Annotated in this window: 227 protein-coding genes, 2 tRNA genes, 7 pseudogenes, 3 riboswitches and 1 other annotated feature (2 of these 240 cut by a window edge); of the genes and pseudogenes, 193 read left to right on the top strand and 43 right to left on the bottom strand. The window is 49.1% G+C overall.

The genetic code is table 11. The features are described 5' to 3' along the window. The 5 genes and pseudogenes from ACLIN2_RS17035 to ACLIN2_RS17015 all read left to right on the top strand — a co-directional run. Positions 1 to 755, top strand: partial view of a CoA-acylating methylmalonate-semialdehyde dehydrogenase gene (locus ACLIN2_RS17035; RefSeq protein WP_411501652.1) — the 3' portion only. 754 nt of this gene lie to the left of the window's left edge; 755 of the gene's 1,509 nt are visible here — the last part of the coding sequence; the start codon falls outside the window, past its left edge; the stop codon is at positions 753 to 755. Between the two features lie 13 nt (positions 756 to 768). Further along, entirely contained in the window at positions 769 to 2,130 is a 1,362-nt protein-coding gene (locus tag ACLIN2_RS17030) for an aspartate aminotransferase family protein (RefSeq protein WP_411501651.1), read from the top strand. 181 nt (positions 2,131 to 2,311) lie between these two features. After that, on the top strand, positions 2,312 to 2,896 hold the full coding sequence (locus tag ACLIN2_RS17025; RefSeq protein WP_092266826.1) for a TIGR00730 family Rossman fold protein: 585 nt from the start codon (positions 2,312 to 2,314) through the stop codon (positions 2,894 to 2,896). A 311-nt stretch (positions 2,897 to 3,207) separates the two neighbouring features. Next, positions 3,208 to 4,118 (top strand): annotated as a pseudogene (locus tag ACLIN2_RS17020) (zinc-dependent alcohol dehydrogenase family protein). Between the two features lie 168 nt (positions 4,119 to 4,286). Next, positions 4,287 to 5,618: a hypothetical protein gene (locus tag ACLIN2_RS17015; protein WP_411501650.1), complete on the top strand. Its 1,332-nt coding sequence runs from the start codon at positions 4,287 to 4,289 to the stop codon at positions 5,616 to 5,618. 101 nt (positions 5,619 to 5,719) lie between these two features. On the opposite strand, the gene ACLIN2_RS17010 is transcribed toward ACLIN2_RS17015, so the two are convergent. Further along, a complete protein-coding gene (locus ACLIN2_RS17010) occupies positions 5,720 to 6,625 on the bottom strand; it encodes an aminoglycoside phosphotransferase family protein (protein WP_411501649.1) in 906 nt (301 codons plus the stop codon). 187 nt (positions 6,626 to 6,812) lie between these two features. Between ACLIN2_RS17010 and ACLIN2_RS17005 the strand changes: the two genes are divergently transcribed. Further along, positions 6,813 to 8,642 carry a UbiD family decarboxylase gene (locus ACLIN2_RS17005; RefSeq protein WP_411501648.1) on the top strand — a complete coding sequence of 610 codons (1,830 nt, stop codon included), beginning with the start codon at positions 6,813 to 6,815 and terminating at the stop codon, positions 8,640 to 8,642. Positions 8,643 to 9,090: 448 nt separating this feature from the next. Beyond that, a complete protein-coding gene (locus ACLIN2_RS17000) occupies positions 9,091 to 10,026 on the top strand; it encodes an aldo/keto reductase (protein ID WP_092266832.1) in 936 nt (311 codons plus the stop codon). Positions 10,027 to 10,110: 84 nt separating this feature from the next. On the opposite strand, the gene ACLIN2_RS16995 is transcribed toward ACLIN2_RS17000, so the two are convergent. After that, on the bottom strand, positions 10,111 to 11,424 hold the full coding sequence (locus tag ACLIN2_RS16995; protein ID WP_092266833.1) for an MFS transporter: 1,314 nt from the start codon (positions 11,422 to 11,424) through the stop codon (positions 10,111 to 10,113). A gap of 243 nt (positions 11,425 to 11,667) precedes the next feature. On the opposite strand from ACLIN2_RS16995, the gene ACLIN2_RS16990 reads away from it, so the two are divergent. Further along, the gene (locus ACLIN2_RS16990) at positions 11,668 to 12,837 is read left to right on the top strand and encodes an iron-containing alcohol dehydrogenase (RefSeq protein ID WP_411504554.1); all 1,170 of its coding nucleotides are present in this window, start codon (positions 11,668 to 11,670) and stop codon (positions 12,835 to 12,837) included. Between the two features lie 24 nt (positions 12,838 to 12,861). On the opposite strand, the gene ACLIN2_RS16985 is transcribed toward ACLIN2_RS16990, so the two are convergent. Both ACLIN2_RS16985 and ACLIN2_RS16980 read right to left on the bottom strand, forming a co-directional pair. After that, positions 12,862 to 13,260 (bottom strand): hypothetical protein, encoded by a 399-nt coding sequence (locus tag ACLIN2_RS16985; RefSeq protein WP_092266834.1) that lies wholly within the window; start codon positions 13,258 to 13,260, stop codon positions 12,862 to 12,864. 9 nt (positions 13,261 to 13,269) lie between these two features. Further along, the gene (locus ACLIN2_RS16980; protein WP_411501647.1) at positions 13,270 to 13,782 is read right to left on the bottom strand and encodes a hypothetical protein; all 513 of its coding nucleotides are present in this window, start codon (positions 13,780 to 13,782) and stop codon (positions 13,270 to 13,272) included. A 201-nt stretch (positions 13,783 to 13,983) separates the two neighbouring features. Between ACLIN2_RS16980 and ACLIN2_RS16975 the strand changes: the two genes are divergently transcribed. From ACLIN2_RS16975 to ACLIN2_RS16950, 6 genes are all read left to right on the top strand, one after another. Further along, complete coding sequence (locus ACLIN2_RS16975) at positions 13,984 to 15,330, top strand: NAD(P)-dependent oxidoreductase (protein WP_411501646.1); 1,347 nt, start codon at positions 13,984 to 13,986, stop codon at positions 15,328 to 15,330. A gap of 38 nt (positions 15,331 to 15,368) precedes the next feature. Beyond that, entirely contained in the window at positions 15,369 to 16,646 is a 1,278-nt protein-coding gene (preA, locus tag ACLIN2_RS16970) for an NAD-dependent dihydropyrimidine dehydrogenase subunit PreA (protein WP_092266837.1), read from the top strand. 100 nt (positions 16,647 to 16,746) lie between these two features. After that, positions 16,747 to 18,132: a dihydropyrimidinase gene (gene hydA / locus ACLIN2_RS16965; protein ID WP_092266838.1), complete on the top strand. Its 1,386-nt coding sequence runs from the start codon at positions 16,747 to 16,749 to the stop codon at positions 18,130 to 18,132. Positions 18,133 to 18,161: 29 nt separating this feature from the next. After that, positions 18,162 to 19,052, top strand: coding sequence for a nitrilase-related carbon-nitrogen hydrolase (locus ACLIN2_RS16960; protein WP_092266839.1), 891 nt, complete (start codon positions 18,162 to 18,164; stop codon positions 19,050 to 19,052). An 88-nt stretch (positions 19,053 to 19,140) separates the two neighbouring features. Next, entirely contained in the window at positions 19,141 to 19,665 is a 525-nt protein-coding gene (locus ACLIN2_RS16955) for a hypothetical protein (protein ID WP_411501645.1), read from the top strand. A 97-nt stretch (positions 19,666 to 19,762) separates the two neighbouring features. After that, the gene (locus tag ACLIN2_RS16950) at positions 19,763 to 21,475 is read left to right on the top strand and encodes a methyl-accepting chemotaxis protein (protein ID WP_328211555.1); all 1,713 of its coding nucleotides are present in this window, start codon (positions 19,763 to 19,765) and stop codon (positions 21,473 to 21,475) included. A 68-nt stretch (positions 21,476 to 21,543) separates the two neighbouring features. On the opposite strand, the gene ACLIN2_RS16945 is transcribed toward ACLIN2_RS16950, so the two are convergent. Continuing rightward, the gene (locus ACLIN2_RS16945) at positions 21,544 to 23,034 is read right to left on the bottom strand and encodes an NCS1 family nucleobase:cation symporter-1 (RefSeq protein WP_092266842.1); all 1,491 of its coding nucleotides are present in this window, start codon (positions 23,032 to 23,034) and stop codon (positions 21,544 to 21,546) included. 203 nt (positions 23,035 to 23,237) lie between these two features. Here ACLIN2_RS16945 and ACLIN2_RS16940 point away from each other — a divergent pair, with 203 nt between their 5' ends. From ACLIN2_RS16940 to ACLIN2_RS16870, 15 genes are all read left to right on the top strand, one after another. Further along, complete coding sequence (locus ACLIN2_RS16940) at positions 23,238 to 24,878, top strand: ATP-binding protein (RefSeq protein ID WP_411501644.1); 1,641 nt, start codon at positions 23,238 to 23,240, stop codon at positions 24,876 to 24,878. Continuing rightward, a complete protein-coding gene (locus ACLIN2_RS16935; protein ID WP_092266843.1) occupies positions 24,844 to 25,533 on the top strand; it encodes a response regulator in 690 nt (229 codons plus the stop codon). The genes ACLIN2_RS16940 and ACLIN2_RS16935 overlap by 35 nt, the downstream gene beginning before the upstream one ends. A gap of 145 nt (positions 25,534 to 25,678) precedes the next feature. Further along, positions 25,679 to 26,749, top strand: a complete 1,071-nt coding sequence (locus ACLIN2_RS16930; RefSeq protein ID WP_411501643.1) for a tripartite tricarboxylate transporter substrate binding protein — start codon at positions 25,679 to 25,681, stop codon at positions 26,747 to 26,749. A 90-nt stretch (positions 26,750 to 26,839) separates the two neighbouring features. Beyond that, on the top strand, positions 26,840 to 27,307 hold the full coding sequence (locus ACLIN2_RS16925; protein ID WP_411501642.1) for a tripartite tricarboxylate transporter TctB family protein: 468 nt from the start codon (positions 26,840 to 26,842) through the stop codon (positions 27,305 to 27,307). A 13-nt stretch (positions 27,308 to 27,320) separates the two neighbouring features. Beyond that, the gene (locus ACLIN2_RS16920; protein WP_411501641.1) at positions 27,321 to 28,847 is read left to right on the top strand and encodes a tripartite tricarboxylate transporter permease; all 1,527 of its coding nucleotides are present in this window, start codon (positions 27,321 to 27,323) and stop codon (positions 28,845 to 28,847) included. A 142-nt stretch (positions 28,848 to 28,989) separates the two neighbouring features. Next, positions 28,990 to 30,096, top strand: a complete 1,107-nt coding sequence (locus tag ACLIN2_RS16915; protein ID WP_411501640.1) for a D-TA family PLP-dependent enzyme — start codon at positions 28,990 to 28,992, stop codon at positions 30,094 to 30,096. A 103-nt stretch (positions 30,097 to 30,199) separates the two neighbouring features. Further along, entirely contained in the window at positions 30,200 to 30,790 is a 591-nt protein-coding gene (locus tag ACLIN2_RS16910; protein WP_411501639.1) for a GNAT family N-acetyltransferase, read from the top strand. Positions 30,791 to 30,886: 96 nt separating this feature from the next. Further along, a complete protein-coding gene (locus ACLIN2_RS16905) occupies positions 30,887 to 31,306 on the top strand; it encodes a DUF3054 domain-containing protein (RefSeq protein WP_411501638.1) in 420 nt (139 codons plus the stop codon). A gap of 73 nt (positions 31,307 to 31,379) precedes the next feature. Next, entirely contained in the window at positions 31,380 to 31,511 is a 132-nt protein-coding gene (locus ACLIN2_RS16900; protein ID WP_258957575.1) for a hypothetical protein, read from the top strand. Positions 31,512 to 31,614: 103 nt separating this feature from the next. Continuing rightward, positions 31,615 to 31,971, top strand: coding sequence for a hypothetical protein (locus ACLIN2_RS16895; protein ID WP_122959394.1), 357 nt, complete (start codon positions 31,615 to 31,617; stop codon positions 31,969 to 31,971). Beyond that, on the top strand, positions 31,961 to 32,590 hold the full coding sequence (locus tag ACLIN2_RS16890; RefSeq protein WP_411501637.1) for a thiamine phosphate synthase: 630 nt from the start codon (positions 31,961 to 31,963) through the stop codon (positions 32,588 to 32,590). Before ACLIN2_RS16895 ends, ACLIN2_RS16890 begins: the two co-directional genes overlap by 11 nt. Continuing rightward, positions 32,587 to 33,249, top strand: a complete 663-nt coding sequence (gene thiE, locus ACLIN2_RS16885) for a thiamine phosphate synthase (protein WP_411501636.1) — start codon at positions 32,587 to 32,589, stop codon at positions 33,247 to 33,249. Before ACLIN2_RS16890 ends, thiE begins: the two co-directional genes overlap by 4 nt. A 91-nt stretch (positions 33,250 to 33,340) precedes the next feature. Then, a complete protein-coding gene (locus ACLIN2_RS16880) occupies positions 33,341 to 34,249 on the top strand; it encodes a hypothetical protein (protein WP_092266852.1) in 909 nt (302 codons plus the stop codon). 73 nt (positions 34,250 to 34,322) lie between these two features. Next, positions 34,323 to 34,625: an antibiotic biosynthesis monooxygenase family protein gene (locus ACLIN2_RS16875; protein WP_411501635.1), complete on the top strand. Its 303-nt coding sequence runs from the start codon at positions 34,323 to 34,325 to the stop codon at positions 34,623 to 34,625. A 182-nt stretch (positions 34,626 to 34,807) separates the two neighbouring features. Then, a complete protein-coding gene (locus ACLIN2_RS16870) occupies positions 34,808 to 36,337 on the top strand; it encodes a two-component system sensor histidine kinase NtrB (protein ID WP_411501634.1) in 1,530 nt (509 codons plus the stop codon). Between the two features lie 69 nt (positions 36,338 to 36,406). On the opposite strand, the gene ACLIN2_RS16865 is transcribed toward ACLIN2_RS16870, so the two are convergent. Both ACLIN2_RS16865 and ACLIN2_RS16860 read right to left on the bottom strand, forming a co-directional pair. Then, positions 36,407 to 37,090: a response regulator gene (locus ACLIN2_RS16865; RefSeq protein ID WP_092266853.1), complete on the bottom strand. Its 684-nt coding sequence runs from the start codon at positions 37,088 to 37,090 to the stop codon at positions 36,407 to 36,409. After that, on the bottom strand, positions 37,087 to 38,280 hold the full coding sequence (locus ACLIN2_RS16860; RefSeq protein ID WP_411504553.1) for a sensor histidine kinase: 1,194 nt from the start codon (positions 38,278 to 38,280) through the stop codon (positions 37,087 to 37,089). The genes ACLIN2_RS16865 and ACLIN2_RS16860 overlap by 4 nt, the downstream gene beginning before the upstream one ends. A gap of 218 nt (positions 38,281 to 38,498) precedes the next feature. On the opposite strand from ACLIN2_RS16860, the gene ACLIN2_RS16855 reads away from it, so the two are divergent. From ACLIN2_RS16855 to ACLIN2_RS16845, 3 genes are read left to right on the top strand one after another with little or no spacing between them, the layout of a single operon-like run. Beyond that, positions 38,499 to 38,885: a MarR family winged helix-turn-helix transcriptional regulator gene (locus ACLIN2_RS16855; protein WP_411501633.1), complete on the top strand. Its 387-nt coding sequence runs from the start codon at positions 38,499 to 38,501 to the stop codon at positions 38,883 to 38,885. A gap of 20 nt (positions 38,886 to 38,905) precedes the next feature. Further along, on the top strand, positions 38,906 to 42,046 hold the full coding sequence (locus tag ACLIN2_RS16850) for an efflux RND transporter permease subunit (protein ID WP_092266855.1): 3,141 nt from the start codon (positions 38,906 to 38,908) through the stop codon (positions 42,044 to 42,046). Positions 42,047 to 42,076: 30 nt separating this feature from the next. Continuing rightward, positions 42,077 to 43,303 carry an efflux RND transporter periplasmic adaptor subunit gene (locus ACLIN2_RS16845; RefSeq protein WP_092266983.1) on the top strand — a complete coding sequence of 409 codons (1,227 nt, stop codon included), beginning with the start codon at positions 42,077 to 42,079 and terminating at the stop codon, positions 43,301 to 43,303. Between the two features lie 134 nt (positions 43,304 to 43,437). Here ACLIN2_RS16845 and ACLIN2_RS16840 read toward each other — a convergent pair whose 3' ends face one another. Next, the gene (locus ACLIN2_RS16840; RefSeq protein WP_411501632.1) at positions 43,438 to 43,974 is read right to left on the bottom strand and encodes a GNAT family N-acetyltransferase; all 537 of its coding nucleotides are present in this window, start codon (positions 43,972 to 43,974) and stop codon (positions 43,438 to 43,440) included. 276 nt (positions 43,975 to 44,250) lie between these two features. Here ACLIN2_RS16840 and ACLIN2_RS16835 point away from each other — a divergent pair, with 276 nt between their 5' ends. From ACLIN2_RS16835 to ACLIN2_RS16800, 8 genes are all read left to right on the top strand, one after another. Next, on the top strand, positions 44,251 to 44,961 hold the full coding sequence (locus tag ACLIN2_RS16835) for a cytochrome c biogenesis CcdA family protein (protein ID WP_092266857.1): 711 nt from the start codon (positions 44,251 to 44,253) through the stop codon (positions 44,959 to 44,961). 23 nt (positions 44,962 to 44,984) lie between these two features. Further along, positions 44,985 to 45,518, top strand: a complete 534-nt coding sequence (locus tag ACLIN2_RS16830) for a TlpA family protein disulfide reductase (protein WP_411501631.1) — start codon at positions 44,985 to 44,987, stop codon at positions 45,516 to 45,518. A gap of 125 nt (positions 45,519 to 45,643) precedes the next feature. Beyond that, positions 45,644 to 45,937, top strand: coding sequence for a DUF962 domain-containing protein (locus ACLIN2_RS16825; RefSeq protein WP_411501630.1), 294 nt, complete (start codon positions 45,644 to 45,646; stop codon positions 45,935 to 45,937). Positions 45,938 to 46,058: 121 nt separating this feature from the next. Beyond that, the gene (locus tag ACLIN2_RS16820; RefSeq protein WP_092266860.1) at positions 46,059 to 46,256 is read left to right on the top strand and encodes a hypothetical protein; all 198 of its coding nucleotides are present in this window, start codon (positions 46,059 to 46,061) and stop codon (positions 46,254 to 46,256) included. A gap of 162 nt (positions 46,257 to 46,418) precedes the next feature. Further along, on the top strand, positions 46,419 to 46,574 hold the full coding sequence (locus ACLIN2_RS16815; protein ID WP_092266861.1) for a YycC family protein: 156 nt from the start codon (positions 46,419 to 46,421) through the stop codon (positions 46,572 to 46,574). 85 nt (positions 46,575 to 46,659) lie between these two features. Next, positions 46,660 to 47,226 (top strand): thioredoxin family protein, encoded by a 567-nt coding sequence (locus ACLIN2_RS16810; protein ID WP_122959389.1) that lies wholly within the window; start codon positions 46,660 to 46,662, stop codon positions 47,224 to 47,226. Positions 47,227 to 47,322: 96 nt separating this feature from the next. Then, positions 47,323 to 47,625 (top strand): hypothetical protein, encoded by a 303-nt coding sequence (locus ACLIN2_RS16805; protein ID WP_411501629.1) that lies wholly within the window; start codon positions 47,323 to 47,325, stop codon positions 47,623 to 47,625. 67 nt (positions 47,626 to 47,692) lie between these two features. Continuing rightward, positions 47,693 to 47,774: transfer RNA gene (locus ACLIN2_RS16800), tRNA-Leu, on the top strand. A gap of 126 nt (positions 47,775 to 47,900) precedes the next feature. Here the strand turns inward: ACLIN2_RS16800 and ACLIN2_RS16795 are convergent. Both ACLIN2_RS16795 and ACLIN2_RS16790 read right to left on the bottom strand, forming a co-directional pair. Continuing rightward, a complete protein-coding gene (locus ACLIN2_RS16795) occupies positions 47,901 to 48,179 on the bottom strand; it encodes a hypothetical protein (protein WP_092266864.1) in 279 nt (92 codons plus the stop codon). 176 nt (positions 48,180 to 48,355) lie between these two features. Beyond that, a tRNA-Gly gene (locus ACLIN2_RS16790) sits at positions 48,356 to 48,429 on the bottom strand. A 247-nt stretch (positions 48,430 to 48,676) separates the two neighbouring features. Here ACLIN2_RS16790 and ACLIN2_RS16785 point away from each other — a divergent pair. Beyond that, positions 48,677 to 49,063 carry a hypothetical protein gene (locus tag ACLIN2_RS16785; protein ID WP_411501628.1) on the top strand — a complete coding sequence of 129 codons (387 nt, stop codon included), beginning with the start codon at positions 48,677 to 48,679 and terminating at the stop codon, positions 49,061 to 49,063. 139 nt (positions 49,064 to 49,202) lie between these two features. Here the strand turns inward: ACLIN2_RS16785 and ACLIN2_RS16780 are convergent, their stop codons facing one another. Continuing rightward, the gene (locus ACLIN2_RS16780; protein WP_092266866.1) at positions 49,203 to 49,547 is read right to left on the bottom strand and encodes a YkgJ family cysteine cluster protein; all 345 of its coding nucleotides are present in this window, start codon (positions 49,545 to 49,547) and stop codon (positions 49,203 to 49,205) included. A 341-nt stretch (positions 49,548 to 49,888) separates the two neighbouring features. On the opposite strand from ACLIN2_RS16780, the gene ACLIN2_RS16775 reads away from it, so the two are divergent. After that, on the top strand, positions 49,889 to 50,542 hold the full coding sequence (locus tag ACLIN2_RS16775; RefSeq protein ID WP_411501627.1) for a YczE/YyaS/YitT family protein: 654 nt from the start codon (positions 49,889 to 49,891) through the stop codon (positions 50,540 to 50,542). Positions 50,543 to 50,734: 192 nt separating this feature from the next. Beyond that, positions 50,735 to 51,454, top strand: a complete 720-nt coding sequence (locus tag ACLIN2_RS16770; RefSeq protein ID WP_411501626.1) for a YebC/PmpR family DNA-binding transcriptional regulator — start codon at positions 50,735 to 50,737, stop codon at positions 51,452 to 51,454. A 156-nt stretch (positions 51,455 to 51,610) separates the two neighbouring features. Here ACLIN2_RS16770 and ACLIN2_RS16765 read toward each other — a convergent pair whose 3' ends face one another. After that, positions 51,611 to 51,823: a hypothetical protein gene (locus ACLIN2_RS16765; RefSeq protein ID WP_092266869.1), complete on the bottom strand. Its 213-nt coding sequence runs from the start codon at positions 51,821 to 51,823 to the stop codon at positions 51,611 to 51,613. 183 nt (positions 51,824 to 52,006) lie between these two features. Here ACLIN2_RS16765 and ACLIN2_RS16760 point away from each other — a divergent pair, with 183 nt between their 5' ends. Both ACLIN2_RS16760 and ACLIN2_RS16755 read left to right on the top strand, forming a co-directional pair. Further along, positions 52,007 to 52,993 carry a bile acid:sodium symporter family protein gene (locus ACLIN2_RS16760; RefSeq protein WP_411501625.1) on the top strand — a complete coding sequence of 329 codons (987 nt, stop codon included), beginning with the start codon at positions 52,007 to 52,009 and terminating at the stop codon, positions 52,991 to 52,993. A gap of 381 nt (positions 52,994 to 53,374) precedes the next feature. After that, complete coding sequence (locus tag ACLIN2_RS16755; RefSeq protein ID WP_092266871.1) at positions 53,375 to 54,058, top strand: SOS response-associated peptidase; 684 nt, start codon at positions 53,375 to 53,377, stop codon at positions 54,056 to 54,058. Positions 54,059 to 54,075: 17 nt separating this feature from the next. Here ACLIN2_RS16755 and ACLIN2_RS16750 read toward each other — a convergent pair whose 3' ends face one another. Then, positions 54,076 to 54,300 (bottom strand): hypothetical protein, encoded by a 225-nt coding sequence (locus tag ACLIN2_RS16750; RefSeq protein ID WP_411501624.1) that lies wholly within the window; start codon positions 54,298 to 54,300, stop codon positions 54,076 to 54,078. 182 nt (positions 54,301 to 54,482) lie between these two features. Between ACLIN2_RS16750 and ACLIN2_RS16745 the strand changes: the two genes are divergently transcribed. Continuing rightward, complete coding sequence (locus ACLIN2_RS16745) at positions 54,483 to 55,622, top strand: NADH-dependent flavin oxidoreductase (protein ID WP_411501623.1); 1,140 nt, start codon at positions 54,483 to 54,485, stop codon at positions 55,620 to 55,622. A gap of 207 nt (positions 55,623 to 55,829) precedes the next feature. Here ACLIN2_RS16745 and ACLIN2_RS16740 read toward each other — a convergent pair whose 3' ends face one another. Beyond that, positions 55,830 to 56,645: an alpha/beta fold hydrolase gene (locus tag ACLIN2_RS16740; protein WP_411501622.1), complete on the bottom strand. Its 816-nt coding sequence runs from the start codon at positions 56,643 to 56,645 to the stop codon at positions 55,830 to 55,832. A gap of 72 nt (positions 56,646 to 56,717) precedes the next feature. Between ACLIN2_RS16740 and ACLIN2_RS16735 the strand changes: the two genes are divergently transcribed. The 12 genes from ACLIN2_RS16735 to ACLIN2_RS16680 all read left to right on the top strand — a co-directional run bounded on the left by ACLIN2_RS16735 (position 56,718) and on the right by ACLIN2_RS16680 (position 68,958). Further along, positions 56,718 to 57,476, top strand: coding sequence for an NUDIX hydrolase (locus tag ACLIN2_RS16735; RefSeq protein ID WP_411501621.1), 759 nt, complete (start codon positions 56,718 to 56,720; stop codon positions 57,474 to 57,476). 339 nt (positions 57,477 to 57,815) lie between these two features. After that, positions 57,816 to 59,078 carry an aminopeptidase P family protein gene (locus ACLIN2_RS16730; protein WP_411501620.1) on the top strand — a complete coding sequence of 421 codons (1,263 nt, stop codon included), beginning with the start codon at positions 57,816 to 57,818 and terminating at the stop codon, positions 59,076 to 59,078. A 413-nt stretch (positions 59,079 to 59,491) separates the two neighbouring features. Then, positions 59,492 to 60,448, top strand: coding sequence for a sugar kinase (locus ACLIN2_RS16725; protein ID WP_411501619.1), 957 nt, complete (start codon positions 59,492 to 59,494; stop codon positions 60,446 to 60,448). After that, positions 60,438 to 61,007, top strand: a complete 570-nt coding sequence (gene hxlB, locus ACLIN2_RS16720; RefSeq protein WP_328211541.1) for a 6-phospho-3-hexuloisomerase — start codon at positions 60,438 to 60,440, stop codon at positions 61,005 to 61,007. Before ACLIN2_RS16725 ends, hxlB begins: the two co-directional genes overlap by 11 nt. 11 nt (positions 61,008 to 61,018) lie before the next feature. Then, positions 61,019 to 62,029: an ureidoglycolate dehydrogenase gene (gene allD / locus ACLIN2_RS16715; RefSeq protein WP_411501618.1), complete on the top strand. Its 1,011-nt coding sequence runs from the start codon at positions 61,019 to 61,021 to the stop codon at positions 62,027 to 62,029. Positions 62,030 to 62,039: 10 nt separating this feature from the next. Beyond that, entirely contained in the window at positions 62,040 to 63,059 is a 1,020-nt protein-coding gene (locus tag ACLIN2_RS16710) for a zinc-binding alcohol dehydrogenase family protein (RefSeq protein ID WP_411501617.1), read from the top strand. Positions 63,060 to 63,071: 12 nt separating this feature from the next. Beyond that, positions 63,072 to 63,695, top strand: a complete 624-nt coding sequence (locus ACLIN2_RS16705) for a bifunctional 2-keto-4-hydroxyglutarate aldolase/2-keto-3-deoxy-6-phosphogluconate aldolase (RefSeq protein WP_411501616.1) — start codon at positions 63,072 to 63,074, stop codon at positions 63,693 to 63,695. A 12-nt stretch (positions 63,696 to 63,707) separates the two neighbouring features. Further along, positions 63,708 to 64,784, top strand: coding sequence for a mannonate dehydratase (gene uxuA, locus ACLIN2_RS16700; RefSeq protein WP_411501615.1), 1,077 nt, complete (start codon positions 63,708 to 63,710; stop codon positions 64,782 to 64,784). Continuing rightward, positions 64,781 to 65,617 (top strand): SDR family oxidoreductase, encoded by an 837-nt coding sequence (locus ACLIN2_RS16695; protein WP_411501614.1) that lies wholly within the window; start codon positions 64,781 to 64,783, stop codon positions 65,615 to 65,617. The genes uxuA and ACLIN2_RS16695 overlap by 4 nt, the downstream gene beginning before the upstream one ends. 35 nt (positions 65,618 to 65,652) lie before the next feature. Further along, the gene (gene hxlA, locus ACLIN2_RS16690; protein WP_411501613.1) at positions 65,653 to 66,294 is read left to right on the top strand and encodes a 3-hexulose-6-phosphate synthase; all 642 of its coding nucleotides are present in this window, start codon (positions 65,653 to 65,655) and stop codon (positions 66,292 to 66,294) included. A gap of 177 nt (positions 66,295 to 66,471) precedes the next feature. Continuing rightward, positions 66,472 to 67,488: a LacI family DNA-binding transcriptional regulator gene (locus ACLIN2_RS16685; RefSeq protein WP_411501612.1), complete on the top strand. Its 1,017-nt coding sequence runs from the start codon at positions 66,472 to 66,474 to the stop codon at positions 67,486 to 67,488. 222 nt (positions 67,489 to 67,710) lie between these two features. Continuing rightward, entirely contained in the window at positions 67,711 to 68,958 is a 1,248-nt protein-coding gene (locus tag ACLIN2_RS16680; RefSeq protein ID WP_411501611.1) for an MFS transporter, read from the top strand. Between the two features lie 154 nt (positions 68,959 to 69,112). Here the strand turns inward: ACLIN2_RS16680 and ACLIN2_RS16675 are convergent, their stop codons facing one another. Further along, positions 69,113 to 69,310, bottom strand: coding sequence for a hypothetical protein (locus ACLIN2_RS16675; protein WP_411501610.1), 198 nt, complete (start codon positions 69,308 to 69,310; stop codon positions 69,113 to 69,115). A gap of 27 nt (positions 69,311 to 69,337) precedes the next feature. Continuing rightward, positions 69,338 to 70,039 (bottom strand): annotated as a pseudogene (locus ACLIN2_RS16670) (glycerophosphodiester phosphodiesterase family protein). A gap of 189 nt (positions 70,040 to 70,228) precedes the next feature. Here ACLIN2_RS16670 and ACLIN2_RS16665 point away from each other — a divergent pair. Then, entirely contained in the window at positions 70,229 to 70,471 is a 243-nt protein-coding gene (locus tag ACLIN2_RS16665) for a hypothetical protein (RefSeq protein ID WP_122922463.1), read from the top strand. 33 nt (positions 70,472 to 70,504) lie between these two features. Further along, complete coding sequence (locus tag ACLIN2_RS16660; protein WP_092266888.1) at positions 70,505 to 70,849, top strand: DUF952 domain-containing protein; 345 nt, start codon at positions 70,505 to 70,507, stop codon at positions 70,847 to 70,849. Positions 70,850 to 70,858: 9 nt separating this feature from the next. Here the strand turns inward: ACLIN2_RS16660 and ACLIN2_RS16655 are convergent, their stop codons facing one another. Continuing rightward, entirely contained in the window at positions 70,859 to 71,074 is a 216-nt protein-coding gene (locus tag ACLIN2_RS16655) for a hypothetical protein (protein ID WP_092266889.1), read from the bottom strand. A gap of 187 nt (positions 71,075 to 71,261) precedes the next feature. On the opposite strand from ACLIN2_RS16655, the gene tlp reads away from it, so the two are divergent. From tlp to trpS, 9 genes are all read left to right on the top strand, one after another. Beyond that, entirely contained in the window at positions 71,262 to 71,480 is a 219-nt protein-coding gene (gene tlp, locus ACLIN2_RS16650; RefSeq protein WP_092266890.1) for a small acid-soluble spore protein Tlp, read from the top strand. 128 nt (positions 71,481 to 71,608) lie between these two features. After that, on the top strand, positions 71,609 to 72,715 hold the full coding sequence (mnmA, locus tag ACLIN2_RS16645; RefSeq protein ID WP_092266891.1) for a tRNA 2-thiouridine(34) synthase MnmA: 1,107 nt from the start codon (positions 71,609 to 71,611) through the stop codon (positions 72,713 to 72,715). Between the two features lie 28 nt (positions 72,716 to 72,743). Further along, the gene (locus tag ACLIN2_RS16640; RefSeq protein ID WP_092266892.1) at positions 72,744 to 73,073 is read left to right on the top strand and encodes a hypothetical protein; all 330 of its coding nucleotides are present in this window, start codon (positions 72,744 to 72,746) and stop codon (positions 73,071 to 73,073) included. Positions 73,074 to 73,108: 35 nt separating this feature from the next. Further along, a complete protein-coding gene (locus ACLIN2_RS16635; protein WP_092266985.1) occupies positions 73,109 to 73,621 on the top strand; it encodes an ACT domain-containing protein in 513 nt (170 codons plus the stop codon). Between the two features lie 220 nt (positions 73,622 to 73,841). After that, a riboswitch (cobalamin riboswitch) is annotated at positions 73,842 to 74,041 on the top strand. A 163-nt stretch (positions 74,042 to 74,204) separates the two neighbouring features. After that, positions 74,205 to 74,564: a class Ib ribonucleoside-diphosphate reductase assembly flavoprotein NrdI gene (nrdI, locus tag ACLIN2_RS16630; RefSeq protein ID WP_092266893.1), complete on the top strand. Its 360-nt coding sequence runs from the start codon at positions 74,205 to 74,207 to the stop codon at positions 74,562 to 74,564. Further along, on the top strand, positions 74,551 to 76,635 hold the full coding sequence (nrdE, locus tag ACLIN2_RS16625) for a class 1b ribonucleoside-diphosphate reductase subunit alpha (RefSeq protein ID WP_411501609.1): 2,085 nt from the start codon (positions 74,551 to 74,553) through the stop codon (positions 76,633 to 76,635). The genes nrdI and nrdE overlap by 14 nt, the downstream gene beginning before the upstream one ends. 17 nt (positions 76,636 to 76,652) lie before the next feature. Next, entirely contained in the window at positions 76,653 to 77,678 is a 1,026-nt protein-coding gene (locus ACLIN2_RS16620; RefSeq protein WP_411501608.1) for a serine hydrolase domain-containing protein, read from the top strand. A gap of 31 nt (positions 77,679 to 77,709) precedes the next feature. Continuing rightward, on the top strand, positions 77,710 to 78,666 hold the full coding sequence (gene nrdF, locus ACLIN2_RS16615; protein WP_411501607.1) for a class 1b ribonucleoside-diphosphate reductase subunit beta: 957 nt from the start codon (positions 77,710 to 77,712) through the stop codon (positions 78,664 to 78,666). A 61-nt stretch (positions 78,667 to 78,727) separates the two neighbouring features. After that, positions 78,728 to 78,985, top strand: a binding site (T-box leader). 254 nt (positions 78,986 to 79,239) lie between these two features. After that, the gene (gene trpS / locus ACLIN2_RS16610) at positions 79,240 to 80,226 is read left to right on the top strand and encodes a tryptophan--tRNA ligase (RefSeq protein WP_411501606.1); all 987 of its coding nucleotides are present in this window, start codon (positions 79,240 to 79,242) and stop codon (positions 80,224 to 80,226) included. A 60-nt stretch (positions 80,227 to 80,286) separates the two neighbouring features. Here trpS and ACLIN2_RS16605 read toward each other — a convergent pair whose 3' ends face one another. Then, positions 80,287 to 81,540 carry a stalk domain-containing protein gene (locus tag ACLIN2_RS16605; protein WP_411501605.1) on the bottom strand — a complete coding sequence of 418 codons (1,254 nt, stop codon included), beginning with the start codon at positions 81,538 to 81,540 and terminating at the stop codon, positions 80,287 to 80,289. 127 nt (positions 81,541 to 81,667) lie between these two features. Between ACLIN2_RS16605 and ACLIN2_RS16600 the strand changes: the two genes are divergently transcribed. The 5 genes from ACLIN2_RS16600 (at position 81,668) to ACLIN2_RS16580 (ending at position 87,848) form a co-directional block, all read left to right on the top strand. Further along, the gene (locus ACLIN2_RS16600; RefSeq protein WP_092266899.1) at positions 81,668 to 82,444 is read left to right on the top strand and encodes a hypothetical protein; all 777 of its coding nucleotides are present in this window, start codon (positions 81,668 to 81,670) and stop codon (positions 82,442 to 82,444) included. 359 nt (positions 82,445 to 82,803) lie between these two features. Beyond that, entirely contained in the window at positions 82,804 to 83,685 is an 882-nt protein-coding gene (locus ACLIN2_RS16595; protein ID WP_092266900.1) for a MurR/RpiR family transcriptional regulator, read from the top strand. Positions 83,686 to 83,703: 18 nt separating this feature from the next. Continuing rightward, positions 83,704 to 85,041, top strand: coding sequence for a CapA family protein (locus ACLIN2_RS16590; RefSeq protein WP_411501604.1), 1,338 nt, complete (start codon positions 83,704 to 83,706; stop codon positions 85,039 to 85,041). After that, positions 85,034 to 86,296, top strand: coding sequence for an MFS transporter (locus ACLIN2_RS16585; protein WP_411501603.1), 1,263 nt, complete (start codon positions 85,034 to 85,036; stop codon positions 86,294 to 86,296). The genes ACLIN2_RS16590 and ACLIN2_RS16585 overlap by 8 nt, the downstream gene beginning before the upstream one ends. A gap of 55 nt (positions 86,297 to 86,351) precedes the next feature. Next, positions 86,352 to 87,848 carry a long-chain-fatty-acid--CoA ligase gene (locus tag ACLIN2_RS16580; RefSeq protein WP_411501602.1) on the top strand — a complete coding sequence of 499 codons (1,497 nt, stop codon included), beginning with the start codon at positions 86,352 to 86,354 and terminating at the stop codon, positions 87,846 to 87,848. An 86-nt stretch (positions 87,849 to 87,934) separates the two neighbouring features. Here ACLIN2_RS16580 and ACLIN2_RS16575 read toward each other — a convergent pair whose 3' ends face one another. Together ACLIN2_RS16575 and ACLIN2_RS16570 are read right to left on the bottom strand one after the other, a co-directional pair. Further along, positions 87,935 to 88,345, bottom strand: coding sequence for a MerR family transcriptional regulator (locus ACLIN2_RS16575; protein ID WP_092266903.1), 411 nt, complete (start codon positions 88,343 to 88,345; stop codon positions 87,935 to 87,937). Positions 88,346 to 88,370: 25 nt separating this feature from the next. Beyond that, positions 88,371 to 89,381 (bottom strand): medium chain dehydrogenase/reductase family protein, encoded by a 1,011-nt coding sequence (locus ACLIN2_RS16570; protein WP_400586160.1) that lies wholly within the window; start codon positions 89,379 to 89,381, stop codon positions 88,371 to 88,373. 80 nt (positions 89,382 to 89,461) lie between these two features. Here ACLIN2_RS16570 and ACLIN2_RS16565 point away from each other — a divergent pair, with 80 nt between their 5' ends. The 3 genes from ACLIN2_RS16565 to ACLIN2_RS16555 all read left to right on the top strand — a co-directional run bounded on the left by ACLIN2_RS16565 (position 89,462) and on the right by ACLIN2_RS16555 (position 91,502). Then, a complete protein-coding gene (locus ACLIN2_RS16565; protein ID WP_092266905.1) occupies positions 89,462 to 89,770 on the top strand; it encodes a thioredoxin family protein in 309 nt (102 codons plus the stop codon). Between the two features lie 65 nt (positions 89,771 to 89,835). Then, positions 89,836 to 91,119, top strand: coding sequence for a glycoside hydrolase family 18 protein (locus ACLIN2_RS16560; RefSeq protein ID WP_327928971.1), 1,284 nt, complete (start codon positions 89,836 to 89,838; stop codon positions 91,117 to 91,119). 155 nt (positions 91,120 to 91,274) lie between these two features. Then, positions 91,275 to 91,502, top strand: a complete 228-nt coding sequence (locus tag ACLIN2_RS16555) for a 50S ribosomal protein L7ae (RefSeq protein ID WP_092266907.1) — start codon at positions 91,275 to 91,277, stop codon at positions 91,500 to 91,502. Positions 91,503 to 91,523: 21 nt separating this feature from the next. On the opposite strand, the gene ACLIN2_RS16550 is transcribed toward ACLIN2_RS16555, so the two are convergent. Next, positions 91,524 to 91,919 (bottom strand): DUF2203 domain-containing protein, encoded by a 396-nt coding sequence (locus ACLIN2_RS16550; protein ID WP_246070959.1) that lies wholly within the window; start codon positions 91,917 to 91,919, stop codon positions 91,524 to 91,526. A 97-nt stretch (positions 91,920 to 92,016) separates the two neighbouring features. On the opposite strand from ACLIN2_RS16550, the gene ACLIN2_RS16545 reads away from it, so the two are divergent. From ACLIN2_RS16545 to ACLIN2_RS16505, 9 genes are all read left to right on the top strand, one after another. Further along, positions 92,017 to 93,225, top strand: coding sequence for an alanyl-tRNA editing protein (locus ACLIN2_RS16545; RefSeq protein ID WP_411501601.1), 1,209 nt, complete (start codon positions 92,017 to 92,019; stop codon positions 93,223 to 93,225). 40 nt (positions 93,226 to 93,265) lie between these two features. Further along, the gene (locus ACLIN2_RS16540) at positions 93,266 to 93,643 is read left to right on the top strand and encodes a kinase-associated lipoprotein B (RefSeq protein ID WP_122922481.1); all 378 of its coding nucleotides are present in this window, start codon (positions 93,266 to 93,268) and stop codon (positions 93,641 to 93,643) included. A 47-nt stretch (positions 93,644 to 93,690) separates the two neighbouring features. Then, positions 93,691 to 93,801: riboswitch (TPP riboswitch) on the top strand. 247 nt (positions 93,802 to 94,048) lie between these two features. Then, positions 94,049 to 94,252 carry a sulfur carrier protein ThiS gene (gene thiS, locus ACLIN2_RS16535; protein ID WP_328211530.1) on the top strand — a complete coding sequence of 68 codons (204 nt, stop codon included), beginning with the start codon at positions 94,049 to 94,051 and terminating at the stop codon, positions 94,250 to 94,252. Between the two features lie 5 nt (positions 94,253 to 94,257). Beyond that, the gene (locus tag ACLIN2_RS16530; RefSeq protein ID WP_411501600.1) at positions 94,258 to 95,028 is read left to right on the top strand and encodes a thiazole synthase; all 771 of its coding nucleotides are present in this window, start codon (positions 94,258 to 94,260) and stop codon (positions 95,026 to 95,028) included. A 1-nt stretch (position 95,029) separates the two neighbouring features. Further along, positions 95,030 to 96,316, top strand: a complete 1,287-nt coding sequence (locus tag ACLIN2_RS16525; RefSeq protein WP_411501599.1) for an acetylornithine deacetylase — start codon at positions 95,030 to 95,032, stop codon at positions 96,314 to 96,316. A gap of 7 nt (positions 96,317 to 96,323) precedes the next feature. Continuing rightward, the gene (tenA, locus tag ACLIN2_RS16520; protein WP_092266914.1) at positions 96,324 to 96,995 is read left to right on the top strand and encodes a thiaminase II; all 672 of its coding nucleotides are present in this window, start codon (positions 96,324 to 96,326) and stop codon (positions 96,993 to 96,995) included. Then, entirely contained in the window at positions 96,989 to 97,765 is a 777-nt protein-coding gene (locus ACLIN2_RS16515) for an ABC transporter ATP-binding protein (protein ID WP_411501598.1), read from the top strand. Before tenA ends, ACLIN2_RS16515 begins: the two co-directional genes overlap by 7 nt. Beyond that, positions 97,765 to 98,541 (top strand): ABC transporter permease, encoded by a 777-nt coding sequence (locus ACLIN2_RS16510; RefSeq protein WP_122959368.1) that lies wholly within the window; start codon positions 97,765 to 97,767, stop codon positions 98,539 to 98,541. Before ACLIN2_RS16515 ends, ACLIN2_RS16510 begins: the two co-directional genes overlap by 1 nt. A gap of 12 nt (positions 98,542 to 98,553) precedes the next feature. Further along, a complete protein-coding gene (locus ACLIN2_RS16505; protein WP_411501597.1) occupies positions 98,554 to 99,582 on the top strand; it encodes an ABC transporter substrate-binding protein in 1,029 nt (342 codons plus the stop codon). A gap of 70 nt (positions 99,583 to 99,652) precedes the next feature. On the opposite strand, the gene ACLIN2_RS16500 is transcribed toward ACLIN2_RS16505, so the two are convergent. The 3 genes from ACLIN2_RS16500 to ACLIN2_RS16490 form a co-directional block, all read right to left on the bottom strand. Next, positions 99,653 to 100,564 carry an AEC family transporter gene (locus tag ACLIN2_RS16500; RefSeq protein WP_411501596.1) on the bottom strand — a complete coding sequence of 304 codons (912 nt, stop codon included), beginning with the start codon at positions 100,562 to 100,564 and terminating at the stop codon, positions 99,653 to 99,655. 213 nt (positions 100,565 to 100,777) lie between these two features. Then, entirely contained in the window at positions 100,778 to 101,941 is a 1,164-nt protein-coding gene (locus ACLIN2_RS16495; protein WP_411504552.1) for a cytochrome P450, read from the bottom strand. Positions 101,942 to 102,343: 402 nt separating this feature from the next. Further along, positions 102,344 to 102,886, bottom strand: coding sequence for a hypothetical protein (locus ACLIN2_RS16490; RefSeq protein ID WP_411501595.1), 543 nt, complete (start codon positions 102,884 to 102,886; stop codon positions 102,344 to 102,346). A gap of 175 nt (positions 102,887 to 103,061) precedes the next feature. On the opposite strand from ACLIN2_RS16490, the gene dacB reads away from it, so the two are divergent. From dacB to ACLIN2_RS16385, 21 genes are all read left to right on the top strand, one after another. Next, positions 103,062 to 105,944, top strand: coding sequence for a D-alanyl-D-alanine carboxypeptidase/D-alanyl-D-alanine endopeptidase (dacB, locus tag ACLIN2_RS16485; protein WP_411501594.1), 2,883 nt, complete (start codon positions 103,062 to 103,064; stop codon positions 105,942 to 105,944). A 183-nt stretch (positions 105,945 to 106,127) separates the two neighbouring features. Next, positions 106,128 to 107,192 carry an Ldh family oxidoreductase gene (locus tag ACLIN2_RS16480; RefSeq protein WP_411501593.1) on the top strand — a complete coding sequence of 355 codons (1,065 nt, stop codon included), beginning with the start codon at positions 106,128 to 106,130 and terminating at the stop codon, positions 107,190 to 107,192. Between the two features lie 82 nt (positions 107,193 to 107,274). Beyond that, entirely contained in the window at positions 107,275 to 107,667 is a 393-nt protein-coding gene (gene panD, locus ACLIN2_RS16475) for an aspartate 1-decarboxylase (protein ID WP_092266922.1), read from the top strand. Further along, a complete protein-coding gene (locus ACLIN2_RS16470; RefSeq protein ID WP_258957591.1) occupies positions 107,664 to 108,395 on the top strand; it encodes a YheC/YheD family protein in 732 nt (243 codons plus the stop codon). The genes panD and ACLIN2_RS16470 overlap by 4 nt, the downstream gene beginning before the upstream one ends. A 137-nt stretch (positions 108,396 to 108,532) precedes the next feature. Then, positions 108,533 to 109,360: an alpha/beta fold hydrolase gene (locus tag ACLIN2_RS16465; protein ID WP_411501592.1), complete on the top strand. Its 828-nt coding sequence runs from the start codon at positions 108,533 to 108,535 to the stop codon at positions 109,358 to 109,360. Positions 109,361 to 109,453: 93 nt separating this feature from the next. After that, a complete protein-coding gene (gene brnQ / locus ACLIN2_RS16460; RefSeq protein WP_411501591.1) occupies positions 109,454 to 110,788 on the top strand; it encodes a branched-chain amino acid transport system II carrier protein in 1,335 nt (444 codons plus the stop codon). Positions 110,789 to 111,399: 611 nt separating this feature from the next. Beyond that, entirely contained in the window at positions 111,400 to 112,662 is a 1,263-nt protein-coding gene (gene ltrA, locus ACLIN2_RS16455; RefSeq protein WP_411501590.1) for a group II intron reverse transcriptase/maturase, read from the top strand. 144 nt (positions 112,663 to 112,806) lie between these two features. Beyond that, the gene (locus ACLIN2_RS16450; RefSeq protein WP_411501589.1) at positions 112,807 to 114,030 is read left to right on the top strand and encodes a DUF418 domain-containing protein; all 1,224 of its coding nucleotides are present in this window, start codon (positions 112,807 to 112,809) and stop codon (positions 114,028 to 114,030) included. Positions 114,031 to 114,204: 174 nt separating this feature from the next. After that, a complete protein-coding gene (locus ACLIN2_RS16445; protein WP_411504551.1) occupies positions 114,205 to 115,722 on the top strand; it encodes a spore germination protein in 1,518 nt (505 codons plus the stop codon). Further along, a complete protein-coding gene (locus ACLIN2_RS16440) occupies positions 115,719 to 115,937 on the top strand; it encodes a hypothetical protein (RefSeq protein ID WP_411501588.1) in 219 nt (72 codons plus the stop codon). Before ACLIN2_RS16445 ends, ACLIN2_RS16440 begins: the two co-directional genes overlap by 4 nt. 23 nt (positions 115,938 to 115,960) lie before the next feature. Next, on the top strand, positions 115,961 to 117,079 hold the full coding sequence (locus ACLIN2_RS16435) for a GerAB/ArcD/ProY family transporter (RefSeq protein ID WP_411501587.1): 1,119 nt from the start codon (positions 115,961 to 115,963) through the stop codon (positions 117,077 to 117,079). A 27-nt stretch (positions 117,080 to 117,106) separates the two neighbouring features. After that, positions 117,107 to 118,213, top strand: a complete 1,107-nt coding sequence (locus ACLIN2_RS16430) for a GerAB/ArcD/ProY family transporter (protein ID WP_411501586.1) — start codon at positions 117,107 to 117,109, stop codon at positions 118,211 to 118,213. Further along, the gene (locus ACLIN2_RS16425) at positions 118,210 to 119,397 is read left to right on the top strand and encodes a Ger(x)C family spore germination protein (protein WP_328211523.1); all 1,188 of its coding nucleotides are present in this window, start codon (positions 118,210 to 118,212) and stop codon (positions 119,395 to 119,397) included. The genes ACLIN2_RS16430 and ACLIN2_RS16425 overlap by 4 nt, the downstream gene beginning before the upstream one ends. 83 nt (positions 119,398 to 119,480) lie before the next feature. Next, positions 119,481 to 120,920, top strand: coding sequence for an FMN-binding glutamate synthase family protein (locus ACLIN2_RS16420; RefSeq protein WP_092266932.1), 1,440 nt, complete (start codon positions 119,481 to 119,483; stop codon positions 120,918 to 120,920). Between the two features lies 1 nt (position 120,921). Further along, the gene (locus ACLIN2_RS16415) at positions 120,922 to 121,698 is read left to right on the top strand and encodes a YqjF family protein (protein WP_411501585.1); all 777 of its coding nucleotides are present in this window, start codon (positions 120,922 to 120,924) and stop codon (positions 121,696 to 121,698) included. After that, positions 121,653 to 122,867 carry a Ger(x)C family spore germination protein gene (locus ACLIN2_RS16410; RefSeq protein ID WP_411501584.1) on the top strand — a complete coding sequence of 405 codons (1,215 nt, stop codon included), beginning with the start codon at positions 121,653 to 121,655 and terminating at the stop codon, positions 122,865 to 122,867. The genes ACLIN2_RS16415 and ACLIN2_RS16410 overlap by 46 nt, the downstream gene beginning before the upstream one ends. Then, positions 122,864 to 123,094 (top strand): hypothetical protein, encoded by a 231-nt coding sequence (locus tag ACLIN2_RS16405; RefSeq protein WP_301168852.1) that lies wholly within the window; start codon positions 122,864 to 122,866, stop codon positions 123,092 to 123,094. Before ACLIN2_RS16410 ends, ACLIN2_RS16405 begins: the two co-directional genes overlap by 4 nt. Positions 123,095 to 123,111: 17 nt before the next feature. Continuing rightward, the gene (locus ACLIN2_RS16400) at positions 123,112 to 124,239 is read left to right on the top strand and encodes a GerAB/ArcD/ProY family transporter (RefSeq protein ID WP_411501583.1); all 1,128 of its coding nucleotides are present in this window, start codon (positions 123,112 to 123,114) and stop codon (positions 124,237 to 124,239) included. A gap of 138 nt (positions 124,240 to 124,377) precedes the next feature. Further along, positions 124,378 to 125,547 carry an acyltransferase gene (locus tag ACLIN2_RS16395; protein ID WP_411501582.1) on the top strand — a complete coding sequence of 390 codons (1,170 nt, stop codon included), beginning with the start codon at positions 124,378 to 124,380 and terminating at the stop codon, positions 125,545 to 125,547. 64 nt (positions 125,548 to 125,611) lie between these two features. Beyond that, positions 125,612 to 126,514, top strand: a complete 903-nt coding sequence (locus ACLIN2_RS16390; RefSeq protein ID WP_411501581.1) for a DMT family transporter — start codon at positions 125,612 to 125,614, stop codon at positions 126,512 to 126,514. 161 nt (positions 126,515 to 126,675) lie between these two features. Further along, positions 126,676 to 126,825, top strand: coding sequence for a hypothetical protein (locus ACLIN2_RS16385; protein ID WP_170184400.1), 150 nt, complete (start codon positions 126,676 to 126,678; stop codon positions 126,823 to 126,825). Between the two features lie 39 nt (positions 126,826 to 126,864). On the opposite strand, the gene ACLIN2_RS16380 is transcribed toward ACLIN2_RS16385, so the two are convergent. Beyond that, on the bottom strand, positions 126,865 to 128,172 hold the full coding sequence (locus tag ACLIN2_RS16380) for an aminotransferase class I/II-fold pyridoxal phosphate-dependent enzyme (protein ID WP_411501580.1): 1,308 nt from the start codon (positions 128,170 to 128,172) through the stop codon (positions 126,865 to 126,867). 179 nt (positions 128,173 to 128,351) lie between these two features. Between ACLIN2_RS16380 and def the strand changes: the two genes are divergently transcribed. The 3 genes from def to ACLIN2_RS16365 are packed head-to-tail and all read left to right on the top strand — an operon-like array spanning position 128,352 to position 130,130. Next, a complete protein-coding gene (gene def / locus ACLIN2_RS16375) occupies positions 128,352 to 128,876 on the top strand; it encodes a peptide deformylase (RefSeq protein WP_411501579.1) in 525 nt (174 codons plus the stop codon). Positions 128,877 to 128,903: 27 nt separating this feature from the next. Continuing rightward, positions 128,904 to 129,926: a homoserine dehydrogenase gene (locus ACLIN2_RS16370; RefSeq protein WP_411501578.1), complete on the top strand. Its 1,023-nt coding sequence runs from the start codon at positions 128,904 to 128,906 to the stop codon at positions 129,924 to 129,926. Positions 129,927 to 129,971: 45 nt separating this feature from the next. Next, entirely contained in the window at positions 129,972 to 130,130 is a 159-nt protein-coding gene (locus ACLIN2_RS16365) for a hypothetical protein (RefSeq protein WP_170184399.1), read from the top strand. A 52-nt stretch (positions 130,131 to 130,182) separates the two neighbouring features. Here the strand turns inward: ACLIN2_RS16365 and ACLIN2_RS16360 are convergent, their stop codons facing one another. Together ACLIN2_RS16360 and ACLIN2_RS16355 are read right to left on the bottom strand one after the other, a co-directional pair. Beyond that, positions 130,183 to 130,851 (bottom strand): CAP domain-containing protein, encoded by a 669-nt coding sequence (locus ACLIN2_RS16360; RefSeq protein WP_411501577.1) that lies wholly within the window; start codon positions 130,849 to 130,851, stop codon positions 130,183 to 130,185. A gap of 7 nt (positions 130,852 to 130,858) precedes the next feature. Next, positions 130,859 to 131,013: riboswitch (cyclic di-AMP (ydaO/yuaA leader) on the bottom strand. 154 nt (positions 131,014 to 131,167) lie between these two features. Then, a complete protein-coding gene (locus tag ACLIN2_RS16355) occupies positions 131,168 to 131,521 on the bottom strand; it encodes a rhodanese-like domain-containing protein (RefSeq protein ID WP_411501576.1) in 354 nt (117 codons plus the stop codon). Between the two features lie 434 nt (positions 131,522 to 131,955). Here ACLIN2_RS16355 and ACLIN2_RS16350 point away from each other — a divergent pair, with 434 nt between their 5' ends. Continuing rightward, entirely contained in the window at positions 131,956 to 132,159 is a 204-nt protein-coding gene (locus ACLIN2_RS16350) for a cold-shock protein (RefSeq protein ID WP_055744215.1), read from the top strand. 115 nt (positions 132,160 to 132,274) lie between these two features. After that, positions 132,275 to 133,207: a phosphotransferase family protein gene (locus ACLIN2_RS16345; RefSeq protein ID WP_122959350.1), complete on the top strand. Its 933-nt coding sequence runs from the start codon at positions 132,275 to 132,277 to the stop codon at positions 133,205 to 133,207. A gap of 50 nt (positions 133,208 to 133,257) precedes the next feature. Here the strand turns inward: ACLIN2_RS16345 and ACLIN2_RS16340 are convergent, their stop codons facing one another. Continuing rightward, a complete protein-coding gene (locus tag ACLIN2_RS16340) occupies positions 133,258 to 133,671 on the bottom strand; it encodes a hypothetical protein (RefSeq protein ID WP_246071156.1) in 414 nt (137 codons plus the stop codon). A 125-nt stretch (positions 133,672 to 133,796) separates the two neighbouring features. Here ACLIN2_RS16340 and ACLIN2_RS16335 point away from each other — a divergent pair, with 125 nt between their 5' ends. Continuing rightward, positions 133,797 to 134,534, top strand: coding sequence for a 2-phosphosulfolactate phosphatase (locus tag ACLIN2_RS16335; protein ID WP_411501575.1), 738 nt, complete (start codon positions 133,797 to 133,799; stop codon positions 134,532 to 134,534). Positions 134,535 to 134,633: 99 nt separating this feature from the next. On the opposite strand, the gene ACLIN2_RS16330 is transcribed toward ACLIN2_RS16335, so the two are convergent. After that, positions 134,634 to 136,250, bottom strand: coding sequence for a catalase (locus ACLIN2_RS16330; RefSeq protein ID WP_411501574.1), 1,617 nt, complete (start codon positions 136,248 to 136,250; stop codon positions 134,634 to 134,636). 192 nt (positions 136,251 to 136,442) lie between these two features. Here ACLIN2_RS16330 and ACLIN2_RS16325 point away from each other — a divergent pair, with 192 nt between their 5' ends. From ACLIN2_RS16325 to ACLIN2_RS16260, 14 genes are all read left to right on the top strand, one after another. Next, positions 136,443 to 136,688, top strand: a complete 246-nt coding sequence (locus tag ACLIN2_RS16325; protein ID WP_400586230.1) for a spore gernimation protein GerQ — start codon at positions 136,443 to 136,445, stop codon at positions 136,686 to 136,688. 12 nt (positions 136,689 to 136,700) lie between these two features. Continuing rightward, positions 136,701 to 137,090 carry a spore coat protein gene (locus ACLIN2_RS16320; RefSeq protein ID WP_092266947.1) on the top strand — a complete coding sequence of 130 codons (390 nt, stop codon included), beginning with the start codon at positions 136,701 to 136,703 and terminating at the stop codon, positions 137,088 to 137,090. Further along, the gene (locus ACLIN2_RS16315) at positions 137,087 to 138,223 is read left to right on the top strand and encodes a zinc-dependent alcohol dehydrogenase (protein WP_411501573.1); all 1,137 of its coding nucleotides are present in this window, start codon (positions 137,087 to 137,089) and stop codon (positions 138,221 to 138,223) included. Before ACLIN2_RS16320 ends, ACLIN2_RS16315 begins: the two co-directional genes overlap by 4 nt. Before the next feature lie 22 nt (positions 138,224 to 138,245). Further along, the gene (locus ACLIN2_RS16310; protein WP_411501572.1) at positions 138,246 to 138,458 is read left to right on the top strand and encodes a hypothetical protein; all 213 of its coding nucleotides are present in this window, start codon (positions 138,246 to 138,248) and stop codon (positions 138,456 to 138,458) included. Further along, positions 138,455 to 138,748, top strand: a complete 294-nt coding sequence (locus tag ACLIN2_RS16305) for a spore coat protein (RefSeq protein WP_411501571.1) — start codon at positions 138,455 to 138,457, stop codon at positions 138,746 to 138,748. The genes ACLIN2_RS16310 and ACLIN2_RS16305 overlap by 4 nt, the downstream gene beginning before the upstream one ends. A gap of 115 nt (positions 138,749 to 138,863) precedes the next feature. Then, positions 138,864 to 139,169, top strand: coding sequence for a hypothetical protein (locus ACLIN2_RS16300; RefSeq protein WP_092266951.1), 306 nt, complete (start codon positions 138,864 to 138,866; stop codon positions 139,167 to 139,169). Positions 139,170 to 139,244: 75 nt separating this feature from the next. After that, on the top strand, positions 139,245 to 139,535 hold the full coding sequence (locus tag ACLIN2_RS16295) for a hypothetical protein (protein WP_092266952.1): 291 nt from the start codon (positions 139,245 to 139,247) through the stop codon (positions 139,533 to 139,535). A 210-nt stretch (positions 139,536 to 139,745) separates the two neighbouring features. Beyond that, positions 139,746 to 141,341 (top strand): AAA family ATPase, encoded by a 1,596-nt coding sequence (locus ACLIN2_RS16290; protein ID WP_411501570.1) that lies wholly within the window; start codon positions 139,746 to 139,748, stop codon positions 141,339 to 141,341. A gap of 134 nt (positions 141,342 to 141,475) precedes the next feature. Continuing rightward, positions 141,476 to 141,838: a zinc-binding dehydrogenase gene (locus ACLIN2_RS16285; RefSeq protein ID WP_411501569.1), complete on the top strand. Its 363-nt coding sequence runs from the start codon at positions 141,476 to 141,478 to the stop codon at positions 141,836 to 141,838. Further along, a complete protein-coding gene (locus tag ACLIN2_RS16280) occupies positions 141,835 to 142,248 on the top strand; it encodes a hypothetical protein (protein ID WP_411501568.1) in 414 nt (137 codons plus the stop codon). Before ACLIN2_RS16285 ends, ACLIN2_RS16280 begins: the two co-directional genes overlap by 4 nt. Positions 142,249 to 142,250: 2 nt before the next feature. Then, entirely contained in the window at positions 142,251 to 143,315 is a 1,065-nt protein-coding gene (locus ACLIN2_RS16275) for a glycosyl hydrolase family 18 protein (RefSeq protein WP_411501567.1), read from the top strand. Between the two features lie 238 nt (positions 143,316 to 143,553). Continuing rightward, complete coding sequence (locus tag ACLIN2_RS16270) at positions 143,554 to 145,449, top strand: putative bifunctional diguanylate cyclase/phosphodiesterase (protein ID WP_411501566.1); 1,896 nt, start codon at positions 143,554 to 143,556, stop codon at positions 145,447 to 145,449. A gap of 75 nt (positions 145,450 to 145,524) precedes the next feature. After that, positions 145,525 to 146,172 carry a nitroreductase family protein gene (locus ACLIN2_RS16265; protein WP_092266957.1) on the top strand — a complete coding sequence of 216 codons (648 nt, stop codon included), beginning with the start codon at positions 145,525 to 145,527 and terminating at the stop codon, positions 146,170 to 146,172. Between the two features lie 283 nt (positions 146,173 to 146,455). Beyond that, positions 146,456 to 146,926, top strand: a complete 471-nt coding sequence (locus ACLIN2_RS16260) for a GreA/GreB family elongation factor (RefSeq protein ID WP_092276473.1) — start codon at positions 146,456 to 146,458, stop codon at positions 146,924 to 146,926. Positions 146,927 to 146,992: 66 nt separating this feature from the next. Here the strand turns inward: ACLIN2_RS16260 and ACLIN2_RS16255 are convergent, their stop codons facing one another. The 3 genes from ACLIN2_RS16255 to ACLIN2_RS16245 all read right to left on the bottom strand — a co-directional run bounded on the left by ACLIN2_RS16255 (position 146,993) and on the right by ACLIN2_RS16245 (position 150,060). Then, complete coding sequence (locus ACLIN2_RS16255) at positions 146,993 to 147,421, bottom strand: VOC family protein (protein ID WP_092276476.1); 429 nt, start codon at positions 147,419 to 147,421, stop codon at positions 146,993 to 146,995. 101 nt (positions 147,422 to 147,522) lie between these two features. Next, a complete protein-coding gene (locus tag ACLIN2_RS16250; protein ID WP_411501565.1) occupies positions 147,523 to 148,542 on the bottom strand; it encodes a YkvI family membrane protein in 1,020 nt (339 codons plus the stop codon). Positions 148,543 to 148,665: 123 nt separating this feature from the next. Beyond that, positions 148,666 to 150,060 carry a hypothetical protein gene (locus tag ACLIN2_RS16245; RefSeq protein ID WP_092276482.1) on the bottom strand — a complete coding sequence of 465 codons (1,395 nt, stop codon included), beginning with the start codon at positions 150,058 to 150,060 and terminating at the stop codon, positions 148,666 to 148,668. A 237-nt stretch (positions 150,061 to 150,297) separates the two neighbouring features. Between ACLIN2_RS16245 and ACLIN2_RS16240 the strand changes: the two genes are divergently transcribed. From ACLIN2_RS16240 to ACLIN2_RS16230, 3 genes are all read left to right on the top strand, one after another. Beyond that, positions 150,298 to 151,599 carry an AAA family ATPase gene (locus ACLIN2_RS16240; protein WP_092276485.1) on the top strand — a complete coding sequence of 434 codons (1,302 nt, stop codon included), beginning with the start codon at positions 150,298 to 150,300 and terminating at the stop codon, positions 151,597 to 151,599. Between the two features lie 12 nt (positions 151,600 to 151,611). Next, complete coding sequence (locus tag ACLIN2_RS16235) at positions 151,612 to 153,324, top strand: vWA domain-containing protein (protein WP_400586253.1); 1,713 nt, start codon at positions 151,612 to 151,614, stop codon at positions 153,322 to 153,324. A gap of 421 nt (positions 153,325 to 153,745) precedes the next feature. Further along, complete coding sequence (locus ACLIN2_RS16230; protein WP_411501564.1) at positions 153,746 to 154,534, top strand: alpha/beta fold hydrolase; 789 nt, start codon at positions 153,746 to 153,748, stop codon at positions 154,532 to 154,534. Positions 154,535 to 154,663: 129 nt separating this feature from the next. Here ACLIN2_RS16230 and ACLIN2_RS16225 read toward each other — a convergent pair whose 3' ends face one another. Further along, positions 154,664 to 155,542: a 5'-3' exonuclease gene (locus tag ACLIN2_RS16225; RefSeq protein ID WP_092276496.1), complete on the bottom strand. Its 879-nt coding sequence runs from the start codon at positions 155,540 to 155,542 to the stop codon at positions 154,664 to 154,666. A 246-nt stretch (positions 155,543 to 155,788) separates the two neighbouring features. Here ACLIN2_RS16225 and ACLIN2_RS16220 point away from each other — a divergent pair, with 246 nt between their 5' ends. The 12 genes from ACLIN2_RS16220 to ACLIN2_RS16165 all read left to right on the top strand — a co-directional run bounded on the left by ACLIN2_RS16220 (position 155,789) and on the right by ACLIN2_RS16165 (position 165,637). Then, positions 155,789 to 155,989, top strand: a complete 201-nt coding sequence (locus tag ACLIN2_RS16220) for an alpha/beta-type small acid-soluble spore protein (RefSeq protein ID WP_092276499.1) — start codon at positions 155,789 to 155,791, stop codon at positions 155,987 to 155,989. 233 nt (positions 155,990 to 156,222) lie between these two features. Beyond that, entirely contained in the window at positions 156,223 to 156,480 is a 258-nt protein-coding gene (locus ACLIN2_RS16215; RefSeq protein ID WP_122922528.1) for a hypothetical protein, read from the top strand. Positions 156,481 to 156,569: 89 nt separating this feature from the next. Next, positions 156,570 to 157,454: a M23 family metallopeptidase gene (locus ACLIN2_RS16210; protein WP_411501563.1), complete on the top strand. Its 885-nt coding sequence runs from the start codon at positions 156,570 to 156,572 to the stop codon at positions 157,452 to 157,454. Between the two features lie 15 nt (positions 157,455 to 157,469). Continuing rightward, positions 157,470 to 158,285, top strand: coding sequence for a GTP pyrophosphokinase (locus ACLIN2_RS16205; protein ID WP_092276507.1), 816 nt, complete (start codon positions 157,470 to 157,472; stop codon positions 158,283 to 158,285). A gap of 66 nt (positions 158,286 to 158,351) precedes the next feature. After that, the gene (locus ACLIN2_RS16200) at positions 158,352 to 159,575 is read left to right on the top strand and encodes a D-alanyl-D-alanine carboxypeptidase family protein (RefSeq protein ID WP_411501562.1); all 1,224 of its coding nucleotides are present in this window, start codon (positions 158,352 to 158,354) and stop codon (positions 159,573 to 159,575) included. A 125-nt stretch (positions 159,576 to 159,700) separates the two neighbouring features. Then, positions 159,701 to 160,567, top strand: a complete 867-nt coding sequence (locus ACLIN2_RS16195) for a glycosyltransferase family 2 protein (RefSeq protein ID WP_411501561.1) — start codon at positions 159,701 to 159,703, stop codon at positions 160,565 to 160,567. Further along, positions 160,521 to 161,270: a glycosyltransferase gene (locus ACLIN2_RS16190; protein WP_411501560.1), complete on the top strand. Its 750-nt coding sequence runs from the start codon at positions 160,521 to 160,523 to the stop codon at positions 161,268 to 161,270. Before ACLIN2_RS16195 ends, ACLIN2_RS16190 begins: the two co-directional genes overlap by 47 nt. Positions 161,271 to 161,481: 211 nt before the next feature. After that, positions 161,482 to 162,189, top strand: coding sequence for a purine-nucleoside phosphorylase (gene deoD, locus ACLIN2_RS16185; RefSeq protein ID WP_092276519.1), 708 nt, complete (start codon positions 161,482 to 161,484; stop codon positions 162,187 to 162,189). A 191-nt stretch (positions 162,190 to 162,380) separates the two neighbouring features. After that, entirely contained in the window at positions 162,381 to 163,880 is a 1,500-nt protein-coding gene (glpK, locus tag ACLIN2_RS16180; protein WP_411501559.1) for a glycerol kinase GlpK, read from the top strand. A gap of 150 nt (positions 163,881 to 164,030) precedes the next feature. Beyond that, a complete protein-coding gene (locus tag ACLIN2_RS16175; RefSeq protein ID WP_411501558.1) occupies positions 164,031 to 164,420 on the top strand; it encodes an FAD-dependent oxidoreductase in 390 nt (129 codons plus the stop codon). A gap of 90 nt (positions 164,421 to 164,510) precedes the next feature. Continuing rightward, a complete protein-coding gene (locus ACLIN2_RS16170) occupies positions 164,511 to 164,789 on the top strand; it encodes an FAD-dependent oxidoreductase (protein WP_411501557.1) in 279 nt (92 codons plus the stop codon). Positions 164,790 to 165,061: 272 nt separating this feature from the next. After that, complete coding sequence (locus tag ACLIN2_RS16165) at positions 165,062 to 165,637, top strand: spore coat protein (protein ID WP_411501556.1); 576 nt, start codon at positions 165,062 to 165,064, stop codon at positions 165,635 to 165,637. A gap of 82 nt (positions 165,638 to 165,719) precedes the next feature. Here the strand turns inward: ACLIN2_RS16165 and ACLIN2_RS16160 are convergent, their stop codons facing one another. From ACLIN2_RS16160 to ACLIN2_RS16150, 3 genes and pseudogenes are all read right to left on the bottom strand, one after another. After that, on the bottom strand, positions 165,720 to 166,070 hold the full coding sequence (locus tag ACLIN2_RS16160) for a DUF2512 family protein (protein ID WP_411501555.1): 351 nt from the start codon (positions 166,068 to 166,070) through the stop codon (positions 165,720 to 165,722). Between the two features lie 284 nt (positions 166,071 to 166,354). Further along, a pseudogene (locus tag ACLIN2_RS16155) lies at positions 166,355 to 167,794 on the bottom strand (ribonuclease J); the annotation flags it as partial. 136 nt (positions 167,795 to 167,930) lie between these two features. Then, entirely contained in the window at positions 167,931 to 169,154 is a 1,224-nt protein-coding gene (locus ACLIN2_RS16150; protein WP_411501554.1) for an MFS transporter, read from the bottom strand. A 298-nt stretch (positions 169,155 to 169,452) separates the two neighbouring features. On the opposite strand from ACLIN2_RS16150, the gene ACLIN2_RS16145 reads away from it, so the two are divergent. Then, entirely contained in the window at positions 169,453 to 170,706 is a 1,254-nt protein-coding gene (locus ACLIN2_RS16145; RefSeq protein WP_411501553.1) for an MDR family MFS transporter, read from the top strand. 230 nt (positions 170,707 to 170,936) lie between these two features. Here the strand turns inward: ACLIN2_RS16145 and ACLIN2_RS16140 are convergent, their stop codons facing one another. Next, positions 170,937 to 172,028 (bottom strand): Ger(x)C family spore germination protein, encoded by a 1,092-nt coding sequence (locus ACLIN2_RS16140; RefSeq protein WP_411501552.1) that lies wholly within the window; start codon positions 172,026 to 172,028, stop codon positions 170,937 to 170,939. Next, the gene (locus ACLIN2_RS16135) at positions 172,025 to 172,360 is read right to left on the bottom strand and encodes a hypothetical protein (RefSeq protein WP_411501551.1); all 336 of its coding nucleotides are present in this window, start codon (positions 172,358 to 172,360) and stop codon (positions 172,025 to 172,027) included. Before ACLIN2_RS16135 ends, ACLIN2_RS16140 begins: the two co-directional genes overlap by 4 nt. Before the next feature lie 213 nt (positions 172,361 to 172,573). On the opposite strand from ACLIN2_RS16135, the gene ACLIN2_RS16130 reads away from it, so the two are divergent. The 25 genes and pseudogenes from ACLIN2_RS16130 to ACLIN2_RS16010 all read left to right on the top strand — a co-directional run bounded on the left by ACLIN2_RS16130 (position 172,574) and on the right by ACLIN2_RS16010 (position 196,812). Then, entirely contained in the window at positions 172,574 to 172,948 is a 375-nt protein-coding gene (locus ACLIN2_RS16130; protein WP_411501550.1) for a hypothetical protein, read from the top strand. A 38-nt stretch (positions 172,949 to 172,986) separates the two neighbouring features. Further along, positions 172,987 to 173,226 (top strand): annotated as a pseudogene (locus tag ACLIN2_RS16125) (phosphate-starvation-inducible protein PsiE); the annotation flags it as partial. Between the two features lie 216 nt (positions 173,227 to 173,442). After that, positions 173,443 to 176,427, top strand: a complete 2,985-nt coding sequence (gene fdhF, locus ACLIN2_RS16120) for a formate dehydrogenase subunit alpha (RefSeq protein WP_411501549.1) — start codon at positions 173,443 to 173,445, stop codon at positions 176,425 to 176,427. Beyond that, entirely contained in the window at positions 176,402 to 176,896 is a 495-nt protein-coding gene (locus tag ACLIN2_RS16115; RefSeq protein WP_411501548.1) for a DUF1641 domain-containing protein, read from the top strand. The genes fdhF (ACLIN2_RS16120) and ACLIN2_RS16115 overlap by 26 nt, the downstream gene beginning before the upstream one ends. Positions 176,897 to 176,922: 26 nt before the next feature. Further along, a complete protein-coding gene (locus ACLIN2_RS16110) occupies positions 176,923 to 177,162 on the top strand; it encodes a heavy-metal-associated domain-containing protein (RefSeq protein WP_400586297.1) in 240 nt (79 codons plus the stop codon). 249 nt (positions 177,163 to 177,411) lie between these two features. Continuing rightward, positions 177,412 to 178,740, top strand: coding sequence for a cytochrome ubiquinol oxidase subunit I (locus tag ACLIN2_RS16105; protein ID WP_411501547.1), 1,329 nt, complete (start codon positions 177,412 to 177,414; stop codon positions 178,738 to 178,740). Further along, a pseudogene (locus ACLIN2_RS16100) lies at positions 178,737 to 179,752 on the top strand (cytochrome d ubiquinol oxidase subunit II). Before ACLIN2_RS16105 ends, ACLIN2_RS16100 begins: the two are co-directional and overlap by 4 nt. A 268-nt stretch (positions 179,753 to 180,020) precedes the next feature. Next, positions 180,021 to 182,972 carry a formate dehydrogenase subunit alpha gene (gene fdhF, locus ACLIN2_RS16095; RefSeq protein ID WP_411501546.1) on the top strand — a complete coding sequence of 984 codons (2,952 nt, stop codon included), beginning with the start codon at positions 180,021 to 180,023 and terminating at the stop codon, positions 182,970 to 182,972. Beyond that, on the top strand, positions 182,972 to 183,451 hold the full coding sequence (locus ACLIN2_RS16090; RefSeq protein ID WP_411501545.1) for a DUF1641 domain-containing protein: 480 nt from the start codon (positions 182,972 to 182,974) through the stop codon (positions 183,449 to 183,451). The genes fdhF (ACLIN2_RS16095) and ACLIN2_RS16090 overlap by 1 nt, the downstream gene beginning before the upstream one ends. A gap of 44 nt (positions 183,452 to 183,495) precedes the next feature. Further along, on the top strand, positions 183,496 to 183,918 hold the full coding sequence (locus ACLIN2_RS16085) for a phosphate-starvation-inducible protein PsiE (protein ID WP_411501544.1): 423 nt from the start codon (positions 183,496 to 183,498) through the stop codon (positions 183,916 to 183,918). Further along, positions 183,915 to 184,265 carry a DUF2294 domain-containing protein gene (locus ACLIN2_RS16080; RefSeq protein ID WP_400586312.1) on the top strand — a complete coding sequence of 117 codons (351 nt, stop codon included), beginning with the start codon at positions 183,915 to 183,917 and terminating at the stop codon, positions 184,263 to 184,265. Before ACLIN2_RS16085 ends, ACLIN2_RS16080 begins: the two co-directional genes overlap by 4 nt. Before the next feature lie 30 nt (positions 184,266 to 184,295). Continuing rightward, positions 184,296 to 185,108, top strand: coding sequence for a formate dehydrogenase accessory sulfurtransferase FdhD (gene fdhD / locus ACLIN2_RS16075; protein ID WP_400586455.1), 813 nt, complete (start codon positions 184,296 to 184,298; stop codon positions 185,106 to 185,108). Further along, positions 185,063 to 186,112, top strand: a pseudogene (moaA, locus tag ACLIN2_RS16070) (GTP 3',8-cyclase MoaA). The gene fdhD and the pseudogene moaA overlap by 46 nt, the downstream one beginning before the upstream one ends. A gap of 10 nt (positions 186,113 to 186,122) precedes the next feature. Then, entirely contained in the window at positions 186,123 to 187,385 is a 1,263-nt protein-coding gene (glp, locus tag ACLIN2_RS16065) for a molybdopterin molybdotransferase MoeA (RefSeq protein WP_411501543.1), read from the top strand. Positions 187,386 to 187,389: 4 nt separating this feature from the next. After that, positions 187,390 to 188,019 (top strand): annotated as a pseudogene (locus ACLIN2_RS16060) (formate/nitrite transporter family protein); the annotation flags it as partial. Positions 188,020 to 188,190: 171 nt separating this feature from the next. Then, positions 188,191 to 188,568 carry a Na-translocating system protein MpsC family protein gene (locus ACLIN2_RS16055; RefSeq protein WP_092276537.1) on the top strand — a complete coding sequence of 126 codons (378 nt, stop codon included), beginning with the start codon at positions 188,191 to 188,193 and terminating at the stop codon, positions 188,566 to 188,568. A 132-nt stretch (positions 188,569 to 188,700) separates the two neighbouring features. After that, on the top strand, positions 188,701 to 189,699 hold the full coding sequence (locus ACLIN2_RS16050; protein WP_411501542.1) for a Nif3-like dinuclear metal center hexameric protein: 999 nt from the start codon (positions 188,701 to 188,703) through the stop codon (positions 189,697 to 189,699). Positions 189,700 to 189,733: 34 nt separating this feature from the next. Beyond that, positions 189,734 to 190,843 carry a hypothetical protein gene (locus tag ACLIN2_RS16045; protein ID WP_411501541.1) on the top strand — a complete coding sequence of 370 codons (1,110 nt, stop codon included), beginning with the start codon at positions 189,734 to 189,736 and terminating at the stop codon, positions 190,841 to 190,843. A gap of 420 nt (positions 190,844 to 191,263) precedes the next feature. Then, entirely contained in the window at positions 191,264 to 191,500 is a 237-nt protein-coding gene (locus ACLIN2_RS16040) for a hypothetical protein (protein WP_411501540.1), read from the top strand. A 246-nt stretch (positions 191,501 to 191,746) separates the two neighbouring features. Further along, a complete protein-coding gene (locus ACLIN2_RS16035) occupies positions 191,747 to 192,151 on the top strand; it encodes a GntR family transcriptional regulator (RefSeq protein WP_092276546.1) in 405 nt (134 codons plus the stop codon). Beyond that, positions 192,148 to 192,867 carry an ABC transporter ATP-binding protein gene (locus ACLIN2_RS16030; protein ID WP_411501539.1) on the top strand — a complete coding sequence of 240 codons (720 nt, stop codon included), beginning with the start codon at positions 192,148 to 192,150 and terminating at the stop codon, positions 192,865 to 192,867. Before ACLIN2_RS16035 ends, ACLIN2_RS16030 begins: the two co-directional genes overlap by 4 nt. After that, a complete protein-coding gene (locus tag ACLIN2_RS16025; protein WP_411501538.1) occupies positions 192,864 to 193,643 on the top strand; it encodes an ABC transporter permease in 780 nt (259 codons plus the stop codon). The genes ACLIN2_RS16030 and ACLIN2_RS16025 overlap by 4 nt, the downstream gene beginning before the upstream one ends. A gap of 59 nt (positions 193,644 to 193,702) precedes the next feature. Continuing rightward, positions 193,703 to 194,206, top strand: coding sequence for a CcdC protein domain-containing protein (locus ACLIN2_RS16020; protein WP_122960402.1), 504 nt, complete (start codon positions 193,703 to 193,705; stop codon positions 194,204 to 194,206). A 158-nt stretch (positions 194,207 to 194,364) separates the two neighbouring features. Beyond that, positions 194,365 to 195,855, top strand: a complete 1,491-nt coding sequence (locus tag ACLIN2_RS16015; RefSeq protein ID WP_400586329.1) for a PLP-dependent aminotransferase family protein — start codon at positions 194,365 to 194,367, stop codon at positions 195,853 to 195,855. Between the two features lie 21 nt (positions 195,856 to 195,876). Continuing rightward, entirely contained in the window at positions 195,877 to 196,812 is a 936-nt protein-coding gene (locus ACLIN2_RS16010; RefSeq protein ID WP_400586331.1) for a D-alanine--D-alanine ligase, read from the top strand. Between the two features lie 98 nt (positions 196,813 to 196,910). On the opposite strand, the gene ACLIN2_RS16005 is transcribed toward ACLIN2_RS16010, so the two are convergent. Beyond that, entirely contained in the window at positions 196,911 to 197,093 is a 183-nt protein-coding gene (locus ACLIN2_RS16005; protein ID WP_092276564.1) for a hypothetical protein, read from the bottom strand. Positions 197,094 to 197,411: 318 nt separating this feature from the next. Between ACLIN2_RS16005 and katG the strand changes: the two genes are divergently transcribed. Next, positions 197,412 to 199,598, top strand: a complete 2,187-nt coding sequence (gene katG / locus ACLIN2_RS16000) for a catalase/peroxidase HPI (RefSeq protein ID WP_092276567.1) — start codon at positions 197,412 to 197,414, stop codon at positions 199,596 to 199,598. A gap of 480 nt (positions 199,599 to 200,078) precedes the next feature. Here the strand turns inward: katG and ACLIN2_RS15995 are convergent, their stop codons facing one another. Then, complete coding sequence (locus ACLIN2_RS15995; protein ID WP_411501537.1) at positions 200,079 to 200,948, bottom strand: LysR family transcriptional regulator; 870 nt, start codon at positions 200,946 to 200,948, stop codon at positions 200,079 to 200,081. A gap of 130 nt (positions 200,949 to 201,078) precedes the next feature. Between ACLIN2_RS15995 and ACLIN2_RS15990 the strand changes: the two genes are divergently transcribed. The 11 genes from ACLIN2_RS15990 to ACLIN2_RS15940 all read left to right on the top strand — a co-directional run bounded on the left by ACLIN2_RS15990 (position 201,079) and on the right by ACLIN2_RS15940 (position 212,901). Beyond that, entirely contained in the window at positions 201,079 to 201,960 is an 882-nt protein-coding gene (locus ACLIN2_RS15990) for a DMT family transporter (RefSeq protein WP_092276573.1), read from the top strand. Between the two features lie 31 nt (positions 201,961 to 201,991). Beyond that, positions 201,992 to 202,735: an SDR family NAD(P)-dependent oxidoreductase gene (locus ACLIN2_RS15985; RefSeq protein ID WP_092276576.1), complete on the top strand. Its 744-nt coding sequence runs from the start codon at positions 201,992 to 201,994 to the stop codon at positions 202,733 to 202,735. Between the two features lie 166 nt (positions 202,736 to 202,901). Next, positions 202,902 to 203,579 carry a GntR family transcriptional regulator gene (locus ACLIN2_RS15980; protein WP_400586346.1) on the top strand — a complete coding sequence of 226 codons (678 nt, stop codon included), beginning with the start codon at positions 202,902 to 202,904 and terminating at the stop codon, positions 203,577 to 203,579. A 107-nt stretch (positions 203,580 to 203,686) separates the two neighbouring features. Further along, positions 203,687 to 204,898, top strand: a complete 1,212-nt coding sequence (locus ACLIN2_RS15975) for a LeuA family protein (RefSeq protein ID WP_092276709.1) — start codon at positions 203,687 to 203,689, stop codon at positions 204,896 to 204,898. A 30-nt stretch (positions 204,899 to 204,928) separates the two neighbouring features. After that, on the top strand, positions 204,929 to 205,774 hold the full coding sequence (locus ACLIN2_RS15970; protein WP_092276583.1) for an FAD binding domain-containing protein: 846 nt from the start codon (positions 204,929 to 204,931) through the stop codon (positions 205,772 to 205,774). A gap of 35 nt (positions 205,775 to 205,809) precedes the next feature. Then, positions 205,810 to 206,307, top strand: a complete 498-nt coding sequence (locus ACLIN2_RS15965; RefSeq protein WP_092276586.1) for a (2Fe-2S)-binding protein — start codon at positions 205,810 to 205,812, stop codon at positions 206,305 to 206,307. Positions 206,308 to 206,324: 17 nt separating this feature from the next. Further along, complete coding sequence (locus ACLIN2_RS15960) at positions 206,325 to 207,092, top strand: cyclase family protein (protein WP_411501536.1); 768 nt, start codon at positions 206,325 to 206,327, stop codon at positions 207,090 to 207,092. 37 nt (positions 207,093 to 207,129) lie between these two features. Next, positions 207,130 to 209,379 (top strand): xanthine dehydrogenase family protein molybdopterin-binding subunit, encoded by a 2,250-nt coding sequence (locus ACLIN2_RS15955; protein ID WP_411501535.1) that lies wholly within the window; start codon positions 207,130 to 207,132, stop codon positions 209,377 to 209,379. A 248-nt stretch (positions 209,380 to 209,627) separates the two neighbouring features. Next, entirely contained in the window at positions 209,628 to 210,944 is a 1,317-nt protein-coding gene (locus ACLIN2_RS15950) for an MFS transporter (protein WP_092276595.1), read from the top strand. A gap of 85 nt (positions 210,945 to 211,029) precedes the next feature. Further along, positions 211,030 to 211,800 (top strand): enoyl-CoA hydratase/isomerase family protein, encoded by a 771-nt coding sequence (locus ACLIN2_RS15945; RefSeq protein WP_400586354.1) that lies wholly within the window; start codon positions 211,030 to 211,032, stop codon positions 211,798 to 211,800. A gap of 54 nt (positions 211,801 to 211,854) precedes the next feature. Beyond that, the gene (locus ACLIN2_RS15940) at positions 211,855 to 212,901 is read left to right on the top strand and encodes an XdhC family protein (RefSeq protein ID WP_411501534.1); all 1,047 of its coding nucleotides are present in this window, start codon (positions 211,855 to 211,857) and stop codon (positions 212,899 to 212,901) included. Between the two features lie 70 nt (positions 212,902 to 212,971). Here the strand turns inward: ACLIN2_RS15940 and ACLIN2_RS15935 are convergent, their stop codons facing one another. Together ACLIN2_RS15935 and ACLIN2_RS15930 are read right to left on the bottom strand one after the other, a co-directional pair. Further along, the gene (locus ACLIN2_RS15935) at positions 212,972 to 213,334 is read right to left on the bottom strand and encodes a hypothetical protein (RefSeq protein ID WP_400586359.1); all 363 of its coding nucleotides are present in this window, start codon (positions 213,332 to 213,334) and stop codon (positions 212,972 to 212,974) included. A gap of 227 nt (positions 213,335 to 213,561) precedes the next feature. Further along, the gene (locus tag ACLIN2_RS15930; protein ID WP_411501533.1) at positions 213,562 to 215,742 is read right to left on the bottom strand and encodes a malate synthase G; all 2,181 of its coding nucleotides are present in this window, start codon (positions 215,740 to 215,742) and stop codon (positions 213,562 to 213,564) included. Positions 215,743 to 215,910: 168 nt separating this feature from the next. On the opposite strand from ACLIN2_RS15930, the gene ACLIN2_RS15925 reads away from it, so the two are divergent. From ACLIN2_RS15925 to ACLIN2_RS15865, 13 genes are all read left to right on the top strand, one after another. Next, the gene (locus tag ACLIN2_RS15925) at positions 215,911 to 216,816 is read left to right on the top strand and encodes a LysR family transcriptional regulator (RefSeq protein WP_411501532.1); all 906 of its coding nucleotides are present in this window, start codon (positions 215,911 to 215,913) and stop codon (positions 216,814 to 216,816) included. Positions 216,817 to 216,928: 112 nt separating this feature from the next. Next, complete coding sequence (locus ACLIN2_RS15920) at positions 216,929 to 217,579, top strand: GntR family transcriptional regulator (protein WP_400586367.1); 651 nt, start codon at positions 216,929 to 216,931, stop codon at positions 217,577 to 217,579. A gap of 59 nt (positions 217,580 to 217,638) precedes the next feature. Next, positions 217,639 to 218,886 carry an allantoate amidohydrolase gene (locus ACLIN2_RS15915; RefSeq protein ID WP_400586370.1) on the top strand — a complete coding sequence of 416 codons (1,248 nt, stop codon included), beginning with the start codon at positions 217,639 to 217,641 and terminating at the stop codon, positions 218,884 to 218,886. A gap of 93 nt (positions 218,887 to 218,979) precedes the next feature. After that, entirely contained in the window at positions 218,980 to 220,062 is a 1,083-nt protein-coding gene (locus ACLIN2_RS15910) for a sugar phosphate isomerase/epimerase family protein (protein ID WP_400586373.1), read from the top strand. Further along, the gene (locus ACLIN2_RS15905) at positions 220,055 to 221,029 is read left to right on the top strand and encodes a sugar phosphate isomerase/epimerase family protein (protein ID WP_411501531.1); all 975 of its coding nucleotides are present in this window, start codon (positions 220,055 to 220,057) and stop codon (positions 221,027 to 221,029) included. The genes ACLIN2_RS15910 and ACLIN2_RS15905 overlap by 8 nt, the downstream gene beginning before the upstream one ends. Positions 221,030 to 221,117: 88 nt before the next feature. Beyond that, positions 221,118 to 222,641, top strand: a complete 1,524-nt coding sequence (locus tag ACLIN2_RS15900; protein ID WP_411501530.1) for an ABC transporter substrate-binding protein — start codon at positions 221,118 to 221,120, stop codon at positions 222,639 to 222,641. Positions 222,642 to 222,755: 114 nt separating this feature from the next. Further along, positions 222,756 to 223,694 (top strand): nickel ABC transporter permease, encoded by a 939-nt coding sequence (gene nikB / locus ACLIN2_RS15895; protein WP_327929090.1) that lies wholly within the window; start codon positions 222,756 to 222,758, stop codon positions 223,692 to 223,694. Positions 223,695 to 223,696: 2 nt separating this feature from the next. Next, entirely contained in the window at positions 223,697 to 224,605 is a 909-nt protein-coding gene (locus tag ACLIN2_RS15890; protein WP_328201488.1) for an ABC transporter permease, read from the top strand. Between the two features lie 9 nt (positions 224,606 to 224,614). Beyond that, positions 224,615 to 225,631 (top strand): ABC transporter ATP-binding protein, encoded by a 1,017-nt coding sequence (locus tag ACLIN2_RS15885; RefSeq protein WP_411501529.1) that lies wholly within the window; start codon positions 224,615 to 224,617, stop codon positions 225,629 to 225,631. Continuing rightward, positions 225,621 to 226,592, top strand: a complete 972-nt coding sequence (locus ACLIN2_RS15880; RefSeq protein ID WP_411501528.1) for an ABC transporter ATP-binding protein — start codon at positions 225,621 to 225,623, stop codon at positions 226,590 to 226,592. The genes ACLIN2_RS15885 and ACLIN2_RS15880 overlap by 11 nt, the downstream gene beginning before the upstream one ends. Positions 226,593 to 226,683: 91 nt before the next feature. Further along, complete coding sequence (gene allB / locus ACLIN2_RS15875) at positions 226,684 to 228,051, top strand: allantoinase AllB (RefSeq protein WP_411501527.1); 1,368 nt, start codon at positions 226,684 to 226,686, stop codon at positions 228,049 to 228,051. Between the two features lie 13 nt (positions 228,052 to 228,064). Next, the gene (locus tag ACLIN2_RS15870; RefSeq protein WP_411501526.1) at positions 228,065 to 229,303 is read left to right on the top strand and encodes an ArgE/DapE family deacylase; all 1,239 of its coding nucleotides are present in this window, start codon (positions 228,065 to 228,067) and stop codon (positions 229,301 to 229,303) included. A 382-nt stretch (positions 229,304 to 229,685) separates the two neighbouring features. Next, positions 229,686 to 230,507, top strand: coding sequence for a PfkB family carbohydrate kinase (locus ACLIN2_RS15865; protein WP_327929095.1), 822 nt, complete (start codon positions 229,686 to 229,688; stop codon positions 230,505 to 230,507). A 49-nt stretch (positions 230,508 to 230,556) separates the two neighbouring features. On the opposite strand, the gene ACLIN2_RS15860 is transcribed toward ACLIN2_RS15865, so the two are convergent. After that, positions 230,557 to 230,686 carry the final stretch of a carbohydrate ABC transporter permease gene (locus tag ACLIN2_RS15860; protein ID WP_411501525.1) on the bottom strand. It continues 761 nt past the right edge of the window, so the window shows 130 of its 891 coding nt (coding positions 762-891); its start codon lies off the right edge, out of view — the gene reads right to left on this strand; it ends in the stop codon at positions 230,557 to 230,559.

The following is a 230,686-nucleotide window of genomic DNA, read 5'->3' as shown; positions in this document are numbered from 1 at the left end:
CTTTGGCAGGGGCGAAAAACCACCACCTCGTCATGCCAGATACGGATCTGCGCCGTGCTGCGAAAACGATTGCCAGCTCTGCGTTTGGATGTGCTGGAGAGCGTTGCATGGCAGCGAGTGCCGTAGTTGTTGTGGAAGAGGTCGCGGATCAGCTCATCTCCCACTTGATCGAGGAATCCAATGCACTGAGCATGGGGAACGGTCTGGAAGAAGGAGTTGACCTGGGGCCAGTCATCCGAGACTCCCATCTGTCCAAAGTCCATGATTACATCGAAAAAGGCGTAGCTGCTGGTGCCGACCTGGTTCGTGACGGACGCGAGGATGCAAAAGCACATCCAGATGGCTACTTCCTCGGCCCAACGATTTTTGACAAGGCAAATGCGGAAATGGTCATCGTACGGGACGAAATCTTCGCGCCGGTTCTGAGCGTCATGCGCGTGAAGGATTTCGAGGATGGCTTGGAGACAATTAGCCGCTCCCGCTTTGGCAATGGGGCAACCATATATACGAACAACGGGAAATGGGGTCGGGAGTTCGTACAGCGAGTGGAAGCGGGGATGGTCGGTGTGAACGTAGGAGTGCCGGCACCAATGGGCTTCTTTGCTTTCTCTGGCTGGAAGCAGTCGTTCTACGGAGATTTGCATGCAAACGGGAAAGACGGCGTGTTGTTCTATACAAAGAAAAAGACAGTGACATCACGCTGGTTTGAGGATGGAGATACCAGCATCGGATCGCAAAAAGTGTTCGTGAAATAAGGAGGAATCTGGGATGGAAGATCAGCTGACGCAATCCTTTGACAAAGAAAGCCTGCTGGAAGCAGACCGTTCTCATATGTGGCATCATATGTCTCCGTACAACCCCAATCCAATGATCGTGACCGAAGCGAGCGGCTCGTGGATCACGGACATTGACGGGAACCGCTATCTGGACGGGATGTCCGGTCTGTGGTGCGTAAACATCGGGTATGGCCGCCAGGAGCTCGCCGATGCGGCGTATGAACAGCTGAAGCAGCTGGCGTATTTTCCGTTGACGCAAAGCCATGTGCCGGCGATTCGTCTGGCGGAAAAAGTCAGTGAATGGCTGGGGGAAGAGTACCGCGTCTTTTTCTCCAACAGTGGCTCGGAAGCCAACGAAGTCGCCTTTAAAATCGCCCGCCAATTCCATCACCAAAACGGGGAGCCGGGCCGATACAAATTCATTTCCCGCCACCGTGCGTATCACGGAAACACGATGGGTGCACTGGCAGCAACAGGCCAATCCATTCGCAAAGAGAAGTACGAACCGTTGGCCCCAGGCTTCCTGCATGTCCCTCCGCCGTATTGCTACCGCTGTCCGGCAGGCAAGTCGTACGGCAAGTGCAATATGGAATGCGCCCAGTTTTTCGATCAGGTCATCAACTGGGAAGGGGAGAAGTCGGTAGCGGCGGTAATTATGGAGCCGACCATTACCGGAGGCGGAGTCATCGTACCTGCTCCTGAGTACATGCCAAAGGTTCGCGAGATTTGCGACAAGTACGGGGTACTGATGATTGTGGATGAAGTCATTTGTGGCTTCGGTCGATCCGGTGAGCGTTTTGGTCACCAAAATTTCGGCGTCAAGCCGGACATCGTGACGATGGCGAAAGGGATCACCAGCGCCTATCTGCCGTTGTCAGCGACTGCGGTACGTGCCTCTATCGCCGATAAATTCAACGAGCAAGGAACCAACCTGCACTTCCGCCACGTGAATACGTTTGGCGGCAACCCTGCAGCTTGTGCGCTTGCCCTGAAAAACCTCGAGTTGATGGAGGAAGAACAGCTGGTTGAGCGCTCCAATGAGCTTGGAGAAGAGCTGCGCACAAAGCTAGCCTTCCTGGCCGATCATCCTTATGTAGGGGATATTCGCAGCTTTGGGTTCCTGATGGGTATCGAGATGGTAGAAGACCGTAAAACGAAGGAGCCTGCCGCACCGGCCAAGCTGACACAGGTCATTGCAGAATGCAAAAAACGCGGGCTGATTATCGGACGAAACGGAGATACCATCCCTGGCTTCAATAATGTGCTTACGCTCTCGCCGCCGTTTAGCACGACCAGTGATGATATTGACTTCATCGCACAGGTAATGAGAGAGGCGTTTGATACGCTAGAATAAACGAGTGGCACCAGTTTTGAAAAGCAGGTAATATCGACAGGCGATTTCAGCCATGTTGATCATCTACCTGCTTTTTTCTGTTTGTTTCTGTCATTCTTTTTATGGCGTGGTAAAAAATGATGCGATACACTAACTATTGTGGCAAATAACATTCACATCAACCAAGTCTCGGGAGGATATCATGAAACGTATTTGTGTATTCGCAGGCTCCAATCCAGGAGTCAATCCTGCTTTCGAACAAATTGCACAAGAGCTGGGCAGAGAGCTGGTCGCACGCGAGCTTGACTTGGTGTATGGCGGGTCCAATATGGGACTGATGGGGAGAGTAGCCAACTCCGTACTGGCGGGTGGAGGAAAAGCGATCGGGATCATGCCGACAGGACTTTTCCGTGGTGAAATCGTGCACACTGGATTAACCGAGCTGCATGAAGTAACTACAATGCACGAGAGAAAAGCCATGATGAATGATCTCTCTGACGGCTTTATTGCATTGCCAGGCGGATACGGGACATTCGAGGAAATTTTTGAAGTAGTGAGCTGGGGTCAAATCGGCATCCATACAAAACCGATCGGACTGTTGAACGTAGACGGCTATTACACACCTCTGATGGAAATGGTGAACCATGCGACGGCTGCAGGATTCATTCCTGTAATGCAAGGCGAGCTGATCTTGTGCGAGAGCGATCCTGCTGTTTTGTTGGATAAAATGCGGGATTACACGCCTCCAGTGAAAACGAACAAATGGTCGGAATTGACCGAGAAGTGATATATACAATAATCCGAAAGAGGACACAAAAATGTGTCCTCTTTCTTTCAAGGCATAGTTTTTTTAGTCGCTTTGACGAGTAAGTTGTGTTTGTATGTGCAGGCCACTTTATTTCTCTAGATACGCATATTTAAAGTAAGAACCGCCTAACGGAAAAATGACAAAGTCTTTTACTTTATCGTTCTTTACATACGCATTCCCACGGAAATGCAGAGGAGCAAGAGGCATTTCTTCCATATGTATGTTCGTTGATTTAGCAGATGATGGTATAATCATAGTAATCGGGCTTTACATGAAGGTGACTTAATGTTTTGGAAGCGAAATGTGCTGAATTTTATGAGTTTGGTAGCCCTAAAGACGTACTAAAGATTGCATATACAAAGATAGAACCAGCGAAGGATGATGAAATCCTTGTTCGAATGCTAGCGCGTCCTATAAACCCTTCTGACCTAATACCGATAAGAGGGTCTTATGCTCATCGGATTTCTTTACCCAATATCCCAGGTTATGAAGGGGTAGGAATTGTAGAAGATGCAGGGCGTTTAGCTCCTCCAAATCTCATTGGGAAACGTGTTTTACCATTGCGTGGGGAAGGTACATGGCAAGAGTTTGTGAAGACAGCCGCTAAATTTGCAGTTGCTATACCTGATACAATAGATGATTTTACAGCTTCGCAGATGTATATAAATCCAATTACGGCTTTGGTGATTTGTACAGAAGTTTTAAAATTACGTTCGGACGATGTTTTATTGGTCAATGCCTGTGGTTCTTCAATTGGGCGAATTTTCGCTCAGTTATCAAAGACATTTGGCTTTCGATTGATTGCAGTTACGAGAAATAGCCAATACAACGAGGAATTACTTCATTTAGGTGCTTCGTATGTAATCGATACATCAAAAGCTCCACTCTATGAAACCGTTATGGAATTAACGAATGGAAATGGTGCTGATGCTGCTATAGATTCCTAGAGATTGTAAATAAGGCGAAAGTCAATGCGAATATGTTTCATTTACGGAATTGGAATGCACAAGTATCAACGGATAAATGGCAAGAAATGTTCAGTCATTTGATAACGTTGATAAACGATAAAAGATTGCGTTTGATGAAGGTGGATTCGCTCTACGACTTAGCAGATGTAGCAAATGCTATTCATGCTGTCGAATATGCAAAAATAACCAAAGGGAAAGTCTTTTTGACAAGTCTCGCGAGCCGGGGGACATAGCGCGTAATGAAAAAAGCAGCTCGGACTGATCGCTCAGCGGGCTGCTTTTTTATACCTTGACAATGCTAGGTGAAAGATGGTATTTTTAAACAATATGAAATAACCGAGTATCAATATCGGAATAATTGGTTTTTGCATCTTACAGAGAGAGCAAGAGGAGGAACTTCTATGATTCAATCGAAAAAAATGCTGCAGCTTTCCGCATCTGCTGCACTGCTGGCGACTTTGGTTCTGCCACAATTTGCAAGTGCTGCCGAACAGCCAACCGCTGCTGCTGCACCTGTAACACTTTCTGTACAGCAAGCGTCTAGCGCGAATGTAGAGTTTAGCAGCTATGTAAAGCAACAATACGGAATCCAGTTTACAGGAAATGTGACGCGTGACCAGTACGGAACCGCATTGGCCAAAGTTGTGGCAAGCATTACCAGTATAACGGAAAAAGAGGCAGCTGCCAAAGGTTTCTTGTCCGCAGGATCGACGCCGTTGCTTTTGGGCGAAGCGATCAGTGCGACAATCCAAGCAGCTGATTTGAAAGAGCTGGCTCTTACATACAGCGAACAGAAGGTAGCGGCAGCCTTGAAAAAAGCAGGCATTTCCTATGCAAAGGGAGGAACCCTCTCGCAAAAGACCGCTCAGGGCATTGCTGTAGCATTGGATACAGGCATCGTTTCAGCAAGTCAGCTGAGCGCCAGTAAAGTGACCGGTGCCGTTTCAGCGGATCTTGCCTATCAATTGCTTGGAAAGGTATCGGAGCTCGGCGGTCATTATAAAAACTACCTCGGTACGATCAGCGAAGACGGGATATACGGTAAATTGGCTCAAGCATGGCACGAATCCCAAATCCTGAAGGCAGGAGAGCTGCAGGAAGTCGTGGATACGGCTCTCAAACAAAACCTCGTAACGGGCTACAATTTGAAGGATGCAGCGTTTGACCCGCACTTTGATCCAGCGCGGACCATTACCTATGGTCACAGCGATCTTAGCCATGCTATTCAATTGATCGGCCTTTTGAAAAGCGAAGGCATCGATGCAAAAGTCCAGTTCGAGCCAAAGACTTCGGCATTCATCTATCTGAAAGAGTGGGGAGAGCCTGTTCAAACAGATGATTACCAAGTGGTCCAAATTGAAAATGGCAACTACATCGCCTACGCGAAAGAATACGACCTTAGCTTCGAATTTGCGAGCGTCGAAGACAAAAAACGCTTCCAGCCTCTAATTTTGCAATATGCGAAGAAAGATGCTGAGGATCAAACAGGTCTGATCAAAGGCTCCTGGTGGCAGCCACTCTACCACTCTCGTACAGAACTGGCAGACTATCCTGTCATTACCAATAACCTTTTGAAAGAGGGCCGCTATATCGTGCAGTCGTTCTCGCTGAATGACCAATCGGCGAAAGTAGTGGAAGGCTTTAAGAAGCTGGACAGCAAGCTTACCGTGGAGACCTATCAGTTCTGGGTAGACCAGCCGTTCTACAACTATTTGCTGGGTGAGTATAAATAAGAATAAGCAAAAAGCATCTTTTGCGGATCAAAGGCGCCATTCGGCCCAATGATTCCCCAGAAGATGCTTTTTTTTGCCTGTTGGATCGCCCGGTTCTCCCTTCAGATGTGATTCCCTCGGTGATCAGTGAGTACTTCCTCGATCGTACGTCTGGAAATGTCCGACAGAACGGGATTCGTATGGCGATAGTAAGCGAGCGCCGTGAGTCCAAACGAAAGGGCCCAACCGCTCCCGCGTAGCCAGGTCACATCGTCAACGGCTAAACCCTCGCGAAAAGCTGGTCGGGATTGATCGTTTAAGACGGTCCAAGCGCACATACAGTCACATGCAGGATCGCCTACTCCCAAGAGGCCAAAGTCAATGACAGCGCTCAGACGGTTATTTTGTACCAACAGATTTCCCGGATGGAGATCGCCGTGCAGCCAGACAGGCTCTCCCTCCCATTTCGGAGCATGAAGGGAGGCTTCCCACGCTTTGGTTGCTTCTGTTCTATCAAATACATCGTGCAGAGCTTCGATTGCTTTTCGTACGGCTGCATCACGAAGCATAAGCGGCTCCCCACGCCCTGAATTGTGAGGGCCAGGTGCCGGTCCTTCTGTGGAAGGGAATTGCTGGAGCGCTCTGAGAAAGGAGGCCATGGAATGTGCAGCGTGTGGAAGATCCCCGATGGGTTCATTCACGGCGTTATCCCCTTCGAGCCAGCGATTTACAGACCATCTCCATGGATAGTCCAGGGCTGGCATTCCCATCGCTATTGGTGTCGGTATGGGGAGTGGGAGCATGGAGGCCATGGAAGGCAGCCATTTGTGTTCTTTATCGACCTGTCCTATGGCCCAGTCTACGCGAGGAATTCGGACTGACATGTGTTCTCCGAGCCGGAAGATGACATTGTCGGTTCCTCCTGACTGTACGGAAGCGAGTGGAAGGTCCGCCCACTGGGGGAATTGTCCTGCGATCAAACGCTTTACGAGAGCTTCGTCGATCTGCGGTGCTTGTGAATGATTCATAGTCAGAAGCACAACTCCTTCTATCCGTTATCCTTTAATCCATGTTTCTTCTCCTGTAAATATTCCATTCCCTTCTCGGATTGGAAAAAAGCAAAAACAATAGGCGATACACCTGTCTCATGATGTATGATAGATAAGGGAAAACGCTGTTATCAACCAACCTTCTAGCGAATGGAGAATATTGTTGATGTATCGGAATTTAGAAGATTGCCTAGTTGATTTGGAAAAGAATGGACACTTGGTACGCATTCGAGAAGAAGTGGATCCTTACCTGGAGATGGCTGCGATTCACTTGAAAGCATATGAAGCAAATGGACCGGCCTTGTTGTTTGAAAATGTAAAAGGATCGAAGTTTCGAGCAGCGTCCAACCTGTTTGGAACCATCGAACGCAGCAAGTTCATTTTCAGAGATACGTGGAGGGCTGTCGAAAACGTCATCGCTCTGCGCAACGACCCGATGAAAGCCTTAAAGAATCCTTTTAAACATATCGGAAGCGGACTGGCGGCGTGGAAAGCACTCCCGGCAAAGCAATCGAATAGCCAACCCGTATCCACCCATGAGATTCAAATTTCTGACCTCCCGTTTATCCAAAGCTGGCCGATGGACGGGGGAGCGTTCGTGACTTTGCCGCAAGTCTACTCGGAAGACCCGGACAAGCCGGGTATCATGAATTCCAATCTCGGGATGTATCGCGTACAGCTGAGCGGTAACGACTATGAGCTGAATAAGGAAATCGGGCTGCACTACCAGATTCACCGCGGGATTGGCATCCATCAGGACAAGGCCAACAAGCGGGGAGAGCCTCTCAAAGTCAGCTGCTTTATCGGGGGGCCTCCTGCACACACGCTGTCCGCCGTCATGCCACTGCCAGAAGGCATGAGTGAGCTGACGTTTGCGGGCATGCTGGCAGGACGCCGTTTTCAGTACAGCTACATCGACGGCTACTGCATCAGCAACGATGCGGACTTCGTCATTACCGGGGAGATTCACGCTGGAGATACGAAGCCTGAGGGGCCATTTGGCGATCACTTGGGGTACTACAGTCTGACGCATCCGTTTCCGGTCATGAAAGTGAAAAAAGTGTATGCCAAGCCGAACGCCATTTTCCCATTTACCGTGGTAGGGCGTCCTCCACAGGAAGATACGTCGTTTGGCGCGCTCATTCACGAACTGACTGGGGATGCCATCGTGAAAGAGATTCCAGGGGTCAAAGAGGTCCATGCTGTGGATGCGGCAGGCGTACATCCGCTGCTTTTTGCCATTGGCAGCGAACGGTACACGCCTTACCAGCAGGTCAAACAGCCAACGGAGCTGCTGACGATTGCCAACCGAATTTTGGGGACGGGTCAGCTGAGTTTGGCCAAGTATTTGTTCATTACCGCAGAAGACAAGCAGCCTTTGGATACCCATCGCGAAGAGGAGTTTCTGACGTACATCCTGGAACGCTTGGATCTGCACCGGGATATTCACTTCCAAACGAATACAACGATCGATACGCTCGATTATTCGGGAACTGGCCTGAACAGTGGCTCCAAGGTAGTCATCGCCGCCTATGGGGATAAATGCAGAGATTTGTGCACGGACGTACCAGAAGCCCTGAAGGATTTGCGTTCGTATACCGCTCCTCGCCTCGTGATGCCGGGGATCGTCGCCATCCAGGGTCCAAGCTTTACCAGCCACGAGCAAGTAGCACGGGAAATGAACGAGCTGAGCGATGCGATCAGGGAACGCGGCGGACTGCCCACTTGCCCGATGATCGTCCTCTGCGATGATAGTGCGTTTCTCTCCGCGAATCTCAACAATTTTTTGTGGGCGACATTTACGCGCAGCAACCCTTCCCACGATATTCACGGGGTAAACAGCTACTATGCGAACAAGCACTGGGTGTGCGACAACATGATCATCGATGCTCGGATGAAGCCGCACCATGCGCCGCCGTTGATTCCTGATCCGACCGTAGAAAAAAATATCGAGCGTCTATTTGCCAAAGGAGCGAGTCTGGAGGGCGTCCTGTAAAGAATGCTAGAGCCAGACCGAGAGATTGATGATGCAAGTGAAAGTGACGGAGGGTTCCTGCAATGCTCGACAAACAAAGGCACGGAGTATCTGTTGAAATCATTTGGTCCTGTGCTACGACTCCTATGGGAACCTATACGAGCTGAAAAGGTTTCTTTACTCAGGGTCCGAAGATGACAATAGATCCGTTGCCTGGCAAAGCATCAAGGTCTGGCAACGGATTTTTCATACAGTCAGAATGGATAAGATTCTCATCCAGTATAAGTGCAACGAAGACGCTGTCAAAAAGGCTTAGTGGAGCCAAGTCTCTAATGTGAGCATACACCCGAGAATTAGACACTCTATTTGGAAACTGGTATAATTTTCTTGATAAATTACTCACTTCTCCCATCTGTACACTCAGAATAAGACGAACAAATCGGAAAAGCCAAAGGAGCGGATCGTTATCATGACCCAAAAAACACGAATCGGGAAAACGGATTTGTACGTCAACCCAATTGGACTGGGAACGAATGCGGTAGGTGGCCACAATATTTATCCGAACCTCAGTGATGAGACAGGCAGAGAGGTCGTTCGTGCAGCTTTTGAAAACGGAATTCAATTTCTCGATACGGCTTTTATTTACGGGCCAGGTCGCTCGGAGGAACTGATTGGCGAGGTCATCAAAGAAAAAGGCAACCGTCAAGATGTCGTCATCGCGACGAAGGGTGCGCATAAATTCGTAGACGGCAAAGTTGTCGTAGATAATTCGCCAGTGTTCTTGCAGGAGAGTGTGGAAAACAGTCTGCGTCGTCTGCAGACGGACTATATCGATCTGTACTACATACATTTTCCAGATGAAACCACGCCAAAAGACGAAGCGGTTGGCGCATTGGCGAAGCTGAAAGAAGCGGGGAAAATCCGTGCAATCGGCGTATCCAACTTTACGATCGACCAGCTGCGGCAAGCAAATGCAGATGGCTATGTGGACGTTCTTCAATCCGAGTACAACCTGTTCAAGCGTGAGGTCGAAAAGGAAATCTTGCCTTATTGCGTAGATAAAGGAATCTCCTTTGTCCCTTATTTCCCTCTGGCTGCAGGCTTGCTGGGAGGAAAATATACGAGAGATACCACCTTCGTCGATGGCAGAAGCCGCAATCCGATGTTCCAAGGGGAGCCGTTTGCCCGTAACCTGGAGAAGGTCGAGCAAGTCAGGGAAATCGCGAATGCCAAAGGCGCGGAAGTCGCACATGTCGTCCTCGCTTGGTATTTGACTGTCGATGGGATCGATGCCTTGATTCCAGGGGCGAAAAAGCCGGAGCAAGTCACCAATACGTTGAAGACGCTGGATGTTCATTTAACCGCAGAAGAAATCGAGCGAATCCATCAGATTTTCCAGGCGTAAATCTTTCCATCCAAAAAGCCAATCCGATCCACAGCTGCTGTGTGAACGGATTGGCTTTTTTGTACGTCTGAGTGCGGCCTGCGTTCAAGACTTGCCGTGCTTCAGCTCTGCTTCGATTCTGGAGGTTTTCGAAGACTCCCCCATGCGCCAATACGCAATGAGACTAATGAAAATGCAGAGGGACACGTAATAATAAAAGAGTGACTCGATCCCGATGCTTTTCAGCCAAAGCGCAACAAACTCGGCTGTCCCACCAAAGATGGCGACGGTGAGCGAATAGGGGAAGCCCACACCCAGCGCACGAATTTCAGTAGGAAAGAGCTCTGCCTTCACGACGGCGTTTATCGAGGTATAGCCTGTTATGATGATCAGCCCCAAGAGCATGAGCAGGAAGGCAACGATGGAATTGTGCGCGCCTTCCATCAGGAGAAACAGCGGAACCGTGAGCAGGGTTCCGAAAATACCAAAGCTAAGCAGCAAAGGGCGTCTTCCGATCCGGTCTGAGAGTGAGCCTGCGAGCGGCTGAATCAGGGCAAAAATGAGCAGGGCGATAAAGTTGATCCAACTCACGGCTTTTTTGTCGAGTCCGACTGTATTGACCATGAATTTCTGCAGGTAAGTCGTGTACGTGTAGAAAGCAACAGTCCCGCCAAGCGTCAGCCCTACGACCGTGAACACAGCTTTGGGATATTGCATGAGCGCTTGAAGTGTACCCGCTTTTTTCTTGCTTTCGGACCCCATTTTGGTAAATTGCTCGGACTCGTCCATGGAACGGCGCAGCCATAGCACAACTAATGCTCCCGTGGCACCGATCACAAAAGGAATTCGCCACCCCCATGAAATCATCGCCTCTTCACTTAGCATGAGCTGGAGAATGATTTGCACGCCAAGCGCAACCATTTGACCAGCTACCAATGTAACGTATTGGAAGCTTGAGTAAAATCCACGGCGCCCGCTGCTAGCCATTTCCGACAAATAAGTAGCAGATGTGCCGTATTCGCCCCCCAAAGAGAGCCCCTGCAGCAAGCGGGCCAGTACAAGGATGATTGGGGAGAGCATGCCGATGGTGGCATAGCTCGGCGTCACGGCGATGATGAGCGAGCCGCCGGCCATAACCGTGATGGAAAGTGTCAACGCTGCTCTTCTCCCTCGCCTGTCCGCGTATTGCCCCATAAGAAGGCTGCCGATTGGACGCATAAGGAAGCCTACCGCAAAAATAGCCGCAGTATTGAGCAACTGGCTGGTCGGATCGCCTTTTGGGAAAAACTCCTCCGAAAAGTAGACGGCGAAGGCAGAATAGACGTACCAGTCATACCACTCGATAAGGTTACCCAGCGAGCCCTTGAAAATATTTGCCGTGATGCGTCTGGACTGTTTTTGTTCTTCGGTGAGAGTCATTCTGTCAACCTCCTGGTGAGATGCCGCAATAAGTAGTGTTAGTATGACCGAAGCTCCCGTTCTTTTAGTCGGTTTTTTTCCAGAAAGTGTGCTCTATAAGGATTGATTGGCGGAATAGAAATGAAATTCGCAATATTTTATAAATACAGAAGGCATTTCGGAGATCTCGCGAGAAAAGGAAAGGATACCAATCATGCCAAAAGTGAGGTGGGGCTTTTGTTCGAGGGATATTATCAGCTGCTGATGCCAGGAAAAATCATCTACGGTCGAGACTCGTTTTCACAGGTCGGCATACAGGCAGCACAGCTGGGAGCAAAGGTATTGATCATCAGTGATCCGATCATGGTGAAAGTGGGAAATGTGGCCCTTTGCGAGACGTATGTAGCGGAACAGGGCTTGGCCTACGCCACCTATACGGGAATTGAAACAGAGCCGACCGACATCCATGTGGAGGAAGCACTCGCGGTCTGCCAGCAGGAAGGCTGTGACGTGATTGTGGCTGTCGGGGGAGGGAGCTGCATCGACACAGCAAAAGCAGTTGCATGCATGGCGACGAACGAAGGGTACATCGGGGATTATATGGGAGGACAGAAACCATTTTCCGCAAAGCCTCTCCCGCTGATCGCATGCCCGACAACAGCAGGAACAGGTTCGGAAGTGACCAAAGTCACGGTGATCATCAATACAAAGACGCAAGTAAAGATGATGATATCACAGCCAGAGCTTTTACCCGTCGTCGCCATCGTCGATCCTATTTTGACCTTATCGTGCCCACCAGCTGTGACAGCCGCTACGGGGATTGATGCCCTGTGCCACGCGGTTGAGGCTTATCTTTCCCGCAAGTCTCAGCCCGTGACTGATATGCTCGCGCTCAAAGCTATGGAGCTGATCATCCGCCATTTGCTGCGCAGCTATCAGGATGGGCAGGACATGGAGGCCAGAGAAAAGGTCGCGCTGGGTTCCATGCTGGCTGGAGCAGCCTTTTCAAATGCTTCTGTTACGTTGGTTCACGGAATGTCCCGACCCATTGGTGCGCTCTTTCACGTACCGCATGGCATCTCCAATGCAATGCTGCTGCCCGTCGTGCTGGATTATACAAAAGAGAGTGCCATCGAAAAACTAGCAAGCATCGGACATATGCTGCATCCCGAGTGGAAAAGCCAATCTGTCTCAGAAGCGGCTGAGAATACTATCGTAGAGATGAAGCAGCTGTGCAAACGACTGCACATCCCCAACCTGAAGAAGTGGGGAATCGATAAAGAAGCATTTGAAGCTGCATTGCCCAAAATGGCAGCGGATGCGCTCGCGAGTGGAAGTCCTGCAAACAATCCGCTCGTGCCCACGCACGAAGAGATTGTCCAGTTGTATCGGCGCAGCTACGAATACGAGCTGACGACAACACAAATGGCGTGAGTGCCGGAGAGCCTTCCTGACAGACTATGTTTCTTCCTCCTCTCTCAGATAGGAGCGCATACCGCGGATAAACAGCTCCCGAATGACCTCTGACTGGGTTTTGCTGCTTACGCGCGATCGAATCATTTCCAATTCTGCTACCAGCTCGGAGTCCAGATGCAGGTTGATCGTTTTGCCCTTGCTTTTCGGATGAATTTCAAAGTAATCAGCACTTTTTCGTACTTGTCCGTCCACGATGGCTTTGTCATCTAGCTGCTGTGGAGCAGGAACGTAGAGGCAGGGTGCTTCCAAAATGATATGGGTCAGTTCCTCGCTAAACCGAATGGCGAGGGGCTGCCCCTTTTTTTTATGGAAATCTCGTATCCGTCGCGATAATTCCTGATTAGGAACCGTGTTTTCCAGAGTAATCGCTGCCAGTTCCATAAGGCCTCCTTACGGGAGTAGCAAGTCGTTCTCGTCAATGGCTGTCAGGACAGCTCCCGTTTCTTCTAGTTGGACTTGATAGGTAAAGCGATCACCATCTCTCTCGATAGAGGTAACCAAAGCTCCGACTTGACCAGAGGGAGAGCGGAGACGGACCCGATCCAGTATATCGAAAGCAGGCTCAAACAACCCTTTCTCGTGCAGAAATCGAAAAACCGCTTCGCGCGGGTACAAGAATCGCTTGTTTCCCTGTTTGCTGGCCAGCAAAGGAAAAGCCTCGCGTTCGTCAATGACCTCTCCTAGATAACCGCTATCCGCCCAGCGCTTGATGGTAGCCATGCTGCCATTTCTTCCTTGACGAGCTTCCAGTATGTCCAGAATCTCTCTTGAGGAGAGATACGACAAGCGACGCTCCTGCTGTTCGCAAAAGGCAAGATGCTCGGCTTCGAGCTGGACCAGCTGTTCGTTCAGCTGAGCCATTTGATTTCGTATGCGAGCCATTTGCTGCTCGTAGTCTTTCATGGATAGATCGCCTCACTGTCATAACCATCTCGTTTGTTTATCCCTATTCGCGAATGAAATCAATCATTCCACGCGTCCATGAATGATTGCGTCCCGTTTGTATTTCGAAAGGAAATGTAACAATCATAAAATCATTCATTCTCACATTGATTAATAGCAAGCACATTATTTTTATTACAAAGGGCAAGGAGGTTGTGAAAAATGGGCGTTCCGCATGATCTGCAGAGCAGCTTTAAAGAAGTGGTCCCTGCTTTAAAACCGAAGGAAGCCATCGATGAAGCAAATCGGTGCCTGTATTGTTATGACGCCCCTTGTATCAAGGCCTGTCCCACCTCCATCGATATTCCCTCGTTTATCAAGAAGATCTCGACAGGAAATTTGTTTGGCTCGGCTCGCACCATTATGGATTCCAATCCAGTAGGGGCAAGCTGCGCCCGTGTATGTCCCACAGAGGAGCTTTGCGAAGGCGCCTGTGTACTGAATCATGCATCCAAGCCGATCATGATCGGCCTGCTGCAGCGACATGCAACGGACTGGGCCATCCAAAACAAGGCGAAGCTGTTCCAAAAAGGTGAAGCGAATGGAAAGAGTGTCGCTATCATCGGAGCGGGACCGGCTGGCTTATCAGCCGCCCGGGAGCTTGCGCGGCTGGGGTATCAGGTTACTGTGTATGAAGCGAAGGAAAAGGCAGGCGGGCTAAATACGTACGGGATCGTCTCCTTCCGTTTGCCTCAGGAAATCTCTTTGTGGGAAGTCGAGCAAATTGAAGAGCTTGGAGTGGAGATCAAGACGAATACCCAGATCGGCATAGATGTAAGTGCCGAGGAACTGCTTGCGAACTTTGATTCCGTTTTGCTTGCCGCAGGGATGGGAAACGTTCCTGACCTGCAGATTGAGGGCGAAAATCTGGAAGGCGTGCTAGACGCGATTACGCTGGTGGAAGAGACGAAGAGCCAAGCCTTGACGGACAAAATGGTCGGGAAGAAAGTGGTCGTCATTGGCGCGGGCAATACAGCGATCGACGCGGCTACCTGTTCCAAGAGGCTGGGAGCCGACAATGTCCAGATCCTTTACCGACGTACCGTGAACGAAATGTCCTGTTATCAGTTCGAATATGAGTTTGCCAAACAGGATGAGGTGGAATTCCGTTGGCTGGTGGCCCCGTCCCGCGTGATCGGGGAAGGTGGCGTGGTGAAAGGGCTGGAGCTGATCCGGATGGAGCTGGGCGAGCCGGATGCGAAAGGAAGAAAGCGCCCCGTACCTGTTCCCGGCAGTGAGTTTGTGATCGAAGTCGATTTCGTGGTCAAAGCAATCGGGCAGAAACGGCTTGTGCCTCTGATCGATGCGTTTCAACTGGAGCACAACAAAGGCATCGTCGAAGTCGAGGACGGCACCTATCGGACGAGTAACCCGAAAGTGTTCGCAGCGGGCGACATTATTTTCGGAGGCGGGAAGACCGATGCGATGGTAGTCGATGCAGCCAACCACGGCAGACGAGCGGCGCATGCCATTCACCAAACGTTAACAGACCAAAAGCAGCCCGTGTAAGTGTTGCAGAAATTTCACGCGTAAGGAGGAGAGAGGAAATGGCAGATCTATCTATCAATCTGGCTGGCATACAATCACCCAATCCTTTTTGGCTAGCATCGGCACCGCCCACAAACTCCGGCTACCAAGTGCAACGGGCATTTGAAGCAGGCTGGGGCGGAGCTGTCTGGAAGACCTTGGGGGAGCCTATCATCAACGTGACTTCGCGGTTTGCGGGACTGCATTTTGGGGGACAGCGCGTTTTCGGCTTTAACAACATCGAGCTCATTACCGACAAACCGCTGGAAGTAAATCTAAAGGAAATGGATGAGACCAAAAAACGTTTTCCGAAGCACACACTCATCGCTTCGTTGATGGTGGAGCACAAGCAAGAGGCTTGGCATGAAATTGTGAAAAAGGTGGAGGCAATTGGCGTAGACGGACTGGAGTTGAACTTCGGCTGTCCACACGGGATGGCGGAGCGGGGGATGGGCTCGGCAGTCGGTCAGCATCCCGATCTGATCCGGCAGCAGGTCGAATGGGTAAAGGAAGTGGCGCAGACACCCGTCATCGTCAAGCTGACGCCTAATATCACGGACATTCGTTTTACGGCCAGGGCTGCTTCTTTGGGCGGAGCGGATGCGATCAGTATGATCAACACGATCAACAGCTTGATAGGAGTCGACCTGGATCGCTGGCTGCCTATTCCTCATGTGGATGGAAAAGGCGCACATGGCGGCTATTGCGGCCCAGCAGTAAAACCTATCGCTTTGAACATGGTGGCGGAATGCGCTCGCGACGCCCAGGTTGGCGTGCCGATCTCCGGCATTGGGGGCATTTCCAACTGGCGGGATGCCGTGGAATTTTTGCTGATGGGTGCGACTGGCGTCCAGGTGTGTACGGCTGCCATGCATCACGGCTTTAGAATCGTGGAGGACATGATTGACGGGCTGAACAACTACCTCGATCAACGAGGGATTTCCTCCGTTATGGACATCGTCGGCAAGGCTGTACCTACCTACTCGGATTGGGGCCATCTCAATCTGAACTACAAAGTAGTTGCCCGGATTCACGAGGAGACCTGTATTAACTGCAACAAGTGCCATATCGCCTGTGAAGATACTTCCCATCAATGTATCGACATTCTGAAGGACGAGGCAACAGGGGCGGAGCGGCTCGTCGTACGCGAAGAGGACTGTGTGGGCTGCAACCTTTGTTCCATCGTATGTCCGGTGGAGGGAACGATCGAAATGGTCGAAATTCCGAGCGACTTGCCGCCACTCAGCTGGAATCAACGGCAGGCAGCATTGGCAGCAAAAGGGACGGCTGAGACATAAGTACCAGATGTTCGTAATCTTTTTCCAAATAGGCGCATAGCCTGTACGGAAAAGCTGTGTCTCAATCTGGCTGCAGAAAAAGAACAGGGGAGGGGCAAGGATGAAAAAGTGGATTCGTGGCGGGACGGTTGTAACGGCAGCAGATACGTACCAGGCAGACGTGCTGATCGAGGGGGAGAAGGTCGTCGCGATCGGGTACAACCTCGATACCGCTGGCGCAGAGGAGATTGATGCCACCGGCTGCTACATATTGCCGGGTGGGATTGACCCCCATACGCATCTCGACATGCCTTTTGGCGGAACAGTGACCTCCGACAACTTTTTTACAGGGACGAAGGCTGCAGCATTTGGCGGAACGACGAGCATTGTCGACTTCTGCCTGACAAATAAAGGAGAGTCGCTGCAATCCGCGATTGCTACCTGGCATGAAAAAGCGCGTGGAAAAGCGGTTATTGACTATGGCTTTCACTTAATGGTTTCCGATGCTAACGATCAGGTGCTGGATGAACTTGCGTCCGTTGTTGCCAATGAAGGGATTACTTCGCTCAAAGTGTTCATGGCCTACAAAAACGTTCTGATGGCTGACGATGAGACCTTGTTCAAAACACTGATACGTGCAAAGGAAATCGGAGCGCTGGTTCAAGTCCATGCGGAGAATGGAGATGTCATTGACTATTTGACCAAGAAGGCATTGGCGGAAGGGAATACGGACCCGATCTACCATGCCTACACAAGACCTCCAGAGGCGGAAGGAGAAGCAACGGGACGTGCGATCGCCCTGACGGCTCTCGCGGACGCGCAGCTGTACGTCGTGCACGTCTCTTGCGCGGACGCCGTACGTCGGATCGCAGAAGCGCGTGAGAAAGGCTGGAACATTTACGGGGAGACGTGTCCGCAATACCTCGTGCTCGATATCGAAGACCTGGATCGACCGGATTTTGAGGGTGCCAAGTATGTCTGGTCCCCACCGCTTCGTGAAAAATGGAATCAGGAAGTGCTCTGGAGCGCCTTGAAGAACGGCATCCTGCAAACGGTGGGCTCTGACCATTGTCCGTTCAACTTCGTGGGGCAAAAAGAACTGGGACGCGATGATTTTACGAAAATTCCAAACGGCGGGCCAATCATTGAAGATCGCCTAACCCTGCTTTTTTCCGAAGGGGTACAGAAAGGAAAGATCAGCTTGAACCAGCTGGTGGATCTCACCTCGACAAAAGCGGCGAAACTGTTCGGGATGTTCCCGCAAAAAGGGACGGTAGCGGTTGGATCGGACGCTGACCTCGTCCTCTTTCATCCCGACGTGAAAAGAACGATATCCGCAAGCACCCATCACATGAATATAGACTATAACCCGTTTGAGGGAATGGAAGTCCAAGGGGAAGTGGTAAGCGTCTTGTCGCGAGGCTCCTTCGTCGTTCGTGATAAACAGTTTGTTGGTCAAGCGGGTGCAGGACGCTATTTGAAACGTTCGAGGTTTACACGTCCGTAAGAGAGGGAATAGAGAGGAGAAGGGATGGGATGGTAAATAAAGTAAGCATCGGACTGATCCAGGCAAAAAACGATGTGAATGGGGACGAACCCGTTCACCTCCATAAAGAGAAGGCGATCGAAAAGCACGTCAAAATGGTGCGAGATGCTGCCAGTAAAGGAGCACAAATCATCTGCCTTCAAGAAATTTTCTACGGTCCTTACTTCTGCTCCGAGCAAAACGCGAAATGGTATGAGGCAGCCGAGGAAGTGCCAAATGGGCCGACCGTGCAACAGTTCAGCTCATTGGCACGGGAGCTGGGTACGGTCATGATCCTGCCTGTGTACGAGCGGGTAGGAATCGGGACTTACTACAACACGGCTGCCGTCATTGACGCTGATGGAACGTACTTGGGCAAATACCGAAAACAGCATATTCCCCATGTAGGTGTGGGGAACAACGGATGGGGCTTCTGGGAAAAGTACTATTTCAAGCCGGGCAATCTAGGCTACCCGGTGTTTGATACGGCTTTTGCCAAAGTAGGGGTCTACATCTGCTACGATCGCCATTTTCCAGAAGGCGCACGTCTCTTGGGGTTGAACGGAGCTGAAATTGTCTTCAACCCTTCTGCAACAGTGGCTGGACTTTCCGAATATTTGTGGAAGTTGGAACAGCCAGCACATGCCGTGGCCAATGGATATTACGTCGCCGCCATCAATCGGGTAGGAATGGAAGCGCCTTGGAACATGGGCGAATTTTATGGGCAGTCCTATCTGGTGGATCCGCGGGGACAATTCGTCGCTGTAGGAAGCCGTGATCAGGATGAGATCATTATCGCGGAAATGGATAAGAACAAGATTCACGAAGTCCGCGATACCTGGCAGTTCTACAGAGACCGCCGTCCAGAGACGTATGATGACATGGTTAAACTTCTGCCTTGATGAGGAGAGGGAGGCGCCAACCTAGCGTCTTCCTCCTTTTCGCATGAAAGAGTAGCTCCTATCACTGGAACGTGAGGAGAATACCGGGATGAGGCAAATCGTTTTTCGGGGTGTGGAATATAAAGAGGCGTTGCGAGTCGTTCGCTCGGGGCGGTATGAGCGAGAGGAGCGCAGGTATTTTGTCAATGGTGCAAGTGCAAAGGCTGTTTTTGGTTCAGGCGTATACTTGGTAAGCAATCCGGAGGTCGCGGCACAATATGCCATCTGTCATGCCGAAACGGTATGGGACAAAGCAGCCATCTTGCGCCAGGAAGTCGATGCGACCGGACTGCTGCGCTTGGACGAGCGTTATGGCGAAAATGAGCTGCGTACCGATGTACTGCGCGCGGGGTATTCCATGGAGGCATTGGAGCATCGATCCCATTCCATGGGGTATCGGGAATGGCTGGAGTGGACAGGGGACGAGGTACGTTCCTATTTGCTAGCAGAAGGGTATACAGGACTACAGTACAGGATCAGTCCAGAACTAACTTACTATGTTTGCTATCAACCTGATATGCAAATTCACGAAATTTCCATTTTGTCGGTTGTGGATCTGAGTGAAATAACCTAAGACTATCGACTTGTCTGTCTTAATTTGGTAAGATTAGACAATATTCGAGCTTTTTCTACTTTTATTGCACCATGAACAGGAGGATCGCCAAACAACGATGAGTCTCTTTCGGAATTTAAGCACGAGAGCAAAACTGTTTAGCCTAATCATTTTGATGGCTGTATTCTTGGTAGGGGTAGGCTTCACTGGCTATTACCACTTGCAAGTTGCGAGTGACCGTATTCAGTCGATGTACAAGGATCAGCTGCTGCCTGTCAAATGGATTAATGATTGGCGTCAAGAGATGAGAGCGATTGACGGCTTGGTTTACAAAATGATTCTGGAAACTTCTCCAGCTGTTTTGGCCGAGTACAAGACGGAGCTGGAGCAGCGGATGGATGCCGCAAACCGAATCTTTGAAAACTTGAAGTCAGCCGAGCTCGATAAGACCGAGCAGGAGAGCGCCAACATGCTCGAAGAACTCCTCAACCAGTATCGAGGAGATCAGGGCGAAGTGATCAAGATGATCAGTGCACAGCAAACGGACCAGGCCTATTCCTTTTATCGCGCTACCGATAAGACTCTGAATTGGATCAATCAGGAGCAGTTGACTTGGGCGAATTACAAGTCGCAGCAAGCCGAACAAATTCGTCAGGCAAATGAAGTAGATTCCAAAAATGCAGAGCTGCTGCTGGCTGGAGTCGGTATTCTTAGCCTCGTGATCGCAATGGCCCTTGGGTATTTGATTTCCCGTATGATCTCCGAGCCTTTGCGTGTCGTCGTCAATCGAATGGAAGAACTTGCCCAAGGTAACCTGGCAGTAGAGCCAGTCCGCTACGTGACTCGCGACGAAGTTGGGAAGCTGGGATTGGCTTTCAACGGTCTCGTTAACAACTTCCGCTCCTTGATTGAACAAGTAAAAGTAGCAGGGGAACAGGTAGCAGCATCCTCTGAGGAGCTTTCGGCGAGTGCAGAGCAATCCGCACATGCATCCGAGCAAGCGATTGAAAGTGTGCAACAAATCGCAAGCGCGTCGGAAGTTCAGACGCAACGGACGCAAGAAAGCGTACGTGTCATGGAAGAGATGTCGATCGCGATCCAGCGAATTGCCGACACATCCAGCTCTGTTTCTGAAACATCTGCGCAAGCCGCTGTGGAAGCAGAACAAGGAAATGCACACATTCAAAAAGCTGTATCTCAGATGGACTCGATTTCGCAATCCGTCAATCGTGCAGCGGAACTCGTTCAACTGCTCGGCGTGCGTTCGGAAGCAATCGGGCAGATCGTCGATGTGATTACCGGCATCGCTTCCCAAACGAATCTGCTTGCTTTGAACGCAGCGATCGAGGCGGCACGTGCTGGTGAACATGGCAGAGGATTTGCCGTAGTTGCCGATGAGGTGCGAAAATTGGCTGAGCAGTCAGAACAATCAGCCTTGGAAATTGCTCGCTTGATTGGAGAAATTCAGCAAGAGACGACGCAGGTTGTGCACGTGATGAAGGATGGAACGAAGGAAGCCGAAAGAGGAGCGATCGTTGTACAGGAAGCAGGAGTGACCTTCCAACGAATCGTTGCCTCTTCCCAAGAAGTAGCGGATCAAATCCAGGACGTATCGGCAGCGACGGAGCAAATGTCTGCCAGCGTTCAACAAGTGGCATCCGCTATGGACGAAATGAATCGACTGGCCGAAGAAGCTGCCCTGCATACGCAAGGCGTTTCTGCTGGAGCGGAAGAGCAGGTGGCGTCCATGCAGGAAATTGCACGTTCCAGCAACAATCTGAATAAACTCTCCCACGAGCTGCAAGAATCCATCAGTCAGTTCAAATGGTAGAAATACTCGAAAAGAAAAAGACTGGCATCCCTCAAAGGATTTGCCAGTCTTTTTCATAGATCGCATATTTATGAGGCTTTCGACTCTCCACCACGTGCTGTGACCTTCTCGTAGTCCTTCACGCTCATGATCGTAGAATCATTTCGCATCATCCAGGTGTAGATGGCCAAGGAGATGAGCAGGCCGACTGTCCAGGCATTGTCCCAGATGATGGAGAGAGCCGGGACGTACTTGCAGACGAAGGGAATGACGATCCCGATTGCCATGGCCCAAAGAGCGCGGGTGTTATAGCCGGTTTTGTAGGAGTAGATCCCATTTGTCTTATAAAGCTCGGTGAGGTGAATTCTTCTCTTGCGGACCAGCCAGTAGTCAGCGATGGCAATCCCGTCAATCGGACCTAGCAGCGCGCCGTACGTGCCGAGCCATAAGAAAATGTAGTTTCCGAAATTTTCGAGGATGTACCAGGGCTGCATCAACAAGGACACTACGCTGGCGATGATGGCGCCATGCTCGTAAGTGAGCTTGCGAGGAGCGAGGTTTTCAACGGCACGGGCAGGGGCAACTATATTCGCCGCGACGTTGGTAGTGAGAGTGGCGAGGATGATCCCGATCGTTCCCAGGAAAATGGCAAACGGAGAGAATTTGGCTAGGACCGCTGCTGGATCCCAGATCGCTTCCCCATAAATGACGACGGTAGCAGACGCTACGGCTACCCCGATGAAGGAGAAGCCGCCCATCGTGGTTGGCAAGGAAGAGGATTGCCCGATGATTTGTGCTTTTTGACTCTTCGCGTATCGGCAAAAGTCAGGAATATTGAGAGCCATTGTCGCCCAAAATGCGATGGCACCAGTCAAGGCAGGGAAGAAGACTTTCAGGAATTCGCCAGAGGAAGTGAATTTGGATGGCGCGGATAACATAGGTCCCCAGCCACCTGCTTTTGTCAATGCCCAAACCAGCAAGGCAAGGCTCATGATAATGAGGATGGGAGCTGCCCAAGCCTCCATTTTCTTGATGGTTTCAGGTCCCCGATAGGCGATCCATGCGTTCAGCAGCCAGAAGGCAAAGAAGGCAATCCACAGATGCCCGGGGACATGCTCCCAGCCTGTCATGGACATCAGCAGCGTATCGATTGCCGCCCCGCCGAACCAACAGTTGATCCCGAACCATCCCGCCCCGATCAAGCCACGGGCAACCGCTGGAATATGTGCTCCTTTTGACCCAAACCAAAGACGGGCAAAAACAGGGTACGGGATTCCGAATTTTGTGCCTGCGTGGGAGTTGAGGAGAATCGGAATAAGGACAATAACATTCCCGAGAATGATCGTGATGATTGCCTGCCACCAGTTCATGCCGAGGGAGATTAAGCCTGCAGCCATCGCATAAGTAGGCAAACAGATCGACATCCCGACCCAAAGGCTGGCAAAATTATACGCTGTCCACGAGTGTTCGGCACGGGTAGTTGGTCGCAGCCCTTCGTTATAGAGCGGGCTGTCTTTGACCAGCTTCTCGCCTTCGCCTGTCAGCGTAACGATGCCATTTGATTCCGCTTGGGTTTTCACAGCAAATCCCTCCTTTTCCAGTAGTGATTCTGGTATTCGGACAAAAGCCCCAGTTTGTCTCGAATACAAGTTGTAACATTATATTGTGGACGAGAAGACCAAATTCCACAAATTTCACGAAACCTCGCGCTAGAGTGGACCGCATAGAGCAAGCTATCGAAAAACGCAGAGAAGATGGTACTATGTTCCAAGAGGTGAATTTTGTGACCACAACCAAATTGCGATTATCCTTGCAAACGAGAATGATTGTGCTATTTACTTTCGTCATTATTCTGATTATTGGGTCAATGGGAGCTGTCTTTGCTTCCATTATTGGATCTTCTATTGAGGAACAGCTGGGAAAAAAGGCGCTTAGCGTGGCAAAAATCGTGGCGAATGACCCCGAGCTGCGCAATGCCTTTGCGACAGAGGATCCGTCCGCTCTCATTCAGCCGATCGCGGAAAATATACGCAAACAGACTGAGGCGGAATTTGTCGTTGTGGGCAATCGGGAGGGAATTCGATACGCCCATCCGCTGCCGGATCGAATCGGGAAGGAAATGGTAGGCGGTGACAATGAGCAGGGACTCCTGTACGGGCAGTCCTATATTTCAAAGGCGGTGGGGAGCCTTGGGCCATCGCTGCGCGGGAAGGTCCCGATCAAAAATGACAACGGGGATGTCATCGGCATTGTTTCTGTTGGATTTTTGCTAGAGGATATTGAGAGCGCCATAGGGGCTTATCAGGAGAAGGTCGTTCTGATTATTATTCTGGCTCTGCTCTTTGGCGTTGTAGGCGCGATTGGTGTTAGCCGTTATTTAAAGCGAGTCATACTGGGACTGGAGCCGGAAGAGATCGCCGCTTTGTATATTCAGCGCAATGCCGTGCTGGAATCCGTGCGGGAAGGGATCGTGGCCATCGATCGAAACAACAAGGTGACCATGATGAACAAGGCAGCCATACGCATTTTGGAGCTTCCAAATGAAGATTTTCACCGCAAAGAAATCACGGAGGTTTTGCCGGACAGCCGTATGCCAGACGTGCTTGAAACAGGCGAGCATCAATTGGACAGAGAAACGATACTCGTAGGGAAAGAGATCATCGTGAACCGTATTCCGATGAGGCTGGGAGACAAAATCGTCGGTGTCGTCAGCAGCTTCCGTCCCAAATCAGAGATCGACAAGCTCGTGTCCGAGTTATCGCAAACGCGCCGTTATGCAGAGGTGCTGCGCGCACAGACCCACGAGTTTCACAATCTGCTGTATACGATTTCCGGTCTTCTGCAGCTAGGTTCGATTCAGGAAGCAGTCGAACTGATTACCAGCGAGACATCCGCGCAGCAGGAAATGATGCTCTTTTTGGCCAAAAAAATACCGGATCCTTTGATCGGCGCCTTGTTGGTAGGGATGCACAATCGCGCAAAGGAACTGAAAATTCAGTTTCAAATCAATCAAGACAGCAGCTTGAAGTCTCTACCGCCAACGATCAACCGCCAGCAAGTCATTGTGCTGCTTGGTACATTGATTCAGAACGCCTTGGAGGCCGTCAACGAAGCTGCTGTCGAGCGAAAAGTAGTGGAATGCTATCTGTCGGATACGGAGGCAGAAATCCTGTTTGAAGTAGAGGATTCCGGGCCGGGTGTACCCGAAAATTTGCGTGAAGTGATCTTTCAGGACGGGTTTAGCACAAAGCCAGGTGAGCATAGAGGACTGGGACTGGCAAAGGTGCAGGGGATTATCCAAGAAATGAAAGGATATATTCTGGTAGGAGGAAGTGAATGGGGAGGCGCGTTGTTCACGGTGTCACTCCCGAAGGAACGGAGGGATCTGGGTGCAGAAGGTGGAAGTGCTGATCGTGGAAGATGACTTGAGGATCATCGATATCAACAGACGCTTTGTCAGTAAAATAGAGGGGTTCGACGTCATTGCAACAGCAACGAACGGAGCGGAGGCGAAAGAGCTGCTTTCTTTTATGCAGCCGCATCTAGTTCTGCTCGACGTTTATTTGCCTGATATGCTCGGCACTGATCTGGTTTGGCACGTCCGCCAGCATCATCGCAGCGTCGATATCATGATGATCACGGCTGCAAAAGAGATCGAGATGGTACAGGAGGCGCTACGGGGAGGCGTGTATGATTACATCGTCAAACCGCTTGTTTTTGAACGGTTTCGCGAACGCCTGGAGAGCTATCGCCAGCATTTATGGCGGACAAAGGAGGTTGGAGAAGTCGATCAAGAAGTGATCGATCGGATCCTGACCCGCAATCTTCAGGCAGGAAAGACACGGGAGACCGCAATGCCAAAAGGAATCGATCTGCTGACGCTGGAAAAAGTAATCCAGGCGATCCGGCGAACGGGAGAGAAGGGCGTCTCGGCAGAAGAGATCGGAAAAGTAATTGGAACCAGCAGAACGACAGCAAGACGCTATTTGGAATACCTCGTTCTAGAGAAAAAGGCCCGCGCCGACCTGCTCTATGGGACAGTGGGGAGACCAGAAAGAAAGTATCGGTACTTGTCCTAGCGAGCCGTGAACAATATGAACGAAAAGTGCACAAAATTCAGAATAAACCTTATGCACGAAAACTATTCACTTCCAAATCCTCATGATACGGTAAGGGTAAGTGTTGTATGCGCTTACATTAACGTAAGGTCAAGGGGGATGCGGGATGCAAAAGAAAAAGGTATGGATCGCGCTGTCTGTTTTCTTTACACTCACACTGGCAGCTTGTAGCGGGGGGAATGCTGGGACGGGAAGCACGGGAAGCGCAGGTGGCAATGGCAGCTCTGGAGGGACTGGAGCACAAACGGCACCGGCCGCTTCGAGTTATCCGGAAAAGCCACTTGTCATCGTAGCGCCATCAGGAGCGGGCGGTGGCTGGGACAAAACGGCTCGGTCGCTGGGAAAGGTATTGAATGAGAGCAAGCTGGTAGGCCAGACCATTACCATTGAAAACAAACCTGGCGGCGGCGGGACCGTTTTCATGGCAGAGTATGTGAACAAGGACAAAGGGAATCCATACAGACTGTTTGTCAGTTCCCCACCAATCCTGATTAACAACAATAAAAAGGAAGGAAATACGCCATACGGATATCGGGAAGTAACCCCGCTGGCGCAAATGACGAAGGATTTTGGCGCGCTAGTCGTAAAGGCGGACTCCCCTTATAAAGACATCAAGAGCTTGCTGGATGCGATCAAAGCGGATCCGACCAAGCTTACGGTAGCAGGTGGCTCCGCTCCTGGTTCGATGGACCATCTGGTGAGCGTTCTTCCTGCTGCCAAGTATGGGATTGATCCAAAGAGCGTCAAATACGTTTCCTACGATGGCGGTGGCGAAGCGATTGCCGCATTGTTGGGTGGAAATGCCGATATGATCGCAACAGATGCATCCGGGGTGGGGGAGTATCTGAAAGCGGGGAAAATCCGAGTGTTGGGTGTGACTTCCGATCGAAGGCTGACTGGCGTGCTGAGCGATGTGCCAACGTTGAAAGAGCAGGGAATCGATGCGACCTTCACGATATGGCGCGGCGTCTTTGGTCCTGCAGAGATGCCGGCGGATGCCAAAGCCTACTGGGATGCGAAACTCAAAGAGCTGAACGACAATGAGGGATGGAAAAAAGAACTGACGGCTAACGGATGGGAAGCGGAATACAAGGATGCGGCGACCTTCACTTCTTTCCTTGACGAACAAGACAAGCTGGTTAAAGAGCTGCTGACCTCTCTAGGCATGGCAAAATAAACAAAAAAGGAGAGGGTCATCCTCTCCTTTTTTCATAGATGAAGTCATCGCGGCCCGCGACTGCTAATGAAATCGTACAGGAGGAAGAGCATGAATCTCACATTTGATCGCTTGGGAAGTATCTTTTTTGCCATCATAGGTGCAGCGTTTATTGTGGAGAGCCGTTCGATTGCTGCCAGCGCTTACGGAAGTGAAGTAGGTCCTAACATGTTTCCGCTTGGACTGGGCATTCTCTTAATCCTGCTGAGCCTGCGACTGTTCTGGGAGACGAGTAAGCACAAAAAGACGGGGCCAGCACCAGCAGCCTCCGAGAAACGAAACTACGGGCGATTTTTGCTGATACTCGCGGCAACCTTTATCTACGTATTTCTATTTGAGACACTCGGCTACTTGATCGCTACCTTTTTCTTCCTGGCCGTTGCTTTTCGGGTGATGGGCAGCAGCAGCTGGATAAAGACTGCCGCCATATCGCTGTTATTTTCTGCAGGTGTCTACTATATGTACGTCTATTTACTGCAGGGAACGCTGCCTGGATTTCCTTCCTGGCTAGGCTTGTAAGGAGGGATGGATCATGAATGCGCTGCAATATTTGGGTGATGGCTTTCTCCTCGCCTTGCAATGGCATAACCTGCTCTATGCGTTTGTAGGCGTATTGATCGGAACGGCAGTAGGGGTTCTTCCCGGAATCGGTCCGATGAGCGGTGTGGCACTTCTCATGCCTGTGACGGCATCACTTACATCTGGTCTCCCCCCGGAATCGGCTGCGGCGAGTGCAATCATCCTGCTGGCAGGTGTCTATTACGGCGCGATGTACGGGGGATCGACGACATCGATCCTGTTAAATACCCCGGGCGAATCTTCTTCGGTAGTGACTACGCTGGACGGCTACCAGATGGCGCGACAGGGCAGAGCAGGTACGGCACTATCGATTTCAGCGATCGGGTCCTTCGTTGCAGGCATCGTGGCGCTGATTGCCCTGGTTTTTTTGGCGGAGCCTTTGTCGGTCCTCGCCCTGAAATTTGGACCAGCGGAGTACTTTTCCCTCATGATTCTCGGTCTTTGCGCGGTAAGCGGCTTGGGTGGAAAGTCAATGACCAAGGCGCTGATCATGACAGTCTTCGGTTTGTTGCTGGCTACGATTGGAATTGACAGTGTGTCTGGTGTTGCCCGGTTCACCTATGATGTCCCTGATTTGTATCAGGGCTTGGAGTTCTTAACGATCGCAGTGGGGCTGTTTGCCTTAGGAGAAGTCTTCAAAACCACTCTCGAACAAGACCAAGAGAACAAGGAAATCATAAAGGTCGGTCGTATTCGCCCGTCTCTACTGGAATTGAAGCAAAGCGCCGCTCCGATTGCACGGGGCTCCATTCTTGGATTTTTTATCGGCGTCCTCCCTGGTGCAGGAGCTACATTGGCATCCTTCTTTGCCTATATCGTAGAAAAGAAGCTCAGCAAAGATCCTTCCCAGTTTGGAAAAGGGGCGATCGAGGGGGTAGCATCGCCGGAATCTGCAAACAATGGAGCTTCTGGCGGCGCGATGGTTCCGCTTTTAACCATGGGAATTCCAGGCTCAGGTACAACGGCGATCCTGATGGGAGCTCTTCTCATGTACAATGTTCAGCCTGGTCCACTCTTGTTCACGGACCATCCGCAAATCGCCTGGGGGTTGATCGCCAGCATGTTCATCGGGAACGTGATGCTGCTGATTTTGAACATGCCGCTCGTCAAAGTGTTTGCCAAGATCATCGAGACGCCATCGCAATATTTGCTTCCGATGATTATCGCAATTTCTGTGTTCGGAGTTTACGCAGTCCAGATTAGTACTTTCGATCTCGTGCTACTGGTGATTTGTGGAGTGGCGGGTTACTTTTTTGCGAAAAATGATTTTCCGCTGGCGCCTTTGGTTTTGGGGCTCGTTCTAGGGCCCATGATCGAAAATAACATGCGTCGTGCGCTGACTACCTCAAACGGTGATTTTACCATCTTTCTCTCCAAGCCAATATCGGCTGTGTTTCTTCTCGGTGCGCTCCTATGGCTGGTGATTCCCTTGTTATTGAAGATGCGTGGAAAAGAAGTTGTCATTTCCGAGGAAGCGTAAGAGGAAGGAGTCCCCTTTGTAGAAAAAAGCTGCAAACGGGACTTTTTCTGCTTCCTTTTCAACCATCGAATCCCCGTGTATGATGAAACAAACGTAATGCTTTTTCCTAATATTATGAAATGGATCTGGAGGGCATGGAAAAGTGGACATAACACAATTGGACACACCTTCATTGCTAGTAGACCTTGACATCATGGAAGCGAATATGAGGCAGGTAGACGACTTTGCGAAAGAACAAGGCATCGCGTGGCGTCCCCATATCAAAACGCACAAGTCGATTGAAATCGCAAAGCTACAGATGGCAAACGGAGCGTGCGGGATCACTGTAGCAAAAGTATCGGAGGCAGAGGTGATGGTGAAAGGGGGGATCGACAACATCCTGATTGCCTATCCGCTCGCGTCACGTACAAAGCTGGAGCGAGTAGCTGCGCTGCTTCCTCTTGCAACGATCATCCTCACGATTGATTCGGAAGAGCAAGCAGCCCACGTCCAACAATTCTTTCAGCCTATTGATCAAGAGGTAGAAGTCTGGCTGAAAATCGATTCTGGCCTGAAGCGCTGCGGTGTCGATCCAGGTGAGCCTACCCTGAGGCTGGCACAGTATGTCAGTGAACGTTGCCCCAACCTGAAATTGAAAGGGCTATATACCCATGCTGGGCATTCTTACGCTGCCACAGATTACGAGCAGATTGAGCGCATCGGCCGTTACGAAGGAGAGTGTATCGTGGCGAGCGCGCAGCTCTGCGAAGAACATGGGATTCCTATCGAGGTGAGGAGCGTCGGCTCGACCCCGACTTTTCGGATTTCCGGCAAAGTCCCTGGCATCACGGAGATACGCCCGGGGAATGCCGTGTTTTACGATGCGATTCAAGTAGGCTTAGGAGCTGCGACATATTCACAATGCGCCTTGCGGGTGATGGCTACGGTTGTAAGCCACCGTCCAGGCGAGCGGCTCGTTTTGGATACAGGGAGCAAGTCACTGGCTTTGGACCAAGGGGCGCACGGGAATGCAACCGTCAAAGGCTTCGGCCATGTGGTCGGTCATCCCGAGATCGTCATTCAGCGCTTGTCTGAAGAACATGGGGTTGCAAGTATCGAAGGTGAGACGAGCCTGCGCCTGCTCGATCGTGTCCAGATCATTCCCAATCATGCCTGCGCAGTGATGAATTTGTTTGATAAGGTTCATGTCGTACGTGAGGGGCAAGTCATCGATACTTGGAAAGTTGACGCGAGAGGGCATGTTCAATAAAAAGAATGTTTGACAGATTGGAAGTCCCCCCTTATCATAGGAAAAATTTATGAGAGCTGTTCTGCTTTGCAGCTTTAGCAGAACAGTCGGAGGAGACACAATCATGCTAAACATTGCGCCCGTCACGCTAGAAGGAAAATACGTCCGCTTGGAGCCTTTGCGCCATGCGCATATCGAGGGAATCTGGGAGGCAGGTCGATACGAGAATATCTGGACGTATATGAGCGTCAAGATCGACCAGCTGCAGGATGCGGTCAGCTTTGTGGAAACGGCTTTGAGGAATGAGGAAGAAGGAATTGAGCTTCCTTTCGCCATCATAGGCCAAGAAGATGGAAAAGTCATCGGCAGTACGCGCTTCTTAAATATCGTGAGGAAAGACCGCGGCCTCGAAATTGGATTTACATGGCTCACTCCCTCGGTTTGGAAGAGTGCGATAAATACAGAGTGCAAATATTTGCTGATGCGCCACTGCTTCGAACAATTGGGATGCATTCGTGTGCAGCTCAAGACTGATTCACGCAACCTGAATTCCCAACGGGCCATTGCCCGAATCGGTGGTGTCCGCGAAGGTGTCCTGCGCAATCACGTGATTTTGCCGGATGGATACGTTCGCGATTCTGTCTATTTCAGCATCACGAATACGGAATGGAAAAACGTCCAAGAAAAGCTGCATTTGTTGCTGATTCGTGAATAAACGGGTGGAACGATTGTGAGTCAGCAGGCAGGATGTGTACAATACAAGGGAAGCATGCTTGCTGTATACTTCGCTTCATGAGAGAAGAGGATATTCATGAAACTTCGCTTACTGCCGGCTGGCTATGTCCTGTTTGCAGGTGATCTGTTAGCTTTCCTGCTTTTCGCCTACTATGGAAAATTGGCTCATCATTTACCCGTGTCTTTTCTGGGCTTGCTCGATACTCTTGCTCCCTTTTTGGTAGGTTGGCTAGTGGCGATCTTCGTTTTTCGCAGCTATGGGCAAAAGTCCTATCGATCCTTTGGATGGCTGATACTGTCCACCTTTCTCACCTGGACGCTTGCCGCACCGATTGGTTTAGTTCTGCGAGCGTGGTGGACAGGGGTTCCGATGACCTGGGTGTTCACATGGGTTGCGTATGTGATTACCTTCGCCTTTCTCTTAGGCTGGCGCATGCTTTTTGCGATCGGTTTCTCGCTTAGCAAAAGCAAACAGCACAAACTTGTGAAAAGCTGATTAAGATTGGGGAGTAAAGAGTCCCAGATTGGTTACGCTATCCTTTGACAACTGCGTCAGGGGAGGTGGATTCATGGGTAAGAACAACAACAGCAAGGATCTGGGTAAAAACCGCGGGAAGACGCTTGATGAGAAAGACAAGAATACAAATCTGCGCCAGTCCAATCACAATGACCGAAATGAAGGAACAAGTGAAAGCCGCTGATTTCAGCGGTTTTTCTAATTCTCCATGGATGCTCCCTTGCATTGTGCTATAATAGGGTTTGTTTTTTCTAGCCAGGATCAGGAAAGCAAGTGGGGGGAAGAGCATGACGGAACCGATGCAGGAAGTACAGCCGGTGACCTTGTCGTCACAGGCATTTTTGATATTGTGTCGTCTCTTTGACGGCGTCTACGATGAATTGAAGCAAAACGAGCAGATTGTCGAGCTGGTCGAGTCTATCGCCAATATGCTGCTCGCGGGCGTGGAAACGCTGGAGAAGCAAGAAGAAAAACCGAAAAAGATTACGTTTCCCATGACAATTCAACAGACGTTTTTCCTCAGAAGATTAGTTATCGACTTATTGGCTCATGCACCTAGCGAAGGGGATGACAAGACCAAGCAGTGGCTGCAGGAGTGCTTGGCAGCCTTATCTGGAGGCGGAGGGCAGAGCAATGTCGACTAGGCCTGAGCTGCACGTCATCACGAACGGCCGTCAAGGCTTGGAGGAAGTGCTGGCAATGGCAGAAGCAGCTTATGCGGGTGGAATGGATTATTTACATATACGCGAAAAGCAGCGTACAGCAAGAGAGTGCATGGACTGGGTAAAAGCTTTGTCCACTGTCATGCCAAGCTCCTGTCTGATTGTCAACGACCGAGTAGACGTTGCAGCAGCAAGCGGTTGCCGGGGAGCCCATTTGGCCTACCACAGCTTGACGCCATCAGAAGCGCGGCTCCTCTTAGCAAAGGAGCAATGGATTGGCAGGTCTGTGCATTCAGTTAAGGAAGCAGAAGCAGCTGCTGCTGAAGGGGCAACCTATGCGTTGTACGGTCATTTGTTTCCCAGTGGCTCCAAGCCGGGTGTTCCTCCGAGAGGAACTGGAGAGCTTACGAGCATCACGGCGGCGCTGTCCATTCCTGTGATTGGAATTGGCGGGATTACCCCGGCGAATACGACGCAAGTTTTAGCGGCGGGCTGCCGAGGTATCGCTGTTTTATCGGGCATTACCGATGCACACAACGTCAAGGAAGCAACAGCGGCATATCGGAATGTATTGGACACTTGGGAGGGCAGGTCAATATGAAAGACAGAAACATACTTCGCGAAAAAATGGGAGTCTATTTTGTAGTCGGTACGCAGGACTGCGATTACTCCATCGAGCGGACAGTAGCTATCGTCGCAGATGCTCTGCAAGGCGGGGTAGGCACGCTTCAGCTGAGAGACAAGGGAAGCAAGCTCACGGCGGATGAACGCGATGAGCTGGGGCGTCAGCTGCAGCTTCTTTGCCGTGAGAGCGGGGCACTCTTTTTTGTCAACGACGATGTGGACTTGGCGATCCGTCTGCAGGCAGATGGCGTACACGTAGGCCAAGACGATATGCAGCTCGCTGAGGTAAGAGAGGCGGTAGGGCCAAACATGTACATTGGGGTTTCTGCCGCTACCATAGAAGAGGCATTGGCCGCTCAAGCGGGCGGAGTCGACTGCATCGGTGTAGGAGCGATGTACGCCACTTCATCCAAAGCGGATGCGGGAGAGCCGATCGGACCAGAAGGCTTGAGGGTCATTCGAGAAGCTGTTGGCCGCGAACTTCCTATTGTGGGGATTGGTGGGATTACGCTGCAAAATGCCGCGGAAGTTATTCGCGCAGGTGCGGATGGAGTGGCTGTGATCAGCGCCATTACGCGAGCGGATTCACCGAGCGATGCGGCACGTGCTCTGCAGGGAATTGTACGATCTGTCTAGCACGGACAGGTCTCAAAATACATATGGTACGTTAACCGAATAACCGGCTAAATCAAAAACGCCAAATGGCGACCAAAAGGAGGTGGAGCCGATGAAAAACCGGATATACCGAATCGGATATGAGTGGGTCAGCAAACGGGAGCTGCTGGAGCGTCTGTCTATGAATGAAAGTGCGCTTGTGGAACATAAGCGTCTGAATCCTGCTCCTGACGATCAGGACACCGAAGTTCCGCCAGAGGAAGAGCGTCATACCGTCCTTATTCGCAGTCAGCGACGTCCAGGGGAATGGGTTACTTTTAATGGACTTTATGAGATTTTGGAGCGGGAACCGATTCCATGGATTGATTCTCCCCTCGAATATCACCAGTTTGGTACAGAGCTGATACCTGGGAATATTCGCAGGGAGAAGGCACCTCAGGGCCGAATCCCCGCTCGTACGAAGCTGCAGGTGGCCGCTGTCCGTCAAGATACTGTCTTTGTTACGGTTCCTGGCCATCCCTCGAGGCGCTATGAAATGTCGCTTTCTCATGCACGCTTTGCAAAGGACTTTCCTACAGAGCTGGAAATGAAGCTGCAGGTATACGCGTTTCCTCCACGCCCAGATATTTTTGTCGACTGGCTGCTGAAAGAAGGGCGTAAATCAGGAATCATCACGCGTCCGAATCAAGAGAGAGTCGAAAAATCAGCGTTTCAAGTGTGGGATGATTTGCGAAAGGAATACGGGATCAGCGTCAGCGCTGCGCTCTTGGCGATTAAACAGGCTTTGATCGTCTTAGACCGCGCTGGGGTAGAGACCGATTTTCCGTATCCTGTGCAGGAACGCTCGGACCTGTCCCTCTTTAGTGAATCAGAGCGAGATGCCTTTTACTCCTATCAGTCCGTTCGTTGCGCGATGGCGGCAGTCGCTGCCTTGTTGACTACGGATCCGAAAGAACCGCTGCAGGACACTCTGCTGATGGATATTATGCTGGAACAACAAATGAACCGCAGGCGCGAATAGATGCGTCAGCGGTTATTTTTGTTTTGCTAGAGTCCCATGTATAATGGAAGGGAAAACCAATGTGGGAAAGGACGTGGCAAATATTATGTACGTATCGATGAACCGACTTCGCGTGCCAGCTGACTACGCATCGCATTTGGTAAGAGCATTTGGCAGTGGTGGAGAGCGGATGAAGGGTGTTCCTGGGTTCCTTGAATTCCTTTTCTTGGCTCCGTCTGAAGGGGATGAGTACGTCGTCTTTACGAAATGGGAGTCGGAAGCGGATTTCCAAAACTGGACGCAGAGTGAAGCGTTCCAACGAGCACACGCAGGCGGCAACCCGAACAGCCCGGTGAAATCCGAGCTGCGAAACTACACGGTAAAATCCCATTCCTAATAGCCAAAGGCATTTGTCTGATCACAGGGGCAAATGCCTTTTTTGTAGGAAACGCCTTGGTTTTGTCCTATTTCGCTAGTGACTATGCTTTACATATCAACCTATTTCCAGCCATAATAGAAGCATTCGGAAAATGGAAGAAATCACCACGGTACAGTTGGAAGCAAAGGAGCCAGAGCGTTTTGAAAAATCGAATACGTACGTATTTTGCAGATCTGGCCCCTGTGATGGCGGCCGAAATGCTCTCATTTCTTTCAGACGAGCAGCAAGCACTTGTGTGGGAGCGTGGAATGTATCGGGAAGAGTGTTTTGTTGAAACTTTTTTGCGATTAGGGGATGCTCTTGCAGCCTCTGATCCCCTGCAGGTCAGACAGCAGATAGTCGTATTCTCAAATTTTTTTGAAGAGCTGGGCTTATCCAACCGGCATGTAGCTGAGCAGCTTCGGAACGGACGGGACAAGATCATCGAGCATTTGCTGGAGCATGCGAGCTGTCTCCTTATCACTACAGAGGACAAGCTGTCCTTTTATCAAGTCGAGCTGCAGCTGTACCAAGCAGTGGACAATCAAGTGGCCAAGCTGCTGGAATTGGGCCAAGTCCATTCCGACATAGGGACGGGAGTGCAGGTACCCGCCCGCGTGAAAAACCGAAACGGTGACCCATTTGCGGAAGTAGCGGAGCAAGAATTAGTGCAAATCGTTTTGCAATCACTTGATATTGCCGTGCTGATGATTGACCGTCAAATGAACATCGTGGAAGCCAACCAAGCCTTGGCCAAACTGTTTCAGGTAAATCGAGAAAAGATCCTGGGTCAAAACATCGATGAGATCTTTCGCCCGCATGAAGGGGAGCGCTTTGTGCAATGGGTCCTCGAACGGGGGCAGACTGGTCATTATGTCGCGGAGTATTGGGGACAATGGACGACGGTAAGTACGAGTCCGATCTACCATGATGGGGAGCTGTGGGGAGCGATTGCCGTATTGCGGAATCTAACCGACAGCAATCGATACGAAGAGGAACTGACGAAAAGGGAAGCGCTCGCGGCAGTCGGCCAATTGGCAGCAGGAATGGCGCATGAAATCAGAAATCCGCTGACGTCGATCAAAGGCTTTATCCAGCTGCTGAGGGAACAGGAAGAAACGAATCGCAGAGAGACCTATTTTTCTGTGATCTTGACGGAGATAGAGAGAATTGACGGGCTTCTAAATGATGTTCTAGTTCTAGCGCGGTACAGGGATGACAAGATCGTTTCGGAGTGCTTTCCAGTGATGGAGGAGCTTTCAGGTGTCATCCGTTTACTGGAGCCCGAAGCAAACCGCCGAGGAATCAAGCTGGAGCTGCAAATTGCCCATGGAGCTTGGTACATATACGGTTTTCGCTCGAGAATCAAACAAGCCTTTCTCAATATTTTAAAGAATGCTTTTGAAGCACTCTCGAACGGCGGCTCACTGGTGAGGATCACAGTCATTGCATCCATTCATCGGATCGTGATTACAGTCGAGGACGATGGCCCGGGAATGTCTGAAGAGACTTTGCAAAATCTGTTCATTCCTTTTTTTACGACGAAGCAGGAGGGAACAGGCCTCGGGCTGTCTACGACACAGCGTATCATCACAGATCATGGAGGAGAAATCTTCGCGGGCAACTCGTCCGATTTGAAAGGTGCTCGTTTTGAAATTCGTCTGCCTTTACGCTCCAAGGAAGAGCTGTAAAACATGCAAAAAAAGACGGATGCTTCCTCCGTCTTTTTTCCTGTGAATCGATGAAAAGAAATTCGCTTGTTATTTGACCAGTTGCTGGCGAAGAGCCATGGCAACCGCTTGCGTGCGGTCTTCTACACCCATTTTCTGCAAAATGCGATGGACATGGGTCTTCACGGTTCCTTCTGAAATGAACAGATTCTGTGCAATTTGGTCGTTTCGATAACCGTATGCAATCTGCTGCAGGACGTCCAGCTCCCGATCCGTCAGCTCATCCAACAGGTAAGAGGCTTGCGGGGTAGTATCAGGTGCTGGCTGCTGTGTTTGCAGGACCTCCGCAAGTGCCTTTGCAGCCGTTACGGTGTGAAACAGGGCCTCTCCCTGATGGGCGCGCCTGATCAGATCCAGCATTTCTTGAGAATCCGCGTCTTTTAGCATATAGCCGACAGCACCAGCGCGGATGCCGTCCACTACGTAGTTATGATTGTCAAAGGTCGTCAAAATCAGCACCTTTAACGTGGGGTGGAGGAGCATAATTTCTCTAGTAGCATCGATCCCGGACTTGTTGGGCATCTGCACATCCATCAAAACGACATCGGGATTGAGCTCACCCACCAGCGCGACCGCTTCGTCGCCATCAGAAGCTTCTCCGATTACTTCCATATCCGGTTGCATCTGGATGACGTAGCCGAGTCCCTGGCGAATCATCGTTTGGTCATCTACCAGAACGACGCGAATTTTCTCTTGATGATGTGTATCTGTCATCTGCGTATGCTCCCTTCTTGTGGGGGTGTATCCAGCGGTATTTCTACATCAATTTGAAATCCGTGTGGAGTCCGGACAAAATAGCGGAATCGTCCATTTAGCTTTGTCAACCGTTCCTGGATGCCGTGCAGTCCGAAGCCTGGTTTTACCGCTTTATTCGGTGTGATGCTGCCGTCGTCGCGGATGCTGAACCAGAGATGCTGACCGCGATTTTCAACCACTACCTCGATATGCTTGGCGTCGGAATGGCGCAATGTGTTTGTAACCGCTTCCTGCAGGATGCGGTAAATCGTGATCGTGATCTCCTGAGACAAGGTGATGTCAAGTTTGTCCGTAACCAGCTCCATTTTTACACCGGTATGCTTTTCTGCTTGTGAGAGCATGGCACGAAGCGGGGTCAGACCCAGCGAGGTTTTATCCACTGCAAGTGTGTGCACAGAGGAGCGGATTTCCTCCAGACTTTGCTTGGCGACACCAAGCATATTCCGTATGGCTTCCTGTGCCTGGGGAGGTCCTTCCTGCAGCATGTACTTGACCGCATGAAGCTGCACGATGAGGGACGTCAGACTGTGCCCGAGGGCGTCGTGGATGTCCCGTGCGATGCGGGTCCTCTCCTCTAGAACGGCGACTTGCATGGTATGGAGGGCAGCTTCTTGCAGCTGTTCATGTGCTTCCTGCAGCTCCGCGTGCGCCTGCTGCAATTCTTCCAAATGCAGCTGATTGGTTTTATAGGCAGTATCCTGGATGCGGTAGCCCCGTGCACCGATATAGCAGCCGATGTAGGTCAAAATGAACGGTACGATGTGCGCAAGCTGCAAGATGTCTTCGAAATACAAAGACAGGGTCGTGCAGACGCCGAAAAAAGTGGCATAGGCCAGTGAGCGTTTTCCTTCAATATGAAAACCGATAAACACAGCAAGTGGCAGCATCATGCCAAAGCCTTCTCCACCGATAAAAACACTCTTGATCAGTGACATGGACCCGAGAAGGATGGTAACTAGCTCAATTTGGTAAGGCTTCCAGTTCTTTTTAGACACCCAGAACAAGACGATATAGAAAAAGAATAGTACCATAGTAGTGTAAAATTGAATGGGTGTTTCCCGCATGAATGAATTCGGAAGTAAAGACAAAATGATGAGAACTGAAAACCAGATGATCAACAAACGCTTTTGGATCGCTTTTAGACTCATTCGCAACAAAGAGACGTCCTTCTTTCTCTGTCGGGTTTTTCGCTTAGTTTCATTCTAGCATGGGCTGTCATCTATCTCTAGATAGACACTGTACACCTGGAAATCATCCAACTGGTAGACTTCACTCCCTGGGTCTGCAGGTAGAATGAAATGGGTAAATACACTCACAAGGTAGTGTAGAGTCTATAGTGATGCAGTCAACGCAAGGGGAGGCTTTCATGAAAGAGTTGATTCAGTTGGCAAAGCTTCTGCGGGAAGCGAGTGCCTTGTTTTCATCGATTTCGAAGAAGGAACTGGATACCGGCGATGTGACATGGCAACAGGTGCTCATCCTGGAGCAGATTGAAAAGGGTCCGAGGACGATGGGAGACATTAGCAAGGCTGTCGATCTTTCATACAGTACAGCTTCCGGACTGATAAACAGGCTCGAGCAGGAAGAGCTGGTGAGGAGGTATCGGGATAAGAGTGATCGGAGAATCGTGTGGGTCGCCTTGACTGAGCGGGTAACCGAGCAGGAACGGGCCGAGATGGAAGATCCTCAGACAATCTCATCTCTTCATGCATTGCAAGATTTATTTTCACCAAAAAAGAAACTGACTAGCTGAATTAAAAGAGGTGAGTAAAATTGAATCTGTCAGAGCTATCGATTAAACGCCCCGTTACGATGATCATGTTGACGGTGGCCATGCTTATTTTTGGCTTCGTGTCCTTACCCCGCCTGGCAATTGATTTGATGCCAGAGCTGAACTTCCCGGTAGCGGTCGTCGTAACGTCCGTAGACGGTGGTTCGCCGAGCGAGGTAGAGAAGCTCGTAACGAAGCCGATAGAGAATGCCCTCGGAACGGTTTCTGACCTGGATAGTATTTCATCCGTTTCGATTGAGGGTGCATCGCAGGTTATTTTGATGTTCAACTGGGGTACGGATTTGGACCAAGCGACCCTGGATATGAGGGAAAAGGTGGATCAGGTTCGAGGAGCCTTGCCTGATTCCGCACATGCTCCACGTGTACTTCGGATTGATCCGAACTCTCAACCGATTATTCAATTTGCGGTAACGGGTGATGCGGATGTAAACAAACTGAAGGACATGGCAGAGGATTTGATCCAGTCCCGTTTGGAACGGATTGACGGTGTAGCTTCTGCAGCAATCAACGGTGGTCAAGACCGCGTCATTGACGTCATCGTAGATCCAGCCAAGCTTTCTGCCTATGGCTTGACGCTTGATCAGATTCAGCAATCTCTCGGCAGCAGCAACTTGTCCGGTTCGGCAGGGGCTGTCCGTGAAGGGGATGGAAAACTTAACATTCGGGTACAAGGTGAATTTGCCAATGTCGAGCAGATCGCTCTGACGCCGATATCCGTAGGAAGTGGCGGTTCTATTCGCTTAAGTGATATCGCACAGGTGAACGATACGACCGAAGACGTCACACAGCTGAGCTATGTAAATGGGAAACCAAGCTTGGGCATCTCGATTACGAAAGCATCCGGCGGCAACACGATTGAAGTAGCCGATGCCGTAATCAAAGAGATGGAGCAAATCAAAAAGGATTTGCCTGAAAACATACAAGTAACAACAACGATGGATACATCTACTTACATCAAAGATTCTATTTACACAACCGCTGAACACGCCCTGCTGGGTGGACTTGTCGGGATTATCTTGCTGTTCTTCTTCTTGGGAAGCTTCCAGTCTATGATCATCGCGATCATCGTACTGCCTGTTTCGATCGTAGCGACCTTCCTGCTCATGTACATGACGGGGCAGACGATCAACTTGATTTCTCTTTCCGGTTTGACACTGGGTCTCGGGTCCTTGATTGACTTCGCGGTCGTTATGTTGGAAAATATTTTCCGACAACGCGAAAAAGGGAAAGGCATGATGGAAGCGGCACTGGTCGGTTCCAAAGAAGTGGGAACAGCCGTTATGGCTTCCGCTTTGGCACAGATTTGCGTATTCTTGCCGATCGCTTTGACGGAAGGGATCGCAGCGGAATTGTTTGGACCACTTGCTCTGACGGTGGTATTCTCTCACATCGCAGCACTCGTGTTCTCGATTCTGCTCGTACCAATGCTGAGCTCCCGCATTTTGAAAAAGGTGCCTGAGCATACCGAACGCAAGAATTACAAAGGGATCAACCCGGTTATCTGGTTTAACATCGGGTTCCATAAAGTAGAGAAAGCTTATGCCAAATTGCTCGGTTGGGCTTTGGGCCGCCGTAAAACGGTTATCGCCGCAGCAATCATCATGATGGTGGGCTCCCTGGCTCTGACGCCTTTGATCGGTGCTGAATTTATTCCGAGCATGGACCAGGGGCAAGTATCTGTCTCCATCAAGATGCCGAACGGTACCGTGCTGGCTGAGACAGAAAAAGTCACGAAACAAGTGGAAGAAATCGTGAACCAGGTGCCTGAAAAGGACATCGTTGGGGTATCGATCGGTAGCAGCGGCTCACCGCTCGCAAGTACCTTGTCCTCTAACCAGGCGACCATTACCTTGAAGCTGGTGGATGTAACAAAGCGTCAGCGTTCGTCGGATGATATCGTGATTGATTTGACGAAGAAGCTCAAGTCGATTGCAGGTCCGGAAATTACGGTAAGTGCTGCAGAAGGAATGTCAACTGGATCGCCAATCGAATTGACCGTTCGCGGGGATGATCTGGAAGTTTTGAAAGACATTAGTGGCATTGTGAAAGGCGAAGTAGAAAGTGTACAAGGTACGAATAACGTAACGACGAGCTTGGAAGAGTCCCGTCAAGAGTTTGAAGTGAAGGTAGACGCCGAGAAAGCGAGCCTGTACGGTTTGACAACCGGCCAAATTCTTTCCACTGTTCGTACTTCTTTCCAAGGACAGACAGTTACGAAATATCGTACAGGTGACGACGAGATTGATGTGAAGCTGCAGTTGCCTGAAAATTATCAGGAAGATATTAACTACTTGAACAATCTTCGCATTTCGGCACCAGGCGGAGCACAAGTCGCGCTCTCGTCTGTGGCAACGATCAGCAAAGTCGATGTACCATTGACCATTAATCGTTCCAACATGACGCGTGAAGTGAAAGTGACCGCTGATTTGGCAGGTCGTGACCTGAACGCCGTTTCCAAAGATATTCAAGCTAAAGTGGATAAGCTGAACCTCCCTGACGGCTACAAGCTGGAGTTTGGTGGTCAAAGCCAAGACATGGCTGAATCGTTCGGCAGCTTGGCACTTGCGATTGTCTTGTCCGTAGTATTGCTGTACATGGTAATGGCAGCGCAGTTTGAATCGCTTTACAGCCCGTTCATCATCATGTTCTCCGTGCCGCCTACAGTCACAGGGGTACTGCTTGGCTTGCTGGTAACAGGCACGTCGATCAGCGTATCTGTCTTGATCGGTTACATCCTGCTGATTGGTCTGGTCGTGAACAACGCGATTGTATTGATCGACTACATCAACCAATTGCGTGCGCAAGGCTGGGAGCTTCGCGATGCTATCCTGCATGCAGGTCCGATTCGTCTGCGTCCGATTTTGATGACGACATTGACTACGATTCTGGCAATTGGGCCGTTGGCATTCGCAGGTGGGTCGGGTACAGAGACGCAAGCACCGATGGCGATTACCGTTATCTTCGGTTTGAGCTTCTCGACACTAATTACGCTCGTACTGGTGCCAGTAGTTACCTCGTGGTTCGATGATAGAGGGAAAAAGCGCCGTGAAAAACGCGCACTGAAAAAAGCGAAAAAAGAAGCCAAGAAAAATGCCAAAAACGCTCCCGCTCTGGAAGTGTAGACGTTTGTGGGATAAGGAGGGACATATATGATTAAAATCAACAAACCCGTCATTCTAGCTTTGCTCGCCATCAGTCTGGTGGCAGGTTGTTCCAGCCCGCAAGCGGCAGAGACACCTACAGAAAAGACGGAGTCCGTAACACCGGTGCAAGTGGAGCAAGTCACGACCGGTACAGTGAGCTCAGAGGCTGGACTGACTGCCAAGCTGGCACCAAGTGAAGAAGTGCAGGTAACACCGAAAGTCAGCGGGAAAATTTCGTCACTTCCGGTAAAGCTGGGACAATACGTGACAAAAGGTCAGGTCCTCTTCAAAATTGACGAGCAGGACTTGAGTAATGCCGTTCAGCAGGCGGAAGCTGCTTATCGTGTGGCGCAGGCCAACCTGAGACAGACCAATAGCAGCTCTGACCAAGGACTGGTCCAAGCGAAAAACGGACTGAAGCAAGCGGAGCAAGCCTTGGCGGATGCCAAGCTGAACCAGCAGCGTATGCAGGAGCTGTTTACACAGGGCGCGATTTCTTCGCAGCAGCTGGAGCAAGCAAACACCCAGCTGACAAATGCACAGACATCCTATGCGAACGCGCAGCAAAGCCTGCAGGCAGCGCAGCAGAAAACGGGCACACAAGTATCCGAGGCTTCGGTGAACCAATCGTCTGTCAGTCTGCAAAACGCACGTAACCAGCTGGCGAATGCAACGGTAGTAGCTCCAATCAATGGCTTTATCTCCAGTGTGAACGGAGCAGTTGGGCAGATGGCGGGTCAACAGCCCGTTGTGGTTATCGTCAACACGAACCCGCTGCTGGTAAAAGCCAACCTGTCCGAGACTGACATTACGAAAGTAAAAGTCGGTACGGCAGTAAAAGTGAATGTGCAGTCCACCGGAAAAACCATTGATGCGAAAGTTTCCGCGGTCAGCCCGGTGATGGATTCAGCGTTGAAAGCTTATCCGGTTGAGGTGACCATTCCCAATGCGGATAATGCGCTGAAATCCGATATGGTAGTCAATATCACGTTCCCGAATGCTTCCGGTGAACAAAAATCCAGCCTCATTGTTTCTCGCAAAGCCGTGTTCGAGCGTGAAGGCAAGCAGTACGTATTCAAGCTGGAAGGCGATGTAGCGAAACAAGTGGAGGTAACAACCGGTGCTTCTACCAGCGATACGATCGAGATCGTGTCTGGAGTATCAGCAGGGGATCAGGTTGTAGTCAAAGGTCAAACCCTTTTGACAGATGGCAGCAAAGTAAGCATTCAGAAGTAAAGCAAAGAGGAAAGAGACGGGCGAGGCTCGTCTCTTTTTTGTATGCACAGAAATCAAGAGCTCCGGTCCAGTGGGGGAGTGTTGAACGAAAAAAAGGCAGTCCGTTTGGGGACAGCCTTTTTCCCTACACTTCGTTATTCTGTGAAAGCTTTTGAATAGTGGACGACACCTTGCGCATTTGCAAGAGCATTCTCCGTTAATTCCAAGGCCATAAAGAATTCGGGAGGAACATCAAAGGGAGCTTTTACTTTCCACAGGCTAGCTGGTGTAAAGCCAAACCTCGGGTAGTAATCTTTATGCCCTAAAACAATGACTGACTGGTAGCCTAACTCTTTAGCCTTGATCAGGGCTTTGCGGATTAATTGGCTGCCAATCCCTATATTCTGGAGCTTAGGAGCAACCGAAACGGGAGCAAGCGCCAATGAGTTTGCGACAACGGTAGTACCATCTATGATGTGAATTTTGGACAAAAGGATATGTCCGACAATCTCGTTGTCTTGTGTTACAGCGACTAAAGAAAGCTCAGGAACGAATGCATCTGATTTTCGGATGCGGCAAACCAGCAAATGTTCTGTTTTGTCGCTAAATTCTTCGTTTAGAAAAGCCCGCTCGACTACTTCTTCTGTCTTGTTATATTCTTCCGGGAGCTCTTGTCTGATCAAGATATCCATTTATTTTCTCCTATTCTTTGAGTCCATTGAAACGAGCGTAACGATCGGTTTCGCGAACAACATTCGCTCATTTCGGTGATTTCAGTGTAATTACAAGGACAAGTAAAGTCAACGACAGTATGGGGTGGCAGAAGTGAGAGAAATAAGTAAACATAATATTTATTACGTAAACAAAAATGTCACGGATTTAAGACAAAGTGTCGGTCCCACTTTTGACATGAAGAAAGTTTCGCTACAATAAGGTAGATAGTGGATGAATCAAATTTGGAGGTATGTATGACTGGAAATCTTTCCATTTTGTTAGCCTTTGGCGCGGGCTTTCTTTCTTTTATCTCGCCTTGCTGTCTGCCGCTTTATCCTTCCTTTTTATCATACATAACGGGGATTACAGTCGATGAAGTGAAAAAGGGGAAGACTGTTTTTCAGAAACAGGCGCTCTTGCACACGCTGTTTTTCATCATCGGATTTTCCATTATTTTTATCGCGCTTGGGTTATCGACCTCCTGGATCGGCAGTTTGTTTGTCAATCAAAAGGACTTGATCCGTCAGCTAGGCGGCATTTTGCTTGTTGTCATCGGACTGATTATGCTTCAGGTGTTTAAAATGGATTGGATGATGCGCTCATTTAAAGTTGATTTAAAATCGCGCCCATTGGGGTATACTGGGTCCATACTGGTAGGAATGACTTACGCAGCTGGTTGGACGCCATGCGTAGGACCGATCCTTTCCGGGATTATTGTCATGGGCGTGACGGATCCTTCTCGTGCCTTGTCGTATACACTCGCTTATACATTGGGTTTTGCTATTCCGTTTTTTGTGATGACTTTCTTTATCAGCAAAGTAAGCGCGATCGTCAAATACTCCGATCAGTTTATGAAGGTGGGCGGGGCTATCATGATTTTGTTTGGCGTGCTGCTGTACACCGATAAAATGACGGATATTACACGTGTGCTCATTCAACTGTACGGTGGATTTACGGGATTCTGATCGAATGAAGCAGAGGTGACGTAATGAACAAAATAGCGTTGGCGATGCTGGTTACAGTAGGCGTCGGCTATGCGGTCTGGCAGCAGCCTCAGGAGTCCGTCGCGGTTGTGTCTGAGGTGCAAAAGCCGGAAGTAGGGTTTGCAGCGCCTCATTTCTCTTTGACTGGGCTGGATAATCAAGTGTACAAAGTTGAAGGAAAAAGGGACAGGCCCGTCGTGCTAAATTTCTGGGCATCCTGGTGCGGTCCTTGCCGTATGGAGGCGCCGGATTTGCAGAAGCTCTACGAGAAATACAAAAACCAGATCGAATTTTACGGCATCAATGTAACCAACAACGACAGTCCAGAGGCTGCAGCCGCGTTTGTGCAGAGCTACAAGCTCACGTTTCCGATTCCCATGGATGTGGCCGGAACGGTCTCCAACCAATATCTGATTCAAGCGTTTCCAACTACGTACGTGATCGATACCAATGGCATCGTCCGAAAGAAGATTATCGGGATGATAGATGCACCAACGCTAGAGCTGGAAATGCGCAAGCTGCTCCAGGAAAAACCGTGAACGATAGAGAGAACCTCCCAAAACGCTGTGTGTCCGCGCAGCGTTTTTTGCTTTTGCCACGATGGCTATCACATGTCACTGTGCGGTGAAAATCGTGCTAAAATGTGGAAAAGGAGGTAGTCGTAATGGCAGATAAGATCTCGGTTTTGGAGCGCTACAATCGTGATCATCAGCACCCTGTAAACAAGCTGACACATGCGATTGGTATTCCGATGATTGTCGTTTCCTTGCCGCTGTTTTTCTGGAATGGGAAGTGGGCAGCAGTGTTATTTATTCTTGGCTGGATATTTCAATTTGTTGGTCATTTCTTCGAAGGAAATCCTCCGTCCTTTTTCAAGAATCCTGTTTATCTCCTAATTGGTCCGTGGTGGATCCTAAAGAGGTTAGGACGCTTTTTATTAGGAAAACCATTAAAATAGCGCGGCATGCGACCATTCTGCCTATTTTCGTGGAAAGAGCCCCGTTTTGTGTCTTTGCCTAAAGAATGGGGTTGTTCTCCTTCATAGACTGGAGTGATCTAGGGCTAAGGGAGGGGAGAAGATGGCTAAGGCAAAGAAAATCAAGAAGAAAAACTCTAGGCAGCATCCAAATCAACTAAACTTGAAAATTGTGACTTCTTCTACTTGTCAGGTGTGCAAACAGCAATGTGCTCGTGGGTTAGCATATCTCGAGAAAATGTCCCAGCCCGGCGAGATCGGATACGGGGTGCCGTGCATCCTGACGAAACGGCAGACATAGGCGGTTGTAAAGAGAGAACCCTTCATCCAGCAGAGACGAGGGGTTTTTTCGCGTGGAGCATGAACCGTTTTCCCCTCGAATGCCTGCGTTCTATGGCAAGATCGTCTGGCATGTACTATACTGAAGAGACTTCTATTTTGCAGATGAAAGGAGGGTGATTTTGTGCGTCCCTTGCAAATATCGCCCGAAACAGCCGTGAAATTGGCTGAGAAACTGAATGTTCCGTTGGAGCAGCTGATGCATATGCCCCAGCATATTTTGATGCAGAAAATGCTGGAGCTGGCCAAACAAGAAGAGGAAGAGAAGAACCAAGAGTAAGCAGCTCCTGCTGTTTGAAAGACAGGAGTTTTCGCGGGGGCTGTAGAATCGTAAACACGATACAGAGTATGGAGGAGGAATACATATGGCAGCAAACGTGTCTCACAAGCTCCGTAACGGGATAAAACCCCAAGCCTTTATCGATGGGATGACCAAGAATCAGGATACTTTTCTCAGCAGGAAGGCAGAGTTTACGTGGCCGAGTGAGGAAGACCGTGCTTTTTTTGCTTCGCTCGCCAATCGGGATGATCTTCGTTGTCTGATCATCGCGGCGGACTGGTGCGGTGACGTTGTTCGCAATATACCGGTGGTGCTGGAAGCCTTGAAAGAAACGGAAATTCCAACAGAGATTTTTATTATGGAAGAGCATCTGGATCTCATGGATGAATTCTTGACCATGGGCGGCCGCTCCATCCCAGTGGTTCTTTTCGCAGATACGGGTGGACATGTGCTTGCGAAATGGGGACCGCGACCGAAGCATGTCCAAGACGTGATGATCGCGTTTAAGGAGCAGAACCCGGATCGCAACGCGCCTGAGTATGAGGAGAACCTCAAGGCTGCGCGCGCAGAAATGCTCAAGCAATACGGGGAAGGTACTGGATACCAAGCTGTCATCGTGAAGGAGCTTCGAGAGCTTCTCTCTTCCATCTAACGTAACGGTTTCGTTCTTGGCGGGCGGAGTTCCTCTCCGCCTGTTTGCTTGATTTCACGGTTCGATGGAGAATCAGATGTAGAAAGGTTGAATGAAATGCACTACTACGGTAATGAAACGATTATGTCCTTGGAGCAAGTACTGCGATTAAAGCCATCGGAAGTACGTATTCTGGAATGGGTACGGACCTATGAGTTTTTGGAAAACAGCTATGGCATTGACGAGTCTGTACCGTACTTCCTGGATATCCAGTGCATGGCAGACGGGGTACGTATTCGGAAAAATCGCATTGCAGATTTTCCGGAATTTATTTGTGAAGAAGAGCGTTCTTTTCCAACCGTGGAAGAAGCATTGGCTGTTTTTCATCAGTGGGCTGAGGAAATTTTGGAGAAGCTGTAAGTGGTGAGAAAAATCAAACGTTGATTTTCTATCAAAATTGTGCTAGTATGAAGACACAGATTGATATGCCGGTGTGGCGGAATGGCAGACGCGCGCGACTCAAAATCGTGAGGGAAACCGTGGGGGTTCAAGTCCCTTCACCGGCACCACTATTTCCATAAAGAGAACGATACAGCACACACTTCAAGTGTTTACAGCGCTTGGGAGGTGTGCTTTTTGATTTGTCATTTTCTGCAGACGAAATTCGCGCAAACAAAAATCCCCCCGAAGAGGGATTAGTAGCTTAGCACATTTTCTTGATACCTTTTCATCACCGTATTCGCAATGCCAATTTTGCTATCCAGATAGCCAGTCGGATTGACAGAGGCGATCGATCCACTCTCTAGCTCCTGCAGTCTCAGATCAACGAGGAACCCAGCTACTCTCGACAAATGATCAATGACAGTTATCAATTCCGTTTGCGGTTGTTGTGCACTCAGTTGTAACGAGGCGGCATGAATCTCCGTAATCTTTTTGTACAGCTCCATGAGATATTCTGAGTTGAGTTGGGTCATGATTTCACTCCTTTCAACAGGGCTGATACTTCATTTTTATGTAGGAGTGATGGGATTAGAACAAGCTTTGTAGGCGTTTTCTTTCGTAGGAATTAGAGAATGAGCTGGATATCCTGACGGAGCAGCTCCATTTTAGCAGAAAATGAAAAAAGCCTTGCTGCGCAAGACTTTTCCGATGGAGCGGGTGATGGGAATCGAACCCACGCTACTAGCTTGGGAAGCTAGAGTTCTACCATTGAACTACACCCGCAAACGTTTTTTTTTTGCTTTAATTTAACAATATTATATAACGTTCAATCAAAGATGTCTAGTGGATTGCTTGATCCTGTAGTTTTTTACAAGGGCTCACTCGATTAGGAATGCGCCCATTATTAGGGTACGCGAATGGCAAGTCAGTGTAAATATCAGGAAAATCATCCGCACCATGTGGAGTCGCCTCGAAGTATGGTATCCTTAGGAAACAAAGAATGAACTGTCCGAATAGGAGTGATTCTCGCGTGAATATGTGGATGCTTTCAAAAGTGATGGTGGCAGCCGTGTCGGGCTTTTTCATGTTTGGGGATGTGGCGGAAACGGAATCAAGCGGAGGATCAGAAGCTGTCAACCATGCCCCAGCTCTCACGGAAAAAATGCCGGATGTAGAGACGATCTCTCCTTGGGTTGAGTATAAAATCGATGTCAGCGAGGTTTTTTCGGACGCGGACGGAGATGAACTCATTTATTCTGCCTTATCTCAGAGTGAGGCCGTCGCAAAAGTGGAAGTGAAAGGGAGCCTGGTGAAAGTCATGGCTCAAAAGCCGGGAGAAGTGACGATCATCGTGACCGCAAGTGATCAAAAAGGCGGAACCGCATCAACTGCCTACCGCTATAAAATAACAGAGTGATGCAAGGGAAGGCTGTCGATTACGTTTCGGCAGCCTATCCAGGCAGATTCCGATGATTCGCAAACATTCCAAGATTACATAAATTTTTGTAGGTATAACGCAGTTGAACATGGTAGGATGGAGAAGGAAGCAGAGGCAGTCAAAAGTCCTTCCAGGTAAAATCGATGCTCAAGTGTCCGATGGGCTTTTCTTTTCGCAAAGTACGAGATCTCATTGCCAATTCTGGTTTTCGAAAACAAACGAGGTCTGTGTAATACCCAAAATCTCGACAGATTTCTGGGCGTGCTGCGTGTATTCCGCACTGATCTTTATCGATGTCATAAAAAATACAGGTTCCAAATAAGCGTTGCTGCTTTTCCAAGCTCTCCCGGATTTTTCGCGGCATGCTTTTGAGCTTTTTCTGTATCTTTTTCAGCTCATGTTCGGTTATGGGAACAGGACCACAGCAAAGTCCTTTGCAGCCCTGGCAAGGTAGTGTCTCCATGATTGTCCAGCTCCTTTCATGATTCATAAGGTTTTCTCAATGAACATTATGGAAGCTGCAGGGGTGTTTGTAAATAAAAAATATTTAATCATAACACAATTAAAAAATTTTGTCAATAATTATTTTAGGGTTGAAAGATATGCCGATGCCTGGGGCCATCTATACAGGAAACACCAGGTGATTTGCGGATCATAGAGCTGGCTGCAAACCAGATCAGAAGATACTGGTAAGGTGGAAAGGAAGTTTGCGATGATGCTGGAAAATTTGCGCGGCTGGATGCTGGCCCCTCCCTCTACTGCTCGAATCCAAGACGAATAACACGATTCTGGGGAGGGCTGTAAGTGGGTAGGAAGAGCTTGTTTCATCCGTTGATTGTCCGCTACGGGGTATTTATGCTTGGATTGGCCATCATGGGTTTTGGGATCGGGATGATGATCCAGGCTAATCTAGGAGTAGCGCCATGGGATACGCTTCATATTGGATTGCAGAAAACGTTTGGCTTAACGATCGGGATGTGGTCGCAAATCGTAGGTTTGTTGATCATCGTCTCCTCTTATGTGATTGGAAAAATAAAGCCTAGCGTAGGAATGTTTTTGAATATGTTTTTCTTTGGGCTGTTCATTGATCTTTTTATGTGGCTGAATTGGATTCCGATCGGCGGGACGCTCAGTGAACGTATTTTTCTATTTGCGGCTGGCTTGTTGATCTACACGTTCGGGACTGGAATGTATATCTCACCGCATCTGGGGGCAGGACCGCGGGACAGCTTTATGCTAGCGCTGCACGACCGAACCGGCTGGGATGTCGGCCGGATCAGGATCGGGATTGAATGCACCGTGACTTTGCTAGGTTTTTTGCTGGGAGGTCCTGTTTCTATCGGTACTTTGGTAACGGCGCTATCGATTGGCCCTTTGATTAAACGCTTTATCCCCATGTGGGAACGCGTGATGGCAAAGCTGAATAGCGTCAGGAGCGAAAGTCAGTTAGCCAAATAAAAAATCGGACCGCCATGGAGCACCATTCATGGCGGTTCTCTTTTCAAGCCTTTTTTAAGAATCACCCTTATAAAACAGAGAGAAATAAGTTATAATATAGACTTGTGAAAGAGTGCGGGAAATCATTCGCACTTTTTGTCGATGAACGTAGAACGGAAAGAAATCCTTTGCTATCGAAAGAGAGTGGGAAAAATGGGTCGTAAGTGGAACAATATTAAAGAAAAAAAGGCGTCCAAAGACGCTAGCACCAGCCGTGTATACGCAAAGTTCGGAAAAGAGATCTACGTGGCTGCAAAGCAAGGCGAGCCTGATCCTGAATCGAACCGTGCATTAAAAGTCGTACTTGAGCGTGCCAAAACATATAGCGTACCGAAAGCTATTATTGACCGGGCGATTGAGAAAGCAAAAGGTGGATCGGATGAGGTTTACGACGAGCTGCGTTATGAAGGCTTCGGACCGAATGGCTCTATGATTATCGTGGACGCCCTCACCAACAACGTGAACCGTACAGCCCCAGAAGTGCGGGCTGCATTCAACAAAAACGGTGGAAATATGGGTGTAACAGGTTCTGTTGCCTATATGTTCGATGCTACTGCCGTTATTGGTTTAGAAGGAAAAACAGCGGAAGAAGTCTTGGAAATTTTGATGGAAGCGGATGTGGATGTTCGCGACATTATCGAAGAAGAAAACGCTGTGATTGTCTATGCCGAGCCGGATCAGTTCCATGCTGTACAAGAAGCGCTAAAAGCTGCAGGTGTATCGGAATTTACAGTAGCAGAGCTGTCCATGCTGGCGCAGAATGAGATTACGCTGCCAGAGGATGCCGTTGCACAATTCGAAAAGTTGATCGACGCGTTGGAAGATTTGGACGACGTGCAGCAAGTGTACCACAACGTAGATTTAGGCGAGTAATCTGGACCAAAACCCGAGTCTCTCAGCTCGGGTTTTTTATGTGCGCTCCGAGTGGACGTCATGAGAGGATAAGGTTCTCTATCGTAACAAGAGGAGACCTCCGATGCTGGAAGTCTCCCTATCTGGTGGGCTTGTCCGTATGTGTGTTGGTAATGATCAATGCTCATGGTCGTGACGGCGTAAATCTACGGATCGCAATTCATCCTTCGCTTTTTCCACCAGGACCTGATAGTCTCTGACTACCTCGGTCAAAGCGGCAACGGACTCTTTGTATTCTGATTCATTACAGATCCCGTCAATGGCTCGGTGGAGATGAAACATCTTATCTTCGGTTTTTCGGATAAATTCTACCCAATCCATCCCGTTCATCAAACTCCTCCTTTCCCATCGTAGTTTATACAGCTGCTGGAGAATGTATGCAAGACTACAAGCAGTAGCAACAGATAAAAAAGACATTTAGTCTTGTTGAAAATGAAAGTTCGTGATAACATACCTCACATTAGAAAAACTTTGTTTGCTAGGTAACAAGGATGTGCTGGGAGTGAAACGAATGTGGACTATTTAGCCAAACTAAACAAGCTGCTGGAAAAAATCATGCCTGCGCTTACACCCTGCAGCGTAGTGATTGGCGTGCTAACGGGAAGTCATTTGCAGCCTTTCTCTTTTCTGTCTCCCTGGGTGTTTGCGTTCATGACTTTTTCGGGGAGTCTGGGGTCGGGGTTTGGAGAATTCGCTCGAGTTCTTGCGCGACCACTTCCGCTTGTTGTTAATTTGCTCCTTTTGCATGCAATCATGCCTTTTGTGGGTTGGGGCGCTGCACTCTTATTTTATCCCGATGATGTGCATGTCTTGACGGGGCTTCTATTGGCATCCGTGATTCCTACCGGGATCTCCAGCTTTTTATGGACTTCTATCTACATGGGGAATATTGCTCTGACGTTGTCCATTATCTTGGTGGATACGATGCTGGCTCCATTGATTGTACCTTTGGGGATGGCTTTACTGGTCGGAGCCAAGGTTGATATGGATGCAGGTGCGATGATGCAAGGACTTTTCTTGATGATTGTGTTCCCGTCGCTATTGGGAATGCTCCTGAATCAGCTGACGCGTGGTGAAATCAAAAAGACGTTGGCTCCTAAGCTCGCTCCGTTTTCGAAGCTGGGAATGGGTGTTGTCGTTACGATTAATGCGTCTGTCGTGTCACCTTATCTGGTGCAGATCGATGGAAAATTAATCGGCTTGGCTGCTGTCGTTCTGTTGTTAGCCATCTTGGGTTACTTGATGGGGTGGTGGGTTTCGAGAGCATTTGGATGGAAACGTGACATCATTGTAACATTGACCTTCAATACCGGGATGCGAAACATAAGTGCGGGTGCCGTTATGGCTATTGCTTATTTTCCTGCCCCGGTCGCACTGCCAGTTGTATTGGGCATGCTGTTTCAACAGACGTTGGCTTCAACCTTTGGGAAATTCCTCTCTCTTGTTGAAAAAGAGCACACGGAGAAGCGAGTGGAAGCGACAAATCAAAAGGCTATGTAATGTCAGAAAAACTAACATAAAAATCAAAAAACTCATTGACACCTATCGTTATTATGTTAGTATATATTACATAGCATGCATTCTCTCCACTTCCTATCTTTGACCCAGAACATTTCTGGGTCCTTTTTTTGCCTAAAATCATGCGTGTGGCACAGAAACGCTGTCACTAGTGAAACGAAAGGCAGGACATGGGAATCATTTGGTGAATACTGGTGTGGAACAGTGAGTGAAGAAGTGCTTAAACACCTTGACACACAATTGTTTGAGTGGTCCCGAGAATGAGAACGGCAAGGATACCTAATGAAACCGGGCATGATAATAATGAACAAGCTCAGTCTCCAACTCTATTTTCTTTGAATCGAACGGAAAGGGGGGAATATTATGTGTGGACGCTTTACCTTGGTAATTGCGCCTGAGAATATGGTCAGACGTTTTCAAGTGGACATGCAAAACCTGGAGTATCGCATGCGCTACAATATCGCACCGGGACAGCAGGTTCTGGCTATCATCGCAGAGAAAGGGAAGAGGCGGATGGGGGAGCTGCGCTGGGGATTGATCCCTTCTTGGGCGAAGGATGACAAAAAGGGGTTTCAATGGATCAATGCAAGAGCGGAGAGCCTGCAGGAGAAGCCGTCCTTTCAAAAGCTGCTGAGCAGAAAACGATGCATCATTCCTGCCGACAGTTTTTATGAGTGGAAGGAAACGAAGCAAGGAAAGCAGCCCATGCGGATCATGCGGAAAGATGAACAGCCGTTTGCATTTGCTGGGTTGTTTGATACGTGGGTGCAACCGGACGGACAAAAAGTACATACCTGTACAATCATTACAACAACCCCAAACGATGTTGTTGCGCCGATTCATCCGCGTATGCCTGTCATCCTGCGGGAAGAAGACGAATCGATCTGGCTGGATCGCGAATATCAAGACCACCAGCATCTACAATCCATGCTCATACCCTACAAGGCAGAGTGGATGCAGGCCTACCCTGTAAGCAAAGCGGTTGGAAATGTGAAGAATGATCATCTAGACTGCATTCGGGAAGTACGTCTACATGAGGAAGAATAGCGAACGGGGAAATGCCCTTATTGGGGGTAAGGCTGGGCATCTCCCTGGAATAGTTTACTGACCATGGCAAACAGCTTTCCAGGCATGTTTGGGAAGACGAACGAATACTGATTCGCTCCATTTGCCAAAAGGGCGACAGGAGTTTCGATCACATACGGTATTTTCATGAGATCGAGCATTTTTTTGTATTCATCCACCATCGACTGGTCGACCGTATAATAAAATGATTTGGAAGATTTCATGGGCGCACACTCCTTTCTATATATTGTAGCATAGCCGACATCCAGAAGGAACGAGACATAATAAGGGTTACGTTAACTAATGATGAAGCCTGTACTTTTCATGCTACGAAAGTTGACCGAAAAAAGGAAAGTAACTATAATCAATATAATTGTTTCTTATCTAGTCAACAGGAGGTAGTCGCGTGAAAGCTCAATTTGCCCCACTATTTGAAAATGTCACATTAAACAGCGGAGTTACGCTGAAAAATCGAATTGTCCTCGCTCCAATGACCCATATTTCTTCGAATGAAGATGGAACGGTCTCGGACGAAGAGCTCGAGTATTACGCTAGAAGATCTGGTGGCGCCGGGATGGTGATTACGGCGTGCGCGTATGTGACACCAAATGGAAAAGGATACGCGAGACAGTTTTCTGTAGATGATGACTCCTTCATACCTGGATTAAAACGATTGGCAACCAGGATTCAGGAAAAAGGTGCGAAAGCGATTTTGCAAATTTTTCATGGGGGTCGATTAAGCCCTGCGTCTGAAGTGCCAAATGGAGAGCCGGTCAGTGCGAGCGCAATAGCAAGTGAACGGAAAGGCGCTGTCGTCCCTCGTGCTCTCGAGGAAGAAGAGATTATCGACATTATCAAAGGGTTTGGCGAAGCGACACGCAGAGCGATCGAGGCAGGCTTCGACGGTGTGGAAATTCACGGTGCAAACGGGTATTTGGTTCAGCAATTCTTCTCTCCTCACTCCAATCAACGCGAAGACCGTTGGGGCGGAAGTGTGGAGAAACGACTCGCATTCCCTCTTGCTGTGGTGGATGAAATCAACAAAGTGGTCGCCGAGCATGCAAAGGAGCCGTTTGTGGTAGGCTATCGCTTTTCTCCAGAAGAACCAGAGACACCTGGGATTACCATGGCGGAGACATTTGTTTTGGTAGATGCTTTGGCTGACAAAGGGCTTGATTATTTGCATCTGTCCGTAAATGAATTTTGGAGTGTATCCCGCCGCGGTACGGATGATTCGCGGTCTCGGATCGAAATTCTCCAAGAGCGTGTTGGTGACAAGGTAGCCGTCATTGGTGTTGGTGGCATCAACACGGCAGACGACGCAGTGAAAGCACTGACAGCCAATATCCCGCTGATTGCCATTGGAAGAGCATTCATCGTGGAGCCGGATTGGGTCGAGAAGATCCAGGCGGGAAAAGAAGAGGAGATCGTCACGACTCTAACCAAGGACGATCAGGAGCGCCTCGTGATTCCAGATCCGCTGTGGAAAATGATTGTTCATTCTCCGGGCTGGTTTCCTGTGGTTCAAGAAGCGGACAAGCAGTAAAAAGAGGTGGATGAGAGAACTGGTGCGCGCTTGGGGCGTTCCTGTTTTTTTGTTTTGTTTATCGAGTTTTCAGGGTTCGCAGTATAGCGCGTATATGATACGCTGATGCCAGTGATTTTCCGATATATGGGAGCGTGGAGAGATGGCAATCCCGCAAAAACGAAACAGGGGACGACCAGCGAGTCGCCCCCTTTCCTTCGAAAATGTCTATTTTTTCGTCCTCCCTAACGACCCGCTTATAAAGCTGTGGATCAACGCGTTGACTTCTTGCGGACTGTCGATATTCGGGAAGTGAGCGGAATTTTTGAGAAAGATTTGACGGACATCAGGGATTTGATTGACCAAGCTCTCTGCCGTCAAGAGGAAGTCTGCGTGATCGAGCTCACCTGACACGATAAGCGTTGGGGCGGATACTTCCGACAAACGACTTCTCGGATCAGGCTCCAGCCAGGTCGGCATTCCTGTGACGGTTGGCCGGGTGTAAATATCTCGATAAATGTCTGATAGCCACTGGCGCCTGCTTTGGACGCGCCCGCTTTGCTGATGGAAGCCATCCAGCGTGATATGCAATGTGATGTCCAGCGCTTGCTCCAACTTTCCCTTCTGGAGCTGCTCCTGCATCACCTGAAGCTTTTGTTGCCATTCATCAGAAGGGGGAACAAAGCCCCCTGGACACAATAGGATGAATCGATCGACCAATTCCGGATAGGCTAATGCAAATTCAATGCTGGCATAACTGCCAAATGAGGCGCCAACAAGTGAAGCGCGCGAGATGTTCAATTGCTGCAGCAAATCGTGCAAATCTTCGTAAAGCGTATAGGAACCGCCTGGGTTGGCAGACTGCCCCATTCCTCTCATGTCAAAACGAAGAACCTGGTATTGGCTCGAGAGTACAGCCATCTGCGGCTCCCACATACGGCTATCCAAAGGAAAACCGTGTAGAAAGACGATCGTTTCGCCAGATCCCGCCATTTCGTAAAAGATTTTAGCGCCGCGACAGGTAATAAACCCTTCTTGTGCCATCGAAACCACCCTTCCGTCTGAAGAAGTGATACCCTCTCATCCAAATACTACCATTTACTTGGGCGTTCATCTGTGAAAATTCAGTGGCATTTCGCAGGGGAACCTGGGCGTCAACTCCTGATTTTCAGGAAAGCGGATTTTTCAGTCATACAAAAAAGCGGCAACGAATATGTAAACAATATTCGGCAGCAAATAGGTCGGCATGGGCGTAACGATGGACGAGGTCTTGATGGAAGAAAGGGGGAGAGTGATTTCAAAATAACGAATGAAGTCATCGTGACGGCTGGTGTTTATGTCAGGGTACAAGGGCGCTTCCCTTTTCAAATCGGACCGAACCGAGCTGGAACTGCACTAGGCATCGTCCGGCTGGGGGGCCATCGGGAAGGCAGGGAAACAGGTTGGCAATGCGCTGCGCGTGAAGCTCATGAGGAAGCGAGTTTGCAGGTCAGTCCAGTTCCTCCGCCGAGAACCTATTGGTATGAGACTGCAGTGGCTGACACGCCAGCTTTATTTGAAGGCGCGTGGCTGGAAGAGGGGGTTGCCCCGATTTTGATTGGCAGACATTTGAACAGACACAACATGACACCGATCTACTTGGCTGTATCGCAAGACAAACCCGTCCCAGCTCATGAGACAAAGGGGTTGCTCCTTCTGAGTCCAGAGGAGATTTCCACCATTCTCTCAAAGGAAATCACGCTCGGACAGTATCTGGATGCAGGAGGCAAAGCGCTTCTGCGAGTAGATCTTCCATTAAACGGCAGACTGCAGCCTTTCCCGCATCTCCGACTCCTTCACTGGGTGCTCACGCAGCATCCCGAGATTCTGTCATAAAGCGTCAGTTCGGATCATCGTTACGGTTCTGCACTGACGCTCTTTCATGTGAATTTAAACGATCGTTTAACATAAGGGTGTTGGCTAAACATAATGGAATTGGCGAGGGCACACATGGGGCACTCTTTGGAAGAGCGAATCAGTAAAGGTATATCGAGAAAGTCGTTTTCAAAATGGTAGAATCATCCTAAAATACAGAATATAGGAGGAGGCAATAGGGTCTACCCAAAGATATGGATGTTGTTGGTCTGTTTCGTTTTCCGGTTTATGGATATTGAGGTACGGCGCTTCGCCGGATCAGGCTAAAAAAAAGCTCACAAACGAAGGAGTAGAAAACAGATGCCATTAACGATAGATCCAAAAGAGTTTGTCAATCGCCGTCAAAGACTCGCGGAAAAAATGCCTGATCACAGTGCACTTGTCCTATTTTCAGGAGTTCTCAAGACACGAAGCGGTGACGATAAATATCCGTTTTCACCGAACCGCAGCTTTTATTATCTGACCGGCATTGCGCGCAGCAAGCTCATTCTGATGATCACAAAACGCACTGGCATCGTGACCGAGACGTTATTTCTGCAGCGTCCCAATGAACTGGAAGCGAAATGGACAGGAGCCGTTCTTTCGGATCAGGAAGCGAGGAAGCAGTCTGGTATCGAACATTTTGACTATCTGGATGAGTGGTTACAGTCATTTGGAACCTTTGTAAGACGCTGCGAAGGCAAATGTTCGCTCTATCTTGATCTGTACCGCGATCAGTGGAGCGATGAGCTGACCCCTGTTGAAAGCTTTGCCGAAGAGGCGCAGAAGAAGTACCAAACTCTACAGATTCAAGACGCTGGCCCATGGCTGAAAGAACTGCGTATGGTGAAAAGTCCGGCAGAGATCGTAGAAATCAAGCGTGCGATCGCGATCACAGATGAGGCAATTCGACGCATGTGGTCCCATTCACGTCCAGGAATTATGGAATATGAGCTGGAAGCGCACTACGATTTCACGTTGAAGTCACACGGTGTTCGTGAGCTTCCCTATTTGCCTATTATTGCAAGCGGACTCAATGCCACTGTTCTGCACTATGAAGACAATGACCAGCGAACGGAAGATGGTGACTTGGTCCTTCTCGACCTCGGGGCAGCTTCCAACTACTATGCGGCTGATATTTCGCGGACGTTCCCCGTAAATGGTCGCTTTACAGAACGCCAGAAGGAAATCTATCAACTCGTGCTGGAAGCAGAAATCAAGACCATCGAAGCCGTGAAGCCGGGTGTCACACTCCAGCAATTAAACGAAGTCACGAAGCAGGTTTTAACAGATGGCCTGCTGCGCCTCGGGCTCATCCGGGAGAGCTCGGAGCTGACGAAATACTACTATCACGGCGTGTCGCATCACCTTGGACTGGATACGCACGATATCTCGGACTATAGTGCTGTCTTGCAGCCTGGTATGGTGATCACGGTTGAACCTGGTCTGTACATAGAGGAAGAAACGATCGGGATTCGGATTGAAGATGATGTGCTGGTAACAGCAGAAGGCTGCGAGGTGCTTTCATCGGAGATCCCGAAGGAAATCGAAGAAGTAGAAGGGTTGATCGGGAAAAAAGAGTAGCGGTTGCTGCGGTTCCGTCTCTCGTAATTTTCCAGGGGCTTCATATAAGGAGTGTCGAATCGCTTGATATCGGAGGATGCAACAGAGAAGCTTCTTGGTACAAAAGCAGCGAAATAGAAGTTCATCAAAAGACTCCAACAGACTCGACAACACTATTGTACGAGAATCGCACAGAGCTGCCCCAAACGAGGAATTGATACTCGTCTGGGGTTTTCTTTATAAATCCAATGCTCAGCAGAAATTTGTCAGACACTAAAATAATATTGCGAATTTTTGTTGACGAATGAAAAGGGTTTCAATTATACTTTCACTAAACCGGTTCGCTAAACCGATTTAGTACACTTCGGAATGTACCGATTATGACAGTATAAATCGTTTCTGCATCGTGGTAGAGGGTGTTAGGAGGAAAGAAAATGACATCGAATTTTGGTGTGTTCACGCTGGGAGACGCAATGATCACGATGAACCCGGCCGTGAAGGGCCCGCTGCGATTTGTATCGCAGTTTGAGCGAAAGGTAGGCGGCGCTGAGCTGAATTTTGCGATCGGCTGTGCGAGGCTGGGTTTGCGCTCGAAATGGGTAAGCCGACTGGGGAAAGATGAGTTTGGACGAGTCATTGATCATTTCGCGCGTGGCGAAGGGATCGACATGAGTGACGTTCATTTTGTGGAAGGGTATCCCACTTCCCTGAACTTTAAAGAAATTCGTGAAGACGGATCGGGAAAAACGTTCTACTACCGTTACCAATCCCCTATTTTGACCATGAAGCCGGAAGACATTACGGCTTCCATGTTTGAAGGAATCAATCTCGTTCACATTACGGGTGTCTATCTGGCAATCGACCCGCAAAATATGCAAATCGTCAAGCGAGTGGTACAGATTGCAAAGGAAAAAGGACTTGCCATTTCATTCGATCCCAACATCCGTCTCAAGCTATGGACGATTGAAGAGGCGCGAAAAGCCTACTTTGAACTCTTCCCGTACGTCGATATTTTGCTGACGGGCAGAGATGAGATTCGTCTGATACTGGGAGAGGACAGTGAAGAAGCACTGGTTTCCCTGGCAGAAAAATATGCGATCGATCAGCTCGTCGTCAAAGATGGCGCGAACGGGTCCAAGCTGTACACGAAAGGAACCTGGCATGAAAAAGAAGCGTTTTCCGTGGAGGCCGTTGACACGGTCGGGGCAGGAGATGGCTTTGATGCCGGTTACATCTACGCTTTTCTAAACGACTATTCCTGCGAGGAGCGGCTGGTCTTCGCCAATGGAGTCGGAGCGTTGGCTACGACAGTGTCTGGCGACAATGAGGGGCTGCCTTATTTGGAAGAAGTCTTTCCCTTTATCCGTCAGGAAGCCGTGATTGAAAGATAAGGTGGGAGAGAAAGTGACGACCATTCCGTTGATCTTGAAAGAAGTGGGAGCTGCACTCAATGGCTGTTGCCAAGTAGAGTATCAGACATTTGTTTCACTCCTGAAGCGGGAGTCGCGGTTTTTCTTCACAGGGGAAGGGCGTTCCGGTCTGGTCGCGAAAATGGCTGCGATGCGCCTCATGCATAGCGGGAAGTCCGTGTTTGTCATCGGGGAAACAACGACGCCTGCGATCGGTGCCGATGATGTGCTGATCGCCGTCTCTGGCTCTGGACAGACACCACTGACAAGCCAGATTGCTCAGTCCGCCGCAGCTGCCGGAGCATTCGTCTGTGTGGTGACCACGAGTGAAGCGGTTCGACAGCTTGCATGGTGTTCAGCAGTTTTGCGCATACCTGCTGCGACAAAATATCGTCTAGCTGATGAGCCGACAACCATACAGCCGCTGGGCAACCAGTTTGATCAGGCCGCCCATTTGCTTCTGGATGCCGCGATCATCGATAGTTTAACAGAAACACAATCAAATGAATCTTTCAGGGCAAGGCATGCCAATCTGGAGTAGGAGTGAATCCAATGTCCAGCATTGTGATTCAAGCAGAGGAAGCTAGAGAGCTTGTGGTAAAGAAGCTGACAGAAGCAGGACTACATAGTGACGACGCCAGCAAAGTGGCAGATGTCCTCGTGCACGCGGATTTGCGCAATGTAAATTCACACGGAGTGCTGCGGACGGAGCATTATGTGAATCGTCTGCAGGCAGGTGGGATCAATCCCCACGCCCGACCGACCTTTTCGCCGTCAGGGCAGGTAACAGGCGTGGTCGATGGGGATGACGGCTTCGGACATGTCATCGCGGATCTAGCGATGGAGCATGCGATCGACATGGCGAAGAAAAACGGAGTCGGGATGGTCACGGCCATCAACAGCAGCCATTGCGGGGCGCTCAGCTACTTCGTACAAAAAGCGGCGGATGCCAAGCTGATTGGCATCGCGATGTCCCATACGGACAAAATCGTCGTCCCTTTTGGCGGGAAGACACAGTTTCTGGGAACAAATCCGATTGCTTACGGCGTTCCTGCGAAATCAAAAAAGCCTTTCATTCTGGATATGGCTACTTCCAACGTGGCCCTGGGCAAAATCTTGCAAGCGCGTGAAGAAGGCAAAGAAATTCCGCATGGCTGGGGTGTAGATGAGCAGGGAACGTCCGTAACCAACCCACATGATGTCGTCTCTCTACTGCCTTTTGGCGGTCCAAAAGGGTACGGATTGTCCGTCATCGTCGATATTTTTTCCGGTTTGCTGGCTGGAGCCGCCTTTGGCCCGCACATTAGCAAGATGTATGGAGACCTGGATCAGAAAAGAAAGCTGGGCCATTACTTTTGTGTGATCAATCCTGCCTTTTTCACGGACGCTGACGTGTTTCTGGAGCAGATGGATCGGATGATGGAAGAGCTTTCGCTTGTAGAGCCTGCGCCTGGTTTTGACCGCGTTTACATACCGGGTGAGATCGAGCAGCTGCATGAAGAAAGAAATCGCGCCCACGGCATTTCCATCGCACAAAGTGTCTACGAATTTTTGACGAAGTAGGTGAGCGAGCATGAAAACAGTCCAAGTTCGAAAAGCGTATGAGCTTCATCTGCATGAGGTAGATAAGCCTGTGATCGCACAGCCAACAGATGTGCTGGTAAAAGTGAAGCGGGTCGGCATCTGCGGCTCTGACGTCCATATTTATCACGGAACCAATCCGTTAGCGACCTTGCCAAGAGTGGTTGGACATGAAGTGGCTGGCGAAGTGGTTGAGATTGGATCAGCAGTGACGAACGTCAAAGTAGGTGACCATGTGGTAGTGGAGCCTATTCGCTACTGCGGCACTTGCTACGCGTGCAGAAAGGGCCGTCCGAATGTATGCGCTTCCTTGTCCGTATTCGGTGTGCATGAGGACGGGGGGATGCGCGAGTGGTTCGTGCTGCCAGAGAATCAGGTGCATCTCGTAGACGCCAGCCTTCCCTGGGAAGAAGTCGTGCTGGCCGAGCCGTACACGATCGGCGCTCAGGCTGTATGGAGAGGTCAAGTGGAGCAAGGTGACACTGTGTTGATCCAAGGTGCTGGCCCGATTGGCATTTGCATTCTGAAAATGGCCAAGCTGCAGGGGGCCACTGTCATGATAACCGATCTAAATGAAGAGCGCCTCGTCTTTGCAAAGGAAAATGGCGCAGATTTCACCATCCATGCAGGAAAAGAAAATGTCCGTGAAGCCGTGGCGGAGTGGACGAAGGGGGAAGGCGTCAATGTCGTGATCGATGCGGTCTGCCTGCCCATGACGTTTGAGCTGTCGGTAGACGTCGTATCTCCTGCTGGAACAGTGGTCGTCCTAGGTTTTGATGAGCGCCCTGCTGCCATTCCTCAGCTGCCGATTACCAAAAAAGAAGTAACGATCGTAGGCTCTCGTCTGCAGACGAATCAGTTCCCGAAAGTCGTTCGCTATTTAAATGAAGGAAAACTGAAGCACAACGGACTCGTCACTCACACATTTCCACTGGAAAAGGTGCAAGAGGCCTTTGATTTTGTGGAAAAGCATCCGGATCAGGTCCGCAAAGCTTTGATCGTTTTTGAGTAAGGAGGTGGAACTGTGAACAAGAAATACGATGTCCTGCAGAAGCTGGAATCCGCCAAAGTCGTAGCAGTCATCCGCGGCGCGAGCGCTGAAGAAGCGATCCAGCTGTCAAAAGGTGCAATTGAAGGCGGGATTCAGGCAATTGAAGTCACCTATACGACCCCGAATGTAGCAGCTGTTTTTCAGGCACTGGAGCAGTCGAACGCCCTTTTGGGGGCCGGTACGGTTTTGGATGCAGAAACTGCGAGACATGCGATGCTGTCGGGAGCCAAATTCATTGTCAGTCCCCATTTTGAGAGAGAGATCGCGACGGTGTGCAATCGGTACGGGATCCCGTACTTGCCAGGGTGCATGACCATCAAAGAGATGGTACAAGCACTGGAAGCTGGCTGCGACGTGCTGAAGCTGTTTCCGGCAAACAATTTCGACGCTTCCTTTATCCGCTCTGTCAACGGTCCGCTTCCTCACGTTCGCATTATGCCAACAGGCGGTATCCATTTAGAGAATATGAAGGATTGGCTCGAGGCAGGGGCAGTTGCGGTCGGGATTGGCAGCGATTTGAACAAAGCCTATCGAACGGGCGGCTTCGAGGCAGTTGTTTCCTTGAGTCAAAGCTATATGCGCAAAAGCGCCGAATAAGGAGGGAATCGTATGCAAATGACGTTTCGTTGGTACGGACGAGGCAATGACACGGTTTCGTTGGACCAGGTGAAGCAAATTCCCGGAACGAAGGGCATCGTCTGGGCTCTGCACCAAAAGCCAGTGGGAGAAGTGTGGGAAAAAGCAGAGATCCAAGAAGAAGTGAGCTACATCCAGTCTTTCGGATTCCATGCCGAAGTAGTGGAGAGTGTAAACGTCCATGAAGCGATCAAGCTGGGGAACGAAGAGCGGACCAAGTACATCGAAAACTACAAGCAAACCATCCGCAATCTGGCAGAAGCAGGCGTAAAAGTCATCTGCTACAACTTCATGCCAATTTTCGACTGGACTCGGACCGAAATGTTCCACCCGCTCGAGGACGGGTCGACTGCGCTGTTTTATGAAAAGGCGAAAGTCGAGCATCTGGATCCTCAAGAGCTAATTCGTACCGTTTCGGAAGCATCCGATTTGACACTTCCAGGCTGGGAGCCCGAAAAGATGGCGCGCATCTCGGAGCTGTTTGAAGCCTATAAAGAGGTGGATGAAGAAAAGCTTTGGGACAATCTCGGCATCTTCCTGAAAGAGATTTTACCGGTCGCCGAAGAATGCGGCGTGAAAATGGCGATTCATCCGGATGATCCGCCATGGTCGATTTTCGGATTGCCTCGGATTATTACGGGAGCGGCAAGCTATGAGCGATTATTCGCGATTTCCGTCTCTCCATCGAACTGCATTACCATGTGCACTGGCTCGATGGGGGCAAACCCGGAGAATGACATGGTGGAAATCGCAGAAAAATACGCTTCTCGCGCACCATTCTCCCATATTCGAAATGTGAAAATTTACGAGAATGGCGATTTCGCCGAGACATCCCATTACACACAGGACGGCTCCATTAACGTCAAAGGTGTTGTGGAAGCCCTGAGCAAGCAAAATTACACCGGATATGTCCGTCCGGATCATGGACGCCATATTTGGGGCGAGGTGTGCCGACCAGGTTACGGACTGTATGACCGTGCTTTGGGGATCATGTACCTGCTTGGTCTGTGGGATGCTTACGAAAACGCAAAGGCAGGGCAATCCAGATGATCCCGATCCATGAGAACCTGAAAGACAGAGTAGCAGTCATCACGGGAGGCAGCGGTGTCTTGTGCTCTCGCATGGCGAAAGAGCTGGCTAGGCATGGGGTAAAGGTAGCCATCTTGAATCGCACAGCGGAAAAAGGGCAGCAAATTGCGGATGAAATTCGTGAAAACGGCGGGGAAGCTCTCTCGATTGCAACAGATGTACTGAGCCGTGAGTCATTGGAGACGGCAAAAGAAACAATCATTGCAGCGTTTGGTCAAATCAACATTTTGATCAACGGAGCGGGAGGCAATCATCCCTCTGCGATCACGGACTCAGAAGTACACAGCGAGGACAACCCGGGAAAATCGTTTTTTGACTTGGAGGAACAAGGATTTGCCCATGTGTTTAACAGCAATTTCACGGGGTCCTTCCTGGCTAGTCAGCTTTTCGTACCAGCGATGCTGCAGACGGATGCACCGACGGTTGTGAACATTTCCTCGATGAGTGCCTATGCACCGATGACAAAGGTTCCTGCCTACAGTGCAGCCAAGGCGGCGATCAACAACTTCACCATGTGGATGGCCGTACACTTTGCCGAAACGGGCCTGCGTGTCAATGCCATCGCACCCGGCTTTTTCCTGACGGCGCAAAACCGCGGTTTGCTGCTGGATGAAGAGGGGAACTATACGGCCCGATCACAAAAAATACTGACGGGGACGCCGATGAAGCGCTTTGGTCAACCGGAAGATTTGCTGGGTACTCTGCTCTGGCTGGTGGATGACACCTATTCAGGTTTTGTGACAGGTGTTACGGTTCCGGTCGATGGCGGATTTATGGCCTACTCTGGTGTATAGCTTCACTCTCGCATAGACGGGGGGATGGATAGGATATGAAACTGCAAGTAGCATTGGATCGACTGGAATGGTCAGAATGCTTTCGCTTGATTGAACAACTGCAGGATACCGTTGACCTTGTCGAGATCGGCACGGGCGTCATAAAAGAATACGGGATGGCCATCGTGCGAGAAGTGCGAGAAGCTTTCCCGGTTTTGCCCCTCGTCGCAGACATGAAAATTTGCGACGCAGGCAGGTACGAAGCGGAGCAGGCATTGCTTGCTGGTGCCGATGCTGTAACCGTAATGGGCTTTGCGCCGCTCTCGACGATACGTGACGTGCATGCGGTGGCAGGTAGGCTGGGAAAGCAAGCAATCGTAGATCTATTGGGCATAACGGATCTAAGCAGGGTAAACCAGCTGGCGGAAGCGGGCTGCTCCCATTTTTGTCTGCATGTCGGATTGGACGACCAGTCCGCTGGCCATCAGGCTGATCAACGATTGTTTGAGCTTGTACAGCCTCTCGCCCATGTGAAGATCAGCGTGGCGGGCGGGATTAACGAGCAGACGATAGATCGGTTCCTTCTGCAGTCGGTTCACACCGTCATCGTCGGTTCAGCCATTACGGGGAGCAAGCAGCCCAAACAAGCGGCGGAGCAGATCAGAAGCAAGTGCCAATCGCCGAGCGAAAGCGGATAGCACCATTTCAGGATCAAATATTCAAAAAATATTGTAAAGCGTTTTCATCCACGCTATAATTTTGCTACACAGGGAATAAATCGTTTTACTAAAACGTTTTATTTTGATCGTGACCAGGCTATGCTAGTTTTAGTAAAATGAAACTGTTGCGTAAGTAGCAAAAGATGGGATGGAAATATGAAAAATATCACAATAGCAGATGTTGCCAAACACGCGAATGTGTCGAAAAGCACAGTGTCACAGTATCTCAACAAGCGATACGACTACATGAGCGAAAAAACGCGGAAAAAAATCGAGGAGACGATCAAAGAGCTGAACTATCAGCCCAACAGCGTCGCCCGAAGTTTGAAGCAGAAATCGACCTTTACCGTCGGCGTTGTGGTCGCAAACATCTTGCATACATTTTCAACCTATATCATCCGCGCGATTGAAGACTTCTTTCACGAGCACGATTTTCAGATCATCGTTTGTAATGCAGATGATGAGCCCGAGAAGGAAAGAAAATACATTGAAATGCTGCGGGCCAAGCAAGTGGATGGCATTCTCATTTTCCCGACCGGCGGCAACCTCGACTTGTATGAGCAGATGAAAGACGACGAGTTTCCGATCGTTTTCATGGACCGGACGATAGAGCATCTGGGCATCGATACCGTAATGCTGGATAATCACCTAGCTGCCCGGTTTGCTGTCGACGAGTTTGTGAGAAATGGATACAGCCGAATCGCGATCGTGACGACATCGATTATTCGCAACATCTCACCACGTGTCGAACGGATTCAAGGGTATCGAGACGCACTTAGGTCACACGGCATGGAGGTAAACGAGGCCTACATCAAAACGATGGATGTCGGCCAAATCTCCCTCGCGTTAGCGGACCTGTTTCAGCAGACCGTACCCCCACAAGCCATTCTGGCGGGAAATGACATCGTGCTCGTCGAGGTCTTGAAATTCATGAAAGAAAACAACAAGCACATCCCGAAGGACGTTGCCGTCATCGGAATCGACGAAGTATCCTTCGCTAGCTTCTATACGCCATCCATCACCACGATCGCGCAGCCGACGAAGGAAATGGCGAAGAGTGCAGCGGAGCGGCTGCTGCAGCAAATTCGAAAAGAAGAAAGACCAGAGGAACTGCCGATTATCCAGCGATTTGCGCCAGCGATCATTTTGAGAGATTCCTGTGCGGTCAAATAAGCAAGTGGTCCAAAGTTCTGCAGTAGAGAGGGGAAGCGAAGGCTCCACCATTTTTCTCGGTGAAGCCGGGCTTTCTCACTCCAAAACTAAACCGGTTTACTCTCTAAAAAACAAAATGTATGCGTTTTCCTGCTCCGTTTGCAGAAAGCGATCACAGAGCAGCACCATGGAGCGCTCTTTTGGATTCATTCCATCACGGTAAGAAAAAAAGGAGGAGATTCTGTGTTTTCAAAGGACAAGCTTCCCGTCATTATCATGTTATTTTTGGCAGGCGTGATCAACTATCTCGACCGCTCTGCGCTATCGATTGCCGCTCCTTTTATTCAAGATGATCTAACGCTCACGGCAACTCAAATGGGTATCATCTTTTCCAGCTTCTCGGTCGGTTACGCTATTTTCAACTTCCTAGGTGGTGTCGCTTCCGATAAGTACGGAGCGAAGCTGACGTTGTTCGTCGCGATGATCGTCTGGTCGCTTTTCAGTGGCGCCGTTGCATTGGCAGTCGGGTTCGTGAGCTTGATCGTCATCCGCATTTTGTTCGGGATGGGGGAAGGGCCTCTCTCTGCTACGATCAACAAGATGGTCAACAACTGGTTCCCGGCAGATCAACGTGCATCTGTCATCGGTCTGACAAACAGCGGTACTCCTTTGGGTGGTGCGATTTCCGGTCCAATCGTAGGTTTTATCGCAATCGCTTACAGTTGGAAAGTTTCGTTTCTTCTCATTATGGTCATCGGCTTGGTATGGGCAGCGTTCTGGTGGAAATCTGTCAAGGAAAGACCAGCAAATAGCCAGAAGGAAAGCACGAAGGCACAAACAAAGCCAGAAACAACCGAAAAAATTCCGCTTACTTTCTATCTGAAACAAAAAACAGTCTTGTTCACAGCATTTGCGTTCTTTGCCTACAACTACATCTTGTTCTTCTTCCTGACCTGGTTCCCTAGCTATCTGGTTAAAGCGCACGGTGTCAGTGTAAAAGATATGAGTATCATTACGGTTATTCCGTGGGTATTAGGATTTATTGGCCTTGCAGCAGGCGGCTTTGTCTCCGATTACGTTCGCAAAAAATTTGTTAACAAAGGCATGCTCTTCTCGAGAAAAGTGGTTCTGGTAACATGCCTGTTTATCTCCGCAGTTTGCATTGGCTTTGCAGGACTCGTAACAACGACAGCAGGCGCGGTTACGCTGGTAGCGCTGTCCGTTTTCTTCCTGTACCTGACAGGTGCGATCTACTGGGCGATTGTTCAGGACGTTGTCGATCAAAACAACGTGGGATCTGTTGGTGGATTCATGCACTTCCTGGCGAACACTGCAGGGATTATCGGTCCGACTCTGACCGGCTATTTGGTAGATACATCTGGCTCCTTTACCTCTGCGTTCTTGCTGGCGGGTGGATTAGCCGTTGTAGCTTCCCTGACTGTCATCCGTTTTGTACAACCTATCGTCAAAAAAGTTCAACAAATGTATTAATCCAATCAGCGGCGCTCGCTTCCCCAGCAGTCTAATTAGGGAAGGGGGCGTCGCTTTTTTGCGTAAATAACGAAAAACCCCTCTGCCGCAAGCAGAAGATTTGTTCGAAATGAACAGTCTTCCTGCCAGCCAAGAGGGGAGGGGCGCATTCGCTTTAGCTGCTGAAAAAGCTGCGGCTGGAATGCTTTCTTTTGTAATGAGAGCTTCCGTAATAAGAATGCCCGTGTCCGGAGCCTTGTCCAGGGGGATGGCCGTATCCTTTGCGATACTTGTGGTCACTGCTGCTATATTTGCGATAACTGTGAGAGGATGAGTGATTCCCCATTAAGCTTTTCAACAGTTTTTTCAGCATTTCCCATCACTCCTTATGGTGTCGATATTAGGATATACGAATATATCGGGCATTCGTTTCATTTTTTACAACGCGATTCTTCATTTTTGTATATGCGGCAAAGATCCGATCGATGCGATTTGTCCAGATCCCCCCAGAGAAACCTTCTGGAACCCGCTTGAGGTCATCAAGCGTATCAAAGCCGCTGGACAAATCGCCGCTACCCGCTACGAGAATGACTCGTGTATCTTGCTTGTCCATTCTTTCCATAAAACGGGTAGGCCACCCCCAGAGCCAAGAAGCAATTTTATCTGGGATATGCAGCTGCGTCTGACCGCAGGCAGCTTTTTAAAGTAAAGCTCCCTTATCCGCTGTATAGTTCTACCCGATATCCGGCTTTTGCAGGTGGGCCAGCGAGAAGTCGCGGGTAACTCCTTCGCCATTTGTGCGACAACCGAGAGTCCAATCGTGAAAGACGGCAAATTGTCCATCCTTGGTCGGCTGTATGTCCAATTCTACTACATCTGCCCCACGATCAAAGGCGGCTTGCATGGAGGCGATAGTATTCTCCAGATAAGGATGCTCAGGAGGATAGATCCTTTCAGCGGTACAGGTATCGTTCGTGATGCCCTCCATGTGGAAGGTCTGCGCCATGCCCCGGTGGGCGAGGAGAAAAGGCTTGCGTGTAGATGGCTTTGCAAAAAGCGAGCTGTTGTTCACATAAACGAAAGCGATCAGGAAGAAGATGATTCAGAGAGCAGGCCGCTTCCTGAGGGGCTTTCGTGGCTGGCCCTTGTCATGCCTTTTGATCATTTATGGAAACCTCCGAAATGTTGGATAAGGTTCATCCTAAACTTGCATATTTCCATGAGGAAGTCTTGGCATAAGGAAAAAAGACTGGCACAATAAGAGAAACCATGCTAGCAGTCAGGAGGTTCCATGAAAATCGCATTGCATCATATAGCATATCAAATCGGATACCATCCAAATGAGATGGCCAAGCTGGTTCATGATGGGGAAATCACCGGAGATGTCCCGGAAAACAATCCACAGTCAAAGGACGCCTGGGTGGATTTGCATTCCTTGAGAAACTTCATCCAATGGAGGCGGGATCAGGGGCGAATCGATACCATGTTTTACGACAAGGCGATTCGTCATATTGACAAGCATCTGCGCCGCTAATAGAGACAAAAAGGAAACGGAGAAGATACAGACATGACAATGATTTATTGCCTGGTACCGAAAAGCTATTGGGAACAGTGGGAGGGACGGGATCATTACCTTCCGCGCGACTATGAACAGGAAGGCTTTATCCATGCTACAAAAGGGGACGATCTGCTCGCAAAGGTAGCTGACCGCGTCTATGCGACCTATGAAGGAGAGCTGCTGGTGCTCGTCGTCGATGAAGCCAAGTCCTCCTCGCCAGTAAAATATGAGCAGGCTAAGGATGGTCTATTGTACCCCCATATTTACGGACCGTTAAACCAAGACGCGATCGTAGACGTGAAAAGCATGGTGCGGACGAACGGTCACTGGGCGCTTGGTGCAAGCGTCCGTTGATTCGCTGCCCTACCAGTTAAACCATTGTAACAGGTCAAGTACCTCCCGGCGTTTTTCCTCGGGGAGCTTGTCTAGCCTGCGCAGGAGCAGTCCGATTCGCAGCCGCTGCTCCTCTTCTGTATCGGTTTGCTTGTGGGCATGAATCCGCTGGCGCTTTAGCCTGACGGTTTCAGTCTCCGAGATGATTTTGAGCAGCATGCGTTCAAGCAGATCCAGTGATGCCATATGTAAAAACCTCTTTGCTATGTAATCTGTTACTCGCATTATAGCACGGACTTCTTCGCAAGGTAGGAAAAACGAGAGACAGAGGTGCGATTGCCACACAGGCATAGAAGCATAATTACTCCAGAAATGGCGCACAATGGGATAGGTGCAATCACCAAGATACCACGCTGCAAAGGAGAGCTTATTCATGGCAAAACCAGATGATCGTTCAGACAACGCAGAAAAGCTGCAGGAGATGCTGCAAAACACGGAGGAACGTATTCGTGAGTCACAAGACTACGTAGCTGCGAATGCAGGAGAGATCTCGGCAGAGGAAAAAGCAAACATTGAAGCGAAAAACGAGCGTCGGGCAGAAAGTATCGAAGGTTATCGTGCTGAGATCAAAGACGAGATTTCTCAAAGCTAAAGTAGTAAATGCGCCTGTTGCCTTCCGTGCGACAGGCGTTTTTTCTACGAAGTGTAACAATACATGATTTGTTTTGCGAAACGTGGTAATCTGTTAGAGGAACAAATTGAGAATAGAGGAGAAAGACTATGAAACGACCAGAAGACACACGCGTCGTTGTCGGCATGTCCGGCGGGGTCGACTCCTCCGTGACGGCTCACCTGCTCAAACAACAGGGATATGACGTCATCGGCATCTTCATGAAAAACTGGGATGATACCGATGAATTCGGCCATTGCACGGCGGAAGACGACTTCCAGGACGTTCGTCGCGTCTGTGAACAAATCGGTATTCCATACTACACTGTCAATTTTGAAAAAGAATACATGGATAAAGTATTCCAGTATTTTTTGGATGAATATAAACGTGGGCGCACACCAAACCCGGATGTCATGTGCAACCGGGAAATCAAGTTTGGCGAGCTTTTAGCCAAAGTCATGGATCTGGGGGCGGATTACATCGCGACGGGTCACTATGCGCAAGTAAAGGAAGTAGATGGGGAATTCAAGCTCATCCGCGGTGTTGATTCGAACAAGGATCAGACCTATTTCCTGAACGTGCTCGGCCAAGAGCAATTGTCCAAAACGATGTTCCCGATCGGGCATCTGCCGAAAGCGCAGGTCCGTGAAATCGCGGAGCAAGCGGGACTTGCGACGGCCAAGAAAAAGGACAGCACGGGAATCTGCTTTATCGGAGAACGGAATTTCCGCGAGTTTTTGCAGAACTATCTGCCAGCCAAGCCAGGTAACATCGAGACGGTGGATGGGACTGTAATTGGTCATCACGACGGATTGATGTATTACACACTCGGCCAGCGTCAGGGACTAGGCATCGGCGGTGGTCATGGAACGAGCGGTCAACCATGGTTCGTGGTAGATAAAGATCTGGCACGAAATGCGTTGATCGTAGGAGAAGGCTCTGATCATCCGCGCTTGTACTCGACCAGCCTGATCGCGACAGACGTAAGCTGGGTCAGTGACAAGCAGCCTGCTTCGACATTTACATGTACGGCAAAATTCCGCTACCGCCAGCCTGATCAAGGGGTCACCGTTCATATTCGGGAAGGCAGCACAGTGGAGGTCGTATTTGACAAACCGCAAAAGGCAGTCACTCCAGGACAGGCTGTCGTCTTTTACGACGGAGAATACTGCTTGGGTGGCGGTACGATTGATAAAGTCACCTTGATGGATAAATAGAAGAACCGAGACAGACGGGGGTAACGCGGTGGATCCAACGAAAAAGTCGAAAGTCATTATTGTATCCTTTGTAGCAGGAGCACTTCTGCTAGGATTCCTGGCATATTGGGGCATGGCATCAACAGGAAACGAGCATATGGCGACCATCAAGAAGGTCATTGCTGAAAAAGGCGGGGTCGTTGTAGCGCATGGTGTGACCGCTGTTCCTGCTGATGAGAGCCCTTTTGAACGAGGCGGAAAAGGGAATACCATCTACAAGATTGATTATACGAAAGATGGGAAGCCGTACACGGCCTGGTACCGTTCTGAAAATCATTCCTCCATTTTGAAAGAACCGGAAGAATGGATTCTTCCTTGAGCGCGTGAACCATTTTTGGGAGAGTAGGGTTGATCATGACCGAATTTGCTGGGCTTCGTGAGCTCGCTCGACTTCTGCAGCGGATTGAACCAAATCTGGCAGGAGGCTCTTTGAGCATTTTAGCGCATGAAAACAAAGACGAAATCGCAAAGCAGCTGCTGGATGGTTTTGGCGTTTCCTTGCCTGTCCAGCACAGCTCTGGTGAATATGCCAACCATTTGGCGATTCTGCGTGCCGGCGGGAACAAGTACACGTTCGCCCAAGATTGGCGAGAAGTGTACATCAGTGAGATTAACTACTGTGCATGCCGTATCCCGGCAGGTTCCCATGGCTTGCTGGTCCACCACGTTGATTACCCGGGAGTTATTTACGATGTCTCTCGGAAATTAGCCGAACACGAAATCAATATTTCCAAGCTGAACGTCTCACGGGAGCAAAAAGGAAAAAATGCGTTGCTCGTATCCGTGACAGATGAAGAAATCACACCAGCGGTCGTTCGCGCGATCGAGGAGCTGCCGCAAATTACAAAGGTGGTCTCTTTGCAATAGGCTCGCGGTGTTCCGTTTCTTTCCAAGCGAGGCAGAAATGATGATAGAAATGCGTACCGTCCGCATGCTTGCGGGCGGTTCTCTTTTTTCCTGATTCTACAAGATCTGACAAATAGTAGATCTATCAAGCTTTTGTGAACCTTTTGCTTCTCGCAGGGGGAAAACTCGCTCCTCTCTCTTGACTGACACGATATATTGATGTAAAGTAAGTTTTACCAACTACATATTGATGCGGATAGGTGTCTTGCTACGAAATATCGGCAGACTTAATAGGGAAGTCGGTGAGAATCCGACGCGGTCCCGCCACTGTAAGAGGAGAGCTCATTTGTATAGGCTACGCCACTGGTCGACGTGATTGGGAAGGCGAAATGAAGCGATGATCCTATAGCCAGGAGACCTGCCTACCCGTTAAACACGAGTAAACCTACGGGAGATAGGGGAAGTGTTCGAGCGCTCGATTCGTTTTGACGAGTCGATTATCAGTGGATGATTGCGCATTCGACTATCTCTACCCGTCGAATGCGTTTTTATTTTCCTGACAGGTAGATAGGATCGCGCTACATAGAGGAAAGGATGAGGGCGTATGCTCATCGCGTACGATTCCAAAACGGGAAACGTTCGTAGATTTGTAGGAAAGCTGGCTTTGCCAAGTATAGAGATTGACTCCGAGATGGTGATCGAGGAACCGTTTGTTCTCGTCACGTATACGACTGGCTTTGGACAAGTCCCTGAAAAGGTGGCATCGTTCCTCAGCAGGAACCATCGTTACATGAAGGGCGTATCGGCAAGCGGCAATCGCAATTGGGGCGCGAGCTTCGCAAAGAGCGCCGATACCATTTCCCATCAATACGGGGTTCCTGTGATTTCCAAATTTGAATTATCCGGTACCGGCCGGGATGTCGAACATTTTACGAACGGGGTGGCCAGCATTGCGGCATATTGAACTGAACAACGAACTGATGCAACGGGGCGAGGATGGCTTTTATCAGCTGGAAAAGGATCGGGAAGCCGTCGAAGTCTTTCTGCAGGAAGTACAAGCCAAAACATTGACCTTTAACAGTGTAGCCGAACGGATGGATTATTTGATCCAAAACGATTACTACGAAAACGTCTATGAACGTTACACGGAAGAGCAGGTCGAGGAAGTATTCCGTTTGGCAAAGGAAGCGTCCTTTCAATTCGCCTCTTACATGGCTGTCTCGAAGTTTTACAAAGACTATGCGCTGAAAACAGACGATAAATCGATGTATTTGGAACAGTATCCGGACCGCGTAGCGATTGTCGCGCTCTCGCTGGCGCAAGGAGACTTTGACCGTGCCAAGCGGCTGACGGTCTCGATGATGGACCAACGCTTGCAGCCTGCGACACCAACGTTTTTGAATGCAGGAAAAAGTCGCCGTGGCGAAATGGTATCTTGCTTTTTGCTCGAAATGGACGATTCCCTCAATTCGATCAACTACATATTGGGTACATGCATGCAGCTGTCCAAAATCGGCGGTGGAGTGGCCGTCAACCTGTCCAAGCTGCGCGGACGCGGCGAGCCGATTAAAGGAGTAGAAGGTGCTGCCAAAGGAATTATGCCTGTCCTGAAGCTGTTGGAGGACGCCTTCTCCTATGCAGATCAGATGGGCCAGCGCAAAGGCTCAGGAGCTGCTTATTACAACATCTTCGGCTGGGATATCAACGAGTTTCTCGATTGCAAAAAGATCAATGCGGATGAAAAATCACGGATCAAAACGCTCTCGATCGGGCTGATTGTTCCAAACATGTTCTACAAGCTGGCGGAAGAGAACAAGCCGTTGACCATTTTCGCTCCTTACTCGGTGTATAAAGAATACGGCCAGCATCTGGATGACATGAACATGGACGAAATGTACGAAGAGCTGCTCGCAAACGACAACATCAAGAAAAAGACGATCATGAGTGCACGGGATATGCTGACCAAGATCGCCATGATTCAGCTGGAGTCCGGCTACCCGTACATCATGAACAAGACCAACGCCAACAAAAATCACGCGCTGAAAGACATAGGCTCGGTCAAAATGTCCAACCTGTGCACGGAAATCTTCCAGCTCCAGGATACCTCGACCATCAACAACTATGGTGAAATGGACATCATCCGTCGGGACATCAGCTGCAATCTGGCATCCCTGAACATCGTGAACGTAATGGAGCAAAAGAAGATTCGCGAGTCGGTCCATGAGGGCATTGAAGCCATCACCTCTGTAAGTGACATGACTGCTGTCGAGAACGCACCAGGTGTCCAAAAGGCAAACCGTGAATTGCACTCCGTCGGTTTGGGTGCCATGAATTTGCACGGGTATTTGGCAAAAAACAAGATCGCGTACGAGAGCGAGGAAGCGAAAGATTTTGCCCGCACGTTCTTCATGATGATGAACTTTTACTCCCTTGAAATGAGCATGGAGATTGCCAAAGAGCGAAAAACGACCTTCCTCGGTTTTGAGCAGTCTGAATATGCCAAAGGGACGTACTTCGCGAAATATGAAGAGACGGATTATCGCCCTCGGACGGAAAAGGTCAAGCAGCTGTTCGCGGACATGTATATACCGACAGCTGAGGATTGGGTACAGCTGAAAGAAAAGGTCCAGACCTATGGCTTGTATCATGCTTACCGACTGGCGATTGCACCTACTCAAAGCATCTCGTACATTCAGAATGCGACATCGAGTGTCATGCCGATCGTGGAGCATATCGAAACGAGAACGTACGCAAACTCGACAACGTACTATCCGATGCCGTACCTGTCGCAGGAGAATTACTTTTTCTATAAATCAGCGTATGTCATCGATCAATTCAAGGTAATTGACCTGATCGCGGAGATCCAAGAGCATGTAGACCAAGGAATTTCTACTGTTTTGCACGTGAACAGTAATGTATCTACGCGAGAGCTGGCACGCTACTACATTTACGCCGCCAAGAAAGGTCTGAAGTCGCTCTACTATACGCGGACCAAGCATTTGACAGTGGAAGAGTGCATTAGCTGCGCAGTGTAAACAAGGAGGCCGAGACCGTGGAGCTGAGGCAAACGCTGAAGAAGCAGTTCAATCCGCTTGTATCGCATGTGGAGCGTACATTTGAGCAAGTAACAGGCTCAGGTGCGGCTCTGATGGTCATTCACCATGACGAGATCGTGATGGAAACATACTGGGGCAAGCAGTCCCTGGAACAGGCAGCACGAGAAGTTCAAGCAGATACACAGTTCCACGCAGCTTCTGTGAGGAAGAGCTATATTGGCTATGCAGTTGCTTATGCGGTGACCTGTGGAGCCATCGCTTCCATCGACGATCTGGTGCGGAAATACTTGCCGCATTTGGACGAGGAGCGGATGACAGGGACCACCATTCGCCATCTGCTGACGCATACACACGGCTTGCACGGAACGTATACGGGGGAGATCGTACGAGAATTTCCTGCTGGAAGCAGTTGGGCGTATCGCGGGGTTGGCATTGATATGCTGGCACAGATCGTCAAAAGAACGACAGGCAAAACGATCGCCCAAATCGTTCAGGAGCAAGTCTTCCAGCCGCTCGGATTTGTGGAGACAGGCTGGCGCGCCCAGATGGATCCGAAAATGGTTGAGGTCATCCGCAAGCCAGATGACACCAGCTGGTACACGAGCACAAGCACCGAGGGTGACAAGATGAATCTCTACGTATCCGCACGCGAGCTGGCGTATTGGGGCTATTTTCACCTGAGAAAAGGCTTTGTGGACGGCAAACAGTTCGTCCCCAGGGAAGTAATCGATCTGGCGACAACGGTGCAAAGCCCTCCGCTGCAGGACAAGGACTTGCCACAGAACGGCTTTCTATGGTTTGTGAAGGACCTGCCTGCGAATATGACCGAGATCGGGGAGCGAGTGCCGAGGGGATCTTATCAAATACTAGGTTATACAGGCGTTACGCTGCTGGTCATACCTGAGCACGAATTCGTAGCTGTGCGGATGTTTAACAGCTTCGGATCTCCTCCTGGCTACGATTATTTGGAGGATGTCAGAGGGTTTGGGGATTGCGCCATGCGCTGTCTGCTAGATTGCTAGGAACAACGAAATAGAGAAGAGGAACGCCTACATGAAAGCTGTCAATTGGAACAGGCCCGACGATGATTTCACCATGACGTTTTGGAACCAAAACATCATGCAGTTCTGGACCGATGATGAGATTCCACTCTCCGACGATAAAATGGCTTGGATGGAGCTATCGGATGCGGAGCGTGACACCTATAAAAAAGTACTCGGAGGATTGACTCTGCTGGATACCGTCCAGGGAGGAGTCGGGATGCCGAAAATCATGGAGCATGTGGACGGACTGCAACGCAAAGCCGTGCTCGCCTTCATGGGAATGATGGAGCAAATCCATGCCAAGTCGTACAGCAGCATCTTTACGACGCTGGCCGCGACTGAAGAGATCGACGAGATTTTCAGCTGGGTCGAGCAAAACCCGCATCTGCAAAAGAAGGCGCAGATGATCTCCAGCCGCTATCAGGAAATCCATACGCAAAAGGATTTGTACATGGCTATGGTTGCTTCCGTCTTTTTGGAAAGCTACCTGTTCTACAGCGGCTTCTTTTATCCCCTCTACCTCGCAGGGCAAGGCAAGATGACGAGCAGCGGAGAAATCATCGACCTGATCGTGCGGGATGAGAGCATTCACGGATTGTATGTGGGAGTATTGGCGCAGGAGGTTTACCAGCGTTTGACTGTCAACGAGCAGAAGGCATGCAAAGAAGAGCTGTATCAGCTGCTGGCTGAGCTGCATCAAAATGAAGAGGCCTATACGGCTCAGCTGTACGCATCGATCGGTCTGGCACAGGATGTCCATGCCTACGTACGATACAACGCCAACAAAGCATTGATGAACCTCGGACTCGATCCACTCTTCCCGGAAGAGGATGTCAATCCAATCGTGTTAAACGGGATCAGCACGCATACCAAGCAGCATGACTTCTTTTCCAAGAAGGGGAATGGCTACGTTCGCAGTCTTCACGTTGAGCCATTGACAGATGACGATTTTCGGTTTGATTTTTAAAATTCATTTGATATACGGAAGATTTTCGTTTATTATGTCTACACAACCATATAGGAACGGATAAACGATGTTGAGGAAGAGCAAGTACGTATCAGAGAATGAGGCACAGAGAGTCGGTGGTTGCTGCGAACCGATCCTCACCTGATACCGAATGGGCTTCTGAATCGCTCCGCTGAAATTTAAGTAGGCGTTGCCGGGATTCTCTCCCCGCTATCAAGAGAGGAGTATCGTAAGGTTGACTTCTGACATCTTACCGTACTTTAGAGTGAATCGCTTTTTGCGATTAAAAAGGTGGTACCACGATAACCTCGTCCTTTATTGGGCGGGGTTTTTTTATCGTATAGGAATTTATAAGCGTTTACGTTTATGAATTCCGGAGCGCATGACGAAGTGCCTCAGCGTCCGCTTCTGGCATTCCTTCGGTAAAACTTTCCGCTTAAACGCGGTCGCTCCTCTTTGAACAGACCACGATAAAGGTTTTCTTATTTTCCTTGAAAGGGGTGATGCCCATGGATGATGGCTGGTGGATCTCTCGTTTACATGACACAAGCAAAATGCTGAGGAGGATCAGAAATGAAAGAGCGGATTTTAACAGGGGATCGGATTACGGGAAAGCTTCACCTTGGGCATTACGTTGGCAGCTTGAAGAACCGAGTCGAGCTGCAAACCCAATACGAAACGTACTTGCTGCTTGCTGACGTCCAGGCCCTAACGACTCATTTTGAACAACCAGACTTGATTCAAGAAAACTTGCGGCAGGTGGCCTTGGACTATTTGTCAGCAGGCATCGACCCTGATCAAGCCACGATTTTTATTCAGTCCTTGATCCCGGAGATTGCGGAGTTAACCATATACTTTTCCATGTTTGTGACTGTTAATTCCTTGCGTCATAATCCTACTATCAAAGCGGAAGCCACGGAGCGCGGCTATCAAGAGATGTATTACGGTTTCCTAGGATACCCCGTCAGCCAGGCGGCAGATATCACCTTCTGCAAGGCGACATTAGTTCCCGTAGGAGAAGATCAGGTGCCTCATATCGAGCAAACACGGAAAATTGTCCGGCGATTTAACCAATTGTATAAGCCTGTTTTAGTGGAGCCCAAACCGCTCGTAGGGGATGTTCCACGACTTGTCGGATTAGATGGCAATCACAAAATGAGCAAAAGCCTTGGAAATGCCATCTATTTGGATTCCACTCGGGAAGAGGTGAGTGAAAAGATCAAAAAAGCGACGACGGATCCTGCACGCATCCACAAAACGGATCCCGGTCATCCAGAAATTTGTCCCGTCTACGCTTATCATCAAGTATTTCGTAAAGACGGCTCAGATGAGATTTATGAAAGCTGTAAAAAGGGCCAAATCGGATGTATGGAATGCAAACGAAGCATTTCGCAAAGCGTCAATGATTTACTCGAACCCATGAGAGAACGCAGAAGCTTGTACAAAAACGATCCGAAAAAGGTCGATGAAATGCTGATGTCGGGTACGGAAAAAGCACGGCAGGTAGCCAAAGAGACCATGCAAGAGATTCGTGAGGCAATGAGCATGAACTATTTTTAAAATACGAAAGCCGATACCCCTATTGGTGTCAGGGGAATCGGCTTTTCCTTTATACGTACATTACTGGAGATGAACAGCTTCCTGCATATTCGCCATCGCAGGCTGACTGATCAAGCCTAGCCTCCACAAAGCAAAGCCCTTCAGGCTGTAGCGTTTGGCAAGGCCGATCTTTTGATTGACAGACTGCTCGTTTTCGCTGCCCATAGAGATTCCCAGGATTAGCTTTTCCTTCGACACTTGGGCGAGTGCCAGCTTAATGGCTTGATCGACCTGGTTCATCGGCTCGGGACCTTTTTCGTTTTCATACGCGTAGGCCATGATGACGAGATCATCAGCGAGACTGCCGAGGGTGGCATAGTCATAGCCCTGATAAGCTCCGTTGAGCGGATGGAGCACCAGTGTCAGCTTGACTCCAAGATTTTTCGTTTGTGCAGAGAGGAGCTGGACGAACTCGTTGTAGTCCTGCTTGATTTCTGCTCCCTGTCCATTCATTCCCAGACCTTCAAAATCAAGGACAATCCCTTCGAGTCCTTTTTCCTGTACAATAGTGAGGATGTTGGCGATGGCCTTATCCCGCAAGCTGCTGTCCGAGAGCAAGGTAGTCAATTCGTTGTTGGCATCCCCTGCAAAGACCATGAGATAGGGAGAGGTTCCGCCAGATTTCGCTTCATCGATAATCATTTCCGGGGTGGTTGCACCTGCTGCCTTTGGCCAGTAAAAATCGTTGCCTACAAGAGTCAGGCTGCCGTCTTTGTCGATCCGGCTCCAGCCAAATGCAACAGAGTCAAAATGGGAAATCAAGTCCTTTTGGGCAAAGGAAGAAATCGCATAGAATGCCAGACTGTAGAGGTCACGTGCTGGGGAAGTAATGGAAACCGTCTTCGTCGACTCATTCCAGCTCACTTGTGCTCCGAACTGCTCACTGAAAAACCGCAGCGGGATGAGGGTACTGCCTTTCATCTGAAAAGGAGCCACAGCAAGAGTATAGGGATGGTCATTGACCGAAATCTGCTGGTTATTCAAAGTCATTTTGACCGTTTTACGCTCCTGCCCGCTTTTTTGAATCGCCGTAATGGATTGCGTCGCTTTGTCCCATTGCACATCGATGCCCATCGCTTCGGAGATGGCTCGAAAGGGTACCATTGTCGTACCTTTTTCAATGACAGGCGGTGTCGGAAAAGCGAGTGGATAACCATCTAGTAGAATCGTAGTGGCAGGGGGAGCTGTCGAGGCCGATACCTCAGCAGATAGACCGACCATACCACTCGTACAAATGGACAAGGAAAGAATCAGCTTCCAAAGTCTCGTTTTCATGCGAATTCCTCTCTTTTCGGGAGTCGTTTTACATACCACTTATAACAGGATTACGTAAATCATTGCAAGAGTTGTTTCATTCAAACGATGTGAAATTTACAGAAACCAGGGAATTGTTGGAGGAATTATGAGACATGCTGCTGCCTTTTTCATTCTTCTCTTTGCTCTCGTAAGTGCAGGCTGCTCAGAAGGAGCTGGTGCTCCCACGGAGGAGATGAAATTGCCAATCGAAATGGATACGAAGCAAAAGGATCCAGAGCCTGCGGCTGGAAAGCAGCCAGGACCTGCAGGGGAAAAAATGAGCAAAGAGTGGGTCGTGAACCGCCTAGATGAAATTTCTCGCTACTATTTTAGCAGGCAAGAAGAGGCTTTGAATCAGAATTTGCCCTTCGAGGAGTTCCGGGAAGATCTGCAACGCTACATGACAAACCGCTTCATCGATCAGGAACAACTGGAGCAATACTACGATGGCGGGATTGGCATGACGCGATTGTTTCTCTTTCACTATGAGCCTGGGACGCTAAGAGCTCGCACAACCATCCTGGAGCAAACAAAGGATCGCATCGTAGTGAAGACGATGTGGTTCGCCAATGAATTAAACAGCGGATACTATGAGATCAGCACGCTTCAAAAAAGCGGTGGGAACTGGCTGCTGGATGAAAAGCGGAGGGAGGAGACGCCAAAGGGGGGATTTCAGTTGACGATCCAGGAAGCAGAAACCTACCTGAAAAATTACCCGTATGCAGAAAAGCCGTTCCAATCAGTCAATTTTGTAGGCAATCAAACCTTGGAAGACGCGCATGGGGAGTTTGCGGTTTTTTATCAGTTCGATTGCGATGGCGAAAAGTATTACATTTCTCCGATAGACGGGTATGTATTGTCAGCTGATCTGGAGCATTATTAGGCGTGAGGATGGTAGAAAGAGACGGCAGCAACTGAGCCTCTTTTCTCATGAAGTCTGTCTGAGAATCTATCCACTGCCCTCGTTCACGAAACAGTGCCAGTCTATGAAGATTCCATAAAAATCAGCGCAGCCTGGCTCCCTATCTTTCGAACGAATATCGCTTTCCCAACGGCATCTTTCCATGTGGGGAGGCGTTTTTTTGTTCCATCGTGAAATAAGTGGCGATAACGGTACAGGGTATATTTGCCTCAAAATGAAGCGTAAACTACATTTTTCTGGAAGTATTGTAGTGAATTATTGCAGAAGATATAATATTCACAAAATTAACTTCCGATTAGTCTTCAAAAGGAGTGCCGCAGATGGATGAGCATGTAAAAGAACGGATTCGAAAGCAGTATGGAAATCTCACAGCCAGTCAAAAAATCATTTCCAAATTCGTCATCGAAAAGCCCAACCTGATCGCAATCCATACCGCCAAAAAAATTGCCGATCTGACAAACATGAGCGAAGCGACGGTCATTCGCTTTTGCTACGCCTTGGGCTACACGGGCTATACCCAATTGCAGGATGAGATTAAAAAGGCGCTGCTGATTGCAGATCCGCGCAAGGGCCCCATTCAAAAGTACCGCGACTCAGAAGAAATACGGACGAAGGACAATTACGCCCAGCAGGTAATGGAAACGGACATCGCTTATTTGCAGCAAGGTCTTCAGCAGCTTGATTATGGTCTGCTTGACCAAGCCGCACGTCAGATTATTTCGGCAAACCGAATTGTCGTTGTAGGCTTTCGCTGGTGCCATATTCCTGCCAAATGGCTTTTCTCAACTCTCAACGCCATCAAGGGAAACACCCATTTGTATACGGGCGCGGTGGATAACGCGGACTACTTTCTTACGGAACGAGACCAGGAATGGCTCGTGATTGCGCTTTCCTTTCCCCGACACCCGGCTGAAACGGTGGCGCTCGTCCAATCCGCCAAAGCACTGGGGGCCAAAGTACTCGCGATCACGGAAGGAGAGCTGTCACCGATAAGCCAAATGGCGGATCTGCTTTTGAAGGTTACGACTCCCCAGCCTGCAGCAACCAGTGGCATGCCTGTTTTGTTTTCCTTGTTAAATGTGCTGATCAAAGGAGTGATGGTCTACGACGCAAAGAATGTCCAGAAACGGCTGCAGCACTACGACGAAATCAGTTCACAGCTATACTCGTTCATTGGCGATGAGGATGAATTTACGATTTGAGAGGGAGGGATGAGAACGATGACCAAACCAGTCACGTTTGCAGCAACAGGCGACAGCTTTATTACACGCCTACTTCATAAAGACGAGGCCTTCGAAGAGGTAGCTGCTCTGCTTCACCGGGCAGATGTTCGCCTAGCCAACCTAGAAACGACGGTACATGACAGCAAAGGATATCCGAGCGCGCAGAGCGGGGGAACGTGGGCAATGTCTCCTCCGGCTGTCCTGCAGGTCATGAAAGAGTACGGCTTCAACATGATCGGCTGGGCGAACAACCATACTCTCGATTATTTGTACGGGGGACTGGAGGCGACCGAACAGCATCTAAATGAATACGGTTTCGTTCACGCGGGCGCAGGTAAGAATTTGGCAGAAGCGGGTGCGCCAAGGTACTTGGAATGCGATTCTGCCCGCGTCGCATTGATTGCAGCTACCTCCACCTTCCATCCATGGTGGGCGGCAGGCGAACAGCGTAGAGACAGTATCGGCAGACCGGGAATCAATCCGATGCGCTACATCATGACGCACCATCTCTCAAAAGAAAAGCTGGAGCAATTAAAGTCAATTGCGGATTCTGTGGATATAAATGCCTTCAGCAAAGTATTGATCGAGGAAGGATTCATGAATTCACCGGGACAGGATGTTTTTCTGTTTGGGAACTCGCTTTTCAAGATGGGAGAGCAGGAAGGAACCAAAACAGAGCCGCACCCACGCGATATGCAGAGAATCATTAAAACGATTGAGGAAGCGAAGCGAAGGGCGGATTACGTCGTTATCAGCATCCATGCCCATGAGATGAAAGGGGAGCAGAAGGAAGCACCGGCAGAGTTTTTGGAAACGTTTGCCCGTGCCTGCATCGATGCAGGTGCACACGCTGTTGTTGGTCATGGCCCGCATCTGCTAAGAGGGATCGAAATTTACAAGAACCGCCCCATTTTCTACAGCCTGGGCGATTTTATTTTCCAGACGGAGGCTGTTACCAGTCAGCCCGCGGATTTCTATGAACAGTACGGACTTACTCACGAACACAACGTAGCGGATGCCTTAGAGGCGATGAGCGCGAATTACACGAGAGGACTGTGTGTTCATCGGGAAGTATGGGAAGCTGTCGTCCCGATCTGGAAAATGCAGGATGGTGAGCTACTAGAAATCGAGCTGCACCCGATCGAATTGGGCTATGATTTGCCGATTCATCGCATGGGGTGGCCGAGGCAAAGTACATCTCCTGCCATCGTTGAGCGCCTGCAGGCTTTGAGTGAGCCGTACGGAACGAAAATCGAAGTGGTAGGAAGCATGGGCAGAATACGAATCAAAAAAGAATCGGGCAGTGCGAAATGGAGTGATGGGCAAAATGGCTAGGGTGACATTGGTATTGCTGTTTGTTTTGTACATGATCAACTACGCAGACAAGACGATTGCGGGGTATTCAGCGGTACCGATCATGGATGAATTTGGACTTTCACAGAAGGAGTGGGGGCTGGTAGGAAGCAGCTTTTTCTGGTTTTTTTCCATCGCAGGGATCCTGGGTGCGGCACTCTCGGATCGGATCGGAACGAAAAAGCTGCTGGCGATCATGGCGATTTCCTGGACTGTGGTACAGTTTGGAGCTTATGCGATCGCCAGTTTGCCGATGCTCGTCCTGGCGCGTGTCCTGCTCGGCATAGGGGAAGGTCCGTTTTGGGCGACAGTTGTCAGTCATCTAAACAAATGGTTTCCTGAAGAAAAACGCGGCCTCGTTTATTCCACTGTCAATTTTGGTGCTTTTGTGGGAGCGGTTGCGTCCGCGCCATTACTGGTTGCCATGATCGATCAGAACGGTTGGCGCTTTGCCTGGGCATTCATGGGGGCGCTCAGCCTCATCTGGTTTCTTGTCTGGATCTGGATGGGGAAAGAAAAGCCCGCGATTGCGGTGGTTGCTTCTTCGCCAGTCAGCGTAGAAGCACCAAAAGCGAAGTGGTCAGAAATATCCAAGGTCATGCTCTCCTCCACCTACATTTTTTGCTTTTTGATTTACTTCGGACAAATCTGGGGCACCACTTTTGCAGCCGTTTGGGAGCCTGTCTATCTGGTGAAAGCCATCCACCTCACGAACCAGCAAATGGCCTACTCGATTGCAGGGACGGGGCTGGTTGCGGGACTCATGACCATTCTCATTTCTTCGATTGGGGACCGGTTGTACAAAAAGCATCGCTCTTATCGCAAATCCTACGTATGGGTAGGCGGCGTATCCATCATTCTCGGTGGACTGTTCTTTTACTCGGTCACTTGGGTACAATCGACTGCACTTGTCCTGATCGCACTTTGCTTAGGAAAAGGTTTTGCTTTTTCCGTAGGTACGGCTTCATCCGTCATCGTCAGCAGTCTGATGCCCGCTAGAACAGGTCTGCTTGTCGGGGTGATGTCCAGCCTGGTTACGTTAGCGGGGATCATTTCTCCGCTCGTCACGGGATCCATCGTGCAGGCAGCGGGGGATGTAGCTGTCGGTTTTGGTCATGCGATGAGCCTGAATGCTTTGATCTTTGTGGTTTTCGGAGTCCTTTTTCTGCTCTTTGCCAAACGGAATGAAGGAAAAATAGAAATAACCTCCCCAATCTCGAACAAAATAGAAAACTAATACTTTCGCCCGATTATTCAGAATGTTAAAATTTTTAAAAGGAGGTAGATATGAGATGTATGATTTGAACGAGAATTTGAAGCGTAGTGCCCACAGCTTTCCAGATCGTCCCGTGTATGTCTATCAAGGAGAGAGCACTACATATGCGGAGCTGGACCAGCAGGTAGAGTTTTTGGCAGCGGGCCTGGCGAAAAGAGGGATTGGCAGCGGGGATGCAGTGGCTCTGCTGTTAGATAACCGCCCCGAATTTGTGAGCGCTTACTATGCCATTCTCCGAGTCGGGGCGGCTGTCGTCCCCATGAATCCTATCTATACTCCTAGAGAGATCAGTTATATTTTGTCCAATAGTCATACCAAAGCAGTGGTGGCTCTGCCGGCGCTGGCCCCGACCATAAATTCGTTAAAAGAAGAGCTTCCTGAGCTGCAGCTGGTCATCTATACAGAGCCAGTGGGGGAAGAACTTACGATCGGCCAGCTGATCAGTGAGAAAGCGACCGAATACGAAGAGCCAGAACGACACGAGGATAGTCTGGCTGTTATCTTATATACATCGGGAACAACCGGGCAACCCAAAGGGGCCATGCTCTCCCATCGCAATATGGATTCGAATGCAGAAGCGATGGGCATCTTGTTTGAGCTTGAGCCGGATGATCGCGTTGTAGCCGTTTTACCGATGTTCCACGTCTTCTGCATGACGGTATGTCTGAACGGCCCGATTCGCTCCGGTTCTACCATTTTGATCGTCCAGCGCTTCCATCCAGTAGAGGTGGTCAATGTCATTCGCGATCAAAAAGCGTCTTGCTTTGCCGGAGTTCCTACCATGTACAATTACATGCTGCAGCTTCCTTCCGCTACGCGGGCGGACTTTTCTACCATCCGCGTATGCTGCTCCGGTGGGGCTTCGATGCCAGTCGAGCTGCTGCACAAGTTCGAGGAAAAATTCGGCGTAAAAATCATGGAAGGCTACGGACTGTCTGAGGCGGCTCCTGCGACTGTATTCAATCCGATTCGCGGCACACGCAAGCCGGGATCTGTCGGCATTGATCTTCCAGGTGTAACCAACAAGGTGGTGGACCCAGAAGGAAATGAAGTTCCGCGTGGGGAAGTAGGAGAGTTGATCGTCTATGGTCCGAACGTCATGCTTGGGTACCTCGGACTCCCGGAAGAAACGAAGGCAGCTCTCAAGGATGGCTGGTTGTACACAGGTGATTTGGCGCGCATGGACGAGGAAGGCTACGTCTACATCGTCGACAGGAAAAAGGATATGATCCTCGTAGATGGGTACAACGTTTACCCGCGTGAGGTGGAAGAAGTGCTCTATCAGCATCCGGCGATTATCGAAGCGGCCGTCATCGGTATTCCTGATGAGGTACATGGAGAAGCGGTCAAAGCCTTTGTCGCCTTGAGAGAAATCGCGGTATCTCAGGAGGATATCTTGTCGTTCTGCAACGATAAGCTGGCAAAGTACAAGATCCCACGCCAGGTTGAATTCGTAGCAGAGCTTCCGAAAAACAGCACGGGCAAAATCCTGCGACGTTCCTTGCGAAGCTAAACAGACGAATAAGCGAATACAGATACTCGCAAATAAAAAAACCAGCTGCAAACAAACGTTTGGGCTGGTTTTGTTGTTGTTTGTCCCTATTTGATCGGGCCACGCTGAGCCTGCAGGTTTACGTAAAAGGCACGCTTTTCGAGAGTAAAATTTCTAACAGCCTCGAGCTGCTGCATCTGTTTCTCCAAATGCTCAAGATGTTCATCCAGGATTTCAATTCGTTTTTTCAGAGTCTCGTCGACATGCATGACGGGATAATCGTCGGCTAACAGGCAGCCTTCCTGTACAAATGCTGCGATTTCCTCCAGCTTCATGCCGGTCTGCTTCAAGCCGTGGATAAAGCGGATAAATCGCAGGTCCTGATCACTGTATCGGCGGATGCCGTTTTTCCTGCCTTCTTGACGCGTAGGATCGGGCAAAACGCCAATTTTTTCATAGTATCGCAGGGTGTAAGCGGAAATCCCTGTAAGCCGGGCGATATCACTGATGGTGTACATAGGATGGAATCTCTCCCTTACGCAGTCAGGAATGGACGAGGACGATCTTACCAGTCGCCTTGGATGTCTCCAATAGTTCATGAGCCCGTGCCACTTCATGAAAAGGAATACGATGGGAAATCAGAGGCTGAATCATCCCCTGAAGCAACAAGGAGAACAAATGCTGCACATCCTCGAAAAACCACTCCGGCCGCTCTTTCTTCAGCGTCGTAATACTGTATAGGTGGACGGGGTTTCCGTTTGCCGTTGTCCCAGCTTCGGTCAACGCCTGCCATCGAGCCGCCCAATCATTTTCTTCTTCTTGTGAAAAGACCGAGGTATACCCATACCCGATAAAGATGCCCCGTCTATGTAAGGTTCGCATCGAACGGTCCCAGTTCCTGCCTCCGATCGGATCAAATACGGCATCCATACCTTCTGGTGCTTGCTCTGAAAGGACTTGTGCAAAATCCTCCTGGCGATAATCGATCGCATAGGCACCGTAGCTCGTCACGACAGAATGCTTTTGGGCGGAGGCGGTTCCAAACATCTTCAGCTTCGCCAGCTTTCCCAGCTCCAGAAGGGCAGTTCCTACCCCGCCGCTGGCTCCATGAATCAGCACGCGGTTTCCTTCCGACACGCAGGCGAAACGATGAAGCATTTGATAGGCAGTCACATAATTCAATAGGATTGACAATGCACTCGCTGGATCTAACGATGCAGGCACCGGGATGACTTCGCCGACCGGTGCGTAAAGATAGGATGCATAACCGCCCAGGCCATCCATAAAGACAGCGACACGATCCCCAATTGCAAATGCCGTGACGCCTTCTCCTTTTTCTATGACGATACCAATCGCGTCATAACCGGGTGTAAAGGGAGGCTGTGGGGTAGAAGGGTACAGACCTTCCCTGCGCATGAGATCGGCGAGAGCGACACCGGAGTACTCCACTTGAATCAACAATTCACCCCTGTGAGGCTTTCTCAACGGCTCCAAAGCGAGCTTGAGGACATCTGTCCCTCCATATTCAGTTACTACTACACGGGCACTTATCATCACACAATCCCCTTTTCTATTTTCGAAGTTGGGTATATGGTAAGTGTTAGAGTAAACTCGAAGTCAAGGGGGGAAATGCCATGCAAGAAATAAAGGTCGAACAGTTCCAACAGCAGGTGGAGCAAAAGCATTCATTCGCCCTGTTCGTCTATACGCCGATGTGCGGGACCTGCAAGGTAGCTAAGCGAATGTTACATGTTGTTTGCGAAGCATTACCCCAGGCAAATGTGTACCAGATGAATATCAATACGGCACCGAACGTGGCTTCTCAGTGGGAGATCAGCAGCGTTCCTGCCTTGCTATTGTTCCGAGAGGGCGTGCTGGCGGAGCGGCATTTTGCCATGCAATCAGTCGGGTTTCTCTTTGAGCGTCTAAAGGTTTTGAACTAGACATACACCTAATTCCTTCGCGCGGAATAAAAAGAAAGAGAGACTGATTGCGAAGGAGGAGGCGTATGCAGATTCATGTGGTGGAACAAGGACAAACGCTGTCTGGCATCGCCGAAACATATGGGACGACCGCGTCCGAAATAGCAAGAGCCAACGAGCTTCCCGATCCAGCGAATCTTGTCATCGGACAGGCGATGGTGATTCCCATCGAGGGAAGCTTTTACTGGGTGAGACAAGGGGATACTCTGTACACGATCGGCCAACGCTTCCAGATCAGTGCGGCAGAATTGGCGCGGGTTAACGGAATATCCCAGTATCGTCCGTTGCAGATTGGTCAAAAGCTGTATATTCCGCCCCGCCCCAGAAGAGCAGCAGACTTTAATGCTTATGCCGAACCGCGAAGGACCGTTTCCGAGGCGTTGGAAAACGATGTCCGCACAGCTGCTCCTCATCTGACCTATTTAGCGCCGTTTAGCTTCCGAATCAAGCGCGATGGCACGCTGGCACGGCCTGCCCTGAACAATTTTCCGGCGATTGCACGCGAAAATCAGGTGGTCATGATGCTGGTTGTAACGAACCTCGAGGGGAGTCAATTCAGCACAGAGCTGGGCGGACTGGTCTTGAACGATATGGAGCTGCAGAACAAATTGCTCGACTCGATCATTTCCACTGCACAGGAGCTGGGCATGGGGGACATCCACTTTGATATGGAAGCACTGCCGCCAACGGACCGAGAAGCCTACATTCGCTTTTTGCGTCGTGCCAAGCAGCGAACACAGGCTGCAGGGATGATGATGTCGGTAGCGGTAGCACCAAAAACGAGTGCAGAGCAGCAAGGAAGATGGTACACCGCTCACGATTACGGGGCGATCGGCGCCATTGCCGATTTCGTCGTAATCATGACGTACGAGTGGGGATACAGCGGAGGTCCACCCATGGCGGTCTCCCCGATCGGGCCGGTGCGCAGGGTGCTGCAGTACGCCTTGACGGAAATGCCAGCAGAGAAAATCTTGATGGGTCAAAACCTGTACGGGTATGACTGGACCCTGCCATTCGAGCAAGGGACGACTGCAAGAGCACTCAGTCCACAGGCCGCCATAGCTTTAGCAGCCGAGCACAATGTCAACATCCAGTACGACTATCGGGCACAGGCACCCTTTTTCGAATACACAGCCGCGGATGGGAAACGTCATCAGGTCTGGTTTGAAGATGCAAGGTCGATTCAAGCCAAATTCGATCTCGTCAAGCAGCTTGGATTGCGCGGTGTGAGCTACTGGAAGCTTGGGCTGCCGTTTCCGCAAAACTGGCTTCTGATCGAAGGGAACTTCCGAGTACGAAAACGGGCATGAGGAACGGGCGTGCAGTGCTTTTAGGCTGTGCGCCTGTTTTTTGTGGCCAGCTCACTTCAACTGCTGTATACGTTTTCCTATCTGCTAGAATCATGGTATGATGGCAAAAAGTAAGGATGAAGCGTCATGCTTCGAGTAGAAGGAGGGGGAGAAAAATGGGAGAATGCAAGCTGGACCACAGTGTGGAGGATGTACAAAAAAAGCTGGGAGAGCAAGCTCCTTTTTTGCCAGAGAAACGAGTCCAACAGCTGCAGACGTTGCTTGCAACCGAGCTGTCGCAAGAAAGACTGAACGAGCTGTTCCACCTGCTGAAAAAGTATGATTTGGCGACACCGGAAGAGCGAGCTAGACGTGAAGAACAAATGGAGCTGCTGCTGGGCTAGAAGGTGACGCAAGAAGCTGATTTACTCAAGCTTCTTGCGTCCCTGAAAGCCTTCATGCAGTCCGTGGTAGTGAGTGATCTCACTTTCTCCCTCCCGCCAGCACAGGAGGACTTCTTCGCCATTGATCATCGCCGGGAAATCAAACAAGCCGATGTCGACATCTTTCACTTGAACGCCTTTTTCAAGAAGGCGTGTGATACGCGCCTTGGCTTCCAACTCCATAAATTCCAGGCGGCATTCAACGGCAAAGAGCTCGCTCTCGTCCACGGGCAAAAGCTTTTTCACTTCTTCACGCTGTTGATAGAGCTTATAGAAAGTGCGTTTGGCTTCCTGCATAAAGGATAGCTCTGCGCGTACATAGGGCAGCAGCTCATTGGCTTCCTCGGGAGTAAAATACTTTTTGGACAAAAGAAACACCTCCTACTTATCTATTATACTAGCAACCCCGTACGGGAGAAAATGGCGGAAGCAGCGCAAATGTGTTTTTGCTTCTTGCGGTAAGGAGTCAGGAAAAATGAAGGACAGACTGTATTACCAGGATGCCTATGTGAAAACATTTACGGCCGAAGTAACGAAACGAGGCGTGGAAGAGAACGGCACGCCCTATGTGGTATTGAGTCAGACCGCTTTTTATCCGACTGGCGGTGGACAGCCATCTGATCATGGTCATCTTGGTGAAACGCGTGTCATCGATGTAGAAGAAGTAGATGGAGAAGTCCGTCATCGCTTAGCATCCCCCATCCCGGAAGAAACGGTGCAGCTCGAAGGCAGCATCGACTGGGAACGCAGATTCGACCATATGCAGCAGCATGCCGGGCAGCACATTTTGTCGGCAGCTTTCCTGGAGGTAGTGGGAGCAGAGACCGTTGCTTTTCATTTGGGAAAAGAGCGAGTCACGATCGATGTAAGACTCGATGAGCTGACCCAAGAGGTATGGGAAGCAGTCGAGCAGCGCGCCAACCAGATCGTTCTGGAAAATCGGCCGATTTCCGCGCGTTTTGTAGATGATGAAGAGCTGGCGACATTGCCGCTAAAAAAGCAGCCGACTGTTACTGAAAACATCCGTGTCGTGATCATTCCCGAGTTTGATTACAATCCGTGCGGGGGGACACACCCTGCACATACCGGCGAAGTGGGGATGATCAAAATTTTGGGCTGGGAGCGTCATCGGGGCAATATTCGACTGGAGTTTATTTGCGGCTGGCGTGCATTGCGAGATTATACAAGAAAGCAGTCCATGGTTCGAGAGGTCTCGAAGCTGCTCATGACGAGTGACGCGGAGCTTGTAGCCCAAGCAGAGCGGCTGGTCGCCGAGCGTGATGCGCTGAAGCAAAGCTTGGTGGAAAAGGAGCGTCTCTTGCTTGAAGTGGAGGTACGTCAGCATCTGGCACAAGCGGATCAGCTGGGAGGGGTGCGACTTTTGGAAATGACCTTTAGCGACCGCTCGATCCAGCAGCTGCAGCAATTTGCTCATCAAGCTGTAGCACAAGCGCCGAATGTCGTGTGCCTGCTGGCAGCGACAGGTGAAAAACTGCAGCTTGTCTTTGCCCGAGGAGCAGAGGTAAACGTGGCGGTGAACCAACTGATTAAGGATACCCTGCCTTTAATCGACGGAAAAGGCGGCGGGAATGCGGCTATGGCACAAGGCGGTGGCCAGCCAACTCTACCTGCGCAGGAAGTTCTTGACCATGCAAAACAGCTGTTGAAGGCAGCTCTTTCCTAAAGGATAACGAAAGAAAATAACAGAGGAGGATGATCGCGCCATGATGTGGAATCCGGGAGATATCGTACGCGTCACGCAAAAGACTGGGGAATATATAACGGAAGTTCTCGAGAACCATGATTCCAAACTGCTCGTAAAGGTACTGGCTGTCACCAAGTTCCCGACCCAGGGAGACTTGCATACATCGTTTGAGGTCGACGTGCCTTTGTTTCATCAACGCCCAGCGCTGTCGTACCAAGAAAAGTTCATGTGCCCAAGCAATGCCGTGATGCGGTATAACGGAGCGATCCCGGACTACAAGGAATCGGTGCGGATTGCGATGGAGCGGGAAATGGAGAAATTGAAGAAAATGTCTCTGTGGGCGCAGCGCTGTCTGGTGGAGCTGGAAGCGATGCACAAGGAAACCTTTACAAAATAGAAATAGAGTGATACTGTAGGTATCGAAAGTACGACAAATGAATAAGAACACTACCAAGCGGGGGCCGAGCATAGTTGGCTGAGATTGTAACGAATGTGTTACTGACCGTTGAACCTGAACTGGGTCATGCCAGCGGAGGAAGAGGTATAACGAATCGTTATGAACCAAAACCATCCACGGCGGATGGTTTTTTTTGTAAACTATCTGCGTGATGATTAGGAAACGGCTTCTTCTGTTTTGACTGGATGATTTCCAGCGACGGGAGGAGCCGTTTTTTAACGTAAAGGAATTTATAAGCGTTGACGTTTATGAATTCCGGAGCGCATGAAAACTTTCCGCTAAAACGCGGTCGCTCCTCCTTGAACACGCCTCGATTGAGGATTTCTTACGGATAGGAGGAATACGATGGTCGTAGTTCTGAACGGAAAAAAGGTGGAGCTGGCTGATGATGTCCAGAATGTACGCGCACTTCTCGCGTCTTATCAGCTGCAGGAGAAGATCGTAGTCGTGGAGCAAAACGGGGTAATCATCGACCGCACCCGCTATGAGGAATCACCGATTATGGATGGAGATCGTATTGAAATCGTTCACTTTGTTGGAGGAGGATGATCCTGATGGATACATGGAAAATTGGACCGTACGAGTTTAGCTCCCGCTTGCTCTTGGGAACGGGTAAGTTTGCTGATTTGGAAACACAGGGTAAGGCAGTCGAGGTATCAGAGGCAGAGATTCTCACTTTTGCCATTCGTCGACTGAATTTGGAAAACCCACACGAGCCTAACTTTTTGGAACAGCTCGACCTGAAAAAGTTCACGCTTCTGCCGAATACAGCAGGGGCTTACACGGCAGAAGAGGCTGTGCGCATCGCTCGCCTGGCGAAAGCATCTGGCTTGTGCGACATGATCAAGGTCGAAGTCATCGGTGATCCGAAAACATTGCTGCCAGATCCAATCGGCACACTGGAGGCATCCAAAATCTTGGTGGAGGAAGGCTTCATCGTCTTGACTTACACCAACGATGACCCGATTCTTGCGCGCCGTTTGCAGGAAGCAGGCGTTCACGCTGTGATGCCGGGAGCTTCTCCGATCGGTTCCGGTCAAGGGATCGTGCATGAAAACAACCTGCGCTTCATTATCGAGGATGCAAAAGTACCGATCATCGTCGACGCGGGCATCGGTGCGCCAGCAGATTGCGCAAAAGCCATGGAGCTGGGCGCGGATGGCGTGCTTTTAAATACAGCAGTAGCGCTGGCAGACAATCCGGTGCTGATGGCAGAAGCGATGAAGCTGGGCGTGGAAGCGGGACGCAAAGGCTTTTTGGCAGGACGCATCGCGAAAAAACGCTACGCTTCGGCAAGCAGCCCAACAGAAGGGATGATTGAGTAGCGTGAGTGGGGTACGTGCAGCAGTCGAGGCAATCGCCAGTCGAAAAGAAGAGTTGTTTGACCTGCTGGGCCACCTGGTCTCGTACCCGACAGTCAGCCCGCCTGCACGAAATAGCGAGCAGGCGCAGAGCTTGATTGTGCAAGAATTGCAGGGGCTGGGCTTTGCAATCGATCGCTGGCCGGTATTTCCGGGCGATGACAATGTGGTGGGTACGCTCAAGGGTTCTGCGTCCGCGACTGCGAACAGCTTGATCATCAACGGGCATATCGACGTAGCTGAGGTCGGAGATGATGCGGGCTGGACGTATCCGCCGTTTGCTTTGACGAAAGGAAAGAACGGACGTTGGTATGGACGCGGCGTAGCTGATATGAAAGGTGGAATGGCCGCCAGCCTGTTTGCGATCAAAATGCTTTGCGAACACGGCGTAGAGCTAAGGGGCGATCTGTTGTTCCAGTCGGTCATCGGGGAAGAAGCCGGTGAAGCTGGCACGCTGGCTGCCATCGAGAGAGGCTATCAGGCAGACTATGCAGTCGTCGTGGATACAAGCGGCCTGCATATGCAAGGGCAGGGCGGTGTCATCACGGGCTGGATTACGATCGAAAGCCCAACGACCATGCATGACGGGATGCGGGCAAAAACGATCCATGCTGGTGGGAGAGTGAAAGGTGCCTCTGCAATCGAGAAAATGATGAAGGTCATTGCTTCCTTGCAGGATCTGGAACGCCACTGGGCGGTCATGAAATCGTATCCGGGCTTTCCAGCTGGCAGCAACACGATTAATCCCGCTGTCATCGAAGGTGGTCGCCATGCGGCTTTTATCGCGGATCAATGTGCACTTTGGATTACGGTTCATTTTTATCCCAATGAATCGTATGATCAGATCATTCGGGAAGTGGAGGATCACGTCCTGCGAGCAGCGGCAGCAGATGTATGGCTCTGCGACAACCCGCCGACCTTTCGATGGGGTGGGCGTTCGATGATCGAGGAGCGCGGTGAGATTTTCCCGTCGCTTGAGCTGGATCATGCTCATTCCGGATTGGCTGCTTTGCAATCTGCTTATGAACAGCAGGTCAAGCAGGCACCGACCGTCGATATGTCCGTCACCGTGACGGATGCGGGCTGGTTTGCTCACGCGGGTATTCCAGCTGTCCTGTTCGGACCGGGAGAGCTTTCCCATGCCCATGCGGTGGATGAATCCATCGATCCCGAGCAGCTTGTTTTGTTTGCGCAAATCATGGCGCAGTTTATTGCAGATTGGTGCAATACGGATAAGGAAGGAAAGGCGTGAAGCTCATATGACAACGTTTACCGATCGTCTTTGGAAAAGCGTAGCCCCGATCTGGGAAAAGACTCATCAGCATCCCTTTGTCACCGGAATGGGAGACGGAACGCTGCCAGTCGAATCATTTAAATATTACATGAAGCAGGACTATGTCTATTTGATCGATTATGCCAAGATGTTTGCGATTGCAAGCACAAAAGCATACGATCTGGAAACCAGTGCGAAGTTTGCTGGTTTGCAGGAAGCGACCTTGAATGGCGAGATGAATTTGCACAGACAGTACGCCGAGCGATTTGGGATCTCGCGCGCAGAGCTCGAAGCGACAGAGCCATCTTTTGTAATGCTCGCGTACACCAGCTACATGCTGAGAGTCGCTCACCAAGGCTCTCTCGCTGAATTGGTCAGCTCTCTACTTCCGTGTATGTGGGGCTACTGGGAGATCGGCAAGAAGCTGGCAAAGATAGAGGGGGCGCTCGATCACGAACTGTACGGAGAGTGGGTGCGCACTTACAGCTCTGACGAGTTTGGGGAACTGGCAACCTGGCTGATTGGCGTGATGAACGAGCTGGCAGAGGGGAAAAATGAGAAAGAGCTCGCCCGTTTGGAGGAGCATTTCCTGACCACGTCCAAGATGGAATATTTGTTCTGGGATATGGCGTACAGAAAGGAATTTTGGCCGTGCTAGACAAAGTGGCCTTCTCCGGTGTCCGTTTTGCGTACGGAGACCAGCCTATTCTTCAAAATTTTGACCTGCGCGTGGCAAAAGGCGAGTTTATCAGCCTGATCGGCCCAAGCGGGATTGGGAAAAGTACGTTGTTTCAACTGATTGCAGGGCTTTTGCAGCCTGAACAAGGCTCAATCACGCTAAATGGTGCTCCGACAGAAAGTCGCCTTGGGATGGTCGGATACATGCCTCAGCGCGATGCTCTACTCCCTTGGCGTACGGTCGTGGAAAATGCGGCGCTTCCTTTGGAAATCAAAGGAGTTGCCAAAAAAGAAGCACAAGACAGGGTTCGTTCGGAGCTTCCCCGGTATGGGCTGCACGAATGGGCAGATGCGTACCCGGCAGAGCTTTCGGGGGGAATGCGGCAGCGCGTTTCGTTTTTACGCGCGTTGTTGTCTGACACCGACATCATGCTGCTAGACGAGCCGTTCAGCTCTCTCGACGGGATCACAAGAATGGAGCTGCAAGAGTGGCTGATGGAAATGTGGCAGGAGACCGGCAGTACGATGCTGATGATCACCCATGACATCGATGAAGCCATCTTGCTCGCGGATCGCGTCATTGTGTTGAACGGCAAGCCGATTGAAAAGCCTGTGGAACTCGTGGTAAATGTAGAGCGCCCGCGAACGACTGCCCACCGAAATCGTGCGGAATTCCTGGCATTACGTGAGCAAATTTGGGAGCTGCTGCGCCAAAATGCCAGTAAATCCCCAGCTGGGAGGGATGCGTGATGGCCGGGTGGAATCGGGGTGTGTGGTTCGGGATCTCGATTGCGCTTTTCGTAATCGTCTGGGAGGCCGTCTGCCGCTTGCTGCATGTGCCTCCCTTTATTCTCCCGCCGCCAAGCACTGTCGTCTTGTCGTTGTGGGACTTGCGCAAGACCCTGCTGGGTTTGCATCTATGGGTGACTTTGAAGGAAGTTATCCTCGGGCTTAGCGCTTCCATCGTGTTTGGGATTTTGCTTGCCTTTGCGATGAATATGAGTCGTGTGGTTGAACGATTGGTCTATCCGTATATTGTTATTTCCCAGACCATTCCGATCATCGCTTTATCACCGGTCTTTATCCTATGGTTCGGCTACGATTTATCGGGAAAGATCGCGATCACGATTCTGTTTACGTTTTTCCCGATCGTGGTCAATACGTATGACGGCTTGCGCTCGACAGACAAAGAGATGCTGCAGTTGCTCAAAACCATGGGAGCCAATCGCTGGCAGATTTTTACCAAGCTGCAGCTTCCGTCGAGCTTGCCGCACTTCTTCAGTGGATTGAAGGTGGCGGCTACCTACAGTGTCGCAGGGGCGACTATCGGGGAGTGGCTGGGATCCAGTGAGGGGCTCGGCTATTTTGGTCGCCGCGCCTCTGGAAACTTTCAGGCGCCGGCGCTGTTTGCCTCCGTCCTGCTGCTGTCCATTTTGGGCATGCTGTTGTTTTGGCTGGTGGGACGTATGGAGAAGTATTTTACCCCGCATCAAAGAACAAGTAGAAAAACATCGAAAGAAAAATAGGGGGATGTACCCATGAAACCGATTCAAAAATGGAGCAAAACGGTTGCAGCCTTGCTGCTGTCGGCAGGTCTGGCAGCTTGCGGAAATCAATCAGGAGCACAACCTACACCTGCACCTGGTGGAAGCGAAGGAAATGCACCAACTGAATTGACTGTAGCTTTGGACTGGTATCCGAATGCCGTCCATTCCTTCTTGTATGCCGCTGATGAACAAGGCTATTTCAAAGAGGAAAATCTGAAAGTAAACCTACAAATGCCATCAGACAGCAACGACCCGCTGAAAATGGCAGCCGCCGGGAAAGTAGACCTGGCGATCAGCTACCAGACGCAGGTCGTACAAGCTCGCTCCGAAGGAATTCCCGTCGTGTCCGTAGGAGCGCTGGTTCGCCATCCGCTCAACGTTATCATGACCAGACAGGATAGCGGCATTGATGGTCCGCAAAAGCTCGCTGGAAAAAACGTTGGCTATCCATCCGTGCCATTGGATGAATCCGTGGTGCGCAACGTAGTGAAGCAAGCAGGCGGAGATGACAGCGGCATTTCCTTTACCGATATTGGCTTTGACATCGTTCCTGCTCTGACAGGGAAAAAGGTCGATGCAGTCGTCGGTGGCTACAAGAACCATGAACAGCTGATCCTCGAGAAAAATGGCATTCCGGTCCATGCTTTTGCACCTACTGATTTTGGTGTACCGGATTACTACGAGCTGGTGATGACGACTAGTGACGATACTTTCGGGAAAAAACAGCAGGCCATAGAGGCTTTCATGCGTGCAGCTGCGAAAGGTCAGCAATACGTCAAGGACAATAAAGAAAAAGCGCTGGATCTGCTCTTGAGCAAGCAAGCGAACGAGTTCCCACTGGAAAAAGACATCGAGACGAAAAGCTTGGAGATTTTAATTCCATTGATGGACGCAGGAGATAGAACGTTCGGCAGCCAGACCACAGAATCCTGGCAGACGCTGATCGACTGGATGAAAAAAGAAAACCTGATCACGGAAGATGTGAAGGCAGAAGAAATCATGCGTGAAGTGGTGAAGTAAGGCTCAGCTCGAGGAGCATAATTAAAAAACGGCAGCTTGGGAGCGAACGCGATTCCCGAGCTGCTGTTTTTTACATTACCATATTGGATATTCCCCACAAGAGTACGAAACTGATTAGGATCGTCATGTTCGAGACCATCCCGACAAATTTGTAGTCGTATTTGAACTCGACGGAATAGGCGAGGACAGAGACACCCATCGGTAGAACGAAGCCAACGAGCAAGGTGTACTTGAACATATCTTCAAACGGCAGCAGCATGAAGCAGGTGATGCCGACAGCCAGACCTACGATGTAGCGCAGACCCAGAACCTTCCAGAAGTGATGCAGGTAGCGCTTGTCAAAAGAGAAATTCAAATAAATGCCGAGCAGCAGCAAAGACAGGGGCATATTCGCTTTGGAAATCGTCCCGGTGATGCCGAGGAACAGATCCGGAAGTGGAATATGAGCAAGATTCAATCCGAAAATAATGAGATACGTAAGCAAAGGAATGGATTTGGACACTTTGCTCAGTACTTGTTTGAAATTCAGCTTGACCTTTTCACCGGAATAATAGCTGCCGATCAAATAGCTGACTCCGAAGACGATCATGGCATTTCCAACATCGAACATCCCGAAGTACGCCAGCCCCTCCTGACCCCAAATGCCTTGAACGAGCGGATAGGCGAACAGCCCCACATTGAAGCCCGGAACCATCATTCCTAGCATCCCTTTCGTCTGACGGTTTTCTTTGCGGAATGCGAAATAAGCTAGGAATGCGGCCATGACTCCGTACAAAAAGCCGATGACTACCAAGAGCATGAGAGACCCATCAAGTGTTACATTATGAAAAGTAGAAACGATCAGGCAAGGAAGCGTGATATTAAAAATAATCCGTGCCAGCCCTTCGCCATCTTTTTCTTTGATGATGTTGCACCGCTTGAGAAAATAGCCGAGAGCGATAATGAGAACCGATGATAAAAATTGACTGTTAAAGCTGTCCATTTACGTAAGTCTCCTAACTATCGTGCATTTCAATCGTTTTAAACAAATATAGACTCTACCACTCTTTCGGTAAGATGAAAAGGAAAAATTCTTAGTCTGCCGATGCTTTTAGTCGAATATGAAGAAGCGAGATGCCTCCAGATTATCAGAGTGAGGTTACAAAAGAACAATAAAAACCCAGCTCACAATAGGAGCCGGGCAGGGAGAAGGGGGTCACTTACGTTCACGGAAAGTGACTGGATAGCTTTTTACACCGAAAACGAAAGGGCTGGGAATAGGGGTCAGCGACGTTTTCTCGAACTCGATATCCGTGAAGCGCGTTAGCAGGATTTCAAGGGCGATCTGTGCTTCCAGTCTTGCGAGAGGTGCTCCGAGGCAGAAATGGATGCCAAATCCGAAGCCCATATGCGCATTCGGCTTGCGATCCGTGTGAAACGTCTCGGGATCATCGAACTTTTCCGGGTCACGATTGGCTGCGCCTACCCACGATACTACTTGCTGCCCTTCCCGGATGAGCTGGCCGCAAATTTCTACATCCTGAGTAGCTACTCGGCCGATCGCAACGATCGGAGGATAGTAGCGAAGCGTTTCTTCCACCATGCTTTTGACCAGCTCTGGCTGCTGTCGTACCTGGTCTTGAATGGCGGGCTGCTCGGTCATGAGACGGGTCGCATTTGTAATCAGATTGGTCGTGGTTTCGTTACCAGCGACGAGAAGCAGAATACAGAATCTCAAAATATCCTGCTCCTGCAGCTTTTCTCCGTCAATTTCAGCATCCAACAGAGCGGAAACAAGGTCGTCCTCAGGCTTTTTGCGCCGTTCCTCGAGAAACTTGAGAAAGTATTGCACGAGTTCAGCTTCTGCTTTATCTCTTTCCGCCATCATGTGAGCAAGTGCCGTGTCCGTGTTGTCCTCGACTCCTTTGACCATCGTATCCGACCAATCCTTGAACAGCATGCGATCCTTTGCAGGAACTCCCAATAGCTCGGCGATGACGATCACAGGCAAAGGAGTGGCCAAGTCGTATACGATATCCATTTTTCCACGGGAAGCGACTTGATCGAGCAGTTCGTTTGTAATGGAAGTAATGCGAGGGGCGAGGTCGTTGATCGCTTTTGGAGTAAATGCCTTGTTTACCAGATTGCGCATGTGAGTATGCTTGGGCTGATCCATCGTGAGCAGCGTTTCGCCTCTCACTTCCAATCCACGCCGGGATGAAAAAGTTGCCGGGTCCTTTAAAATGCGATGGACGTCCTCATACCGAAAAACATCCCAGGATTGTCTGTCCTCGTCATAACGGACAGGTGTTTTTTCTCGCAGCTCTCGATAGATGGGAAACGGAAGCAATTGGGCGGCATTATTCGAGAGCTCTTTCATGAAAATGATGTTGCCATAGCGCTTTCCTTGTGTCTCCGTATTCAACGTAGAATTCCCCCTTCATGAAAAGAACACATACAAGCTAAGATTTCGCTGGCTGCTAGAAAATATACGAAAATGACAACGATCATCTCAGCGCTGCCCTTTCGATGAGAGCGTTTTTATTTTATAATGAAAGAACTGAATGATAGGGGTAAGGAGTAGTTTGCATGAGTGATAACCAGGGAAGTAACAACAAGCTTGTCATGTGGGGCTTCATCGGTACGATCTTGGTATGCGCGCTGTCTATGTTTGTGTTCATTTATGTCATGAGAAGTTAGCCAAAATCGACATAGTTGTACAAAAAAGAAACCGCTGAGCCGATGCGGTTTCTTTTTTGTATGCCTCTTTGGCCTGTATCGCTTAAGGAGAGACGCTCTTCACTTTTTTCTCGAATTCTTCGATTGTCAGTTGATTGAGCTCTGAAAAGCCAGCACCTTCCAGCGCAATGGTCTTTCCCTGAAAGAGGGGATAAACGCCCTGCCACAGTCCCGACGAACTATATAAATTAGGTGCAGAAACTCGTTGTAAAAACAGGACGTAGTTTCCTTCCGCAAGCGGACCGGGATAGGTGCGATTTAAGGGACTGCTGGCATCAGGCAAAGGCTCTACGCCTGTGCTCACCAGCTTTAGCATCCGTGCAGACGAGCCTTTCAAAATTTGTTTGATATGAAGGGTCTGCGCGTAGTTTACGAGTTTTCCTTCACGCAGGGAACGGCCTGTCGATGCAGACTGATTGGAGGTGTCTGCCCAGGCGACGACGATTAGCTCACTTTGGTTGACGAGCTCCTGCCACGTTCTTGAGGTAGCTGGATTGATAAGCAGACTCCCAATATCGGTTGCTGCCATTGCAGGAGCTGCCATCGTCCCGAGAAGGAGGAGGACGAGACAAATACGTTTGAACAAGGTAGATCCCTCCGATAGACAGTCATGTTGCTTAGTATGATCAGAGGAAGGAGTGGTATCCAGATTTTAACTTTTAGTATTATGGTAATATTTCGAAAAGAAAAAATGCATGCTATCATTGGGTCAACCCGCTTGTAAGACTCGATCAGAGAGAGAATAACACGAGGAGGATTCTATGAACGCACGGTTGGTCAGACGCACTTGTACGTGGTTACTTTTCATCATGCTAGTTTGGCAGGTGACAGCGGTCCCGGTCTTTGCGCAAGAGGCGGTAGCAGTAAGCGGTCCTCTGGCAGCTCAGGTGGAAAAATCCTTCGCAGATTTGAGAGGGAACGGAGAGAGCCTGGGCGCGTCAGCAGGGATTGCAGTCTTTGACTTGACGGAGAAAGCGTACCTTTACACACATAACGAAAAGAAAAACTATACACCCGCATCGAACATGAAGCTGCTCACGACCATTTCTGCCTTGGATCGGTTGGGGCCTTCCTATCAATGGAAAACGGAGCTCTACATAGACGGGAATGTCACGCCTGGGGGGATTCTGCAAGGAAATCTGATCTTGAAGGGCTACGGTGATCCGAGCCTTGCACAACAAGATTTGCGCTCGCTCGCCGATGCGGTAAAAGCAATCGGAATCAAGCAAGTACATGGGAACCTGCTCCTGGATGATAGCTACTTTGATGAAACCCGACTGGGAATCGGATGGATGTGGGACGACGAGCCTTACGGATACAGCGCGCAGATCAGCGCTCTTGCCGTTCATAAAAACTTCGTCACCGTAACTTCAAAGGCAGGTGCAAAGCCTGGAGCTGCGGCCACCCTTTCCCTTGAGCCTATGACCTCTTATCTTACCGTGACCAACAAGACAAAAACGGTGGAGGGTGCGGCAGCGGATATTGTAGTCGAGCGCCCACGCGGAAAAAACGAAGTGATCGTTACGGGTACGATCGGAACGGCCGCAGAACCGTATCAAGAAGATGTCACGATGGAGGACCCAGCTTTGTATGTCGGGGACATCTGGAAGCAGGAGCTGGCCGAAGCCGGAATTCAGCTTCAGCCGCAAGCAGCCATAAAAAAGACAGTAGTCCAAGGGGGAGTGCCCCTTCATACGCATCTTTCCAAACCTTTTCGGGATATCCTCGTGGAGCTGAACAAGGAAAGTGACAACTTTTACGCGGAAATGGTGCTCAAGACTTTGGGGGCCACGCAAAATGGCAAAGGGACTTCGGAAGCAGGTGCACAGGTTGTTGCAGATGTATTGAAAAGAGCAGGGATTGAGTCAGGATTCAAGATAGCAGATGGATCTGGCCTCTCGCGTTTCAATCTCATTACTGCGGAGCAAATGGTCAAGCTTCTCGCTTTCGTTCAAGATCAGGATTATCGAGAAGCTCTGGAGGCTTCTCTGCCCATTGCTGGCGTGGATGGAACGCTCCGTAATCGAATGAAGGATACGCCTGCCAAGAGCAATGTGCTTGCCAAAACAGGTTCGATGGGAGGTGTGTACAGCTTGTCGGGCTATGTAACAGCCCAAAATGGTCACAAGCTGGCATTTTCCATGATTTTCAACGGGCTGTACAAGTACGAGTACGCCCAAAAAATGCAGGATGCTGTAGCAGTACAGCTGGCCTTGTATCCGGAAAACGTGTACCCGGAAGGCTTTACACCAAAGCCTGCCAAGACGTATAAGCTGTCGGACAAGATCGATCCGATCCTGGATCAGCCAGCGACTGTGGGATTGACTACGAGCGTGCTTATTCAATCCCTGGACGGTGAGGTCTTGTATGAGCGCGACGCAGATTCCTTGGTGACACCGGCTTCCAACCTGAAGCTGCTGACGACAGGAACGGCTTTGAATCAGCTTGGAGTGGATTACACCTTTCAAACGGAGCTTTATGGCGATTCGGCGATACAAAAAAGCGGCGTTCAAAACGGCAATTTGTATCTGAAAGGCTATGGCGATCCATCCCTGCACACTGAAAATGCGCTGAAGGTACAGGATGGCGTATCGATCGAACAAATCGCCAAATGGCTAAAAGACAAAGGACTCAAGCGAGTGAACGGAAATCTGGTGATGGACGAGAGCTATTTTGATGAGCAGCGTCTGGGCATGGGATGGGCCTGGGATGACGAAAGCTATTACTACAATCCGACTCTCGGCGCCCTTGCCTTGAACCGCGGTACGGTCATGATCGAATACAAGCCGGCTGGACAGCCAGGGGAGCTTGTCAGCATGAATTTGCTGCCGAAAACCTCCTATGTGCAGGTGATCAATGAATCGCATACGGTCCCGGCTGGGGAGGAAAATACGTTTGCCATTACGCGGGATCGTGGGACCAATACCATTCGTTTGACGGGGAATCTGCCAGCCGATCACCCAGGCGATTATGAGCGGGTCCCAGTAGAAGATCCGGCAAAATACGTTGGAACCGTGCTAAAGGAAGCCCTCATCAATGAAGGTGTCAGCTTCGCTCCGAACAGCAGCGTAACAATCGGAAAAGTACCGTCAACGGCAGTCAAATGGAATGCATTCGCTTCAAAGCCGTTACAGGAAATCGTCCGGTATTTGAACAAGCAAAGTGATAATTTCTATGCCGAAATGCTCCTGAAGACTCTAGGCGCGGTGAAAAAAGGCGAAGGCAGCGCAGAGAAGGGCGCCCAGGTCGTTCATGAGAACTTGGCTGCCAAAGGTGGAAGTATCTATTTCGACATGTTTGACGGCTCGGGATTGTCCAGATACAGTCTGGTCTCCGCACGCCACATCGTAGCGGAATTGGAGGGGATGACCCACTCTCCTGCATTTTCTGCCTACGATTCGTCTCTGCCAATTGCGGGAGTGGATGGAACGCTGAAAAACCGTTTAAAGGGAACGCCCGCGGAAAACAACCTGCATGGGAAGACCGGCTCGATGACGGGTGTAAACAGCTTGTCAGGCTATGTCACAACGAAGGGGGGCAAAAAGCTCGTATTCTCCATCCTCGTGAATGGCTATGCTGAGAGTAGTAAAATTATGACCGAGCTACAGGATCAAATCGCGACGACACTCGCTTCCTTGGAATAAGCGGATGGGTAGAAATAAGCTGGACGTTCAGCAAAAGCTGAGGTCCAGTTTTTTCTTTTCCTCGCGTTTTCGACTGCTCGTCGTTGGGCCAACGCCGTGTCGGTGCATAGTCGGCCATCATATTTATATCCAGATGATTTCGGGCATGAGCGTTTAAACGATGAAAAGGAGGGCAGTCAAACCTTGGATTCTATACGATACGATTGGAAACGTCTGGAGGAAGTGGCCGCTGAACTGTTTGAGAAGGTCGGGGTATCAGAGAGGCATGCACAGACGGTCGCTCAATCCCTGGTTCATGCAGACTTGAGGGGAATAGAGTCGCACGGACTTTCCCGGTTGCCTATTTATCTTTCGCGCATCAAAGCTGGCGTCCTTTCGCTGAGAGAAGCACCGGAGATTGTGAGGCAAGACGGAGCTGCGGCATTGGTGGACGGCAAGAACCAGCTGGGGGCAGTGATCGGTCAGACGGCCCTGGAGCTGGCGATGTCCCTCGCAAGGCAAACAGGAATCGGCTTCGTCGGAGTCCGCCATTCCAATCACTTTGGCTCCTGTTCCTTTTACGCGGAGAAGGCGATTGAAAAAGGGATGATTTTGCTTGTGCTTTCAAACGCCCCAGAGTCGATAGCACCCACAGGTGGTATTCGCCCCTTCTTCGGGACCAACCCGATCGCTATCGGCATTCCTGCGGGCCAGGAAGCTCCGTTTTTACTCGATATGGCGACCAGCGTGGTAGCACGCGGGAAAATCGCTTTGGCAGCGAAAAAGGGAGAGCAGATCCCAGAGGATTGGGCGATCGATCCAGATGGCAGCCCAACCACGGACCCGCAGCGAGCTTTGCTGGGCTCCCTGCTGCCGATTGGCGGAGCAAAAGGATATGGACTGGCGATGTTTATTGACATTCTGTGCGGTCTGTTGACGGGAGCTGCGAGCGGGCCTGCTGTACAAAGCTTGTATGATAATTGGACACATCCGCAAAATATCGGTCACGTGTTTTTGACCATCGACATTCAGCGCTTTTGGCCGTTGACGGTATTCCAAAGCAGGATGGACGAGTACATTCGTGAAATCAAGTCTGTTCCGAAAAGAGCGGGTATCGAGGAAATTCTGATTCCTGGAGAGATTGAGCGACGAAAAATGATTGAGCAACAGGCAAACGGCGTCAAGTTATCGGCAGCAATTGCCCAGGAATTGGAGCAACTCTGTGTGGAGTACGGCGTAGATTGGAGCAAGGTGAAGATCCACGATTGATCAGATTGGAGCGGCTTCGGGTTTCACGGACAGCCGTTTCTACATAGACTGGTGTCATCGGTTTGGAAAGGAAGGATAACGGATGCAACGACACATGTGCAAAGGAAAAATCCATCGCGCGACGGTAACGCAAGCAGAGCTCGATTATGTGGGCAGTATCACAATCGATGCCCTTCTATTAAAGGCAGCGGACATCAAGCCGTATGAAATCGTCCAGGTCACAAGCCTGCGAAATGCAACACGCTGGAAGACTTATGCCCTCCCTGCGCCTGAAGGGACGGGCAAGATTTGTTTAAATGGTCCACCTGCTCATTTGTTTCAGCCAGGGGATTTGGTGATCATCCTTAGCATGGGCATGTACGAGGAGGAAGAAGTGGATCAGCTGATCCCGCGAGTTGTTTTTGTCGATGAAAAGAACCGTATTACTAAAATAGAGGAGCATCATCTTATAACGAATGGGGAGGCAGCGACATAAAACCGCCAAATGTTGGAAAGTGGAGCAAACATCAGCACATGATCAAGCATGCGTATTTGCGCGATTATCTGCCTGCCACACGTTTGTTTGCCCCAGATACGTTGTGGGAGTACGTGGAAGACTACCAAAAAATAATGCTCAAGCCATCCGGTGGCGGTGGCGGTGCGGGGATTATCCAGCTGACAGACAAAGGAAACCAGCGATATCTGGTACATGCGGGGAATGCCAAACGGATTGTAGAGGGCCGTGACAATACCGTCTCTTATGTAAAATCGCTGTTTCGGCCAAAGCCGTATTTGCTCCAGCCATTGATCCCGCTGGGGAGGATCAATGGCAGGCCGTTTGATATTCGTGTCATGGTGCAGCGCAAAACCAGCAAATCGACGTGGCTGGTTACGGGATGGGTAGCAAAGCTGGCAGGACCGGGCTTCGTCGTCACAAACGTGGCAAGGAGCCGGGGGAAGGTTTTGCCGCTTCAAACGGCCATTCGTTTATCCAATGTGGACGCACCAGATGATTTGCTGGCAGAAATCAAGAAAGTAGCATTGGCGGCGGCAGACGCACTGGGAAAGGCATACCCGACGCTGCGCGGGATCGGTTTGGATCTGGGCGTCGATATTGAGGGGAAGCCTTGGATTATCGAGGCCAATTTTCGCCCGTCGCTTTCCTTGTTTCGCAAGCTGAAAGACCAGACGTTTTACCGTCGAATTATTGCCATGCAGAAATAGGAGAGTGACTCAACCACTTGTCGTACAGTTTCGTACGTAAAACAGGTGGTTTTTATTTTACTCCTTTCCTTTTTCTGTATTTTCCGTTATGATAAACGGAAAGAGAACATTTGTTCTATTCGTATGGAGGTGCTTGCATGTACTGCAATTTAGGAAATGTTTCCGTATACTATGAAACGTTCGGTGAAGGCTTTCCCATCGTGCTGATTCACGGGTTTACGCCCGATCATCGCTTGATGACTGGCTGTATGGAGCCTGTTTTCGAAAATCAGCCAGGATGGCACCGCATTTACTTGGATTTGCCGGGAATGGGACAAACCAAGGGGGAGGATTGGATCCAAGGCTCTGATCAGATGCTGGAGGTGGTGGAGCGTTTTATTGACAACGTGCTCCCAGAGGGGAAATACGTACTGGCTGGAGAATCCTACGGGGGGTATTTGATCAGGGCGTTAGCGGCAAAACAACCAGAACGAGTGGCAGGAATGCTGTTTATCTGTCCGCTCATCGAAGCAAATCCAGACCTTCGCATCCTGCCTGAAGGTCGAGTAATCGCAGAGGATCAAGAATTTTTGTCTACATTGACTGTTGATCAAATGAGTCGCTTTGCACCGCTGGCTGTCGTACAGGATCGATACAACTTTGAGCGGTTCGAAAAGGAGATTTTGCCCGGGTTACATGCTGCCGATACGGTGTTTCTGCAAAAGATACGGGAACGCTATGCGTTTTCCGTGCCGAATGAAAAGGAAATGCAGCCCTTTGACAAGCCAGTACTGTTCTTGACGGGCAGGCAGGATCATGTAACGGGCTACCAAAATGTATGGTCCATACTGGAGCAGTATCCACGTGCCAGCTTTGCCGTGCTCGATCGAGCGGGGCATAACTTGCAAATTGAACAGAGCGGTTTGTTTACGGCCATGGTGAAAGAATGGCTGCATCGTGTTGCCGAAAGTGAAAACTTGCAATGATTTTGCAATTGCGAATATGCCCGAATGACTGGAATCTCGTATAGAAAATTGATAGAATGCCTCTCATTATGATGGGAGGATGTATGATCATCGATGATAACACTATCGAGACGAGAAGTGATTTGGATTAGTTTTATGCTATTTTCCATGTTTTTTGGTGCAGGTAATCTTATTTTTCCGCCATTTCTCGGTCAGTCTGCTGGAGAGAGCGTGTGGGTGTCACTCATTGGTTTCATTTTATCGGCGGTTGGTCTTCCCATATTAGGTGTAGTCGCCATCGCAAAAGCAGGAACATTTTACGATTTGGCGAGTAGAGTGCACCCATTGTTCGCTTTGGTGTTTCCCTTCCTGATTTACGTTTCGATCGGGCCGGGGCTTGCGATTCCGCGTGCGGGTAGCTTGGCATTTGAAATGGGAATGGCACCATTTTTGCCACAGGAGATGGTCATCTCACCGTATAGCCTGCTGGTCTACACCGTTGTATTTTTCGGTGTCGTCTTTTGGTTGAGCTTGTCTCCCTCCAAGCTTGTCGATCGCTTTGGGAAGCTGTTGACTCCTGCATTGCTTACCTTGATCGTCTTGATTTTTCTGATGAGCTTGGTAACGCCGATGGGAGCACCTACAGCTCCTGTGGAGAAGTATGCAGCTCTCCCCGTCATCCAAGGCTTCTTGGACGGGTATTTGACGATGGACGCCCTGGCTGCCCTCGTGTTTGGCATTGTGATTGCCAATACTCTGCGCAGTAAAGGGGTAAATGATTCACGCGCGATATCAGCGAATATGATCAAGGCAGGTCTGGGCGCGGGATTGTTGCTGACGGTCATCTATGTGATGCTGGGGATTCTCGGTTCCCAGAGTGCATTCCTAGGTCATGCTGAAAATGGAGCTCAAATCTTGACAAGCCTGATGAATCATCTGTTCGGGGAAAGTGGAACGGTGATCTTAGGGGTCGTATTTACGATCGCCTGCTTATGTGTGTCGATTGGACTTGTTACCTCTTGCAGTCAATACTTTCAAGGTCTTTTCAGCGGACTCTCCTACCGCATCTGGGTAACGATTCTGTGCCTGTTGAGCATGGCGATTGCCAACCTGGGACTGACGCAAATCTTGAGCGTTTCTGTTCCGATCTTGGGAGCGATTTATCCAGTTGCGATCGTGCTCATCGTCCTGGCTTTGTTCGGGAGTTGGATACCAGCTTCGTCAAAAGTTTATCCGACGACAGTCGGTTTGGTTGCATGCTTTGGGATCGTAGATATGGTAAATGGGACATTCCTGAATCATCAATGGGATTTCTGGTTGACATTCTTGCCGCTGTACAAAGAGGGTGCGGGATGGATCATGCCTGCTTTGTTGGCAGCATGTGTGGGGATGCTTTTGGATTTTGGGAAAAAAGCAGCCTCTGTCTACAAGCGAGGACCTGTATCCTGATTCCAGTCAAAAGTAGTGGTATAGACAGCCTTTCGCTTATGGAAGGCTGTTTTTTTTGGTGCGCCCAGCATGGGCGATAGCTCTAGGGTGTAAGTCCCGAACGGGGGTTGGCTGTACCAACCGTTAGCCCAAGGCAAGGGTGTCCACCGCGAGGTGGAATCTGAAGGAAGCCGGCGGCAAAGTCCCGACCTGAGGTACACGAACCCAATTTGAGGCTGTTGTATTCGGGTGAGTCTGCCAAACAAGACGAAGCCCCATACAGCCAAGGAATACAGCAGTAAACTTGGGCAGGTACATGGGATGAAAGTTATCGCTCTTACCTGGGGAGGTCTGCATGAAGTGCCTTCAAATGTTGGTAACCGTCTTCGTAAGGAGACGCTGAACATGCAGAAGTCAGCAGAAGCCATAGTACCCAAGTAAAGGACGCTTGAACGGGGAAGGGCTGAACATTAAGTCAACACATCCGCTAATCACTTTCGTGATAATACTGTGAAGCAGAATTCTGTAAGGAACTACTCTTGGAGAAAATGGGTGAAGCCCTGAGGGTACAAGAGAGGGCTGAGTATTGTCCGGCAAGACTAGAAGGATGCGTGCGGAGGAAGGGTATCGTCATGGAGCTGTTGGAGAAAGTCCTGTCACGAGAAAATCTATTAGTGGCACTCGAAAGAGTGGAAAGAAACAAAGGATCGGCGGGAATCGACGGTGTTTCAACCGAACAACTGCGCGATTATATCCGTGAACACTGGTTGACCACTAAAAAGCAGATTATGAAAGGGACCTACAAACCTTCCCCTGTCCGCAGAGTCGAAATCCCGAAATCTGACGGAGGAGTAAGGTTATTAGGTATTCCTACCGTGATAGATCGCTTTATTCAACAAGCCATCCTCCAAGTTCTTACTCCTATATTTGACCCCCACTTCTCAGAATCCAGTTTCGGATTCCGACCGAACCGTGGTGCGCATGACGCCATGAGACAAGCACAATTTTATATTTCCGAAGGATATCGCTTTGTCGTGGATATGGACTTAGAGAAATTCTTCGACCGGGTTAATCACGATATTTTAATGAGTCGGGTTGCTCGAAAAGTAAAAGATAAAGCTTTGTTGAAACTTGTTCGCGCATATCTACAAGCAGGCATCATGGTCAATGGCATCTGCCTTTCGGCAGTAGAGGGCACACCACAAGGTGGTCCACTTAGTCCGTTATTGGCGAACATCTTGCTCGACGATTTGGATAAAGAACTGGAAAAGAGGGGACATCGCTTTTGTCGATACGCAGACGATAGCAATATCTACGTGAGAACAAAGCGGGCGGGAGAACGGGTAAAAGAAAGTATCCAAAGCTACTTGGAGAAGGTACTTAAGCTTAAAGTAAATGAGCAGAAGAGCGCAGTGGATCGACCTTGGAAGCGTAAGTTCCTCGGTTTCGGTTTCACTAATGCAAAACAAGCAAGGATTCGGCTTCATCCAAAATCACTTCTGAAGTTGAAAGAGAAAATCCGCTTCATCACTAATCCGGTATGGAGCATCTCTATGGATGAAAGGATTCGGAAGCTAAACCAGTACCTCATGGGTTGGATCGGATATTTTGCCCTTGCGGATGCAAAGAAAATCCTTCAATCTATCGACGAATGGATACGACGTAGACTTCGACTTTGCTTGTGGTCTCAGTGGAAGCGAGTACGAACCCGATATCGAGAACTTCGCTCTCTGGGTTTATCGCACGTCCAAGCAATAGAAATTGCAAACACCAGAAAGGGTGCATGGCGTACCACAAAGACTCCTCAAATGCACAAAGCCCTCGGAGTTGCATATTGGCAACAACAAGGGCTGAAAAGCTTATTACAACGATATTCTGTCATTCGTCAAGCTTGATGAACCGCCGTATACCGAACGGTACGTACGGTGGTGTGAGAGGACGGGAGTTAGTCGCTCCCTCCTACTCGATTGTACGCACCCCAACGTTGCCAGGTAACGCGGTCTTTCGCCATAATAAGGAAAGCGAGTGGGAAAGGGACGATGTCGATGAAGGCTATACCTGTTTCCGAGGCAGAACGAATCCATCAGCTGGATGTGATTCGAGGTTTTGCCTTGTTCGGGATCTATTTCGTGAATATGCCAACGTTTTTGCAGCCAGCGTTGTTTCTCCCGGAGGACGGGTTGCCTGCTGATCATTCCATGCTGGATGTATGGATACGCCTTTTTTTCAATATGTTTGTCCAGACGAAGTTTTACACGATTTTTTCCTTCCTTTTTGGAGCAGGCTTTTATTTGTTTATGAGTAGAGCAGAGGCAAAGGGTCACAGGGTGAGTATGCTGTACATGCGAAGGCTAAGTGGATTGTTTCTCATTGGGGTGATTCATTTTTTGTTTTTGTGGTACGGCGATATTTTGCATACATACGCTCTAACAGGATTGATTTTACTGCTCTACTATCGAAAACGGGACATGCAGGTGCAAGGGTGGGCATGGTTCTGGCTGCTGAGCTTACAGCTGCTCTATGCGATGACACTCCTGCTTCCCAGTGAGCCAGACGTGCACAGAGCGATAGCGGATCAGAGGCTTGCCCAGAAAGCGATTCACGTATATACGAGCGGGAACTGGGACGATTGGATGCAATTTCGGCTCGTGAATGAGTTTCCTCTTGTGCTGGCCAACGAATGGTTTGCGATTTGGTCGGTTCTGCCGCTCTTTTTGTTCGGATTCTCTTTTGCCAGACTTGGACTGTTTCAGCAAACGCGGCTGTTTCTGCCTGCCATCAAGCGGTTGTGGTGGCTCCTGCTGATGATCAGCTGCGTTCTGGTCGTCATGATTCCCCTGCTTCAATTTGAAGTTGTCCGCCCTCCAGCATCAGCCTTTGTATCCGTACAGGTATTTGTGGGGTGGAGTGGGCTTAGTTTGTGCGCGTTTTATATCTGTTCCTTGTTGCTGCTCTATGAAAACGAAAGGGCACGCAAGCTGTTGCTGCCGCTCGCGCCAGTGGGCAGGATGGCACTTACGAATTACTTGCTGCAAACAATCGTATCTGTAGTGGCCGCCAGATGGCTTCAACTTTACGGAGAAGCGAGTATGGCAATGGGTCTGTTGCTGTGTCTGATCGTATTTTCTTTGCAAGTGGCGGCCAGCAAATGGTGGCTAAACAGGTTTCGATATGGACCTGCAGAATGGTTGTGGCGCTGCTTTACTTACGCCACTCTCATGCCCATCAGGAAAAAAAGAGAGCTTCCTGTAAAGAACAGCTAAGTAATTGCGAGCGAACGCCTGCTTGTTTAGGGGCGTTTTTGTTTTGCTTCTAAACAGAGAAAGTGGATAAAAGTGGGAGAGTCAGGGCAAAATTTCCTTATCTTGGACAGGGAAGGGAGGGGGAGCCAGGTGAGTGGGAATGCGCGCAAGTGGTGGAAAGCAAACAAAGGCAGGATGCAGCAGAAGCATGCGTCAACGCACACCCCTTTGGAAAAAAACATCGCGCGAAATGAAGAGAACCTGCGAACTCTCTATACGAACTGTTCGGATGTCGTCTTCCGTTCTTTTTTGATATTCGGCACAACGCCGGCTTTGCTCATTTATATCGATGGCTTGGCGAACATTGAGGAGATGGATGCGCGTGTATTGGCGCCCCTTATGCAAGGTCGAGGCAATAATGAATGGCGCACGGAAGACTTCTTGCAAAAAGTCATCCCGATCTCCAAGTGGCAAGAGATCCGTTCTTTGGAAGAGTGTGTCGAATCGATAGCATGCGGGTATCCTGTTCTGCTCATCGATCAGCAGGAGAAGGCGATTTCGATTGGGTTATCCAAATGGGAAAAACGAAACGTCGAAGAACCGGTAGCAGAAGGTGTCGTACGAGGACCGAGGGAGGGCTTCACAGAGTCCATAACGGTCAATACCTCTTTACTGCGGCGACTAATAAAGACACCGGCACTGAAGATGGAGCGAAAAGAAATAGGGGGTTATACCAAGACCTGTGTCATTGTTGCCTATATCGAAGGATTAGTCGAACCGTCTTTGGTAACGGAGGTCAATTCCAGATTGGGCCGCATTGAAATTGATGGCATTTTGGAAAGCGGATATATCGAAGAGTTGATAGAGGATCAGCCGTCTTCCCCTTTTCCACAAATACTGAGTACAGAGCGGCCGGATGTCGTATGCGGAAACCTGCTGGAAGGGCGCATCGCCATTCTCGTGGATGGTACTCCTTTCGTGTTAATTGCACCGACTACTCTCTTTGCCTTGCTCCAATCCAGTGAGGATTACTACCAGCGTTCTCTTGCCAGCACGGCGATCCGGTGGCTGCGGTATTTCTTTACAGCCATGTCCTTTGTCCTTCCTTCCCTTTATGTCGCACTGATTACGTATCATCACGAAATGGTACCGACTTCTCTGTTAATCAGTATGGCCTCTTCACGCGAAGCCGTTCCTTTTCCCGCTCTTGTCGAGGCGATGATCATGGAGATTACATTTGAGGCGCTTCGCGAGGCGGGCATTCGACTCCCGAAGCAAGTGGGTGCAGCTGTCAGCATTGTTGGGGCACTGGTGATTGGGCAGGCTGCCGTGCAAGCGGGACTCGTTTCGGCACCCATGGTCATTGTCGTGGCTATTACGGGGATTGCCTCCTTTATGATTCCGCACTACATGGCAGGCATCTCGATTCGTTTACTGCGTTTTCCCATGATGCTTCTGGCAGGGACACTGGGATTGCTAGGTATTATGTTAGGAGTGATTATGGCAGTGGTTCACTTATGTTCCTTGCGTTCACTGGGCGTACCATATCTGAGTCCTGTGGGCCCACTGCGGGTGCAGGAGCTGAAGGATACCCTGATTCGAGCCCCCTGGTGGATGATGGATACACGCCCGAAGCTGTTGGGTGAGGGTAACACCCACAGGCAGGCACCCGGTATGAAACCAGGGCCATCGAATGGCGGCGATGCCACATGAGGTGGGGAATCGTTATCAGTATGACCGTATTGGCTGTCGTATTGATCGGATACGAGTGGCCAAGATTGAAAATGCAGCCGCGAAAGGACAAGCTGGTCTTTCTCAGCCTGATTCTGATCGCGTGGACACTCTCGCTTTTTGATTTGCCTAACATACCTGGCCCGACAACGATGGTACAGACTCTCTTTAAGCCGCTTGCGATTTTATTAGAGTGATGGGATGGAGGGGAGGTGGGCACATGCTGGAGAAGGGAAAAATCTCAGCGTCTCAGATGGGAATGATGCTGTTTCTGGCAGTCGTTGCATCAGGGGTGATGTGGATTCCGGGGATCACAGGGAAGTATGCGCACAATGACCTTTGGCTCTCCCCGATCTGGGCAGCCCTGATGGGAGCCGTAACAGTCTGGATTGCCCATCGACTGCATTGTATGTATCCGGAAAAAACGTCCGTTCAGTACAGTGAGGAGATCGTAGGGAAGGTGGCCGGAAAAGCGATCGGTTTTCTGTTCATCTTTTTTTACCTGCACTTGTCCGGCTTTGTCGTCCGCAGCTATGCAGAGTTCATCGTCCAAAACTTTCTTCACAAGACTCCGATCAGCGTCGTTATCATTACGATGATTTTTGTGTGTACATGGGCAGTCAGAGCTGGCATCGAAGTCATTGGGCGAACGGCTCAGCTGTTTTTTCCGGTTTTCCTGATTCCGGTCTTATTTATTCCGCTTCTCCTCAACAACATGAAGCTGGATTATCTGTTCCCCATGCTCGAGCACGGCCTGGTTCCCACGCTAAAAGGTGCGTTGGTACCCGGGGGATGGTTTAGTGAGATGTTTCTCCTATCGTTTTTGCTGCCCTATGTGCGCAATCAGGAGAAAGGAAAATCGAGCGCGCTGTATGCGGTCATGGGTGTGATGCTGCTGCTGACGACGATCAATTTTTTCATTCTATTTATACTGGGCAAACAGATTGGCGATTTCCTTTTTCCCGTCATGGTTGCCTTTCGTTACATAAGTGTGGCGGAATTCTTTGAGAACATGGAGTCCCTCGTCATGGCGATTTGGATTTTGGGGATGTTCGTGAAAATTTCCGTTTTCTATTATGTGACGGTACTGGGTGCGAGCCAGTGGTTCCGGATGAGCGACTATCGATCTCTCGTCCTTCCCATCGGATTTTTGGTCGGCCTGTTCAGCTTCTGGTCTTTTCCCAACTTCAATACGGGACTTTACTTTGACAGCTATGCTTTACCGTTTTACGGTCCGTTAATCCAGACTGTACTGCCGCTGTTTCTGTTGATTATCGCCGCTTTGCGAAAAAAAGGGCAAAGTCAAAATCAAAATCTCACGGCTGCAAAGCACAAATAGGAACGGACGACGAGAGGAGGGGGAGCGATGCTGGAAAAGGGGAAAATTACCGCTACGCAATCTGGAATGATCCTGTATCCGATCATCATGTCGACGGCCATGATAGCCGGTCCGAGCTTGATGATGAAGCATGCAATGCAAGATATGTGGATTACCCCGATCTGGGCATCGTGCAGCGGCTTTTTGGCACTCTTTATTGCCAAACAATTGAATCAGCGCTATGTCAACATGACGATCATCGAACAAAGTCAGCAGATCGCGGGAACCTTTTGGGGGAAGGGGATCGGCTTTTTCTACGTTCTCCTGTTCCTGCAAATCAATGGTTTTATCGTACGCGAATACGCCGAATTCATCGCTTTGTTTTTAAACGGTACTCCCTTGAGTATCGTTTCGTCGGCTTTGGTCCTTGTAAGTGCTTTTGCCGTGCGAGGGGGAGTTGAAGTGATTGCGAGATCAGCTCAGATTTTCTTTCCGTTTTTTGTCGTCCCTTTTTTGATCATGATTTTGCTCATTTTGAAAGACTTGGAGCCGCAAAATATATTGCCGATTCTGGACAATGGTCTATTGCCTACGATTCGCGCAGCGGTTATTCCCCAAGGCTGGTTTAGCGAAGTGTTTCTCCTATCGTTTTTGCTGCCCTATATGAGTGATCGGACAAATGCTAAGAAAGCAGGGGTGGTGACCATTCTCGCCTGTCTGGTCACGATGATCGTTTCCAATCTGATCACCCTTTTCGTATTCGGTGATGTGACGATGACATTGCTTTTTCCCATCATGGATATGGCGAGGTATATTAGCGTCGCTGACTTCTTTGAAAACCTGGAGTCAGGGGTCATGGCCATTTGGGTGGTCGGGGTATTCGTCAAAGTTACACTCTTCTATTACGTGACGGTATTGGGCACGGCGCAGTGGCTCAATCTGTCAAACTTTCGCCCGATTGTACTGCCCGTCGGATGGCTGACGATACTCTTTTGCTTTTGGGGAATCCCCGACTTTTCTACTGTAGGGGAAATCAATTCCTTTGCGATCCCGTTCCTTTTAATGATATTTTTCGTGTTCATACCGGGTAGTTTGCTGCTTCTATCGACGCTGACTGAAAAGCGGAATCGAACAAAAGGAGTGGACACGGGGTGAAAGTCAAATGTCTTTGGATTAGCATCTGCTGTCTTCTCGTAGCGGGCTGTTGGGATCGAACAGAAATAAACGACCTCGCTATTATTACTGCAGCATCCGTAGACAAGGCGAAGAATGAGGAAATTACCCTTAGCGTACAAATATTTCTCCCGCGAGCATTGGGTGGCGGTGCGGGAGGAGCAGGGGGGACGGGTGGAGGGCAGGGAAAGCTGACGACGATGCGAAACAGCAATGGACCGAATATTGCTGATGCAATCTCCAAGCTGCAGGCAAAAATTCCGCGGCAAATATTTTGGGGGCACTGCAAAGTCTACATTTTTGGAGAAGAAATAGCCAAACAAGGCCTCGCCGACCACATCGATTTTCTTGTCCGCCATCCAGAGCCGAGGAATCGCGCGTATTTGTACATTTCCAAAGGGGAAGGGCTGGATACGCTGGATATTACCCCTTCCTTGGAGCGCTCCACGGCTGAATCCCTGCGCGAATACGCAGACCTGCATATTGGTATGGCTGTGACCCTGGTGGATTTTCGTAATATGCTGCGTGGGGAATCGGAGGCTGCTGCCATTCCGATCATCGAGAATGGGAAGAAGCTGCAGAAGCCGGAAGATATTCAAGTCAAAGCTGTGATGGTAGGAACGGCCATTCTCAAAAGGGATAAAATGATCGGCTCCTTGACTTTGCATGAAACGCGTGGACTGCTATGGCTGCGAAATGAAATGAATAAAGCCGCCATCTCTGTGCAATTGAACGGCGTAGAAGGAATCGTTTCTGTCAATCCGATTCGAACCAAAACAAAGCTTATTCCCCATCTGGAAAACGGGAAATGGTCCATGCTGGTGCACGTGGATACCGAAGGCGATGTGGTGGAAAACGGGACCCGCTTGAATCTGATGAAGCCGGAGCTCTTGGCATTGGTGCAGAATGCCGTACGTGCAGATATTGAAGCTCGAATGAGGATGGCGCTAAAGGTACTCCAGCAAGAGCTGCAGACAGATGTGGTGAATTTCGCAGCTGCCTTTCATCGAGAGTATCCGAAAGAGTGGGAGAAGGCCAAGGGCCAATGGGAGAAGATTTTCCCTCAAATCGAGATCCATACGCAAATAAACGTAAACATACGACGCCCCGGTCTAATATCTGTACCTGCAGGAGTGCCTCAGGAGGAAATTAAAAACGATGAATAAAGTCATCATTGTGGGTCATTTTTCCAATTTAGGGCAATCTAAAGGTAGGGATGGAGTAGAACGCTTTAAAAGGGGGAGTAAACATGAATGGAAATTGGCTTTACTTCCTTCTCGGTTCTTTTGTCGGAACCTTACTGGCGAGCCTGTTGATCGGTGTCATGATATTCCTCTTCTTTCGCCCTGCTGTCCAATGGCTGCTCGGCAAATTCATGAAACGGCTCATGGCGGATAGATATCCGGAAAATGTGTTCGAGATGATTTCTGCGATGAGAAAGATCAACCCCCAAATCGTTTTGGAGAACAGCTTGCGGGCAGGGTCGGGACAAGTCATTGAACGACCGTTTGGCAGCCCGAGGAAATTTCTGAACTTTGACGGGCTGGTGTTTTCACCCGCTCAGCTTGCCATCTTTCCAGCACCCGAAGATGCAGATGTCGATCTGCGTATCACGATCGGTCCTAAGGCCAAAAAACCACTGACGCTTGATTTGCCCATCATGTCTGGTGCGATGGGATACGGGATTGGTATCAGTGAGAAAGTAAAGATTGCCATCGCGAAAGGAACAGCAGCGGCTGGAACGCTGACCAATACGGGAGAAGGTCCGCTTTTGCCTGAAGAAAGGCAGTTCGCCAAGCATTTGATTATCCAATACAGCTCGGGAAAGTGGGCAAAAGAGCCGGAAACTTTGCGCAAAGCGGATGCTATCGAAATTCATTTTGGCCAAGGAGCCTCTGCTGGCTCGGCTAGCTTTATCCCTGCAGAATACATTCAAGGAAGAGCGAGTCAGATCATGGGGGTAGAAGGCGAGGAGGTAGTCGTCATCCCTTCTATTCATCCGGATGTGCAGCGTGCAGCGGACTTGCCGGTATTGGTAGAAAAACTGCGTAATTTAACCGGTGGGGTACCCATTGGAGTGAAGATATGCGCAAGTGCAGTGCTTGAAGAAGACATGGAAATCGCCATCCAGGCAGGTGTCGATTTTATCAGCATTGACGGCGGACAGGCAGGTACGAAAGGGAGTCCGCCTATCCTGGAGGACGACTTTGGATTGCCCACGATTTACGCATTATCGAGGGCGGTGCGTTATTTGAAAGATCGAGGAGTCAAGGATCGTATCACCTTGCTGTCTGGGGGCGGGTACGCAACACCCGGTGATTGCTTGAAGGCTTTAGCGCTTGGGGCGGACGGCATTTACATGGGAACCGCGGTCGTATGGGCGTTGACCCACGATCAAGTGATAAAAGCGATTCCCTGGGAACCGCCTACGGAGCTGACCTGGTATCCTGGGAAGCTGAAAGACAAGTTTGATACAGAGGAGGCTGCAGGGTATCTAGAAAACTTTTTTGCCTCGTTTGCAGAAGAGATGGAGATTGCGATTCTCGCATTAGGCAAAACGTCGATAAAGGATGTGACGGCAGCCGATTTAGTAGCACTCGATGAATGGACCAGCAAAGTAACGCAGATTCCCCTCGCCTATGAGCCGAAAGCGAAATCTGAAACGAAGCGCACAGGGGAAGAGGCGTGACATGGAAGGAGGGCTTCCCATCAAATCGACTATTCATCCGATCAAGTGGCCTTCTGATCAGAAGGGCTGGATTATGAGGCAGACGTGGGAGCATTTGTTGTTTGCTCATTGGGTAGTTCCCTTTGATGTTTTGCGAAAGCTGGTTCCCGATTCGCTGCAGATCGATACCTTTGAGGGACAGGCATGGGTGAGCATTATCCCTTTTATGATGACGGGTGTACGCTTGCGTGGCTTACCTCCTATTCCATTTACGACGACCTTTCCAGAGATCAATGTGCGCACCTATGTGAAGGTGGGACAAAAGTCTGGAATCTACTTTCTCTCCTTGGATGCCTCCAACCCGATGATTACAGCCATTGCAAAACAATGGTACCGCTTGCCTTATGCTCGCGCTGCGATGCAAGTTGTGCAGGAGAGGGAAGGGCTTCATTTTCAGTCCAGAAGATGGGGGAAACCAGCTGGGGCGGAGGCATTTCATGCAAGCTACCGGCCTGTGTCGAATTGCTTCTTTGCCGAGAGTGGAACCTTGGAATATTGGCTGACAGAGCGCTACACGTTATTTTGCGAATGCAGTCGTTCGAAAAAGATTTTCCATGCAGATGTGTATCATGAGCCGTGGCGGCTGCAAAAAGCTTCTCTAGAGCTTCAAGAGAACACGATGACGCACGCTGCCTTTTCCTTGGAGGGAACGCCACAGCTAGCCCTGTATGCGAGAGGAGTACAAAGCCTCGTGTGGCCGATCAAACGGGTCAAATCGGAGGGGAAGCCCTCTTGGTAAACCACTGGAAATATTTGTCGCTCATTTGCAGCCTTTTGCTGCTCACGGGCTGCTGGGACCGCATTGAGCTTAACGACGTGGCGATCGTAACCGCTGCAGGAATTGATCGCGGAGAACACAACGAGATCGAACTGTCCATCCAGGTCTTCATACCCCGTGCGCTGAGTGGGGGTGGTGCGATGCAAGGAGGAGGATTGCAAAATATGACACTGGTTCGTACCGCAAAGGGGGTCAATATCGCTGACGCCATGTCAAAAATCCAGATGAAGATACCACGGATGATCTTCTGGGGGCATTGCAAGGTATACCTGTATGGCGAAGCGATTGCGAAAAGCGGAATCACCGAGCTGGTTGATTATTTGGCAAGACATCCTGAACCGAGAAATCGGGCATTCATGTACGTCAGCAAAGGGAAGGCAGCAGATGTGCTAACAGTCACACCGGAAATCGAGCGCTACTCGGCAGAAACGGTACGAGAACTGTCAGGTTTACATGTCGGAATGGAAGTCACATTGATCGATTTGCTAAAAATGCTGAAAGGCCCTTCCAAGGCAGCTATCCTTCCCATCATTTCCCTGTATGCTACCAAGGGATCCGAATCAAAGCTGAACCCGTACTTGATGGGGAGCGCCGTATTTAAAGAAGGCAAGATGATCGGTCAGCTTACGGAGCGTTTGACGAGGGGAGTCATGTGGGTCCGTAATGAAATAGCGGCGACGACCGTTACCGTAAAGGCGAAAAACGTGAAGGGATTTGTCTCGTTGAACCCGATTCGAGAGACGACCAAGCTCACCCCCGTCATACAGAATGGGAAATGGAAAATGATAGTCGCGATCGAAACCGAAGGAGACCTGATTCAAAACGGTACCAATCTCAACCTGGTCAGTCCAGATCTGCTGCACCTTATGCAGGTCGCTTTACGCAAGGACATCGAAACGAGAATCAAGAGAACACTCCAGCATGTCCAGCATGGCATGAAAGCCGACATCTTCGGCTTCGCTACGCAATTTCACCGAAAGTACCCGAAAGAATTCGCCGCGGTCAAAGACAGGTGGGAGGAAGTGTTTCCGACCATTGAGATCGACTTGAAGATTTCTTCCTACATCAGAAGGCCTGGCCTCATCAGTATACCAGCAGGCATACCAGAATCCGAGGTGAAACAGAAGTGAAGTGGGGAGCCATTCTAGGCCTATCGTTGATCGTAGGGCTGATGATCGCAATGGAGTGGAATACATTATGCAGAAGCTCCTGGAAAACTAGGGTAGCTTATGCCGTTCTCGTGCTCGCGGGTTGGTTCATCGCGATCCTTCTGGTTCACAATCCTGATTTACCAGGGATGACACAAGTGCTCGAAGTAATCTACAAGCCAATCACTACTTTTTTAAAAATCAACTGACAGCAGGGTGAGCGAGCATGCAGGAAAAGCAATACATTACGGCAGCCCAAATGGGAATGATGATTTTTCCGGTAATGGTAGCCACCGCAGATTTGCTTGTTCCCGCTACGACTGCCCGACAAGCTCAACAAGATATGTGGATGTCGCCAATGATTGCTTCACTCGTCGGGTTTCTTACAGTCTATCTCGTTTTTCAGCTGCATAAGCTCTTTCCGGATGAGAGCATTATTCAATTCAGCGGCAAAATTGTAGGCACCTTCCTGGGGAAGCTGTGCGGTTTGTTGATTCTGTTTGATTTCCTGTACTGCAACGGGAATATCATCAGACAGTATGGGGAATTTATCGTCGGTTCCTTCCTTTTAGAAACGCCAATGCTAGTTGTGGTCAGCAGTATCGTCTTCCTATGTGCGATTACAGTGAGAGCTGGGGTAGAGGTCTTGGCTAGAACTGCACAGGTGTTCGTTCCGATCGTGGTGGTTCTCTACGCAGCTTTGCTTCTTCTCATGATTCCTTTTATGAAAATCGATAACCTGTTTCCTATGCTGGAGCATGGAGTGATCCCGGTTCTTCGCGGTGCGTACACTCCCCAAGGCTGGTTTAGCGAGGTGATCCTCTTTTCGTTTGTGCAGCCTTTTAGCGCCAATGAAGAAAAAGGGATGCGCACCGGTATGGTAACGGTAGGGATGGGAATGCTGGCTCTAACCAGTATCAATCTATCTACGCTGCTTGTTCTAGGAGAAGAAGTACCGTACATGACGTATCCGTTTTACAGCGCCATCCAAATGATCAGCTATGCGGATTTCTTTGAAAATATCGATTCCATCGTGATTGCTACCTGGGTCACGGGTGCATTTATCAAAATTTCCATTTTCTACTTCGCCTTGGCTCTTGGAACGGCTCAATGGCTTCGGCTCGAAGATTATCGACCAATTGTACTCCCGCTTGGCCTTTTGCTGGTTGTGTTCAGTTTTTGGGTTGCCCCTAATTTATCCCAGCTTGCTACCAATATCCAGACGATCATTGGCATTCAAATGACAGGTTACTTTACACTAATCCCGCTCTGCTTATGGATCATCGCGCATCTGAGGAAAAAGAAACGGATAGATCCTCCCAAGACGATGACATCTCCCGCTGCAAAAGAATAGGGGATCAGGAAAGAGTCGCCGATGCCAATCCGGGCATCGGTTTTTGTTTTGTGGTAGACTTGTCGGGGGGTTATGAGGAAGGTAAGATAAAAAGAAAACCAAAAGTGATTAAAATTGGAAAGGTTTAGGGGATTGGGGATGACCAGAAAAGAAAGAATCGCAGAACTAGATCTGATTCGCTCCTTCGCTTTTCTTGCTGTTGTCTATCAGCACGTCATCGGAGTATACATAAGGCGGCCGGGAGTAGATGAACAAACTGCGATCATTTACGGGATGCTTTTTCATCTGTTGAAATTTGCCGTACCCGCGTTTATTTTCATGACTGGCTTGGTACTGTTTTATAACTATTATGAGCGGATTTCCTATTTGTCCTTCATTCGGAAAAGAGTCACAGAGATTCTGGTGCCATACGGGATTTGGTCGGCCATCTACCTGGCATTGCAAACAAGACCTCCCGAGAGTGGCTCTGAACAGGCGTGGCATATTTTGAAAAGTATCCTGACGGGAAGTGCTTCATACCATCTGTGGTTTGTCGTGATGATTTTTCAGTTTTATTTCCTGTATCCGTTTTGGCAGTCTCTCTTTCGCACCCTGCGTAAATGGGCGAGCACGAGAGGAAAAGGGATTGCCATCATTGTTTTGGTCGGACTTGTGTACAGTTTCATCGTTTGGTTTTCGGCTCGGTACATTCCTGCGCATGGTTTTCGTTTTCATCTCGCATGGATGGACACGTACTGGATCAAGTATCGCGATCGCAATGCCTTCTACTACTTCTTTTATTTCCTCATGGGAGGGATGGCTGCGGTCACACTGGGTACGTTTCGGAATGCCATCACACGATATTGGGTCTGGATCAGCGGCTGCTTTCTCCTTTTATTTGCCTATATCGGCTATGAGCTATTTCGTGATTCTGGCACTGGGCATATCAATTTAAACGTGGCGACATCCTTGAAGCCCTCCATGTTTCTTTATACCGTTGTACAGCTTTTACTCGTATACAGGATCGCTTTGTGGATTGGAGAGTGGAAGGGGAGCAAATGGTTTGCGATGCTCGGCAAATATTCCTATGGGGCCTATTTGATTCATGCCTTGGTGCTGACATATTTAATGAAAGGACTCACGGCGCTCCAGCTTTTTCATAATAGCTTGTTGGGAAGCTTCGTTGCGTTTCTCCTATGTTCGGTCTTGTCCTTTGCCATCTCGTATGGACTGGGAAGATTGCCATTTGGCGCTTGGCTGGTGGGAGCAGCAGAGAAAAAAAGAAAGACTTCGTCCGTACAACCAAAAGATTTTCCATATGCTGGCTGAGGAAAAAGGTTTTTTCTAGTTGATGGAAAATAATAGCAGATAGTGAAGGAGGAGAGAATCCACTATGCTGCTCGCCTATTTCCAGTTAGCTATATCCATGGCATTCGTTGGCATCAATATTTCGATCGGAAAGGAGATCGTCTCACACATCCCTGTATTCTTGTTTTCGGAGCTGCGGTTCCTGATTGCTCTTCTGATTCTGCTGCCACTGCTCTCCATGCGGGGAGAATGGAAGTCATCCTGGAGCAAAGAAGAGGGAGTTGTTTTGTTCTGGCAATCGTTTTTTGGGGTCTTCCTGTTCAGTATTTGCATGCTGTACGGTGTCAAATGGACGACGGCGACTTCTGCCGGGATTATTACCAGCACGGTACCGGCTTGCATCGCTCTTTTGTCTTTTTGGATTCTCAAAGAAAAGTTGCTGCGAAACAGTTTGTGGGCGATCGTGCTATCGGTATGCGGGATCGGCTTGATCACCTTTTCGGGCGAAAGTCAGGCGTTGTCCAGGATTAGCATGCTAGGGAATCTGCTTGTGTTTCTAGCTGTGATCAGTGAAGCATTGTTCACCATTTTTGCGAAGCGACTATCAGGAAAAATTACGCCGTTTCAGATGACGGCTGCAATAAATGGGATCAGCTTCGTTTTGTTTCTTCCCTTTGCGATCGCAGAAGGAATGAGCTTCTCATGGGGGAGTGTCCCAGCTACGACTTGGCTGCTCGTTGTGTACTATGCGGTGACGGCGAGTGTGCTATCCTTTTTTCTTTGGTACAAAGGAGTGGCGAAGGTCGATGCCTCGAAGGCAGGCCTGTTTACAGGGATGATGCCGATCAGTGCCGCAATCGTAGCGGTTTTGTTCCTGGAAGAAGGCTTCACGTGGTTTCACGCGTTAGGGATGCTATGCGTTCTCGGGTCTATTTACATCGGCACGAATACGAACGATAAACAAGCTGCGGCTATCACAAAAGAATAGGTGGTACGTAGAGTACCTGAGAAAAGTGTTCTGGCTCCTTGCCCAAGGCGCTTTTTTAATTGGTTGATAAACATCTGTTGCCAATTTGACAGAAGACGGCGTTCATTGTTATGCCAAAAAAGGGAAATCATAGGGGTAATTCTTGGAAGCTACTTTTCCAAATGAGGAGATATCAGCATGAAACAGTCATTTGGACGTATCGGAATGAGCTTGCGCTAGAAGAAGAGCATGAATCGATCATCGGTCAGAATCATGAGTGCCGGTTCTCTGAAACGGTAAAAAACCAGTCATTCCTGCTTAACAAGGAATGACTGGTTTTGGTTTCGGGCCGAAGAGCGTTGCCTTCTGGCTTATTTGATGGCTGCTTTTTCGAGGTCTTTGACACCGCAGTAAATCATGTCGAACAATTCGTCGATCCCGTTCTCTTCGATGCAAGAGAAGGCGACACGCAGATCCGTTTCACCGAGTGCGATCGTACCTACGCCGTATTGATCCAGCAGATGCTGGCGGAGCGTCTCGGAATCCACCGTTTTGAGCTTCAAGCACATAAAGTAGCCGGAGTTAAATGGGTAGTAGCCCCATGCATCATCGAACTTGCCGCTGTCGAGGATGTGCTTGACGCGGTTCGCACGGCCTTTCATGATATCGAACTTCTCTTGTTTTTGCGCTTGGAACTCGGGCGAATTGAGTGCATGCAAAACAAAAGTCTGGGAAGGATGCGGTCCGCTGGAAATGGTAGCGCGGATAACCCCCATGGTTTTTTGCTCCAAAGCGCTAAGCAGGTCGCTGGAAGGATCAGCAAACGTAATGAAGCCTACGCGGAAGCCCCAGACGTACTCTTCCTTGGTAGCGCCGTCCACTTTGACCGGAAGCACGCGAGGATGCAACCCGCACAGGTTCGCGAACAAGGATTCTTGCATGGAATCTTCGAAGAACAGACCAAAGTAGGCATCGTCTGTTACCGCTACGATGTTGATGCCAGCTTCTGCGCCTTCTTTTAGTGCTGCGAGGATTTCTTTGCCCTCTTCAGCACCAGGTGTATATCCGGTTGGGTTGTTGGGGAAATTCAGGACGACGATGGCTTTTCCTTTTTCTTTTTGTGCAAGGATCGCATCGCGAAGCCCAGCAGCGTTGAATTTCATGTTGTCGTTGTATAGTGGATAATGGACGATCTCGGCACCGCGGCGGATGGAGAAGGTCAGCTCGTAGTTTTCCCAGTTTTTATCTGGAATGATCACGCTATCGCCAACATCTGCAAACAAGTCAGCAACGATGCTAAGTCCATGAGTAAGAGCGTTGGTTACGATGGGGTTGCTGAACGATTGGTTCGCCAGAGAAGGCTGTTCCTCGATCATTTTTTTGCGCCAAGCGGCACGAAGCTCAGGCTTCCCAGCTGGTGGGGCGTATTCGTAAATGTCTTTCGGCTGGTAAGCGGACAGTGTATCCTGGATAACTTTCAAATGCATGGGTTGTCCGTTCTCCAACGCGATCCCGATGGTTGCATTGTATTTCTTCGCTTTCGCTTTTGCCTCGGCAGATTGGCTGAGGATTCCCTCTTTAGGGAAATAGATCAGCTTGGCTAGATTGGACAACATTTCGTAAACATGTGGATTATCACGCTGAATGGTTGCATTCAGCTGTGCTGCTAATGCGTGCATGGTAGCCTCCCTCTTCAAGTAAAACATCTGTATCGTTTACCAATAAAGATAGCGTATATGCATCCATTTGTCATCTAGAAGGGGGACGATTTTTCTGATATTTGTACGGATTTCCTTTGACAGATGAAAAAGGCTTTGCTACGTTGAAATCGTAACAGAATGGCACGGGAGGGATTTTTATGGCTGAGCGGATCATTGTTCGCTTGGGTGACCCCATTTTGCGAGAACGGTCGAAAGCAGTTTCGTCCGTCAATGCAAATACAGAAAAGATACTGAATGACATGGCGCAAACCATATACGCTGACAAAGGACGGGCTGGCCTGTCTGCCATCCAAATTGGTATTGCCAAGCGATTGATTGTGATGGACTGCGGCGACGGTCTGATCGAATTGATCAATCCGGTCATGCTTGAAATGGACGGAGAGGAAGAGGGGCCGGAAGCTTGTCTGTCGATTCCAGGAGTCGTTGGCATCGTCAAGCGGGCCACATACGTTAAAGTCCAGACTCTGAACCGCAAAGGCGAAACCATTACGCTTGTGGCAGAAGGGTTTACGGCACGCTGCTTTCAGCATGAGATGGATCATCTGGAAGGCATTTTGTTCATTGATTATGTAAATGAGCTGTACTCTGCAAAAACGGGAAAAAAATTAAAACCGCAAGACGCCAATCCGATTCTCATGCAGCAAAGACGTGTGGTTCGATAAGCGAATTGCAGGCAGGATGGGGAAAGCATGAAACAGTGGAATGTAGTGATTACAGGCTTTGGTACTGTGGGCAAACAGGCAGCGCAGCTGCTTGCACAAAGACAAGGGTATTATCGGGAGAAGTATGATGCCGATGTGCGTTTGGTCGGTGCCGTCCGCTCAACTAGCAGTCTTTATGATGTGAATGGATTGGGAGAGGAAGCGTTGCTCGAGTGGGGAGCTGCTGGGAAAAGAGGGGACAGCACCTTCTCTGGGTGCGAATTCCTCGCGTCTAGTCACGCGGATATCCTCATTGAAACCGGCCCGTCCGATCTGAAAACAGGCGGACCCGGACTGACCTACATAAAGCAGGCTCTCGAGCAAGGGATGCATGCGATCGCCGTATCAAAAGGGGCGTTGGTTGTAGACTATGCGGGTTTGTCGGCATTGGCGAAACAAAAAGGCGTCAACCTCAAGATCAGTGGCGCGACAGCAGCGGCACTTCCGACAATCGATTTGCTGCAGTACAATTTCGCTGGCTGCCAAATACTTGGGATCGAAGGCGTCTTCACAGGCACAACCAATTTTGTTCTGACCAAAATGATGGAAGAAGGCATTACGAGCGAAGAAGCCATTTTACGCGCGCAGCAGATGGGAATAGCCGAGCCGGACCCATCCTTTGATATCGATGGCTGGGATACAGCTTGCAAGGTAACGATTCTTGCCAACGCTGCATTTGATGCGCAGGTAAAGTTGAGTGACGTTTCGCGGGCAAGTGTTCGTGAGGTAACGGACGAGCAGATTGCCTCATGGAAAGCAGCGGGCTTGACGCCGAAATTGATCGGTTCCATTCAGAAAACACCGCAAGGCATAAAGGCTGCGGTAGAACTTCAGGCAGTGGACGCTGCACATCCATTTGCAACCGTTAAAGGTACCACGAAAGCGGTTCGCGTGGAGACCGATGTGATGGGGGAGCTTCTCGTTATTGGAGGAAAGTCCGATCCAGTTGCCGCCGCTGCTGCCGCTTTAAAGGATCTGGAGCATATCATAAGGGGCCAGCGCGCATACTAAGCGGGTATTCTATTACAACGGTCTGATGAGGAAGGGGATAGCAGCATGACTCAACAAAACGATGTGAGCGCTGAGATGCAACAAGTATCTGCCTATCCGACCAAGCAAAAAATGCACCAAAAAGACGTAGCGCTGCTGGAAGGGCAAGACTTTAGCTATACACCGAAACAGACGCAAAGCGCAGAAGACCAACAACAAACGTAACAAAAGAAAGCCGAGCACCCTGTGGAGAGTGACTCGGCTTTCGCTTTTTTCATTATCCGATAAATTCTTGTACCCAGTAACCGTTGATGTAGCCTACGCCGATTTTCGTGAACGATGGGTTCATGATGTTTTGACGGTGGCCTTCACTGTTCATCCATTGGTTCATGACTTCTTCAGCTGTGCGTTGACCCATAGCGATATTCTCACCAGCAGTCATAAAAGAAACACCAAACTGCTTCATCATGTCAAAAGGAGAACCGTACGTTGGGCTCGTATGGTCGAAATAGTTGTTGTTGGACATATCAGCCGCTTTTGCCTGTGCGACGTTGTTCAGGGAAGCATCCATTTCTACAGGCTTCAGACCTGCTTTTGCGCGCTCCTGGTTAACCAGATCCGCGACCTGCTTCACCACTTCAGAAGCTTGTACTTGCTGCTCCGCTTGCTTGGCAGGTGCTTGCTGAACAGGTTGTTGTTGAACGGGCTGCTTCGCAGGTGCTTGTACAGGCTGTTGCATTTGTACAGGCAGTTGATAGCCAAACTGCGGCGCGAACTTCATTTGCGGCATGTATTGAAACCACTGAGCCTGCTGTGGCATTTGAATAGGTGCTGCCGTTTTCAGTGGGCAATTCGTTGCTTCAGCGGCAGAAGCTGTGTTAGAAAAGCCGGAGAGGGCAAATCCCAATCCCAAAGTTGCGATCGCAATAGTTCCGAGGCGTTTCATATTCACATCGTCTCCTTTTTTTGGCCTACGAGGTTAGTTGACGGATTCGGGTTGAGGAAACAACCCTACGCACTATGGCGATTCACCCCATGCAGATCTCTCATCTGCAAAAAAAGATCCCCCGCACTTCCATTCGAGAGGAAGTTTCGGCTGTTTGATTTGGCATGACTCAGAATAACAGACCTTTGCGAGAGAAAGATAGGAGTAATATTTGGTAGAGACTATTGGAAATGGCTATAAACACCCATGATAATTATAGGAAGAGAGGATGAAAGAAAAACACCCTCTCATAAGAAAAGAGGGTGCTTCCACATGCTTATTCTGACTGCATTCGATCTGCATTCCAAGCCGTTAAGCCGCCTTCCAGAGCCGATGCACGATATCCTTTCTCCCTTAAAAGAGCAGCCGCTTTTTGCGCTTTGTTTCCTGATGTACATAAGGTGATGATCGTAGCGTCGGCACAGGCTTCTGCTGTTTCTTTTGGCAAAGCTTGATCCTGTTCCTTCATATGTAAGTAAGACACGTTCTTGGTAGCAAGCCCTGGTAAGTGGAGGCTGCCTGATTGATACTTCTCTACATCCCGAACATCTAGAATGATTAGCTTCGCGTTTTCTTGTAGTAACTGTTCGAATTCACGTTTGTTTATGGTAGGTTTATTCAATCGTATCACTCCTTACACTGATTGTATCAGAAGCATAAAAATATGGCATGGTGCAGTGAGCTGTTGCTTTTACTGGACAGGCATGGTAGAATAAACTTGCTACTTGAAAATCCGATCGTAATATCCACGTGCGCAGATAGAGGATCCCTTACGTTTTTTTGAATGCCCGATTCACACTGGCGCGGTCATCGGAGCCGCAAGGATGAAAGAGAGGAAGGGCTTTCGTTGTTTTAGGTTTTCAAAAGATGTACCTTACTTGACTTTGAGTTCCGTACTATACACACAAGCATATTATGCAAGAAGTAAGTAGGAATTCACATATCATGAAGGCATATCAATTCAATTGAAAGACTATTGATATTTCTTCATGATATGTGAGCTTTATTTGCTTCGGTAAATATGACTAGCATATTCAAAATTGACATTTTTGGAGGTTTTTTTAAATGCAAACGAACGGAACAGTAAAATGGTTTAATGCAGAAAAAGGTTTCGGATTTATTCAAGTAGAAGGCGGAGACGATGTATTCGTTCACTTCAGCGCGATCCAAGGCGAAGGTTTCAAAACTTTGGATGAAGGTCAACGCGTTCAATTCAACATCGTTCAAGGCAACCGTGGTCCACAAGCTGAGAATGTTGTAAAACTGTAAGTCTCCTTCTAAAAAAACTGTCCGCTCGCGGGCAGTTTTTTCTTTTTCCGCCACTACCATTTCTTTCTAATTCCGCGTATAATCGAACCCTATGAAGAAAAAAGGGGGAAGGCACGTGGAGTCATGGCTGGATCACTTGATTCGTACAGCTTCTTCGCTTCAAAAAACGATTCATATCGAGCCGATCCTCAAAGGCTTTTCTACAGATCGAAAATTCCATGTGATTTTATCTGACGGCGAACAGCGAGTGCTGCGAGTGGCGGATCGTGAGCAATGGGAGCAAAAGAAAGCAGAGTTTCAAGTTCTGCAATCTTTGCAAGCGAGAAAAGGTGTCAAAGCCTCACGACCAATTGAGCTTGGTTTAGTAGATGAGTTCGATATCTGTTTTATGGTGTTGTCGTATGTGGCAGGTGAGGATGCAAAGGATGCTCTTAGAAATTTGACTGCAGAGGAGCAGTATCGGATCGGGAAAGAAGCAGGTAGGCAGCTGGCTCTTATGCATACGATTGCCGCTCCATCCGAGGTCACAGACTGGTACCAGCGCTGCTACGAGCAAAAGCACTCCCGTTATATGGAGGCGTATCGTGCGTGTGGTCATTCCATCGCGAATGCAGATCGCATCCTGGCCTTTATTGATGAACATGCTGCAGCTCTTCAGGATACAACAAGTGTTTTTCTGCATGATGATTTTCATGTGGGAAATCTGATTGTGGCAGGCAAACATTACGCAGGAGCCATTGATTTCAATCGCTTTGATTGGGGCGATCCCGTTCACGACTTTACCAAGCTTGCGTTTTTTTCGCAGGAAATCAGCACTCCCTATAGTATCGGCCAAATCGATGGATATCATGAGCGAAAAGGGAGCATTTCGGAAATATTTTGGCTGCGGTACTGTCTCTACACAGCGATGGCGATGTTCTCTTCTTTAGTCTGGACGATTCGGGTCATTCCTCAGCAAACCCGGGAGATGCAGGAGAGAATCAAGCACATCTCGCTGCAGCATGACTTCTTTGAGCAGCTGGTTCCTGACTGGTACAAACGTATGTAAAGAAAAAAGGAATTATGGACGGACCATAATTCCTTTTCATTTGCCGTTTCTTAGAAGCAAGATTCGACTGTAACCGTCTGGAATTGGCTATCCAGTACGGAGAGACCAACCACTTGACCGCCGCCAACTGCAGTACGTCCATAGGTGGTGAGAAGAACATTGTCTCCTTCGCTATCGTTGTTGCAGCCGACAGACAGACGCACTTCATAGTGGAAGGAAGCAGGTACTGTCGCATTAAAAGCCATGCGTGTGTTTCCTGGGAGCGTTTGCGTGATATCGAGCAAAGTGCTGACAGGGTTTGTTTGCGTTACCGCATTACCCCAGTTCAGAACTTGCACACGCACCTCTACTGGATCATTGTTGAGATTGACCAGGTCCAAGTGAGCAGTGAGGGCTACGCCGAGGTTGTTTTGAAGGATACCAGTTGTACGAACGATTTGTGTCCTGTGCTTGCGTTCAGACATTCATGTCACTCCATTCTTCGTTTATTGATTCGTGGGACAATATACTTTATTTCACCTTGTCTTCATTTGTAACGGCGAACGTAATGGGACAAGGAACCATTTCTATCAGAAGGAGGGGGAGAACCATGAAAGTAGCGGACTTGTTTAGACAAAAGGACTACAGCGCCCGCTTTGAATGGGGATATGAAGGGGTGGGGCACGTGGGTGCAGCCTCCGATGTTGTGGTAATTGTCGATGTTCTTTCCTTTACGACATGTGTAGATGTTGTGATCGGAAAAGAAGGAGTGGTATTTCCCTACCGGATGAATGACGAGACAGCACGTTCCTTTGCACGAGAAAAACAGGCCATATTGGCGGGCAAGCGAGGGGAGGAGATTTCGCTTTCTCCGGCATCTCTTTCCTCCATTCCGGAAAAAACCCGTATCGTTCTTCCTTCTCCAAATGGTTCGACCTGTACGGTTCTTGCAAAACAATGTGGGGGGATCGTGATTGCAGCCTGTTTGCGCAATGCATCGGCTGTTGCAAGATTTATTCGCGACAAAGGAGGCACCGTAACGGTTATTGCGAGTGGAGAGAGATGGCCGAATGGAACACTGAGACCGGCGATCGAGGATATGATTGCAGCTGGAGCCATTTTAGACGAGCTGACAGAGCATACGTTATCCCCTGAGGCGCAAATGGCAGTCGGTGCCTTCCAGATGGCAAGAGGGCAATTGGTTGAACTACTGCAACAGTGCGGATCAGGGCAGGAGCTGATTCAAAGAGGATATCCGGAAGATGTTGCGATCGCATCTATGTACAATTGCAGCAAAGCAGTTCCAATCCTAAATCACGAGGACGCCTATCAAGCGGCTGTCACTTGAACGCTGTTAACGTTTTGCACAGGAAAAAGCCCTGATTTTTCTCCAGCACGAAGAAAAATCAGGGTTTTGAGCTTTCTAATGCTTTCTAATTACGATCCTTTAATACGGATCTTGCTCGTGTCCTTTTTCGATGGCATCTTTTACCGCCTGATGAGCATCTTTTGCCCCAAGCGGATGCATTTCTTCCCCTATTTCCATCTTGAAGCCATCCTTCATTTTGCTTTTCTCCATTAAGCCTGCCCGTAAGCGTCGGCCATAGTCTTCATCTGCTTCTTCTGCGAGTGCCATCATCTTATCCTGAATCACCTGCGGACAGATGGCGAGATCATTCACGAGGTTGTTGATTAACTCATCTTTTTCCCATTGTTCAAAATGGCGATAAGTATCGCCTGCTTGTTTGGTATTGCTTTGGCGATCGATAGACTCTCGAACCAGGTTTCCTTCCACATGTGGAGTGTACTCGGTGCCCACCTGTTCCGCTTCTTGCAATCCGCCCATGCTGGATGGCTCGTAGTTCACATGCAGGTTTTGCCCAGGAGCTTTGTCATTGTAAAAGCGTAATTGTCCGCCTTCTTGATTCGTTGCGACGCGTTTTTTGGCTGCGTTGATCGGCAGCTGCAAATAGTTGGCTCCCACACGATAACGCTGGGTATCCGAATAGGAGAAGGTTCTTCCTTGCAGCATTTTATCATCAGAGAAATCCAGTCCGTCGACCAATACGCCCGTTCCGAAGGCAGCTTGTTCTACTTCATTAAAAAAGTTCTCCGGGTTTTTATTCAGAACCATTCTGCCGACTGGACGCCAAGGGAACAGATCTTCCGGCCATAGCTTTGTATCATCGAGCGGATCGAAATCAAGCTCAGGGTGAGGGCCGTCCTCCATGATCTGTACGAGCAGTTCCCACTCGGGGTAATCTTTGCGCTCAATCGCCTCGTATAAATCCTGTGTCGCATGGTTGAAATTTTTGCCCTGAATTTCTGCCGCTTCTTTCATCGTCAAATTTTTGATGCCTTGTTTTGGCTCCCAGTGATATTTGACAAGGACACCCTTTCCTTCGTTGTTGACCCATTTGTAGGTGTTGACGCCCGAGCCTTGCATCATGCGGTAGTTAGCGGGAATGCCCCATGGCGAATACACAAAGGTCACCATATGAAAAGACTCGGGGGAATTTGCACAGAAATCGAAGAAACGGCGTGGATCCTGTATATTTGTCACGGGATCTGGACGGAAAGCATGGATCATGTCCGGAAATTTCATGGCGTCCCGGATAAAGAAGATTTTCAGGTTGTTGCCGACCAAATCCCAGTTGCCATCCTCCGTGTAGAATTTCACAGCAAATCCGCGGGGATCCCGCAGTGTTTCAGGAGAGTGAAGCCCGTGGACAACCGTTGAAAAACGCACAAAAACAGGGGTTTGCTTGCCTTTTTCCTGAAAGAGCTTTGCCCGTGTGTATTTGGAAACAGGCTCATCGCCGACCGTTCCATACGCTTCAAAGTAACCGTGAGCGCCGGCTCCACGTGCATGAACAATGCGTTCTGGCACCTTTTCTCTGTCAAAGTGACTGATTTTCTCGATAAAATCATAGTTTTCCAAGGTAGCCGGACCACGATTTCCTACTGTTCGAATATTTTGATTGTTTGTGATCGGATGCCCCTGTCTATTGGTTAAGGTGTCATCGTCAGCACGATCTGTTTGGGGGTTATTGTTCGTATCCATTGTCTTTCCTGCCTTCCTTTTTACATGTCATTCTTCGATTTCTCTTCTGTATGCTTCCCAGAAATGGAAATGTATACGCGAAAATTTTCCATTCTCTTTTTGCTTGCTCTTTTTCTTGAGAATCACGGAATGCCCAGATGGACATCGGACAGAATAAGAGATGTTTGGCAGTCAAAAGGAAGGTGTGACAGGATGAACCAACGTACGCTTGCGGCACATGAGTCTCTGGAAATACATGAAGCTCTCAATCTAAAGACGCTAAGTTTGGCCAAGTCGAAGCTGATGCAAGGTCTCGTATTTGATCAGGAGTTAAAAGCTCTGATGCAAAAAGACGTGGAGCAGTCATTAGAAGCCATAGCCGAGCTCCAGGCGCTGTATCAACGTTCGCCATTTCAAGCACCGGTGCCTCAAAATCGTCCGACCCCCATTATAAATTGAAGGTGAGAAACGATGAATAACGATTATCAGGATCCTATCAACTCGCTGCATATGCCGGAGCTGGCGGATATGACGTTTGCCATGGACTTTCTTATTCGTGCCAAAGAAGGGGTCCGAAACACCGCGTTTGCTCTCACAGAAACGGTGTCACAAGAAGCGCGCGCTGTATTGCGCAAGCAGCTGCATCAAGCGATAGCGCTTCATCAAGAAATAGCAGAGCTGATGATCAGGAAAAAATGGTTTCATCCTTATGAACTCAACGAGCAATATCAGTTGGATCAGCTTTCTGCATGGAACACGATCAAGATCGGGCAAATGAATCTGTTCCCTGGGGATACATCAAGGAAAGGTATGTTCGATCAAGCACCAGATGAACAGGGGATGGGGAGGGACAATGCATGAAGGCTGTTACTTATCAGGGCGTTAAGAACATTGCAGTGAAAGAGGTTCCTGATCCAAAGATCGAGAAGCCGGATGATATGATCGTCAAACTCACAAGTACAGCTATTTGTGGCTCTGACCTGCACCTTATCCATGGGATGATTCCCAACCTGCAGCAGGATTACATCATCGGTCATGAACCGATGGGAATCGTGGAGGAGGTAGGTCCTGGCGTCACCAAGCTGAAAAAAGGGGATCGCGTCATCATCCCGTTCAATATCGCTTGCGGTGAGTGCTTTTATTGCAAAAACCAATTAGAGAGCCAATGCGACAATTCGAATCAAAATGGGGACATGGGTGCTTACTTTGGCTATAGCGGAACCACGGGCGGATACCCGGGTGGACAAGCAGAATATTTACGGGTGCCCTTTGCAAATTTTACACATTTCAAGCTGCCGGAAAGCTGTGAGGTAGAGGATGAAAAGCTATGCTTGATCGCCGATGCCATGACAACGGCGTATTGGAGCGTAGACAATGCTGGCGTAAAGAACGGGGATACAGTCATCGTTTTGGGGTGCGGTCCGGTTGGTCTGCTTGCGCAAAAATTTTGCTGGCTAAAGGGCGCAAAACGGGTGATTGCCGTTGATTACGTCGATTATCGTCTACAGCATGCGAAGCGTACGAATCAGGTAGAAATTGTAAACTTCGAGCAAGAGCCAAACATCGGCAACCATCTGAAAGAGATGACAAAGGGTGGGGCAGACGTTGTGATAGACGCTGTAGGAATGGATGGGAAAATGTCAGATTTGGAGTTTCTGGCTAGCGGCTTAAAGCTTCAAGGAGGAGCGGTGGGGGCTGTAGTCATCGCATCTCAAGCCGTGCGAAAGGGGGGGACAATCCAAATTACCGGTGTGTACGGTGGGCGCTATAATGCATTTCCTTTGGGGGACATTATGCAAAGAAACATCAACATTCGCTCTGGACAAGCACCTGTCATCCACTATATGCCTTACATGTATGAGCTCATCACTACTGGTAAAGTAGATCCAGGCGACATCATCACTCATGTCATCCCTTTGCACGAAGCGAAGCGCGGGTACGAGGTTTTCGATACGAAAACGGACAATTGCATCAAAGTCATATTGAAACCTTAATGAACAGGAGCAGGTGAATGCCATGCCATACGGATTGCACGAGCAGCTGGAGGTTCATGAGATCGCTACATTTAAGACGATCTGCATGACCAAATCCAAAACAATGCAGGCTATAGTTTCTGATGACGCGTTAAGACAGCTTTTGGCAGATGACGTTGATGTGTCGACTAGACAGCTTGAGGAGCTCAGTGAAATTCTTTCCAAGGCGAGCACGAGGGAGGGGATCGAATCATGACTGGCTTTCTACAAAATTTAACTGGATTGGGTGGAATGACCGATCAAGTTGTGGCCATGGACTTTTTACTGGCAGCCAAAAGCGGAGTGAGAAACTACGCAATGGCCCTGACTGAAGCGGGAAGCCCTGAAATAAAAGCCATTCTTACGAAGCACTTGGATGAAGCGATAGATATGCACGAAAAAATCAGCCAATACATGATGGAGCGTGGCTGGTACGATCCTTGGGACGTGGAAGAGCAGCGAAAACTGGACCAGCAAAACATTCAGACGGCATTAAACCTGATGTAAAGCGCCCCCTAAGGGTGCTTTTTTCATGGTGAATATCTTGTGGAAAGACTCTTGCCATTTACTCACGAATCTTGCATAATAAGAACATAAGTTCGCGTTATGTGGAGGGTTTGGAATGGCTAGAGAATCTTCACAAGAAGCAGAGTATCCTGCTGCCGGATCAATGGCGGCATTTGTGGAGCGACCGGTTGTCGCGGAAGACGATTTTGGAGAAATGTGCTTTCGTATCTATGACAGCACGCAATACAGCTATCCGATCCATATCAAATGGTTCGAAAAAGCGGCAGGTGTCTATGGAACCGTAAACGGTGCATGGGGGCTTGTGCGCGAAATTGATGTAGAGCATTATTCGGTCAAACTTGTGAATCAGGATGACTCACGCTGGATTCGAGTAAAAGATATCGTGAGCGTCACGAAATAGGGAAAAATCCGCCCTGCCTATCCTCACCTGCGTTTTTCCGAGCGCATACGATGGAGGATAAGGTGGTGATACACAATGGGTTATTCGTTGGCTGACTGGATGATCTATACGATCTGGGCGATTTTTGGACTTATGATCATCGATTTTCTGATCGTGTTGTTCCGTTCCTTTTGGCAAGGCTCATTTGACCCAGGCTTTGTATTGGGTTATCTGAAGGATATTTTGTACTACATTTTGCCATTAAACGTCCTAGTGTCCATGACCTCAATTGATCCCACCGGATATACGTTATTGGTCTTCTACTTCATCGGAGGACTTGCGGTAATGATCAAATACATTCTCGACATAAAAAAACGCTTTGAATGAAGCTGGGAGCAGTCTTCCTTTGGGGAAGGCTGTTTTTTTGCGGATACCGAGTTGGTTTCTTTTTCGATCCGAGACATGATTTGGATGGAAATCCGAATATAGTGGTAAAGAATCACTCATCGGGGAAAGTGCACCGATGGGTGGACGTGGCACCACGAGGCTTGTCTCCTCATACAATAATCCAAATATTTCGCAAAAGGAGTTGGTGCCATGAGGAGATATCAGTGGATTCGGTGGCGAAAAATCCTCCTCTGGCTCGGAATCATTGCCGCAGTCTTGATTATTTTGACAGTGGGTGGACCGACTTACTGGGCGGTCGCCTGGGGGATTGTAACTCTTCTCTTTCAGCTGCTTTTTGCGATTGTCTTTATCATCATTCAGTTTGTCGCGCTTTTTTGGTTCCTGGCACGTGGCCGTACGTACTGGATTCTACCGGGGGAAACAGGCTCGACCTGGGATGATTACCGGGGGAATCCCGAGATTGTGGAAAATGCGAAACGGATCGTGACCTTGCTCAAGGGTGTCAAAGAATTTAAAGAAATGGGCGGAGAGGCCATCCGCGGGCTGCTCCTCTGCGGGCCGCCAGGTACAGGGAAATCGTATTTGGCGCAAGTTATCGCCAACGAGGCACAAGTTCCTTTTGCGTATGCTTCGGCTCCCAGCTTTCAAAACATGTTCTTTGGTGTGGGGAATCTGAAAGTGATGGGGCTGTACAGAAAAGCGAGAAAGCGGGCAACCGAATACGGGGCATGCATTATTTTCATTGACGAGATCGATGCCATCGGGATGAAACGGCAAGGGGGCGGGATGGGCGCAGGTGGGATGCTCGGGATGGGAGGAGCAGGGCTATTAAATGAACTGCTGCTGCAAATGGACCCTCCAAACATCGATAGCACCAAAATCGCGAAGCTGCTGCGGTCGCTGGGTCTTCGTCGGAAAAAAGCGGAACGACCGCCTGTCATGACCATTGCTGCGACGAACCTCCCGGATGTACTGGATTCCGCTTTGCTGCGACCAGGACGTTTTGACCGACAGCTCTGGGTGGATTCCCCTGACTACGACGGACGGATCGATGTTTTTCAATACTATCTCAAAAAGGTGAAGCACGATGAGACGTTAACACCTGAAAAGGCTGCATTGGATACGATCGGGTACAGCCCGGCGCAGATCAAGCATATCGTGAATGAGTCCGTTGTCATCGCCCATCAGCGGGGGGCGCAGGTCACCAACTACGAGGATTTTCGGGCAGCCATGGAGACGTATGAATGGGGGATCGCCCAGCCTCTGCGTTCCATGAGTGAGGACGAAAAACGCAACGTCGCGTACCACGAAGCGGGTCATGCGGTCGCCCAATTTTTATTGAAGCCTCATGAACGCGTCTGGAAGGTAACGATCATTCGACGTGGCGGGGCACTCGGTTTGGCTGCTACCAAACCGACGCATGAACGATATAACCGCAGTGACAGCGAGATCTTGGCGGAAATCCAGGTTTGTCTCGCTGCCAGAGCAGTCGAAGAGGAATTTTTGCAGAAAAAGCTGAACGGGGTTACCTCCGATCTGCATCGGGCGACAGAGCTGGCTGGTGCCTATCTCGGGATTGTGGGGATGGGGGATGAGTTGTTCAGCTGGTTGGCTACCGGTTCACGTGTAGACGGTCTGAAATCACTGCGTCCGAAAATTAACGAACTTTTGCAGGACCAAATGCTCCAAGTGAAAAAACTGGTACGGGACTATTCCGACTTCGTCCATGCGATCGCAGAGGAACTGTTGAAGCGCGGCGATCTGACTGGAGAAGAAATCGAATAGCTGCATGAGCAATTGTACGGGCAGGGGAAATCGGTCTCGGCGGAAGAGGAGCAAAACCAGTAAGATCCAGGAAAAAGCGAGCTTCTCCCGGTTTATAGTCGGGGAAAGCTCGCCTTTTTCATGGGGGGCAGATGGTGCATAAGCTTCCCGACGGGGTATCCTTGGAAGAAGGGGCACTGGTAGAACCGACGGTAGTAGCTATGCAAGCCGTTCGTCAAAGCAAGCTGAAAGTGGGAGATAAAGTTGCCATCTTTGGCGCTGGTCCCATCGGTTTACTTACCTTGCTTGCAGCAAAGGCCGCGGGTGCTTCTGAAATTGTCATGGTGGACGTGTCCGAGGAACGATTGGCTAAGGCAAAAGAATTGGGAGCTGCTTACATCTTGAATGCAGCTACAGAGGATACAGTTCAAGCAATCGTGTCCCTGACAGGCAAGTTTAGATTGCCTATGAAGCAGCGGGGGCGCAGCCGACATTCTCCAACGCGATTTCTGTTTTGAAAAGAGGCGGAGATCTCATGTTCATTGCAGCTTTCACGAAGCCAGTGGAGCTGGACATGAGCCTCGTCATGATCAAGGAATTGAATGTAACATCGACATTGGCCTATCGTCACGTTTTCCCAGAAGTCATCAATCTGATGGCATCCGGCCGACTGGACGTCAAGAGCGTCATCACTAAAAAGATCGAGCTGACCCAAATCGTCGATGAGGGGCTGGAGCTGTTGATCAAGGATAACGAATTTGCCATCAAGGCAAAGCATGAGTCAAAGCGGGCAGGATATCGTTCTTGCCTGCTTTTTGCGTCTTTCATGGCAAGGGCAGGGATAATCAGGAAACCACTCACAAAGGGGGAATGGCGTATTCATTTGGACAAACTAACCGAAGCAAATTCATGTACGAAAGGAAAGTGAACATGCGAATCAGGGTGATTTGTTTATTCATCGTCCTCATGCTTGGAGTCTTCGGCTGTAGCCCGTCCGGACAGTCTCGTCAGCAAGCACTTCCCCAGAGTGAGGCACCCAAGGCAAAAGTGAACAATATTTCAAACAAGAGCAGTATTTTACTTGGATGGAATGCTTTTGGAACCACCGACATTTACATTGAACAGAACAACGCTTCTCCCGAGATGAATGTGGTCTCTCCACGATGGTTTAGTCTGGATGAAGAACGGATTGTTTCTGGTGAGGCGGATCAGCGCTACATCGAATGGGCGCATGGTGCCGGTAGAAAGGTGTGGGCCTTTTTCGGCAATCAGTTCAATGCAGAGCTGACAGACAAGATGATTGGGAAGCGGGACAACCACAAAAAGATTGCCGAGATGCTGAAGGAAAAGCTCGTCCCCGCGAAAATAGATGGAGTCAATGTAGACTTTGAAAATATCAATCCGAAAAACAAGGACGACTTCGTTCACTTCGTCAAGGAACTCAAATCAACGCTAGGCCCACACGGAATTGTGATTTCGGTAGATGTCACTCGGGAAAACCCGGATCCGTTCTGGTCGGGAAGCTACGATAGGAAAGCTTTGGGGAAAACAGCGGATTATATCGTCATGATGGGCTACGACGAAGATTTGGGCGGGGGAGAAAAAGTAGGCTCGGTGGCTTCGCTAAGTTGGGTAGAGGAAGGGATACAGCTTCTCATGAAGGATGTTCCTTCTGAAAAAATCATTCTCGCGATTCCCTTTTACACGAGAGAATGGGTGACGAATCTCCAAACCAACCAGTCTATTCGCTTTGACCGCAATATGATTGAAACCGAGCAGATTTTGATGGACAAGAAGCTGGATAAAAAATACGATCCGAAAACGAAGCAAAACTATGTGGAATTTATTGAAAACGGGGAGAAGCACCAGATCTGGGTGGAGGATGAAACCTCGCTGAAGAATCGTTTGGATTTGGTGAAGAAGTACAACCTCAGAGGCTCCGCCGTCTGGTATGTAGGGCAAGAGATTCCAGGCATATGGACGATTTTTCGTTAAGGAAAAAGGAGGCATCAATTAGCCAGCAGTGGCGTTGATGCTTTTCTTTTTGAAAAAAATCCCAAAAGCTTATGTCCAAAATATGATATGTAACAGGTTTGTAACACGATCGGTTGGATAATGCAGGTAAATGTTGAACGGTGTCGAAACCATTACGAATAAGTCTGTCTGGTTGGAACGAACCTCCTTGGTCAGGCGCCTAAACAGAAAATCGATCCCTGAAAAGGAGTACGGTCACATGATTCATTCTGATAGCAACGGTCGAGCACCACAGCAAGCCAGTGCGATAGGTCAAATCCTGCTGGACGATCATCCTGAAGTGCTCTCTCAAATACAAATGATAAATATGACTTCCAAGGATTTGGAATTGATCGCAAAATTACGTCCGGTGGTAGTCTCCCAAATTGATCGAATCACGTCTTCTTTTTATGAGGCGATCCTCGATGTAGATTCTCTAAAGCAAACGGTAACAAAATTCACGACGGTAGAGAGGCTGCGGCAAACTTTATCCAATCACTTGATTGAGATGTTTGAGGGCAAAATCGATTCAGCCTTTATTGAGAAACGTCTTAAAATTGCGATGGTTCACCAAAAGATTGGGCTCCCGCCAAAGTGGTACATGGGTTCGTTCCAAAATTTACTGAACACGCTGCTCCAGATCATCCATGAGCAGTCAGGTATACTTTTGGAAACAGAGGGACTTCGTGAAGCCGTTACCAAGCTGCTTAGCTTCGAACAGCAAATCGTACTGGAGGCCTACGAAAACCAAAACCGCTTGGAAGAGCAGCAAGCCAAAGCGATCATCGAGTACCAGGCCCTTCATGATGAGCTGACGGGATTGCCGAATCGACGAATGTTTCATCAGGCGTTATCGCAAGCGATTGAGCGCTACCGTGAAGAGCCTACGCCCTTTGCCGTGTTTGTGATGGACATCGACCGGTTTAAATTGATTAACGACTCATTAGGTCATACATACGGTGATCGTTTCCTGCAGGAAGTGAGCAATCGGGTCCGTGAGTGCGCAGAGGGTTATCCTGTGACGATCGCTCGTTTGGGAGGAGATGAATTCACACTCATCCTGGAAAACTGCGAGGAACCTTCTCTGGCGGCAGAGCTTGCTGGAAAGCTCGTGAAGGCAATTGAAGTGCCGTATCGGTTGCAAAATAACGATTACTACGTTTCGGCAAGTATTGGTATCGCCATTTACCCGACGCATTGTGCAAGCGAGGAAGATCTGCTCAAAAATGCGGATACGGCTATGTATGAAGTCAAAAAGAACGGTAAAAACGGGTATCAGTTTTTCTCTCCGGTGTTGGATGAGCAGCTGCTTCTGAGAATTGAACTGGAGAGTGATTTGCGCAAAGCCGTGCAGCGTCAAGAGCTGGAGCTGTATTACCAGCCGCAGTTTCAGACGGGCAGCTACAGCATGATTGGCATTGAAGCGCTGGTCCGTTGGCGCCATCCCACGAAAGGGCTGCTTTCCCCGGGTGTCTTCATTTCCATTGCGGAAGAGACAGGCCTTATTTACGAGATCGGGACCTGGACTTTGCACGAGGCATGCCGGCAGATGAAGGAATGGCATTTGGCAGGAGGGCCTTTGATCCCGGTATCGGTCAATCTGTCTTCCCGCCAATTCCACCAGTCCAATCTAGTGGCGTACATCCGCGAGATTTTGCAGGAGACTGGTCTGGAGCCGCAGTATCTCGAGCTCGAAATAACAGAGAGCATGATGATGGACGCAGCAGTATCTGCGGAGATTCTCAGAGAGCTGGATGAGTTTGGGGTAAAAATCAGCCTGGACGATTTTGGAACGGGATACAGCTCCCTTAGCTATCTGAAGCAATTCCCGATTCACAAGCTCAAAATCGACCGTTCGTTTATTTCGGATATTACGAGAAATGCCAGTGATCAGGCGATTGTCGCGACGATTATTTCCATGGCTAAGCATTTGAATATGGAAGTGATCGCAGAAGGGATTGAAACAAAAGGGCAGCTTGATTTTCTCACGGAAAACTCCTGCCAGGAAATCCAGGGCTATTATTTTAGCCGTCCGCTGCCTGCACAGGAAGTGGAAGCAGCTTTCTTCACTCCTTACCGCCTGGACCATACATGGACAACATTTCGAGAAGTTTAGAAAAGGGAAGATTCGACATTCAAGCGATTTACGCTATAATGGTATTCGTGTAAATAAACAAAAGGAGCACTCTACATGGATTTTTACGCACTAAAAGATATTATTCACGGAAGACGCAGTGTACGAAAATTTACGGAGCAGGACGTTTCCATCGATGATATTAACGACATTCTCGACTGCGCCCGTTATGCCCCAAGCGATACGAATTCGCAAACATGGGAATTCATCGTGATTACAAACAAAGATAAAATCAAAGAAATCGAGCAGCTCACTTGGGATGCTCTTCATGAAAAAGCAGCAGAAGCAGCAGAGAAAGGATTCGAGAAGGAAGGCAAGCTCTTGACGCGTTCGTTCGGGCCTTACGCAACGGCTTTCTCCGATGCACCTGCACTCATCATTTGCCTCGCCACTCCTTATCAATCGAAATTCCGCGAGAAAATTTTCGAGCCGATCCAGCTGGTGAACGACTCCGTTTGGGAAGAGGAAGGAATCAAGAGCAGCTGCTTGGCTTCCCAAAACCTGATGCTGGCCGCCTATGCAAAAGGATTGGGTACTTGCCCGATGACAGGACCGGTTTTGCTGGCTTCTGAAAAAATCAGAAAACTTCTGAACATCTCGGAAGAAAAGCAAATGAACATGGTCATTGCACTCGGCTATCCGAAAGATGTACCTAAAAAGCTCCCTCGCAAAGAAGTAAGCGAGATCACAACGTATATTCAATAAACACGCAAAGAAGAACCTCAGGGCAAGTGAATGAGGTTCTTTTTTTTACAGTAAGTAAGAATTTATAAGATTTTTAGCCAGTATAAGCGATGGCTAATGCTTAGCGGAACCAAGTTTCCTAATTGGAGCCATGTGCTCCAGAACAATGGAAACCACAGGTAAATCCTGTTAGAATGAGAAGAAGCCCCCCTGCTGGGGCTATTTGTATAAGGAGGAATCGAAATGGGAGACATCAAGTGGGTCAAACGCAAGACAGAAAATCATATCGGAGGTGACATCTATTATGAACCATAGAACGATGGATGCTACCCGTGAACAGCTGATCAAGCAGTTAGTGTTTTTTGACGAACAATATTCCCTCTTTTTTGATCATTATGTGCGTGATTACGGAAAAGAAAAACAGACCGTTGATACCCTGATCAAGCGATACAGGGATACGTTAGAGGATATTCTGGCTAAAGACGATGGAGCATTGTCCGAAAGCCTGCAGAGCGTGGCCTTGCTCGGAAGCAGTGTTCACGTGCGTTTTGAAGAGGATGGCTACGAGGAGTTATTCACTGTGGTTTTTCCCACAGATATTGATCCAGACCAAAATCGAATATCATTCTTATCTCCAATCGGCAGGCAATTGTTGTTGTCTGCCCCCCACGAGTCTATCGTCTTGGAGAGTCCGGCTGGCAGACAGTCCGTTCAGATTGGTGAGGTAAGATTCGCCTATAGAGGAGGGTTTCCATCAACGAAGGAAGGCCTCTGACAGAAAAGCAAAAGGCACCGTCTCAATGATGGTGCCTTTTTGCATGGGGCGAGGGCGGAAGCGAAATTAGACCTCACACTCATCGCTTTGATAGTTAAATTGCCACTCCATGCCGAACTTGTCGACAACACTGCCGTAGCATTTGCTCCAGAAGGTTTCCTGCAGCTCCATACGCACCGTTCCTTCTTCTTTCAGCCTTTCGAAGTAGGTTTTGATCTCATCCATGTTGGTATGGACGAGCGCTAAGCTTACGTTGTTGCCTGCCACGAAGGGAGTGCCTGGAAACGCATCTGAAAACATCAGCATCGTACCACAAACCTGAATGTTGGTGTGCATGACGAGGGGCCCCGCTTCTTCTGGAAGCGTAAAATCCGGATGCGGCGGCGTATCGCCAAAAGTCATAATCTGCGGCGGACTTGTTTCAAATACTTTTGCATAATACATCGCCGCTTCCCGACAGTTTCCTTGAAACGTAAGATAAGGATTGACTGGCATTTGCTTTGTTCCTTTCTCGTCTGACGATTGACCCTTTCTATTTTCGTCCAGGAAGGTTGGATGTAAACGATCGAGCCTCAGCAAATTGACGGTCTTTTCTTTTATTTACTTAAGGTAGGGAGGGCAACCCTGCAAAGAGTCGTCAATCCCAAATATCCGAACAAAGGATACAGGAACATCAAAAGCTGTGAATACCCAATTAAACAGAGAGAGAACGAGGCAAGGAACAAAAAGAGATACAGTCGCGTTTCAGGTACGTTGAATATTTCGCGGAGCTGCTGACCGATTCCAAATACATTTGAGATCAGGGTCGTGAAGATCTCGGAGTAGAGGACAAAAACGAAGAACAATTGCAGCCACTCATTCCATTGATCCGTCACATAGAGGATGGGGATGTCCATGAAACGAACGTCGTCCCAGTTCGCCAGCATCGCTGTATGGACGACAAGAAGCATGAAACCGAGGACGACTCCGCCGATGACGGCTGCGCGCAGCAGGACCACGGGTTCCCGGATGGCATAACCGATGGGGATGAGAACGGATTGGGCCATAGCGAGGTTAAAGGAAACGTACAAAACTGTCTTCCATAAAAATTCATAGCTATTGGGTGCAGAAAGCGGGAGCGGGGAGTCTACGTGGCCCTCCAGAAGGATGAGAATGGCGAAAATAAGCATGGAAGGCACCACGATGGCGTTGACGACGAGCAGCTGTTCGAGCCCTTGCCGCAGGATTAAAAGAGCAAGAACGAGTGTGGCAATCGTTCCTAGGAGATACGGGATATGAAACTGCTCCTCCAGCACTGAACCCGCACCTGCCAGCATCACAGTAGTCACACCAAACAGCGTGAGAAATACTAGCACGTTCATAGTTCTTCCAATAAAGGGACCAAACAGCTGTAGATTGAACGACTCATAAGAAGGTGTCCGCAGCTGATGAGCGAGCAGCATCATTTTGAAGCCCAGCCACACAAACAAGGCGGTAGCGGCTAGGATGCCGATGGTGCCTGCATGTCCGTATGAGGTAAAAAAGGCGAGAATTTCCTGTCCACTGGCAAAACCGGCTCCCACTACTGTTCCGATGTAGGTGGCAGCAACCTGGATACTTTTTCCCCATAACTTCATACCGGTCTGTTCCTTTCCAAATGGGATGCTAGTACAAGTGTATGAGCTATTGGCGAAAACAGAAGAAAAAAAGGCGACTGGCTTTTGGCCAATCGCCTTTCCTTTTCAACGTATCTTCTGCATTTATAACAAAAACATGGCAACAATAGTGGTCACCAGCAAGCCGATCGCAACCGGATACAAGTTTCGACGGGCAAGCTCGAACGGATCGACACCGCATATGGCTGCTGCGGGGATCAACGCCCAAGGAACGATCGTACCGCCGCCTACCCAGATTGCCGCGATTTGACCCAGGGCGGTCAGCGTAGCGATACCAGATCCCAGTGCTGTTGCAAACAGCTGCGCAAGTGACCCGGCGAGCGTAATGCCAGAGAAGCCGGAGCCATCCAACCCGGTAATGACACCGACAGCCGTCAAGGTAAGCGCGGCGATCTCTTTACTGATCGGGATGGTCTGTGCGAGAGCCACCCCTAAGTCGTTCACGATCCCATGAGAGCCGGCGGGAAGCACCTCGCCAAATACTTTGATGAATCCGCTGTCTCCCATATAGAAGAAAGCGGCAATCGGTATGACGGGACCGAACACTTTAAATCCAAATTGAAAGCCTTGGATCAGATGGTTGGTGACCTCTTCCAGCCCCTTTTGCTTATGGGCTAGCATGGTCGCAACGATTAGAATCAGGAGAGCCGTTCCACCGACCAGGGCAGTCGCATCTCCGCCCCGCAAGTCAAAAGCAAACATCGCGAGGACATCCAGCAAAAAGAGAATGGGAACAGCCGCTGCCAATGCCCTGCGTACACCAGGAGTCAAGGGGACGCGGACGGAAGCAAAGACCGAATCGGGAACGGCTGTTTCTGTAGGGGCAGGGACGTTTCCGATCTTCATGTCCTTGCGCAAATACCAGAAAGCAACGACGGTAGTGACAACCCCCATGACGATCACGAGAGGCACACTGGCTGCGATCACGTCGCCGACTGGAATGCCGGCAGCCTTTGCCGTCAAAGTAGGAGCACCCTGAATGACGAAGTCGCCTGACAAGGCAATTCCGTGTCCGAACAAGTTCATTGCGATAGCAACACCGATCGCTGGCAATCCTGCACGCAGCGCAACGGGAAGCATGACGGCACCGATCAGGGCTACCCCAGGGGACGGCCAGAAAAACCACGAGATGACCATCATGACGATCCCGATGACCCAATAAGCCAGCGTCGGATTGCGAATCAAGTGTGTCATCGGCCGAATCATGGTTTCATTGACGCCCGTATCCGTCAGCACGTGGCTCATCGCGACGATAATACATATAACCAGAATCGTTGGCAAAAGCTCGGTAATCGCGTAGATAAAGCTTCCAAAAATGCCGCCCACAGCGGACGTAACGGAACCGGTGGCGACAAGACCGAGCAGAGCAATTCCGAGAATACTGATCAGACTGGTGTCGCGTCGCAAAACCATGAGAAGAATAATACCCAACACAAACAACACGTAGACCCCATGCAGCCACACAAGCTCAATACCCATGGTGAACCCTCCTTTATCCTTTCTCCGTTTGAAAATCCCTTTGAAGTAAGAATATGCGGGTGACTGTATATGGGTGAGAGCGGAGATATGGGAGGGTTCCTTGGAAAACTGGCATTTTTGACCATGGTATGAGACTATAATTGAAGACAAGCTCCATTTTATCCATACTTGGGATCCTAGCACGAGGAGGGACAGGTGCTGCCTCCCCTCGCAACACGGAGGCGGGCACGAACAACGATGAACGCAACCACACCAATTCAACGAAAAATGGACCAGGCCATCGAGCTATTAGAGCGTCGCTTTTTAGAGCGAAGCGAACTGATTCGTCTGTTGCTGCTAGGGATGATTAGTGGGGAAAATGCACTCTTGATCGGTCCTCCGGGTACCGCCAAGTCACAGCTTGCCCGCGCAGTTTCCCATTTGTTTGGGTCTGAGCATTGGTTTGAGTACCTGCTGACACGCTTTACGACTCCCGATGAAATTTTTGGTCCCGTATCCTTGCAGCAGCTCAAAATGGATCAATACGTGCGCAAAACAGAGGGATATTTGCCTGCGGCTCAATTTGCTTTTTTGGATGAAATTTTTAAAGCCAACAGCGCGATACTGAATGCTTTGCTCTCCATTTTAAACGAGCGCATTTACTTTAACGGACGTGAAAAGGAAGCGGTACCTCTGCAGTTTTTAATAGCAGCTTCCAATGAGCTTCCCGATGATGATGAGCAGCTGACGGCTTTGTACGATCGTTTCCTATTCCGCTATGAAGTCAGTTATTTGCAAAACGCTTCCAGCTACGAAAAGATGTTCTCTCTGCCGAAGTCACCGCTGCCCGTCGTCTTCTCCCTGTATGATGTGGCCGATGTCCAGACACAGGCTGAGAATGTGACCATTCCGGAGGCGCTCATTTACTTCCTGTACCGCGTCAAGCAGGATATGGAGGCAAAAGAATACCGTTTGTCCGACCGCCGCTGGAGCAAGATCGCCCATGTCTGGAAAACTTCTGCTGCCTTGCATGGACGAGAGGAGGTCACGATCTGGGATACGGTATTTACGCCGCATATGATGTGGGATGTGCCTGAGGATTTGACGGTGATGCGGGAGATTTTTGAAAATCAGTTTACGGAAATGCTCAAGCTGGAGCTGGAAAACGACCTCCCACTACGCAGGTTTCAACAGATGGCTGAAAAATGGAAAGCGAAGGAATCAGATCTCCACGCTTTTCAATTCAAAAAAGAAGTCGGCGCTAAAATGGGAAAGGACGCATTGGAGCGTAACCGCCAGCTGCTGGAGGAGAGCCGAACTGAGCTGGAAGAGACTGCCAGAGATCTTCGGAATCGATTGCTTCAATGGCAGAAGCGGGAGCAGGATTTGACAGCCTACGTGTTTGAAAAGAACAGATTGATACATAACCCAGAAAAGTACACCGTGAAATACGCCTACCTACGCATAGAAGGTGAGCGGATTTTGCAGCAGCTCCAGAAGACGTACCGAACCGTATTTGACCAGGAGATTGCTGGCACTGCGTACGATTATACGCTCTAGGAGGTGGTGTCGATGATCATACGTGCCAGTCGAGTGGACCGGTATATGTTTGATACCTACCTCGCCTCCTCACGCACGGCCCAGGAATGGGTGGGGGAGGCCAAAGCACGAGCCCCTTGGTTTGAGCTGGAGCTGTTCGCCGATTTTTTCTTTGTCTTTTATCTGGACAAACCGGAGATTGATCTTACACAGGAAGCAACACCCTTTCATCATTGGATGATTCGAACGCTTATGAAGCAGTATTTCACCAAGATGATCCACCCCAGAACGGTCGGACAAGAAAGTGCAGCATTTAAAACGGCGATTAAAGCGTTGCTCTGGCTGACAGAGACGTTCGCGGAAGAAGTAGAGCAGAGGGAAAAAGATCAAAAGCTATCGCCGCTGGTTGCCGGCTTGAAGGAACAGCAGGGACAGGAAGGGCATCAGGAGGCACGGCTGTCCGAGCTGCTGACGGAAAAGCAAGTGGCGAAGCTTCAGCTCGTCGGTTATACTCTGCAGCAAGGCAAGCGCATGGTGGAGGACAAGCAGGAGGCGATGGATTCCAAGCCGCTTGTGCGTGCGGAGATTGATTCTCTGCAGGAGCGGATTAGCCAAATGCGGGAAGAAATGACCGTCCAGTTTACCAAGAGAACCAAGCTGCTGCAAAAGGTAAAAAAGCTGGAGGAAGAGCTTTCCCAAAGAGAAAAACAGCTAGAGAGACTCAATCGCCAGGAAAAAGAAGCGATTGCGGCTTTTGAAAACGAGCTGGGTCAGTGGTTGGAAAAATCGCTGAAGCAGTCTCTTTCGAGGGAAGAGCTGGATACAATGTTTGTCGAGGAATTGTTTGCGGCGAGTCAGCGGTTTGCCAATCGCAGCTGGGGGCATGATCTCGGCCAGCTTCGGCGCCAGAGCTTTGAGCAGTATCTCAAATGGTTGGAGAAGCTCAAGCGTCATCCAGATCTGATCGCTTTTCTAGAGGAAGTCGGAAGAAACGTCCATCATTTTCGCGTCAAACGCAAGGAAGTTCGTTCCAGGCAGCTACCAGAGGAGTATTACGATCTGCGGCAGTCGGGAGATATCGCACACATGCTGCCCGGCGAGGCAGTGTTATTGGCGGATCCTGATTATGAGACCTATTTTATGCTGAAATGGGTCGAGCAAAAGCTGATGACTTATGATACGTCTGGGTGGGTGGAGGAACCGCCAAAGGGCCCGGTGATCTGCATGCTGGATACGTCCCACTCGATGAGAGGCTCCAAGCTGAGACTGGCACAGCTGTTTGTCATGACCTTTGCAGCCCTAGCCATGCTGGAAAGACGTAATTTTGTGCTGCTTCTTTTTGGCGCAAAGGGCGAGGTAAGGGAGCAGTTTCTCTCTCATAAGAAACCGGACTGGACTGCTTTTTACAGTCTGGCACAAATGGCGTTTGGGGGAGGGACTCATTTTGATTCCCCGATGAAACGAGGGATAGAGCTGGTAAATGAGGACAATGCTCTACGCGGTGCTGATTTCGTCATGGTGACCGATGGGGTCGGGGGGATCTCTCCCTATGTCCAGGAACAGCTTGCAGATCTGGGCAAACACAAGCAAGTGCGGCTGCACAGCTTGATCATCGGCTCTGCTCGCCAGCATTTGGTCCAAAAGTATGACATACTGGGTGTTTCCCATCAGGTTCGTTTTGCTGCTTCTTGGGAGACAAAGGACGAAGAGACTTCAGGCTTGCTGCTAGATGTGTTTCAGGCATGAGATCAAATCGGTGCTCGTATGGGTCCTGCTTGAGGCAACATCATGTGCCACAGAATTTCTAACATTTTACAGAAGAAAAGATCATGTGCTACGATCATATGACTTAATGTGGACGGAGGGTTGCGTGTGGCAAACTATTGATTCGATTTTACCTTGCACAGTAAGAAGCGTAATTTCTTTCAGCTGTATTGTGTGCATAGTAATCGAAGAATGGTTTGCCTCGACGGCACCTAATGAAAGGGATCGTTTTCTATTTGCGTTCCACCAGCCGCCAATTTCGGTACATGTTTTGGTGTTCTGACATGTATTTGGCTTAGCGTCTGGGGATATTCTACGCGATCCTTCCATTCTTTTTCTCGTTTACGTGGACACAGGCAGCTAGCCTGTGTTTTTTTATTTTTCTTGAAGGGGAGATTTCATAATGAACGAACAATTGTTTTGTGTAAACGGAATCGAATATGCCGCTGAGAGCTTTGGCAATCCGGAACACTCGGCTATCTTATTAATCATGGGTGCGCAGGCATCTATGGTCTGGTGGGATGTAGACTTCTGCCAGCGTTTGGCTGCCAAAGGATACTTTGTCATTCGCTATGACAATCGTGATAATGCGATCCGCGTCCTCGATCAATTTGGAATTGCCAGGGCCCATGTTATAGGCATTTCTATGGGCGGCTTGCTGACGCAGATCCTGGCATTGCAGCATCCGGAAAGAGTTTTGACGATTACGTTGTTAGCTACCACAAATTTTGCTCCCGACCTCCCACCGATGGAAGAGAAGGTAATCCAATACTTTACACAAGCTGCAGAGATCGATTGGACGAAGGAAGAGGTGGTCATAGCTTTTACAGTGGGAAAATGGAAAGTACTCGCGGGTTCGAAGCATCCGTTTGAGGAGAAGAGGATCAATGAATTAGCGGTTGAAGAGGTCAAAAGAAGCCAGAATATAGCGAGCATGAACAATCATGGACTGGTAACGGGAGGAGAATCCTATTTGGTACGGACAGGCGAAATCGATGTACCTACGCTGGTCATTCATGGCACGGAGGATCCAATCATTCCCTATGCACATGGTGTCGCTCTTGCCCAAGCGATTGGTAAGGCTGAATTGCTTACTTTGGAAGGAACAGGCCATGAGCTTCACCAAAAAGACTGGGTTTGTATCATAGAGGCGATATCCAAACATTCCATCAAACACAGGAACACGCAGTGAACGAAGGAAATAGGCTGAATTGAAAAAAAAGCGGCATTCCCGACCAGAACTGGTTTCGGATTGCCGCTTTTCCATTTATTTCATAAGAGGATGCTTGTCCCATTCAACTTACTGATCATTTGACACGCATTAACCGACGCGAGTAGCGAGGCTGCGGCCAAATTCCAGTTCTTCAAACTTGCTGCGAACCATGTCACGGTCAAATTCCCAAGCAGCTGCTTCCAGGGAGAATTCCAGAGGCACGTCGCGGATAATCGTTGCCAGCTTTTGGCTGAGATAAACTTGATCCCGGTGATCTTCCAGTTTACTGCGCATTTTAGCCGTGCAGCTCTCCAAATTGCCGTAGAGTCGATCCAGATCGCCATGCTCCGTAATCAGCTTGGTCGCTGTTTTTTCTCCGATTCCCGGGCAGCCTGGGATACAGTCGGAAGCGTCGCCCATTAATGCTTTTACATCGACGACCTGCTCAGGGGAGATTCCGCGCATGGTAAGCAAGCTGGCTGGGTTGTAGTGTTCGTGCTTGCCGCCATTTTTCAAGATCTTCACACTGACGAGGTCAGATACGAGCTGGAGGCTGTCGTAGTCGCCGGTAGCTATGACAACCTGATGACCATCGGCGGAGAGACTTGTGCTTAGTGTACCCAAGACATCGTCGCCTTCAAAGCCTGGACAGCCAAGATTCGGTACAGAAAATGCTTCCGTCACTTCCTTCACCAAATCAAATTGGGGGATCAGCTCCTCGGGAGGGGCTTGCCGGTTGGATTTGTAGCCATCATACCACTGACTGCGCACGAGGGATTCGCGGGAAGCGACGTCCCAACCAACGATCAGATGAGTAGGCTTGACCAAGTCAGCATAGTCGAGCATCATCTTGGTAAAACCATGTACGGCATTGGTGTAGACACCTGTTGAAGTTTGGCGATAGCCTCCTCCCCACGCAGATGCGTAAAACGCCCGAAATAAAAAGCTCATGCCATCGATGAGCAGTACCTTTCCTGAATCACTCACTCTTGTAGCTCCTCTCCAAACCAACTATACGCAACATTATAGCACATAGGGGATCAGCATCTTTGACAGATTTTACAATTCAAAAACAACGTATGCTTGTGTGCATCGGTGGGATGATAGTATCACGAGAGGTTAACCAAACGCCTCTCGCACCAAAAATCATCTTCCGGTCTCGACCGGCGAGAAGCAAAAGCTGACGGTTCAACCCCGTCCCGGAAGACAAAAACGCGTTGGGAGGAATCAATCATGGCTAACAACAACGGTAGCAGCAACAACCTGGTAGTTCCTCAAGCGAACCAAGCTCTGGATCAACTGAAGTATGAGATTGCATCTGAATTTGGTGTAAATCTCGGACCAGACACCACTTCTCGTCAAAACGGTTCTGTTGGTGGGGAAATCACCAAGCGTCTGGTAAGCTTCGCAGAATCGCAAATGGCAGGCCGCTAAGCCACGTGCTTCAACACAAGTAAATAGCTGGATGCAGAAAGGTCCCTTCAATGGGGCCTTTCTCTATTTTGGCACGGAAATGGATTTTATAAGCTACATAGCGAGAAAGGCTCGTTAATAAGCCCTTTCTTAACGATCTAGTGCAAACACACAAGCACATCCGCGGACTAGTCATATGGTGTAAGGAACAGATAACTATTTCGTTTGTACACTCGAGGGGAGGACTTTCGCGGATGAAACGCAAAGAAGTGAAACGACTCTTAAAGGAGCATCCCGAATTTGAGTCGTGGCTGATGGAAGACGAAACGCGTGTCCAGTCGGTTCGCAGTAATCCTGGCACCGCAGAAGAATTGTTCAAGCGCTGGAATGATCGGAAGAAGGGCAGACTCGATTTTGACACCATTTCCCAAAAGACCAAAAGAGCCAGCGAAATGCTGAACGGCGTGCAAAATATCATGGACATGATGGCGGACTATACCAAAAAAATGTAATCCATTGGAGAAGGCTTGCTTTCTAGCCTTCTTTTTCTTTTTCCTTTCGCTTACTCTTTTGTTATACTGGAAATTGGGAGGGAACGGCTATGTTGCAATCAATGGTCGGTTTCATGCTGTTTGCTGCGCTGACACTCGTGTCTGGGACAAGCACCTACGGCAAAGAAATCATCGAGGATGTACACGAACAGTTTCAAATGCAAAAACAGCAGTTGCCTCTATCTGTGATGCCCAGCACCACGAATCCAGGCGACGTTATTTTTGTGCGCAGTAATCGGGCACAAGCGGTCACACTCTTTTCCCAAACCTATCGACTCCAGCCTTCCCAGGGAGAGTACAGCCGTTTTATCCCCATTCCCTTCAATACCAAACCAGGAATATACCAAGTGACGACAACGGACAAGCAGCGGAGTGTCCCTCTGACGATTTCACCTAAAAAATTTGCAGTAGACGTCCTGACAGTAAGCAATCAATTGAACGATATGCGCCAAGATACGAATCGAATCAATGCGGACCAAAAGAAGATCAATGCCGCTCGCTCAAGCTCTGCGAAAGTCCCTTATTTTAAAGGGGCATTTACGCAGCCTGCCGTTGGCACCTTGACGACCCCGTTCGGTTATCAGCGGGTGGTAAACGGAGTTCCTGCAAACAGGCACTCTGCTATTGATATTGCCAACAAACCAGGCACCCCGATATGGGCTAGCAACCACGGCAAGGTTGTTTTGGCTGACTCTTTATACTTAACTGGTAATACCATCATTATCGACCACGGACTAAACGTGTTCTCGATCTATGCCCATATGTCAAAGCTGGAAGTCAAGGTCGGCCAGGAAGTGAAGCAAGGCCAAGTGATCGGTCTTATGGGAACGACAGGATTTTCGACAGGTCCCCATCTGCATTACGGAATGTTGATCGGGAACACTTACGTCAACCCGCAGCCATTCTTTGAGGCGTCACCGTTCCAATGGAAGTAAAGAGAGGTGTGAAACGTGAGGATTTCACATGTACCCAGCAAAGTATTAAACAATATGGTTCATTTTTTGGCACCTTATGAGCAAGCTGTAGATGAATTGAAGCTAAAGCTCAAAGGGATCAAATACGGATTTCAAAAAAGTGGACGATACTCACCGATTGAATTTGTAGTGGGGCGAGTCAAAAAAGTCGACAGCCTCATTAAAAAAGCAAAGGAAAAAGGCATTGATTTTCAAGGGGAAAATTGGCAGGAGCATGTCGCCAGAGAAGTATCCGATATTGCAGGGCTGCGAGTTGTCTGCCGTTATGTAGACGATGTACGGGAAGTGCTGCAGCTTCTTCAGGAGAGGGAAGATATTGTCATCCATGATATCAAAGACTATATCGCCTCTCCAAAAGACTCCGGATACCGCAGTATCCATATGATTGTATCCTACACGGTATATCATGGCAGTGAAAAGATCACCCTGTATTGTGAAATCCAGATTCGCACACTGGGGATGAATTTTTGGGCGACGAATGAGCATGAGCTGCGCTACAAGTACGCAGGCAACATCCCGGCAGATGTGCTCGGCAAGCTTCAGGAAGCTTCTGTGATTACCCATCAGCTGGACATTTTGATGAACAATCTGCGCCAGGAAATATTGACCCCTGCCGAGGTGGATCAAAGCCTGGAGGACAAGCTGGAAGAGATTTTCTCTCTCTATGTGAAGCAGGATCTCGATGCAGCCTCGGCCCTGTATCGGGAACACGTTAGCGGTTTTGAAGAAGCGTTTGCCGACAATCCCAAGTTTAAAATGATTTACGACTTGTTAGGGAAACGACTGGGTTAAGGATAAGATAAGAGCAGAAGCCATCCGTCAAACGAACGACAAAGTATGGAAAGGACACCGACTACCATGCGTTTTCTTCTTACGTACCTTCTCGTTGTGGTCACGGCACTATTGGGTCCGGACACACCTTTGGCTTTTGCTGAAGACACATCCAAGCTTTCAGCCGATGCACTGAGCGGGGAGTCAGCCATTTTGATTGACGCGACGACAGGACAAGTCCTGTTCGAAAAAAATCCACATGAAAAGCTGTATCCAGCTAGCATCACGAAGATTGCCACTGGGATTTATGCGATTGAAAAAGGGAATCCTGATGATATTGTCACGGTTTCCAAAAAAGCGAGATATGAAGAAGGCACACGTGTCTATCTGGGAGAAGGCGAGCAGGTTCCGTTGCGCAAATTGGAATACGGTCTCCTGATGCACTCAGGAAATGATGCCGCTACAGCGATTGCCGAGCATATGCACCAGACTACCGAGCGTTTTGCAGAAGAGCTGAACGCCTATCTGTCCGAAAAAGTAGGGGTCACGGAAACGCATTTCGCGAATGCACACGGTTTGCACGATCCGAATCACTACACGACTGCATCCGACATGGCAAAGATCGCGAAATACGCCATGCAAAACCCTATCTTTCGCGAAATCGTAGGAACCGTTCGTTTGCCGTGGGACGGGAAAGAATGGAAGTCCGAGCTCGTGAATCACAATAAGCTTTTGCGTAACTACGAAGGTGCGACAGGGATTAAAAACGGCTTTACCGACCAGGCCATGCAAACGCTCGTTGGTTCGGCCAAGCGAGGAAACACGGAATTCATCGCAGTTACCATGAAGGCGTCGACGAGTGCAAGTGCCTACAAAGATGTCACCAGCATGCTTGACTATGGATTCGCCAACTTTGAAACCAAGCCGATCGCAGCGAAAGGAAAAGCTTATACCCACGCGGCTGCTCCTGGAAACGAAGCGGTGATTACCTATACAACCATGGATGATTTATATGCGACGGTACCTAAGGGAACAGAGCCGCTCGTAGAACTGACAGAGGACGGACATCTTCTAGTCCAAGGGGGAGACTTGCACATCACCTACCCGTTGTTAAGACAGGATCCGCCTCCGGTTGCTTCTGAGCCGAGACGTGCACAGTTAGCCAAATCGCTTGAGGATCATTCAGGAGTGCTTTACGGATTGCTGTTTGTTTGGCTGGCCATGAATCTCTTTATGATCAGCTACACGGTCCGTCGCACCCGCAGGATGCGCCGCGTGAGAAACCGGGATTGGCAGCGACGTGCCTATTAAACGAAGCACAGGACAGAGACTTCTCATGTCCTGTGTTTTTTTTGTACCTTGAAGAGCCGTGTCCACTTCACAATCATTTGCGTAATCTAGGAGAAGAAGGCATTTTCCGATGAGGGGGAATGAAGATGGACAAAGCAGTAGTCGATCGCCCCGAGGTATCTGTCGTTTACGTAGCTAGCGACGATACCAGAACGCTTCGGCGAATGCTCACGAATGTGAAAGAGCTAGCCACTTCACTAGAAGTCATCGTGGTTAGCCCTAAGTGCGTGGATACATCCTATCTGGGAGACGAGTCCTCCTGGATTGACAAAATCGTTTCTCCATCCATCTATAGCTATGACGAAGGCAGGGCATTGGGTGCTCGCCATGCTCGAGGTGAAACGGTTCTCTTTTTGGATGAAAGAGTCGATTTCTCCCTTCCGCTTTGGCAACAGTATGTGGATGCGGTAAGGAATGGTGCGGATGTCGCCGTTACGGTGCGTACCCAAACGTCGACCTCTGCCAAAAAGAAAAAGCCGCTGCCAACACGCTATGCCTATCGATTGCTCAATCATTTGCTTGGACACACAGAGCTCGGTACCGGGACGCTGTCCAGAATTCCGTTTGCCTGTAGTCGAAAGGCACTGAAGGCACTAGGGCATGAATGCTTGCGCACACCACCTATTGCTTATGTTAAAGCGGCATGGCAAAAGCTTGTTGTCGTAGGAGTTCATCCGGATTCAGCCATCAAGTGGACGGATGATATACGAATCTCGATGGTCAAAAGTACCCGTCAACTCTTGCGGGAGCATGCACACGCGATTCAGCTTTTGGTAAACCTGATCGGACCACGCGGCGGCATGCCGGATGGCGATCGGTATCGGGACCTGTTGCACATCCCGGGAGAGCTTCACTTGCGGTCAGTCTTTTACCCGCAGCCACGAGAGGATAAGGGGGGAGTGTGGGGTGGGAAACGAAAAAAGAAACAAACGGGCAGCCATAAAAAAAGATAAGAACCGGAAGCATTTGAGTGTCATCATCTCTGTTGAGCAGGATGAAATCACGATCAAAGCGCTGCTGCAGCAAGTCGAAAAACTACATCCAAAGGAAATTATCATGATCCTCCAGGGGAGCAACGAAGAGTCAATCGAAATTTTATTGAATTCCCAATTTCCTTCACATACGACTATCATTTATCCGTTCTCGCTCGGGGATGAGCTGTGGCGCTCGATCGGTGCAAAAGAAGCCACTGGCGATGTGTGGCTCTTCCTGGACGGAAGTGAAATGATCCTCGCAGAAGAGTTGTCCCCCTTTGTGCGTGCCTGTTATGGGGGAGCGGACATCGCCTTGCGTAAATCGACTGCGGGTTCGGTCACGGGTACAGTCAGCTTGGCGTGCGCGTTTTTCAATCATTTGCTGGAGCAGCAACAACTTGGGATGTCTTCCATGATGATGCTTCCTTTTGCCATAAAGAAGAAAGCTGCATCACTGGTTGGGATCGACCAGCTCGTTGTTCCACCTCTAGCTCAAGCGATTGCGATACGAAAGGGGTTGCGCGTCGAGACGGTTCCTTTGAAATGGTATTTCGGCCATGGCGGCCTAAATGTTACTCCGAGCAGGAGTAGACAGAAAGAGATGACCTGTTTAGGGGATCATCTGGAGGCGGTACTTTACTGGAGTGAACAGATTCGAAGTGAACAAGGAAAAGTCATCTAGACGAATAAATCATGGATGCTTGGGGCGATCAATCAAAAGCAGCTGCTGTCACAGACTCAAAAAGAGAGTCATTTCACGCAGCTGCTTTGCTGTGTTTGCTGTTTGGTTGATCGGCTTATTTTCAAGCGAGATAAGTTTCGTTTTGCAATGTTCGTGTTTTATAGTACCATATCATGGTAGGAAATTATTGAAGGTAAAGGAGAAAAATGCGATGAGTGTACATATCGAAGCAAAACCAGGTGCGATTGCCGAAACCATTTTACTGCCAGGAGATCCGCTGCGTGCGAAATATATAGCAGAGACATTTTTGGAAGGAGCAGAGTGCTACAACAATGTTCGCGGCATGCTAGGCTTCACAGGAACGTATAAAGGCAAGCGCGTTTCCGTTCAAGGTACAGGGATGGGTGTTCCTTCGATTTCCATTTACGTGAACGAGCTGATGCAATCCTACGATGTGCAAAATCTGATTCGGGTAGGAACCTGCGGAGCGATTCAGGAGGATATCAAAGTGCGTGACGTGATCATCGCGATGAGCGCATCCTCTGACTCACAGACCAACCGGCTGTTGTTTAACCAGATTGATTTCGCTCCAACGGCTAGCTTTGAATTGCTGCACAAAGCTTATCAAGCAGCAACGGAACGGAATTTGTCGGTGAAGGTGGGGAATATCTTTACGAGCGACAGCTTTTATCGGGAGAGCATGGACTTGTACAAGAAGCTGGCTTCCTATCAAGTTCTGGCAGTTGAGATGGAGTCCTCGGCTCTCTACACACTGGCTGCGAAGTATAAGCGTAATGCCTTGTCCATCTTGACCGTGAGCGATCATATCCTTACGGGTGAAGAAACCTCCTCCGAAGAGCGCCAAACCACGTTCAATGAGATGATTGAAGTAGCATTGGATTCAGTTCTATTGAAGTAGAAGCGTAAGGACCAGCTAATATTTGCAAACACGAAGCAGTGGCTTTTGTATTTGCGGGTATTAGCTTTTTTTACGGAATCAGCAAGGATAGACGGAGACGGCCTGGGCCATCGAAGACAAGCAGGGAATTCACCTGTGAAAGCATAAGTTAAAGAGACCACTATCGAAGAACTGGAGGGGGAGAGATGCACATGGAGCCGAAATACATGCTCTCTTTGGACCAAGGTACGACCAGCTCTCGTGCGATCTTGTTCGATAAATCAGGTGCGATGATCGGGGTCGCGCAAAAGGAGTTCTCGCAGCTTTATCCAAAGCCGGGCTGGGTCGAGCATCGCGCCGAAGAAATTTGGGAATCGCAGCTGGATGTGCTGAAGGCTGTCTTACTTGAAAATCATGTCAAGCCGGAGCAAATCGCCGGGATCGGCATTACGAATCAACGTGAAACGACGATCGTCTGGGACAAAGAGACAGGAAAACCTGTGTACAACGCCATTGTTTGGCAGAGCCGGCAGACGATCGACATCTGCACGCAGCTGAAGGAAAAAGGCTTTGATCAAATGGTGCGAGAGAAGACGGGGCTCTTGATCGATGCCTACTTCTCCGGTACCAAGGTCGCGTGGATCCTGGACCAAGTGCCAGGTGTTCGCGAGCGTGCCGAAAGAGGGGAGCTTTTGTTTGGAACCGTTGATTCATGGCTTATATGGAAGCTGACCAGTGGTAACGTGCATGTAACAGACTATTCCAATGCCTCGCGGACCCTACTGTTTAACATCCACACTCTCCAATGGGATGACGAGCTGTTGGAGATGCTGCAGGTGCCTGCCCAGATGCTGCCGGACGTTCGTCCGTCCAGTGAGCTTTACGGCTATACAGACGAAAAAATTTTTCAATATCCGATACCGATCGCGGGGATCGCGGGGGATCAGCAGGCTGCTCTTTTTGGTCAGGCATGTTTCTCGGAAGGCTCCGCAAAAAATACGTATGGCACCGGCTGCTTTATGCTAATGAATACAGGCGAAAAAGCAGTTGCCTCTCAAAATGGTCTTTTGACGACGATCGCCTGGGGAGTAGACGGAAAGGTTGAATATGCGCTGGAAGGAAGCATCTTCGTAGCTGGCGCGGCGATTCAATGGCTCAGGGATGGACTCAAGCTGATTGAAAAGGCCGCAGATTCGGAAAAGCTTGCCATGGAAATTGACAGTACAGATGGAGTGTATATGGTGCCGGCGTTTGTTGGGCTAGGAGCACCATATTGGGACATGGAGGCAAGAGGGGCTATCTTTGGTCTTACACGAGGCACGACAGACAAGCATTTGATACGCGCTGCCTTAGAGTCGCTTGCTTACCAGACGCGAGATGTTCTGGAAGCGATGGAGGCAGATTCAGGCAACAAGCTGCAGAAGCTTGCCGTTGACGGGGGAGCCGTAGCGAATCATTTTCTCATGCAATTTCAATCCGATCTGCTGGGGGCGGTGGTAGAGCGTCCCCGGGTAAACGAAACGACGGCTTTAGGTGCTGCTTATCTGGCGGGGCTCGCGGTTCACTATTGGAGCAGCAAAGAGGATATTGTCTCGAACAAGGTAATCGAGCGGTCATTTGAGCCTCAGATGGCAGAGGATCAGCGGCAAAGCCTTTACGCAGGGTGGAAGCAAGCCGTATCTGCAACCATGGGCTACAAGATTCGCAGGTGATTTTTACAGATGTTCGGAATAGAGTAAAAGTAAGTGAATGATACGGTGGAGATATAGGAGACAGCCGGTATCGAAAGGGCAAAGGCAGAGGCGTTGCTACTTTTGGATATAGGCTGTTTTTGTTTTTGGAAGGAAAGGATGGGAAGGGATATGCGTAACGAACCGGCGATGTCAGCTCTCCAGCGCGTCTCGTATCTGGAGCAGCTGGCGAGACGCCCAGTCGATCTGCTCGTTATCGGAGGTGGGGTAACAGGAGCAGGGATCGCGCTGGACGCAGCAGCACGGGGTCTAACAGTCGGACTTGTGGAAAAGCAGGACTTCGCTTCCGGCACCAGCAGCCGCTCGACCAAGCTGGTGCATGGGGGGCTTCGCTATTTGAAGCAAGGGGGATATCCAACTGGTCAGGGAGGTAGGAAGAGAGCTCACGATCTTGCATCGGAATGCCCCGCATATCGTGATACTGGAAAAGATGATCCTGCCGATCGTAGAAAAAGGTACGTACGGAAAGCTGGCCACATCCGTCGGACTATATGTGTATGATCTTTTGGCAGGAGTGAAACGGAACGAGCGGCGCAAAATGCTCTCCAAACAGGAAACCCTTTTGGCAGAACCATTATTGCGAAGGATCAAGTGAAGGGCAAGTCTTATACGCTCACGGCTAAAAAAATCGTCAATGCAGCGGGGCCATGGGTTGACAGTCTTTGTGAGAAAGATCAGTCGCTGTCCGGAAAGCGTCTGCATCTTACCAAAGGTGTTCATCTGGTCGTTCCTTATGATCGTTTGCCTCTGCGACAAGCCGTGTACTTCGACGTAGCAGACAAGCGCATGATATTTGCCATTCCTCGAAATCGATCCACGTATATCGGTACAACCGATACGAAATATCAAAGGGATGGCGCGGAGATTTAACTGGACTGCTCGGGAGAAAGAAAGGGAAGTGAAGCTGTTTGAAGCGGAGTATACGCAGGTGAAGACGTTTTATTAGCAGGGTGGCAAAAACGTAGTATGGGGTAGGATTGAAAGCACGCTTGTGGTGCGGAGGATCTGGCAATTTAGGAAGGAGCAAGCCGCTGACTGGACTAGGCTATATGCCTAGTCTTTTTTGTGAGCGCCTGAATTCTTAGCGAACAAAGCGGAGATGTTAATCGGGTATGCGAAGACCCATTCCGAGGAGGCTATTTATGAAAAGGTATGCTGCACATGAGTTTCTGGAAACACAAGAGGCTTTGCGCTCCAAACACGCAGAAATTGAGCAGCACGGGTTATTTGCCGAGATGGCCCAAGATCCCCAGCTGAAAAACATGATTATATCCCATCAGCAATTGATCATGAATGGCTATCAGCAAGGACTCAACCTGCTCATGGGAAAAGGGGTAAATGTTGGGGTTATGCCCCAGTTGCCGCAGATGAGAACGACAGAGCAAACCATGGTAGGACTCCAGCAGCCTCAAATGCCCCCACCCAACCCACAACCAACGCGCTTATCCGACATGACGATTTCAACACTCATGCTGAATTGTCATAAGGCGGGTTCGGCTGTGGGAATGCTTCGGGCAGGCGAGTGCGTAGATCCGCAAATCAGGCAGTATCACGTAAATGGAGCCAATCTTTGCCAGCAATTAGCCTATGAAACCTGGCAGTACATGAATGCAAAAGGATACTATCAAGCTCCACAGCTCGCGGATCATACGATGAATACCATGATCAATGCCTATCAGCAACAGCCGCCTCAACCTCAGCAGCCGCTGCTGTTCTAAACGTACAATCAATAGGAAGAGGAAAAGCCAACCGAAAATGGTTGGCTTTTTGTTTGCAAGGTGTGTGAGCTGCGTCCAAGAACTAAGCTCTTTCGCGTTCGTCCTCTGTATCAAACCGTTTCAAGAAGAAGTGATAAAGCAGCTCTACTACGCCGAGGAGCACCGCTGTAAACAAGAGCTCACCCCAGTTTAAGGACCAGTGCATAACGGCTGAGGCTGCCCAAAGGTAAACGACTGCCAGAATAGCATCGGAGACGGTCGCAACGAGATTATTGGATGCACGCAGGATAAGTCTGTCTCCAACGAGATAAGCAATGACGGAAAATAACAGGGTCGCGACAATTGCAGAGAAAACGTTTGCTTCTGTGTACCACAAAAGTAGAGGGACGAGAATAATGCCATTCATGACGACTTTCACCAGAAAACGGATCAAGGCAGCTTCTCCTTTCAAAGTAGCATTCAGGATTAGTATGAAGAAAAAGATTCACATTCATTCGAACGGATGAAAAGGGGACGGACAGCCTTTCTCGGACCGCCCTCCAAATATTTCCGCTGCCAAGCTGACTGGATCCAGTTCAGAGCAGCAATTTTCGGGGGAAAGCCACACACTAACATTGAGAAAGCAGAAACCAAAAAGAAGAAGTAACTTCTAATAAGGCCAAGCCTTCCTCGCTAGGGAAGGCTGTTTGCTTGCTGAATACATTGAAAGAGCATGCCCTACACATCCATGATGATCGGCAGGATCATGGGCCGACGCTTCGTTTTGGAGTATAGGTATTGACCGATGGATTCTTTTAGACCTTGCTTGAGACGATTCCATTGACTGACATTTTCTGCTTGAAGCTGATGAAGAGCAGCCAGTCCGACACGGCTTGCTTCCTCCATCAGCCCTTCCGCTTCCGGAGCAAATACGAAACCGCGGGAAATGAGCTCCGGACCCGAGATGATCTTTCCGTCTGCCTTGTTGCGTGTGACAACAACGACGAGGATGCCATCTTCCGAAAGGTGCTTGCGATCTCGCAGGATGACTGTTCCCACATCCCCGATACCGAATCCGTCTACTAGAGTGCTTCCTGCAGGTATTTTGCGTTCTTGCTTAGGGGCACCCTCTGAAAAATCCACGACATCGCCTATGTTGATGATAAACACATCTTCCCTGTCCATTCCCATCGATTCGGCAAGCAGGCGATGCTGATGAAGCATGCGGTACTCGCCATGGATGGGAATGAAGTAGGTCGGCTTCATGAGCGTCAGCATCAGCTTGAGCTCTTCTTGGCTGCCGTGACCGGAAACATGCATGCCCGTTGCGGAACCAGAGCCATAGATCACATTTGCCCCTAAGATAAATAGATTATCGACAATGCGCGAAACACTTTTTTCGTTTCCAGGTATGGGGGACGCAGAGAGAATCACCGTGTCCCCTGACTCTACCTTGACATTCCGGTAATTTCCTGTAGATAAGCGGGCCAGAGCGGCGTTGGGTTCTCCCTGGCTGCCTGTGCATAAGATGGCGATCTGCTTGCGATTGAGCTGATCTGCTTCCTCGGGCTCGATGATCATACCTTCAGGCACATGCAGGTAACCCTGCTCAGAAGCGATTCGCACCACGTTAACCATGCTTCTGCCAAGCAGCATGAGCTTGCGGTTTGTCAAAAGTGCCGCATCAATCACTTGCTGCAGGCGATAGACATTGGAGGCAAAGGTAGAAACGAAAATTTTGTGCTTCGCTTTGATAAAAGCTTCACGCAAATGATCGCCCACATGCTTTTCCGATGGAGTAAAGCCAGGGCGTTCAGCGTTCGTACTCTCGGACAACAATACAAGAACGCCTTTACTCCCGATTTCAGCCATTCGGTGAATGTCGGGTGTTTGATTATTGACGGGGGTCAAATCAAATTTGAAATCTCCGGTATGCACGACGGTTCCTTTCGGCGTTTCAAAAACAATACCTAGACAATCGGGAATGCTGTGGTTGGTCTGAAAGAAACGGATGGTGAACGCACCCAGCTCTATGACGGATTTGGAATCGATCGTTGTGCGAGTGGTCGCTTGCAGTAAGCCGTGTTCCTTCAGCTTTTCTTCGATTAAGCCAAGCGTTAATCTGGTTCCGAAGATCGGCATGTTGAACTGTCTCAGCAAATAGGGGATACCGCCAATGAGCTTCGTCCATCTTATAGGATGAACAGGAAAAGAATTTCATGAACTGGTAAATAAAGGTGAATCAATGAAGATAAAAAAGAGGTCAACCATAATCGGTTGACCCCTTAATCGGATAAAAGTAAAGCTCGTAAAATCAGTTCTCTTTTGTAAGGAATACGTTATTCGTCTTTGCCTTGCGTTCAGCGATATAGGAAGCGACGCCCAAAAGTAGAGCCAGTCCTACCAGAATGGCGCCAACCCACGGGAGTGATGTGATAGCCAGATGCGTAATCACCCATCCGCCGATGAAAGCTCCAGCTGCATTTCCTAGATTACCGGCCGAATGGCTGGAGGTAGAGGCGAGAGCTGGTGCCGACTGTGCCAGGTTCATCACACGCACTTGCAGCCCTGGAAAAACAGCAAACGAAGCAGCTCCCCACAGAAAAATCGTAATCACCGCAGCGATCTGATTATACATCGTAAACGTAAACAGAGTCAGGATGATACAGATCGAAAAGTAAAGCCCCAGGACGGAAGGCATCAGCTTCCAATCGGCAAGCTTGCCGCCTACGATATTGCCGATAGTCACTCCACAGCCAAACAGTACGAGGATCCAAGTGACGGAATGCTCGGCAAAGCCGGTGACTTGCGTTAGCAGCGGCGTAATATAAGTGAAGACCGTGAAAAGTGCGGCATTGCCCAGTGCACCAAACAGGAGGTACAGAAGCAGCTTCGGTTGGACAAGCGCTTTGATTTGTCCAGTAATGCTCTCCGTATTTTGCTGCCGCATTTTTGGAACGAAAACCATGATTCCGACCCATGCAATGATTCCCATAATGGCAATCGTACCAAAGGAAGAGCGCCAGCCCATATGCTGACCAATAAAGGTTCCCAAAGGGACTCCAATGATATTGGCAATCGTCAAGCCTGCCATCATGATAGAGACGGCACTGGCACGTTTGTCCGGTGGAACTAGGCTGGAGGCAACCACTGCTCCCACTCCAAAAAATGTCCCATGAGTCAACGCCGTCAACATGCGAGCGGCCATCAAAACGGCGTAATTCGGAGCGATGACCGAAATTCCATTTCCGAAAATAAAAAGAAGCATCAGGAAGCACAGGAGCTTCTTTTGAGGAATGCGATGAGTGAGGATGGTCATGATCGGCGCCCCGACAGCGACCCCAAGAGCGTACATGGTAATGAGCTGCCCTGCTGACGAGATGCTGACCCCTAAGTCATCGGCCACATTGGGGAGCAGACCCATGATGACAAATTCAGTCATTCCAATTGCAAATGAACCGAGCGTAAGCGAAAGCAAAGAGATCGAAAACGATTTTTTGTTTGCTTGTTCTTTGATCGAAAGCTGTGATATTTCCATGAAGTAAATACAACCTTTCTGCTGTTTTACATCCGGTTAGAATGGCAGTACCTTTCATGTGCGCCGGACAAGAATGCTTGTTCCCTATTATTAAGTTTCACCCGCGTAAAAATCAAGGTTTTCTTCTCCTTGAAACCGTCTGGAAGTGTAAGGGGTACGGCCTAAAAAGAGCAAAGGGGAAATTCCATCTCTTCTAAAAAATCTAATAATTCCCATTTATCCTAAACCTCTATCTTTTCTTATGACTCTCCGATATACTTACAAAAATATCCTTTATCGGCAAGGAGGAATTATCCGAATGGTTTGGCTCCACAATCTGATAGCCCGTTATGACAGAGCAATCTGGATTCGGGTCATCGGAACGATTTTGACGACGTTTGCCGGCTTTATGCTCAGACCTTTCCTGGCTTTTTACCTGTATGACAGAATGGACGGCAATCTACTGTTAGCAGCAATGGTCACGAGCCTGCAGCCTTTAACGAGCATCATTTCTGGCTATTTTGCCGGCAGTCTCTCGGACAAGTACGGACGAAAGCCGTTGATGATAGCTGCACTCCTGATCGAGTCCGTCTCCATGGCAGGCTATATGTGGGCAGAGTCCCTTTTCGCCTTTGCCGCACTCACGATTCTGAACGGAGTCGGGGCCTCCCTGTTTTGGCCAGCTGCTAGCGCACAGGTGACAGATATCGTCCCAGAGGAGAAGAGGAGTGAGGTCTTCGCGCTGCTGCATACGGCCTTGAATTTGGGGGCTGCTGCAGGACCACTGATTGGTGTGGCACTGTACAAGATCAATCCGGGTATCGCTTTTGGCATATGCTCACTCGCTTTGTTCATCTACTGTCTGCTTATTGCCTGGCAGGTGCCGGAGACATTGCCGAAGGAAGCACGCGCTCGGGCAAAATCCAGCAAAGAAGAAAGCAATACCAGCCCTCGCTTTGTATGGTCTGAGCACAAAACGCTGTTTTGGATGGCACTCGCAGCTGTACCTGTATCGCTCCTGTATTCACAGGTCGAAATCATTCTCCCACAGCATCTGCGTACCAAATACGACGATTTTCTCACGATTTTCGCGACACTTTTGACGATCAATGGAATCCTGGTTGTCTGCTGTCAAATCGCGATCGCCAAATTCGCAGAACGATTTCCAGCCCACCGCGTCATTTTGACAGCGTACCTGTTCCTTGCCTGTGTCGGCTTCGGTTATGGGTGGGCACCAGGCATGATCGTGCTCATTCTTGCAGAGACGATGTTTACCATTGGCGAGATGCTGTACGGACCACAAATCCAAAAAGCGATCTCTGTCATGGCTCCCGATGAATTCCGTGGACGCTACTTCGCCGTGTTTGGTGCAAACTGGGGTATCACGGGAACCATCGGACCAACCGTAGGTGCCCTGGCATTTCGCAATTTCGGAGGAGCTTACTGGTTTTCCACGCTCAGCGTATTGCTCTTGATCGGGGGAATGTTTCAGTACCGTTTCGTCAAAAAAGCAATACGACACACGAAATCGACTCCTGCTTCTGCGGAGGAGCCGGCGATTACGGGTTCGTAATGATATTACAGATGAGCTAGACCCCCATGCTGCGCAGGTGCACGTGGGGGTTTCCTGTTTTTTTAAGATGGAAAAAGGTTAACAGCATTCCTAAGCAAGAGGAGGCGGGGCACGATGTATCTCGCCAGTAGGTAGGGTTTCAACCGATAGGTTTTGCACCCCAAATCTGATTTTGATGGAAAGAACCACGGACATAGGAGTCCCGAATAGGCAAGTGATTCACATTTTCCTCATTTTATTCCACCTGATCCGATAAGATCGATGTTCACCTTGATATTCCATTCGAGTCGTGGATAAATGGCTTTCCATTTTTCCCAGTCTTCATCCCCATGATAATGTGTGGCCCGATAACGCAAAACGAAACCAATCGGATCAACTCCGAGCGACTGGAGTTTTTCCAGAACATGACGATAGCGTTTGGCCGCTTCGGTTTCCGCTACTTCTTTATACCGGTCCCATTGCGAATTGTAGAAAGTCTGCTTGGATTCCTCGGTGATCCCTCTAATTCGCACATCCATCATAAGCTTAGGAGAGGAGGGGTTTCGTTCATCAAACTGATACGAATAACCAAAATAGGTCACATTCAAAGCGAATTGAACATTTTCTTTCTTGGTTTCGATATCGAAGTTTCGGATTTTCTTGGATAATTCATTAAATATCCGGGTTTCCTCTGGATTTAAGATCGCTTTGATTTTCTCCTTGTCAAAGACTGCCACCCGATCAATTAAATAGGTTTCCTTCAATGGACGGATGACGGGTAAATACGGATCCAATCCTTTTTCGCTCAAGCGTCGATGGGAATCAAACAAAAATTCAGTAACGATAAAAGAAGATTCCGTTCCCTCCTGATCGAAGCTCATGAGCATGCTGTCAGCAGGGAGCCGTTCGGACTTGGGACGCACATTCAATACTTGCTCTGCAGTGGGGTCACCGATCGCCATGAACGCAATTCCTTGGATCTCTGATCTCCGCAAAAACCAATCAATGGTTTCCCTATTCAGCCGTTCCTCTCCGATCTTTGTTCCAAATACGATCATTTTGTTCTGGGAAAAATCTAGTTCTTTATCTACCTTTGATTTTAAATGTCGTACCGCTTCTGTAATGGTGGGTGCATCGTCACTGATAAGATGAAACGTGTTTGATTGGCCTGGGCGGATTTGCGAGGTGGGAATCGCGAGTTTTAGGGAGACGCGATAAGGCTTGTCTTTGATGTCGGATTTATCGACGCCAACCGCCATAACTAAATAGCGCTTATCAATGTCTTTGAAGCCGCAGCCCGTTAGCAAATACGATATTGCTAGCCAGATCAAGACATGTTTCACAGAGCCTTCCTCCTGTTGCTCAAAAAATACACCGTAAGGACAACGAAAATATCAATAGGGGAACGAATCATCATCCAATTCGTGGACACCGAAAAAAGATCGTCTTCCCCGAGCATATTTCCAACGATAACGGTTCCGATTGCAAAAACTGTACAGCTGATCACATGCGGAAGCACGGAGTTGACCTCTGACGTATTGGGCTGATTTTTGGTAAGGCAGCCGCTCAGCATCTCGGATCCGACATGCCAGGTGATCAAGGCAAATAGATAGGAAATCCCTAAATAAATGAGTAGAAAGATATAGACGACACGCTCGATAAAGGCATACTTCATCCGAACTGCATCTGCGGTAGAAACCCATGGGCGGAGATCGCTTGGCGGATACCTTGCAAACGCAAGTGATCGCGAGAATTCCTTTCGCACAGCCTGAAGAGAGCGTGCATTCATCCGTCTATGACGAAGACTCAATCTTAGGCGAAATCTATTCGAGTTTGGCCGAAGAGATCGATTATCGTCTAATGGGATCATCAGAAAGGTAGCCTACCCATGAATATCAAAAAAATGATAAGTGAAATCGAGCCGAAAGAATTGGATACGGAAATGATGATTGCCATCCTGCGTAATCAATCCGTGGAACTATACAACAGAAAGGACGTTACCCAGTACGTCGCCGTATTGAATGACATGCTGCAGCTGGCAATCAACCTAAAGCAGGATCTCGTTTTAAAGCATTTCGGCGCTGCACCTGTTGTCGCTTCTGATGAAACGATGCAGCTGCAAGAAATGTTCAAATGTCTTGCTTTACGAAGCCGCAATTCAAACTGGTTTTTGGATTTGTTCGGTCTATTTTTGGGATTGGCAGTCGTACTTCGCTTTCGTTCCGATGAAATCGAAAGCACTTTTTTTCAGGTAAAGCACTGAGCAAGGACTACCTGTGAAAGTGTAATCATCGCAGCCACGAAGTCCTACAGAAGGTTTTAGATTTTTTTCTATACTTGGTTTTTGTTTCCTTGATCGTAAAATATTTTAAAGAGAATTACCATTTCCCACTACGATGTTTTATTTACCTGGGGATCACAGGGACACTTCGGTTTATTATCGTGTCCCACGAAAATCCAATCGCGAATTTCGTATTTTCTCTCGTGATTCTTGTCCTTATGATTAGCTATCTCATGCTTACCTTCGAACGGAGCCAATGAACAAAGGAAATAGCCAAAACCAATTAGAAGACGCAAGGATGACCAAGGCAGATGCCTTGGTTTTTTCGCGTCCGATCCATCAAACGCATGATGAAAAAGCAAAGTATAGCTCTTTCCCGTGTGGGGAAAATTACCCATGCTTAGTAAAGCCATACATTTTTCGCATGCAATCTCGATACATATCATCCTGCTCTTAGTTCTTTGGAGGGAAATAAAATGGACGAGCGAAACTACTCGATTCAAATCGACGACCAAACGTTCACTGCTCTACCAGGACAAAGCATTTTGGATGCTGCAGAGTCCAACGATTTTTTTATTGCGCACATCTGTAAGCACCCCAATCTGCATCCGATCCAGACATGTGATACCTGTATGGTGGAAGTGAACGGTCAGTTAGTTCGTTCCTGCGTAACTCCGTGTGAACCGGGGATGAAAGTGACGACAAACTCTGACATCGTGAAAGAGGCGCAGCTGGAGGCAATGTCACGCATTTTGGTAAACCATGAACTGTATTGCACGGTTTGTGACAATAACAATGGAAACTGCGTGGTCCATAACACAGCGGAGCATTTGCAAATTGAGCATCAGAAATACGATTTTCGCCCGAAGCCTTATCCAGCCGATTTTTCCCATCCGTTCTACCGTTATGAACCAGATCAATGCATTCTGTGTGGTAGATGCGTGGAGTCCTGCCAGGATCTTCAGGTCAGCGAAGTGATACATATTGACTGGAGCCGCGAAATTCCGCGAGTGGTCTGGGACGATGATGTGCCTATCGATCAATCCTCCTGTGTATCCTGTGGTCACTGCGTCACAGTATGTCCATGCAATGCGTTGATGGAAAAATCGATGCTTGGCGAAGCAGGATATATGACAGGGATTCCGGCAGATGTGCTGGAGCCGATGATCAATATTACCAAAGTTGTGGAGCCTGGCTACCAGGAGATTTTTGCCGTATCTGAAGTAGAGGCAAGCATGCGAAAAACACGGATTAAGAAAACCAAAACCGTTTGTACCTTTTGCGGCGTAGGATGCAGCTTTGAGGTGTGGACCAAAGGACGCAAAATCTTGAAAATCGAACCTCAAGCAGAAGCTCCGGTAAATGGCATCTCTACTTGTGTAAAAGGGAAATTTGGGTGGGATTTCGTCAACAGTGAAGAGCGCTTGACCAAGCCACTCATTCGTCAAGGTCATAAGTTCGTTGAAGCAACATGGGATGAAGCGCTTACCTTTATCAGCAATCGACTTTCAGAGATAAAGGGAGAATACGGGCCGGATTCAATCGGTTTCATCGCTTCCTCCAAATGCACCAACGAGGAAAATTACCTGTACCAGAAATTCGTTCGTTCCATTATCGGGACAAACAACGTAGACAACTGCTCGAGGTATTGTCAGTCGCCTGCCTCCATGGCCTTGATGCGGACGGTAGGATATTCCGGTGACTCAGGAACCATACAGGATATTGCGAATGCTGGATTGGTGCTTGTGGTCGGGGCGAATCCGGCCGAATCTCACCCCGTGCTGACTACCCGAATCAAAAGAGCGAATAAGCTTTTCGGCCAAAAATTGGCAGTCGTCGATTTACGGAAAAACGAATTGGCCCAGCGAGCGGATATCCATCTCCACCCAAAACCTGGCTCTGATTTGGTCTGGCTCTCCGCCATTACGAAGTACATCATCGATCAAGGCTGGGCAGCAGATGAGTTTATTCAAGCCAGAGTGAATGGGTATGACGAGTACGTCAAATCGTTGCAGAAGTTTACCTTGGAATATGCGGAAGAAGTCACCGGCTTAACCAAGGAAGAAATGATGAATCTGGCCACCATGATTCATGAAGCCGACGGAACTTGCATTCTGTGGGCGATGGGAGTCACCCAGCATGTCGGCGGGACGGATACAAGTATCGCCATCTGTAATTTGCTGTTGGTTACTGGAAACTTCGGACGCCCGAATGCAGGTGCATATCCACTACGCGGACATAACAACGTTCAAGGAGCGTGCGACTTCGGTACGATGCCCGCATGGCTCCCTGGTTATCAGCCTATCCAGGACGAGAGTGTACGTGCTCGTTTTGAGAAGGCGTGGGGTGTGACCTTGCCTAAAGATCCGGGGTACAACAACCATCAGATGATCGAGGGCGTGTTTAAGGGGAAGCTGAAAGCACTGTATCTGTTTGGAGAGGATATGGCGGTCATTGACTCAAATATCAACCACGTTGATTCCGCTTTTGAAAAACTGGAGCTTTTCGTAGTCCAGGATATCTTTTTCTCCAAAACGGCTCACTTTGCCGATGTAGTATTGCCAGCGTCTCCTAGCCTCGAGAAAGACGGAACCTTTGTAAACACAGAAAGAAGGATTCAACGGCTGTATCAAGTGTTTGAGCCGCTGGGCGAATCCAAACCGGACTGGCAAATCTTCCAAGACCTCGCCAACAAGATGGGAGCTAATTGGAACTATTCGCATCCAAGCGAAATTATGGCAGAAGCAGCGAGTCTGTCTCCGTTGTTTGCTGGTGTCAGCTATGAGCGACTCGAAGGCTGGAACAGTCTCATTTGGCCTGTGAAGCCTAACGGAGAAGATACGCCTTTGCTGGATACAGAACGCTTCTACTTCCCGGATGGAAAAGCAAGATTGATTGCAGTCGACTGGACACCACCGATGTTCCAGCTGACCAAGGAGTTTGATCTGCATCTGAACAACGGTCGTTTGCTGGAGCATTTCCATGAAGGCAATATGACTTATAAGTCGAAGGGGATCACACACAAGGTTCCGAATCCGTGGCTCGAGGTTTCTCCAGCACTGGCCGAAGAGCGAGGAATCAAGGATGGGGCTCTGGTTCGTCTTACTTCACCTTATGGGCAAGTGGAGGTACGCGTCTTAGTAACCGATCGGGTGAAAGGAAACGAGCTGTATCTGCCGATGAATACGTCAGAAGACAACCAATCAGTGAACCGTCTGACCAGCAGCTACCACGACAGATTGACCCATACGCCAAACTACAAAGAAATGGGAGTGAGCATGGAGATTCTGGAGCGAGAAGGAGAACCGCCACTTCCTCGCGTGAATTACCGTTTCGGAAATAAGCAACCGCAATTGGGTGTACGAGTAGAAGACAAGTGGAACCGAGACGACTGGATTTCCATCCCGGATTTATTTGAAACAGGAGGACAAGCCGATGGCCAAAGCGATTTCAAACATTGAACGTCATATTCCAAGTCCCGAGGAAGTCAGGGATCAGGCCATTTCGCAGGTCCTTGATGCGGTCAGTGAAAACCACCAAGCCTTGCTTACCCTTCTCGACATTGTAAAAGAATTGCAGGAGATTGGGGTGCTGGATATTGTTCAAGGGGTATTAAAAAACCGGCGAGATATTGGCGTGATCGCTGTGACGCAATTGAACAAGCCGGGAATGCATCACATTATGAAAAACGGGATGACCGCGCTGCAGTTCTTGGCTAAACTGCAGCCTGACAAAATCCAGGGTCTCTTGGATGCTGTTGATCATGGATTAGAGAGGCTAACCGATACCCAAAACAATAAACCGATAGGCTTGTTCGGGATGGGGAAAGCCATGATGGAGCCGGACGTCACTCTCGCACTGGGTTCCATGATCAATTTCCTGCGTGGAATGGGCGAGGGAATGAAGAATGCGGACAAGCCGGTTCATTAACCCTTACAACAAGGAGACGGTACGACATGCATACAGACCGAATCCCCGTGCAGGGGATGAATGATGAGCAGGATGCGGAGAAAGTGAACAGAGCCTTACACGATGTATGGGGCATCTTGAAAGCGGAGGTGAGCCTGTCGAAAGGAGAAGCGCTCATCTCCTATGACGAGAATGCAGCGCAGCTGGTCGATTTTCAACAGGCCATCCGGGAATCAGGGTACGACGTGGCTAATTATGACGGCCCCTTTCACGGGGACAAGCAATAAGTAAGAGATCGGGAGGTTAATAGGAATGTCCAGAGTATGTGAAATATGCGGTCGGTTGGAAGAAGATGCTTCTCAGGCAAATCAGGAAGAGACCGCCTCCTCGGAGATGAGCATGAGTATCCTTCATGTATGTGAAGAATGCATTAAGGATCGGCAGTACCACCTTTCTTAAATGAGGTGGTGCTGTGAAAGCAACCAGGCAGACAATACCGTTCGGTGCAAGACTTATGCTTCCAAGGAGGAAAACGGATGGATCTCGCGTTGCAAAGCAGAACTCTGTTCGGGGTTACATTAGGATTTCACATCATCTATGCCACAATTGGAGTAGGAATGCCTTTACTGCTCTTGATTGCTGAGGTAATGGGGATATGGAAAAAAGATCCCCATTACAGGCTTCTGGCAAAAAGATTGGCAAAGGGGTATTCGATAACCGTCGCTGTGGGAGTCGTGACGGGAACCATCATCGGACTTCAATTGTCCCTTCTTTTCCCAGGGTTCATGAAAATTGCGGGACAAGTGATTTCCCTTCCGTTATTCATGGAAACATTTGCCTTTTTCTTTGAAGCGATATTCTTAGGGATCTACCTATATACATGGAGCCGATTTCAAAATCCGCTCTTTCATATACTCGTATTGATCCCAGTTGCGATAGGCTCCGGTCTATCTGCATTCTTTATTACAACCGTAAATGCGTTCATGAATACGCCGCAGGGCTTTACGATCACGGACGGCGCCATTACAAACATTGAACCTTTGAAAGCCATGTTTAACCCAGCGACACCCTCCAAAGTGGCTCATGTTCTCACTTCTGCCTATATGACAACCGCCTTCGTGATCGCGGCTATTACCGCCTGGTTTATCCTCCGAGGCCACCGAAATGAGTATTACAAAAAGGCATTGCGAATGACGATGACGGTAGGACTAATTTTTGCGCTGGCAACTGCAGTGGTTGGAGACCTTTCAGGTAAATTTCTAGCTGCCTACCAGCCAGAAAAATTGGCGGCTGCAGAGTGGCACTTCGAGACGAAAACACACGCTGACCTTCTCGTAGGGGGGGCTCTGGACAGGAATACAAACGAAGTAAACTATGCAATCAAATTGCCGAACATGCTGTCTTTTTTGGCAACCGACAGCTTCAGCGGAAAAGTAATCGGGCTAAACGATATTCCAAAGGAGAATTGGCCACCCTTAATCATCCATTACTGGTTTGACATGATGGTAGGAATTGGCTCCTTCATGATTGTACTATCCGGTGCATTTGTCGCCATTCGTTTTTGGAAGCAAAAGTTTGAATGGAATTCGTGGTTGCTTCGATTGATCGTGATCGGAGGACCTTTGTCCATGCTAGCCATCGAGTTTGGATGGATCTTTGCGGAATTGGGTCGACAGCCTTGGATATTACGCGGATACATGCGGGTGGGAGAGGCTGCTACCACTTCGCCAAACGTCGGCTCCATGCTGCTTTTGTTTAGTGTGGTTTACGCCCTGTTAGGTATATTGACTGTCTATGTGCTGATTCGCATGGCACGCAGAAATCCGGTAGAGCCCTTACTGGATGCGAGGAGTGAGCAAACTTGACGACGGAAGTGCTTGGGATATCGATACTCTGGTTGTTTCTATACGGATATATCATCGTTGCTTCCATTGATTTCGGAGCAGGTTTTTTCTCCTACTACGGAAGAATTACAGGGAAGGGGGAAATTATCAATAAGGTAATTTCCCGCTATTTATCACCTGTATGGGAAGTTACCAATGTATTTTTGGTCTTCTTTTTCGTAGGCATTGTGGGCTTCTTTCCGGAGACGGGCTATTTTTATGGTACAGCTCTGCTCGTTCCGGCAAGCATTGCGCTTGTTTTATTATCCATTCGCGGCTCGTTTTCGCTTTTAGCAAATACGGACATCCGAATAGCTATGTGTTCCATTTTCTCTACGCGGCAACAGGCATTTTGATCCCGGCTTCTTTTTCCACCGTCTTAACCATTTCGGAAGGCGGATTTATCGCAGTTGAAAATGGCACACCTATTTTTATGGCAAGCAAACTATTCTACAGTCCGTATTCATGGGCAGTCGTCTTCCTCGCATTAGTAAGTGTGCTTTTTATCAGTGCAAGCTTCCTCACTTACTACGCACACCGGGCGGAGGACCCTCAAGCAGAAAGTGTTTTGCGGCAATGGGCACTTCTGTACAGCCTGCCAACTATTTTTGCGTCCATCCTCGTATTCATGGCACTTTGGAAGCACAATCCGGAGCATTTCACTTCCATCATGGGAAATAGCATTTGGTTCATTCTCTCGTTTGCTTTCTTTTTAAATGCTTTACGGCTGCTCATCATGAAAAGATCGCACGGATGGATGTTTATTTCTGTGATGCTGCAGTTTTTCACTGCCTTCTGGGGATATGGAAAGTCTCATTTGCCGTACTTACTTTACCCTTACGTCTCTTTCCATTCCAGTGTGACAAATCCGACCATGGCTAAATTTTTGGTCGTGGCCTTTATAGGCGGAATGGTACTTCTCGTTCCATCGCTGTTTCTCTTGATGCGGTTGTTCATTTTTAACGCGAAGTATGTGAAAGGAAAGCTGAGCTAAGCCGGATTTTCACACTTCTTTCAATAATATAGTTGGATTTCAATATCGATTGGAGCTATAATATAGCCATAGTTAAACAATGATCATCGATGATTGGTAATGGTGAATTGCTCAATCATCCTGATCCCGCTCAAAAAAGAAGTTGGGACGGATAACGAGCATCATTAGGATGCTTAGGAATTAGCCCATCATAAAACAATTTGTGCATGTTTATGCCCAGGTTGTTTTATGATGGGCTTTTATTATTTTCTTGGAGGTCTTAGGGAAGATGAGAAAAGTCAGCTTTGCATTAAACGGAGAGAAGCATGAGGCCGAAGAAGGTACCCGAATTCTCGACTATCTTCTGCAACGTGATATCGAACATCCACATATCTGTTATTCAGAAGTTCTAGGTCCGATTCAAACATGTGATACTTGCATGTGTGAAATTGACGGGAAAATCATGCGTGCATGCTCGACGATTATTGAAGAAGGAATGAATATCCTTACAGCCTCCGAGCTGGCAAAAGGTGCACAGATGGAAGCTATGGACCGCATCCTAGAAAACCATATGCTGTATTGCACCGTCTGCGACAACAACAACGGAAATTGCCGAGTCCACAATACAGCTGAGCTGCTTGAAATAGAACACCAAGAACGTCCGTTCCGAGGAAAAAATTACGAAGTAGATATGTCGCATCCCTTTTATCGCTATGATCCAGACCAATGCATTCTCTGCGGGCGCTGCACTGAGGTCTGTCAGGACCTACAGGTAAATGAAACGCTCACTATCGACTGGGAACGTGATATTCCGAGGGTAATCTGGGATGACAATAAATCGATTAACGAATCGTCTTGTGTATCATGTGGTCAATGTGTAACCGTTTGTCCATGTAATGCGCTGATGGAGAAAACCATGCTGGGCGAAGCTGGATTTATGTCCGGCATTAAAAAAGATCTGCTTAACCCGATGATCGATCTGATTAAAGAAGTCGAACCCGGTTATAGCGGTATTTTTGCGATTTCTGAAGTGGAAGCAGCCATGCGGGAAACACGAACCAAGAAAACGAAAACCGTATGTACGTTCTGCGGGGTAGGCTGCTCGTTTGAAGTTTGGACCAAAGGCCGCCAGATTCTGAAAGTGGAACCAACCGAAAACTCCCCTGTTAACAGTGTCTCGACATGTGTGAAAGGGAAATTTGGCTGGGATTTTGTCAACAGCGAGCAACGTTTGACCACACCATTGATCCGCAAGGGAGATGAATTTGTTCCGTCTACGTGGGATGAAGCGCTGACCCTGATTGCCGAGCGTATGGGCTCCATCAAGGAAAATTACGGAGGAAGTGCTCTTGGCTTTGTAAGCTCATCCAAAACAACAAATGAAGATGCTTACCTCATGCAAAAGCTGGCACGTCAGGTGTTTGAATCAAACAATATTGACAACTGCTCGCGCTATTGCCAATCTCCCGCAACGGACGGTTTGCTCGCAACTGTAGGGCATGGTGGGGACTCCGGTACGATCAAAGATATCGCGAGTGCGGGTCTCGTCATTTTCGTCGGGGCGAATCCGACAGAAGGTCACCCTGTTTTAGCGACTCGCGTCAAACGGGCGAAAAAATTGCATGGCCAAAAGCTGATTGTTTCTGATCTGCGCAAGCACGAAATGGCGGAACGTTCCGATCTGTTCCTACATCCTAAACAAGGGACGGACTTCGTATGGCTGACAGCAGTTGCGAAGTACATGATCGATCAAGGGTGGCATGATGTGGCCTTTATTCAAAATCGGGTGAACCTTTTTGACGAATATCGCAAAATGCTGGAAAAATACACGCTCGAATATGCGGAGGAAGTTACCGGGCTGACAAAAGATCAATTGATCACGACAGCCAAAATGATCCACGAGGCAGATGGAACTTGCATCCTGTGGGGAATGGGTGTTACCCAGAACATCGCGGGTTCTCATACGTCTGCGGCTATCTCCAACCTATTGCTGGTGACAGGGAACTACGGACGCAACGGAGCAGGGGCTTATCCATTGCGCGGACACAATAACGTGCAAGGGGCGTGCGACATGGGGACACTCCCAACCTGGCTGCCCGGGTATCAGCATATTACAGATGATGTAGCAAGAGCCAAGTTTGAAAAGGCGTATGGCGTAAAAATCTCCAATCAACCAGGGTTGACCAACATTGAAATGCTGCAAGCCGTAGAGAAAGGCGAGCTGAAATCCATGTACCTGATGGGGGAAGACATGGCTTGGGTGGATTCCAATGCTAACCACGTGCATGAAACTCTCAGCAAGCTCGACTTCTTTGTCGTACAGGATGTATTCCTGACGAAAACAGCTCAATTTGCTGATGTTGTCCTGCCTGCTTCTCCATCTTTGGAAAAAGACGGGACCTTTGCGAACACAGAGAGACGTGTCCAGCGTTTGTATCAAGTCATGGAGCCATTGGGTGATTCAAGACCTGACTGGTCCATCATCCAGATGATCGCCCAACGGATGGGGGCAAACTGGAATTATCAACATCCTAGTGAGATTATGGACGAAATTGCCAGCTTGGCACCACTTTATGGAGGAGTTTCGTACGAGCGTTTAGAGGGCTGGAACAGCTTGCTCTGGCCAGTACAGAAGGACGGAACCGACGAGCCGCTTCTCTATAAAGAGCGATTCAACTTCCCAGACGGAAAAGCAAGACTTTCGCTCGTTGAATATGTTCCACCTATTGAGTTCCCATCTGAATTTGATCTTATCTTGAACAACGGAAGATTGCTGGAACACTTCCATGAAGGAAACATGACGAACAAATCCAAGGGTATCCAGTATAAATTGCCGGAAGTATTTGTGGAGGTTCCTACTGCTCTAGCGAAAGAACGCAAAGTGAAAGACGGTTCATTAGTTCGTCTCGTGTCTCCATACGGAGCGATCAAGCTGCGTGTCGTCGTGACCGATCGGGTAAGCGGCAATGAATTGTATGTACCTATGCACTCGGTTAGCCATGAAAATGCCATCAACCTTTTGACGGGTAGCGTTGGAGATGTTCGCACCCAGACACCTGCCTACAAACAAACGAAAGTGCGCATGGAGTTCCTGGAGGAAAAAGGAATGACGCCACTGCCAATGTACAATCCTCGTTATGCGAAGCGAAACCCTCAGATGGGTGTCCAAGTAGAGCGCAAGTGGGCGAGAGAAGATTATGAACCCATTACGGAAGTTAACGTTGTAGGAGGTAAAAAGTAATGGCTAGACCGATCACGAAAGTGGCTGAACCTGTTATGACTGAAAAAGACAGACAAGATCAAACGGTAGATAGCGTCTTGCAATCACTGGCAAATAATCCAGAGGGTATCCAGGCAACGATCAAACTGCTCCAAGAGCTCCACGAAAGTGGAATTCTTGGGGCGGTCAATGCCGCTATCGAAGCAAAGGAAGATATCGCAAAAATTTTAGTGGGGCAAATGGTGCGCCCTCCTGTCACCAATATCATCAACAATGCAATGGCTGCAGCTGGGGGACTAACCGAGCTCGATCCTGAGATGACCAAAAAGCTGATGGGTGGTCTTACAGCTGGTCTGAAAAAAGCGGATGTGGCACTTCAATCGGGAGCTAAGATTGGCATTTTTGATTTGATGAAAGTCGTAAGCGATCCTGATATCAATCGGGCGATGGCTTTTGGCATAAACCTGCTGAAAGGAGTAGGGGAAGGCTTAAAGGATTGAAGAGAGAGGGAGCCATCATGATAAGAAGGAGGCCAGGAGTTTAGATGGAGAAATGGAAAAACGAAGCGTCGATCGTACACTTCTATCAACTGATGCTAAACATATCGCTCATCATTCTAGGGCTAGTCTTGAGCTTTTTCCTGGTCCGAGAACTGTATTACATCGTAACCGCTGCACTATTTGGAAATACTAACGTTCATGATATTTTAGAGGAAGTCTTAGCCTTTTTTCTATATTTTGTTTTCGTTTCCATGATTGTCAAATATTTTAACGAAGAATATCACTTTCCGCTACGCTACCTAATCTATATTGGCATTACCGGTACCCTGCGGTTTATCATCGTCAATCGTGACAATGCCATGAATAATTTGATTCTATCGCTTGTGATTCTTATTCTGGTCATTAGTTACATTATGTTAGCTCCTCGGAAGAATAAAGTGGGGGAACTAAAGGAGAAAATCGAATGACGAAAAGTCTTGAACATCAATTCAGCATGCTGGTGCGTGAGATACGAAAAGAAAACGTAGGAAATGGGCCGCGAGAAATCCTCACGCGTTTTTGCGGCCCTTGGGTGATCTGTGAAATGAAAGGGAATCTGACGAATGTAGAAAAATTTATGATTTCGTCTGAGGATGGAAGACGAATGGTTCACGATGCGCGTACAAAGCTAGTGAAGAACATCTACAACGATCCGATGATCGTCGCAAAACTAGAGGAAATCATCAACGCAAAGATCTTGAGGATCTTTTCCGATATCAGTCTGGAAGAAGATATTGCCATGACCGTGTATGTGTTAGACAGACCGATTTCTTGATCGGCGTGTGGGAAGGTGGGAACACCCGTGATTCAACCCGTAAAAGTTATGTCACATGTCCTGCATTTTGAAGATGGCACTTTGCAGGATGTAGAAGATTCTATTGTTACAGAAGCACCGATTACGATCGTGTTGAACGAGGAAGAGTTCGCGACGATGGTCTGTAGCCCGGAAAACATCGAAGAACTCGTCATTGGGTTTTTGGCTTCTGAAGGGGTCATTCAATCATATACGGATCTATCTGACCTGTTTATTGACGAGACAACCGGCCATGCTTACGTCCGGGCCAATAAAGTGAACAAATACAACCAGAAGTTCCACTCCAAGCGATACGTCACCTCTTGCTGTGGAAAAAGTCGACAAAGTTTTTACTTTTACAACGATGCTCGAACGGTGAAACAGGTAGAAGACAACAACCTTTCGATCTCGAGCGCTGACTGTTTTCGATTTATGAAAGAGATGCAGCAATCTGCACAGCTTTTTCAGCATACAGGTGGCGTTCATAATGCTGCCTTGTGTGATAAAAACGGAATCGTCCTCTCCCGAATGGATATTGGCCGGCATAATGCTCTCGATAAACTATACGGATATTGCTTGAAGAACTCGCTAGCCGTTGAAGATAAAATCATGGTCTTTAGTGGCCGGATCTCTTCCGAAGTATTGTTGAAGGTAGCCAAAATTGGGTGCAGTATCGTTTTGTCAAAATCAGCTCCAACGGAACTGGCTATTCGGCTCGCACATGAACTGGGCATCACCACTGTTGGCTTTATACGCAACCAGTCCTTTAACATATACACATGGCCACAACGAATATACGTGGAAAAGAGGGGGGAGGTCCAGTGATTCCGAGTGAATTGGTGGACTCCTTTGGTCGGATCCATGACTATCTACGCATTTCCGTTACGGATCGATGTAACTTGCGGTGCGTGTACTGCATGCCGGAAGATGGGATGGAGTTTGAGCCTGATGAAAAAATCCTGTCTTTTCACGAAATTACTGAGGTTGTGAGGGTTCTGGCCGAAATGGGCGTCAAAAAAGTTCGGCTGACAGGTGGGGAGCCATTGGTCCGCAAAGGAATTGAAGATCTGATTTCTGGCATATCCGCTATACCGGGAATCGAGGATATTGCTTTGACTACCAATGGGATTTTCTTGGCGAGAAAGGCAGCAAAATTAAAGGCCGCTGGATTGAACCGGGTGAATATCAGTCTGGATACTTTGAAAGCGGATCGTTTTTCGTTTATTACCAGAGGTGGGCATGTCGAGCGAGTGCTGGATAGCATCGCTGCATGTCAACAGGAAGGCATTGATCCCATCAAGCTGAACGTCGTGCTGATGAAGGGAATCAATGATGACGAGATTGAGGATTTTCTACGGCTTACCATAGACAGCCATTTGCAGGTGCGATTCATCGAATACATGCCGATCGGCCACAACGACATCAGATGGAAACAATCCTATCTGCCATTGTCTACCGTATTGGAGCGCTGCCAGCAAATGGGCTGGAAAGTGGATGAGAGTCATGCAGAGCGTGGAAATGGGCCTGCACAGACTTTCCGGATTAATGGAGGCAAGGGGAGCTTTGGGCTGATTCATCCAGTAAGCGATCATTTCTGTGAAACTTGTAACCGGCTGCGCTTGACAGCAGATGGAAATATTAAGCCCTGCCTATATTGGTCGGATGAGTTTAACGTTCGTAAATGCATTGGCAACGATGAAGCGGTACGCTAGCTTTTTTTCAAAGCATTACGTATCAAACCTAGAAATCACGAAATGGCCAAGGCTTTAGACGACGAGAGCCAGTCGCATATACCAACAGTTAGGCGTATGTCTCAAATTGGAGGGTAGTGTTGCCGACATGGACAGAGTTGAAAGCGTACATCGATTTCGCCGCCATACAGTTCAGGTAGAGGAAGCACAGCGGAGAATTGAAGAACATCTCCACGTACTGGGTGTGGAAGAAGTCTCATTGGAAAATGCCTTTGGCCGTACATTGGCAGAGGATATGATAGCGCCAGAGGACATGCCTCATTTTCGCCGTTCCGGGATGGATGGGTTTGCCATCATGTCCAGCTCTACTCGCGGGGCATCCCCTGAATCCCCGGTCCTCTTGGAGGTGATCGACAATATACCGTGCGGAGATGTACCAAGATCCGAAATATCCCCCAAAACGGCTTCTCGAATCATGACGGGAGCGATGGTTCCTGAGAATGCCGACGCTGTAATCATGCTGGAAATGACAGAGGACTTTGAGGAGCAGGGCAAAACATACGTTAGGATCAAAAAGGAAATTCAACCCGGTAAGAATCTGACTTCGATCGGCCATGAAATGACAAAAGGCGAATGCGTCCTGCAAAAAGGGACCGTAATCCGAGCGGGTGAGACCGCACTGTTGGCTACATTCGGTTTCCCCATTGTCAAAGTATACAAGCGGCCAACCATCGCGATTTTTGCAACCGGTTCAGAGCTGTTACCTGTAGAAGCACCACTTTGCTCAGGGAAAATTCGTAATAGCAACTCCTACATGCTGGCAGCGCTTATTCGCGAAGCAGGAGGAATTCCTTTGCTGATGGGATCCATCCCTGACGATGCGGACAAAGCGCAAGCGCTTATTTTTGAAGCATTTTCTCTTGCGGATTTTGTGATCACATCAGGCGGAGTATCGGTAGGCGACTACGACATTCTCGTCGAAATTTTTCAAAACTGGGAAGGGAAGATGCTCTTCAACAAAGTAGCGATGCGACCCGGAAGTCCTACAACCGCAGGGGTTTGGAATGATCAATTTTTATTTGCATTGTCAGGCAATCCGGGAGCATGCTTTGTTGGTTATCAGCTCTTTATCCGTCCTGTTATTCTAGGCATGCAGGGTATACAAAATAGATATTTGCAGAGCTATACTGCCTTTTTAGGAGAAGATTTTAAAAAGGTAAATGCGTTTCCCCGATATGTTCGCGGAAAATCGTATATTCGCGAAGGCAAGGTATTCGTAGAGCCTGCCGGGATGGATCAGTCAAGTGTGACTGTATCCATTAAAGATTCCGATTGCTTGATCCAGATACCACCCGGAAGTAATGGAATGCAGCAAGGTGAGCTTGTCTCCGTTCTCATGCTCAAAGGATAACGAAATGCTGGTTGTGATTGCGGGCGGAGAACTACTTACCGGTAACATGATGTCAGTAACCCTGGCGATGTTTGAGGGGAGAGTTTCATTTGGGCTTCTGCTGAAAAATTGGTTTTGGGTCACAGTCAGTAATTTAGCTGGAGCCGTATTCGTTGCCTATTTTTTCGGACATGTTGCGGGGTTAATCACGGAAGAACCATTCTTGACAAAGACGCTGGCACTGGCTGATGGCAAGCTGCACGAGAGCTTTGTACAAGCATTTTGGTCGGGGATTGTCTGCAACTGGCTGGTTGCATTAGGTGTTTGGCTGTCCTATGCAGCAGAGGATATCGGCGGGAAAATCCTTGGTATCTGGTTTCCTATCATGGCTTTTGTGGCCATTGGGTTTCAGAACGTAGTCGCCAACATGTTCATCATCCCAGCAGCCATCTTCGCAGGACATGCCACTTGGGGAGACTAGTTCAGCCATTTTGTCCCTGTTTTCCTAGGAAATGCTGTTGGTGGGGGGATATTTGTAGCCTTTCTTTACTACATTGCCTACATAAAAGGAACGGAACAAAGCAAACTCCGAGCCAGCGCTGCCCGAAAGGAAACAACAAAATTGATCATGCATCGACAGCTCAGAAACAAGTGATTCTGTGTGATCCATACACCCACCTGGCAGCTTGTAGTCAGGTGGGTTTCCTTTTGTCATCCACCACTTAATTCAGAATATTATTTCTTGTCATAATATTGACAAGTTTTCGGCTGTCCATTATAGTTATGAATAACTTTCTGAAACTAGCAGCATACGGGGTGCGGTCAAATGAATCCGCTTGTACTCAGTGCAGGACAGTTAAAGCAAGAATTGACCAAGGTCTACAACGAAGTGAATTTGCAACTGTTTCAAATCGGGGTCAAACGGCTTCGCGTCGATTTTGTTGGGGATCGGATCTTATTCATGACGTACCATCGACGAGTCCCGGCTATTCGCTCGGTCGACGAGAAAAATCGGGAACTCACGCGAATGATGGATATTCTCCTGATCGACGAATTCAAAGCGCTGTTGAAGGGACGCCTAGAAACAAAATACGAAATCAAGGTGGTCTCCATTCTCAAGGATTACGACCCGGAAACCGAGCTCTCGGCAACCGTAGTCGTGCTCGAGCAGAATGTGGAGATGTACCTCCAAAAGCAAAGCTGACTGGTAGAATGATCTCAGGAATGAGTGCAGGACGGCCGTCAGTACGCAAATGAACAGGGGTTCGGGGTTATTCCCTATCCTGTTTGTTTGGTACTGGCGGCTATTTTTATTTCATAGAGGGAGGAAACCAAAATGACAACCATTTCGGATGTAGTTCTCGCACTAGACATACTTTCAGGAGGGAGGGTAAACGACTCCAATCCGATGCATTCCTTTTCCATTTGGAAGGATTCTGGGATTCAAGGGAAAAAGGTGCTAGAGAAGCCTGGCCTCGTTTGGGGCGACCCAATGCGCCAAGTGAAGAAACTGGCTGTTGCGATGACGCTCTCTGAGCACGACATTGAACTTGCGGCCGCCACCGGTGTAGATGCCATTGTGGCACATCACCCGATCGCAGATGCAGCCAGTTCGGGTGGAGTGACGCTAAAAAACTACCTGGGTCTCTCTGGGCTTGCGGTGCTGGAGCTTCATGAAGCCTTTCACGGACTTCACCCAGGCATAGCCTTTTTGCACGGCCATCAGGTGAGGTATGCCGACATTCATTACGGCGGTGTAGAAGGAAATGTTTTGTTTGTCGGTACGGTGTTGCCTGAGATTAAAGAGATGGGCCATATCCTTGATCGCCTTCACTCGTTTATGGGCTTGGAAGAGGAAGGAGAGCTGCTGAAGATGGAGCGCGAGATTCGGGGGAGCTCGTCGGTGATGGAGGCTACACTTGTCACGCAAGGGCGTATCGTACTGGGCAGTCGAGAGAGTCCCGTCAAACACGTGCTGCACATCTTCCCACACACAGGGTTTTCCCCAGCGCATTTGCGACAGGCAAAAGAGCAGTTTCCGGAGATTGACACCGTGCTTGCTTCCATTAGCCGAGTAAGAAGCGACAGTGAACTGGTTCAAGAGGCGAAGCGTTTAGGACTTCAGTTTGTCATAGGAAACTGCCATGTGCTGGAAATTTTAGAAAACGGTCTTCCTCTTGCGTATGCGCTCGAGAAGCTCCTTCCCGACGTGGAGGTGGTGGTGTTCCGAGAGCGGGTGACATCCATTCCGCTAAGAGAAATGGGAAGCAAGCGAATCCGGGAATATGCAGAGCGGATGGCCGACAACTATCTGGTCAAAAAAGTGAACGTGTAGGAAACGAGCGAGCAGAATAAGGGGGAAGAGGAATATGGCAAAACCACAGGAGCAGCTGGATAGTGTTTATACACTGCAGCAGGCAGCACAGAAAAGAGCATGGAGCCCCATCGAATGGGTAGGACTGGGATTGGTAGTAGCCGTCACGGTACTCTTAATCTTTCAGCCGAGTGTACTAGGTGATGCGTTTACCGCGATGTTAAACAAAGTGAAGCCGATTGTAGTCGACGTGTTTTTGATGGGGACGGTTGGCGTGGCGATCATCCTCAGTGTAATGACGGGGCGAATGCTAGAGCGGTTAGGCTTTACCGATGCCTTGATGCGAATCTTTGTGCCTATAACGGAGCGGATCCGAGTAAACCCGTCCGTCGTGATTCCAGGTATCTATAATATTCTCGGGGATATCAACGCGGCTGGTCGGATAGGCGGTCCCATCTTGAAGCGAGCAGGCGCAACCAAAGATGAACAAAAGATCGCCATCGCCACTATGGTGCAGTCGCAGCAGTCGTTTTCCTGTTTTATGCTCGGTCTCATCTGCTTGTCCATAGCTGGGATCGAGGCATTTCCCATCGTGTTTCTTGCCATTTTCGCCCCACTTGTTGTCGTGCCTTTTGTGCTCAGCAAGACGATCTATCGGGATACGAAGTCAGTACCGCTTCGTGATCTTCCCTCGTTCACTCCAAGTACACCCTTTTTCACCACTCTTTTCAATGGGGCTAAGGAGGGTGCGGAGCTGCTGTTTCTTCTGGTCATTCCTGCAGCTGCCGTAATCTTTGGGATCATCGGCTTGCTAGATTACGCAGGGGCGTGGAAATGGATTGAAGGTGCGCTTTCATCAGGGCTCAGCTTGATTGGGGTAGATCCGAAGACGGGGATTACGGCAATCTTGGCTTCTCCGACACTCGCCATGGCTCAGCTAAAGGAAGTTGCTGCAACAATGGACCCAAGATTGGTGGTAGGAGCTTTCGTGCTGGCGGCCTCTGGTCTTCCACTCTCCGACGTGTTAGGGCAGATCCCTGCGATTTGGTCTGCCAACTCTGATCTTACTCCCCGAGAGGCTTTGTCTGCTGCTTTGGTAGGGATGGGGATGCGCATTGTGACCGTAGTGATCTTTGCGTTTGGATTGACACCGTTGCTGGTTTAAATAGAGCATTTTAGGGAGTTCGCGGGAGAATTGATGGTGGTAGATAAGTTGCGTCCTCATTTCTAAGAGATCATGCTTGCAAATTTGTAAGGAGTTGCCTTCGGGCAGCTCCTTTTTTCGTTTAGTGAGGATGATCTTTAGAAATTTTAACTGCATTCGGGATGCGAAAAGCAGAGCAAGACGTAAAAAATTTTTTACGAAATGGGGATAAAAACTTCCCCCTCTGGCTAGTAAAGTCGGCTGATCGGCACGGATGGTTTAAGAGTGGCTGACTATATTAACGATGGCACGAGAATTGCTTTTGAAAAGCTTGATGATTCACACAATGTGCTTTTTAAGGGGGATGTTTGCTAGGAAGGAAATACGAGCAGTTGCGATCGTCACCGAAGAAGCAAACAGACTGGAGAGGAGGCATTTCAATTGATAGCAAACCTGCATCAGAAATTAGGGGATAGCTATGAACAAATGGTGGAGTGGAGACGGCACTTTCACCAGTACCCGGAGCTTTCCTTGAAGGAAGCCGTGGATGATTACGAGAAATCGCTGATCGAGATAGAGTGGCGGACGAGCACGGGGAAAATCGCGGAAACAGCTAGGAGGCTCGGGATTTCCAAGCAGCTGTTGAAATACAAATTGGACAAGCACCGCTTGCGGTGAGAATGGCATCGGGGCATCGGAAGCAAAAGAAGGCGCTTTATTGCGGTTTCTTTTTTTGTTTGCCATCTTTCGTTCGACGAAACGCTTCCGCTTCTTCTCCATGCACTTTTTGTTAAGCTCGGACCCGTAGCAGAAATGGAGGGAGGGAAAGCTGGTAAATAATAAATGGTGTGGAGTACCCCTTGTGTTAGGTGTATTAAGTGATATAATACACTACATACGCAGGAAAGGGCAGGAGGAAAGCCCATGGAGGAACAAAAGATTGGCTCATTGCGGTTCAAGATTGATTTTAGCCAGCCGTTGTATGAGCAAATCCTGGATCAAGTACGAAGCGCCATTGCAAAAGGAGAAATCGAATTGGGAGCAAAAATGCCATCCGTACGCGAGCTTGCCCTAGAGCTTCGGGTGAATCCAAATACGGTAATGAGGGCCTATCAGGAGCTGGAACGTGACGGGTTGACGGAAAAACGCAGAGGACAAGGAACATACGTTACTTCGTCAGCTGAGAGAGTGCAGCTGTTCCGGACAGAGCTGGCATCGAAGTACATGGATTCTTTTTTGGAGCAGATGGCGAGTTTGGGAATATCTTTATCAGAAATTCAGGGCTATTTGAGCAAGAAGTATCCGAACGAAACGGGGGGAACCAGATGATGGTGATACAGCCTATTGTCCAATGTGATCAACTTTCGAAGCGATATGGTAAAAAATACGCGCTGAACCACCTTGATCTGAGTATCCCCGCAGGAAAAATCGTCGGTGTACTTGGTCCGAACGGTTGTGGTAAATCCACTTTGTTTCGGGCCATCACGGGCTTGATTGCTCCCGATGAAGGAGAGCTTCGCGTGCTGGGGCAGCCGCCTGGCTGGCAGACAAACCGGCACATCGGTTATTTGCCCGATCGTGCACGCTGGTATCCGCGGCATACGGCCTTGCAAGCGTTCGAATGGGGTGCCTCTTTTTTGCCGGGCTTTGATCTGGAAGCAGCCAAGACGTTCGCCGCGTATATGGACGTCGATTTGGAGATGAGTCTGGCTGGCATGAGCAAAGGGCAGGAGGCAAGGGTGATGCTGATTCTCTGCATGGCTCGCGAGGTTCCACTCATCATTTTGGATGAACCATTTGCCGGGATTGATTTCATCTCCAGAGAAGCGATTATTTCAGGGATGATCGATTATTTGGAGGATCGGGAGGTGTCGATCCTGATCAGCACACACGACATTCAGGAAGTGGAAGGACTGTTCGATTATATCGTTCTCATGGATCAAGGAAAGGCAATCTGGTCAGGCGAATCGGAGGAGCTGCGGGGACAATACGGATCTCTCCACGACGTATTCAGGACGTTTTACAAAAGGGAGTGGAGTCGATGAATTGGCGAACGTTTAGGAAGCTCGTCCATCATGAGTGGAAGCTGAAAGGAAGCAGAAGGCGGCTGGACCGCTCACATACTCATCGGTACGGACGGTTGCTGTACTTTGCCCTTCTTGCTCTCGCCGGCATCGGAGTAGCCACGTATTTTGCGATCAACGGCCAGCTCGAGCTGCATCAGCTGTGGGGTGTCGCGATCGGGTTCCCTTACATGCTCGTGGTTATGGGCGTTTTGCTGCTGAGAAGAGAGTGGGAGAATGGAACATTTGGATGGTGGCTGACTTTGCCTTACTCACGGCTGAGTCTGATAGGTGCCAAATTTTTCGCTGCCTGGCTGCGAACAGTTGCAGTATCCTGCGTGGTATATGTGGTGATCTCGCTGTTTGCTGGAATCCTCACTTTGCTGGTGGGAGGATATTCAGCTGAGGACGTGTGGGTGACCATGCTGGCAGGGCTGCCATTGCTGGGAATAGTCATTGGTTTCAGCCCGATCATTCTTTCCCTAAGTCTTTTGCTGGCCACCTTTCATTACACGACCTTGCGCGTTTTCAGTCCCATTCTCTGGATCGGCATTATCGGCGGCTTGAGTACTTTCTACAACGGGTTCCAAACCTTTTTGCCCAGCTATCATATGGCGCAGCGCTTTTTCAGTGCTCAGCCAGGACCTTTGATTCCCCACCTTGGGGCAGTGCTGATAGGCATGGTGATCAGCTGGGTTATCGCTTATCTTTTCATTCGCATAGCGGCCTATCTGCTCGAACGAAAGCTGTCCATTTAAGAGCAGAAGGAAAGTAAAAAACGTAAACATCAAACTAATGAGGAAAGGACAGAGATGTCATGCAATCCTTTATTCCTATTGTAATTGTTGTGTTAATAGTCGGCTTGGGAATATGGCTAAAGTCCAGACGAGGGAAAAAACCCATAAAGGGAAAAGGCTACGGAATATTGGTCCCGCTTGCCGTGATGCTTGTGGGAGTTCCTTTGGGGTTGTACCAGCTCATGCACATTCCAGGGAAAACGTTTCATATGCCGGCAGTGTGGGAGCTGCTCATCGCTATTCTCCTTGGAGTCATCTTCGGGGTCGTGATGCTGACGCAAACGGAGTACGAGAGAAGGGAAGATGGGTTGATCTACCCGAAGCCCAACCGGAATCTCAAATATATATTGATCGCGATTGTGGCTATTCGCCTATTGCTGACTCAGTACTTCAAATCCATTGATGTAGTGGAATTTTCTGTTCTCATGATGTGTATGGGAGCCCTTTACGTCGGCATCTGGAGAATCGGAAGCTACATCAAGTTTACGAAAACCGTTTCAAGCCACGTCGGACAGAGGATATAGAGAGGGCTAGCGGGTTGCCACGACTGGCTGCCCACTTGGTGAGAAGTGAAAATCTCCCCATAAATATGAAGGAGCCACCTGAGGATGAAAAATCCAAGACGGTGGTTCTTTTATTCTTTCGCCTTGCGTGCCATCATTATGAAGGGGGGCGATGAAGGATGTTCCAGGATTTCAGGCTCGTCGATGACCGGCCGGTCGCGATACAAGTGAAAGAATACGTCAAACGTTTAATCATAAAAGGGGCGCTGCAAGCAGATCAAAAGCTGCCCTCCACACGAGAAATGAGCAGTCTGCTGAGGGTAAGCCGCAATACAGTCATTACAGCCTATGAAGGGCTTGAGGATGACGGCTATACGTATGCGATACCCGGCAAAGGCAGTTTTGTGGCAGCCATGACGAAAGAGCACGAAAGAGCCGACAGTCTCGACTCCCTGCAGATCGATTGGAAGGAACGAATGAACGAGTACGCTTTATTGGCGGAAGAGCTGGATTTGATGAAGAAAGGCATTCGCGCCAAAAAAGGAACCATCTCCTTTACAAGCATAGCTCCGGATGAGCAGTTATTTGATCTTGGGGACGTAAAGCGTGCTTTTTTAGATCGAATGGCAATCGAAGGACAGGTGCTGCTCAACTATGGCTATGCCAAGGGCTATAAGCCACTGATTGATTACTTAATGCACTACATGGAAAACAAGGGAGTCGATCTTTGCGGCAAGGATATGCTGATTACGAGCGGATTTACAGAAGGCTTCGACATTGTGCTGGCTGCACTTCGTCCTTCTGCACGACGTGGGACCGCAATCTGTGAAAATCCGACCCATCCTACTGCGATCAACAACTTGAAGCTGCAAGGGTTTGAGATTACCGGCATTCCAATGGAGGCTGATGGGATCAGTATCGACCATCTGGAAAAGGTGTTGCAAAAGCAGACGAACAGCTTCGATCTTGCTTATTTAACCCCTTCGTACCACAATCCAACAGGCATCGTTATGTCACCTGCAAAGCGCAGCTGCGTGATGAGACTCATGAAGCGCTATCAGATTCCTGTGATCGAGGATGGATTCAATGAAGAACTCCGCTACTCGGGAGCCCATGTTGCGCCACTAATCGCGACCGCCGGGCACGGAAATGGGGTCATCTATATTGGCAGCTTCTCCAAGGTGCTGTTCCCTGGCTTACGTGTGGGCTGGGTGTTGGGAGATCGAACCCTGATCGATGCGTTGGAAAGCATAAAGCGGGCACGCAACATCCATACGTCAACCGTTGATCAATCGATCCTGTACCAATATTTGCTAAATGGTAAATTCGATAAGTACGTAAAAAAAGTACGTGCGGAGTATAAGCGCAAATACGAGCTGACAAAAGCATGCTGTGATAAGCATCTTCCTTGGGCGCAGCTGTCTGGCGATGGCGGCTTGCATGTATTTCTCACCTTTCCCAAAAGCATAGATACATGTCAGCTTCTTGAAGGTTGTTCCAAACAAGGCGTTATTTTTACACCGGGAGACCGATTTTTTATTCGAGAAGGAGAAGGAACGAATACATTGCGGCTAGGTTTTTCTCGAGTCACAGATGAAAACATCGAGCGGGGTATTCAAATAATCGGCAGGCAGGCACGCCACTTGCTCTCAGTCAGCAAGAATACATGATAAGAATAATGAGGTGTAAAAATGAGAATTGGCGTTATAATGGGCGGTATTTCCTCTGAGCGTGAGGTGTCTGTACAGACAGGAACAGAAATGATCAATCAATTGGATCGCAGTCAATATGAAGTGATTCCGATTCTGATTGAAAAACGAAAGGATTTCCTTACACAGGTTCAGCAAGCAGGGATCGATTTTGCACTATTGGCGCTGCATGGTCAGTTTGGTGAGGACGGTACGGTGCAGGGAGCACTGGAGACACTGGGAATTCCTTATACAGGAAGTGGTGTCCTCGCCAGCAGCTTGTGCATGAATAAGCATATGACCAAGATGCTGCTAAAGACAGCAGGTGTGCAAACGCCTATGGGCCTCTATTGGCAGGGCATCGACGATTACGATCCGCAGGCGGTAGTGCAGCTTGGCTACCCAGTCATCGTGAAACCGAATAGTGGGGGATCTAGCATCGGCATCCAGCTTGTGAAAGAGGAAAAAGAGCTGCTGCCTGCTGTTCAGAAAGCTTGCAGCATGGGCGAGGCGATCCTGATCGAGCCTCATTTGAAGGGAGCTGAGATTACCTGCCCGATTCTGGACGGCGAATTATTGCCAATCATCGGAATTCGCTCTATGCATTCGGAATGGTTTGATTACCACGCAAAATACGAAGCAGGCGGTGCCGAGGAAAAGGTCATTTCGCTTCCGCCGACTATCGAACAGCGTGTACGTGAGGCTGCACTTGCCAGCTACCGTCTGCTTCATTGCAAGGTCTACGCTAGAGTCGATATCATCCTGTATCAGGACGAACCGATTGTGCTGGAAGTGAACACCTTGCCAGGAATGACCGCCAACAGCCTATTGCCAAAAAGCGCAGCTGCAGCAGGTATACCCTATACCCAGCTGCTTGATCGACTTATTGCTCTCTCCCTCCATGAGCGAATGAAGGAATGGGGAGCGTTTAAAGAATAGCCTAAAGACGAACGCAAAGCAGCGACATCCGAGGAGGGACTAACAAATTCCAAGGCGTCGCTGCTTTTTTTTGTCTCTTGAATTCATATGCTCTCGGATCACTCCATCGTATTTGGCGCCTCCTCATCGCGCATAGCTCCTGCTTCACGAGAGGTCATTGCGCCTATTCCTGCCTGCAGATCATTTTGAATCTCTTGTTTTACTTTTTGTGCATCTGTTCCTGCAAAATCTGGTTCCAAAATAGAGTCAACACTATGATTTGCTTGTTGATCCTGTTTCATCGTAGTCCTCCTTACATTTTTTTCAACATAGGTATTATGGCCAATGAAACCAAGATCTTTTCCCATTTGTACTAGATTTGTTTACTACGAGGAAAGTGCGGGCGAAAGGAGGGACAAGATCATAATCCACTTGTCCCAAGCATACTTTAGGATAAGCATAGCATCTGAAGATAAACGTGCTCATCTATCTCATCATGCCCGCATGAATCAAAAATAGAAACAAGCTAAATATATGTTGATTTCTCATGTAAATTGCTATATAACTTATTTAGAAGTATTATTATTTAATACTTAATTTAAATGACGGGAGAGGAAAAAATGGACTCTATGGCAACAGCTAACACTGGAAAGTGCCCGTTTTCGCATGGTAGCACGACGAGTCACCATCCGAGTGCTACATCGAATAAACACTGGTGGCCCAACCAGTTGAACTTGAACATCCTGCATCAGCATGACAGAAAGACGAATCCAATGGGCGAAGACTTCGATTATGCAGAAGAATTCCAAAAGTTGGACTACCAGGCTCTCAAGCAAGACTTGTATGATCTCATGACGAACAGCCAGGATTGGTGGCCTGCCGACTACGGACATTACGGCCCACTGTTTATCCGTATGGCCTGGCACTCGGCTGGTACATATCGTACGGGTGACGGCCGCGGTGGTGGTGGAACGGGAACACAGCGTTTTGCTCCACTGAACAGCTGGCCAGATAACGGTAACCTTGATAAAGCCCGCAGGCTGCTTTGGCCCATAAAACAAAAGTACGGCAACAAAATCTCTTGGGCAGACTTGCTCATTCTAGCAGGGAATGCTGCTATTGAATCCATGGGTGGGAAAACGATTGGCTTCGGTGGAGGTCGTGCAGACGTATGGCATCCAGAAGAAGATATTTACTGGGGTGCTGAAAAGGTATGGCTCGATGATAAGCGCTACACCGGCGATCGTGACCTGGAGAATCCGCTTGCAGCTGTACAGATGGGTCTCATCTATGTGAACCCGGAAGGTCCAAACGGCAATCCAGATCCGCTCGCCAGTGCACGCGACATTCGTGAAACCTTCAAACGCATGGGAATGAACGATGAAGAAACCGTTGCCCTCGTCGCTGGCGGCCATACGTTTGGCAAGGCACACGGCGCAGGAGATGCAGCACTGGTAGGTCCAGAGCCGGAAGCAGCCCCTGTGGAAGCAATGGGCTTAGGATGGCTGAGCGCACATGGTTCCGGAAAAGGCCGCGACTCCATCACCAGCGGTATTGAAGGGGCTTGGACGGCGAATCCGACTCAGTGGGACAATGGATTTTTTGAAAACCTGTTTGGCTATGAATGGGAGCTTACCAAGAGTCCGGCTGGTGCACATCAGTGGGCTCCTGTAAATCCTGCTGAGGAGCATCTCGCACCAGATGCCGAGGATGCATCTGTTCGGGTTCCGACGATGATGACCACTGCGGATATGGCATTGCGCGTGGATCCGGAATATGAAAAGATATCTCGACGCTTTTATGAAAATCCAGAAGAGTTTGCCGATGTCTTTGCGCGTGCATGGTTCAAGCTTACTCACCGCGACATGGGGCCTCGCGCAAGGTATCTGGGCCCAGAGGTGCCAGCAGAAGAATTTATTTGGCAAGATCCTGTACCCGCAGCTGATTATGAATTAACGGATGCAGATGTAGCAGAGCTGAAAACACGGATCCTGGACTCGGGACTTACCATTAGCGAGCTGGTAAAAACGGCTTGGGCTTCTGCCAGCACCTTCCGTGGCTCGGATATGCGCGGCGGCGCCAATGGTGCTCGCATTCGCCTTGCTCCACAGAAGGAGTGGGACGTAAATGAGCCAAAACAGCTGGAAAAAGTGCTGACGATTCTCAGCGTAATTCAGGAGGACTTTGGCAAAAAGGTCAGCCTGGCAGATCTGATTGTACTCGGGGGCAGTGCTGCAGTTGAAAAAGCTGCGCAAGAGGCAGGCTTTGATGTAGAGGTTCCATTTGTCCCTGGACGTGGCGATGCAACCGAAGAACAAACCGACGTGGAAAACTTTTCCGTACTTGAGCCAGTCGCGGACGGTTTCCGGAACTATCAGAAGAAGCAATATCGCGTAAGTCCAGCTGAGCTCCTCGTTGATAAGGCACAGCTGCTAAACCTTACGGCACCAGAAATGACTGTGCTCGTAGGTGGTATGCGCGTTCTCGGTACCAACCACGCTGGCACCAAACACGGTGTATTCACGGAGCGAGTAGGAACACTCACGAACGACTTCTTTGTGAACCTGCTTGATATGGGGATTCAATGGAAGCCTGTAGACGAGGGCGTATTTGAAGGGCGTGATCGCAAAACAGGTGAGCTCGTGCGTACCGCGACTGCTGTCGACCTCGTGTTCGGTTCCAACTCTGTTCTGCGTGCCATTGCGGAAGTTTACGCGCAGGACGACAACAAAGAGAAGTTTGTACGTGACTTTGTCGCCGCTTGGGTTAAGGTGATGAATGCAGATCGTTTCGACTTGAAGCGATAAAAGGAAAATAGGGAAATCTATAGCGAGAGCAAAGAACAGTATTTGCTAGAAAAATACTGTTCTTTTTTTGTGTGCGCAATTATTATTCCTGTCAAATGGAAAGAGTAAAGGAAGAAATTTTGGCAGAAATGTGAAAACTGGTACTTTTGTCACGATAAAAAAGTCCTGATAAAATGACGGATAAAAATAGAACGTGTTACTATATGAAAGCTGGTTTGAAAGTTTCGTTTCTTGGGAACTAAGAGTTTAGTGCAAAAGTAAAAAACGATAGGAAAAGCCTCCGTACCTAATCTATTAGACTTCTAACGAGAAGAGAAAATATTCGAGGGAAAGGAAGTATTCCGTAGTGATTTGTTCTCCGAAAGTGCGAATCGTACGCGAAGTGCGAATACACAATCACGAATAGCAAAGTGGCAAATAAAATAAAACAGTAAAATTAGGATAAAAGCTACCTTCGCAAGGAAGATAGCTTTTTATCGTTTAAGTATCTGCCGCATTGTTATCAAATCGCATTTCGATGAATGCACGCAGGGCATTGCTGATAAAAGAATCTTTACGCATGATGAATTCGGTTTTCATATGGCGCAAAGAATCGGGAATCTCATGGGTACGGATGATCCCCTCCGCCTCAGGTCTAGAGGTCACGGTCCGTGGGAGCAGAGAAATACCGAGCCCAGCGGAGACGCCGCCGATTATCGCCTCGATAGTCCCGAATTCCATGATGACAGGGGAGATAAAGCCACGCGTATGTAGAAAACGCTCGAGGACTTCCCGATACGTACAACCGTGGCCATAGACGAGGCTTGGTCGGGCAAGTGCTTCATCGAGGTCGGTAATGGCGGTTGCGGAAGCGATGACAAGCTCCTCATCAAAGGCCGGAATGGACTGTAGCTCCGGGTGCTCGCACTCGCAGCCGATAAAGGCTCCGTCCAGCTCGTAGTGCAACACTTTTTCCATTAAAAACTGCGTGTGACCAGTAGTCAGCGAGAGCAAAACATTCGGGAATTGCTCGTAGTAGGCTGCAAACAGCTTAGGCAGCCTAACAGCGGCCGCAGTCTGTGTGGATCCGATCATCAAGGGTCCACTAGGCTCACTGGTGGAGGTGAGTGCTTTAGTCGCCTCGTCGAGCATACCGACAATTTTATCAGTATAAGCAAGCAGCGTTATCCCGCTTGAGGAGAGAGTCATACCGCGGTTATGGCGAAAAAACAGTACGGTGCCAAGTTCTGACTCTAGCTGCTGAATACGTGCGGTGACATTCGATTGGACATAGCCAAGCCTTGAAGCAGCTTTCGTAATGGAGCCTTCTCGGGCTACCATTTGAAATATACGAAGATCCCCGCTCTCCATTGGAGATTTCCTCCTTTTCATATTGATATCAGAATGAGTGATGGTTAGTATCTGTTATGATCATTATACGTAAAACCAAGACTCCCTTACAATATGCCATATGAGTATTTCGCGCAAAGGGGATGTCATCATGCACAAGCTCAAGTATGCCTGTCTGATTATCGTGACAACGTTTTTGATGGGAATTGCATTTCCTGTTGGCAAGCTCGGCCTTTCGTATGCACCACCGTTCCTTTTGATGGGCATTCGTTTTGTGCTGGCAGGAGGATTGCTTGCCCTTCTCTGCTACAAAAGAAAGCAGCCCATGGGCAAAATGCAGTGGCTTCAGGCAGCCATCATCGGTCTGTTTCAGTCCGCTGGCGTGATGGGCTGCGCATTTTTCAGCATGCGCTGGATTACATCAAGCGAGTCCGCCATCCTAACCACCTCGAGTCCGTTGTTCGTGATCATCATGGGAACACTTGTCGCCGGAGCGGTTTACCGGGTACGCCAGTGGTTTGGTGTGGCAATCGGTTTCGTTGGCGTGGCGATTGCACTTGGATTTCATCTCGGTATGCAGCCAGGCACGTTCATTAGTCTCGCGGGTGCAGTCAGCTTTGCTTCGGCGACTCTTTTTATCAAACGGTGGTCTCCGAACTTTGACTTAAACGTGCTGGCTGCGTATCAAATGCTGGCTGGCGGAATCGCGTTGCTCCTCATGAGCTTTGTCACCGAACAACTTTTTTTTACGGTCACAGTCACATCTGTTGCAGTCGTGCTCTGGCTCGCGGTCATGTGCTCGATTGTCCAGTTTACACTCTGGTTTTATCTGCTTCACCGCGGCGATCCTGGGAAAACGAGCTCCTTTCTTTTTCTCGTGCCGCTTTTCGGGGTGTTCACCAGCTGGCTTTTACTCGGTGAGCGCGTGGAATGGTACGTCGGCGCGGGTGGTTTATTGGTCGGCATCGGTATTTTCTTGGTCAATTGGGAAGGGAATCGACTGGTCGCGGCGTCATCGAAAAAGATAGCGTAATCAAATTAAAATGGTCATGGAGTGATCGAATATGAGCTTGAAGAACCAAGTAGCGCTAGTTACAGGCGGTGGTACCGGAATCGGCAGGGCAACAAGCTTGATACTGGCCCAGCAGGGGGCACTCGTCGCTGTGAACTATTCCCGTTCTGAGGAAGAGGCGAAAGAGACTGTGCAGCTGATTAAAAAAGAAGGCGGCAAAGCGATTTGTGTAAAAGCCGACGTATCCAACGACAAGGAAGTAAGGCAAATGGTAGACACGATTGTAGAGCAGTTCGGAACAGTCAATTTGTTGGTAAACAACGCAAGTATCACGCGCCACATCCCAATGGATGACCTGGAAGCGCAGACGTCCGAAGTGTGGGATGAGCTTTACGATGTCAATGTCAAAGGAATGTTTTTTTGTGCGAGAGCGGTAGCACCTTATATGAAGAAAAAGAAACGCGGAGCTATCGTGAATGTGGGGAGCATCGCTGGTCTGACCGGAACAGGATCATCGCTTCCGTATGCCGTTTCCAAGGCTGCGGTGCATGGGCTGACAAAATCGCTCGCTCATGCTCTTGCCCCGGAAATTAGAGTTTGCAGCGTTGCCCCAGGGGCAGTCGCTACGAGATGGTGGGCAGGTCAGGAAGAGAGGATGAAGCAGCTGGCTGGTCATCTGTTACTGCAGAGGATCGCAACGCCAGAGGATATCGCCAAGCTGATTTGTGCCGTGTTGGAGCAAGAAGCGATGACAGGTCAAATCATCACAGCTGATTGCGGGCAGATGGGAAGTTAAATCAAAAAGCCGTCCTATAAAAAGGGCGGTTTTCTTCTGTTTAGACGGTGGAAATCGCACGAATTGGACCAAGAAAATCGGAAGAAAAAAATAGATAAACAAATATTCAGAATTTATTGACCGAAAATCATATATGATATATAGTATACGAAACGGATAAATCGAGGTGAAATCATTGGTTCAAGAAAATGAAGCAAACGTTTACACAACGAAATCAGATATCGTCCACAAGGTACTGAAACAAAAAATTATAGACGGCGAGCTGGCAATGGGTGAGAGCATCAACATCACGAAGATCGCAGCTGAGCTAAACATCTCCATCATTCCTGTGCGAGAAGGTCTCAAGCGATTGGAAACGGAAGGCTTGGTCGAGTTTTTCCCGCATAAAGGGGCACAAGTAAAGACGTTCAGTTCTACAAAAATAAAGGAAATTTACGATATTCGCGCTGTACTGGAGGGGTTGGCGGCAAGAGAAGCGATCGCCCATCTTGATCCCGATAAAATAGAGCAGCTGAAGGCAATGAACGAACAAATGAGACAATATGCGAACGAAGCAGATGACGAACGCTTTGGTCAAGCAAACAAAGATTTTCATCGATTCATGTATCAAAATGCTCAATATCCGACTCTCTTTGATATGATTTTCAATCTGTGGGAGGGGCATTGGACGAAGGCGATCTTTGCCTTTCACCCGGAGAGAATGCATGATGCTGTAGCCGAGCATGATGCGATTATTGAAGCAATCGAAGCAAAAGACGGAGTGAAAACAGAGCAATTGGTGAGAGCGCACAAATTGAAAACAGCAAAGTTGTTCGAAACGATCTCGAAGGAAACGAAGGGATAAAATGTCTCTTCATGTGAGCGGTTACATTCGCCAGTGGATAGCACTTCTCATTTTCGATGAGGGTCCTATTTTCACATAAATTAGAAAGGAAAGGGATGGAGAAGATCATGACGAGCAGCTGGAAAAACGAAAATTGGTGGGTTAGTCATTTCAATTTTAAGGAAGAGGTAACGAAGCAGTTTCATATCCCACACAAAGTGGAGCTTCATGACGCGACTCTGCGAGATGGGGAACAGACAGCGGGTGTTGTGCTAAAGCCGGAGGAGAAGGTGGAAATTGCCAGGAGACTAGGAGAGGCGGGAGTCCATCGGATCGAAGCGGGAATGCCTGCCGTTTCGGAGCAAGATCGAAAAGCGATTGCGGATATTAAAAAGCTGGGCTTGGACTCGAAAATCTTCGGCTTTGTCCGAGCAAAAGAAGAGGATATCCACATGTGTTTGGAGTGCGGAGTCGATGGGGTCATCATCGAATTGCCGATTGGCAAACCCAAATTGGATCTGCAATTCAACTGGTCCGTAGACCGCGTAATCGAATCTAGCATTACTGCCATAAAAAAAGCAAAAGAGCTGGGGCTGTATACCGTCTTTTTTCCTTACGATACGACGAGAGCAGACGAGGCAGATTTCGAAAAATTGTTAACAGAAGTTACGGCCGAAGCGTTGCCAGACTCCGTAGGTATTGTCGATACGATGGGCTGCATTTTGCCAGAAGCAACAGAATATATGGTGAAATTCGTGAAGGAGACGACGGGTGGGCTTCCGGTAGAGATCCATACACACAACGACTTTGGCTTAGCCGTTGCCAACTCGCTCAGAGCGGTAGCAGCAGGTGCAGAGGTTGTCCATTGTTGTGTGAATGGCATGGGCGAGCGCACAGGAAACGCCGCATTGGAAGAAGTGGCTGCTGGCATTCAAATGCTGTACGGCAAAGATATTGGGATAGATATTCCAAAATTAATGGGATTATCTGAGTTAGTTGAGCACTATACGAATTTCCCGCTCGCTGTAAACAAGCCCATTGTAGGCACTGCCAATTTCACCCGAGAATCGGGTATCGGGGCAGATACCCTGCTCAAGCATCCACTTGCCATGTTTGCGTTAAATCCCGGATATCTGGGACGACAAGCAAAATTGGTATTGGGTAAGAAGAGTGGAATGACATCAATCAATGTTCGTCTGCAAGAGCTGCAAGTGACACTCGACGAGGAAGCAAAGAAGCAGCTTCTCACAGATGTGAAAAACATGGGAATCGAGAAGAAAAGAATTTTAACAGACGAGGAATTTGTTCAGCTCGTTAAAAAATACCCGGTGTTACAGTGATTATTGGGTAGTGTCACGGGAGGATTGTCGATGATTGAATTTTCTTACAGTGAACCCGATAGCTTGGTAGAACTTCTTGAAATGCTAGAGGAAGGCGGAAATACGGCCGCACTCTTGGCTGGCGGCACAGACCTGGTGAATCATATACGCATCGGAAAACGTACTCCGAACAAAGTAATCAGTCTCAAAAGCGTTAGGGAGCTGAATCATGAGCTCACCTTTTGCCAGGATGGGATTACGATCGGAGCACTCACTACCCTCTCTGCCATTGAGAAACATAGCGTAGTGCGCGAGATGTTCCCTGCGCTTGCCGAGGCGGTCAACAAAATTGGTTCCACGCAGATCCGAAACAAAGGGACCCTGGTTGGTAATCTGTGCAACGCCTCTCCTGCAGCGGATGCGATTCCGGCTCTTCTGATTTACAATGCAGTGATCCATATTGTCAGCAAGAAAGACCGCAGAACCGTGCCTGTAGAAGCATTCATGAAAGGGCCGGGAAAAACTGATCTGCAACAGGGAGAGATAGTAGAAAGCATTTTCGTACCTACTCCTCCTGCGAATTCTGGTTCCTGCTACTTGAAATCGTCACGCAGAGATGGAGCAGACTTAACCATCGTAGGAGCTGCAGCATTAGTCGCTCTGTCTGGAGAGGTGAGAATCGGACTTGGGGCAGTAGCGCCAGTGCCATTTCGGGCGCATGCCGCTGAGAAAATGGCCAGGGATGAGCCAGTAAACCTAGATGCGGCTTTGGACGAAGCGGTAAAACAAGCGAATCCAATCTCTGATTTGCGTGCAAGCCGCGAATATCGCCTCGCGATGATCAAGACTTTCACACGCAAGGCTATCCATATCTGCCGAGAAAGAATTCAGAAATAAAACAAGATTTAAACTAATCGTCGGGAAGTGATGCAATGAGTACGGACCTCATAGAGATTCATTTTTCACTGAATGGGGAAAGAAAGACGATCGAGGTCAAGCCGTATCATACATTGGCACAAGTGCTGCGGGATCAGCTTGATTTAACTGGCACCAAATTGTGCTGCGAAGAAGGCGAGTGTGGGGCATGCACCGTTATTCTCAATGAAAAAGCAGTAACCTCCTGCATCGTATTGGCGCCTGAGATCAATGGCTGTGAGCTGAAAACCATCGAAGGGCTAGTGCAGGACGGTGAGCTGGATCCCGTGCAAGAGGCATTTATTGAAAAGGGAGCGGTTCAGTGCGGATATTGTATCCCGGGAATGATTATGTCAGCAAAAGCATTGCTCCAGGAAAATAATGACCCATGTGAAGCGGACATCCGGGAAGCATTGGCGGGAAATCTTTGCCGCTGTGCCGGATACTACCGGATTATTGATGCCGTGACGTCAGCTGGTAAACAGATCAGAGAAGCGAACGCTGCTAAATCGTAGACGAGGAAGGTGACGGTATGTCCTTTGAAATCATTGACTTGAGCTTACCGCTGGAAAACTACGCGAGTGAGCCGTATCCACCGAAAATTATCCATTTTGATCATGCAGCTGGTGCACGACGTCTTTCCGCACTTGCAAAAGTAGATCCTACAGATTTTCCGGATTCCATGGGGCTAGCAAATGAGATCGTCGAGGCGACCACCCATTCCGGTACACATGTGGATGCTCCGTGGCATTTCGGCCCTACGACTGAGGGAAAACCTGCGAAAACCATCGATCAGGTTCCGCTTGAGTGGTGCTATGGTCCGGGGGTAGTCATAGATGTCAGACACAAACAAGCAGGGGAAGAGATCACCGTCTCCGATCTTAAAACAGCGCTCGAAAAAATCTCCTACACGCTGAGAAAAGGGGATATCGTTCTCCTACATACGGGTACGGATAAACTTTGGGGCACATCGCGCTACGTCGATAGCCAGCCAGGGCTCGGTGAAGAAGGGACGGATTGGCTGGTCCAACAAGGAATCAAATGCATTGGCATTGATGCTTGGGGATTGGATCGATCCGTGAAATACATGGCAGAGGACATAAAAGCGGGGAAAGACAAAGGTCTGCTATGGCCAGCACATATGTATGGCAGAAAGCGCGAGTACATTCAAATTGAAAAACTGGCAAATTTGGATCACCTTCCTCGTCCCTACGGTTTTACGGTCTCTGCCCTGCCTGTAAAAATCGCGAATGCATCCGGTGCTTGGTGCAGGGCAGTTGCAATCGTAAATGAAGAGTAGCTCTCAATACTATGAAGAAAGGAATCGGGGTGAAATCATGGAGTTTGACGTTGTCGGAAAGGACATAAAACGCACCGATGCATTAAAAAAGGTAACCGGCACTTTGGATTATGTGATTGACCAGAAGATGCAGGGAATGCTGTACGGAAAATTGCTTCGCTCCGAACATGCCCATGCCAAAATCGTGAATGTGGACGCTTCAGCAGCGAAGGAGATCCCCGGCGTGTATGACGTCATCACTTCGACTGATTTACCGCAGCCTGTTCCGCGCTTTGGACCGATCAAACAGGATCAGCCATTGCTTGCGGATAGAGTGGTGAACTACCATGGGGAGCCGGTCGCGGTAGTGCTAGCAGACAGTGAAGAGGCGGCACAGAAAGCTCTCAAAAAAATCAAGGTAGAATACGAAAAGCTGCCCTCTGTCAGTAAATTAGATGATGCTTTGCGAGCGGATGCACCGATCGTAAACCCAGATAGTATCGGTATGTATGAAGAGCTTGGCTCTAACATCTGTGGAAACTGGAAATTTGGGTGGGGGGATGTCGAAGCGAAAAATCGCGCGTCCTCCTTCATGCTGCAAAATGTGTATGAGTTCCCGATGATTCACCACTTTCCGATTGAACCTTTCTCCTGCATTTGTTACCCCGAGAATGGCGGAGTGGCGATCCGAAGTCCGATCCAGCATCCTTTCATTTTGCGTCGTGTCGTAGCGAAGGCTTTACACATGGAGCTTTCCCAAGTTCGCGTGATCGGAAACGCAATCGGAGGAGGCTTCGGGGGCAAAGGCTATCCGAAGATTGAGCCACTTACCGCCTATCTTGCTCTGCATACTGGCAAGCCGGTAAAAATCGTCTTGTCATTAGAGGAAGGTTTTTTCTCGGCACGACGTTCTTCCTCCAGGGTGACGATGAACACAGGCTTTGATCTCGAAGGCAAAATTCAATTTCAGGATGTGAAGGTTGAATTCCTGGTCGGAGCTTATGCGGATACCGCGCCGCGGGTTGCTTCCAAATCAAGCTATCTCGGATGTGGGCCATACGTGACGCCGAATGCTCGTATCGATTGTCGTGCCGTTTACTCGCATACAGTACCGAGTACAGCCTTTCGAGGGTTTGGAATGCCGCAGATTGTTTGGGCGGTAGAATCTCAGATGAACGAGGCAAGCAAGGTATTGGGTATTGACCCGCTCGAGATTCGATTGCGAAATCTGCCTAAAAAAGGGGAGATCTTGGTACCCGGCGACAGACCGGTTGATGGAGATTGGGAACAAGGACTGCGTAAAGCTGCCGAGACGATTGGGTGGGGCACAGAGAAACCGGATGGCATCGGCCGCGGGATCGCCATCGGAATTAAAAATCCGATTCCCGCTTCTTTATCCAAATCTATCGTAAAGCTGCACGCGGATGGGAGTGTTACGGTCTCAGTCGGTACTTCAGAAATGGGGCAGGGAGCACGTACAACGATGGGACAGATCGCAGCGGAATCAATAGGGGTACCGATGGAACGAGTCTCACTCATTATGGCTGATACTGGTGCTGTACCTTTTGATACGGCAACAGCTGGCAGTCGTTCTACCGTGGCTATGGGAAATGCAGTCGTCTCTGCTTGTCATGACATAAAAGAACAGCTGACAGAGATGGCGCACGAACTCTTCGCAGACGGTTCCCAAGAGGAGGTGGTCATTTCTAGGGGAACGATAGAGGCTTACGGAAAATCCCTTTCCTATGCAGACATCCTCGCAGAATACTTTGGCCCAAATATGGGTGAGGTTGTGGGAAACGGGACCTACAAAGGAAGTAAAATTGAAGGCCATCCAGTAGGCGGGAAGGCAGATTTCTGGGAAATTGTATTCACTGCCGCTGAGGTGAGCGTAGACACAGAAAGCGGTAAGGTCTACACGAACAAGCTCGTGAACGTAAGTGATGTAGGGTGCATCATTAATCCGTTGCAGGCGGAAGCACAGGAAGAAGGCGCAGCCATCATGGGGATGGGCCACACGTTCATGGAGCAGATGGTTTATGACGATTCAGGCCGACTAGTTAATGGCGGTGCCCTCGATTATCGCGTGCCGACTATCATGGATATACCAGCAGAATTCATCAGCAAATTCATTGAAAATCGCGACGGTGCAGGTCCTTTTGGAGCGAAGGGGATTGGAGAGAGTGGAATCATTGCAATTGCTCCAGCTGTAGCCGCTGCAGTGAATGATACCCTCGGCATTCGATTTCGGCAGCTTCCATTATCGGCAGAAAATGTATGGAAAGAACTACATCGTGAATCGAAGTAAACGGTATGCACAAAAAAACACCCGACGAGAGCGCATACAGAAACACGTTCACTCTGGCCGAGGATTACGAATGTTTCTGAAATCGCTTTCAGTCGGGGGACAAAAGAAATCATCCTGAGACAGGGAAGACCCAATTTCAAGATATTCCCTGTAATCTTACCACTAAGCATGCTTGTAGTAAACGGATTGTGATGGCAGAGAATGGTGAATCGTTTAAAGAGTCCATTAACCAAAAGAGGTGAATAGAAATGGGTTTCGGTGCTGACACAAGTCTGAAACTGAATGCGACTTCCGTTTACACGCGGAATGAAACGCTTTTAGTGGTATTCTTTGCTTTCTTGGGTGCGCTATTTGATGGAATTGAACTTAATTTGATTTCATACCCGATGGTTTACATCTCCAAATCACTTGGAGTCACGACTGCTGATATGGTAACTGTGCTTACATGGCAAGGCTTGGCATCCTTGGTGGGCGGATTCTTATTCGGCTGGCTCGGTGATGTCATTGGTCGCCGCTGGTCGTATGCTCTCTGCGTTCTCATTTACGGGGTAGGTGCTATATTAGCGGCTTTCATCCATAGCTATGACGTTTTCCTGATCACCCGAATTTTTGCTGGGATCGGCATTGGCGGTCAATTTGGTTTGGTCTTCACCATGTTTACAGAGTGCTGGAAAACAGAGAAACGTGGAACCATGGGTGGACTTATCCAATCAATGTTTGTTGTTGGCCAAATTGTAACCGTTATCGTCACTTACTTTTGTCTTCAAGCATTTGGTGCGGATGAAGGCTGGCGCGATGCCTTTCTCATCCTGGGTGTGCTGAGTGTCATTGTCGGAGTTGCTTCGATTTTCTACCTGCCGGAATCCAAGCTGTGGCTGGAGTATCGGGAGAAGCTGCGCGCAGGAACACTGCCCGTAGAATTAAAACGCACAGGTGTTCCTTTGGTCGACATTTTCAAAAACGGCCTGGCATATGGCACAACCATGTTCATGATCGTTTCAACGGCTGTGTTCATCATTTCCTACCAAACCATAACGTATCAATCTACCTTCTTGCTGAAAGAAGCAGGAGTCCCACTCAATCTCACCAGCGTAATCGTATTGATCGCTTTGTTCATCACAGGGATCGCTTACGTAATCGTTGGCTACATCTCGGATAAGTTAAATCGGAAATGGGCGTTTTTCTGGGGAGCAGTTGTGGGTCTGATTGGCTTTGGTTCCTTCCTGATTCTCGCTTTAACGGGAAACATTACAATCGGAGAAAATTTCTTGTCTTCTCCCATGTTCTGGAGCCTGATGATTTGTAATGCAGGCTACGCTGGATTCGCAGTGCTAGGCGTATGGATGTCTGAATTCTTCCCCACTAGACTTCGCGCAACGGGAAATAACGTTTGCTACTACGTGGGTCGTGGCCTAGGTGCTGGGTTGTTCCCGCTGATTGCTATCAAGATCGCCGGGTCTGTTACGATGGCCTTGGCACTTGGGATTATCGGCGCCATCGCGGCTGTCGTCTTTGCCCTATTTGCTGCTGATAGGACAGGTAGAGAAATCAACGCGATTGAGTAGATAGAGAAACGAAAGAGAACGAGGAGCATGATGATCCAAGACATGCTCCTCTCGATTCTATTTCTTTGTAAGAGGGTGGATACATATGCGCGTCATGATTAAAAGAGTGACAGACGGAAAAATTACCCTGCAGGAAACATCAAAAATGGCGATTATTACTATGAATCGTCCTGCCTCACGCAATGCACTTACTTCAGACATGTGGCTGGAATTGGCGCGTCTGGTAAAGAGCGTCGAGTCTAACCCCAAAAACAAGGTTGTCATTTTAAAGGGGGCACGTGGACAATTTTCTGCTGGCTCAGACATCAGGGAATTCACCCAAATGACGGCTGACGAAGCGAATGCAGCATTTGAAAAAATGGAGGATGCTATGGCAGCGATTGAAAACATCTCCTTGCCTGTCATCGGTGTCATCGATGGGCCGGCCATGGGTGCTGGTTTTATCCTGTCGCTCGCATGCGATATTCGTATCGGTACCAGAAATACCAAAATGGGAATACCGGTTGGTAGACTTGGCATTACATTGGGGCCATCCTTTGTTCAGCGTATTGTCAGACTGATTGGACCGAGTCGCACGAAAGAGTTGGTGTATACAGGAAAAATCTATGATTACCATGAAGCCAAACAACTAGGTTTAGTCAATGTATTCGTGGAAAATCGTGAAGAGCTTGAGCATACTTGCCTGAAAACGGCTGGAATCATGGCAGACCAGTCAATGGCCTCCCTGGCAGCGGTTAAGAAGGCAGTCCATTTATGCGAGCAGCAGACCCATGCTCCGTGGAAATATGTAGACCCTGTTGATTTTCATGAAGGCTGTCTCTCCTTTGTAGAAAAACGGAAGCCGCATTTTGGCTAACGAGCTCTTCCATGTTCGATCTAGACATCCTGTGGGAAAGTGGGGGAAGGGTCAGTGAAAGAATTTTATCGACTGCTAAAGGTAATGAAGGCGCATCCATATTCTCCTATGGCTATAGCAACAGTCATCCGTGTCGAAGGCTCTGCTTATCGGCATGAGGGGGCAAAAATGTTGTTTGTGGCGGAGGAACCATACGGAACAATTAGTGCGGGTTGCTTGGAAAATGATTTAGCCTATCGTGCCCAGGAAGTGATGGAATCCAAAGTGCCGCAAACCATCTCGTATGATTTACGAGCAGGTGACGCACTTTCTTGGGGCCAAAGTGCGGGATGCAATGGGAAAATTACCATCTATGTGGAACCGGTAGCCTGGAATTCTACATGGGAGCAGTTGGAGGGCTTACTGGACGCAGGTGAAAAAATTCTATACGCCAGGGGAATCGGGGAGAGGGCGATCACACCGTTTTACCTCGCTTCTCAGAATGGAAAATGGCTTACTTGCGGAAATGAACAGAGTCGCCCGGATATCCATGCTATCATTGAAAGTTTTATCGATACAAACAAGACTTTCGCATTAATCGATCAAGCAGAATGGAAGAGTACGATTTTACTAGAAATCTATGAACCGAAAGATAGATTGTATGTATTTGGCGCAGGGCCCGACGCAGAGCCATTGGTAGAATTGGCAGAGAAGATGGATTTTGCGACAACGGTGATCGATCCGCGAAGCAGCAGATGCTGTGACAAGTACTTCCCGAGTGCCCATCAGCTGATCGTGGAGCATCCGGAAACATTTTTGAAGGAAGGCAAGATCCCCGATCACAGCTATGCGTTGATTATGACCCACAATTTTGATCGAGACCGCACGATCCTGAACCATCTCATCAAGCAGCAGGTAAACTATTTAGGGGTTTTGGGGCCCAGAAGAAGAACGGAGAGATTGCTTGCACCCACAAGACTTCCAGATCGGGTCTACTCGCCGGTAGGAATGGATATTGGGGCGGAGGGGCCTGAAGAGATAAGCGTCAGCATCGTTGCCCAATTATTGAAAGTGAGAAATGAGGGTAAAGCGTTGTCCTACACCTCACTCCTATCATTTTGATCCCCTAATAAAAAGAAATGACCCTTAGGAGAGTCCTAAGGGTATTGCTATTTCCGATCGAAGCTTCCTTCTATTCAGCCAGCAGTTTCTCCTCTTGCTCATCCCACATGGCAAACAAGGATTGCAGCTCTGCTCCTGTGTAAGCTCCAACCACTCTCACATTTCGATGAACCAGCTGCACGCCAACCATCACCGAGACAAACTCATCATCTGCTCGCAGCAATGCTATCGTTTCTTTGTCTCCTGTGATCAGGACGAAGCCGTTGAGGTCGCTGCCATGAGGCTCAAGAACAACGACCTCGAAGCGATCGATTTTTCCTTCTTGCTGCAGTCGTATACAATATTGCATTGCGTTGTTAAGCGTGGCTTGCGCGGCTTTCTCGCGCCCCGCGATAATTTCACCCCAGCCAACCATTAGCGAACCTTTTGCCATATCAAACTGTCAACTCCTTATCATGGTAATATTATCCTAGGTAATAAGTATCGCATTGTCAATATATTCCGTATGTACCGACACAAATCTATCAATCTGACATGAGGCAGCGTAACGGGTTGTTCGACGACAAAAGCCCAGTGCAAAAAGCAGTGTGCTTGCGTTCGCTTGCGAGCACACTGCTTTTATTTGCCTTGTGAAAAAGGGAAAAGGGAAAGGGCCTAAACCTAAACCTTGCTTGCTAGCTTCGCCTTAAACTCCAAGCGCTTGCGGTGCAGGATGGGGTCCGTGTATCCGTTTGGCTGCTCGCATCCTTTGATAACGAGCTCTACTGCTGCCTGAAAGGCGACAGAGTCTTCGTAATCGTCGGCCATCGGTCTGTACGCAGGGTCTCCCGCATTTTGTTGATCTACGACTTTGGCCATGTTTTTCATCGTGGTGAGAACCTGCTCTTCACTGACCACGCCATGGCGTAGCCAGTTAGCGATATGTTGGCTGGAGATCCGCAGGGTAGCAAGGTCTTCCATCAGCCCGATGTTGTTGATGTCCGGTACTTTCGAGCAGCCTATGCCTTGTTCTACCCAGCGAACGACATAGCCGAGGATGCCCTGGACGTTGTTGTTCAATTCCTGCTGGATTTCCCCCTGCGTCCATTTTGGAGCGGTGGCCACTGGTATTTGCAGGATGTCATCTCGGTAATCGCGAATGGATTCTTTCAGCTTATTTTGCACCTCGTTTACATCGATTTGATGATAGTGCAGGGTGTGAAGGGTAGCAGCTGTTGGGGAAGGCACCCACGCGGTATTTCCACCCGCAAGCAGATGACTGCTTTTTTGCTTCAGCATTTCCTTCATCAAATCAGGCATCGCCCACATGCCTTTTCCGATTTGTGCACGGCCCTGCAGCCCGCAAACGAGTCCGATGCTTACATTGGACTGCTCGTAGCTTTGCAGCCAGTGTGTGAACTTCATTTCATTTTTACGGATCATCGGTCCAGCTTCCATGGAAGTGTGGATCTCGTCACCTGTCCGATCTAGGAACCCGGTATTGATAAATACGATCCGATTTCTCACTTGATAGAGGCAAGCTTTCAGGTTTAGCGAAGTGCGGCGCTCCTCATCCATGACCCCGATTTTCAACTGGTGGCGGGCAAGTCCCAGCAAGTCTTCCACCCGGTTAAACAGTTCGTTGGCAAAAGCGACTTCTTCCGATCCGTGCATTTTCGGCTTGACGATGTAAACAGAGCCTTTGGCGGAGTTGACGAAGCGACCGTTGCGCAGCAGATCGTGCTTGGCGATCAGACTGGTTATGACTGCATCCATGATTCCCTCCGGCACTTCCTGTCCTGCTTTATCCAGAATGGCTCCGTTGGTCATCAGGTGACCGACGTTTCGAACGAGGAGAAGAGAGCGCCCCGGTAGGGTAAGCGTTTCTCCTGTAGGGGAAATGTACGAGCGGTCGGGCTGCAAGGTTCGGGTTATCGTCTTTTCGCCCTTTTGAAAAGCAGCCGACAAATCACCTTTCATCAAGCCCAGCCAGTTGCGGTACACGAGCACTTTGTCTTCTGCATCAACAGCTGCGACAGAGTCCTCGCAGTCCGTGATCGTGGTCAGAGCAGATTCCATCAGGATGTCTTTCACTCCCGCGGCGTCCGTTTTTCCGATCGGATGGGTGCGGTCGATCTGGATTTCATAGTGAAGCCCATGATGCTTCAGCAGGACCGTGGAAGGATTCGCAGCATCCCCTGTATAACCTGCCAATTGAGAAGCATCGGTCAGCGTCGTCGTTTGCCCGTTGCGAAGCTCGACGATAAGTCTCCCAGCGGAGATGGAATACTGGATCGCTTCTGTATGGGATGCGGATGGCAAAGGCGCGGTCTGATCGAGGAACTGCTTGGCAAAGGCGATGACTCTTTCTCCCCGCACCGGATTGTAGGAGCTGCCAAGTTCGGCACCGCCAGCTTCCTCGATCGCATCGGTTCCGTACAATGCGTCGTAGAGACTTCCCCACCGTGCGTTCGCGGCATTTATCGCATAGCGGGCGTTGTTTACAGGAACGACGAGCTGCGGACCGGCCTGAAGCGTGATGGTGTCGTCAATTCCTTCCGTATCTATTTCGAAATTGGCTACGTCCGGTTCCAAATAGCCGATCCTTTCTAAAAACGCCTTGTACTTAGGGAATGAAAACGAGTCCTTGTGCTCCCTATGCCAGCTGTCGATTTGCTGCTGCAGGTGATCGCGCTTTGCAAGCAGCGCCTTGTTTTGGGGAGTCAAGTCGTGAATCAATTTGTCAAATCCGGACCAGAACTGTTCACGGGATACTCCAGTTCCTGGGAGTGCCTCGTTTTCGATGAATGCATGTAGAATGCGGGAAACGCGCAGGCTTCCGATCTCAACGTATTGCTCCATGTAGTCTCTCCTCCTTATTCTTCGGAAAACGTAAATCACTGTATTTGAGCACTCGCAATACCCACGCAGCTGACTTGTATGTATTGTACAATAAGGGGCATTATGGTAAAAATATATATTCAGAAAATTCTTTATGCAATTACGTTATAAAGGATGGGGTGACTTCCTGTGGACATTCGTCATCTGGCGTATTTTTCTGAAGTGGCCAAGCATTTGAGCTTTTCCAAAGCAGCAGCAGCCTTGTATGTCTCCCAGCCTTCGATCAGTAAAGCGATCAAGAATCTGGAAATGGATCTGGGTGTCCCGCTGTTTTATCGTTCGACGAAACAGCTCGAGCTGACGGACGCGGGCAAAGCAGTTTTGACAAACGCCCAAAACGTCCTGGAATCGTTTCAAAACCTCAAGTCGGAGCTAAACGATGTCATGGAAATCAAAAAGGGCGAGATTCGGATCGGGATTCCTCCCATCGTAGGAGCGGCCTTTTATTCCAAGCTCATCATCCAGTTCAAAGCCATGTATCCCGAGATTGATATTCGCCTGACCGAAGTGGGCACAAAAATGATCAAACAGGGAATCGAGGAAGGCTCGCTGGATGTTGGACTGGTCTGCAGTTATCCAAAGCGCAGCGACGGATTTGAGGCCATGAGATTATTGAAGGATCCACTAATGCTTGTGGTTCACCAGGAGAACAGACTCGCTGCTCAGCCAAATATCCGGATTTCGGAAACGGCAGGGGAACCGCTGATCCTGTATCGGAAAGACTTTTCGCTGCACGATCGGATATTAGAAGAGTACGCCAGACAAGGCTTTACTCCAAAAATTGTCTGTGAAAGCTCCCAAAAAGACTTTCTGATCGAACTGGTGGATGCAAAGCTGGGGATTACTTTTCTGCCGAGCAAAATCTGCAGAGAGCTGGTGCATACAGCAGTGGTAGCACGGCCGTTGGAGGATGCGGATATTTGTCTGGAGCTGGGGTTGATCTGGAAAAGTGAAAAATACGCGCCGTACTGCGTCCGCAAGTTTATTGAAATGACGCAGCAAATGATCCTGCATCCGGTACAAGCGGCAGAATAGGAAGAACTGATTGTGCATCAGGTGACAAAACAAAAAAAGAACGATACATGAAAGATATATCGCTGGCATATGTTTGGGATATGATCGTTCAACCCTAGGGGTGATTACCATTTTGGAGGATAAGCAAAAATCAAGAGCCGAAAGTGTCTATCAATATTTAAAACAAAAAATCATCTATGATGAACTTCCTCCAGGAACATTCCTCCGGGAAGGAGAATTGGCTGCTGAGCTTGAGGTCAGTAAAACACCGGTAAGAGAAGCGCTAAATGGATTGAAGTTTGAAGGATTGGTGGATGTAATCCCTTATAAAGGGTACATGGTATCGCAATTCTCGTTTCAGGAGCTAAAGGATTTGTTTGAACTCAGGATTATTCTCGAGAAGGCATGCGTGGAATTGGCGATTCAGAACATCACCAAAAGCCAGCTGGCACGGTTTAAGGAGCTGGCGCTTCGGGAATTCGATGTCGATTCCGTGGAGGCCAGGAAAGAATTTATGAAGGTCAACATCGGTTTTCATTCGTATCTGGGAGAGGTCAGTGGAAATAAGCAGCTGGCTGCTTTGCTTGAAATAACGATCCAGAAGCTGCAGCGCGGACTATTCCAGGCCTTAAAGGAATCCAGCCTAAAAACAATGGTAGAGGAACATTTGCAAATCGTGAAAGCCATTGAAGAGAAGGATGAAAGCTTGGCAAAAAGCATCGTGACCAAGCATGCGCGGGATTCTCACTTCAATATTCTCACGATCAACAGAATCCTTTCCTAACCAATCAGCCAGCATCGCTTTGTCTTGAACAATCCTGATCCACACGAGGTGAGGAAAGATTGGAAGCCTTGCAGAAATGTATCCATGCAGAGAGGATGATTGGGCGAATAGAAGCATTGGCCCAATGCAGCCAACCAGGACGAGGGGTGACCCGTCTTTCCTTTACGGAACAAAGCGAACAGGCCATCCAGCTTGTTGCCGGATGGATGGAGGAAGCGGGAATGAAGGTTCGACGGGATGCGGTCAATAATCTCATCGGACGATATGAGGGGATGGACCCGGATGCGCCAGTTCTTTTGATTGGCTCTCATCTGGACTCTGTTGCCGAAGCAGGAAAATATGATGGAATCCTCGGAGTGATTGCTGGGATAGAGGTAGTGCATGCCTTCAAAGAGAGCGGAACCATCACGAAAAACCCGATTGAAGTCATCAGTTTCTGTGATGAGGAAGGAACACGTTTTCATACCACGTTCCTGGGAAGCAGGGCGATTTCAGGTACTTTGAGGGAACCAGATTTAGAGGCGCAGGATCACGAGGGCGTAACTGTTGCGCAAGCCATGCGGGCAGTTGGATGCGACCCCGAGCAGTACAGGCGGGCAGCTCGAGATCCGCAAACGATCCTCGGTTATTTGGAATTGCATATTGAGCAAGGACCCATACTCGAGGAAATGGGTCAATCATGCGGAGTCGTAGCGGGAATAGCTGGACAGTCCCGTTATGAATTCAGGGTAGAAGGTCAAGCAGGTCATGCAGGAACCGTTCCGGTAAGGCTAAGAAGAGACGCATTGGCTGGAGCGGCCGAAATGATTCAAGCTGTCGAAAGGATTGCCCTGAAAAATGAATCCGTAGTGGCGACTGTAGGGAAGCTGGCGGTCCTGCCGGGGGCAAGTAATGTGATTCCGGGTATGGTCGAGGGGACGTTGGATATTCGCAGCCTCCAAGATGATGTCAAGCAAAGTGCTTTATTGGAATTAATCGAGGAATTTAGGCAAATAGCCCAGCGCCGTGGTTTGGCTTGTCACTTCCAGCGTGTGATGGATTCTCCGGCAGTAGCGTGCACAGAGGCTTTCATTCAGGCCATCGAAACGGTTATCGAGGAGCGAGGAATGAAGCCGCTGCGACTGGTGAGCGGAGCGGGTCATGACGCCATGGCGGTAGCAGCGTTCACGGATATCGGGATGATTTTTGTAAGGTGCAGAGAAGGGGTGAGTCATCATCCAGATGAATACGCTTCGCCCGAGGACATCCTGGAAGGCACAACCGTCCTCATGAATGCCGTGCTTCGCCTGACTATGTATTCCAGCTAGATTTACCTCACTGTTATTTTTCTGAATAATCAAATTACAACCACTTCAACTACCTATTGCTTCTCACTTCAAAAGGGAAAGGAAGTAACATCCATGCGCATTGGAATTGACGGAAGAAAAATACCGGAGTCAAAGCTGCGAGGTCCTGTAGGAACACTCGATCATGCCAAAAGCCTAGGGATGGAAGGAGTGTTTTTCCGCACCATTCTGGATGTGAGTCCGGCACTTGACAGAGCGGTAATCCGTGAGGTCCGCGAGCGCGCCGACGAGCTCGGACTCTATCTGGAAGCGGGCCTTAGCAAAGTCAATCCTTATGCACTTCCAGAAACGCCAGAAGTGAGACAAATCGGCGATGGGGATACGCTGCTCGGTTTCCGTAGAATGATGGAGGCCTGCGCAGAATTCGATATTCGGGAGCTGTGGATTTCCACGGCAGGCATAAAGCAGCAGTACAGAGGAAGATTCACGACCGACCGCTTCCGAACGGACGTTTCCTGGGAAGATCAGCTGGAGGCCACACGCCGCTTCCTGATGAAGCTAAGGCCTATTGCTTTAGACCTCGGGATTCATCTGAATCTTGAAACGCACGAGGAGATTACGACGTTTGAAATTCTTCGCTTGATCGAGGCGGTCGGTGATGATGTAGTCGGGATCGTCTTTGATACAGGGAACATCTTTATTCGCGGCGAGCATCCGACCTATGCGGCTAAGCGTATCGCCCCGTACGTGCGTCAAACCCATTTTAAGGACGCCTACGTGGAACTGATTGATGACGGAGCCTATTACCAGTCACGCTTTTGCGGATCAGGGCTGGTCGATTTTTCAGCGGTGCTACGTGAACTGAACAAATATCGCCCTGATCTCAATGTCACGATAGAATGTGATACGCCTCGATTGGGAGCGGTAAAAGGAGAGCCGCATTTCCTGGAGCTGTACAACCCGGAATGGATCGCGGGACATCCCGACCTATCACGAGAAGAATTTTCCGCTTATTTTGAGCTGGCTCGTGACTTTACAGAGCGCATCCGAAAAGGAACGGTCAAGTCCTGGCAGCAGCTGCATGCAGAGAGCTTTGAGTACCCCGAAGCCATCCAGTGTATCGAGTCGTCCAGACAGCATATTGAAAAGATTTGCCAGGAGCTTGGGATCACGAGGGGAGAAAAGGCCAATGCTTGAAAAGTTGCCTACGAGAGTTGGTATTTTCGCGAAGGATCTCTGCGGTGCATCCTTTGATGTACGAGATTCGATTCAGCAGGCACGCCAGCACGGGCTGAAAGGCTCATTCATTGGAACCGCTCTTAGTGCCAGCCCGACTTTGGATCAGTGGGAGCTGGAAGACATTCGTCAAATGGCACAGGAATCAGGAATCAAGCTTGGGCTCAGTATCGGAATGTTGAATCCCTACCGGCCGGAGCGTTCCTCAGACGCACGAAAAGCTGGGGATGGAGACATAGCCAAAGGCTTGCTAAAGCTGACTGAGGCAGCGCTTCAACTAGGTCAGCCGAATGTGATGCTGGTTGTCGGAAAAGAAGAAGACCGCTTTGATCCATCCATGGCGTGGCCCGCTCAACTGGCCGAGGTCTCCTCTTTCCTGAAACGGCTGGAGCCTGGCCTGCGTTCGCTAGGGGCACGCATACTGATCAAAACGCACGAGGAAATCACATCTTGGGAGGTTCGTCGACTCCTCGAAGTATTGGATCCCGATCTTTTCGGCGTTGCTTTCGATCCCGTGAACGTGATTGTACGCATGGAGGATCCGCTAGCAGCTGCCGACCGTCTCGCAGGTCTCATCAGGCAAGTCCACGTAGATGATGCACGCCTCTTATGGAGCGGTGGAGGCTTCGCGCGACTGCTTTGCCCAGTGGGTACGGGTTGTATCGACTGGTCGGGTCTGATCAGTAAAATTCATGCAAGTGATCCAGACGCCTGGTATTGGGGGGAGATTCACCGCGCTGAACTTTACACACCGTTCCGAAATGAAGGGTGGTTTGATAGTCATCCAGACATCGAGGTTTCGGAATTGGCGACGTGGCTCTCGAAAGGAATGCCGATGTCCGAGTCACCAATGTCCCTGGTGGGAGATATAGAGGAACGAATCTTAAAGGTCACTTCGTTTCTTACGCGAGAGCTTGTCTATGGATAATGTATCTTGGCAATTGATTGCTTCATTCATTTTAAGGGCATTAAAATACAGAATATTCGGAAAATAAATACAGAAAGGTGTGAGAATGGTGAAGAAAATTTCCGTTTTCTTGCTCGTCGTCTTTCTGATTGGCAGCGTGATTGCCAGTTGCTCAAGTGAAACGGCAAATGGCGGGTCTGGCGGCCCAAAAGATACCATGATCGTCGGGGTGCCGGATGCGCCAGTCTATATGGATCCTCAGATTCAGGCATCCGTTGCTTCGTATCGTGTGACGACACAGATTTTTGACAGGCTTGTAGCGCTTGACAGCAATATGAAACTGGTTCCTGCTCTAGCAGAATCATGGGAAGTAGAAAATGAAACGACTACCGTTTTCCACCTTCGCAAGGGTGTCAAGTTTCACAATGGGGAAGAAATGAAAGCGGCCGATGTGAAGTATAGCCTTGAACGAACCATTGCAAGTGCTGGCGTAAATTACAATTACCTCATTATCAGCGACATCGTGATTGTGGATGATTACACCGTTAAGATAGTAACTTCAAAGCCATTTAATGCGCTACTGTATAGGCTCACGCTGGATGCTGCAGCCATTCTAAGCAAAAAGGCAGCGACTAGCGGTCAGGATTTCAACGCGCATCCGGTTGGCGCAGGTCCATACAAGTTTGTATCCTGGGAGCTTGGCGGCGATGTCGTTCTGGAAGCGTTCCCCGATTATTACAGGGGAGAACCGAAAGTAAAGACTCTTATTTTCAGGCAGATTCCAGAAGCACTGAACAGATCGGTTGGTCTGGAAACGGGAGAAATCGACCTCGCCTATGATTTGGCTATCACCGATTTGGATAAAGTCAAGGGCAACAAAAACCTGGCATTGCAAGAGGTGACGAGCACGACGGAATGGTATCTCGGCTTCAATACCAAAAAGCCGTTCTTGGATGATGTTCGTGTAAGGCAAGCGATCGCGTACGCCCTTAACACAAAGGACATTATTGATATCGTTTTCAACGGAGTAGCCACACCTTCGCACAATACGATGATTCCGCCAGACGTATTTGGCTTTGCACCTGACACGATTACGTATGATTTCAATGTAGAAAAGGCGAAAAGCCTGCTTGCCGAAGCTGGACACCCGAATGGCTTTAAGACGACACTCTGGGTTCCGGATAGTCAGGTCCCAAGAGATGCTGCAGTCGTGATTCAGGGTCAGCTTAGTGCCATTGGCATTGATGTTGAAGTGAAAACCATGGAACAAGGAAAATACTATTCTGCTACGGGAAAAGGGGAGCACGATCTGTTCTTCATGTCGAAAACATCGATTGATCCAGATAGCATGCTCAGAGCCGTTTATCACACGCAAGCCTTTGGACTTTCAGGCAACCGTTCTTTCTGGGCAACGAAAGAAGTGGATGAAAAACTAGACAGAGCCAGTGTAACCACAGATTCTAACGAAGCGAAGCAGCTTTATGCAGAGGTACAAAAGATTGTAGCTGACCAACTTCCGCTGATCCCCATTGGAATTGAGCATTTAAATGCCGGCATGCAGTCAAATGTGAAGGGCTTTGGGCTTTACCCGGGGAAAACGCACTCCATCTACGGCACGTATTTTGAAAACTAGAGCTTGACCTTCGTATCATGCCGATCAATTTCGTCGGCATGATACGGAGAAACAGACTGTCTGGCAAAAGCCGATTTTTTGAGGAGAATCCATTCGAAATTTGGAGGTTGTCAGATGTACAAATTTATTCTGCGCAGGTTGGTTATGCTGGTGCCTGTTTTATTGGGGGTAAGCTTAATCGTATTTACCATCATGGACCTTACTCCTGGTGATCCCGTTGAAATGTATCTCGGTGATAACTACACAGCTGAGGCGCATGCTGCCATGACACAGGAGCTTGGTCTTGATCAGCCATTTTTTGTTCGGTACATCCACTACATCGGAAATGTCGTTCAAGGGGACTTTGGGATTTCGTATTCAACCAAGCAGCCTGTATCTGCTGAAATCGAAGCGAGGTTTCCAAGCACGCTCGTCCTGGCCTGCTCGGCGCTCATTTTTGCCATTGCTCTAGGGATTCCGTTGGGAACGATTTCCGCAGCCAAGCAATATTCCGCGATTGATTCCGTCTCGATGTTTGCCGCTTTAATTGGCGTATCCATGCCAAACTTCTGGTTAGGGCTCATGCTGATTCTCATACTCGCTGCCAATCTAGGGTGGTTTCCATCGGCAAACTTCGATGGCTTCAAGTCGTTAGTTCTTCCTGCCATTACCTTAAGTGCCAGCTCGCTAGCTATCATTACGCGAATGACGCGATCATCCATGCTGGAGACCATCAGGCAGGACTACATCCGAACCGCGCGAGCGAAGGGAGTCAAGGAGTTTACAGTCATTATCAAGCATGCGCTGCGCAATGCGATGATCCCCATTATTACGGTATCAGGATTGCAGTTTGGTTTTGCTATCGGCGGCGCTGTTCTGGTAGAAACGGTATTTTCGTGGCCGGGAATTGGCAGGCTGCTCGTGGAAACGATCAAATTAAAAGATACGCCTGTCGTGTTAGCGATTGTGCTTGTCATGGCCACCATGTTTACCATTATCAATCTGGTCACCGATATCCTGTACGCCTATTTTGATCCACGTATCCGAGCTCAGTACAAGATGAAGAAGGTGTAGAGATGAATACAACCACCATACCGAGGGAAAAGGAATCAGCCGAAATCATCGTGCGAAAGAAAAAGAAATCCCAGTGGGTTTCGATCTGGAAACGATTAAAAAAGAATAAAATGGCCATCGCAGGCTTAGTGATATTAGCGATTATCAGTCTTTTGGCTATTTTCGCAAATGTATTGTTTGATTATAACGCAGTCGCCATTCAGCAAAGTGCCGCATTACGCCTCAAACCACCATCACTCAGCCATTGGCTTGGGACCGATGAATTAGGCAGAGATATTCTTGCCAGAATTGTTCATGGAGCGCGAGTTTCTCTTCCTATCTCGTTTGCGACGATTCTTATTGCTGCAGTGGCTGGTGGTGTGCTGGGGGCAATAGCCGGTTACGGAAGTAAAGCAGTCGATAATACGATCATGCGGATCATGGATATTTTTCTGGCTATTCCTAGCATTTTGCTATCCATCGCGATCGTATCTGCGCTTGGACCCAGCATGACCAACCTGCTCATTGCCATTAGCATCTCGAACATCCCTCCATTTGCTAGAATCGTCAGGGCGTCTGTCATGGCTATTCGCAATGAAGAGTTTGTGGAAGCGGCGAGGGCGATTGGTGCCAGTGATTTCCGCATTATTTTTCGGCACATCATTCCTAATTCGATGGCGCCCGTAATCGTTCAGGCAACGTTGTGTATCGCAGGCTCGATCTTATCCATCGCGAGCTTGAGCTTCATCGGTCTTGGCATACAGCCTCCTGCTCCTGAATGGGGCGCCATGCTCAGCGGCGGACGGCAATATATCCGATATGCGTGGTGGGTTTGTGCTTTCCCCGGTGTAGCGATTATGTTAACCATTCTTTCTCTCAATCTCCTTGGGGATGGCTTGCGGGATGCATTGGACCCTAAGTTGAAGAATTAGGAGGCAGCTATGACGGGTGGAAAGCTACTGGAAATTAAGAATCTCACTGTCGAGTATAGGACGGATGACGAAATCGTTCATGCGGTGAATTCCCTGGATTTGAGCTTAGCTTCTGGGGAAAGTCTAGGTCTGGTCGGAGAGACGGGCGCCGGCAAAACAACAACAGCACTCAGCATTTTGCAGCTTGTAGCGAACCCCCCGGGCAAGATCACGAGCGGAGAGATTTACTATGAGGGAGAAGATCTGCTAAAAGCCAAAACGGATAGGCTGCGTCATATTCGCGGAAATAAAATATCGATGATTTTTCAAGATCCGATGACCAGTCTCAATCCTGTTTATTCCGTGGGTGACCAAATAGCGGAAGTGATTCATCTCCATGAATCATGCAGTAAAGCTGAGGCACAGCAAAAGGCGGCTGAAATGCTGGAAATGGTCGGGATCCCAAAAGATCGGTACGATGAATATCCCCATCAATTTTCAGGAGGAATGAAGCAGCGCGTGGTCATCGCCATGAGTATTGCCTGCTCGCCGAACCTCATCTTGGCGGATGAGCCAACGACTGCGCTGGATGTAACGATCCAAGCTCAAGTACTGGAATTGATGAATGATTTGAAAGTGAAATTCAATACATCACTGCTGCTCATCACGCATGACCTGGGTGTAGTTGCACAGGTGTGTGACAGGGTCGCCATCATGTATGCAGGGGAGATTGTGGAAACAGGGACGATCGAGGAGATTTTTGAACATCCCCATCACCCGTATACGATTGGTCTTTTTAAATCCATTCCTACTCTGGATGAGAAAGTCGATAAGCTAAAGCCGATAGCTGGGCAGATGCCAGACCCGACGAATTTGCCGTCTGGCTGTTCCTTCCATCCCCGCTGTCCGCACATGAATGAACTCTGTTCGAGCACCCAACCGGCGATGACGAACGTGGCAGGGACTCACTTTGTGAAATGCTTGATGCACGAGGGAAAGTTTGAGTCACCTGCGTTTCTAGAGGAGGCGGTCAAACATGGCAGATAACATTCTGGAGGTCAGGAACCTTAAAAAGCATTTCAAATCGAAAAACGGGACGCTGCATGCTGTCGATGATGTCTCTTTCAGTGTGAAGCGCGGGGAAACATTGGGACTAGTAGGAGAATCCGGCTGTGGAAAGTCAACAATCGGCCGTTTAATACTCGGGCTGCATCAGGCGACTAGCGGGGAAATCCTCTTCAACGGGCAAGACATTTGCAAGATGAATAAGGCACAAATTCATGATCTGCGCAAGGATCTTCAAATCATCTTTCAGGACCCGTTTTCCTCGCTGAATCCGAGAATGTCCATCGGTGAAATTATTGGAGAGCCGCTGTATATCCATAAAAAGATAAAGCATCGAGCTGATCTCGAAGCAGAAGTCAGACGCTTGATGGATGTGGTTGGATTGAGTGAAAGACTAGTGAATTCCTATCCGCACGAGCTTGATGGGGGCAGGCGACAGCGCGTAGGGATAGCAAGGGCATTGTCCTTGACTCCACAGTTCATCGTATGTGACGAGCCCGTATCATCGCTGGATGTGTCTATTCAAGCCCAGGTTCTGAATTTGCTGAAGGATTTGCAGGCGGAATACGGTCTGACCTATTTATTCATTACCCATGATCTGTCTGTCGTAAAGTACTTCTCCGATAAAATAGCGGTCATGTATCTGGGGCAGCTGGTAGAAATAGCCGAATCTGACGAGCTGTTTAAAAAAACGATCCATCCCTATTCACAGGCATTGCTTTCTGCCATCCCAGTACCCAACATCCGTCAGAAAATGCAGCGCGTAAAGCTGGTTGGAGAACTTACCAGTCCTATTGATCCCGAACCGGGCTGTCGGTTTACCAAGCGTTGTTTGTACAGTCAGGCAAAGTGTGTGGGGCAGGATCCAGCACTCCAGGATTTTGGAAACAGTCATTTCTGCGCATGCTGCAGAGCCGATGAGCTACTGCATGTAACGGTATAGCGCTTCCTTTTCGACATCAGGATTTTCGCAAAATGTACAGGGATGTTTCAGTCTGAATATTTGTTCTACTCACGATCGAGAGGGGACCGCTATGAAGTATGACTTGCTCATAAAAGACGGGAATGTCGTTTTCAGAGATGACGTGAAAAGGGTTGACATCGCCATTCAAAACGGTAAGATAGTCGCCATTGCTGAAAGGATAGAGGAAGCGGCCGATCAAGTAGTTGATGCAACAGGTCAATTCGTAATGCCAGGGATGATTGACGCACATGTTCATATTTGTGAGCCAGGGCGAACGGAATGGGAAGGGTTTGAAACGGGGACAAAAGCGCTCGCAGCGGGAGGAACCACAACCTACATCGATATGCCGTTGAACGCATTGCCTGCCACGACGACGATAGAGGCTCTCGCTTTAAAGCTTGCAGCGGCCGAAGGGAAAAATTACGTAGACTATGCTTTTTATGGCGGCTTGGTTCCGGGAAATCTGGAGAAGTTACAAGAGCTGTCCGACGCAGGCGTTGTCGCGTACAAGTGCTTTATGGCTACTTGTGGAACGGACTTGCCGGATGATTTTAAAAATGTAGATGACTACACCCTTTATACCGGAATGAAAAAGATAGCCGAGCTGGGACATATGTTAGCGATTCATGCTGAAAATGCCGAGATCACGGACCATCTCGCGCAAGAAAAAAGAAAGCTGGGTAAGGTAACGGCTTCCGATTATGTGGCATCTCGTCCCGTTTTTACAGAAGTAGATGCTGTGAAGCGAGCCCTATTTTTCGCAAAACAGACTGGTTGCAAGCTGCACTTTGTTCATATAAGCAGCGCCGATTCGGTAGAAGAGATCATGAAAGCGCGCAAGGAAGGCGTAGACGTAACCCTGGAGTCATGCCCGCACTACTTTACGATTACGACCCGTCAGTTTGAAGAAAAAGGAGCCACCGCCAAATGTTCCCCGCCTTTGCGGGATGAGTGGGAGCAGGAGAAGCTATGGGAAGCACTGAAACAAGGCAAAATTGATATGCTGACCTCGGATCATTCTCCTTGCCCGCCAGCTATGAAGCATAGTGAAACGAACGATATGTTTGAAGTCTGGGGCGGGATTACGGGCTGCCAGAATAATGTTGACTTAATGTTTGATGAAGCAGTAAAAAAGCGCAGTGTACCCATAACTGAATTTGTTCGAATGATAGCGACCACCCCTGCGGAAAGGTTTCGCTTGAGGACGAAAGGTGAAATCGCGATCGCAAAAGACGCTGACATAATCCTGCTCGACCCCAATCAATCCTATGTGGTCAAACCAGACAGCTTACATTACCGGCATAAGCATAGTCCATACATCCATAGAGCGATTCATTGCCGTGTCACGAAAACATTTGTAAGAGGGCAGTTAGTTTTCGATCTAAATGAAGGGATTGTAGGGCGACCCATCGGACAATTCATACCATTTACGGTGTAAAGGAGAAGCCATTATGAGCGGAGCCAAAAAAGATATTTTGCAATGGATAGAGAGCAATCAGGCGCAAATGATTCAATTTCTGCAAGAGCTTGTTGCCATTCCGTCCGATAACCCGCCTGGAGATTGTTACGCAATAGCAGAGCATATTCATAAGAGATTGATAGATTTTCAATTCGAAAATGTTCAGTTGCTGGACGTAGATGAAGCGAAGGTCAAGGCGAGCGGTATGATCCGGGTCGCAAATGTCCTCTCAACGACAGCCTTCGGAGAGGGAGAAGGCCCCGAGATTTCCTTGAATGCTCATGGTGATGTCGTTGCTCCTGGAATGGGATGGACCTATCCCCCGTACGGCGGAGAGATCGTGGATGGGAAACTATATGGTAGAGGTGCAGCTGTTTCCAAATCGGATATAGCGACCTATACCTTTGCCCTTATGGCACTGCGTCACGTGGCAGAGGAATTAAGTGGAAAGGTATCATTGGCGTTTACGTTTGACGAAGAAACGGGAGGAGAAATCGGTCCCAAGTGGTTATTGGATCGGGGGTATATCACCCCTGATATGGCGATCGCGGCTGGGTTCACGCATTCCATCGTCAATGCCCACAATGGATGTCTGCATCTGGAAATCATGGTGAAGGGCAAATCGGCTCATGCAGCAGCCCCTCACACAGGATTTGACGCCATTCACGCCATGAGCGCGATACTCCACTCCTTGTATGACTATCGCGAATCACTTGGCAAAGTCAAATCTGCCGTCCCGGGGATTGAATCACCGACATTAGTAGTGGGATTAATCTCTGGCGGAATTAATACAAATGTGGTACCTGACCGTTGTACGATTCGTCTGGATCGGCGTCTCATCCCGGAAGAGTGCGGAGAACAGGCGGAAAAGGAAATCCAACAGGTGGTTGAGCAAGCGATTCGCCATTTCGAGGGCATTGAAGTGGAGGTAGAGCGAATCCTTTTGGCAAACAGCTTTGGTCCGGTACATGTGGAAGAGCCGTTGATACAGACTCTGGGCTCAAATTGGAGAGAGGTAATGGAAGGACCTCTAGAAATCCAAGGGGTACCGCTCTACGCTGATGCCAGGCATTTCTATGAAGCGGGCATACCGGTGGTGATGTTTGGAGCGGGACCGAAAACCTTGCTGGAAGCAAACGGGCACAGAGCTGACGAGCATGTCCTCATTGATGATTTGGTGAAGGCCGCGAAAATTGTGGCGCTGACGCTCTATGATTTGTTGAAAAAATAGGTGTCGCACAAAGAGCAAGTCAAACACGAAAAGTGGAAGGCAGGCTGGATCAAGAGGCGATCATTCGTCACGACCAGTCGATTCATTCTCTGGAGTACTGAGAGCGCATAGCAAATGTGCTAGTTTCCAGCGAGGTTCACAGCTTAAGCTTATCGACTTACATAAGAAGCACACCAATCTTTTATGAATGGTGTGTTCTTTTTTGTTCCCTAGAGCTGTAAAATCCATCGTTACCGTATCCATAACCGATGTGACCTACCGTACTAAAGCCTGTTTCGATCCAGTACCAACCGAGATGATGCAATAATAAGAATAGACTGTATTATCAGTTTGTTATATAATGTTATAAGATGTAATGCCGAAAATCGATGGGGGAATGGCGATGAGACTGATTGCAATTGGCGATAATGTTGTGGATTATTACAAAGACCGCGGGGAGATATTTCCTGGGGGCAATGCGTTGAATGTTGCCGTGCTGGGCAAGCGCTATCAAGCTGCGGTTTCCTCGTATATCGGTATCATTGGCAATGATCAGGCTGCAGAGCATGTAAAACAAACCCTGCTATTAGAAAACATCGATATTTCAAGATTAAGGCAAGCCTTTGGCCCAAATGGAGAAGCCATCGTCTCACTCAATACGGACGGGGATCGGGTCTTTGTCGGCTCAAATGCAGGCGGCGTACAGGCATACATGGGACTTCGGCTGAACCAGCAGGATAAAGAATACATCGCTTCCCATGATCTGCTGCACACCAGTATTTACAGCAATTTGGAGCATGAACTGCCCGAATTGCACCAGAAGATAGCGATTTCCTTTGATTTTTCAAATCGTTGGACGGATTCTTATTTGCAGCGTGTTTGCCCTTACATCGATTACGGCTTTTTCTCCGGAAGCGATCTGACAGAAGACGAGTGCCTCCAGCTGATCCAGCAGGTGCATCAATTGGGAACAAAAGTAATCGGTGTCACTCGCGGTGCCTTGGGAGCGCTCTTTTCAGAAGAAGGCAGGCTGTACCGGCAGCAAATTGTAGAAACCGAGGTAGTGGACACACTTGGCGCAGGAGATTCTTTCATCGCGATGTTTCTGATAAAATACCACCAAAATGTGGAGATGGAAGATGCGCTGCAGCAAGCTTCCCTAGCGGCGTCCAAAACGTGTGGTCACTACGGTGCTTTCGGTTATGGAGTTGCAAAAGTCGGGTAATCAAGAGATTTGCCAAAAGAAAGAAGCTAGATGCAGAATCTAGCTTCTTTTATCCTTTTATGCCGCCGCTGGTGAGACCTCTGACGAAGTATTTTTGCATAAACAAAAAGAGAAGAATGATAGGAAGAGCGGAGATGGTCAGTCCGGCGAGTAGCACACCCCAATCGGTTTGCAGCATA

It is taken from the genome of Brevibacillus centrosporus, assembly GCF_046622605.1.
GTDB lineage: Bacteria > Bacillota > Bacilli > Brevibacillales > Brevibacillaceae > Brevibacillus > Brevibacillus centrosporus.
The sequence above is the reverse complement of the archived record's forward strand: the minus strand, read 5'-3'. Positions and strand labels throughout refer to the sequence as shown.

Bases quoted from the DNA above. Each gene is read 5' to 3' on its own strand.
- ACLIN2_RS17030 (WP_411501651.1), top strand. From the start codon at position 769: ATGGAAGATCAGCTGACGCAATCCTTTGACAAAGAAAGCCTGCTGGAA.
- ACLIN2_RS17025 (WP_092266826.1), top strand. From the start codon at position 2,312: ATGAAACGTATTTGTGTATTCGCAGGCTCCAATCCAGGAGTCAATCCT.
- ACLIN2_RS17015 (WP_411501650.1), top strand. From the start codon at position 4,287: ATGATTCAATCGAAAAAAATGCTGCAGCTTTCCGCATCTGCTGCACTG.
- ACLIN2_RS17010 (WP_411501649.1), bottom strand. From the start codon at position 6,625: ATGAATCATTCACAAGCACCGCAGATCGACGAAGCTCTCGTAAAGCGT.
- ACLIN2_RS17005 (WP_411501648.1), top strand. From the start codon at position 6,813: ATGTATCGGAATTTAGAAGATTGCCTAGTTGATTTGGAAAAGAATGGA.
- ACLIN2_RS17000 (WP_092266832.1), top strand. From the start codon at position 9,091: ATGACCCAAAAAACACGAATCGGGAAAACGGATTTGTACGTCAACCCA.
- ACLIN2_RS16995 (WP_092266833.1), bottom strand. From the start codon at position 11,424: ATGACTCTCACCGAAGAACAAAAACAGTCCAGACGCATCACGGCAAAT.
- ACLIN2_RS16990 (WP_411504554.1), top strand. From the start codon at position 11,668: ATGCCAGGAAAAATCATCTACGGTCGAGACTCGTTTTCACAGGTCGGC.
- ACLIN2_RS16985 (WP_092266834.1), bottom strand. From the start codon at position 13,260: ATGGAACTGGCAGCGATTACTCTGGAAAACACGGTTCCTAATCAGGAA.
- ACLIN2_RS16980 (WP_411501647.1), bottom strand. From the start codon at position 13,782: ATGAAAGACTACGAGCAGCAAATGGCTCGCATACGAAATCAAATGGCT.
- ACLIN2_RS16975 (WP_411501646.1), top strand. From the start codon at position 13,984: ATGGGCGTTCCGCATGATCTGCAGAGCAGCTTTAAAGAAGTGGTCCCT.
- preA (WP_092266837.1), top strand. From the start codon at position 15,369: ATGGCAGATCTATCTATCAATCTGGCTGGCATACAATCACCCAATCCT.
- hydA (WP_092266838.1), top strand. From the start codon at position 16,747: ATGAAAAAGTGGATTCGTGGCGGGACGGTTGTAACGGCAGCAGATACG.
- ACLIN2_RS16960 (WP_092266839.1), top strand. From the start codon at position 18,162: ATGGTAAATAAAGTAAGCATCGGACTGATCCAGGCAAAAAACGATGTG.
- ACLIN2_RS16955 (WP_411501645.1), top strand. From the start codon at position 19,141: ATGAGGCAAATCGTTTTTCGGGGTGTGGAATATAAAGAGGCGTTGCGA.
- ACLIN2_RS16950 (WP_328211555.1), top strand. From the start codon at position 19,763: ATGAGTCTCTTTCGGAATTTAAGCACGAGAGCAAAACTGTTTAGCCTA.
- ACLIN2_RS16930 (WP_411501643.1), top strand. From the start codon at position 25,679: ATGCAAAAGAAAAAGGTATGGATCGCGCTGTCTGTTTTCTTTACACTC.
- ACLIN2_RS16925 (WP_411501642.1), top strand. From the start codon at position 26,840: ATGAATCTCACATTTGATCGCTTGGGAAGTATCTTTTTTGCCATCATA.
- ACLIN2_RS16920 (WP_411501641.1), top strand. From the start codon at position 27,321: ATGAATGCGCTGCAATATTTGGGTGATGGCTTTCTCCTCGCCTTGCAA.
- ACLIN2_RS16910 (WP_411501639.1), top strand. From the start codon at position 30,200: ATGCTAAACATTGCGCCCGTCACGCTAGAAGGAAAATACGTCCGCTTG.
- ACLIN2_RS16905 (WP_411501638.1), top strand. From the start codon at position 30,887: ATGAAACTTCGCTTACTGCCGGCTGGCTATGTCCTGTTTGCAGGTGAT.
- ACLIN2_RS16900 (WP_258957575.1), top strand. From the start codon at position 31,380: ATGGGTAAGAACAACAACAGCAAGGATCTGGGTAAAAACCGCGGGAAG.
- ACLIN2_RS16895 (WP_122959394.1), top strand. From the start codon at position 31,615: ATGACGGAACCGATGCAGGAAGTACAGCCGGTGACCTTGTCGTCACAG.
- ACLIN2_RS16890 (WP_411501637.1), top strand. From the start codon at position 31,961: ATGTCGACTAGGCCTGAGCTGCACGTCATCACGAACGGCCGTCAAGGC.
- thiE (WP_411501636.1), top strand. From the start codon at position 32,587: ATGAAAGACAGAAACATACTTCGCGAAAAAATGGGAGTCTATTTTGTA.
- ACLIN2_RS16880 (WP_092266852.1), top strand. From the start codon at position 33,341: ATGAAAAACCGGATATACCGAATCGGATATGAGTGGGTCAGCAAACGG.
- ACLIN2_RS16865 (WP_092266853.1), bottom strand. From the start codon at position 37,090: ATGACAGATACACATCATCAAGAGAAAATTCGCGTCGTTCTGGTAGAT.
- ACLIN2_RS16860 (WP_411504553.1), bottom strand. From the start codon at position 38,280: ATGAGTCTAAAAGCGATCCAAAAGCGTTTGTTGATCATCTGGTTTTCA.
- ACLIN2_RS16855 (WP_411501633.1), top strand. From the start codon at position 38,499: ATGAAAGAGTTGATTCAGTTGGCAAAGCTTCTGCGGGAAGCGAGTGCC.
- ACLIN2_RS16840 (WP_411501632.1), bottom strand. From the start codon at position 43,974: ATGGATATCTTGATCAGACAAGAGCTCCCGGAAGAATATAACAAGACA.
- ACLIN2_RS16835 (WP_092266857.1), top strand. From the start codon at position 44,251: ATGACTGGAAATCTTTCCATTTTGTTAGCCTTTGGCGCGGGCTTTCTT.
- ACLIN2_RS16830 (WP_411501631.1), top strand. From the start codon at position 44,985: ATGAACAAAATAGCGTTGGCGATGCTGGTTACAGTAGGCGTCGGCTAT.
- ACLIN2_RS16825 (WP_411501630.1), top strand. From the start codon at position 45,644: ATGGCAGATAAGATCTCGGTTTTGGAGCGCTACAATCGTGATCATCAG.
- ACLIN2_RS16820 (WP_092266860.1), top strand. From the start codon at position 46,059: ATGGCTAAGGCAAAGAAAATCAAGAAGAAAAACTCTAGGCAGCATCCA.
- ACLIN2_RS16810 (WP_122959389.1), top strand. From the start codon at position 46,660: ATGGCAGCAAACGTGTCTCACAAGCTCCGTAACGGGATAAAACCCCAA.
- ACLIN2_RS16805 (WP_411501629.1), top strand. From the start codon at position 47,323: ATGCACTACTACGGTAATGAAACGATTATGTCCTTGGAGCAAGTACTG.
- ACLIN2_RS16795 (WP_092266864.1), bottom strand. From the start codon at position 48,179: ATGACCCAACTCAACTCAGAATATCTCATGGAGCTGTACAAAAAGATT.
- ACLIN2_RS16780 (WP_092266866.1), bottom strand. From the start codon at position 49,547: ATGGAGACACTACCTTGCCAGGGCTGCAAAGGACTTTGCTGTGGTCCT.
- ACLIN2_RS16770 (WP_411501626.1), top strand. From the start codon at position 50,735: ATGGGTCGTAAGTGGAACAATATTAAAGAAAAAAAGGCGTCCAAAGAC.
- ACLIN2_RS16765 (WP_092266869.1), bottom strand. From the start codon at position 51,823: ATGAACGGGATGGATTGGGTAGAATTTATCCGAAAAACCGAAGATAAG.
- ACLIN2_RS16755 (WP_092266871.1), top strand. From the start codon at position 53,375: ATGTGTGGACGCTTTACCTTGGTAATTGCGCCTGAGAATATGGTCAGA.
- ACLIN2_RS16750 (WP_411501624.1), bottom strand. From the start codon at position 54,300: ATGAAATCTTCCAAATCATTTTATTATACGGTCGACCAGTCGATGGTG.
- ACLIN2_RS16740 (WP_411501622.1), bottom strand. From the start codon at position 56,645: ATGGCACAAGAAGGGTTTATTACCTGTCGCGGCGCTAAAATCTTTTAC.
- ACLIN2_RS16730 (WP_411501620.1), top strand. From the start codon at position 57,816: ATGCCATTAACGATAGATCCAAAAGAGTTTGTCAATCGCCGTCAAAGA.
- ACLIN2_RS16725 (WP_411501619.1), top strand. From the start codon at position 59,492: ATGACATCGAATTTTGGTGTGTTCACGCTGGGAGACGCAATGATCACG.
- allD (WP_411501618.1), top strand. From the start codon at position 61,019: ATGTCCAGCATTGTGATTCAAGCAGAGGAAGCTAGAGAGCTTGTGGTA.
- ACLIN2_RS16710 (WP_411501617.1), top strand. From the start codon at position 62,040: ATGAAAACAGTCCAAGTTCGAAAAGCGTATGAGCTTCATCTGCATGAG.
- uxuA (WP_411501615.1), top strand. From the start codon at position 63,708: ATGCAAATGACGTTTCGTTGGTACGGACGAGGCAATGACACGGTTTCG.
- ACLIN2_RS16695 (WP_411501614.1), top strand. From the start codon at position 64,781: ATGATCCCGATCCATGAGAACCTGAAAGACAGAGTAGCAGTCATCACG.
- hxlA (WP_411501613.1), top strand. From the start codon at position 65,653: ATGAAACTGCAAGTAGCATTGGATCGACTGGAATGGTCAGAATGCTTT.
- ACLIN2_RS16685 (WP_411501612.1), top strand. From the start codon at position 66,472: ATGAAAAATATCACAATAGCAGATGTTGCCAAACACGCGAATGTGTCG.
- ACLIN2_RS16675 (WP_411501610.1), bottom strand. From the start codon at position 69,310: ATGCTGAAAAAACTGTTGAAAAGCTTAATGGGGAATCACTCATCCTCT.
- ACLIN2_RS16665 (WP_122922463.1), top strand. From the start codon at position 70,229: ATGAAAATCGCATTGCATCATATAGCATATCAAATCGGATACCATCCA.
- ACLIN2_RS16660 (WP_092266888.1), top strand. From the start codon at position 70,505: ATGACAATGATTTATTGCCTGGTACCGAAAAGCTATTGGGAACAGTGG.
- ACLIN2_RS16655 (WP_092266889.1), bottom strand. From the start codon at position 71,074: ATGGCATCACTGGATCTGCTTGAACGCATGCTGCTCAAAATCATCTCG.
- tlp (WP_092266890.1), top strand. From the start codon at position 71,262: ATGGCAAAACCAGATGATCGTTCAGACAACGCAGAAAAGCTGCAGGAG.
- mnmA (WP_092266891.1), top strand. From the start codon at position 71,609: ATGAAACGACCAGAAGACACACGCGTCGTTGTCGGCATGTCCGGCGGG.
- ACLIN2_RS16635 (WP_092266985.1), top strand. From the start codon at position 73,109: ATGACCGAATTTGCTGGGCTTCGTGAGCTCGCTCGACTTCTGCAGCGG.
- nrdI (WP_092266893.1), top strand. From the start codon at position 74,205: ATGCTCATCGCGTACGATTCCAAAACGGGAAACGTTCGTAGATTTGTA.
- nrdF (WP_411501607.1), top strand. From the start codon at position 77,710: ATGAAAGCTGTCAATTGGAACAGGCCCGACGATGATTTCACCATGACG.
- trpS (WP_411501606.1), top strand. From the start codon at position 79,240: ATGAAAGAGCGGATTTTAACAGGGGATCGGATTACGGGAAAGCTTCAC.
- ACLIN2_RS16605 (WP_411501605.1), bottom strand. From the start codon at position 81,540: ATGAAAACGAGACTTTGGAAGCTGATTCTTTCCTTGTCCATTTGTACG.
- ACLIN2_RS16600 (WP_092266899.1), top strand. From the start codon at position 81,668: ATGAGACATGCTGCTGCCTTTTTCATTCTTCTCTTTGCTCTCGTAAGT.
- ACLIN2_RS16595 (WP_092266900.1), top strand. From the start codon at position 82,804: ATGGATGAGCATGTAAAAGAACGGATTCGAAAGCAGTATGGAAATCTC.
- ACLIN2_RS16590 (WP_411501604.1), top strand. From the start codon at position 83,704: ATGACCAAACCAGTCACGTTTGCAGCAACAGGCGACAGCTTTATTACA.
- ACLIN2_RS16585 (WP_411501603.1), top strand. From the start codon at position 85,034: ATGGCTAGGGTGACATTGGTATTGCTGTTTGTTTTGTACATGATCAAC.
- ACLIN2_RS16580 (WP_411501602.1), top strand. From the start codon at position 86,352: ATGTATGATTTGAACGAGAATTTGAAGCGTAGTGCCCACAGCTTTCCA.
- ACLIN2_RS16575 (WP_092266903.1), bottom strand. From the start codon at position 88,345: ATGTACACCATCAGTGATATCGCCCGGCTTACAGGGATTTCCGCTTAC.
- ACLIN2_RS16570 (WP_400586160.1), bottom strand. From the start codon at position 89,381: ATGATAAGTGCCCGTGTAGTAGTAACTGAATATGGAGGGACAGATGTC.
- ACLIN2_RS16565 (WP_092266905.1), top strand. From the start codon at position 89,462: ATGCAAGAAATAAAGGTCGAACAGTTCCAACAGCAGGTGGAGCAAAAG.
- ACLIN2_RS16560 (WP_327928971.1), top strand. From the start codon at position 89,836: ATGCAGATTCATGTGGTGGAACAAGGACAAACGCTGTCTGGCATCGCC.
- ACLIN2_RS16555 (WP_092266907.1), top strand. From the start codon at position 91,275: ATGGGAGAATGCAAGCTGGACCACAGTGTGGAGGATGTACAAAAAAAG.
- ACLIN2_RS16545 (WP_411501601.1), top strand. From the start codon at position 92,017: ATGAAGGACAGACTGTATTACCAGGATGCCTATGTGAAAACATTTACG.
- ACLIN2_RS16540 (WP_122922481.1), top strand. From the start codon at position 93,266: ATGATGTGGAATCCGGGAGATATCGTACGCGTCACGCAAAAGACTGGG.
- thiS (WP_328211530.1), top strand. From the start codon at position 94,049: ATGGTCGTAGTTCTGAACGGAAAAAAGGTGGAGCTGGCTGATGATGTC.
- ACLIN2_RS16530 (WP_411501600.1), top strand. From the start codon at position 94,258: ATGGATACATGGAAAATTGGACCGTACGAGTTTAGCTCCCGCTTGCTC.
- tenA (WP_092266914.1), top strand. From the start codon at position 96,324: ATGACAACGTTTACCGATCGTCTTTGGAAAAGCGTAGCCCCGATCTGG.
- ACLIN2_RS16510 (WP_122959368.1), top strand. From the start codon at position 97,765: ATGGCCGGGTGGAATCGGGGTGTGTGGTTCGGGATCTCGATTGCGCTT.
- ACLIN2_RS16505 (WP_411501597.1), top strand. From the start codon at position 98,554: ATGAAACCGATTCAAAAATGGAGCAAAACGGTTGCAGCCTTGCTGCTG.
- ACLIN2_RS16500 (WP_411501596.1), bottom strand. From the start codon at position 100,564: ATGGACAGCTTTAACAGTCAATTTTTATCATCGGTTCTCATTATCGCT.
- ACLIN2_RS16495 (WP_411504552.1), bottom strand. From the start codon at position 101,941: ATGAAAGAGCTCTCGAATAATGCCGCCCAATTGCTTCCGTTTCCCATC.
- dacB (WP_411501594.1), top strand. From the start codon at position 103,062: ATGAACGCACGGTTGGTCAGACGCACTTGTACGTGGTTACTTTTCATC.
- panD (WP_092266922.1), top strand. From the start codon at position 107,275: ATGCAACGACACATGTGCAAAGGAAAAATCCATCGCGCGACGGTAACG.
- ACLIN2_RS16465 (WP_411501592.1), top strand. From the start codon at position 108,533: ATGTACTGCAATTTAGGAAATGTTTCCGTATACTATGAAACGTTCGGT.
- brnQ (WP_411501591.1), top strand. From the start codon at position 109,454: ATGATAACACTATCGAGACGAGAAGTGATTTGGATTAGTTTTATGCTA.
- ltrA (WP_411501590.1), top strand. From the start codon at position 111,400: ATGGAGCTGTTGGAGAAAGTCCTGTCACGAGAAAATCTATTAGTGGCA.
- ACLIN2_RS16450 (WP_411501589.1), top strand. From the start codon at position 112,807: ATGTCGATGAAGGCTATACCTGTTTCCGAGGCAGAACGAATCCATCAG.
- ACLIN2_RS16445 (WP_411504551.1), top strand. From the start codon at position 114,205: ATGCAGCAGAAGCATGCGTCAACGCACACCCCTTTGGAAAAAAACATC.
- ACLIN2_RS16440 (WP_411501588.1), top strand. From the start codon at position 115,719: ATGAGGTGGGGAATCGTTATCAGTATGACCGTATTGGCTGTCGTATTG.
- ACLIN2_RS16435 (WP_411501587.1), top strand. From the start codon at position 115,961: ATGCTGGAGAAGGGAAAAATCTCAGCGTCTCAGATGGGAATGATGCTG.
- ACLIN2_RS16430 (WP_411501586.1), top strand. From the start codon at position 117,107: ATGCTGGAAAAGGGGAAAATTACCGCTACGCAATCTGGAATGATCCTG.
- ACLIN2_RS16420 (WP_092266932.1), top strand. From the start codon at position 119,481: ATGAATGGAAATTGGCTTTACTTCCTTCTCGGTTCTTTTGTCGGAACC.
- ACLIN2_RS16415 (WP_411501585.1), top strand. From the start codon at position 120,922: ATGGAAGGAGGGCTTCCCATCAAATCGACTATTCATCCGATCAAGTGG.
- ACLIN2_RS16400 (WP_411501583.1), top strand. From the start codon at position 123,112: ATGCAGGAAAAGCAATACATTACGGCAGCCCAAATGGGAATGATGATT.
- ACLIN2_RS16395 (WP_411501582.1), top strand. From the start codon at position 124,378: ATGACCAGAAAAGAAAGAATCGCAGAACTAGATCTGATTCGCTCCTTC.
- ACLIN2_RS16390 (WP_411501581.1), top strand. From the start codon at position 125,612: ATGCTGCTCGCCTATTTCCAGTTAGCTATATCCATGGCATTCGTTGGC.
- ACLIN2_RS16385 (WP_170184400.1), top strand. From the start codon at position 126,676: ATGAGGAGATATCAGCATGAAACAGTCATTTGGACGTATCGGAATGAG.
- ACLIN2_RS16380 (WP_411501580.1), bottom strand. From the start codon at position 128,172: ATGCACGCATTAGCAGCACAGCTGAATGCAACCATTCAGCGTGATAAT.
- def (WP_411501579.1), top strand. From the start codon at position 128,352: ATGGCTGAGCGGATCATTGTTCGCTTGGGTGACCCCATTTTGCGAGAA.
- ACLIN2_RS16370 (WP_411501578.1), top strand. From the start codon at position 128,904: ATGAAACAGTGGAATGTAGTGATTACAGGCTTTGGTACTGTGGGCAAA.
- ACLIN2_RS16365 (WP_170184399.1), top strand. From the start codon at position 129,972: ATGACTCAACAAAACGATGTGAGCGCTGAGATGCAACAAGTATCTGCC.
- ACLIN2_RS16360 (WP_411501577.1), bottom strand. From the start codon at position 130,851: ATGAAACGCCTCGGAACTATTGCGATCGCAACTTTGGGATTGGGATTT.
- ACLIN2_RS16350 (WP_055744215.1), top strand. From the start codon at position 131,956: ATGCAAACGAACGGAACAGTAAAATGGTTTAATGCAGAAAAAGGTTTC.
- ACLIN2_RS16340 (WP_246071156.1), bottom strand. From the start codon at position 133,671: ATGTCTGAACGCAAGCACAGGACACAAATCGTTCGTACAACTGGTATC.
- ACLIN2_RS16335 (WP_411501575.1), top strand. From the start codon at position 133,797: ATGAAAGTAGCGGACTTGTTTAGACAAAAGGACTACAGCGCCCGCTTT.
- ACLIN2_RS16330 (WP_411501574.1), bottom strand. From the start codon at position 136,250: ATGGATACGAACAATAACCCCCAAACAGATCGTGCTGACGATGACACC.
- ACLIN2_RS16325 (WP_400586230.1), top strand. From the start codon at position 136,443: ATGAACCAACGTACGCTTGCGGCACATGAGTCTCTGGAAATACATGAA.
- ACLIN2_RS16320 (WP_092266947.1), top strand. From the start codon at position 136,701: ATGAATAACGATTATCAGGATCCTATCAACTCGCTGCATATGCCGGAG.
- ACLIN2_RS16315 (WP_411501573.1), top strand. From the start codon at position 137,087: ATGAAGGCTGTTACTTATCAGGGCGTTAAGAACATTGCAGTGAAAGAG.
- ACLIN2_RS16310 (WP_411501572.1), top strand. From the start codon at position 138,246: ATGCCATACGGATTGCACGAGCAGCTGGAGGTTCATGAGATCGCTACA.
- ACLIN2_RS16305 (WP_411501571.1), top strand. From the start codon at position 138,455: ATGACTGGCTTTCTACAAAATTTAACTGGATTGGGTGGAATGACCGAT.
- ACLIN2_RS16300 (WP_092266951.1), top strand. From the start codon at position 138,864: ATGGCTAGAGAATCTTCACAAGAAGCAGAGTATCCTGCTGCCGGATCA.
- ACLIN2_RS16295 (WP_092266952.1), top strand. From the start codon at position 139,245: ATGGGTTATTCGTTGGCTGACTGGATGATCTATACGATCTGGGCGATT.
- ACLIN2_RS16290 (WP_411501570.1), top strand. From the start codon at position 139,746: ATGAGGAGATATCAGTGGATTCGGTGGCGAAAAATCCTCCTCTGGCTC.
- ACLIN2_RS16275 (WP_411501567.1), top strand. From the start codon at position 142,251: ATGCGAATCAGGGTGATTTGTTTATTCATCGTCCTCATGCTTGGAGTC.
- ACLIN2_RS16270 (WP_411501566.1), top strand. From the start codon at position 143,554: ATGATTCATTCTGATAGCAACGGTCGAGCACCACAGCAAGCCAGTGCG.
- ACLIN2_RS16265 (WP_092266957.1), top strand. From the start codon at position 145,525: ATGGATTTTTACGCACTAAAAGATATTATTCACGGAAGACGCAGTGTA.
- ACLIN2_RS16260 (WP_092276473.1), top strand. From the start codon at position 146,456: ATGAACCATAGAACGATGGATGCTACCCGTGAACAGCTGATCAAGCAG.
- ACLIN2_RS16255 (WP_092276476.1), bottom strand. From the start codon at position 147,421: ATGCCAGTCAATCCTTATCTTACGTTTCAAGGAAACTGTCGGGAAGCG.
- ACLIN2_RS16250 (WP_411501565.1), bottom strand. From the start codon at position 148,542: ATGAAGTTATGGGGAAAAAGTATCCAGGTTGCTGCCACCTACATCGGA.
- ACLIN2_RS16245 (WP_092276482.1), bottom strand. From the start codon at position 150,060: ATGGGTATTGAGCTTGTGTGGCTGCATGGGGTCTACGTGTTGTTTGTG.
- ACLIN2_RS16240 (WP_092276485.1), top strand. From the start codon at position 150,298: ATGAACGCAACCACACCAATTCAACGAAAAATGGACCAGGCCATCGAG.
- ACLIN2_RS16235 (WP_400586253.1), top strand. From the start codon at position 151,612: ATGATCATACGTGCCAGTCGAGTGGACCGGTATATGTTTGATACCTAC.
- ACLIN2_RS16230 (WP_411501564.1), top strand. From the start codon at position 153,746: ATGAACGAACAATTGTTTTGTGTAAACGGAATCGAATATGCCGCTGAG.
- ACLIN2_RS16220 (WP_092276499.1), top strand. From the start codon at position 155,789: ATGGCTAACAACAACGGTAGCAGCAACAACCTGGTAGTTCCTCAAGCG.
- ACLIN2_RS16215 (WP_122922528.1), top strand. From the start codon at position 156,223: ATGAAACGCAAAGAAGTGAAACGACTCTTAAAGGAGCATCCCGAATTT.
- ACLIN2_RS16210 (WP_411501563.1), top strand. From the start codon at position 156,570: ATGTTGCAATCAATGGTCGGTTTCATGCTGTTTGCTGCGCTGACACTC.
- ACLIN2_RS16200 (WP_411501562.1), top strand. From the start codon at position 158,352: ATGCGTTTTCTTCTTACGTACCTTCTCGTTGTGGTCACGGCACTATTG.
- ACLIN2_RS16195 (WP_411501561.1), top strand. From the start codon at position 159,701: ATGGACAAAGCAGTAGTCGATCGCCCCGAGGTATCTGTCGTTTACGTA.
- deoD (WP_092276519.1), top strand. From the start codon at position 161,482: ATGAGTGTACATATCGAAGCAAAACCAGGTGCGATTGCCGAAACCATT.
- glpK (WP_411501559.1), top strand. From the start codon at position 162,381: ATGGAGCCGAAATACATGCTCTCTTTGGACCAAGGTACGACCAGCTCT.
- ACLIN2_RS16175 (WP_411501558.1), top strand. From the start codon at position 164,031: ATGCGTAACGAACCGGCGATGTCAGCTCTCCAGCGCGTCTCGTATCTG.
- ACLIN2_RS16165 (WP_411501556.1), top strand. From the start codon at position 165,062: ATGAAAAGGTATGCTGCACATGAGTTTCTGGAAACACAAGAGGCTTTG.
- ACLIN2_RS16150 (WP_411501554.1), bottom strand. From the start codon at position 169,154: ATGGAAATATCACAGCTTTCGATCAAAGAACAAGCAAACAAAAAATCG.
- ACLIN2_RS16145 (WP_411501553.1), top strand. From the start codon at position 169,453: ATGGTTTGGCTCCACAATCTGATAGCCCGTTATGACAGAGCAATCTGG.
- ACLIN2_RS16135 (WP_411501551.1), bottom strand. From the start codon at position 172,360: ATGAAGTATGCCTTTATCGAGCGTGTCGTCTATATCTTTCTACTCATT.
- ACLIN2_RS16130 (WP_411501550.1), top strand. From the start codon at position 172,574: ATGAATATCAAAAAAATGATAAGTGAAATCGAGCCGAAAGAATTGGAT.
- fdhF (WP_411501549.1), top strand. From the start codon at position 173,443: ATGGACGAGCGAAACTACTCGATTCAAATCGACGACCAAACGTTCACT.
- ACLIN2_RS16115 (WP_411501548.1), top strand. From the start codon at position 176,402: ATGGCCAAAGCGATTTCAAACATTGAACGTCATATTCCAAGTCCCGAG.
- ACLIN2_RS16110 (WP_400586297.1), top strand. From the start codon at position 176,923: ATGCATACAGACCGAATCCCCGTGCAGGGGATGAATGATGAGCAGGAT.
- ACLIN2_RS16105 (WP_411501547.1), top strand. From the start codon at position 177,412: ATGGATCTCGCGTTGCAAAGCAGAACTCTGTTCGGGGTTACATTAGGA.
- fdhF (WP_411501546.1), top strand. From the start codon at position 180,021: ATGAGAAAAGTCAGCTTTGCATTAAACGGAGAGAAGCATGAGGCCGAA.
- ACLIN2_RS16090 (WP_411501545.1), top strand. From the start codon at position 182,972: ATGGCTAGACCGATCACGAAAGTGGCTGAACCTGTTATGACTGAAAAA.
- ACLIN2_RS16085 (WP_411501544.1), top strand. From the start codon at position 183,496: ATGGAGAAATGGAAAAACGAAGCGTCGATCGTACACTTCTATCAACTG.
- ACLIN2_RS16080 (WP_400586312.1), top strand. From the start codon at position 183,915: ATGACGAAAAGTCTTGAACATCAATTCAGCATGCTGGTGCGTGAGATA.
- glp (WP_411501543.1), top strand. From the start codon at position 186,123: ATGGACAGAGTTGAAAGCGTACATCGATTTCGCCGCCATACAGTTCAG.
- ACLIN2_RS16055 (WP_092276537.1), top strand. From the start codon at position 188,191: ATGAATCCGCTTGTACTCAGTGCAGGACAGTTAAAGCAAGAATTGACC.
- ACLIN2_RS16050 (WP_411501542.1), top strand. From the start codon at position 188,701: ATGACAACCATTTCGGATGTAGTTCTCGCACTAGACATACTTTCAGGA.
- ACLIN2_RS16045 (WP_411501541.1), top strand. From the start codon at position 189,734: ATGGCAAAACCACAGGAGCAGCTGGATAGTGTTTATACACTGCAGCAG.
- ACLIN2_RS16035 (WP_092276546.1), top strand. From the start codon at position 191,747: ATGGAGGAACAAAAGATTGGCTCATTGCGGTTCAAGATTGATTTTAGC.
- ACLIN2_RS16030 (WP_411501539.1), top strand. From the start codon at position 192,148: ATGATGGTGATACAGCCTATTGTCCAATGTGATCAACTTTCGAAGCGA.
- ACLIN2_RS16025 (WP_411501538.1), top strand. From the start codon at position 192,864: ATGAATTGGCGAACGTTTAGGAAGCTCGTCCATCATGAGTGGAAGCTG.
- ACLIN2_RS16020 (WP_122960402.1), top strand. From the start codon at position 193,703: ATGCAATCCTTTATTCCTATTGTAATTGTTGTGTTAATAGTCGGCTTG.
- ACLIN2_RS16015 (WP_400586329.1), top strand. From the start codon at position 194,365: ATGTTCCAGGATTTCAGGCTCGTCGATGACCGGCCGGTCGCGATACAA.
- ACLIN2_RS16010 (WP_400586331.1), top strand. From the start codon at position 195,877: ATGAGAATTGGCGTTATAATGGGCGGTATTTCCTCTGAGCGTGAGGTG.
- ACLIN2_RS16005 (WP_092276564.1), bottom strand. From the start codon at position 197,093: ATGAAACAGGATCAACAAGCAAATCATAGTGTTGACTCTATTTTGGAA.
- katG (WP_092276567.1), top strand. From the start codon at position 197,412: ATGGACTCTATGGCAACAGCTAACACTGGAAAGTGCCCGTTTTCGCAT.
- ACLIN2_RS15995 (WP_411501537.1), bottom strand. From the start codon at position 200,948: ATGGAGAGCGGGGATCTTCGTATATTTCAAATGGTAGCCCGAGAAGGC.
- ACLIN2_RS15990 (WP_092276573.1), top strand. From the start codon at position 201,079: ATGCACAAGCTCAAGTATGCCTGTCTGATTATCGTGACAACGTTTTTG.
- ACLIN2_RS15985 (WP_092276576.1), top strand. From the start codon at position 201,992: ATGAGCTTGAAGAACCAAGTAGCGCTAGTTACAGGCGGTGGTACCGGA.
- ACLIN2_RS15975 (WP_092276709.1), top strand. From the start codon at position 203,687: ATGACGAGCAGCTGGAAAAACGAAAATTGGTGGGTTAGTCATTTCAAT.
- ACLIN2_RS15970 (WP_092276583.1), top strand. From the start codon at position 204,929: ATGATTGAATTTTCTTACAGTGAACCCGATAGCTTGGTAGAACTTCTT.
- ACLIN2_RS15965 (WP_092276586.1), top strand. From the start codon at position 205,810: ATGAGTACGGACCTCATAGAGATTCATTTTTCACTGAATGGGGAAAGA.
- ACLIN2_RS15960 (WP_411501536.1), top strand. From the start codon at position 206,325: ATGTCCTTTGAAATCATTGACTTGAGCTTACCGCTGGAAAACTACGCG.
- ACLIN2_RS15955 (WP_411501535.1), top strand. From the start codon at position 207,130: ATGGAGTTTGACGTTGTCGGAAAGGACATAAAACGCACCGATGCATTA.
- ACLIN2_RS15950 (WP_092276595.1), top strand. From the start codon at position 209,628: ATGGGTTTCGGTGCTGACACAAGTCTGAAACTGAATGCGACTTCCGTT.
- ACLIN2_RS15945 (WP_400586354.1), top strand. From the start codon at position 211,030: ATGCGCGTCATGATTAAAAGAGTGACAGACGGAAAAATTACCCTGCAG.
- ACLIN2_RS15935 (WP_400586359.1), bottom strand. From the start codon at position 213,334: ATGGCAAAAGGTTCGCTAATGGTTGGCTGGGGTGAAATTATCGCGGGG.
- ACLIN2_RS15930 (WP_411501533.1), bottom strand. From the start codon at position 215,742: ATGGAGCAATACGTTGAGATCGGAAGCCTGCGCGTTTCCCGCATTCTA.
- ACLIN2_RS15910 (WP_400586373.1), top strand. From the start codon at position 218,980: ATGCGCATTGGAATTGACGGAAGAAAAATACCGGAGTCAAAGCTGCGA.
- ACLIN2_RS15905 (WP_411501531.1), top strand. From the start codon at position 220,055: ATGCTTGAAAAGTTGCCTACGAGAGTTGGTATTTTCGCGAAGGATCTC.
- nikB (WP_327929090.1), top strand. From the start codon at position 222,756: ATGTACAAATTTATTCTGCGCAGGTTGGTTATGCTGGTGCCTGTTTTA.
- ACLIN2_RS15890 (WP_328201488.1), top strand. From the start codon at position 223,697: ATGAATACAACCACCATACCGAGGGAAAAGGAATCAGCCGAAATCATC.
- ACLIN2_RS15885 (WP_411501529.1), top strand. From the start codon at position 224,615: ATGACGGGTGGAAAGCTACTGGAAATTAAGAATCTCACTGTCGAGTAT.
- ACLIN2_RS15880 (WP_411501528.1), top strand. From the start codon at position 225,621: ATGGCAGATAACATTCTGGAGGTCAGGAACCTTAAAAAGCATTTCAAA.
- allB (WP_411501527.1), top strand. From the start codon at position 226,684: ATGAAGTATGACTTGCTCATAAAAGACGGGAATGTCGTTTTCAGAGAT.
- ACLIN2_RS15870 (WP_411501526.1), top strand. From the start codon at position 228,065: ATGAGCGGAGCCAAAAAAGATATTTTGCAATGGATAGAGAGCAATCAG.
- ACLIN2_RS15865 (WP_327929095.1), top strand. From the start codon at position 229,686: ATGAGACTGATTGCAATTGGCGATAATGTTGTGGATTATTACAAAGAC.